Annotated in this window: 127 protein-coding genes, 2 tRNA genes and 1 pseudogene (1 of these 130 running past the window's edge); 83 read left to right on the forward strand and 47 right to left on the reverse strand. The window is 62.0% G+C overall.

Going from position 1 to position 166,475, the window contains the following annotated elements; genetic code table 11:
• Together scpB and rluB are read left to right on the forward strand one after the other, a co-directional pair.
• Positions 1–363: the final stretch of an SMC-Scp complex subunit ScpB gene (scpB, locus tag PQQ52_RS12825; protein ID WP_408211291.1), read on the forward strand. Its footprint begins 633 nt before the window's first position; only the last 363 of its 996 coding nucleotides appear in the window; the start codon falls outside the window, past its left edge; the stop codon is at positions 361–363.
• Positions 364–427: 64 nt separating this feature from the next.
• Complete coding sequence (gene rluB, locus PQQ52_RS12830) at positions 428–2,344, forward strand: 23S rRNA pseudouridine(2605) synthase RluB (RefSeq protein WP_408211294.1); 1,917 nt, start codon at positions 428–430, stop codon at positions 2,342–2,344.
• A 76-nt stretch (positions 2,345–2,420) separates the two neighbouring features.
• Here rluB and PQQ52_RS12835 read toward each other — a convergent pair whose 3' ends face one another.
• Positions 2,421–2,681: a hypothetical protein gene (locus PQQ52_RS12835; protein WP_408211297.1), complete on the reverse strand. Its 261-nt coding sequence runs from the start codon at positions 2,679–2,681 to the stop codon at positions 2,421–2,423.
• A gap of 186 nt (positions 2,682–2,867) precedes the next feature.
• On the opposite strand from PQQ52_RS12835, the gene rimP reads away from it, so the two are divergent.
• The 5 genes from rimP to truB all read left to right on the forward strand — a co-directional run bounded on the left by rimP (position 2,868) and on the right by truB (position 9,448).
• On the forward strand, positions 2,868–3,326 hold the full coding sequence (gene rimP / locus PQQ52_RS12840; RefSeq protein WP_408211626.1) for a ribosome maturation factor RimP: 459 nt from the start codon (positions 2,868–2,870) through the stop codon (positions 3,324–3,326).
• Positions 3,323–4,798, forward strand: a complete 1,476-nt coding sequence (nusA, locus tag PQQ52_RS12845) for a transcription termination factor NusA (protein ID WP_168793450.1) — start codon at positions 3,323–3,325, stop codon at positions 4,796–4,798. Before rimP ends, nusA begins: the two co-directional genes overlap by 4 nt.
• A gap of 94 nt (positions 4,799–4,892) precedes the next feature.
• Positions 4,893–7,856, forward strand: coding sequence for a translation initiation factor IF-2 (gene infB, locus PQQ52_RS12850; protein WP_408211300.1), 2,964 nt, complete (start codon positions 4,893–4,895; stop codon positions 7,854–7,856).
• Positions 7,857–8,056: 200 nt separating this feature from the next.
• On the forward strand, positions 8,057–8,422 hold the full coding sequence (rbfA, locus tag PQQ52_RS12855) for a 30S ribosome-binding factor RbfA (RefSeq protein ID WP_054034654.1): 366 nt from the start codon (positions 8,057–8,059) through the stop codon (positions 8,420–8,422).
• Positions 8,423–8,512: 90 nt separating this feature from the next.
• Complete coding sequence (gene truB / locus PQQ52_RS12860) at positions 8,513–9,448, forward strand: tRNA pseudouridine(55) synthase TruB (RefSeq protein ID WP_408211303.1); 936 nt, start codon at positions 8,513–8,515, stop codon at positions 9,446–9,448.
• 112 nt (positions 9,449–9,560) lie between these two features.
• On the opposite strand, the gene PQQ52_RS12865 is transcribed toward truB, so the two are convergent.
• The 4 genes from PQQ52_RS12865 to PQQ52_RS12880 form a co-directional block, all read right to left on the reverse strand.
• Positions 9,561–11,123, reverse strand: coding sequence for a DHA2 family efflux MFS transporter permease subunit (locus PQQ52_RS12865; protein WP_408211306.1), 1,563 nt, complete (start codon positions 11,121–11,123; stop codon positions 9,561–9,563).
• A gap of 34 nt (positions 11,124–11,157) precedes the next feature.
• Positions 11,158–12,384: an EmrA/EmrK family multidrug efflux transporter periplasmic adaptor subunit gene (locus tag PQQ52_RS12870; RefSeq protein WP_408211309.1), complete on the reverse strand. Its 1,227-nt coding sequence runs from the start codon at positions 12,382–12,384 to the stop codon at positions 11,158–11,160.
• A gap of 76 nt (positions 12,385–12,460) precedes the next feature.
• Positions 12,461–13,969, reverse strand: coding sequence for an efflux transporter outer membrane subunit (locus PQQ52_RS12875; RefSeq protein ID WP_408211312.1), 1,509 nt, complete (start codon positions 13,967–13,969; stop codon positions 12,461–12,463).
• Positions 13,970–14,018: 49 nt separating this feature from the next.
• Positions 14,019–14,534 (reverse strand): MarR family winged helix-turn-helix transcriptional regulator, encoded by a 516-nt coding sequence (locus PQQ52_RS12880; protein ID WP_408211315.1) that lies wholly within the window; start codon positions 14,532–14,534, stop codon positions 14,019–14,021.
• A gap of 318 nt (positions 14,535–14,852) precedes the next feature.
• Between PQQ52_RS12880 and typA the strand changes: the two genes are divergently transcribed.
• From typA to PQQ52_RS12910, 6 genes are all read left to right on the forward strand, one after another.
• Positions 14,853–16,679: a translational GTPase TypA gene (typA, locus tag PQQ52_RS12885; protein ID WP_408211317.1), complete on the forward strand. Its 1,827-nt coding sequence runs from the start codon at positions 14,853–14,855 to the stop codon at positions 16,677–16,679.
• 446 nt (positions 16,680–17,125) lie between these two features.
• Complete coding sequence (locus PQQ52_RS12890; RefSeq protein ID WP_408211320.1) at positions 17,126–19,987, forward strand: 2-oxoglutarate dehydrogenase E1 component; 2,862 nt, start codon at positions 17,126–17,128, stop codon at positions 19,985–19,987.
• Between the two features lie 133 nt (positions 19,988–20,120).
• Positions 20,121–21,416, forward strand: a complete 1,296-nt coding sequence (gene odhB, locus PQQ52_RS12895) for a 2-oxoglutarate dehydrogenase complex dihydrolipoyllysine-residue succinyltransferase (RefSeq protein WP_408211323.1) — start codon at positions 20,121–20,123, stop codon at positions 21,414–21,416.
• A gap of 146 nt (positions 21,417–21,562) precedes the next feature.
• Positions 21,563–22,993 carry a dihydrolipoyl dehydrogenase gene (gene lpdA, locus PQQ52_RS12900; protein WP_408211326.1) on the forward strand — a complete coding sequence of 477 codons (1,431 nt, stop codon included), beginning with the start codon at positions 21,563–21,565 and terminating at the stop codon, positions 22,991–22,993.
• Between the two features lie 90 nt (positions 22,994–23,083).
• Positions 23,084–24,181, forward strand: a complete 1,098-nt coding sequence (gene zapE / locus PQQ52_RS12905; RefSeq protein WP_408211329.1) for a cell division protein ZapE — start codon at positions 23,084–23,086, stop codon at positions 24,179–24,181.
• Between the two features lie 162 nt (positions 24,182–24,343).
• The gene (locus tag PQQ52_RS12910; RefSeq protein ID WP_408211332.1) at positions 24,344–24,793 is read left to right on the forward strand and encodes a transposase; all 450 of its coding nucleotides are present in this window, start codon (positions 24,344–24,346) and stop codon (positions 24,791–24,793) included.
• A 154-nt stretch (positions 24,794–24,947) separates the two neighbouring features.
• Here the strand turns inward: PQQ52_RS12910 and PQQ52_RS12915 are convergent, their stop codons facing one another.
• The 4 genes from PQQ52_RS12915 to PQQ52_RS12930 all read right to left on the reverse strand — a co-directional run bounded on the left by PQQ52_RS12915 (position 24,948) and on the right by PQQ52_RS12930 (position 30,946).
• Positions 24,948–25,433 carry a DUF2147 domain-containing protein gene (locus PQQ52_RS12915; protein ID WP_408211334.1) on the reverse strand — a complete coding sequence of 162 codons (486 nt, stop codon included), beginning with the start codon at positions 25,431–25,433 and terminating at the stop codon, positions 24,948–24,950.
• A gap of 252 nt (positions 25,434–25,685) precedes the next feature.
• Complete coding sequence (locus PQQ52_RS12920) at positions 25,686–27,386, reverse strand: ShlB/FhaC/HecB family hemolysin secretion/activation protein (protein WP_408211337.1); 1,701 nt, start codon at positions 27,384–27,386, stop codon at positions 25,686–25,688.
• A 248-nt stretch (positions 27,387–27,634) separates the two neighbouring features.
• Positions 27,635–29,104 (reverse strand): collagen-like triple helix repeat-containing protein, encoded by a 1,470-nt coding sequence (locus PQQ52_RS12925; protein WP_408211340.1) that lies wholly within the window; start codon positions 29,102–29,104, stop codon positions 27,635–27,637.
• A gap of 207 nt (positions 29,105–29,311) precedes the next feature.
• On the reverse strand, positions 29,312–30,946 hold the full coding sequence (locus PQQ52_RS12930) for a collagen-like triple helix repeat-containing protein (protein WP_408211342.1): 1,635 nt from the start codon (positions 30,944–30,946) through the stop codon (positions 29,312–29,314).
• Positions 30,947–31,603: 657 nt separating this feature from the next.
• Here PQQ52_RS12930 and PQQ52_RS12935 point away from each other — a divergent pair.
• The 18 genes and pseudogenes from PQQ52_RS12935 (at position 31,604) to PQQ52_RS13020 (ending at position 48,335) form a co-directional block, all read left to right on the forward strand.
• Positions 31,604–31,771, forward strand: a complete 168-nt coding sequence (locus tag PQQ52_RS12935; protein ID WP_408211345.1) for a Flp family type IVb pilin — start codon at positions 31,604–31,606, stop codon at positions 31,769–31,771.
• A gap of 158 nt (positions 31,772–31,929) precedes the next feature.
• Positions 31,930–32,430, forward strand: a complete 501-nt coding sequence (locus tag PQQ52_RS12940) for an A24 family peptidase (RefSeq protein ID WP_408211348.1) — start codon at positions 31,930–31,932, stop codon at positions 32,428–32,430.
• A gap of 20 nt (positions 32,431–32,450) precedes the next feature.
• On the forward strand, positions 32,451–32,915 hold the full coding sequence (locus PQQ52_RS12945) for a TadE/TadG family type IV pilus assembly protein (RefSeq protein ID WP_408211350.1): 465 nt from the start codon (positions 32,451–32,453) through the stop codon (positions 32,913–32,915).
• Between the two features lie 88 nt (positions 32,916–33,003).
• On the forward strand, positions 33,004–33,954 hold the full coding sequence (cpaB, locus tag PQQ52_RS12950; RefSeq protein WP_408211629.1) for a Flp pilus assembly protein CpaB: 951 nt from the start codon (positions 33,004–33,006) through the stop codon (positions 33,952–33,954).
• 40 nt (positions 33,955–33,994) lie between these two features.
• The gene (locus PQQ52_RS12955) at positions 33,995–35,446 is read left to right on the forward strand and encodes a type II and III secretion system protein family protein (RefSeq protein WP_408211353.1); all 1,452 of its coding nucleotides are present in this window, start codon (positions 33,995–33,997) and stop codon (positions 35,444–35,446) included.
• Between the two features lie 138 nt (positions 35,447–35,584).
• On the forward strand, positions 35,585–36,826 hold the full coding sequence (locus PQQ52_RS12960) for a fimbrial protein (RefSeq protein WP_408211355.1): 1,242 nt from the start codon (positions 35,585–35,587) through the stop codon (positions 36,824–36,826).
• A gap of 3 nt (positions 36,827–36,829) precedes the next feature.
• Positions 36,830–38,215, forward strand: coding sequence for a TadA family conjugal transfer-associated ATPase (locus PQQ52_RS12965; RefSeq protein WP_408211358.1), 1,386 nt, complete (start codon positions 36,830–36,832; stop codon positions 38,213–38,215).
• Positions 38,208–39,218, forward strand: coding sequence for a type II secretion system F family protein (locus tag PQQ52_RS12970; RefSeq protein WP_408211360.1), 1,011 nt, complete (start codon positions 38,208–38,210; stop codon positions 39,216–39,218). The genes PQQ52_RS12965 and PQQ52_RS12970 overlap by 8 nt, the downstream gene beginning before the upstream one ends.
• Positions 39,219–39,220: 2 nt before the next feature.
• Positions 39,221–40,222: a type II secretion system F family protein gene (locus PQQ52_RS12975; RefSeq protein WP_408211362.1), complete on the forward strand. Its 1,002-nt coding sequence runs from the start codon at positions 39,221–39,223 to the stop codon at positions 40,220–40,222.
• Between the two features lie 103 nt (positions 40,223–40,325).
• Complete coding sequence (locus PQQ52_RS12980; RefSeq protein ID WP_408211631.1) at positions 40,326–41,105, forward strand: tetratricopeptide repeat protein; 780 nt, start codon at positions 40,326–40,328, stop codon at positions 41,103–41,105.
• A 26-nt stretch (positions 41,106–41,131) separates the two neighbouring features.
• Positions 41,132–41,506, forward strand: coding sequence for a DUF3613 domain-containing protein (locus PQQ52_RS12985; RefSeq protein ID WP_408211365.1), 375 nt, complete (start codon positions 41,132–41,134; stop codon positions 41,504–41,506).
• Between the two features lie 8 nt (positions 41,507–41,514).
• A complete protein-coding gene (locus PQQ52_RS12990) occupies positions 41,515–43,380 on the forward strand; it encodes a TadG family pilus assembly protein (RefSeq protein WP_408211367.1) in 1,866 nt (621 codons plus the stop codon).
• Between the two features lie 15 nt (positions 43,381–43,395).
• Positions 43,396–44,787 carry a sigma 54-interacting transcriptional regulator gene (locus tag PQQ52_RS12995; RefSeq protein WP_408211370.1) on the forward strand — a complete coding sequence of 464 codons (1,392 nt, stop codon included), beginning with the start codon at positions 43,396–43,398 and terminating at the stop codon, positions 44,785–44,787.
• A gap of 47 nt (positions 44,788–44,834) precedes the next feature.
• The gene (locus tag PQQ52_RS13000; protein ID WP_408211373.1) at positions 44,835–45,560 is read left to right on the forward strand and encodes a DUF2968 domain-containing protein; all 726 of its coding nucleotides are present in this window, start codon (positions 44,835–44,837) and stop codon (positions 45,558–45,560) included.
• A gap of 348 nt (positions 45,561–45,908) precedes the next feature.
• Positions 45,909–46,088, forward strand: a pseudogene (locus PQQ52_RS13005) (IS5/IS1182 family transposase); the annotation flags it as partial.
• Positions 46,089–46,252: 164 nt separating this feature from the next.
• Positions 46,253–47,185, forward strand: a complete 933-nt coding sequence (locus tag PQQ52_RS13010; RefSeq protein ID WP_408211375.1) for a phosphatase PAP2 family protein — start codon at positions 46,253–46,255, stop codon at positions 47,183–47,185.
• A 23-nt stretch (positions 47,186–47,208) separates the two neighbouring features.
• A complete protein-coding gene (locus tag PQQ52_RS13015) occupies positions 47,209–47,388 on the forward strand; it encodes a hypothetical protein (RefSeq protein WP_408211377.1) in 180 nt (59 codons plus the stop codon).
• Positions 47,389–48,107: 719 nt separating this feature from the next.
• On the forward strand, positions 48,108–48,335 hold the full coding sequence (locus PQQ52_RS13020; RefSeq protein WP_408211380.1) for a hypothetical protein: 228 nt from the start codon (positions 48,108–48,110) through the stop codon (positions 48,333–48,335).
• A gap of 17 nt (positions 48,336–48,352) precedes the next feature.
• On the opposite strand, the gene hfq is transcribed toward PQQ52_RS13020, so the two are convergent.
• Positions 48,353–48,847, reverse strand: coding sequence for an RNA chaperone Hfq (gene hfq, locus PQQ52_RS13025; protein ID WP_408211382.1), 495 nt, complete (start codon positions 48,845–48,847; stop codon positions 48,353–48,355).
• Positions 48,848–49,199: 352 nt separating this feature from the next.
• On the opposite strand from hfq, the gene PQQ52_RS13030 reads away from it, so the two are divergent.
• From PQQ52_RS13030 to PQQ52_RS13055, 6 genes are all read left to right on the forward strand, one after another.
• The gene (locus PQQ52_RS13030) at positions 49,200–49,343 is read left to right on the forward strand and encodes a hypothetical protein (RefSeq protein WP_408211384.1); all 144 of its coding nucleotides are present in this window, start codon (positions 49,200–49,202) and stop codon (positions 49,341–49,343) included.
• A 15-nt stretch (positions 49,344–49,358) separates the two neighbouring features.
• The gene (locus PQQ52_RS13035) at positions 49,359–49,901 is read left to right on the forward strand and encodes an RNA polymerase sigma factor (RefSeq protein WP_408211387.1); all 543 of its coding nucleotides are present in this window, start codon (positions 49,359–49,361) and stop codon (positions 49,899–49,901) included.
• Entirely contained in the window at positions 49,901–50,758 is an 858-nt protein-coding gene (locus tag PQQ52_RS13040) for an anti-sigma factor (protein WP_408211389.1), read from the forward strand. The genes PQQ52_RS13035 and PQQ52_RS13040 overlap by 1 nt, the downstream gene beginning before the upstream one ends.
• A gap of 316 nt (positions 50,759–51,074) precedes the next feature.
• The gene (locus PQQ52_RS13045; RefSeq protein WP_408211391.1) at positions 51,075–51,506 is read left to right on the forward strand and encodes a hypothetical protein; all 432 of its coding nucleotides are present in this window, start codon (positions 51,075–51,077) and stop codon (positions 51,504–51,506) included.
• Positions 51,507–51,545: 39 nt separating this feature from the next.
• Positions 51,546–53,123 (forward strand): FAD-binding oxidoreductase, encoded by a 1,578-nt coding sequence (locus PQQ52_RS13050; RefSeq protein ID WP_408211394.1) that lies wholly within the window; start codon positions 51,546–51,548, stop codon positions 53,121–53,123.
• Positions 53,124–53,203: 80 nt separating this feature from the next.
• Positions 53,204–53,611: a hypothetical protein gene (locus PQQ52_RS13055; RefSeq protein WP_408211396.1), complete on the forward strand. Its 408-nt coding sequence runs from the start codon at positions 53,204–53,206 to the stop codon at positions 53,609–53,611.
• Here PQQ52_RS13055 and PQQ52_RS13060 read toward each other — a convergent pair.
• The 8 genes from PQQ52_RS13060 to PQQ52_RS13095 form a co-directional block, all read right to left on the reverse strand.
• The gene (locus tag PQQ52_RS13060) at positions 53,608–54,669 is read right to left on the reverse strand and encodes a DUF1571 domain-containing protein (protein ID WP_408211398.1); all 1,062 of its coding nucleotides are present in this window, start codon (positions 54,667–54,669) and stop codon (positions 53,608–53,610) included. The two genes, PQQ52_RS13055 and PQQ52_RS13060, sit on opposite strands and share 4 nt — an antisense overlap.
• 52 nt (positions 54,670–54,721) lie before the next feature.
• The gene (locus PQQ52_RS13065; protein ID WP_408211401.1) at positions 54,722–56,527 is read right to left on the reverse strand and encodes an AMP-binding protein; all 1,806 of its coding nucleotides are present in this window, start codon (positions 56,525–56,527) and stop codon (positions 54,722–54,724) included.
• Between the two features lie 137 nt (positions 56,528–56,664).
• The gene (locus PQQ52_RS13070; protein WP_408211404.1) at positions 56,665–57,966 is read right to left on the reverse strand and encodes an acetyl-CoA C-acetyltransferase; all 1,302 of its coding nucleotides are present in this window, start codon (positions 57,964–57,966) and stop codon (positions 56,665–56,667) included.
• Positions 57,967–58,116: 150 nt separating this feature from the next.
• Positions 58,117–59,037, reverse strand: a complete 921-nt coding sequence (locus PQQ52_RS13075; protein WP_408211407.1) for a MaoC/PaaZ C-terminal domain-containing protein — start codon at positions 59,035–59,037, stop codon at positions 58,117–58,119.
• A 2-nt stretch (positions 59,038–59,039) separates the two neighbouring features.
• Positions 59,040–60,452, reverse strand: coding sequence for a 3-oxoacyl-ACP reductase (locus PQQ52_RS13080; RefSeq protein WP_408211410.1), 1,413 nt, complete (start codon positions 60,450–60,452; stop codon positions 59,040–59,042).
• A gap of 124 nt (positions 60,453–60,576) precedes the next feature.
• Positions 60,577–63,075, reverse strand: coding sequence for an acyl-CoA dehydrogenase (locus PQQ52_RS13085; RefSeq protein ID WP_408211413.1), 2,499 nt, complete (start codon positions 63,073–63,075; stop codon positions 60,577–60,579).
• 198 nt (positions 63,076–63,273) lie between these two features.
• Complete coding sequence (locus tag PQQ52_RS13090; protein WP_408211416.1) at positions 63,274–64,140, reverse strand: TetR/AcrR family transcriptional regulator; 867 nt, start codon at positions 64,138–64,140, stop codon at positions 63,274–63,276.
• Between the two features lie 392 nt (positions 64,141–64,532).
• On the reverse strand, positions 64,533–65,753 hold the full coding sequence (locus tag PQQ52_RS13095) for an MFS transporter (protein ID WP_408211419.1): 1,221 nt from the start codon (positions 65,751–65,753) through the stop codon (positions 64,533–64,535).
• A 406-nt stretch (positions 65,754–66,159) separates the two neighbouring features.
• Here PQQ52_RS13095 and PQQ52_RS13100 point away from each other — a divergent pair, with 406 nt between their 5' ends.
• Complete coding sequence (locus tag PQQ52_RS13100) at positions 66,160–66,534, forward strand: MAPEG family protein (RefSeq protein ID WP_408211422.1); 375 nt, start codon at positions 66,160–66,162, stop codon at positions 66,532–66,534.
• Between the two features lie 218 nt (positions 66,535–66,752).
• The gene (locus PQQ52_RS13105; RefSeq protein ID WP_408211425.1) at positions 66,753–68,084 is read left to right on the forward strand and encodes a chloride channel protein; all 1,332 of its coding nucleotides are present in this window, start codon (positions 66,753–66,755) and stop codon (positions 68,082–68,084) included.
• 172 nt (positions 68,085–68,256) lie between these two features.
• Here PQQ52_RS13105 and PQQ52_RS13110 read toward each other — a convergent pair whose 3' ends face one another.
• Entirely contained in the window at positions 68,257–68,784 is a 528-nt protein-coding gene (locus PQQ52_RS13110; protein ID WP_408211428.1) for a cupin domain-containing protein, read from the reverse strand.
• Positions 68,785–69,000: 216 nt separating this feature from the next.
• Here PQQ52_RS13110 and PQQ52_RS13115 point away from each other — a divergent pair, with 216 nt between their 5' ends.
• The 5 genes from PQQ52_RS13115 to PQQ52_RS13135 all read left to right on the forward strand — a co-directional run bounded on the left by PQQ52_RS13115 (position 69,001) and on the right by PQQ52_RS13135 (position 74,344).
• A complete protein-coding gene (locus PQQ52_RS13115) occupies positions 69,001–69,981 on the forward strand; it encodes an ABC transporter substrate-binding protein (protein ID WP_408211430.1) in 981 nt (326 codons plus the stop codon).
• Between the two features lie 83 nt (positions 69,982–70,064).
• Positions 70,065–71,039 carry an ABC transporter permease subunit gene (locus PQQ52_RS13120; RefSeq protein ID WP_408211433.1) on the forward strand — a complete coding sequence of 325 codons (975 nt, stop codon included), beginning with the start codon at positions 70,065–70,067 and terminating at the stop codon, positions 71,037–71,039.
• Positions 71,036–71,809 (forward strand): ATP-binding cassette domain-containing protein, encoded by a 774-nt coding sequence (locus tag PQQ52_RS13125; protein WP_408211436.1) that lies wholly within the window; start codon positions 71,036–71,038, stop codon positions 71,807–71,809. The genes PQQ52_RS13120 and PQQ52_RS13125 overlap by 4 nt, the downstream gene beginning before the upstream one ends.
• A gap of 372 nt (positions 71,810–72,181) precedes the next feature.
• The gene (locus tag PQQ52_RS13130) at positions 72,182–72,784 is read left to right on the forward strand and encodes a helix-turn-helix transcriptional regulator (protein ID WP_408211439.1); all 603 of its coding nucleotides are present in this window, start codon (positions 72,182–72,184) and stop codon (positions 72,782–72,784) included.
• A 543-nt stretch (positions 72,785–73,327) separates the two neighbouring features.
• Positions 73,328–74,344, forward strand: a complete 1,017-nt coding sequence (locus PQQ52_RS13135) for a 1-aminocyclopropane-1-carboxylate deaminase (protein WP_408211441.1) — start codon at positions 73,328–73,330, stop codon at positions 74,342–74,344.
• Between the two features lie 164 nt (positions 74,345–74,508).
• Here PQQ52_RS13135 and PQQ52_RS13140 read toward each other — a convergent pair whose 3' ends face one another.
• The gene (locus tag PQQ52_RS13140) at positions 74,509–74,892 is read right to left on the reverse strand and encodes a nuclear transport factor 2 family protein (RefSeq protein ID WP_408211444.1); all 384 of its coding nucleotides are present in this window, start codon (positions 74,890–74,892) and stop codon (positions 74,509–74,511) included.
• A gap of 33 nt (positions 74,893–74,925) precedes the next feature.
• Complete coding sequence (locus PQQ52_RS13145; protein WP_408211447.1) at positions 74,926–75,864, reverse strand: aldo/keto reductase; 939 nt, start codon at positions 75,862–75,864, stop codon at positions 74,926–74,928.
• 328 nt (positions 75,865–76,192) lie between these two features.
• Between PQQ52_RS13145 and PQQ52_RS13150 the strand changes: the two genes are divergently transcribed.
• Positions 76,193–77,761: a tetratricopeptide repeat-containing glycosyltransferase family protein gene (locus PQQ52_RS13150; protein WP_408211450.1), complete on the forward strand. Its 1,569-nt coding sequence runs from the start codon at positions 76,193–76,195 to the stop codon at positions 77,759–77,761.
• Positions 77,762–77,814: 53 nt separating this feature from the next.
• On the opposite strand, the gene PQQ52_RS13155 is transcribed toward PQQ52_RS13150, so the two are convergent.
• From PQQ52_RS13155 to PQQ52_RS13175, 5 genes are all read right to left on the reverse strand, one after another.
• Positions 77,815–79,398 (reverse strand): efflux transporter outer membrane subunit, encoded by a 1,584-nt coding sequence (locus tag PQQ52_RS13155; protein WP_408211453.1) that lies wholly within the window; start codon positions 79,396–79,398, stop codon positions 77,815–77,817.
• The gene (locus PQQ52_RS13160; protein ID WP_408211456.1) at positions 79,395–82,718 is read right to left on the reverse strand and encodes an efflux RND transporter permease subunit; all 3,324 of its coding nucleotides are present in this window, start codon (positions 82,716–82,718) and stop codon (positions 79,395–79,397) included. The genes PQQ52_RS13155 and PQQ52_RS13160 overlap by 4 nt, the downstream gene beginning before the upstream one ends.
• A complete protein-coding gene (locus PQQ52_RS13165) occupies positions 82,715–85,846 on the reverse strand; it encodes an efflux RND transporter permease subunit (RefSeq protein ID WP_408211458.1) in 3,132 nt (1,043 codons plus the stop codon). The genes PQQ52_RS13160 and PQQ52_RS13165 overlap by 4 nt, the downstream gene beginning before the upstream one ends.
• A 15-nt stretch (positions 85,847–85,861) precedes the next feature.
• Positions 85,862–87,130, reverse strand: a complete 1,269-nt coding sequence (locus PQQ52_RS13170; RefSeq protein WP_408211461.1) for an efflux RND transporter periplasmic adaptor subunit — start codon at positions 87,128–87,130, stop codon at positions 85,862–85,864.
• Positions 87,131–87,754: 624 nt separating this feature from the next.
• Positions 87,755–88,084 carry a hypothetical protein gene (locus PQQ52_RS13175; protein ID WP_408211463.1) on the reverse strand — a complete coding sequence of 110 codons (330 nt, stop codon included), beginning with the start codon at positions 88,082–88,084 and terminating at the stop codon, positions 87,755–87,757.
• Between the two features lie 694 nt (positions 88,085–88,778).
• Between PQQ52_RS13175 and PQQ52_RS13180 the strand changes: the two genes are divergently transcribed.
• The 3 genes from PQQ52_RS13180 (at position 88,779) to PQQ52_RS13190 (ending at position 99,884) form a co-directional block, all read left to right on the forward strand.
• Positions 88,779–88,907 (forward strand): hypothetical protein, encoded by a 129-nt coding sequence (locus PQQ52_RS13180; protein ID WP_408211466.1) that lies wholly within the window; start codon positions 88,779–88,781, stop codon positions 88,905–88,907.
• Positions 88,904–97,510: a GH36-type glycosyl hydrolase domain-containing protein gene (locus PQQ52_RS13185; RefSeq protein WP_408211469.1), complete on the forward strand. Its 8,607-nt coding sequence runs from the start codon at positions 88,904–88,906 to the stop codon at positions 97,508–97,510. Before PQQ52_RS13180 ends, PQQ52_RS13185 begins: the two co-directional genes overlap by 4 nt.
• A 169-nt stretch (positions 97,511–97,679) precedes the next feature.
• Positions 97,680–99,884: an OsmC domain/YcaO domain-containing protein gene (locus PQQ52_RS13190; protein WP_408211472.1), complete on the forward strand. Its 2,205-nt coding sequence runs from the start codon at positions 97,680–97,682 to the stop codon at positions 99,882–99,884.
• A 38-nt stretch (positions 99,885–99,922) separates the two neighbouring features.
• Here PQQ52_RS13190 and PQQ52_RS13195 read toward each other — a convergent pair whose 3' ends face one another.
• Entirely contained in the window at positions 99,923–100,489 is a 567-nt protein-coding gene (locus PQQ52_RS13195) for a helix-turn-helix domain-containing protein (RefSeq protein WP_408211475.1), read from the reverse strand.
• Positions 100,490–100,565: 76 nt separating this feature from the next.
• A complete protein-coding gene (locus PQQ52_RS13200; protein ID WP_408211478.1) occupies positions 100,566–101,081 on the reverse strand; it encodes a lipocalin-like domain-containing protein in 516 nt (171 codons plus the stop codon).
• 185 nt (positions 101,082–101,266) lie between these two features.
• On the opposite strand from PQQ52_RS13200, the gene PQQ52_RS13205 reads away from it, so the two are divergent.
• Complete coding sequence (locus tag PQQ52_RS13205) at positions 101,267–102,160, forward strand: LysR substrate-binding domain-containing protein (RefSeq protein WP_408211481.1); 894 nt, start codon at positions 101,267–101,269, stop codon at positions 102,158–102,160.
• A 188-nt stretch (positions 102,161–102,348) separates the two neighbouring features.
• On the opposite strand, the gene PQQ52_RS13210 is transcribed toward PQQ52_RS13205, so the two are convergent.
• Positions 102,349–103,368, reverse strand: a complete 1,020-nt coding sequence (locus PQQ52_RS13210) for a helix-turn-helix domain-containing protein (RefSeq protein WP_408211483.1) — start codon at positions 103,366–103,368, stop codon at positions 102,349–102,351.
• Between the two features lie 797 nt (positions 103,369–104,165).
• Between PQQ52_RS13210 and PQQ52_RS13215 the strand changes: the two genes are divergently transcribed.
• The 5 genes from PQQ52_RS13215 (at position 104,166) to PQQ52_RS13235 (ending at position 107,776) form a co-directional block, all read left to right on the forward strand.
• Positions 104,166–105,677 carry a hypothetical protein gene (locus PQQ52_RS13215; protein WP_408211486.1) on the forward strand — a complete coding sequence of 504 codons (1,512 nt, stop codon included), beginning with the start codon at positions 104,166–104,168 and terminating at the stop codon, positions 105,675–105,677.
• A 100-nt stretch (positions 105,678–105,777) separates the two neighbouring features.
• On the forward strand, positions 105,778–106,095 hold the full coding sequence (locus PQQ52_RS13220) for a hypothetical protein (RefSeq protein ID WP_408211489.1): 318 nt from the start codon (positions 105,778–105,780) through the stop codon (positions 106,093–106,095).
• A gap of 417 nt (positions 106,096–106,512) precedes the next feature.
• A complete protein-coding gene (locus tag PQQ52_RS13225; RefSeq protein ID WP_408211492.1) occupies positions 106,513–106,716 on the forward strand; it encodes a hypothetical protein in 204 nt (67 codons plus the stop codon).
• A complete protein-coding gene (locus PQQ52_RS13230) occupies positions 106,697–107,245 on the forward strand; it encodes a hypothetical protein (RefSeq protein WP_408211495.1) in 549 nt (182 codons plus the stop codon). The genes PQQ52_RS13225 and PQQ52_RS13230 overlap by 20 nt, the downstream gene beginning before the upstream one ends.
• Positions 107,246–107,461: 216 nt before the next feature.
• Complete coding sequence (locus tag PQQ52_RS13235; protein ID WP_408211497.1) at positions 107,462–107,776, forward strand: CocE/NonD family hydrolase C-terminal non-catalytic domain-containing protein; 315 nt, start codon at positions 107,462–107,464, stop codon at positions 107,774–107,776.
• Between the two features lie 169 nt (positions 107,777–107,945).
• Here the strand turns inward: PQQ52_RS13235 and PQQ52_RS13240 are convergent, their stop codons facing one another.
• Positions 107,946–109,505, reverse strand: coding sequence for a glycoside hydrolase family 28 protein (locus PQQ52_RS13240; RefSeq protein ID WP_408211500.1), 1,560 nt, complete (start codon positions 109,503–109,505; stop codon positions 107,946–107,948).
• A 1,378-nt stretch (positions 109,506–110,883) separates the two neighbouring features.
• Between PQQ52_RS13240 and PQQ52_RS13245 the strand changes: the two genes are divergently transcribed.
• Positions 110,884–111,600 carry a hypothetical protein gene (locus PQQ52_RS13245; protein WP_408211502.1) on the forward strand — a complete coding sequence of 239 codons (717 nt, stop codon included), beginning with the start codon at positions 110,884–110,886 and terminating at the stop codon, positions 111,598–111,600.
• Here the strand turns inward: PQQ52_RS13245 and PQQ52_RS13250 are convergent.
• The gene (locus tag PQQ52_RS13250) at positions 111,566–112,486 is read right to left on the reverse strand and encodes a LysR family transcriptional regulator (protein WP_408211504.1); all 921 of its coding nucleotides are present in this window, start codon (positions 112,484–112,486) and stop codon (positions 111,566–111,568) included. The genes PQQ52_RS13245 and PQQ52_RS13250 overlap by 35 nt on opposite strands.
• A 99-nt stretch (positions 112,487–112,585) precedes the next feature.
• On the opposite strand from PQQ52_RS13250, the gene PQQ52_RS13255 reads away from it, so the two are divergent.
• From PQQ52_RS13255 to PQQ52_RS13275, 5 genes are read left to right on the forward strand one after another with little or no spacing between them, the layout of a single operon-like run.
• A complete protein-coding gene (locus PQQ52_RS13255) occupies positions 112,586–113,572 on the forward strand; it encodes a PDR/VanB family oxidoreductase (RefSeq protein WP_408211506.1) in 987 nt (328 codons plus the stop codon).
• Positions 113,573–113,601: 29 nt separating this feature from the next.
• Entirely contained in the window at positions 113,602–114,357 is a 756-nt protein-coding gene (locus PQQ52_RS13260) for an SDR family NAD(P)-dependent oxidoreductase (RefSeq protein WP_408211509.1), read from the forward strand.
• A gap of 19 nt (positions 114,358–114,376) precedes the next feature.
• Positions 114,377–115,444: a Rieske 2Fe-2S domain-containing protein gene (locus PQQ52_RS13265; protein ID WP_408211512.1), complete on the forward strand. Its 1,068-nt coding sequence runs from the start codon at positions 114,377–114,379 to the stop codon at positions 115,442–115,444.
• Between the two features lie 8 nt (positions 115,445–115,452).
• Entirely contained in the window at positions 115,453–116,298 is an 846-nt protein-coding gene (locus PQQ52_RS13270; RefSeq protein WP_408211515.1) for an alpha/beta fold hydrolase, read from the forward strand.
• A 55-nt stretch (positions 116,299–116,353) separates the two neighbouring features.
• The gene (locus PQQ52_RS13275; RefSeq protein WP_408211518.1) at positions 116,354–117,712 is read left to right on the forward strand and encodes a nucleobase:cation symporter-2 family protein; all 1,359 of its coding nucleotides are present in this window, start codon (positions 116,354–116,356) and stop codon (positions 117,710–117,712) included.
• 262 nt (positions 117,713–117,974) lie between these two features.
• Here the strand turns inward: PQQ52_RS13275 and PQQ52_RS13280 are convergent, their stop codons facing one another.
• A complete protein-coding gene (locus PQQ52_RS13280; protein WP_408211520.1) occupies positions 117,975–118,862 on the reverse strand; it encodes a LysR family transcriptional regulator in 888 nt (295 codons plus the stop codon).
• Positions 118,863–119,012: 150 nt separating this feature from the next.
• On the opposite strand from PQQ52_RS13280, the gene PQQ52_RS13285 reads away from it, so the two are divergent.
• The 3 genes from PQQ52_RS13285 to PQQ52_RS13295 are packed head-to-tail and all read left to right on the forward strand — an operon-like array spanning position 119,013 to position 122,818.
• Positions 119,013–120,386, forward strand: coding sequence for a nucleobase:cation symporter-2 family protein (locus tag PQQ52_RS13285; protein WP_408211634.1), 1,374 nt, complete (start codon positions 119,013–119,015; stop codon positions 120,384–120,386).
• 38 nt (positions 120,387–120,424) lie between these two features.
• The gene (locus PQQ52_RS13290) at positions 120,425–121,813 is read left to right on the forward strand and encodes an amidohydrolase family protein (RefSeq protein ID WP_408211523.1); all 1,389 of its coding nucleotides are present in this window, start codon (positions 120,425–120,427) and stop codon (positions 121,811–121,813) included.
• A gap of 39 nt (positions 121,814–121,852) precedes the next feature.
• On the forward strand, positions 121,853–122,818 hold the full coding sequence (locus PQQ52_RS13295) for a LysR family transcriptional regulator (RefSeq protein ID WP_408211526.1): 966 nt from the start codon (positions 121,853–121,855) through the stop codon (positions 122,816–122,818).
• Between the two features lie 574 nt (positions 122,819–123,392).
• On the opposite strand, the gene PQQ52_RS13300 is transcribed toward PQQ52_RS13295, so the two are convergent.
• A tRNA-Leu gene (locus PQQ52_RS13300) sits at positions 123,393–123,479 on the reverse strand.
• 251 nt (positions 123,480–123,730) lie between these two features.
• Positions 123,731–123,817, reverse strand: a tRNA-Leu gene (locus PQQ52_RS13305).
• 304 nt (positions 123,818–124,121) lie between these two features.
• On the opposite strand from PQQ52_RS13305, the gene rnr reads away from it, so the two are divergent.
• The 3 genes from rnr (at position 124,122) to rpiA (ending at position 128,347) form a co-directional block, all read left to right on the forward strand.
• Positions 124,122–126,638 carry a ribonuclease R gene (rnr, locus tag PQQ52_RS13310; RefSeq protein WP_408211529.1) on the forward strand — a complete coding sequence of 839 codons (2,517 nt, stop codon included), beginning with the start codon at positions 124,122–124,124 and terminating at the stop codon, positions 126,636–126,638.
• A 203-nt stretch (positions 126,639–126,841) separates the two neighbouring features.
• Positions 126,842–127,588, forward strand: coding sequence for a 23S rRNA (guanosine(2251)-2'-O)-methyltransferase RlmB (gene rlmB, locus PQQ52_RS13315; RefSeq protein WP_408211532.1), 747 nt, complete (start codon positions 126,842–126,844; stop codon positions 127,586–127,588).
• A 63-nt stretch (positions 127,589–127,651) separates the two neighbouring features.
• Positions 127,652–128,347 (forward strand): ribose-5-phosphate isomerase RpiA, encoded by a 696-nt coding sequence (gene rpiA, locus PQQ52_RS13320; protein WP_408211535.1) that lies wholly within the window; start codon positions 127,652–127,654, stop codon positions 128,345–128,347.
• A gap of 84 nt (positions 128,348–128,431) precedes the next feature.
• Here rpiA and PQQ52_RS13325 read toward each other — a convergent pair whose 3' ends face one another.
• Positions 128,432–129,586: a glycosyltransferase family 4 protein gene (locus PQQ52_RS13325; RefSeq protein WP_408211537.1), complete on the reverse strand. Its 1,155-nt coding sequence runs from the start codon at positions 129,584–129,586 to the stop codon at positions 128,432–128,434.
• 305 nt (positions 129,587–129,891) lie between these two features.
• On the opposite strand from PQQ52_RS13325, the gene PQQ52_RS13330 reads away from it, so the two are divergent.
• The 3 genes from PQQ52_RS13330 to PQQ52_RS13340 all read left to right on the forward strand — a co-directional run bounded on the left by PQQ52_RS13330 (position 129,892) and on the right by PQQ52_RS13340 (position 132,086).
• Positions 129,892–131,109: a glycosyltransferase family 4 protein gene (locus PQQ52_RS13330; protein ID WP_408211540.1), complete on the forward strand. Its 1,218-nt coding sequence runs from the start codon at positions 129,892–129,894 to the stop codon at positions 131,107–131,109.
• Positions 131,110–131,367: 258 nt separating this feature from the next.
• Positions 131,368–131,667: a type II toxin-antitoxin system HigB family toxin gene (locus PQQ52_RS13335; RefSeq protein WP_408211542.1), complete on the forward strand. Its 300-nt coding sequence runs from the start codon at positions 131,368–131,370 to the stop codon at positions 131,665–131,667.
• A complete protein-coding gene (locus PQQ52_RS13340) occupies positions 131,664–132,086 on the forward strand; it encodes a helix-turn-helix domain-containing protein (RefSeq protein ID WP_408211543.1) in 423 nt (140 codons plus the stop codon). The genes PQQ52_RS13335 and PQQ52_RS13340 overlap by 4 nt, the downstream gene beginning before the upstream one ends.
• 109 nt (positions 132,087–132,195) lie before the next feature.
• On the opposite strand, the gene PQQ52_RS13345 is transcribed toward PQQ52_RS13340, so the two are convergent.
• The 10 genes from PQQ52_RS13345 to PQQ52_RS13390 all read right to left on the reverse strand — a co-directional run bounded on the left by PQQ52_RS13345 (position 132,196) and on the right by PQQ52_RS13390 (position 145,957).
• Positions 132,196–134,586, reverse strand: coding sequence for a polysaccharide biosynthesis tyrosine autokinase (locus PQQ52_RS13345; protein WP_408211545.1), 2,391 nt, complete (start codon positions 134,584–134,586; stop codon positions 132,196–132,198).
• 26 nt (positions 134,587–134,612) lie between these two features.
• Positions 134,613–135,809, reverse strand: a complete 1,197-nt coding sequence (locus PQQ52_RS13350; RefSeq protein WP_408211548.1) for a polysaccharide biosynthesis/export family protein — start codon at positions 135,807–135,809, stop codon at positions 134,613–134,615.
• A 37-nt stretch (positions 135,810–135,846) separates the two neighbouring features.
• Complete coding sequence (locus tag PQQ52_RS13355; protein ID WP_408211551.1) at positions 135,847–136,800, reverse strand: glycosyltransferase family 2 protein; 954 nt, start codon at positions 136,798–136,800, stop codon at positions 135,847–135,849.
• A gap of 2 nt (positions 136,801–136,802) precedes the next feature.
• On the reverse strand, positions 136,803–138,188 hold the full coding sequence (locus tag PQQ52_RS13360; protein ID WP_408211553.1) for an undecaprenyl-phosphate glucose phosphotransferase: 1,386 nt from the start codon (positions 138,186–138,188) through the stop codon (positions 136,803–136,805).
• 45 nt (positions 138,189–138,233) lie between these two features.
• A complete protein-coding gene (locus PQQ52_RS13365) occupies positions 138,234–138,968 on the reverse strand; it encodes a Crp/Fnr family transcriptional regulator (RefSeq protein ID WP_325044668.1) in 735 nt (244 codons plus the stop codon).
• A gap of 630 nt (positions 138,969–139,598) precedes the next feature.
• Positions 139,599–142,238 carry a glycosyl hydrolase 2 galactose-binding domain-containing protein gene (locus PQQ52_RS13370; RefSeq protein WP_408211557.1) on the reverse strand — a complete coding sequence of 880 codons (2,640 nt, stop codon included), beginning with the start codon at positions 142,236–142,238 and terminating at the stop codon, positions 139,599–139,601.
• 30 nt (positions 142,239–142,268) lie between these two features.
• The gene (locus PQQ52_RS13375) at positions 142,269–143,330 is read right to left on the reverse strand and encodes a DUF1839 family protein (RefSeq protein WP_408211560.1); all 1,062 of its coding nucleotides are present in this window, start codon (positions 143,328–143,330) and stop codon (positions 142,269–142,271) included.
• Complete coding sequence (locus tag PQQ52_RS13380; protein ID WP_408211563.1) at positions 143,327–144,409, reverse strand: amino acid--[acyl-carrier-protein] ligase; 1,083 nt, start codon at positions 144,407–144,409, stop codon at positions 143,327–143,329. Before PQQ52_RS13380 ends, PQQ52_RS13375 begins: the two co-directional genes overlap by 4 nt.
• A gap of 1 nt (position 144,410) precedes the next feature.
• The gene (locus tag PQQ52_RS13385) at positions 144,411–145,709 is read right to left on the reverse strand and encodes an acyl-CoA dehydrogenase family protein (RefSeq protein WP_408211566.1); all 1,299 of its coding nucleotides are present in this window, start codon (positions 145,707–145,709) and stop codon (positions 144,411–144,413) included.
• Positions 145,706–145,957, reverse strand: coding sequence for an acyl carrier protein (locus tag PQQ52_RS13390; protein WP_408211569.1), 252 nt, complete (start codon positions 145,955–145,957; stop codon positions 145,706–145,708). Before PQQ52_RS13390 ends, PQQ52_RS13385 begins: the two co-directional genes overlap by 4 nt.
• Before the next feature lie 370 nt (positions 145,958–146,327).
• Between PQQ52_RS13390 and PQQ52_RS13395 the strand changes: the two genes are divergently transcribed.
• The 6 genes from PQQ52_RS13395 to PQQ52_RS13420 are packed head-to-tail and all read left to right on the forward strand — an operon-like array spanning position 146,328 to position 154,355.
• Positions 146,328–146,861: a GNAT family N-acetyltransferase gene (locus PQQ52_RS13395; protein ID WP_408211572.1), complete on the forward strand. Its 534-nt coding sequence runs from the start codon at positions 146,328–146,330 to the stop codon at positions 146,859–146,861.
• Complete coding sequence (locus tag PQQ52_RS13400; protein ID WP_408211575.1) at positions 146,861–148,417, forward strand: O-antigen ligase family protein; 1,557 nt, start codon at positions 146,861–146,863, stop codon at positions 148,415–148,417. Before PQQ52_RS13395 ends, PQQ52_RS13400 begins: the two co-directional genes overlap by 1 nt.
• Before the next feature lie 26 nt (positions 148,418–148,443).
• Positions 148,444–149,622, forward strand: coding sequence for a glycosyltransferase family 4 protein (locus tag PQQ52_RS13405; RefSeq protein ID WP_408211578.1), 1,179 nt, complete (start codon positions 148,444–148,446; stop codon positions 149,620–149,622).
• On the forward strand, positions 149,619–150,773 hold the full coding sequence (locus PQQ52_RS13410; protein WP_408211580.1) for a glycosyltransferase family 4 protein: 1,155 nt from the start codon (positions 149,619–149,621) through the stop codon (positions 150,771–150,773). The genes PQQ52_RS13405 and PQQ52_RS13410 overlap by 4 nt, the downstream gene beginning before the upstream one ends.
• Positions 150,774–150,786: 13 nt before the next feature.
• Positions 150,787–153,201 carry an NHL repeat-containing protein gene (locus tag PQQ52_RS13415; protein WP_408211583.1) on the forward strand — a complete coding sequence of 805 codons (2,415 nt, stop codon included), beginning with the start codon at positions 150,787–150,789 and terminating at the stop codon, positions 153,199–153,201.
• A complete protein-coding gene (locus PQQ52_RS13420) occupies positions 153,198–154,355 on the forward strand; it encodes a glycosyltransferase family 4 protein (protein WP_408211586.1) in 1,158 nt (385 codons plus the stop codon). The genes PQQ52_RS13415 and PQQ52_RS13420 overlap by 4 nt, the downstream gene beginning before the upstream one ends.
• A 121-nt stretch (positions 154,356–154,476) precedes the next feature.
• Here PQQ52_RS13420 and PQQ52_RS13425 read toward each other — a convergent pair whose 3' ends face one another.
• The gene (locus tag PQQ52_RS13425) at positions 154,477–155,934 is read right to left on the reverse strand and encodes an oligosaccharide flippase family protein (RefSeq protein WP_408211589.1); all 1,458 of its coding nucleotides are present in this window, start codon (positions 155,932–155,934) and stop codon (positions 154,477–154,479) included.
• A gap of 217 nt (positions 155,935–156,151) precedes the next feature.
• On the opposite strand from PQQ52_RS13425, the gene PQQ52_RS13430 reads away from it, so the two are divergent.
• The 8 genes from PQQ52_RS13430 to lepB all read left to right on the forward strand — a co-directional run bounded on the left by PQQ52_RS13430 (position 156,152) and on the right by lepB (position 165,559).
• Entirely contained in the window at positions 156,152–157,150 is a 999-nt protein-coding gene (locus PQQ52_RS13430; RefSeq protein ID WP_408211592.1) for a glycosyltransferase family 2 protein, read from the forward strand.
• 158 nt (positions 157,151–157,308) lie between these two features.
• Positions 157,309–159,231, forward strand: coding sequence for a serine aminopeptidase domain-containing protein (locus PQQ52_RS13435; RefSeq protein WP_408211595.1), 1,923 nt, complete (start codon positions 157,309–157,311; stop codon positions 159,229–159,231).
• A 53-nt stretch (positions 159,232–159,284) separates the two neighbouring features.
• The gene (locus tag PQQ52_RS13440) at positions 159,285–160,118 is read left to right on the forward strand and encodes a class I SAM-dependent methyltransferase (RefSeq protein WP_408211597.1); all 834 of its coding nucleotides are present in this window, start codon (positions 159,285–159,287) and stop codon (positions 160,116–160,118) included.
• A gap of 91 nt (positions 160,119–160,209) precedes the next feature.
• On the forward strand, positions 160,210–161,808 hold the full coding sequence (locus PQQ52_RS13445; RefSeq protein ID WP_408211600.1) for a mannose-1-phosphate guanylyltransferase/mannose-6-phosphate isomerase: 1,599 nt from the start codon (positions 160,210–160,212) through the stop codon (positions 161,806–161,808).
• Complete coding sequence (locus tag PQQ52_RS13450) at positions 161,783–162,400, forward strand: flavin reductase family protein (RefSeq protein WP_408211602.1); 618 nt, start codon at positions 161,783–161,785, stop codon at positions 162,398–162,400. Before PQQ52_RS13445 ends, PQQ52_RS13450 begins: the two co-directional genes overlap by 26 nt.
• 480 nt (positions 162,401–162,880) lie before the next feature.
• Entirely contained in the window at positions 162,881–163,600 is a 720-nt protein-coding gene (locus PQQ52_RS13455) for a FadR/GntR family transcriptional regulator (protein WP_408211604.1), read from the forward strand.
• A gap of 153 nt (positions 163,601–163,753) precedes the next feature.
• Positions 163,754–164,740: a Gfo/Idh/MocA family protein gene (locus tag PQQ52_RS13460; RefSeq protein ID WP_408211606.1), complete on the forward strand. Its 987-nt coding sequence runs from the start codon at positions 163,754–163,756 to the stop codon at positions 164,738–164,740.
• A gap of 120 nt (positions 164,741–164,860) precedes the next feature.
• Positions 164,861–165,559: a signal peptidase I gene (gene lepB, locus PQQ52_RS13465; RefSeq protein ID WP_408211609.1), complete on the forward strand. Its 699-nt coding sequence runs from the start codon at positions 164,861–164,863 to the stop codon at positions 165,557–165,559.
• Between the two features lie 100 nt (positions 165,560–165,659).
• Here the strand turns inward: lepB and PQQ52_RS13470 are convergent, their stop codons facing one another.
• Positions 165,660–166,319 carry an amino acid ABC transporter permease gene (locus PQQ52_RS13470; RefSeq protein WP_408211612.1) on the reverse strand — a complete coding sequence of 220 codons (660 nt, stop codon included), beginning with the start codon at positions 166,317–166,319 and terminating at the stop codon, positions 165,660–165,662.
• Between the last annotated feature and the right edge of the window lie 156 nt (positions 166,320–166,475).

Raw genomic sequence — 166,475 nt, forward strand, 5'->3', positions numbered from 1 at the left:
GCAGCCGCTGAAGCGGGCGAGCCTGCCGGTGAGACTGCCGGTAGCGATCACATCGAAGAAGCGGGCGTGTCGGCAGGAACGGAAATCGCTGACGAACATGCTGAAGCGGCAAAAGTTGAAACACAGGTTGAAACACAGGTTAAACCGCAGGCCGGCGCCCCCGAGCCCGCACTGAATCACGATCCGGCCTCCCAGGCCGATCCTGCAACATCCGCGCACGACTCGGGCGTGCTCCGCGATACGGAGCACGCCGCCGAGCCGAACCCGACCACCGCGGCGCACGGCGATCCTGAGGATCGTCGTGATGCCGCGCAGGACGATGGCATTCTGACCGACGACGAACCCGAGTCGCGCAGCGCCTGACGTAACCGAACTTTTTTTGCCGCGCCCGCAATGGGCGCGCGCGACCTGACATTTTGAGGTTGTTTTGACACATACCCACGACACCGATTCGTCCGAATCCGAGCGCGCCGTGCCGTCGGCGCGCGCCGACGAAGCGCGCACCACGCAAGCGTCGGCAGGCGAAAGCGAGCGCCCGGCACAGACCACGGAAGCAGACGGCGAAGACCGTCCGCGCCGCGGCCTGCGTCGCGGGCCGCGCAGCCTGATCGCGCGGCGCCGCGCCGGAGCGAAGACGAAGGGCGCCGAAGGCGCGCCCGCGCAAGGCGCGCCGGTTGTCACGGAAGCCCCGCCGGACGGCGAGGTGGTCGCGCAGGTGCGTATGCCGCGCAAGGATGCGGGCGCCAAGGCCCAAGGCCCGCGCCGCAATGCGGGCGGCGCGAAGCGCGAGGGTGGTCAACGTGAAGGCGCGCCCCGCGAAGGGCAGCGCGATGGCGGACCGCGTGAGCGTCAGCCGCGCGAAGGCGGTCCGCGTCAGAATCGCCGTGGCGGTGAAGCACCGGCTCCGGTCGCTGCCGCAACTGAAGCGAGCCCGGACGACCTGTTCTCGTACGTCACTTCGCCCGCGTTCGATGCGGACAACAGCGCCACTGGCGGCGTGCGCGCCCCGATGCTGCGCCGTGGCAAGCCAGTCGCGCCCAAGCGCGTCCTGGCCGCGGACGACGATGCGCCGAAGCTGCATAAAGTGCTGGCCGAAGCCGGCATGGGTTCGCGCCGCGACATGGAAGAGCTGATTGTTGCCGGCCGGGTGTCGGTGAATGGTGAGCCGGCTCACATCGGCCAGCGCATCATGCCGACCGATCAGGTCCGTATCAACGGCAAGCCGGTCAAGCGCAAGGTGGCCAACAAACCGCCGCGCGTGCTGCTGTATCACAAACCGACTGGCGAAATCGTCAGCCACGCCGATCCGGAAGGCCGCCCGTCGGTGTTCGACAAACTGCCGCCCATGAAGACCGCCAAGTGGCTTGCGGTCGGCCGCCTCGACTTCAACACGGAAGGTCTGTTGATGCTGACCACTTCGGGCGATCTGGCCAACCGTTTCATGCATCCGCGTTACAGCGTCGAGCGTGAATATGCGGTGCGCGTGGTCGGCGAGCTGGCTGAAGGCATGCGTCAGAAGCTGCTGCACGGCGTCGAGCTGGAAGACGGCCCGGCGAATTTCCTGCGCATCCGCGATGGCGGCGGCGAGGGCACCAATCATTGGTATCACGTCGCGCTCGCCGAAGGGCGTAATCGTGAAGTGCGCCGCATGTTCGAGGCAGCCGGGCTGATGGTCAGCCGTCTGATCCGCACGCGTCATGGCTCGATCTCGCTGCCGAAGGGTCTGAAGCGCGGTCGCTGGGAAGAACTCGAAGACAATCAGGTGCGCGCGCTGATGGCGTCGGTCGGCCTGAAGGCGCCGTCGGAAGAAAAGGGCGGCCGCAGAGAGGCGCCGGAACGCAAGCAGCCGGATCCGATGCAAACGTCGATGGGCTTCATTAACCGTGAACCGGTATTGATGTCGCATGGTCGCTTCGACCAGCAGCAGCCGCGCGGCCAAGGCCGCCGCGGCGCAGCGGGTGGCGGCTTCGGCGGTGGTGCCGGTGGCACGGGTGGTGGGTTTGGCGGTGGTGGTGGCTACGGTAGCCGCGGCGCTGGACGCAGCGCGGGTGGCTTTAGCGGGCCGATGAGCGGCGGTGGCGGTAGCACGGGCAGCACGGGCGGCCCGCGTGGCGGCCGTGGTGACGTCGACGGCAATCGGGCGCCCTCGGGCAATGGCAATCGTGCGGCTGGCGGCGGTAAGCGCGCTGGCGCCCCGAGCGGCAATCCGGGCGGTGGCGGCGGTAGCCGCGGGCCGGGCAGCAATCGTGGCGGTAACGCCAACCGCACCGGCGGCGGTAACGCCAACGCGGGCGGCGCCAATCGCGGTACGGGCGCGCCGCGCGGTCGCTCGCGCGGCCGCTGAGCAGTAATCGACGCAATAAGCATGACGGTTGACCGCTGATCGTTCTTCAACGATTTACGGCTCATTACCGTCAGAATCAATCGACGAGTGCCGCGGTTTCATCTAACGCATAAAACCGCGGCGTGCGCATAAGTAGGGGCAGAGTTTCCGGGCCCTGCTTGTCCGGCGCCTGGTTGGGGCGGCGCGAGCCGCCTTGCAAAAGGCCCGGAGCGCCGTCATATCGTCGAAAGATTCCCATGAAATCAAGCTGAAATGCGCTTCGCGCCGCGTTCCACGGTTTGCGTTTGTCCCGAAAAATGGCTACAATCGCGAAGTCGCTGGGCGTGCGGCTTTTCATGTGCGGCTCAGGTGCGACCACCGGTAATAAGATGATGGGCGTTTAGCCCATTTTTTTTTGCCGCTCAGTTCCAGGTGGTTCGGCATCTCGGGTAGCACGAACGTGCGCCAGCTTGGCGCGCGGCCCGCATTGGTGTTTGCAGACAAACCCGGCAGGTCTCGCCGCGCGAACATCTTAGAGGGCACTGTGCAACTGACGGAACTGATTGAAACCACGGTCGTGGGACTCGGCTACGAGCTCGTCGATCTCGAGCGCACCGGGCGCGGCATGTTGTGCATTTATATCGACCAGCCGGCCGGCATTGCGATCGAAGATTGCGAGAAAGTCACGCGTCAGCTCCAGCACGTTCTGACAGTCGAAAATATCGATTACGAGCGGCTTGAAGTGTCGTCGCCGGGGCTCGACCGCCCGCTGAAAAAACTGCCGGATTTCGAACGCTTCGCAGGCAGCGAAGTGGTAATCACATTGAAAAAGCCATTAGACGGACGGAAATCGTACCGGGGCATCCTGCATGCTCCGCAAGGCGAGACGATCGGTTTGGAATTTGAAGGGAAGGAAGGCGCCGCGATGCTCGATTTCACCGTCGCGGATATCGATAAGGCACGCCTCGTTCCGAAAGTTGACTTTAGGAGCCGCAAACAATGAGTCGCGAAGTGTTGATGCTGGTGGATGCGCTGGCACGCGAGAAGAACGTCGATAAAGACGTGGTATTTGCCGCGCTCGAGGCGGCCCTCGCTTCGGCCTCCAAGAAACTCTTCGAAGAAGACGCGGATATTCGCGTCCAGATCGACCGTGAAAGCGGCGAGCACGAAACGTTTCGCCGCTGGAAAGTCGTGCCGGACGAAGCTGGCCTGCAAGAGCCGGATCAGGAAATCCTGCTATTCGAAGCGCGCGAACAGAAGCCGGAAATCCAGCTCGACGAGTTCATCGAAGAACCGGTGCCGTCGATCGAATTCGGCCGTATCGGCGCTCAGGCTGCCAAGCAGGTGATCCTGCAGAAGGTGCGCGACGCTGAACGCGAGCAGATCCTGAACGACTTCCTCGAGCGCGGCGAGCACATCATGACCGGCTCGGTGAAGCGCCTGGATAAGGGCAACTTCATCGTCGAAACCGGCCGCGTCGAAGCGCTGCTGCGCCGTGACCAGCTGATTCCGAAGGAAAACCTGCGCGTGGGTGACCGCGTGCGCGCCTACATCGCCAAGGTTGATCGCACCGCTCGCGGTCCGCAGATCGAGTTGTCGCGTACGGCGCCCGAATTCCTGATGAAGCTGTTCGAAATGGAAGTGCCGGAAATCGAACAGGGCTTGCTGGAAATCAAGGCGGCTGCCCGCGATCCGGGCGTGCGCGCCAAGATCGGCGTGGTCGCTTACGACAAGCGCATCGATCCGATCGGCACGTGCGTCGGTATCCGTGGTTCGCGCGTACAGGCCGTGCGCAATGAGCTGGGTGGCGAAAACGTCGACATCGTGCTATGGTCGGAAGATCCCGCTCAGTTTGTGATCGGCGCGCTCGCGCCGGCAGCCGTCCAGTCGATCGTCGTCGATGAAGAAAAGCATTCGATGGACGTCGTCGTAGACGAAAACGAACTGGCGGTCGCGATCGGCCGCAGCGGCCAGAACGTGCGTCTTGCCAGCGAACTCACCGGCTGGCAGATCAACATCATGACGCCGGACGAATCTGCGCAAAAGCAGAATCAGGAACGCGGCGTACTGCGCGACCTGTTCATGGCGCGTCTCGATGTCGACGAAGAAGTGGCCGACATCCTGATCGACGAAGGCTTTACGAGCCTCGAAGAGATCGCTTATGTGCCGCTCAACGAGATGCTCGAGATCGAAGCATTCGACGAAGACACCGTTCACGAACTGCGTAATCGCTCGCGCGATGCGTTGTTGACGTTGGCGATCGCGAATGAAGAAAAGGTCGAGAATGTTGCACTCGACCTGAAGAGCCTGGACGGCATGGATGCCGACCTGCTCGCCAAGCTTGCCGAACATCAGATCCAGACGCGCGACGAACTCGCCGAGCTGGCTGTGGATGAACTGGTCGAGATGACCGGAATGGAAGAGGATGCCGCTAAGGCGTTGATCATGAAAGCACGTGAACATTGGTTCCAGTGAGAAATGACCATGGCGCACTAAATTGACCGCGGCCGTTAGGCCGCATGACAAGATGCTAACCGCAAGGAATCGGTCCTTGCATTAAGAGGAATGAATGGCGAGTAACAACGTAGCCCAATTTGCCGCGGAACTGAAAATGCCTGCAGGCGTGCTCCTTGAGCAGCTTCAGGCAGCAGGCGTCACTAAAGCGAGCGAAGACGACAGCTTGTCCGAAACGGACAAGGCGCGTCTGCTCGACCACTTGCGCAAGTCTCACGGCTCGACTGATGCGGACAAGCGCAAGATCACGCTGACGAAACGGCATACGTCGGAGATCAAGCAATCCGACGCGACGGGCAAAGCTCGCACCATTCAGGTCGAGGTGCGTAAGAAGCGCACCTTCGTCCGCCGCGACGAAGCCGCCGGTGAAGGCGGTGATGCATCGAATCATGTGGCCGAGGCCGACGTCGACGATCTGGAACTCCAGCGCCGTGAAGAGGAAGCTCGTCACGAAGCCGAGCTGCTCGAAAAGCAGGCTCAGGAGTTGAAGGCGCGTCAGGAGCAGCTCGAGCGCGAAGAAGCGGAACGTCAGGCGCGCGAGCAGGCTGCTGAAGCCGAGCGCCGCCGTGCGGAAGAAGAAGCCGCGAAGAAGCGCGCGGCGGCTGCCGAAGCGGCTGCTCGCGAGCAGGCGCAAGTTGCAGAGCCGGCGCGGGCTGCCAAGGCGGCAACTGCGAAGGCTGAGCCGGTAGCGGCCAAGGCTGCGGAGCCGGCGGTTGCCAAGGAAAGCGAGCAGGAAGACGAGCGCGCCGCGGCAGAACGTGCTGCGCAACGCGAAGCGGCGAAGAAAGCGGAAGACGCAGCGCGTCAGGCCGCCGAGAAAACGCGCGCCGAGCAGGAAGAAATCAGCAAGCGCCGTGCGGCGGCAGAAGCCGAAGCGCGTGCGATTCGCGAAATGATGAACACGCCGCGCAAGGCGCAGGTCAAGGCGCCGGAACCGGCACCGAAGCCTGCTGAGCCAGCCAAGCCCGTGGAAGCCAAGGGCACGCTGCACAAGCCGGCGCGTCCGGCGGGTGAAGCGCCGGCACGTCCGGCAGCCAAGAAACCGGCTGCTGCGGCTCCGGCTGCAACGACCACACCATCGGCTGGTGACAAGAAGAAGCCGGGCGGTGGCAAGGGCGGCTGGCAGGACGACGCAGCGAAGCGCCGCGGTATCAAGACGCGTGGCGATTCGAGCGGCGGTGTGGATCGTGGCTGGCGCGGTGGCCCGAAGGGTCGCGGCAAGCATCAGGATCAGAACACCACGTTCCAGGCACCGACCGAACCGATCGTGCGTGAAGTGCACGTGCCGGAAACCATCACGGTCGCCGATCTGGCGCACAAGATGGCAGTGAAGGCCTCGGAAGTCATCAAGTCGATGATGAAGCTCGGCCAGATGGTCACGATCAACCAGATGCTGGACCAGGAAACGGCGATGATCATCGTCGAGGAATTGGGCCACCACGCGGTTGCGGCCAAGCTGGACGATCCGGAAGCGATGCTGGTCGAAGGCGAAATCACGGACGCAGAAGCACTGCCGCGTCCGCCGGTCGTCACGGTCATGGGTCACGTCGACCACGGCAAGACCTCGCTGCTCGACTACATCCGCCGCGCCAAGGTTGCAGCGGGTGAAGCGGGCGGGATTACGCAGCATATCGGCGCCTATCACGTCGAAACGCCGCGCGGTGTCATCACGTTCCTCGATACGCCGGGCCACGAAGCATTTACGGCCATGCGTGCTCGCGGTGCGAAGGCAACCGACATCGTGATTCTGGTGGTTGCGGCCGACGACGGCGTGATGCCGCAAACGAAGGAAGCAATTGCCCACGCGAAGGCAGGCGGCGTGCCGCTCGTCGTCGCGATCAACAAGATCGACAAGCCGGATGCGAATCCGGACCGCGTGAAGCAGGAACTCGTCGCGGAAGGCGTCGTGCCTGAAGAATACGGTGGCGATTCGCCGTTCGTGTCGGTGTCGGCTAAAACCGGCGCGGGTATCGACGAGCTGCTGGAAAACGTGCTGCTGCAAGCCGAAGTGCTGGAACTGAAGGCACCGGTCGAAGCACCGGCCAAGGGCCTCGTCATTGAAGCGAAGCTCGATAAGGGTAAGGGTCCGGTTGCAACGATCCTGGTCCAGTCGGGTACGCTGAACCGCGGCGACGTCGTGCTGGCAGGTAGCGCTTACGGTCGTGTGCGAGCCATGCTCGACGAAACCGGCAAGCCGACCAAGTCGGCCGGCCCGTCGATCCCGGTTGAAATTCAAGGTCTGTCTGAAGTGCCGCAAGCAGGCGAAGAAGTCATCGTCATGCCGGACGACCGCAAGGCGCGCGAAGTTGCGCTGTTCCGTCAAGGCAAGTTCCGCGACGTCAAGCTGGCCAAGCAACAGGCCGCGAAGCTCGAGAACATGCTGGAGCAGATGGGCGAAGGCGAAGTGGCGTACATGCCGCTCATCGTCAAGGCCGACGTGCAGGGTTCGCAGGAAGCTTTGGTCCAGTCGTTGCTCAAGCTGTCGACCGACGAAGTCCGCGTGCAGATCGTGCACGGCGCAGTCGGTGGCATCAGCGAGTCGGACGTCAACCTGGCTACGGCTTCGAAAGCGGTCATCATCGGCTTCAACACCCGTGCGGATGCACAGGCGCGCAAGCTGGCGGAAACCAACGGCGTCGATATTCGCTACTACAACATCATCTATGACGCAGTAGATGAAGTGAAGGCTGCGATGTCGGGCATGCTGGCACCGGAGAAGCGCGAAATCGTGACGGGTACGGTCGAAGTGCGTCAGGTCTTCAAGGTACCGAAGATTGGCGCGGTGGCTGGTTGTATGGTCACGGATGGTTTCGTCAAGCGCTCGTCGTCGGTGCGCGTGCTGCGCAACAACGTCGTCATCTTCACGGGCGAACTCGATTCGCTCAAGCGCTTCAAGGACGACGTCAAGGAAGTCCGTCAGGGCTTCGAGTGCGGTATGTCGATCAAGAACTTCAACGATATCGTCGAAGGCGATCAGTTCGAAGTCTTCGAAGTTACCGAAGTCGCGCGTACGCTGTAATTCACGCGGCATTGGCTCAACGGGCGGAGCGGGCTTAAGCGCCCGCTCCGCCCGTTGGTTTTTGGGCCTGAGCATTTGCGTATTGCGCCCCGCGGCGGTTAGCAGTCGCTATCAAGTAGCTCATTGCTGTAGAGCCATGAATCGCCACGGTTCGCGTGAACAACTTTATTGCATCCGTCAGAACGGAGCACACAAACACCATGCCTAAAAAACGTTCTTCCCCCAATCGCAATGTGCAGATCGCCGATCAGATCCAGCGCGACCTGTCCGAGCTGCTGCGCGAGGTCAAGGATCCGCGCATCGGCCTCGTCACGATTCAAAGCGTCGAGCTGACGCCCGACTACGCGCACGCGAAGGTCTACTTCACGACGCTGACCGGCGACCCGCAACAGACGCTCGAAGCGCTCAACCACGCGGCCGGCCATCTGCACAATCAGCTGTTCAAGCGCCTGCACATCCATACCGTGCCGACGCTGCATTTTCACTATGACCAGACGATCGAACGGGCCGTCGAAATGTCCCGTCTGATCGACGAGGCGAACGCCAATCGCGCGAAAGAAGACTGAGCGCGCCGCTCCGCGTTCGTGGCCGCAATGTCTCCGTTGCGGCTCTTTTAGCGCTGTTTCCGACCATTTCGAAGACCCTGTCTTTCTGACATGACCGTACCTCAACGCCCCCGCGTGCCGCGTCGCGCGCTCGACGGCGTGCTGCTGCTCGACAAGCCGCTCGGCCTGTCGAGCAACGACGCGCTGATTCGCGCGAAGCGTCTCTATTTGGCCAAAAAGGCCGGTCACACCGGCACGCTCGATCCACTCGCCACGGGTCTCTTGCCGCTGTGTTTCGGTGAAGCGACCAAGTTTTCGCAAGATCTGCTCGAGGCGGACAAGACCTATGAGGCGACCATGCGCCTCGGTATCCGCACGACCACCGGCGACGCTGAAGGCGAAGCAATCGATACGCGCAACGTGACATGCGATCAGGCCGCAGTCCAGGCGGCGATGCAGAATTTTCTCGGCGATATCGTCCAGGTTCCGCCGATGTATTCGGCGCTCAAGCGCGACGGCAAGCCGTTGTACGAATATGCGCGCGCCGGTCAGACGGTCGAGCGGGAAGGGCGTCAGGTGACGATTCACGCGCTTGAAATGCTTGCCTGTGCGTTGCCCGACGTGACGTTTCGCGTGACGTGCAGCAAAGGTACGTATGTGCGCACGCTAGCCGAGGATATCGGCGAAGCGCTTGGTTGTGGCGCACATCTGGTGGCATTGCGGCGTACCGGCGTTGGCGCACTGACGCTCGAGAATTCGGTGACACTCGACGCGTTGTCCGATGCGACCGATAGCGAGCGTGATAATTGGTTGCAGCCGGTCGATGCATTGCTGTCCACATTCCCGCTTGTCGAACTGGATGAAGACGCGACCCGTCGCTTCCTGCATGGTCAACGTCTGAAGCTCTCCGAGTTGACCATCGTCGGTGATGCGGTGAATGCGCCGCGCGTGAGAGTGTATGCCGCGGAAGGCCGCCTGCTAGGCGTCGCAAAGCAAGGCGAGGGCGTATTGGCGCCCGAGCGGCTGGTGGTCACGGCAGCGAGCTAGGCCGAGCGCATCGGCATTTGCGCAGCACCAGCAACGAAAAAGGCGGGACCGCTATCGAGCGGTCCCGCCTTTTTCCTATCTACAGCCCGCTTTGCGAACTGAAGCGAAAGCCTCAATGCGCCGCAGCAGCCGCCGCACCCGCATCACCACCGGCGCGTTCCGGCTTTGCCATCCAGATCAGCGCGATCAGCGCGACAAAGATCCCCGCCGATACAAAAAACAGATCGTTCACGCCTAACTGCGCGGCCTGCTGCGTAGCCATCGTATTGAACAGACCGTACGCCTGCGGCTGACTGAAGCCCGCCGCGCCCATCTGTCGGATCGACTGATCGAACACTGGGTTGTACGCGCTCGCCTGTTCGGCCAGTTGCGCGTGATGCATGATGGTGCGGTGATCCCATGCGGTCTGGAAAATCGACGTGCCAATACCGCCGCACATGATCCGCACGAAATTCGACAAGCCCGACGCAGCCGGAATCCGGTTGCCTGGCAAACCCGATAGCGTGATCGACACCAGCGGGATGAAGAACCCGGCCATGCCGATCCCCTGAATCAACGTGGGTAGCAGCAGCGAATAAGTATCGACGCCGGTCGTGTAACGTGAGCGCATCCAGAAACACAGCGCGAACACGAGGAACGACAAGGTCGCGATATAGCGCGGATCGGTACGCGGCAACACCTTGCCGGTAATTGGCGACAGCAGCACCGCGAACAGGCCGACCGGCGCCATCACGAGACCCGCTTCGGTGGCGGTGTAGCCAATATCGGTTTGCAGCCACAGCGGCAACAACACGAGGTTGCCGAAGTAGAGCCCGTAGCCGATCGAAAGCGCGATCGTGCCGCTCGTAAAATTGCGCCGGCTAAAGAGCGATAGATCGACCACCGGATGCTCGGCCGTCAATTCCCACACAATGAAGAACGCGAGCGAAATTACCGCGACCAGCGCCAGCACCACGATGGTGGTCGACGAGAACCAGTCGAGGTCCTTGCCCTTATCGAGCATCACCTGCAACGAGCCAACCCAGAGAATCAGCAGACCGAGACCGACGCCGTCGATAGGCGCCTTTCTGATGACCGAATCGCGGTTGCGGAAGATCGTCCACGTCGCAATGGCGGCAATCGCGCCGACCGGGATGTTGACGTAGAAGATCCATGGCCACGAGATGTTGTCGGAGATCCAGCCCCCGAGAATCGGCCCCGCCACCGGGGCGATCAGCGTAGTCATCGCCCACATCGATAAAGCCATCGGCGCCTTGGCGCGTGGATAGCTCGCGAGCAGCAGCGTTTGCGACAGCGGAATCATCGGGCCGGCCACGGCGCCTTGCAGCACGCGCGAGGCGAGCAGGAATGGCAGGGTGGGTGCGAGGCCGCACAGCCACGACGAGATCACGAAAAGAATGATCGACGCCATGAACAGGCGAACCTGGCCGATACGGTCGGTAAGCCAGCCGGTCAGCGGCACGGAGATCGCGTTCGCCACAGCGAACGACGTGATGACCCACGTGCCCTGGTCGGACGACACACCGAGGTCGCCCGAAATGGACGGGATCGACACATTCGCAATCGACGTGTCGAGCACGTTCATAAAAACGGCGAGCGACACCGCGATGGTGCCGATCACCAGTTGCGCGCCCTCGAGCGGCGGATGAGGGACTTGCGCCTGAGCCTGAGCCATTAATCAAAAAACCTTATATGAATCGTCGCGCCGCTTACATCAACTTCGCAGCGGGCTTCACGGCGCCGGCTTGAGCCGACTTCTGCGAGCCACCGTTTGGACCGGCGTTTTCCGAGATGATACGAGCGATTTCCGCGTCGGCCTGGTCGCCGTATTTCTCGAACACGTTGGTCTGATAGACCGTGTTCGGCGCGTTGCCGAGTTGGCCGCCGTTGTCATCCTTGATGGTCACGTCGGCTTGCATCGACAGGCCGATGCGCAGCGGATGCTTTTCAAGTTCTTGCGGGTCGAGGGCGATCCGCACGGGCAGGCGCTGCACCACCTTGATCCAGTTGCCGGTTGCGTTCTGCGCGGGCAGCAGTGAGAACGCCGAACCCGTGCCCGCCGAGAAGCCGACCACCTTGCCGTGGAACACCACCGACGAGCCGTACACGTCGGCCGTCAGTTCGACCGGCTGGCCAATGCGCATGTGCTTCAGCTGCACTTCCTTGAAGTTCGCATCGACCCATACGCCGCCCAGCGGCACGATGGCCATCAGCGGGGTGCCCGGTGAGACGCGCTGGCCGACCTGCACCGAGCGCTTCGCGACGTAACCCGTGACCGGCGCCGGCAGGTTGTTACGCGCGTTGTTCAGGTACGCGTCGCGGACCTTCGCGGCGGCAGCCTGCACGTTGGGGTGATCCGCGATCGTGGTGTTCGCGGTCAGCGCGCGGTTCGACGCCAGTTGTTGCTGGGCGGCATCGACAGAGGCTTGCGCGCTCTTCACGGCGTCGCGGGCATGCGAGATTTCTTCCAGCGACACGGCGCCTGTTTGCGCGACCGCCAGGCGACGCTTCAGGTCGTCCTGCGCGCGCGACAGATCGGACTGACGCTGGGCAACTTGCGCCTGATACTGGTTGTCGTCGGCGAACAGGCCGCGCACCTGGCGCACCGTCTGCGCGAGGTTCGCTTCGGCTTGTTCGAGCGCGACGCGCGCGTCGGCCGGATCGAGTACGACGAGCGGGTCGCCGGCCTTCACCGTTTGCGTGTCGTCCGCGTTCACGGCGACAACCGTGCCGGTGACTTGCGGCGTGATCTGTACGACGTTGCCGTTCACATACGCGTCGTCGGTGTCTTCATGGAAGCGTGCGTCGAGGAAGTAGTAAAGGCCATAGGCGACCGCGGCGATCAGGATCACGATGACGAGCAGCGTCATCATGCGCTTGCGTTTGCCGTTGTTCGCCGGTTGTGCGGGGGCCGCGGGCTGCTGGGGGGTGCTCATTGATGTGCTCCGGTTTCTCTCAAGCGTCGTCGTTTATTCGGATGTTCGTGCGGGTGCGGCTCGCGTCGATATGGCTTCAGTTTGCAGCGGCGGTCGCGGCAGCGGCCGATGCCGGAGCATCGGTCGGCACCACGAGGCCGGTCTGCGTTCCATCGAAACCGCCGCCGAGCGCCTTGATGAGGCCGATCTGCATATCGCGGCGGCGCATCTTGAGGCCCGTTACCGTCTGTTCCGCGCTAAGGCGGTTCTGGTCGGCGGTCAATACTTGCAACTGCGGCGACAAACCGGCCTTGTAGCGGATCACCGCCAGCTGATAGGCCTTGGTCGACGCGTCGAGCGCGCGCTGGGCGTCGCCCGATTGCTGGTCGATCGAACGGATCGACGACACTTGCGTCGCGACGTCCGAGAGGGCACTGATCAACGTCTGGTTGTAGTTCGCCACATCGAGGTCGAAGTCCGCGTAGCGGCCCTTCAACTGCGAGCGCAGTGCGCCGGCGTCGAAGATCGGCAGGTGAATTGCCGGGCCGAGTTGCATCTGGCGACTGCCCGACTTAAGGAAACGGCCCCAGCCGAACGCATCGAAACCAATGCCGGCGGCGAGGTTGATGTCCGGGAAGAATTCCGCTTTCGCTTCCTTCACGTCATGCATCGCGGCTTCCACTTGCCAGCGCGCGGCGACGATATCCGCGCGGCGTGCCACGAGGTCGGCCGGCAGGTTGTCCGGCAGCACTACCGCGTCGCCGGTGGTCAGGACCGGCTTGGCGATCTGCAGGCCACGATCCGGACCCTTGCCGAGCAGCGCGCCCAACTGATAGCGCACCACGGTGATCTGGCCGTCGAGATCCGTCAAATTCGACTGGCTGGTCGCGATGTTGCCGTTCGCGGTTTGCCGTTCCACGTTGGTATCGAGCCCGGCGGTCACGCGGCCGTTGGTGATGCGGCCGATATCCTGGCGGTTGGCGATTTCGCGCGCGGCGATGTCGCGGTACGCGTACAACTGCGCAAGCTGGTTGTACGTGCTCGCCACGGACGCAGCGAGCGTCACGCGTGCCTGCTGCATGTCGGCTTCAGCCGCCTTTTCCTGCGACACGGCCTGGCCCAGACGCTGGCGGTTCTTGCCCCACAGGTCCAGATCCCACGACGCGCTCGCCAGCACGTTGTTCTCGCTATACCAGGTGCCGCCGTACGGAGGCGGGTAGAGCGCGTTGCCCGAGAACAGTTCGCGGGTCCAGGAATAGCTGCCGTTGACCTTCGGGTACAGCGCCGAGCGCGAGCTTTCAATGTATGACGAAGCCTTGGCGAGGCGGGCCTGAGCCTGTGCGATCGAGGGGCTGCCTTCCAGCGCTTCCGCGATCAGCTTGGGCAACTGCGGGTCGCCGAACTGGTTGGCCCAGTCGAGCGACGGCCATTGGCCGCCCTGGCCGGACAGACTCTGCGTGGACTCGTACTGAGCCGGCGACGAGATCTGCTTGTCGCTCTTCATGCCGAAGTAGTTCGCGCACCCCGTGAGGGCGAGCGCCGTCACCGCGGCGGCGACAGCGGCCCGGCTCGAAAGCGCGGGCGCGGACAGGGAAAGGGATTTCATCGCTCGACTCTTTGAGTGGAATGTAATGATGGACACTGCAAGCAATTTATTACGATTTGCTGTCAAAATTGCTTGTTGCATCACGGGTTAGTCCCGTTTGTTCACCGGAATTGACGAGTACACGGCGCAGCATGCTCTTCAGGAAACCGACTTCCTCAGGGGTGAAACCTCCCAGCAGGTTGTCCAGCACGCCGTTGAAAATAGCGGGCATTTTTGCCGCGATCGCATGACCTTCCGGTGTCAGCGCGAGTCGCACAACCCGCCGGTCTTCGTTACTGCGCACCCTCGTCAGCAGGCCACGCTTCTCCAGCCGGTCGACCAGACGGGTGACGGCGCTTGCGTCAATGCCGTATTCACGCGCCAGCTCGGCCGCCAGCAGACACTTGCCGCTCGCCACCATGAACAGGATGCTGCCTTGCTGGCTGGTGATGCCCAGTTCAGCCATGCTGCGCTGCGTGACCAGGTTGGACATGGTCGATTTCACCCGCGAGATCAGATAGCCGACGCTTTCGCCTAGCTGGTACTCACTGAGATCAGGCGTGGGGGTAGAGGACGGCTCCGTCATGATTCTCGTGCGAATGCAATGGTTGACTAGGCAGGATTATAGGGGGCGGTTGATTGACGCGGCAAGCGTTATTACAGCTTAGGCAAGGAACTTTTCCAGCTCAAGGCAGAATGCGCGCGGCTTTGCGTAGGGTGTTGCCGGTGCGGACGAGGCCTATTTCTGATGCCCCACTGCAGGAAAAACAGTGGGCCTATCAGGGAATACCAGAAAGCTTCATTTCGCCGTGCTATAATGTTGGGTTCCCAAAGGTGCGCTTTGGGCTTTGTTGGCTTCATACACAATGCTGCTGCTGGCGCACTCAACTGTCTCCAGGTTCCTATGACTCGCGCCCTACGCAATATCGCCATCATCGCCCACGTCGACCACGGCAAGACCACGCTCGTCGACCAGCTCCTCCGCCAGACGGCCACGTTCCGCGACAACCAGCAGGTTATCGAGCGCGTGATGGACTCGAACGACATCGAAAAGGAACGTGGCATCACGATTCTTTCGAAGAACTGCGCGGTCGAGTACGAAGGCACGCACATCAACATCGTCGACACGCCGGGCCACGCCGACTTCGGCGGTGAAGTGGAGCGTGTGCTGTCGATGGTCGACTCGGTGCTGCTGCTGGTCGATGCAGTCGAAGGCCCGATGCCGCAAACGCGCTTCGTGACCAAGAAGGCGCTGGCGCTCGGCCTCAAGCCGATCGTCGTGATCAATAAGGTTGACCGGCCGGGCGCGCGGATCGACTGGGTGATCAACCAGACGTTTGACCTGTTCGACAAGCTGGGCGCAACTGATGAACAACTCGACTTCCCGATCGTCTATGCATCGGGTCTGAATGGCTACGCCGGTCTGACGCCGGACGTGCGCGAAGGCGACATGCGTCCGCTGTTCGACGCCGTGCTGGAACACGTTCCGGTCCGCCCGGCCGATCCGGAAGGTCCGCTGCAACTGCAGATCACGTCCCTCGACTACTCGTCGTACGTCGGCCGTATCGGCGTGGGCCGTATCACGCGCGGCCGTATCAAGCCGGGCATGGCGGTGGCCGTGCGTTCGGGTCCGGACGGTGCGATTCTGAACCGCAAGATCAACCAGGTGCTGTCGTTCAAGGGTCTTGAGCGCGTGCAGGTTGAGTCGGCTGAAGCCGGCGACATCGTGCTGATCAACGGTATCGAAGAAATCGGTATCGGCGTGACCATTTGCGCTCCGGAACAACCGGAAGCGCTGCCCATGATCACGGTTGACGAGCCGACCCTCACGATGAACTTCCTCGTGAATTCGTCGCCGCTGGCCGGCCGCGAAGGCAAGTTCGTCACGAGCCGTCAGATCCGCGACCGCCTGATGAAGGAACTGAACCACAACGTCGCGCTGCGCGTGAAAGAAACGGGCGACGAAACCACGTTCGAAGTGGCAGGCCGCGGCGAGCTGCACCTGACCATTCTGGTCGAAAACATGCGCCGTGAAGGCTACGAGTTGGCCGTGTCGCGTCCGCGCGTGGTGATGACGGAAGTCGACGGCGTGAAGCACGAGCCGTATGAAAACCTGACGGTCGACATGGAAGACGGCCACCAGGGCGGCGTGATGGAAGAGCTGGGTCGCCGCAAGGGCGAAATGCTCGACATGGCGTCGGACGGCCGCGGCCGGACGCGTCTCGAGTACCGTATTTCGGCGCGTGGCCTGATCGGCTTCCAGGGCGAATTCTTGACGCTGACGCGCGGCACGGGCCTGATGAGCCACACGTTCGACTCGTATCAGCCGGTCAGGGAAGGTGGTGTCGGCGAGCGTCGCAACGGCGTGCTGATTTCGCAGGACGACGGCGCGGCAGTCGCGTACGCACTGTGGAAGCTGCAGGACCGTGGCCGTATGTTCGTGTCGCCGGGCGAGCCGCTGTACGAAGGCATGATCATCGGCATTCACAGCCGTGACAACGATCTGGTCGTGAACCCGATCAAGGGTAAGCAACTGACCAACGTGCGTTCGTCGGGTACGGACGAAGCGGTGCGCCTCGTGCCGCCGATCCAGATGTCGCTGGAATACGCGGTCGAATTCATCGACGACGACGAACTGGTCGAAGTCACGCCGCAATCCATTCGTCTGCGCAAGCGTTACCTGAAGGAACATGAGCGTCGCAGCGCCAGCCGTAAGGGCGCAGTGGACTAAATCGGCACCGGCCCACGGGGCGCGATGTCAGGCAAAAGCCACCTCCGGGTGGCTTTTGCCATTTCTGGCTCCTGTGGCGTCCGGGGCGCGGCGGCCGATAGTTTGCGCCCGCTCCTGCGGACCGCCTGCAGCCGTTGGGTGCAGTTGTTCGCGGTTGGTGTTCCGCTTGTTCCCGTCTGTTCCCGTCTGTTCCCGTTTGTCCCCGTTTCTCGCAGAAGACTGTTGCGAATGCTGGTAATGCCGCTGAAAGCCCGTCGCGACGGGCTCGAGCGGCAATCTGTCTGCTATCTGCACTATCCGTTCTGTGATATGCTCCCCGGGTGCAAAGTTTTAGGTCCTTCCAAGCAAGACTTGATTCGCGCAATCCGCCAAACGGTCAGGCCGTGTCGCGGAAGGTTCTGTAACCCGCTATTTCTCGAGAAACTCGAAGAAAGGTGAGCGTAAAAATGATGAAGCAATTCCAGTCGAACTCCTATCTGTTCGGCGGCAATGCTCCGTACGTAGAAGAAATGTACGAAGCGTATCTCGACAATCCGGCGTCAGTGCCCGAGAACTGGCGCAGCTATTTCGACGCGTTGCAGAACGTCCCTGCATCGGATGGCAGCAATGCCAACGACGTGGCCCACGGCCCGATCGTCGAATCGTTTGCGCAACGGGCCAAGGCTAATGCCTTTATCCCGCGCACGGCGGCTGGCGGCGAAGATCTCGCTACCTCCCGCAAGCAGGTCTATGTGCAGTCCCTCATCGGCGCATATCGCTTCCTCGGCTCGCAATGGGCCAATCTCGATCCCCTGAAGCGCCGCGAACGTCCCGCTATCCCCGAACTTGAACCCGCGTTCTACGACTTCACCGAAGCCGACATGGACCAGGAGTTCAGCGCAACGAATCTGTATTTCGGGTTCGAGCGCGCTTCGCTGCGCGAGATCGTCAAGGCCCTGCGTGACACGTACTGCGGCACGATCGGCGCCGAGTACATGTACATCAGCGATCCGGAACAGAAGCGCTGGTGGAAAGAGAAGCTCGAGTCGATCCGTTCGACGCCGAACTTCTCCAATGACAAGAAGAAACACATTCTGAATCGCCTGACGGCCGCTGAAGGCCTCGAGCGCTTCCTGCACACCAAGTACGTCGGCCAGAAACGCTTCTCGCTCGAAGGCGGCGAAAGCTTCATCGCGTCGATGGACGAAGTCGTGCGTCATGGTGGCGCCAACGGCGTCCAGGAAATCATCATCGGCATGGCTCACCGTGGCCGTCTGAACGTCCTCGTGAACACGCTCGGCAAGATGCCGGCGGACCTGTTCGCCGAGTTCGAGGGCAAGCACGTCGACGACCTGCCGGCCGGTGACGTGAAGTACCACAAGGGTTTCTCGTCGGACGTCTCGACCGACGGCGGCCCGGTTCACCTGTCGCTCGCATTCAACCCGTCGCACCTTGAAATCGTCAACCCGGTGGTGGAAGGGTCGTCGAAGGCGCGGATGGACCGTCGCGGTGACGAAAGCGGCCTGCAAGTGTTGCCCGTGCAGATCCACGGCGACGCGGCCTTCGCAGGCCAGGGCGTCGTGATGGAAACGCTGAACCTCGCGCAAACGCGCGGTTACGGCACGCACGGCACGCTGCACATCGTCATCAACAACCAGATCGGCTTCACCACGTCGGACCCGCGCGACTCGCGCTCCACGTTGTACTGCTCGGACGTCGTCAAGATGATCGAAGCGCCGGTGCTGCACGTGAACGGTGACGATCCTGAAGCGGTCGTGCTGGCTACGCAGCTGGCCATCGACTTCCGCATGCAGTTCCATAAGGACGTCGTCGTCGACATCGTCTGCTTCCGCAAGCTGGGTCACAACGAGCAGGACACGCCGGCTGTTACGCAGCCGCTGATGTACAAGACGATTGCGAAGCACCCAGGCACGCGCGCACTGTACGCCGAAAAGCTGGTGCAACAGGGCGTCATCACCGCGGAAGAAGGCGACGAGTTCGTCAAGGCCTACCGCAAGGCGATGGACGAAGGTCATCACACGGTCGACCCGGTGCTCTCGAACTACAAGAGCAAGTACGCGGTGGATTGGGTTCCGTTCCTGAACCGCAAGTGGACCGACGCAGCCGACACGGCAGTGCCGCTCGCCGAGTTGAAGCGCCTTGCTGAGCGCGTCACCACGATTCCGGAAAACTTCAAGGTTCACCCGCTGGTCGAGCGCGTCATCAACGACCGTCGCGCGATGGGCCGTGGCGAAACGAAGCTCGACTGGGGCATGGGCGAACACCTGGCATTCGCGTCGCTGGTCGCGTCGGGCTACGCAGTGCGCCTGACCGGTCAGGACTCGGGCCGCGGCACGTTCACGCACCGTCACGCGGTGCTGCACGATCAGAACCGCGAACGCTGGAACGACGGCACCTATGTGCCGCTGCAGAACATCGCCGAAGGTCAGGCGAAGTTCACGGTGATCGACTCGGTGCTGTCGGAAGAAGCGGTGCTGGGCTTCGAATACGGTTACTCGACCGCTGAACCGAATACGTTCGTTGCGTGGGAAGCGCAGTTCGGCGACTTCGTGAACGGCGCGCAGGTCGTGATCGACCAGTTCATCTCGTCGGGCGAAGTGAAGTGGGGCCGCGTCTCGGGTCTCACGATGCTGCTGCCGCACGGCTATGAGGGTCAAGGTCCGGAGCACTCGTCGGCACGTATCGAGCGTTTCCTGCAACTGTGCGCAGACCACAACATGCAGGTCGTTCAGCCGACCACGCCGGCGCAGATTTTCCACCTGTTGCGCCGTCAGATGATCCGCCTGTTCAGGAAGCCGCTGATCGTCGCTACGCCGAAGTCGCTGCTGCGCCACAAGGAAGCCGTGTCGGATCTGTCCGAACTGGCGAAGGGCGCGTTCCAGCCGATCATCGGCGAAATCGACGAAGCGATCGAAGCGAAGAAGGTCAAGCGCGTCGTGGCCTGCTCGGGCCGCGTGTACTACGACCTGTTGGCGCATCGCCGTGAATCGAAGTCGAACGACGTCGCGATCATCCGTATCGAACAGCTCTATCCGTTCGCGCACAAGCAGTTCGAAGCGGAAATGAAGAAGTACGACAACGCGACTGAAGTGGTCTGGGTGCAGGACGAGCCGCAGAATCAAGGCCCGTGGTTCTATATCGAGCACCACCTGAAGGAAGGCATGAAGGAAGGGCAGAAGCTGGCATACAGCGGCCGTCCGGCTTCGGCCTCGCCGGCAGTCGGCTACTACGCGAAGCACTACGAGCAGCAGAAGGCGCTGATCGAAGGCGCTTTCGGCCGCCTCAAGAGCGCGTCGATCGCTAAATAAACACTAGAGCCGAACCGGGAAAGCGCAGGGCGCTTTCCCGTGCCGCGTCTGAAAGATCATTCGCGGCATTCGAGGTTCGCAGGCGGTCGTCGTTCACTGCGCCGTCACCCGATACGTATTCAGGATATTCATAATGGCTATTGTTGAAGTCAAGGTTCCCCAGCTTTCCGAGTCGGTCTCGGAAGCCACGATGCTGCAGTGGAAGAAGAAGCCCGGCGAGGCTGTTGCACAAGACGAAATTCTCATCGAAATCGAGACCGACAAGGTCGTGCTCGAAGTGCCGGCGCCCTCCGCTGGCGTGCTCGCACAAGTGATCTCGAACGACGGCGACATTGTCGTCGCGGATCAGGTGATCGCCAAGATCGACACCGAAGGCACGGCAAGCGCCGCTGCTGTCGAAGCCGAAGTGAAGCCGGCACCTGCCGCCACACCGGCACCCGCCGCCACACCGGCACCGGCTGCTGCACCGGCCGCTCAGGCTGCATCCGCGACGGGTGCGAACACCGCAGCTTCGCCGGCTGCCGGCAAGCTGATGGCCGAGAAGGGCCTGGCCTCGGGCGACGTCGCCGGCACGGGCCGCGACGGCCGCATCACCAAGGGTGACGTGCTGACCGCGGGCGCACCGGCTGCCAAGGCTGCTGCGCCGGCACCGGCTGCCGCACCGAAGGCTGCCAAGCCGTCGCTGCCAGACGTCAAGGCGCCGGCATCGGCCGACCAGTGGCTGAAGGACCGTCCGGAACAACGCGTGCCGATGTCGCGTCTGCGTGCGCGTATCGCCGAGCGTCTGCTCGAGTCGCAGCAAACCAACGCCATCCTCACCACGTTCAACGAAGTGAACATGGCGCCGGTGATGGACCTGCGCAACAAGTACAAAGACAAGTTCGAAAAGGAACATGGCGTGAAGCTGGGCTTCATGTCGTTCTTCGTGAAGGCGGCTGTTCACGCGCTGAAGAAATACCCGCTCGTCAACGCGTCGATCGACGGTAACGACATCGTCTATCACGGTTACTTCGACATCGGTATCGCGGTCGGTTCGCCGCGTGGCCTGGTGGTGCCGATCCTGCGTAACGCAGATCAGCTGAGCCTCGCCGAAATCGAGAAGAAGATTGCAGAATTCGGCCAGAAGGCTAAAGACGGCAAGCTGTCGATCGAAGAAATGACCGGCGGTACGTTCTCGATTTCGAACGGTGGTGTGTTCGGTTCGATGCTGTCGACCCCGATTATCAATCCGCCGCAATCCGCCATTCTGGGTGTGCACGCCACGAAGGAACGCGCTGTGGTCGAAAACGGCCAGATCGTGATCCGCCCGATGAACTACCTGGCGCTGTCGTACGACCATCGGATCATCGACGGTCGCGAAGCGGTGCTGTCGCTGGTCGCGATGAAGGATGCGCTGGAAGACCCGGCGCGCCTGTTGCTCGACCTGTAAGCGTCGGTACGGCAAAGACGCCGGCTTGTGATCGCACGAGCCGGCGCCATATAAAGCAAGCCGCAAGCATCTAGCACTCCGTAGTACTGGAGCGACGCGCGCCGCGAAGCGTGGCCGTGCGTTGCTCCGTCATCAAAAGGATTGTCATGTCCAAAGAATTTGACGTCGTCGTGATCGGCGCAGGCCCCGGCGGTTATATCGCCGCTATCCGCGCAGCGCAGCTCGGCAAGACCGTCGCATGTATCGAGAAGTGGAAGAACCCGGCTGGCGCGCTGAAGCTCGGCGGCACCTGCCTGAACGTGGGTTGCATTCCGTCGAAGGCGCTGCTTGCGTCGTCGGAAGAATTTGAAAACGCGTCGCATCACCTCGCTGACCACGGCATCAGTGTGGAAAACGTGAAGGTCGATATCGCGAAGATGCTGGCCCGCAAGGAAGGCATCGTCGAAAAGATGACCAAGGGCATTGAATTCCTGTTCCGCAAGAACAAGATCACGTGGCTCAAGGGCCATGGCAAGTTCACCGGCAAGACGGACGCCGGCGTGCAGATCGAAGTCAGCGGCGAAGGCGAAACCGAAGTGGTCACGGCAAAGAACGTGATCATCGCGACGGGTTCGAAGGCGCGCCACCTGCCGAACATTCCGGTTGACAACAAGATTGTTGCCGACAACGAAGGCGCACTGACGTTTGACTCCGTGCCGAAGAAACTGGCCGTGATCGGCGCAGGCGTGATTGGTCTGGAACTCGGCTCGGTGTGGCGCCGTCTGGGCTCGGACGTGACCGTGCTCGAAGCGCTGCCGGAATTCCTCGGTGCTGCCGATCAGGCGCTGGCTAAAGAAGCCGCCAAGCAATTCAAGAAGCAAGGTCTGGACATCCACGTCGGCGTGAAGGTCGGCGAAGTGAAGACGACCGACAAGAGCGTGACGATCGCCTACACGGACAAGGACGGCAACGCGCAAACGCTCGAAGCCGACCGCCTGATCGTGTCGATCGGCCGTGTGCCGAACACCGACAACCTCGGTCTCGAAGCCATCGGCCTGAAGGCGAACGAGCGTGGTTTCATCGACGTCGACGACCACTGCGCGACGGCTGTGCCGAGCGTGTACGCAATCGGCGACGTGGTGCGTGGTCCGATGCTCGCGCACAAGGCTGAAGACGAAGGCGTGATGGTGGCCGAAATCATCGACGGTCAGAAGCCGCATATCGACTACAACTGCATTCCGTGGGTGATCTACACCGAACCGGAAATCGCGTGGGTCGGCAAGACTGAGCAGCAACTGAAGGCCGAAGGCCGCGAAGTCAAGACGGGCCAGTTCCCGTTCATGGCGAACGGCCGCGCGCTGGGCATCAACAAGGCGGATGGTTTCGTCAAGATGATCGCCGACGCGAAGACCGACGAACTGCTGGGTGTGCACATCATCTCTGCCAACGCATCGGACCTGATCGCGGAAGCCGTGGTGGCGATGGAATTCAAGGCGGCGTCGGAAGACATCGGCCGCATTTGCCATCCGCACCCGTCGCTGTCGGAAGTCATGCGCGAAGCGGCTCTGGCCGTGGACAAGCGCGCGCTGAACATGTAATCACGCGCACGCCTGACTGAACGCAACTCTGGCATTACCACAAAGGCGGGCGGGTTCACTCCCTCCCGCCTTTCTTTTTGCAGCAACACAATGAACGTCACCGAATACTACGAAAAAGAACTGCAGACGCGGGGTTATCAATCGGATCCGGCGCAACGCGCGGCGGTCGACCGTCTGCAGCGGTGTTATGACGAGTGGGTCGAGTACAAATCGCGCCGCTCGAACGCGTTCAAAAAACTGATCATCCACCCGGACCTTCCGCGCGGCGTGTACATGTGGGGCGGCGTAGGGCGGGGCAAGAGCTTCCTGATGGACAGCTTCTACATGATCGTGCCGGTGCAGCGCAAAACGCGGCTGCATTTCCACGAATTCATGCGCGAGGTGCACCGCGAGCTGGAAGACCTGAAAGGCACGGCCGATCCACTCGACGAACTCGCGCGCCGTATCGCCAGGCGCTACCGGCTGATCTGTTTCGACGAATTCCACGTGTCGGATATCGCCGACGCGATGATCCTGTACCGCCTGCTCGACAAACTGTTCGAGAACGGCGTGCAATTCGTGATGACGTCCAATTACGATCCGGACACATTGTATCCAGACGGTCTGCATCGCGACCGCATGCTGCCGGCAATCGAACTGATCAAGTCGAAGCTCGACGTGATCAATGTCGACGCGGGTATCGACTACCGGCAGCGCACGCTGGCCCAGGTCGAGGTGTATCACACGCCGCTCGGCGCGGCTTCGGACAAAGCGTTGCGCGATGCATTCTCGCGCCTGGCGGCGGTCCCCGATGAGAGCCCTATCCTCCACATCGAAAAGCGTGAGCTGAAGGCGCTGCGGCGCGCTGACGGCGTCGTGTGGTTCGATTTCGCGACGTTGTGCGGCGGCCCGCGTTCGCAGAACGACTACCTGGAACTGGCGAGCCGTTTTCACGCGGTGATTCTGTCCGGTGTGCCGCAGATGTCGGCGCGCATGGCTTCGGAGGCACGCCGCTTCACCTGGTTGATCGACGTGTTCTACGACCACAAGGTCAAGCTGCTGATGTCGGCAGCGGTGCCGCCCGATCAACTGTACGTCGACGGACCGATGGCCAACGAATTCACGCGCACGGTCTCGCGTATCGTTGAAATGCAATCGAAAGAATATCTCGACGCGCCGCGCCGGCTCGTCGATACGTCGTTGACGTAAGCGCCCGTGTGACGTGGGTGCGGATGCTTTTGCGATAGATCACGGTCCGCTCGCCTAAGAGGCGGGGTCCGAAGGCGTATTTTCAAGATTCGGACTGGTCTTATATTCCGGCCGCGGACGACTGGATATCTTCTTTGTCATGGTTCTAACAAAGGAGAAACCATGAATCCGTACCGTGATATCAATGATGAAGAATGGCAACGTGTTGCACCGTTGCTTCCTGAGCTGCGTCCGCGCTCCGAACTGCGTGGCCGGCCGCTTGCCAACACGCGCTCGGTGCTAAATGGTGTGTTGTGGGTGATGTACAGCGGCGCGACCTGGTCCGCCATGCCGCGCAGGTACCCGTCGTATCAAACCTGCCATCGCCGTTTCAAGGCGTGGTATGAATCCGGTGTGCTCAAGCGCGTGATGGATCAGCTATTCGGTGCGGCGAGCGAAGAACTCTGCAACCTCATGGAAGCGCGCATGCGCACGCATGTGAGTGCGGAACAGAAGAGTGTTGACGTAGAGAAGGCTCCGGCCACTGCGCCCACGGCGTATAGCCCGGCATCGGTCAAGCCGTTACCGTCTTCGCCGTTTTCCTATGGGTCGCCCTTCAAGCACGCTGCATGACAACCCCAACCAGCCAGACTCAAACAAAAAAACGGCCGGACGATTGCGATCGCCGGCCGTTTCTTCTGGTTCCATCCTGGCAGCGGTAGCCGCCTTGATGGAACACTTCATTCGCGCGTCAGGCATCGGCGCCTGAACTGCCCGCCTACTATGACTATTGCTGACGAATCCAGGTCTGCGAGCGGCCCAGCAGCGAAACGCCGATATAGCCACGCACGATCAGCTTGTTCCCACCGTCTTCCAGGTGCATCTTGCACTTGTAGATCTTGCCGTTTTCCGGGTCGAGAATCTGACCATGATCCCAGCCGTCGCCGTCCTTTTTCATGTCGTTGATAATCGTCATGCCGAGAATCAGCTGGTCTTTGCGCGCGTCCGTACATTCGGTGCAGCGGCGATCCGGTTGATCATTCGCATTGAGGCCCTTGATCACCTTGCCGCTCAGCGCGCCGCCGCTGTCCTGCGTAATTTGCACGAGTGCTTTGGGCTGGCCGGTGTGATCGTCGATGGTTTGCCACGTGCCGAGTGGGGAATCGGTCTGCGCCATTGCCGTGACGGCGCTGGCGAGCAGTACGCCGGCGAGGGCGGCATGTTTGGCGGTGCGAAGCGCGATTGCGCGTGCACGTTGAGCGAATTGCATCATTGTCTTCCTCCTTGATTAAAGACGGCGCGATCATGGTCGCGCGGCGTTATTGGCATCTCGGGCGGCCACCAATAGCCGACCGCCGTGACGCCTCGTATGCCTGGTATTGCCCCTCAGGTTCAACTTCGGCTACATCGGTCTGCGATTCGTGGCCTGCGTGCCGCGAATCGCACATCCTCTGCGGAGAATACGTGAAAGTGCGCGCGCCGTTTGATAGTGGAACCTCTAATCAGGACGCGGCACTTCTGAATATCAGTTCAGTTGATACGAGAACGTTGCGTTGATGCGTGGGCTGCGCGACGCGCTTTCCACCGGCGCGTCGCCGATTGCTTTGGCGACCGACAAATCCAGGCTGTAATACTTCGCGTCCGAGATCCGGAAGCCGAAGGCAATCGACGACAGCCTCGACGGCGACGGCGTCCCCGCATGCAGGTACACACGCGCCATGTCGAACGAGACATACGGCGTGAGGGTGCGCAGGTAGGTGAAGCCCGGCGTAAATGCCCGGTTGACTTCGAACATCGCCCCCCAGCCTGAATCGCCCGACGCCTCGCCCGGTTGATAACCCTGCGCAAAACGTTGCGCGCCGAACGAGATCTGTTCCGAGGTCGGCAGCGAGACGGCGCTGTACTGGCCGGTCAACGAAACCGCGGTGCCGATCTTCAGCGGCCACTCGTTGGTCTGCGAAAAGCTTGCGCCGGTCCGCACGAAGTTGATCGACGCTGGATTCGTGACCGTTGTGCCGGGGACGTTCGAGTCGCCGGCTTTCGACGCACCCAGGATATCGAATGCCTTCGCCACATTGATACTCGCGCGGCGTACCTGACCGGGTTCCGCGCTGGCGTAATCGGCTTGCAGTTGCATCACCCGTACTTGCGAGCGCAAGCCGATCTGCGCACCGGTGTCCTGGTTGTTGTAGCGGTCTTCGTCGTGCGAGGCATAGACCGTGGCGGTGCCGATCAAGCTTTGCGTGTTGCTCAACAGGACCGGATAGGTCAGTGAGCCGCTGACCTTGTCGTTGATGACCGTGCGCGAGATGTAAGAGGGCAGGCCGGGATTGTCGGTCGGATTGCCGCGATAGTGCGACGCGTCGATCTTCCCGGTCAGTCCATCGCTGCCGATCGGTACCGTAGCGTGCGCGGCGAGATAGGTGACGTTGTCGCGTCCCTTCGGCAGCAAGGCCGACACGCTCAGTTGTTCGCCGAGCGCGGTCAGGCCGTTCTCGGTTGCGGTCAGCAGGCCTTGCACGCCAGGGTGATTGAAGTCGATACCCGTGCTGACGTCGAACTTTTTGCGCGTTACGTTCAGCTCGAGCGTGGTGGCGCCGTCGGTGTTCTGTGGCGGCGCGGCGTTCGCTGCGACCTTCACGCCGGGTAACAGACCCAGCAAGTTGATGTAGCGCTCGAAGGTGGCGCGCCGCAACGGCCGGTCGGCGACGATGTGGTCGGCGATCGCGCGGATCTTGTCTTCGAGCACGCCCGGCTCGCCGGTCACCTTGACCGCGGACACATAACCTTCCACCACCGTCACGCGTACTACGCCGCCCTCGAATGTCTGCGCGGGAATGAACGCGAAGGAGAGCGCAAAGCCGCGGTCCTGATACAGCTTCGTCACGCCGTTGGCAACCTGAATCAGATCGCCGATGGTGGTGTCTTTGCCGACGAGCGGCGTGAAGCGTTGTGCGACTTCGTCGAATGGAATGGACTTCACGCCCTCGACCTGAATCTTTGACGGCGTCAGGTGGCGGGCAAGCAGTTCCTGAAGTTGGGGAGCTTGAGGCGTGACCTGCAGGGTCACGTTCGGGCCCTTATCGGGCGCCTTGATCTGCGGCAGCGAATCCATCGGGTTGCCGCCGACTACTGGCCGCGACTGCGCTTGTGCTTCTACCTGCATCGCGCTGGCTGCGATTGCAGCGAGCAGTAGGGTCCATTTACTACCGTACCCGAGTTTCATCGGATTTTCCTCGTATGCCGTTCTGTCTTGCGGACGCGCCGCCTGGCCGGGCTGGTCGCGATCGCTTATGTGTGGCTCGACGCATACTGCCATGCTTGTATGTATTACGTCACGTGCTCCGTTGGGCTTGAGCATCGATTGCAAAAGCGCGGAGCACGTGATGAGGCGGACTGCTTATGCATACTGCGTGACTGGACGTTTGATGCGGCGTTTTATGCGCGTCGCATCAAACGTCCAGGTTATGCGGACTACTTATGGCTCACCGGCACGAGGCCGCCGAGGAGCGTCGTCAAGCCGCCGGTCGCACTGCTCGAGCCGCTTGAGCTGCTCGTCGAGCCGGCCACCGAGGTGAGCGTGCCGGTCAACTGGCCAACGAGGGCGGTTACGGGGGCGAGCGGGCTGCTGCTACTGCTGCCCGATGTGCTGGTGGTGACGACAGCGAGCACGCTGGTCAGCGACGACAGCGGATTCGACGTACTACCCGTGCCGCCTAAACTTGAAGTCAGCGAACTCAAGGGCGTGCCACCGAGTACCGAGGTCAGCGAGCTCAAAGGTGAGCCGCCCAGCACTGAGGTCAGCGAACTCAGCGGCGAGCCGCCCGAAGTCAGCGAGCTCAAGGGTGTGCCGCTCAGCGCCGAGGTCAGGCCGGACAGTGGCGTGCCGCCGAGCAGCGTCGACAGCGAGCCGAGCGGGTTGCTGCCGAGCCCGAGACTCGCGAGCGTGCTTTGCAGCGGGCCGAACGGGCTGCCGTTGGCAGGCGGCCCATTGACGACCGCCACGTTCGTGCTGCCGACAAGGCTCGTAATCAGACCGGGAATCGGATTCGCGCCATTCGGGCCGTTCGGATTGACGAGGCCGCCGGCGTTCGTGACCGTGTTGCCGAGCGAGCCGACCAGCGTGCCGAGATCGGCGCCGATCGGGTTCTTCGTTGCGGCGCCGACTTGCGAGCTGGTCGAGCTCAACGTGCCGCCGATTTGCGCGAGCAGGCCGCCCACCGGCGCGCCGAGACCGGTCTGTGTGCCGACCGTTTGCGTCACAAGTCCGACCGTCTGCACGATCGGCGTGATCGCGGTGCTGATCGGTTGGGTGATCTGTTGCACCGGCACGGAGGCCAGCGAATTGCCGAGCGTCACGCCGCCGGCGTTAAGTGCGCCTGCAGTCGTCGAGAGGACGGTTGCAAGCGGTGTGGTGAGCGGCGACAGCGGCGCGAGATTGCCGGTGCCGAGACCACCGACCGCGGTGCTCAGACCTTGCACGACACCGCTCGTCGAGCTGACCACCGAGCCGAGGCCGGCGACCGTGGTGCCGACCGGATTGGACGTCGTGCCGATCTGCCCGACGCCGCCGCTCACTGCGTCCGCCAGCGAGTTGAGCGTGCTGCTCGTGCTCGATACCGCGTTGCCGAGACCTTGCGTGACTTGCGGACTGAGACCTGGGATCGTTTGCGAGGCGATCGTATTGCCGAGGTCGCTCGTGGTCTTCGCAGCGGTGGTGACGACGCCGGATGTGCCCGACGTCGTGGTGGTGGTCGGGCCGCCGCTGGTCGAACCGCCGCCGCCGGCGCTACCGCTGCCGGATGACGCGCTCGGTGGGGCAGTGACGCCGTTGCCGCCACACGCCGCGAGCAAGCCGGCGATCGCTACGGCGATCAACGGTGCGCGCAACGACGACACGGTCGCGCACGCCGCATGGAGAGTAAAAAAACGTTGTGTGGACATGTGTGCTCCTCAGTGTCTTCTAGGTGTCGTGTGCGTTGTTTCCGTGCGCCGGTGTTACGGATGTCTGAGCGGCGCGGTTCAGTTCAGTCAGGGTCCGGCAGAGCCGGAGGACGGCTCGCGGGCCGCCCTTCGGGTTTCCTGACGCCGGGTTACCGGACGCCGGGTTGCCGGTTACTGCACTTCTTTCGATGACTTCAACTGCATTCCTTACTTCTTCGTCAAACCGCCGAGCAGGCCGCCGACGAGCGATGTCACGGGGGCGAGCAGGTTGCTGCCCGTTCCCTTGCCGCTGGTGGCCGACAGCGACGGGCCCGTGCTCGTGCTGGCCGAAGCGGTGGTCGTCGTGGTCGTCGTTGTCGTGACGCCGCCGAGCGCGCCGGTGACGCTCGACAACAAGCCGGTGACCGGGGCGAGCGGGCCGCTGCTACCGCCGCTCGCGCTGCTCAGGCCGCTCGTCACGCTCGAAAGCAGCCCGGTGACAGGCGCCAACGGGCTGCCACTCGAGCTGCCGCCAAGGCCACCCGTTACGCTGCCGAGTAAGCCGGTGACCGGAGCGAGCGGGTTGGTGCCGCTGCTGCTCGTGCCGCCGGCCAGGCCGCCAAGTAAGCCGGTGATCGGAGCAAGCGGGTTGGTGCCGCTGCTGCTCGTGCCGCCGGTCAAGCCGCCGAGTAAGCCGGTGAGCGGAGCGAGCGGGTTGGTGCCGCTGCTGCTCGTGCCGCCGGTCAAGCCACCGAGTACGCTGGTGAGCGGAGCAAGCGGGTTGGTGCTGGTGCCGGTGCCGCCGGCCAGGCCGCCGAGCAGGCTGGTGAGCGGCGCCAGCGGATTGCCAGTCGTGCTGCCGGTGAGCAGGCCACCCACTGATGCGACGGTGGTGCCCGTATCTGTGACCGTATTGCCAAGCGCGGCCGTGATCGGATTGCCGCCGGTTGCGCTGATCAGCGTGCCGGCCTTACCGAGGCCGCCGCCGAGGGTCGTGAGCAGGTTGTTGAGCGGTGCGCCGAGGCCGGTGGTGTTGCCGACTGTCTGCGTGGTCGCGACGACCATCGACGTAATCGGCGTGATCGCCGTGCTGAGCGTTTGCGTGACTTGCTGAACCGGACCCGTCGAGAGCACGGAAGTGAGCGTGGTGCCGCCATTGGTCACTGCGCCGCCTAGCGTATCGACGACACCGCCGAGCGGCGTGGTGATGGCTGCCAAAGGCGCGAGCGGGCCGGTGCCGAGACTCGTCACCAGGTTGCCTGCATCCGTCACTGCGCCACCGACATGACCGACCACGCCGCCGAGGCTCGCGACCGTTGTGCCGACTGCGTTGCTGCCGGTGCCGAGTTGGCCGAGCCCTTGCGTCACACCGGTGCCGAGCGTCGTGACCGCCGCGCCGACTTGCTGCACGATGCCGCCGGCAGCCTGGGTGGTTTGCGAGCTGACGCCTGGCAGCGATTGCGAACCGATCACGCTACCGATACCCGAGACCGTCGAGCCGAGATCGCCGACCACGCCACCGGTGTTGCCGACGACTGTGCCGAGCGCATTCGAGACGGGGGTAGTGCCGGTGCCGGAGGTTCCCGTACCCGAGGTTCCAGTACCGGAAGTGCCCGTACCCGACGTTCCCGTGCCGGAAGTGCCCGTGCCGGAACCGCCTGAACCCATCGAACCGCTGCCGCTGCCGCTGCCGCTGCTGCTGCCGCCGGTCGAAAGTGTGCCGCCGGCGGAGCCGCTACCGTTGCTGCCGGTGCCGGAACTCAGGCTTCCGGAGCCTCCGCAAGCGCCAAGAGAAAGCATCGCTGCCACGCCGGCAGCAATCAGGGTTGTTCGTACTGTAGTGTTGGCCGTTTGAATGTTCATGTCGCCCTCGGATCGCATGTGTTTTTGGGTGTTGCTGCGTGCCTATCTCTGCACGAGCCGTGCCATTTCGACTGAGCAATGCGGATTATTTTTATGCTGAAGAGCGCAAAGCCATATGTGATATGGCTTTGAGAGGAATTGATGGAGTGTCTGCTAACTCAGATATACCGCGAGCAAATGACATTGCTAAACGTTTGCGGGGGTTTCGTAACGTAACGAGCCGCCCGCGCCGTTACGAAACACGACGTAACGCAAGCGCAACGAGAGCGCTCCGGACGCTTGAAACGTTCTGTTCAAACAAATAATTAGTGCAGCGAATCTAACTCATGGTTATTCCTATGTGCTGCAACGCACGAACTGCCGTTAACCTGAGTACACCGCCAAAACGCATATGGTGTGGGCTCAGGGAAGCGGACAATTGCTTAAATATGATTGTTCAGCTATAAAACCCGAAAGCATCATGGATTGACGAGGGAGGTGGGTTATCGAACAGAAAACTCATAGACATCTGTTTTATTGAAGCCGGCTGCAAGGCGGTGCTTCTGCAGTGCAACACGCAGGGCCAGGAATGAGAGACCAATGGTCCGCAGCGCTGAAGACTCCGTCATCCGAGGCAGCACGTAAACAAACGAAATAAATGAAAGTCCGAGGGTAAAAATGAAAAAGTTCACACAACGCTTCCTGAGAGATAACAAGGGCGTTACGGCCATCGAGTATGGGCTCATCGCGGGGTTGATGGCGGTGGCACTTGTGACCGCGGTCGGCTCTATCACCGGCGCGCTTACGACCGCATTCTCAACCATTGCCGGCTTGATTAAAGGCTAAAGGCTAAGGGTCTGGCGGCGGCAGTTCCTGTAGGCGGAATCGAGGTGTGACCGGTTCGAGCCGGTTAGTCTCGCCCTTTCTGGAACAAGGCCACTTGAGTTTTCAGTGCGGACTGCTTACGCAGTCCGCACTGATATATCTCGCCCGTTGAGTCCATTATGAATTTACCAGTCGCCGACATTTTATTTGTCGCGTGGGCAGCGGCCATTGCTATATGTGATTGCCGCACCCGGCGCATTTCCAATTCGCTTGTCTTTGTTGGATTAGCGGCGGCATTTGCGTGCGCGCTATTTCAGAGCAGCCCTTTTAATATTTCGGCCGGACAGGCAGCGCTGGGCGCTGTCGTCGGCCTGGCCGCGTTACTGCCGTTTTTTGCGCTAGGTGCAATGGGCGCAGCCGACGTCAAGGTTTTCGCCGCGTTAGGTGCCTGGTGCGGTATGCACACGCTGCTCGGACTCTGGGTCGCCGCGAGCCTCGCAGCCGGCATGCATGCGCTCTGGTTGCTCGTCACGACCCGCACGCGACTCGCTACGATCGGGCGGCACGCCGGTCCGACCTTCGAAGTGGGCGGTAAAGCGTCGACCCCCTATGCGGCGTGTCTGACAGTGGCGGCCTGTGCATGGCTGGCGCTGCAAATGTCGACGGGTGTGCTGCGATGAGACTTTCCATGCCCCGGTCCATGAAATCACGGAAAGGGCCCGCGCTTGCGCGCCGCCAACGTGGCGCCACGGCTATCGAATTCGCGCTGGTGTTCCCGCTGTTCTTCACGATCGTCTACATGATCATCACCTTCAGCCTGATGATGGTGGCCCAGCAGAACCTGACATTGGCGGCCGAAGAGGGCGCGCGCGCCGCGCTGAATTACCAGCCCAACACGTCGTTGCAAAGTGCGCTCGCCAATCGCGCCGCGGCAGCCTGCGTCGCGGCCCAGGCGGTGGTGGCTTCGATCGTCAGCGCCGCGACCTGCACGTCGACCGCGAGCGCCTGTAGTCCCAGTAACGGGATGCAATGTGTGCAAGTCTCAATGGCCTACAACTACCAGAGCCACCCGATCGTGCCATCGATAGCGCTCGTGAGTATCGCGCTGCCGACGACGCTGACGAGCAGCGCGACCGTCCAACTCAATCCGGAGAATATTCAGTGACGTACGCGCTGGTTCTCAGCCTTCCTGTCCGTCGACGCGCGCGTGAACGCTCGCACTGTAGGGCATTGTTCAATCGAAGCAGCGAGTCATCATGCCGAATCTGACCAAAATTATCGCCGGCGTGCTGATCGCGGTTGCGTTGCTGCTCGGCCTGTTCGCCTGGACGCTGTCGCGTCGCCCGGCGCCGGTGGCCGTCACGCCCGCGACGCAAGCGACTTTTCCGGTCGTGGTGGCGACCCGCCTGCTGCCGGCGGGCAAGGCAATTACCGTCGATGCTTTGCGCGTACAGGCGCTGCCGATCAATCCGAATGGCGCCTTCACGGATCCGGCCCAGTTGACGGGCCGTGTGCCGAACGCGGATATCAGCGCGGACTCCCCGGTGCTGGAAACGCTATTGTCGTCCGGCCTGGCGGAGCGTATCGAACCGGGTGAGCGTGCCCTCGCGGTACGCGTCGACGAAAGCAATGCGGTGGCGAACCGGCTGCGGCCCGGCAATTTCGTCGACGTGTTTTTTACGCTCAAACGCGATAACGCCGGCGTCGGCAGCTCCGAAATCGACCGTACCCAGGCGCGCCTGCTGATGTCGAAAGTCCGTGTGCTCGCGTTCGGTAATGCGACCGCGAGTGGCGATACCGCGGGCGACCCGAACGGCATGGTGCGCACGGCGGTACTGGCGGTGCCGGTTGCCGATGTCGATCGGCTGACGCTGGCGGAGAGTGCCGGCCGGCTGGTTTTCGCGCTGCGCAATCCAAAAGATGCTGAAGTGGCTGACGAAAGCGTTTTTCCCGCGCAGCCAGGTGTGTTGAAGACTTCCGCGCACCCCGGTTCCAGCGATGCGCTGCAGGACTCGACGAAGGCCGCGGCCGGCGTCGCACTCGACACCTTGTCTGGCGCTGGCAACTTGCCAGGCGTCGCGCCGCGGTTCGCACCGGCGCAGCACCTGCCGGTTGCGCCGACTCGTGTTGCAGGCAATACAAACAGTACAAAGAGCGGTATCGAAGTGATACGGGGTGGGCGCGCCGAAACGGTCGCCTGGTAGCAGTTTTAGGGAGCGGGCGGCCGGACGCGTCCATGACTACATGACAAAACGGATTTTTGCATTCGGGACGGTGGCCTACGTCGGATTTGTGTTGTTGACTGCGTCAGGCGCGGCGCATGCGGCCGATCCTACCCAGCACGCGCGGAAGGCGCGCCCGGCACAACCTGCCTCATCCGCCGAACCTGCGCAGTTGGTGGGCGGCCAAACCATCGCACTGACGGTCGGCAGCCAGCAACAGGTGGCGACAGGCCATGTGCTGCAGCGCATAGCACTCGGCGACCCGTCGGTGGCCGACGTATTGATCATGAAGGGGAGCGGCCGCGGCGGCGTGCTGCTGGTCGGCAAGGCCGCGGGAACCACGAGTTTGATGCTGTGGGAGCGCGGCCGCGATACGCCGTTGACGTACACGGTGAACGTCATTACACAAGCGGCGGCCTCGCTGCTCGGACCCGATACACCGAGTGTCAAGGTGCTCGGGGGGACTGCGCTGATGTCCGGTTCGGCGGCGACGATGGAAGCGCATCAGCGCGCCGTCGTCGCGGCGGAAGGATCGCTTGCAAGGGATGCCGCAGCAGGCAAGGACGGTGCAACGGCGAAAAATGGCGCGGTGTTCGATACGTCGACGGTTGCCAGCCGTGCCGTGGTGCAGGTCGATGTGCGCGTCGTCGAGTTCAGCCGTTCTGTGCTCAAGCAGATCGGCTTCAACTTCTTCAAGCAGAACAACGGTTTCACGTTCGGCTCGTTCGCACCATCGGCACTGACCTCAGTGTCGGCGACGGCGGGGCAGGCGCCCCAGATGACCAGCACGACGCCGCTGTCGTCGGCGTTCAATCTGGTGTTCAATTCGGCGACCCACGGTCTGTTCGCCGACCTGAGCCTGATGGAAAGCAACAATATGGCGCGTGTGCTGGCCGAACCGACGCTCGTCGCGTTGTCCGGACAGAGTGCAAGCTTTCTCGCCGGTGGCGAAATTCCTGTGCCGGTGCCGCAAGGGTTAGGGACGACCTCGATCGAATATAAGCCTTACGGCATTGGTCTCACGTTGACGCCGACTGTACTTGGCCCGCAACGCATCGCGCTGAAAGTGGCGCCGGAGGCGAGCCAGCTCGACTTCGCGAACGCGGTGACGATTAGCGGCGTGTCGGTGCCGGCGTTCACGACACGGCGCACGGACACCACGGTCGAACTCGGAGACGGCGAGAGCTTTGTCATCGGCGGCCTGGTTGACCGCGAGACCACGTCGAATATATCCAAGGTGCCTTTGCTGGGCGATCTGCCGATCATCGGCACGTTCTTCAAACAGCTGAGCTACCAGCAGAACGAGAAAGAGCTGGTGATCATCGTGACACCGCATCTGGTGTCGCCGCTGGCGAAGGGGGCACCTGTGCCGACGACGCCGGGCGAACAGTCCGAGCAGCGCAACGGTCCGGTGTGGCGCTCACTGGTCGGTGGTTTTATCGCGGGCGATGCAGCGCCGGGGTTTTCGAAATGAGGGCGCCGAAGCTTCGCTCGGCGCACGCGGTAACCGGATTACGCGAAGCAAACAGAGGCACGCGCACAGGGCCTGTGCGCGGCAGTATGCAGGACGACGCGGCGGCCTGGCTGCCGATGCCGCAAAAGGATGTCCAACATGAACGCGAGAACGCATTCATTGACTGAACGGGCGGTCACCGATTATTTCGTGCTCGCTTCGCTAGCCGACGAACACGTGCATTGGCTCTCCGACACGCTGGTAGGCGCCGGCACGGTCGAAGCGGTTACGCTCGATCCGGCAATGCTCATGCAGCGCATCGGGGTGCTCCACCCGTCGCTGGTATTCGTCGACTTTTCCGGCGGCCGCGCCGCAGCGGCGAGTGCTGCCGCGAGCGCGGTGCGCAGCGCCTATCCAGGTATGCAGATTGTCGCGCTCGGTTCGCTCACGGAGCCGGAAAGCGCACTGGCCGCGTTGCGTGTCGGCGTGCGTGATTTCATCGATCTGTCGGCACCGGCTGAAGATGCTTTGCGCATCACGCGCCAGGTGCTCGACAACCTGGTCGAGCCGGTCAGCCGCCATGGTCAGGTGACCGCACTGCTGGGGGCGCGCGTCGGCATGGGTGTGAGCACGCTGGCCGCGAACCTCGCGGTCATGTTGCAGCGGCGTGATGTCGCGAAAGGGCGGCAAGCCGCATTGCTCGATCTCGGCTTGCCGGCGGGCGACGGTTCGCTGCTCCTGAATACCCGCAGCGAGTTCAATTTCGTTGAAGCCGTGCGCAATTTGCGCCGCTTCGATCAGACCTTCGTGCATACCGCGCTATCGCACCACACGAGCGGCCTCGCGCTCACGACGTTGCCGCCGAATCTTGCCGACATGCGCGAAGTATCGTATTCGTCGTCGATCGGTTTGCTGAACCGGCTGCGGGCGTTCTTTGACCAGCAGATCGTGGATCTGGGCGGATTCAGCAATGCCGAATTCATCGCCCATGTCGTGCAGGCCGCGGACGAAACGTGGCTGATGTGCGATCAGGGTGTCGCCTCGATCGTATCGGCAGTGGGTGTGCTCGACGGATTGCGCGAAGAGGGCATCGATACCGCCAACGTGCGCTTGATCGTCAACAAGTTCGACAGCGATCTCGGGCTAGCCGCCGCGCAGATCGCACAGCGTCTCGAGATTCCGTTGCTGACCACATTGCCGGAGCGGCGCGTAGCGCTCGGCCAGGCTGTCAACCAGGGACATCTGCTGGCGGACACCGTGGCACGCGACCCCTATGTGCGTGCGTTGGAGCCGTTGATTGAACGGCTCGGCGGTGCCGCGAGAACGGCCGCGCAGCCAGGCGGAAAATCCGCGCTTAGTGCGCTCAAGCGCTTCATTCCAACCACTCAAAAGCGGTCATAAACGATGGCAAAAGAGATTGAATTTGCCGACGACGCACCTTCGTTCGCGCATAGCCAGCAGTTCCAGGACATCAAGAACGCTGCGCACGAACATCTGTTGACGCGTATCGAGGAACTTGGCTCGGAGTTCGGCCGCTGGTCGCGTAACGCGATCAACCAATTTGTCGATCTGGAGATGGACAGCTTTGTACGGCTGCGCCGGATTCCGATCAACGAAGGCGAAGTGCGGCTGATCGCCGAGGCGCTGACCAAAGAACTGGCGGGGTTCGGCCCGATCGAGGATCTGCTCGCCGATCCGGCCGTCGAAGATATTCTGATCAACGGCTACAACGACGTGTACGTGTCGCGGCTCGGGATCCTGACGAAGATCCAGGTGCGTTTCGCCGACAACGCCCACTTGCTGCGCATCGTGCGGCGGATTCTCGCGCCGATCGGGCGTCGTCTCGACGAATCGAATCCGATGGTCGATGCACGTTTGCCGGACGGCGGTCGCGTGAATGTGGTGATCGAACCGTTGTCGATCGACGGGCCGATCGTCTCGATCCGCAAATTCCGCAAGGACCCACTGCGCCCTGACGATCTGCTCGCCAATGGCACGTATAGCCCCGAAGTCGGCGCGCTGCTCGAAGCAGCGGTGGCGGCACGCTGCAACGTGCTGGTGTCGGGCGGTACGAGTTCGGGCAAGACCTCGCTTCTGAACGCGCTCGCGTTCCACATCCCCGAACCGGAGCGGGTCGTAACGATCGAGGACACCGCCGAACTGTCGCTGAACCATCCACACGTGGTGCGGCTCGAAAGCCGGCCAGGCGGTTTCGACGGCGCGGGCCTCGTGACGATTCGCGATCTGCTGCGCAACACCTTGCGGATGCGTCCCGACCGCATCATCGTCGGCGAAGTGCGCGGCGGCGAGGTGCTCGAAATGCTGCAGGCGATGAATACGGGCCATGACGGTTCGATGGGCACGGTCCACGCGAGCTCGCCGCGCGAGTGTCTGTACCGGCTGGAAATGCTGGCGGGCTTTGCTGGCTTCCAGGGCACGGAATCGAGCCTGCGCCGTCAGATCGCCAATGCGATTGACTTCATCGTGCAGATCGGGCGCCTATCGAATGGGCGTCGGCGGATTCTGTCGATCACCGAAGTGACGGGTCTGTCGGACAACATTATCGCGACCCAGGAGCTGTATCGCTACGAGCCGATCGCAACCGCAGAGGGCGATGAACTCGATAACTGGGTGTCGCTCGGTATCCATCCGCACTCGTCGAAACTGGCGCGTTTCCGTCAAGCCTTGGGCGGCGGGGCACAAGCCAATGCATTCGGCAACGCGGGCTTCAGCGGCGGCGGTTTCGGAGGCGGCGGCACGGGCGGCTTCGGCGGAGGCTTCAATGTCTAGCTCGGTGCTGGTCTTCGCGGCGCTCGCGCTGCTGTGCGCAGCAGGCGCGTTACTGCTATGGCAACGCGGCGCACACCGTAAAGACCAGATGAGCGCCGAACGTTTCATCGATAGCCGCATGGCGCCGGGCGCCGTTGGCGCAGGCGGCCCCGTGGCCGGCCCCCGCGTGGCGCCGCCGCGCGCTGGTGTGCCCCACGTGGCTACGCCACAAGCACCGCTGGCCGATGCTGGCTGGTTTGCCCGCGCACGCTATCTGAAAGCGCGTGGCAGCTTCATGTTGCAACACGCGATGACCAGCGCGGGCATCGCCCATGCCCGCGTGCCGGCCATCCTGATAGGGATGGTCGTGCTCGTATTGTGTATCTGGGCTGCGAGCGTCGGTGGCATGTTGGCCGCCGGTGCCGTTTTGGTGACGTGCGGGGCGTTCATTTACTTTCTGGTGACGATGCGCGCCAACAAACGCCGTCAACAGATTGTGCGGCAGCTCCCGCTGTTTCTCGACGGTATTGTTCGCCTGATCACGCTCGGTAACAGCGTGCCGGCTGCTTTTCAGGCATCTCTGCAGACCACGGAAGCGCCATTGCGCGAATGTCTCGATCACGTCTCGCGGATGTTGCGCAGCGGCGTTGAAATCGATCGTGCGCTCTCTCAGGTCGCCGTGATCTATAACGCGCGCGAGCTGGAGCTGGTCGGCGCGGTACTGCGTCTGTCGGTCAAATACGGCGGCCGTGCCGACGTGATGCTCGACCGGATGTCATCGTTCATGCGTGATCTCGAACAGGCCGAACGTGAGCTTTCTGCGATGTCGGCGGAAACTCGCATGTCGTCGTGGGTACTGGGCTTACTGCCGGTCGGTATTGGCGGCTTCCTGATTCTGTCGAATCCGAAATATTTCGCATCGATGTGGTTCGACCCGACCGGCCGCAATATCGTCTACCTGGCGTTTGCGTTGCAGGCGTTGGGCTCCTATTTGCTGCATCGAATGGCAAGGCTGAGGAACTGAAGATGCAAGCTCAACACGTTGCCGCCATCGCGCTTGCTCTCGCAGCACTCGGCCTCCTGCTGATTGCTGGGGTGCTGGTCTTGCGGCTCGCGGCGGCGCGGCGTAGCGAACGCACGCTGACACATGCCCTCGACGAGCGTGCGCTGCAGAGCGCGGCGCTCACCGCCGCGGCGCGCGGTGGTGAGCGGGCGGACACCGGCGCCTCTGCCCGAAGTGGCCGGCCCATAGGCTGGAAGCGCCAGTTCGAGCGTTTTGCACACGCCGGGGTGCGTTGGCTCGATACACCGCTCGGTCGGCTGATCGTCGCCGAGGAAGACCGCCGTCTGCTCGAACAATGTGGATTCGTCGACACGCGCATGCGTGGCCTGTTTCTGATGGCGCGGCTGCTGGGCATGGCCATCCTGCCGTTGCTGGCGGGCACGCTTGCACGCGAGCATGTTTCGGCGTCGACCTGGGCGGTGATCGTTATTGCGTCCGCCCTGGCCGGTTTCATGGTGCCGAAGATTTACGTGGCGCGCCGCGCCAGCCGGCGTCGCAACGGCGTGATTGACGAATTGCCGCTGATGGTCGATCTGCTGCGTTTGCTGCAAGGCGTGGGTCTCTCGCTCGATCAAAGCCTGCAGGTGATGGTGAGCGATTTTCGTACGGTGCTGCCGGTGCTGTCTCACGAGCTGGAAATTGCGCAGCGGCAGTTCGCGGCCGGCCGCTCGCGCGACCAGTCGCTTAATCGCCTCGCGGCGAGTTATGACAACGAGGATTTGCGTGCGATCGTGCGACTGCTGATACAGGTCGACAGGCACGGTGGCGCGGTGCAGGAGCCGCTCAAACAGTTCGGTGATCGCTTGCGTGAAGCGCGCCGCGCGATGCTGCGCGAACGCATTGGCCGTCTCACTGTGAAGATGACCGGTGTGATGATCGTCACGCTGTTGCCGGCTCTGATGATCGTCACCGCCGGACCGGGCGTGCTTGCCGTCACGAAGTCGCTGCACTCGACGCCACACTGAGGATTTTGCAATGGCTCACAGTTTTCCGATCGGGTATCAGACGCGCATCAAGCCACGGGACGTGCGCGTGGCGGCCTTGTTATCAGTGTCGCTGGCGGTGTCGATGTGGCTGGGCGGGTGCGCGTCGAAGGATCTCGGGTACGGCGTGGGCCCGCAAGCCGAGCGCGCGGCGCTCGCCCAGCAGGCCAATCGCGATCCCGCGCCGGATACGCCGGGCATGTATCTCGGGCTGATCGATCAGATGCAGTCGCAGGGACTTTACTACGCGTCGCTCGCGCATATCGACGCCTATGAAAAGCAATACAGTGTGACGCCGGACACGATTCTGTTGCGCGCTGACGCGCTGCGGATGACCGCTCAACCGGCGGCCGCCGCGACCGCATACACGCAATTGCTGAAGACGCCGCTGGCCGCACGAGGTTATCGCGGCCTCGGTTTGCTCGCCGGCGGGGCGGGCGAATTCGCGCGCGCCGCGCAGGAGTTGGAGCAGTCGGCGCAACTCGCGCCGACCGATGCGGTGACCTTGTCGGATCTTGGCTATGCACGCATGCGTAACGGCGATGTAAGCGGCGCGCGCGTGCCGCTGATGCAGGCGGCTCAACTCGATCAGAACAATCCGAAGATCGTCAGCAATCTCGTGCTGTTTCTGCTTGTCAACGGGGAGCAGGCGCAGGCGCTGGCGGTGATGAATCAACAGAAGTTGACGCCCGAAGTGCGCACGGCGATTCGCGGCGACGCGGCCAAGGTGGCCGTGGCGGAACGCGCGCAATCGCAGTCGCAATCTTCAGCGCCGGCGCAGCAGTCAGGTGGACCGGCTGGCGCCATGGCGAGCGCGCAGGGGATCGAGCCGGCGCCGCGCTTATTGCAGCGCTTCGCGCAATGAGCAACGGCGCAATCAGGGGAAGGGATATGAAAACCAAACAGATGGAACGGGGTTGCATGGGATCGGTGGTACGCATTGTCATGGGGGCGGGGCTCGCGTTCGGCTTGACCGCGGGCCTGGTCGACGTGGCGCTTGCACAGACCAGCACATCGACGGAGACGGCACCGGCTGCGAGCGAAATCGGTCATTCGGCACGTGCCTGGACCAATCTGCAGAGCAGCAACGCGGAAGCAGCGCCCGCGCTGCCGATGCTGGGTGCGGAAGCAGGCCTTGCATACCGTCGTTATCTGGAATCGTTCAAGAGCAGGATTCCCGATCTTTACGAGTCGGCATTGGGTTCTGGCGGGAGCGGCGGCAGCGGTTCGCAACTCGGCTCTGGCTCGAGTGGCAGCAGCCGGTGAGCGATGACATGCCCGGACGTCAATTCCCAGTGGTCCTAGCCAGACGCCGGACGCGTGGGGGCTACGCACGTCGTGCCGGCGGTGCGGCTGCGCTTGCGCCGCGGCGGCAGCATGGCGCGGTTGCGGTGATGGCCGCGATCTTCCTGAGTCTGGCGCTCGCGGCGCTCGGGGCACTCGATGTCGGCAACACGTACTATGCGCGCCGGCAGTTGCAGCGCACGGCGGATATGGCGGCGATGGCCGGTGTACAGGTGATCAGCACTCCCGCGGGTTGCTCGTCGGTAACGACCGTCGCGCAGCAGAATGCAACGGCCAATGGATTCACGGCTAACGGATCTACCCAAACGCTCACGACGACCTGCGGGCGTTGGGATACCAGTACCAGCACTTATTTCGGCACGAGCGGTAATCCGCTCAACGCGGTGCAAGTCCAGGTTTCGCAGCAAGTGCCCTATTTATTCCTCGGACCGTCGCGTAACGTGACTGCAACTGCCACCGCGCTGGCCTCCAACATCGACGCGTTCTCGCTCGGTACCGGCATCGCCACGATCAACACGCAACAATCGGCACTGCTGAACGCGATTCTGGGAGGCTTACTGAAGACCAACGTATCGCTGAGTGTCGGCGATACGCAAAGTCTCGCAACGGCGCATATCAAGCTTTCGGATCTGATGGTGGCGCTAGGTGCATCGTCGATGCAAGGCCTGCTCGCGACCACTGTGACCTATCAGAACCTGATGCTCGCGATGGTCAGTGCGTTGCAAGCCGGGGGCGATACCGTCAATGCGGCGATTCTGCGAACGCTGGCCGTTACGATTCCTGGCGGTCAGAACATTACTGTCGGCGATGGTGGTCAGTCCGCCCCAGGACTGCTCGCGCTTGGGCTCGCCAATGCGGATTCCGCAGCGACGGCAACGATTAATGCGTTCGATGCGTTGATGGTTGCCGCGCAAATCGCGCAGCGCAGTCCGGACGGCTCGCAGGGCAATGCGCCGGTGATCAACGTGACGGCTGCCTTGCCCGGCGTGCTGGGACTCTCGCTGCAGGTCATCAATCCGCCGGTGCTGGCGGTGGGCGAGGGCGGGACGACGGTCGTCAACGGATCGTCCACGTCACGCACCATTGCGCGTACCGCCGTGGTCAACGCGACCGTCACGTTGGCGCCGGTTCCGCTGCCGACGTTGACCGTGGGCTTGCCGCCGCTGGTATCCGCGTCGATCTCCGCGCTCAGCACGCCGCTCGTGGTCACGCTGGCCGTCGCGCCCGGCACCGCGAGCCTCACGGCGGTCGATTGCGAAAGTACCAAGGCGACCACCAACGCAACGCTGCAGGTGACGCCGGGCATCGCGGCGGCCTGTCTGTCGGGCGGCAGTGTGCAGTGTACGGTGCCGGTCACCGCGCCCGTCACTGCGGCAGTCTATTCGTCCCCGATCAAACTGGCTTCCATCACGGCGACATTGTTCGGCTTGACGGTGCAGGTGGCCAACGTCATCGTGCACGGCATCGGTCCCTTGGCGTTGACGCCGGGTCACACGCCGATTGTCATCAACGGCTCGTCGGGCAGCTTCGACGTGGTGGCGAGCGCCAATTCCAACCAGGTTGGCAGCGCGCTCTCCATCTTCAGTTCGCAATTGCTGAACGCGTTGCCCGGCGCGCTGGACATTTCGCTTCTCAACAACCTGATCGATATTTCGTCGCTGTTGAATTCGATTCTGACTGCGGTCGCCGGCGTCCTGACATCGTTGCTGCAGCCAGTGTTCAACCTGCTCGACACCGTGCTCGTCCCGACGCTTTCGCTGCTGGGCGTTCAGGTCGGCACCGCCACGGTCCACAATATGTCGCTGAAGTGCGGCGTCGCGCACCTGGTCAACTAGCATAACCAAGACAAGATGAGAACCAACCCCAAAATCGATGAACTCGATATCTACGTCTGGGAGGGCAAGGCCGATATCGTCGACCGGGTCGCGCGCTGCATGGCGAGCTTCGACGTCGAAGTGATCCGCGCGGACGATATCGCGATCTCGCCTGAACGGACGGCGCAACGGCCGTCGCTCGCGATCATCAGTGTCTCGGTGATCGACAGCGGCGCGCTGCTCATGCGCGACTGGCAGGCCGCGCACGGCATTCCCGTCGTGTGGGTCGGCGCCGCGCCGCGCGACCATGACCCGGCGACTTACCCGTCCGACTATTCGCACATCCTGCCGCTCGACTTCACCTGCGCCGAATTGCGCGGCATGGTCATGAAGCTCGTGCTGCAACTGCGCGCGCACAGCGCCAAGACGCACGAGTCGGACGCGATGATCGCCAACTCGGAGTGCATGCAGGCGTTGTTGCACGAAGTCGACACGTTTGCCGACTGCGACACGAGCGTGCTGGTGCAAGGCGAAACCGGCGTCGGCAAGGAGCGCATCGCGCAACTGCTGCACGAAAAACATACCCGCTACGGCCAGGGGCCTTTCGTCGCGGTGAACTGCGGCGCGATTCCGGACGGTCTGTTCGAGTCGCTGTTCTTCGGCCACTCGAAAGGCTCGTTCACGGGCGCCGTGGTCGCGCACAAGGGCTATTTCGAACAGTCGGACGGCGGCACACTGTTCCTCGACGAAATCGGCGACCTACCGCTCTACCAGCAGGTCAAGCTGCTGCGCGTGCTCGAAGACAGCGCGGTCACCCGAATCGGTTCGGCCGCGCCGGTGAAACTCGACTTCCGGCTGGTGGCGGCGACCAACAAGCATTTGCCGCAACTGGTAAAGGATGGCACCTTCCGCGCCGACCTTTACTATCGGCTTGCCGTGATCGAGTTGAAAATCCCGTCGCTCGAAGAACGGGGCGCCGTCGACAAGATTGCAATCTTCAAGGCGTTCATCGCGCAGATCGTCGGCAGCGAGCGTCTTTCCGCGTTGCCGGACTTGCCGTACTGGCTGGCCGACGCGGTGGCCGACACCTACTTCCCCGGCAATGTGCGCGAACTGCGCAACCTGGCCGAGCGGATCGGCGTGACGGTGCGTCAGATCGGCGCGTGGGACGCGGCGCGCCTGCAGCGGCTGCTCGCGCTTGCACGCAGCAGCCAGCCGGTGCCGGCCGAGAGCGCGGCCGAGGTGCTGGTGGATCGCAGCAAATGGGATATGGCGGAGCGAAACCGTGTGTTGGCCGCGCTCGACGCAAATGGGTGGCGTCGGCAGGATACGGCTCTTTATCTAGGTATTAGCCGCAAGGTTTTGTGGGAGAAGATGCGTAAGTACCAAATTTTTGACGAAGAGCCCGAAACACGCGAAAGTGAGTAATAATGAGACGGTTGTACTAAAACAAAAACTGTTCAAGCAGGATTTACATGGACCGAAAGTCGAAACTACGGCAGATTGCCCTGGCCGCATTCATCGCGATGGGGGCCGTGCAGGGCGTGAATGCGCAGGCTCTGCCGGATAGCGGATCGAGCGCTGGCGTCATTTCCCAGCCGGGCACGACGACGGCCTTGCCGGCCAATGCAGTGGCTGGGCAGAATGGACAGGCGCAGACGAACGCGTTGACGCCGGACGAAGCCAAGCAATCTGCTGCGGGCAACGTTGCGGAATTGCAGCAGATGATCCGCGGCTCGGATCTGAGCGAATTGCGCACGACGTACAACGGCAGTTACGGTGCGAGCTTGCTGTTTTACGGCAAGGAGATGACGTACTACGTGGCGTTGTTCCAGCAGAAGAATTTCTGGCGCGTCATCAAGACGCAGGACGCCACGCGCGCGGACATGATCTATAAGGATTTTGTGCGTCAGACGCTGCAACTGTCGGACGTTGAGATTCGCCGTACGCAACTGGAAGCGCAGAAGGCGTTCACGGAGCGCATGATCGCGTTGTCGCAGGACCGTGCAAACCGCTTGCAGGCTGACCTCGACGTTGCGCATCAGCAGCAGACCATTGTCGCGAATCAGCAGCAGCAGACCCGTGCCGAAGCAACGGCGCTGGCGCAGCAGAAGTCTGCCGCACAAGACCAGCTGCGCGCCGCGCAACGCCAGGTTCGCGAACTGCAGCGTCAACTGGAAACCGGCCTGCCGACGCACTAAACGCGACGGCCGGGAAACCGGAAGGTGGGGAGGGCGAGGCGGCTTTGAACGCACCGCGCGCCCCACCCGACGTTCAAGCCGTTGTCGCAATACAGGTCACCTATCCCCGCAGTACGACGGTACGAAGCCCCGCAGTAACCCCTCAGTAGCAATCCCCGCGGTAACCCCATCTGCAAAGCAACTCCGCCTGCCGTACAAGCGGCGCGTCCAAGCCCATTGGTTTCCCTGACTCGAGGTTCAACTCAACGCGGCACCCGACAGACAGATATCATTCACGAATCCGGATGCCCGTTCGATGAAGAATAACTGTGTTCGTTTCAAAGACGGTGACGTCAAGTGCAACGACGTAAGTATTGGAGTTTGAATTACCAGCAATATCCGCTAAAAGGAAACTGCACGCGAGGTTCTCAACGTCGCGTGATACGCTGGGAACACGAAGCTGTTCTTGATGAGATGCAGGTGCGATTTGATCATGTACCTGAGATGATGCGCATCCGGCGACAGACTGTCGAGCATCCATTCGGCACGTTCGGCGGACAGGATATTTCGTCGCCACGCAACGTTGAATAAGATATTAGGTAGATATTCCTGAGACCTTACCCATGCGACAACCTGAAGATGCTGGCGTGTCCTTCGAGCAGAGGTCACCGTCGCTCTTGAGACGATATCTGTGCGGATGGGCCGTGGTAGGCATGATCCTGCTGATCGATGTCACGTGGCTCCATTTGACGAACCGTTCTGTGCGATGGACAGGCATCGAGCATGTTTGCAAGGCTGTGGGCGCTTTAATCTGCTCAGTCGTCGTACTACGGGCAGTACGGCGCATCCCACGCTACGAGCGAATAACTGCAAAGTTGCGCTATGCGGAAGTCTCAGATACTGCAGCGTGGTTTTCTCTATTTCTATGTTTTATGTCGTCGGCCAGCATCCTCTCTTACCTGTGCGTGTCAATCAATGCGCCGCTTGTAGACAATAGTCTGGTTCGCTTCGATCGCGCACTCGGCTTCGATTGGCCCGAAGTATACCTATGGGTCAAGTCTCACTCACAGGTTCAGCAAATCCTTGCACTTGCATACGAGAGCGGATTTTGGCAATTACTCGCGATTCCAGCCATTCTAGGGATATCGGGTTGCCATGAAGATTTATCAGAATTCTTTGTTCTGTTGATGTTGTCGGTGATTCTGCTCTTAATTATTTCGACGCCGTTCCCTGCGACAAGTGCGTTCATATACTTTAAGGTTGCCGATCCGAATACCGCGTCAACTGTGTCAGACTTTGCGATATTGCGCGATGGGACAATGCGGATATTCGACTTACGGAACATGCAGGGGCTTGTGTCCATACCCTCCTTTCACACCATGTTGGCCGTTCTGTTCACCTACTCGCTTCGACGAATCCGATTGCTTTTTGGGCTGGCGATAGTCATTAATACGACGATGATCGTCTCAACGCTGACGCAGGGGGGACACTATCTAGTCGACGTAATCGCAGGATTGCTCCTCTCTGTTCTAATCATCCAAGCCCTAAGAGTCGCGAACCGTCAGCGAACGGTCGTCCCGCCCGCGAAAATCGGAGAAACAATCGCGTGTGCCACTCGCGAACTGTTTACGCCGACCGAGAAATGAGCCCCTTGTAGGGATCGCGCCGATTGAAAATTGAGCCGGGTAATCAACCTATCCGGCTGGTTTTTCCGGCGGGGTGTTTGGGGGTGATCCCGACGACGATGATTGGCAAGGTGTGGCGGATGTTCCACCGCCAGACCAAGTCGGTACGCGAGACTGGGCGTCTCACAAGCCTGTCGCGCAACACCATTGGTAAAAATATCTGAACATGGAGGTTCTGGAGGAGCCGAAGTATCAGCGGAGCTCCCAGCCGACCCGAGTGACGCCGTTGTCTGGAGCAAGTGTGAGCTACATCACAGGAATTTTTGCGACCGTGCGACGTGTTACCACCATTTAAGCCCGCGCCAAATTATACTAAAGCCAACCCTAAGTGTTTGAATAAAAAGTAATTTTCCGCGCCGTGCGGGGTAAAAACCGGCACCTTCAATGCCGCTTCTTCCCAGCCGAAGGCTCCTCTTCCACTGGCAAGTGCCTTGGCTCACTCATATCGACGGCGATCGGATCACTGGCGGGAAAGCTCTCCTCGAGCGCCTCATCGAGGCGACTCTCGGCAGACCCAGCGGGCTGCGCCGAATCCTTAGGGTGAGAGGTAGGTTGCTTCTGCTTGGCCATGACGTGCTCCAGTTAGAAAGAGAATCAACAATCCAGCATAGCGCAAAGCGGCCCCAGGCGAGCACCAGCCGAGCGACCAACACTCCCAGATTGTAAGCATCCCCTTCAAATCCTAAAAACCAACTCCAGAAACCACCAGACAAAAAAGCAAAACTTAAAACCAATCCGCATCAAGTCGTTTTCAGTGTGTCGCTTAAAAACAAAAGCAGCACCGATCGGCAGGCCACACGACATGCCGTGCCGTGCACCGGCAATTTCCAGCTCGGGAGGGGAGCAAACAACAAGAGCAGCGAACAATAGGGCAGCGAACGACATGGACCGAAAAAACCCTGCGCGCGCGCAGCGCTTCAACGCGTCACACGTGGTGGAAGCCGAACTGGAACATCTGGATTGGGCGACACGGCAACCGGCGCTGCGCATGCTGGACGCCCTGTACTGGCGGCGCCGCGTGCTGGCGGTCAAATGCGGATTCGAGCTGACGGACTTGCAGAGGTTGCGACTGGAGAAGATTTTGCAGCGGCTCGGCTATCCGTCGGAATAGCCGGCCGCCGCGGCTGTTTATTCGGTGCCGCCGCTCGTGCCACCGTTGCCACCATGATTGCCACCGCCATGGTTGCCACCGTCGCCGCCGCCCGTGCCGAACAGACGCCTGCGGCGTGTTACCACCACCGGACCGTCGGAGGTACTGCTGCTGCGATCGGACGCAGGGCGGTCCGATGACGGCGCGCCATACGACTCGCGCGGTTCGCGCGGCTCACGATGGTCGCGCGGTTCACGCGAACCGTGCGGGCCACGCGTGGTGTGCTCGCCGTGCGAAGGCCGCCCGGCGCGCGGCGCCGGACGCGTGCCGGTGTCGAGCTGGATCGTCGAGATCGCGCGCTTGTAGATGCCTTGCAGGCCAACAGGCGTGCGCAGCATCACCAGATACTGATCGAACGACTCGATACACCCCGTCAGGCGAATGCCGTTGACAAGGTAGATCTCGACGCGCTTTCGTTCTTTGCGCGCAGCGTTCATGAAGTCGTTTTGCGGATGCGATTCTGCGGAAGCCATGGACAATTCAGGTTAGTAAGACGGGTGTTCGCCGCGATTCTACCCTGTGTGAGGGCGGAACGCGTTGGCGGCCGAACTGCGTCCACTATAACGGCTTGCGCGCACATAAGCATCTGATAACTATTGACTGTAACGTTGAGTTACGAATCTGGGGACGAATTGCGCGTTCTTCGGCCACGTTCGAGCGCTGCCGGCGCGGATCGCGGAAAAAAATCGCTCGTGCCGGTGCCGTGCGCGGAATAAATCGCAGCCCGCTCACGTTAAATCAGGTATGGCAGCGCTGCATGCCGCACGTGGCTGGTCGGGTCCCCGGCTCGCACGCGCCGGCCAGACACTCATCAGGAGACTCACTATGAAAGTATCCCGTATTCTTTCTGCCGCCTTCATGCTGCTGGCGCTCGCGCTGGGCTCGCTCGCAACGAGCGCCTGCACCTCCGCGACCGACAGCAGCGCCTCAGGCACCAGCGGTGGCTCGGGCAGCAGCGGCGGCTACTGAGCGTCGCCGCGCCGGGTGAATTTCGAAGCGGAAGTGATTTCGTGGCTCCCGCAGTTGCGCCGCTATGCGCGCGCACTGACGGGCGACCGCGCCTGGGCCGACGACCTCGTGCAGGATACGGCGGAGCGCGCGTTCGCGCGCTGGGCGGCGTTTCGTCCGAACAGCAACCTGCGTGCGTGGCTTCTGACGATCCTGCGGCACCTTTATATCGATCAGTTGCGTGGCCGCCGCGAAATCGCCGTCGACGATGAAAGCGCGCCGTGGCGCAATCTCGAAGCGCCGCATGGCGAGGTCGACGGTCTGGTGTTGCGCGATCTGCAGCGCGCGCTGTATTGCCTGCCGGTCGAGCAACGCGAAGTGCTGCTGCTCGTTTGCGTGGAGGAACTGTCTTATCAGGAAGCGTCGAAGGCGCTCGGTGTGCCGATCGGCACGGTGATGTCGCGGCTCTCGCGCGCGCGGGAACATATGCGCGTGCTGATGACGGAGGGGCCGGTTGAAGGGGGCGCTGTGGGGTTGGCGCGTAAAGTCCCGCCGCTGAAAGTAGTGAGAAATCCGTGATGAATAACGACCACGATTCCAGTTTGCCTGAGGGGCTCGATCTGCGAGCACTGTCGGCGTTTGTCGACGGCGAGTTGCCGCCGGTGGAGCGCGCCGCGATCGAGGCGCAACTGGCGCAGCAGCCGCAGGCTGCCGCAAGAGTGGCCGCATGGCGCGCGCAGAAAGCGGCGCTGCAGGCGCTGTGCGGTGCGCCACAGCGCAACGAGCGTCAGGAGCATAACGAGCACGGTGGAAGCGTCGGGAAGCGCGAGGCCGACGAGCCGGCCTTCATCGTGGTGCGGCGGCCGACGCCGTGGTGGCAACGCGTCGGTCTCGCGGCGTGCTGGCTTGCAGCCGGCGCGGGTCTCGCGCTCGCCCTGGGGCCACTCGCACCGCGTCTGACGGGCGGCGCGTGGAACGGTCTGGGCGGGCAGCCGCCGAGCTTCGCCGAGCGCGCCGATATCGCCTATGCGGTGTACACGCCCGAACGGCGTCATCCGGTCGAAGTCGCCGCGAGTGAAGAAGAACATCTGATCAACTGGTTGTCCAAACGGCTGAACCGGCCGCTGTCGGTGCCGTCATTGCAGGAATACGGTTACTCGCTGGTGGGCGGGCGTTTGTTGCCCGGCGAAGCGGGACCGGCCGCGCAGTTCATGTACGAAAATACCAGCGGTGCACGGCTCACGCTGTACATCACGGGTATTTCTCGCGACGAAACCGCGTTCCGCCTGTTCCGCGACGGAAACCGCCGGACCTTCTACTGGGTCAACGACCGTATGGGCTACGCGTTGTCCGGGCCGATTGCGGAAGGCAAGCTGCGCAGCATCGCTATCGACGTATGCAGTGCGCTCGGCGGCAAGCCGGAAAGCTGGCAGTAGCGCTCAAAGCCCGCCGGGCATCTGGACATGCCCGGCGCCGGCCCGCTCCGCGAGCTGCCTGCAACACGCGGTAACAGAAAAGCGTTGCGGCCCACGCGCGCCGTCGGAATAGCATCGCGCGACGCTTCGTTTACTTGCTGCAGGATCATGCCGTGCCGCTTTGCATGCGCGGTGGACGGCAGGGTCTCGTGCGAGGCAAACCGACGGGGTCTTTACGGTGTCGACACGTTTTTTGCGAGTCGCAACGCCGGCGCGTCGAGGCAGCGAAATCATGCTTACTTTTCATTAGTTCGGCACCGGGCTATGTTCCGGCGTAGTGTGTCTGTGTGTGTGCGCCGTTTGCGCGGCGCCGGCCGAGGCGCAATCGGACGCGAACGCGTCGACGAACGACGCTTCGACGTGCCGTTTTGTCGTGGGTCAGGCGGAGATCGACGGCGTCATGCAGCAGATCAGCGGCCGCGCGTGCCTGCAGCCGGACGGCAGCTGGCAGATCGTCGAAGACGATGCCGCCGCGCAGGCCCTAGGCCCGGCCCCCGTGTATTACTACGATCCATGGTATTGGGGACCGCCGGTGGTATTCGGTGCTGGCGTGTCGTTTGTATTCATCGACCGCTTCCATCATTTTCATCACATGGACCACGTGCGTTATGGACACGGATCGTATGGCAACTGGCACGGCGGCGGCTCGATGCACATGTGGAGCGGCGGCATGTCGCACGGCGGAGGTGGCGGTGGAATGCGCCGCTAGCGTGGCGCCGCCCGCACGTGTGGCCGCAAAGGAGACATCTTGACGCGCAGCTTGCCGCCGAAAGTTTCCGCCGCCGAGTTCGATCGCGCGCTCGCTGCCTGGCGCGCGATTGTCGGTGAGCCGCAGGTGGTGACCTCGGCCGCCGGGCTCGCTGCTTACCTCGATCCGTTCGCGCCGGGTGAGCGCGAAGCGTTTTCTGCGTCCGCTGCGCTGCGGCCTGCCTCCGTCGACGAAATTCGCGCAGTGTTGCGGATTGCCAATCAATTCCGCATTCCGTTGTGGACGGTCTCGACCGGACGCAACTTCGCGTACGGTGGTGCTGCGCCGCGGCTGACGGGTTCGGTCGTGCTCGATCTGCAGCGGATGAACCGCATCATCGAAGTGAACGAAACGCTCGCCTACGCGCTGGTCGAACCGGGCGTCAGCTACTTCGATCTCTATACGCATTTGCGCGAGAAAGGCTACAAGCTCTGGGTCGATCCACCCGCGGCGGGTTGGGGCAGTGTGGTCGGCAATACGCTCGAGCGCGGCTTCGGCTATACCGCGTACGGCGATCACGCGGCTGCGCAGTGCGGCATGGAAGTGGTGCTTGCCAACGGCGACGTGCTGCGCACCGGGATGGGCGGCATCGAAATCGGCACTGCGTGGCAACTGTATCAACCAGGCTACGGACCTTCCTTCGACGCGATGTTCATGCAGTCGAACTACGGCATCGTCACCAAGCTCGGTGTCTGGCTAATGCCCGCGCCGCCTGCGTATCTGCTCGGTGAAATCCAGTTTCGGCACGAAGAGGATCTCGAAGCGATCGTCGATATCTTGCGGCCGTTGCGGCTCGATGAAACGATCCGCAATAACGCGGTGATCGAGGGCGGTTTGCGCCGGGCCGCGGGACTGTCGGCACGTCAACAATGGTACGAAGGCAAAGGCGCGATGCCCGAAAATGCGGTGACGGCGATGCTCGACAAGCTGAACGTGGGCCGCTGGAATCTGCATTTCGCGCTGTACGGTACGCCTGAATTGATCGACGTCCGCTATGCGATCGTAAAGCGCGCTTTCGCCCGCGTACCGCAGGCAAAATTCTCGGCGGCTCGTTATACGGGCGACGCGCAACCCACCGCGGGCGGCGATCGCAACCTGGCCGGCATCCCGGCGATGAGCGCGTTCCGTATGCTCGACTGGCGTGGCGGCGCGGGCGCACATGTGGACTTCGCACCGGTGTGCCCGGCGACCGGGCGCGATGCGCTGCGCCAATACATGATGGTCAAGACGCGCGCCGCGGAGTACGGCTTCGATTACTACGGCGGCTTTACGGCGGGCGTGCGTCATTTGCATCACATTTTCGCGGCAATCTTCGACCGCGACGACGCGAATCAGGTCGAGCAGGCGGGTGCTTTACTCCGTTCGCTGATGAGCGACGCGCGCGCGGCGGGTTACGGCGAATATCGCGCGCATCTCGCGTATATGGATTTCGCCGCGGCGCAGTACAGTTTCAACGACGGCGCGTTGCTGCGGCTCTCGGAAACGATCAAGGATGCACTCGACCCGAACGGTATTCTCGCGCCGGGCAAGCAGGGGATCTGGCCGACGGCATGGCGCGACCGGCGGGGTTATACGTGAGGCGCGTGGGCATGACGTGCGTGACGTGCATGATGAGAGTGATGCGAATGACGCGCGCCACATAATGGTGTGATCAAGCAATGGACAGACGCGCTTTCATGATGACCGGTGCCTGGTTTTCCACCGCGGCAGGTGGTGCCTGGCCGTGGCTCGCCCAAGCCGCCGCTCGTGGCGACACGCTCGCCGTGATCGATTCCACCCTCGCGTACGGCCCCGCATTCGCCGACTACGTCGCACACATGAAACTGCCCGCCTTCGAAACCGGCGACGACATCGGCGCGCTCTGGTACACCACACTTGCGCCGCGCCTCAGGCAAATGCCTGCGCAATCGCCTGCGTCGCTGATCGGCCTGACACGCGTATCCGATTACTTCGTGCTCAAGGAACTTGCCACCCGCGTGGGCCACATGGCCGAACACAGCTACGAGCAGAGCGCGGGACCCATTGCGCATGTCGCCTTCGCGCTGACGCCGCGCCTTGTCCGCTAGAACTTATAAGCCTTGTTCTTCGGATCGAAGGTCGAGTCGTCGAAGGTTTTCGGTGTGATGCTTTCGAAAACGATCTTCTCGAAAATCTTGCCGTCATTGTTATATGACTCGACCGTGCGGAAATACGGATGCCGCAGATCCAGCCCGAGCGTTTCTTTCTTCGCATAGAACTTGGGCTGGCCGTCCGGCGTTTCGAAGGTGAAGGCGACCACCCGCACGCCGTCGATGGTTTTCACTTCCACCTGGGTCGAGCGCGGCAAGCCTGCCTCGATGTATTTCTTGCCTTCGGCGAGATACTGATTGGCAATGTACTCGGTGCCGAGATCGCGCACCTGGTGGTTCGACTGCGCACGGGCGAGGGCGCCGTTTAGCGAGGTCCACAGCGGCATGACGTTCATGATGCCGCCGAGGTGGCCATACATTTCGTCGGTACGTTTGGACTCGTCGTAAATGATTTCCTGACCGGCGTGAGCGCCGTCGGGCAGCCACTTCGCGTAGATCCGCAATGGATCGTGGGCGATGCGCACCAGCATGTGATCGGGCTTGTCGGGCCACTGGCCGTGAATGCGCTCCGAGCGCGACATGGTGAACTCGTATGACGGGTAACCGTTCGGCCCTTCCTTGATGTAACGCGGCAACGCAAGCGGATCGAGCGACTGAAACAAGGCGACCAGCTGGGCGTCGTCGAGCTTTTCCATTGCGCCGCTTTGCTGCTCGGCGCGCAGCCATTTGACCTGCTGATCCAGCGTGAGCTTGCCGACCTGCGAGACCGGCGCGGTGGGCGCCTTGACGTCACTGGCAGTGTCGAGCGCGGGTGGCGTGTCGTCGTTCTGCGCGAACGCCGGTGGCGTTGCCACCGCAACAGCGCCGGCCACGAGCGCGCCAATGAGCAGTCCCCGTGACGAAACCGCACGCAATGAAGCTGCCAGGGAGGCGCTCAAGGTTGCGGCCTCCGACGAAAAACGGACGAGGCGCATGAAGGCCGACGCGCGGGTCGAGCTATTCAACTGGCTAGACCGGCACAAGCGGCGTGAGCGTGCGGACAGGCTGTGCTTCATGAATCTCTCCGAAAGGATGGCGCAAGGCATGGCGTCAAGCGCCGTACTCCTGTCAGGCAGGTTTTTGCTTCGCGAGTTCCTCGTCGCGCAGCGCGCGGCGCAGAATCTTGCCGACGTTGGTTTGCGGCAGTTCGTCGCGGAATTCGACAAGCTTCGGCACCTTATAGCCCGTAAGGTTCTTGCGGCAGTGGGCGATCACCTGTTCCGCGGTTAGCGAAGCGTTGCGTTTGACGATGAACACCTTCACACGTTCGCCTTGCGCTGCGTCGGGCACACCGATTGCGGCGACTTCGCGCACGTCCGGGAGCGCCGCGATCACGTCTTCGATTTCATTCGGATAGACGTTGAAGCCCGACACCAGGATCATGTCTTTCTTCCGGTCGATCAGACGGATGAAGCCGCGCGAATCCATCACGCCAATGTCGCCGGTAGCGAGCCAGCCGTCGTCGTCGATCACTTTGGCGGTTTCTTCCGGGCGATTCCAGTAGCCTTTCATGACCTGCGGGCCCTTCACGCACAGTTCACCGGCTTCGCCGATGTTCGCCCACGTACCGTCGTCCTTCTTGAAACGCACTTGCGTTGACGGCGCGGGCAAACCGATCGAGCCTTCGAAGTCGCGCAGATTGGTCAGGTCCACCGGATTCATCGACACGATCGGCGAGCACTCTGTGAGCCCGTAGCCTTCGATGATCGGCTTGCCGGTGACCGCCTTGAAGCGATCGGCGACCGACTTCTGCGTAGCCATGCCGCCCGCCATCGCGAGCTTCAGGTTCGAGAAGTCGCGCTTGCAGAACTCCTCGTTGTCCAGGAACGCGTTGTAGAGCGTGTTCACTGCCGTCATACCGGTGAATTTCTCGTGACGGATGATCATCATCACGCGCTTCATGTCGCGCGGATTGGCGATCAGGATGTTGCGGCCGCCAAGCCCCATGAAGATCAGCGCGTTCACGGTCAGCGAATAGATGTGATAGAGCGGCAGCGGCGTGAGCACCGTTTCGATCTCGCCGCTCAACTGCCCCTCGGACCACGCCTTCGCCTGCAACAGATTGGCGATGATGTTCTTGTGCGTGAGCATCGCACCTTTGGCCACGCCGGTCGTGCCGCCGGTGTATTGCAGGAAAGCGATGTCGGCGTGAGTGGGGCGCGCGGGCGTCAACGGCCGCGTGTAACCGATCGAAAGCGCTTCGAGCAGCGGTACCGCTTTGGGCAGGTTGTAGGCCGGCACCATCTTCTTCACATGGCGCAGCATGAAATTGAGCAGACGTCCCTTCAGATTCAGTCCGTCGGCGAGCAGATCGCCGAGACCCGTCACGATCACGTTCTGTACCTTGGTGCCGGGCAGCGCGTCCTCGACGGTCTTCGCGAAGTTCTCGAACACGATGATGGTTTGCGCGCCGCTGTCCTTCAGTTGATGCGCGAGTTCTCGCACCGTGTAGAGCGGATTCACGTTGACGACCACGCCGCCCGCCTTGAGCACGCCGAACAGCGACACCGGATACTGGAACGTATTCGGCAGCATGATCGCGACGCGCTCGCCAGGCTTTACGCCGATGCTTTGCAGATACGCCGCGAACGCGGTCGCCTTGCGGCCGAGTTCGCCGTACGTCATGTTCGCGCCGACGCTCACATACGCGACACGCTCGCGAAACTGCGCGATGCATTCGTCGAAGAACTGCACGACCGATTCATACTGGTTGACGTCGATTTCACGCGGTACGTCTGCCGGATATGACGCGTACCAGATGCCGTCGGTGTTGGGCGCGTGACTCGCCGCCTGACTGGGCACCTGATCTACTGTATTCGTCAGGGGTGCGGATCCGGCGGCGGGCGAGAGCGGGGCTTGCGAGGGCTGGGTCATCGGTCGTCTCCTGAAGCGGTGGCTTCATCTGTTTGTGTGCTGGTCTTGCAGCCAGTCATGAACTAATCAAAGCGGTCATTACAGCAGCTTTCGAAACAAGGCATTCATTGAAGCACGCGCTGAGCCAGCCGCGGCGCTCAGCGTTCCAGAATCGCCACCACGCCCTGGCCGCCCGCCGCGCAGATCGAAATCAGCCCACGTGCGGTGCCGGCCGGCTTGTCGAGTTGCGCGAGCATTTTCGCGAGGCCGGCGACGATGCGGCCACCGGTGGCCGCAAACGGATGACCAGTGGCGAGTGAGCTGCCGTTCACATTCAATTTTGCCCGATCGATCGCGCCGAGCGGCCCGGGCAAACCGAGTTGCGTGCGGCAATACTCGTCATCCTGCCACGCCGTGAGCGTGCACAATACCTGCGCGGCGAAGGCTTCGTGAATCTCGTACAGATCGAAGTCCTGCAACGTGAGCCCGGCGCGCGCCAGCATGCGCGGCACGGCATAAGCGGGCGCCATCAGCAGGCCTTCTTTCTTGTCGAAAAAGTCGACCGCGGCGGTTTCGGACCAGCTTAGATACGCCAGCACCGGCAGGCCATGTTTAGCCGCCCATTCTTCGCTTGCGAGCAGTACGGCGGACGCGCCGTCCGTCAGTGGCGTCGAATTGCCGGCCGTCAGCGTGCCCGCGTCGCGGTCGAATACCGGCTTCAGACCGGCGAGTTTTTCGAGCGTGAGGTCGGAGCGCAGATTGTTGTCGCGTGCAAGGCCACGATACGGGGTCATCAGATCGTTGACGAAGCCGCGTGCATACGCTTCGGTGAGCTTGCGGTGACTGTCGTAAGCGAGCACGTCCTGCGCTTCGCGTGAGATGTTCCAGCGCTTGGCCATCAGCTCGCAATGTTCGCCCATTGACAGCCCGGTACGCGGCTCGCCATTGCGCGGCAAAAGCGGTTTGAAAAACATGCCCGGCCGCAGTTTGGTCAGTGCACCGACACGTTGGCCGGTACTCTTGCCGCGATTCGCTTCGAGCAGGATCTTGCGCATGCGCTCGTTGACACCGATCGGTGCGTCGGATGTCGTATCCACGCCGCCCGCGATGCCCACCTCGATCTGCCCGAGGGCGATCTTGTTGGCGACGAGAATGGCCGCTTCCAGCCCGGTGCCGCAGGCCTGCTGCACATCATAGGCGGGCGTTTCCCTGGCGAGCGTGGTGGACAGCACGGATTCGCGCGTCAGGTTGAAATCGCGCGAATGCTTGATGACGGCGCCGGCCGCCACTTCGCCCAGGCGTTCGCCGTGCAGGTTGTAGCGGTCGATCAGGCCTTGCAGCGTGAACGTCAGCATGTCCTGATTCGACGCGGTGGCGTAGGCGGTGTTCGAACGGGCAAACGGAATCCGGTTGCCGCCGATGATGGCGACGCGGCGCACGGCGGGCAGCGGGTTGGACATGCTCGGCTCCTTTGGGTCGTTCCCTGGTTATTGAACGGTGCGAATGGTGAGTACGGCTTCTTTGCCAGAGTGTTTCTGCTGGCTCAACAACGATTCTCAGGCAGCTTCAATTCCATGCAATGAAGAAAACATAGGCGTGTCTGCGGGGCGTCATAACAGCTTCCACTGCATTCGGCCGCGCAAATGCGGTTTTTCCCCAGCAATATCACGTACTTCGATGTCGCGTTCGATCAGCGAGGGTGACGCGCTCCACAGCGTTGCTTCGCCCGGCAGCAGCATTGGCAATTTGAATTCGGCACTCAACGTGGCCTCGGCCAGCGGTTTCGGCGGTTGCAGCGCGGCGGCGGCGCGTGCCAGCGTCCACATGCCATGCGCAATGGCACGCGGAAAGCCGAATGCCTTCGCGGATAGCGCGGTCAGGTGAATCGGGTTGTAGTCGCCGGATACTTTCGCGTAGTCGCGGCCCAGTTGCGGCGCCAGTTGCCAGCGCGAGATGCGCTGCAGCGCGTCGTGCCCAAGTTCCAGCGGTTCGAGCGGACCGCCGCTTGCCGGCACGCCGCGCTTCAGATAGACACTGTCGCCGTCCCACACCGCTTCGCCGCGGCGGTACATGCGTGTATGCAGCACGAACGCCTGGCCTTTGTCATGACGCAGCAGCGCGCCGAATTCGACCTCGACGCGCAACATGTCCTTGTAAGCGAGCGGCTGGCGCAGCCGCACGTGGTTCGCCAGATGCACGAGGCCGAGTGCCGGCCACGGAAACGCCGGGTCGGTCAGCATCAACAGATGCAGCGGGAACGCAAGCAGATGCGGATAGGTGAGCGGCACGCCGTGCTCGGGAATAAAGCCGCAAACCCGCGCATAACGCCAGATCGGCCCGGGGTCGAGGACCACGGCCGGGCGTACGAGGCGCAATGCCGGCAAGTGCGTGTCGCGCCCGCGTTTGACGATACCGGACAACGCGCGGGCATACAGCTTTGCCGGCGCGGGCAACTGCTCGATGACGATGGTCTTCGGACGGCCCGCGCTCGCGGCGTGACCACTCCTGAACGGATCACCCGGCTCACCCATGCTCACGCTCCAATCAGGCTTTGTCCGCACACGCGTACGACCTGGCCGCTTACGCCGGCCGATCCCGGATGCGCGAGCCACGCGATGGTCTGCGCGACATCCACCGGCTGGCCCCCCTGGCTCATCGAATTCATCCGGCGGCCCGCCTCACGAATGGTCAGCGGAATCTTCGCGGTCATCTGCGTTTCGATAAAGCCAGGCGCGACCGCGTTGATCGTGATGCCGCGTGCGCGCAGATGCGGCGCCATGCTTTGCACCCGGCCGATCACACCGGCTTTTGACGTGGCGTAATTGGTCTGCCCGAGATTGCCCGCGATACCGCTGATCGACGACACGGCGACGATGCGGCCGCCGTCGCGCAAAATGCCGGCTGCGAGCAAGGCGTCGTCGATCCGTTCCTGCGCGGACAGATTGATATCGATCACGCTTTGCCACGCGGCATCGGTCATCTTCGCGATGGTTTTGTCCTTGGTGATGCCCGCGTTGTGTACAAAGATATCCACGCCCTGTTCGTCGAGCGCCGCGGCAATCTGCGCGGGTGCTTCGGGCGCGGCAATGTCGAAGGCGAGCGCCGTGCCGTTCAACTGGCGCATCGTCGAATCGAGCGCGTCGCGCGCTGACGGGATGTCGATGCCGATGACGTGCGCGCCTTCCGCGGCAAGCACACTCGCAATCGACGCGCCGATACCACGCGCGGCGCCGGTAACCACGGCGCGCCGGCCCGCGAGCGGCTGATGCCAGTCGAACGCCGGCAAGGCATCGGTGCCGGCGCGCACACCGATGCGCACCACCTGGCCCGACACATAGGCGGAACGTGGCGATAGAAAGAATCGCAGCGTCGCTTGCACGCCGTTCTCGGCGCCTTGCTCCACGTAGACAAGATTGGCGGTAATGCCGCGCCGTGCTTCCTTGCCGAGCGAACGCGTGAGGCCTTCGAGCGCGCGCTGCGCGGTCCATTGACGCGGACTCGCACAGGTTTCCGGCGGACGCCCCAACACGATGATGCGGCCGCACTTGCCGAGCGAGCGCAACGTGTCGTGGAAGAATCCGTGCAGCGGTTCGAGCTGGCTGCTGTCTTCAATACCGCTCGCATCGAACAGCAGGGCGCTGAGCTTGCCGTGCGAACCGGACTCTGCCGGCTCAAAACGGCCGGTCATCAGACCATGGCGATTCGCGAGCGGCACCCATAGCCCCGCGCTTTCATGCGCCACACTGGTCACGCCAATGCTGATGACGAGATTCGCGAGTGCTTCGAGCAGATGCGGTTCGCGGCCCGCACCGATCGCCACCAGCCCATCGAACTCGGGCCGGTCCGCGCGATAGCGGTGCAGCACCTCGGGCTTCGGCAAGCCCAGCGAGCGCGCGAGGCGCGCGCCGAACGGCGAGTTGACGAAGTTCAGATAAGAGTCGTTCATATCGTTCGTTGCTCCGCTGGCCACGCCCCGAAGGAAGTCCCCATAGGGGACCTCGGACGTGTGTCAGTGTGCACCCAGTTTGGGACATCTGGGAGAGCCCCGCCTGGATGTTTTTTTAAGGCGCTCAAGCCGCGAGTTCCAGGGCTTTTTCGAGCGCGTCCTTACGCTTCTGCAAATTGGCGAGCATGTCGAAGTCGGGCGGGAAGTCGTCGACCTGCACGACTAGCGCGCCATACCGCGCATAATCTTCGAGCACGCGACGATCGTCGGCATCGATCAGGCCTTTCTGCAGTGCCGCTTCGGTCCACGCGGCCAGTTGCGGCAGGTTCTGAGGCATCGGGTCGAGCAGGCCTTGCTTGACCGCGTCGCGCAGTTTCTGGTCGATCTGCGTGAAACGCGGGTTCAACTCGAATACGAGCTCGCCATAACCGAGCGCATCGACGTCCGGATGCGGCACGTACGAGTCGGATACCAGGCGATTGCGCGCCGCGCCAGGCGTTTGCATCAACTCAGCGATCTCGGTGCCAAGTCGATCGGACGGCTCGCGATACGGCAGGCCGAACGGAAACGCGAGCACGCGCACCAGACCGGCGGCGAGGCGGTTCGGATAGTTCGCAAGCACACCGTCGAGCGCGTATTGCGCTTTGTGCAGCGAATCTTCGACGCCCCAGCGCACCAGCGGCAGATCCTCCTCCTGACGGCCTTCGTCTTCGAAGCGCTTGAGCGTTGCCGAGATCAGGTAGAGCTGCGAGAGCACATCGCCGAGACGCCCGGAAATGCGTTCACGCCGTTTCAGATCGCCGCCGAGCACGAACATGGAGACGTCGGCGAGCAACGCGAATGCGGTCGAAATACGGGTCGCCGCGCGGTAGTACGACAGCAGCGGTGCGTACGCCGTGCGCGGTTTGGCGATGAAGGCGCCGCCCGTGATGCCATAAACGAAACTGCGCACCACGTTGGAGAGCGTGAAACTGACGTGGCCGAAAAAGGCCGCATCGAAATCGCGCAACGCCTTGGTGTGATCTGTTTCGCGCGTGGCCGCCATTTCCTTCAACACATACGGATGACAGCGAATCGCACCCTGGCCAAAGATGATCAGGCAGCGCGTCAGAATGTTCGCGCCTTCCACGGTGATCGCAATCGGCACCTGTTGATAGGCGCGCGCAAGAAAGTTCGACGGCCCCATGCAGATGCCCTTGCCGGCGGCGACGTCCATGCCGTCGTTGATGACCATGCGGGCGCGTTCGGTGATGTGATACTTCGCGATCGCCGAAATTACCGACGGCTTTTCGCCGAGGTCCACGGCATGCGCGGACAGGCGGCGCGCCGCGTCCATCACGTAGAGATTGCCGCCCATGCGGCCGAGCGCTTCCTGCACGCCTTCGAACTTGCCGATGGCGGTGCGGAATTGACGGCGAATCGCAGCGTAGGCACCGGTGCCGCGCACGGCGATCTTCGCCATCCCCACATTCGAGGACGGCAGCGAAATCGCGCGGCCCGCCGCGAGACATTCCATCAGCATGCGCCAGCCGTTGCCGACCTGTGCGCGGCCGCCGATCACCCAGTCGAGCGGAATGAAGACGTCTTTACCCGAGTTCGGACCGTTCTGGAACACCGCGTTCAGCGGCCAATGACGCCGGCCGATGTTGACGCCCGGATGGTCGGTCGGAATCAGCGCGCAGGTGATGCCGGGCTCGTCATTGGAGCCGAGCAGGTGATCGGGATCGAGCGCACGGAACGCGAGGCCGAGCACGGTCGCGATCGGTCCGAGCGTGATGTAACGCTTGTCCCAGGTGACGCGAAAACCCAGCGTCTCGCGGCCTTCAAACGTACCTTTGCAGACGATGCCGACGTCGGGAATCGCTGCCGCATCGGAACCGGCGTAGGGGCTCGTCAAAGCGAAACAGGGGATTTCGTCGCCGCGAGCGAGGCGCGGCAGGTAGTGGTTTTTCTGCTCTTCGGTGCCGTAGTGCATCAGCAACTCAGCCGGGCCGAGCGAATTCGGCACCATCACCGAGACGGCGGCGGCCGAGCAACGCGTGGAGAGCTTCATGATGACCTGCGAATGCGCGTAAGCGGAGAACTGCTTGCCGCCGTACTGCTTCGGAATGATCATGCCGAGAAAGCCGCGTTCCTTGATGTACTGCCAGGTTTTCGGCGACAGGTCCTGCCACACCATGGTGGTTTCCCAATCGTTCGCGAGATCGCACAGATGCTCGCATTCGACATCGAGAAACGACTGTTCTTCGGCGGAGAGCGTAGCCGGGCCGTAGCCGAGCAGCGTGTCCCAATGCGGGCGCCCGGAGAACAGTTGAGCGTCCCACCAGACGGTGCCGGCTTCGATCGCGTCGCGCTCGGTCGGCGACATCTCCGGCAGGATCTTGCGGAAGATATCGAGCACCGGTTTCGTGAGCCACGTACGGCGCAACGGTTTGATCGTAAGTACGAGGGCAGGGAGGACGAAGACAATCGCGAGTACCGTTGTCGCCACCGGACCCGCTCTTCCGCTGACATGCGCGGCCGCCACCCAGACGATCATGAAGGCAAGCCACCATGAGGCGCGCGCCTGAACATAGACGAGTGCGAGAGCGGCAATGACGAGTACTAGGATGAACCACGGCATGACGTTTCCTCCTGTTTCGATAGTGCGTGCGAACGCATCCACGGGTCGCGGACGGCTCGCGTTCTGTTGATCTTCTAGCTGGCAGTTCGACAGCGTGATGCCGCTTAGGTGCGGGACTTAGACGTGCTGCTCGGGTATGCGGTATTCATGCTGTTTGCGCACGGACGGCCTATGGCAGCGCCGCCCGCGCCGTTCGGTTCAAGCCGTGCCGTGCAACGCGGGCTGAAACGAACTCGCCTCCATGTTGTCACCGCGTCGTTCACCGTCCGACACTGCCGGCCCTGACGATTCAAATCCGCCTGACGCTGACTGCGCACCCGCAGCCGGGTTGTCGCCTTCCGCCTGGCCTTCCGGACCGCCTTCAGTGGCGTCGCCCAGTACGGCGGCGAAGGTGGCCAGTTGCGAGCCGTCGGGCAGCGGCGCTTTAAGCGCGGCCACCATCAGCGAAGCGAGACGCGCGATCAGTTGCAGGTCGTTCATCGACTTGCCCTGTGAGAACTCCGAAATCAGGCTGTCAGTATCGGTGCCGGCCAGCACCCCGGACAGCGCGCCGATCGCAAAGTGCAGACGCCAGCCGAGTTCTTCACGGGGCAGATGCGGCAACGCACGCTGGAAGGCATCGAAAAAGCGTATCGCCACCGACTCGTAGTGCGCATTCAGAAAGTCCCGGATAAACGCCGACGGATCGGTATAAGCGCGGCCCAGCAAGCGCAAAAACGCCTTGCCGCCGACCCGCGGATCGCGCGACAGCCGCAGCGCGGGAATGAACATGGCGCCGAGCACGTGCTCGCAGGTCAGACGCGCGCCGAGCATTTCGTCGAAGCGGTCGAGCAGCTTGAGCCGCTCCTGGTTAAGCCGGTCGAGCCGGCGCGCCAGCATCGAATGAATCAGCGATTCCTTGCTGCCGAAGTGATAGTTGACCGCCGCGAGATTCACCTCGGCACGCGAAGTAATCTGGCGCAGGGACATAGCCTCATAGCCGCATTCGATGAAGAGTGTTTCGGCGGCGTCGAGGATGCGGGACTTCGTGTCGCCGGCGTGCCGGCCTGTTGTGCGAACTGCCATTTTGCGTCTCCCAGTTGCCGGGCATCCGGCCCGCAAACAAGCGATTCAAATGATCATTTGAAACAGCCGTTTTTTTCAGGATAAAGAAGGACAGGGACTGCGATCAAGGGTTCTGTGTGGACTAACTCCTCTAGAAGACCTGACGAAGGTCCGTCTTTCCAATGGGCGCGGGCGCGTCAAACCGCGCGGAAATAAAAAAGGCCGTTCCGATCGAAATCGGAACGGCCTCGTATTGCTTGCTACCTGTTTGGCCTTGCGTTTGCTTTCTGCCGCCAGCTTTGTGCGCATTGCTGCTTGTGCTTTGCGCCTGCTTTGCTTGAGGCGGTTCGAGCCGCCTTTGTGCCTATTGTGCCCGATAACGCCGCGGCGAAATAGCTGTTTAGTTCGAACGCTTAAAGCTGTGCTGCGACCTGCCTCGCCGACTGCGTCATATCGATGCCGCGGCGTTCGCGGCTGAACGGAATCAGCGCTGCGATCACCACCGCCACGATACCGATCACGACCGCCATGATCAGCGCGTAGTTGTTGCCATGCGCTTCGGCGGCGCTCGCCTGCAGCGGGCCGTTCACCGACGCGATCAGATTGCCGAGCTGGTAGACGAGGCCTGGGAACGTCGCGCGAATTTCATCGGGCGAGATTTCATTCAGATGCACCGGAATCACACCCCATGCGCCTTGTACGGAGATCTGCATCAGGAACGCGCCGACCGCGAGCAGCACGGGCGTGGACGAGAAAGCCCACAGCGGCAACACCGGCAATGCGATCAATGCGGCGATGAAGATCGCGCGCTTGCGGCCGATCTTCTCCGAGATGAAGCCGAAGAACAGACCGCCGCAGATCGCGCCGATGTTCAACGTGATCGTGATCAACGACACCGTATGCGCATCGAACTGATGCTGCACGCGCAGGAAGGTCGGATACAGATCCTGCGAACCATGCGAGAAGAAGTTGAACGCGGTCATCAGCACGATCGAGTAGAGCGACAGCCCGACGTTCTGTTTCAACGTGGTGATCAGACCCGGACGGGTTTTCTTCTCGAGTGTCTTGAAGGCCGGCGACTCCGGCACGTGCGCACGCACATACAGCACCAGCAGCGCCGGCAGCACGCCGACGAAGAACATGCCGCGCCAGCCGATGTATTGATAGAAGACGCCGAACACGACCGAGGCGAGCAGGTAACCACTCGGATAGCCGGCCTGCAGGAGGCCCGAGACGATGCCGCGCGATTTCGGCGGCACGGTTTCCATGGTCAGTGCGCCGCCCACGCCCCATTCGCCGCCCATCGCGATACCGAACAGGGCGCGCAACACGAGCAGGGTGGTCAGGTTAGGCGAAAAGCCGGACAGCAATTCCAGCAGCGAGAAGCACGCGATGTTGACCATCAGCGTCGGGCGGCGGCCGTATTTGTCGGCGAGCCAGCCGAAAATCAATGCACCGACTGGACGCATTATCAGGGTCAGCATGATGCCGAAGGCAACCGTCGGGATTTTTGTATTGAATTCCGCCGCGATATCTTTCAATACGAACACCATTAGAAAGAAATCGAATGCGTCCAGGGTCCAGCCCAGATAGGCGGCGATCGTGACGTTTCTCTGTTCCCGTGTCCAGCTCATTGATTGTTCTCCTGAGTCTCCGATAACCCGTGTTTGACGACGGGTGGCTCTGCAGCCCCGTGCGCCCCGTGGTGTGGGCTTCGAGCGAGTGTACGCCGAGCGTTAAACGCTTGCATGATTGAACCGGCGTTTATCCGTATTAATCCCTGGAGCGGATTTCATACTGAATCTCGATGCATGGAAAATGTTTGGCAAATGTAATTATCGTATTAATCATGTTTGCCAGTTTGTTTGTTATTTGTAATGTTAATTCCGTGTGTGCGAACGCTAATCAGGTCAATCCGGCTCCTGGTTTCGAGTGTCGGGTAGAGGGGGCACTCGCGGGATTCCGGTTGGCGGTGGCGGATGCCTGCAGGTATAACAGCGGCTCGCGGCATTCGCGCCGTGCATACAAAGGGACTAACGAATGACAATTCCGCATCTATGCCTGCTCGTCGTGGTAGTGCTGCCGTTTCCGTGGATCATGCTGGCGAAGGTCAGCAAGCGCTATGACAACGGCGCGCCGCGCACCTATCTCTCAGGCCTCGAAGGCTGGCGCGCGCGTGCTTACGCCGCGCATCAGAACGCGTGGGAAGCACTGGCGATGTTCACCGCCGCGGTTGTCGTCGCGGGGCAGGCGGGCGGATCGAGCCCGTGGATCAACTGGATGGCGATTACCTTTGTCGTCACGCGGGTGCTGCACGGCATTTTGTATGTGGCGAACCTGGCGTCGTTGCGTTCAGTGGTGTGGTTTGTCGGTGTCGCGTGCGTGGTGTCGATGTTTTTCGTATCAGTGAACTGAGGTAAGGCGAAGCGTGGGGCGATGCTGGCGGATGCGCGCGTCGTCCGTCGCTCCCGCGATCCGGATGGACCTCGGCACTTGCCCTGCCGTTGAGGGGGACGGGTACGCGCTACATATGCGTATAGCGCATCAGTCGAGCAGAAAAATCAATTAGACTCATGTTGCGACGCGGAATAATATGGTTGCCATCCCATTAATGTCGCTGGTCTCGACGCGCCATGTCACTCAAATCACTCACTTCAGCGCCTGCGCGGCGCGCACAAAAGCCGCTAGCGGTGCTGGCCACGGTCACGTTGCTGACCGGCATTGGCGCCGGTCTCGGCGGCATGTTGCTTGCCTTGCTGCTGCACACCATTCAGCACCTCGCATACGGCTACAGTGTGACCCACGTGATCAGCAGCGAGAGTTTTCTGCAAGGTGTCACTGGCGCCGAGCCTGAGCGGCGTCTGCTGGTCCTGACGACGTGCGGATTGGTGGCGGGACTCGGCTGGTGGTTGCTGTATCGCTTCGGTCGGCCGCTCGTCAGCATTCGTCAGGCCGTCAAGTCCGATGATCCGCGTATGCCTGTGCTGAGCACCATCGCGCATGCGTTGCTGCAGATTGTGACGGTGGCACTGGGCTCGCCGCTTGGGCGCGAAGTCGCGCCGCGCGAGATCGGTTCGGTGCTGGCCGGCTGGCTCTCACATCGCGCGGGGTTATCGGTCGAGCAGAGCCGGATCATGGTTGCGTGCGGAGCCGGAGCGGGCCTGGCGGCTGTCTACAACGTGCCACTCGGCGGCGCGGTGTTCGTGCTTGAGGTTCTGTTGGGTACGTTTGGCTGGAAGGCATTGGTACCTGCCGTGGTGACGTCGGCGGTCGCGGCGCTGGTCGCGCAACTCGGTCTGGGCAATGAACATCAGTATCTGGTGCCGTCGTTGACCTTGAGCACATCGCTGGTGGTGTGGTCCGTGGTGTGCGGGCCGATTTTCGGTGTTGCGGCGTGGGGCTTTTCAGAGCTGACCAAACGCGCGCGTGCGGAAGCGCCCAAGGATTGGCGCCTGCCTGTGTTGTCGCTGTTGAACTTCGCGATTATCGGCGTGCTGGCGATGCACTTTCCCCAGTTGCCCGGCAATGGCAAAGGGCCCGCGGGAATGGCGTTCGATGGTGGCTTGACGATGAGTCTCGCGGCCATGTTGCTGGTGCTGAAGGTGGTGATTACCACGAGTAGTTTGCGAGCGGGCGCTGAAGGCGGTCTGTTGACGCCCGGGCTCGCGAATGGCGCCTTGCTGGCAATCGTGCTCGGCGGGGCCTGGAGCCTGTTTTGGCCAGGCGCTTCTTTAGGCGCTTTTGCCGTTGTCGGCGCGACGGCGTTTCTGGCTGCGTCGATGCAGATGCCTATTACGGCTGTTGTTCTGGTCTTCGAATTCACCCGGGTGAGCCACGACTTTCTGATTCCGGTTTTGTTCGCCGTCGGCGGCGCTGCATTGGGTTTTCAGGGATGCGTGAAGTGGGTGCCGGCGATGCAGGTTGGTCTGGGCCTTAACTGGAGTGGGGCGGGCAAAGCGCGATAGACTTTTTGCCTTTGGCGGTGTGGCAGGCAGCGTTCAAAGATCGAATTGCGGATGCGCGTTGAATTCAGTCACGCTTCGTACGAGCGCGCGCGGCATAACCGCGGCATAACTTCAAGGGCAGGGACAGGAGCACGACGACGGGTGTGTTCATATAGTCCGTGCCGTGCGACCTTTATTGACCTGATCCCGACCTCGCCGAATCGAAAATCTGATCGAGGTCGTACGCGAGCAGGAACACGCACCCGGTCATGCTGTGGAATCCCCGCTCGACCGTTCCCGCTTCCGCCACCCCGACGCTTCCGCTCCCTAGCAATCGACCGTTCCAGGTCACTTCGCCCTCCAGGACATAGATGAACTCAGCGCCAGTGTGAAGGTGATCAGGAAACGCCGCGCCAGGTTCGAACCTCACGAGCTGCATTGCGCGGCCGTTCGCCTTGACCAGGTTTTTCACGTCGACGCCCGTTGCGAGCGTTGACGGTATCCATGGGACGTCGCTCGAATCACACCAGCGAAATTGTGGCGCTGTCGATGGATCATGAGTCATATCGTGTCGCCTTTCCGTCTGCGTATGTTCACTCGGGCAGATTGCGGAGCCGATTCCAGATATGCAAAAGCATACGACTTCCCGGGCGCGCTGCAATAAGTAAAGCAATTGGCAAAGAGAATTCCAGTGCAACGCATCGGTGCGCAACACGCGCATGTCCGATTACCGTGCCTGGCATGCGAGACCGCGTCTGCGAGACCGCGGCAATCCGGGTCGATCAGCGCAATTATGCGGAAGCGATGCAGGAAAACACCAGGCTCGCTGCTGACACCCGCCAGTATACTGGCCAACTGCCGGACGCCGTCACCTCGGGAAGGTCAGAACGAATCAGGTCGGGCGCCGTTCGTCGGACTCAACAGGAGGAAGACAAAAATGAAGCGCTTCGTTTCCCACTATCTGGTTGCATTCGCAACGACCATGGCCTGTTCGTTCGCGGGGCCGGCGCATGCGGATGCCGCGCATCCCGTCGTCGCGTTGCTGCCAGGCGTCACCGATCCTTTCTACTTCACGATGCACCGCGGCGCCGAGCGGGCCGCGAATGAAGAACACGTCCAGTTGTTATTCCAGGTGCCCAAGGCGTGGAACACCACCGAGCAGGTGCCGATCCTCAAGGCGTTCATTGCCAAACACCCTGATGTGCTGCTGGTTTCTCCCGTCGACAAGCAGCAATTGATCGGACCACTGAAGGAAGCGGCTGACGCCGGCATCAAGGTCATCACGGTCGATACATATATCGGCGATGGCCACTATCAGACCGGCAAGGGTGATGCGGATTTCCCGCTGTCCTACATTGCTTCGGACAACCTGGAAGGCGGACGCGTTGCGGCGCGCTCGCTCGCAAAAGCCATCGGCGACAAGGGTACGGTCTATTGCGAAAACAACAAGCCGGGCATCTCAAGTACCGATGCGCGCGCCGAGGGTTTCCAGGAAGAGATGAAAAAGCACCCAAACATCAAGGTGCTGCAAACGCAATATAACGAGGACGATGCGAACCGCGCTGCATCGCATGTCGCCGCAGTGCTCGCGCGCAACCCCGACCTTGCTGGCGTGTTCGGCGCCAACACCTTCTCCGGCAGCGGCGCAGCCCAAGGTGTCAAGGCGGCCGGCAAGCAGGGTGTCGTCAAGGTCGTGGTGTTCGACGCTGTGCCTGGCATCGACCAGCAGATCAAAAGCGGCCTCGTGGACATCGCGATCGCGCAGCGCCCGGATGAGATCGGCTATTACGGCGTGAAGTTCGCGGCAGACCTGATTCGCGGCAAGAAGATTCCGCCATTCAAGAGCACGGGCTTCGTAGTGCTCGACAAGACGAACATCGACCAGCCGGACATGAAGCAGTACATCTATTCGAACTAGGCAAGCGCTATCGAACGAGGACCTATCCCCGCGTGCGCCGATGCGCGCACGTGGATACCGCTGCCGATTTCCCGGACGACTTTATGGACAGCTCACGGCTCGACCGGATCGCACTGGTCAGCAAGGTTTGGCCCTGGCTTTTTCTTTGTGCGCTACTGGTGTTTTTCGAAGTCTGGGCGCGGATATCGGATCATCGCTCGTTTATCTTCAACGTCTACAACCTGCAGTCGATCGGGCTGGCGGCCAGTGCGCCATTGCTGCTCGCAATCGGCCAGACGTTCGTGATCATCACCGCGGGCATTGACCTGTCGGTGGGGTTTGTCATGGGGCTGGCCGCCGTGTGTGTCGCGCAATTCACGATATTGGGCAGCGGCTCGCCGTGGATCCTGCTGTTTTCCATTCCACTGACCGTCGCGGTATGCGCGATTCCGGGCCTCGTCAATGGCGTACTGATCGCGCGGCTCGGCGTACCGGCCTTCATCGGCACACTCGGCATGTATGGCGTCGCCCGAGGGGCGGGTTTTCTGGCGGCGGGAAGCGGCATGACCGTGGCGGTGGACAATGTCGGGCTCGCGTGGCTCGGCCGCGGCTGGATCCCCGTGGCGCTGACCGCCGTTTTGCTGGTCATCATGCACTTCGTGCTGTCAAAGACACGGTTCGGCCAGTACACCTACGCAATCGGCGGCAATCCCCAATCGGCGATCCGCGCCGGCATCAATGTCAGGCGCCATCTGCTGGTGATCTATCTGATCGCCGCGGCGTTTGCCGCGATCGGCGGCATCGTCTATACGGCGCGCTTTGCTGCGGGCGCGGCCAACGCCGGGGAGCCGATGCTTCTCGATTCGATTGCCGCGGTTGTGATTGGCGGCGCGAGTCTGTTCGGCGGTACCGGGAATGTGATCGGCACGCTGATTGGCGCGCTGATCATTGCAGTGATCGAATTCGGGCTGGTATTCATCGATGTCAACGCGTTCTGGCAATTCATCGTGGTCGGCATTGTCATCATCATGTCGGTGCTGATCGACCAGTACAAGGAACGCCTCGGAGGTGCCCAATGAGCACGCCGATCCTCGAGGCACGCGACATCTCGATCCGCTTCGGCGGCGTGGAGGCGCTCAGGCGCGTCTCGCTGCGACTGATGCCAGGCGAAGTGCTGGCGCTCGCAGGCGACAACGGCGCGGGCAAGTCGACCCTCATCAAGATCATCTCCGGTGTCTACCGTGCCGACGCGGGCCACTTGCTATTCAACGGCGTGCCCTTGCAGATGCGCGACCCGCAGGACGCTCGCGCCCAAGGGATCGAGACGATCTATCAGGATCTCGCGCTCGCCGACAACCTCGATGTCGGGAGCAACATATTCCTCGGGCGCGAGCCGACACGCCGCCAATTCGGGCTTCAGGTGATCGACCGGCCGCGCATGGCTGAGGTCGCACGGGAAGTGCTTGAGCGGCTCGATATCGTGATTCCCGAGCGTAAGCTCAGCGGTCCGGTGAAGATGCTCTCGGGTGGCCAGCGGCAGGCGATTGCGATCGGCCGTGCGATTTACTGGAATGCGCGTGTGCTGATCATGGACGAGCCGACCGCCGCGCTCGGCGTACCCGAACAACGCAAGGTGATGGAATTAATCGCCGCGCTGAAAGCGCAGAGCGTGTCCGTGATTCTGATTTCGCATAACCTCCACGACATTTTTGCCATTGCCGATCGTGTCGTTGTGCTGCGACGCGGCGAGGTGGCCGGCGAGCGGCTCATAGCCGGGACTAATGGCGACGAGATCGTGCATCTGATGGTGGGGGACACGTACGCGAACGCACGCGACTCGGGCCATTGAGCACCGCATCCGACCGGGTCGGGCCATCATCATCCCGCGCCATTTCCAGGCGCCGGGGGCTAATGCGCGGTTTTGGGGCCATCGGCTCAACGTCTACGATTTCATTGTCCAGCCAGGGGCCTCCCGCCCTTTACTTATCGCTAATGCAATACCGTGGCCGGGGAGCCTTAGTCAAACTGCCACAATTTGTGAGTCGGAAATCGGAAATTTCTTCGATTTCCAGGCGGGCCGCCTACTCGCCAAGTAAAATTGACCATATATTGGTATCGCGTTACCCTGACGCTCCAACGCAGCCTGCTTTCCATTTCTTACGCATCACGCGAAGTGGCGCCGCAGGCATGATCCGGAATGCGCAGGAGTCAGTACACGGCCATGAAAAGAGAACTCATCGAAGATCTTGTCACCGCTGCCGCGGATTTTTCGCCCGACGCAATCTTCCTCGTCAATGAGCAGGGACGTATACGCCATGCCAGTCCTGCGTGCGAGGATATATTTGGCTACGTACCGGGCGATTTTGTCGATCAGTTCATCATCGATTTCGTGGTTCCAGCCGATCAGGACGCCACGCGCAAGGAAGCCGAGGAAGTACTGGCCGGCCGCAAGCGGGTAGGTTTTGAGAACCGTTATCGTCATAAGAATGGAAACGACGTCTACGTCACGTGGTCCGCACGCTGGCTGGAGCACGAGCGCCTGCGCGTCGGAGTAGCCCGCGACGTGACAGAGCTCCGTCGCCGGGAGGCCGGGCCTTCAGCGCTGTTGTCTGTCCTCGCGCCGTATGAACGCAAGGTTGTTGAACTGTTGCTCACCGAGGCGACTGAGAAACAGATCGCGGAGCGACTTGGCCTCGCTGCATCGACCACTCATTCCTATATCACCGGGATTTTTCGCAAATACGGCGTGCGAGGACGGGCGGGCCTGATGAGCCTGTGGCTCAAGCATCTTTCCAACGGCATCGCCCAACCGGGCGTCAGGTAGGCGCGACGGCTCCCACGCGGGACGACCGCCCGCGCGCGGCGCTACTTGCTAGCCACGCGAGTCAGTTTTGTCGAGTGGCTTTTCCCATACAGAGCGCGCCGCTTTTACACGCGGTTTCGGGCTCTCACGTTGTTCTCTCAGGTTTCCGGCTTTTTCGAATTATTGTGGCTTAACGGTCGCGTTTCCAAAATCACCGACGACACAGTCAAGCCGGTATGCAGGGACTGATGCTACGCGAAACAGCGTGCCCAACATATCCTGCTAATCAGAGGGGTGACGACCGTGTCAGGGCATACGGGTGACGAACGTGTCAGCATGGGGCACGTCTGACGAACGAATTTGCGTGCACAATTTTATTTCGTATCAAAGATTTTATAAGAAATTTCAGTTCGCTGAATCGCGAAAAAGCACCATCACTAGATGGTCGTAGCCACAATCTTCGCAACCACGTTTCGCGGGATTTTCTCTAAGATTTGAAGGTGTGCCGTCGACGCGAGATGTCCGGCGACGAAGTCCATCGTCCTTTCCATTCGGAGAACTTGCGTGAACCTTGATCGTTTCCCTCGTCACAAGCTGACTTTCGGTCCTACCGCGATCCATGCTCTGCCTCGCCTGAGCGAATCCCTCGGCGGCAAAGTTCACCTCTACGCCAAGCGGGAAGACTGCAATAGCGGTCTGGCATTCGGCGGCAACAAGACACGGAAGCTGGAATACATCATTCCCGATGCGTTGGCGCAGGGCGCCGACACACTGGTTTCGATCGGCGGCATCCAGTCGAACCAGACCCGGCAGGTAGCCGCCGTCGCTGCTCATCTTGGTCTGAAGTGCGTGCTAGTCCAGGAGAATTGGGTCAACTATTCGGACGCCGTCTACGACCGGGTGGGCAACATCCAGATGTCGCGCATGATGGGCGCGAATGTGCGACTGGTCAGCGACGGCTTCGACATCGGCATCCGTCCCAGCTGGGAGCAGGCGATGCAAAGCGTTCGCGATGCGGGCGGGAAGCCTTATCCGATTCCCGCAGGATGTTCCGAACATCCGCTCGGCGGACTGGGGTTCGTCGGATTCGCGGAGGAAGTGCGGGCGCAGGAGGCCGAACTTGGCTTCAGGTTCGACTACATCGTCGTCTGTTCGGTGACGGGCAGCACGCAGGCCGGCATGGTAGTCGGCTTTGCGAAGGATGGCCGTGCGGACCGGGTGATCGGCATCGATGCGTCGGCAAAGCCTGAACAGACGCGTAATCAGATTCTGCGCATTGCGCGCCACACTGCCGAACTCGTGGAGCTTGGCCGTCCGATTCGCGACGAGGACGTGGTGTTGGACACGCGCTATGGCGGTCCCGAATATGGACTTCCGTCCGAAGGCACGCTCGAGGCAATTCGACTCAGCGCGAAGCTGGAGGGCATGTTGACCGACCCGGTGTACGAGGGCAAATCGATGCAAGGCATGATCGATAAGGTTCGGCGAGGAGAGTTTCCCGATGGCTCCCGCGTGCTGTACGCACATCTCGGCGGGGTGCCCGCGTTGAACGCTTATAGCTTTTTGTTCAAGAACGGTTGAAGCCCTGCTCGTGCCCGATTGTCTTGCGCAGTCGGGCGCGAGCGATACGTGTCAGCACCGCCACGGATTCCTGCTCAACCGCGCCTGTCCCGACGTCGATATCGCCATCAACACCGAGACAGGATCGGGCTGATGGATTGGGCTTGTCTCACCGCAACGCGACGTCACGTGATCTGCTGGACCCATTGACTCCGCCAAGCCGGTGCCTCAAAGGAATCCGAAAAATACTGGGTTTCGTGAACGACCTTGCCGTTGCGGAATTCCATAATGCTGACCGTGTAAGCCGTTCGCCCCTCATAAGCGATGGTGTATTCCGTGATCCAGAGATGACCCGCTCCTTGAATTCGCCTGACCTCGAAACCGGATGGCTTGCCTGGATGATGACTGCGCAGCGCCTGCAAATTAATTCGACCGAGGATTCGTTCGCCTGATTGGGGATAGTCACAGATGGCATCGTCATCGTAAATATCGTGTTCCGCGTCGAGATCGCCGGCCGCCGACGCGAGCCAGTGCGCATTCAGGACTTCACGTATTGTTTCTTCCTGCATGGCGTACCTCCGGATACCGTTCACGTTGATCTATTACGTCCGTCGCGGGATAAACCCGGGACTGCCCGTCTTGACGACTTCGTTGAACCGCTGCCTCGTCTCAATCCGGTTGATCTCGTCGAACGCGTCTGCCGGAAGTGCGGAGATATCGAAATTCTCGCGCGCGCGTGCCGCGGTTTTGGGGGTTGTGAGCAAAGCACCGCCACGCTGGATCGCCCAGGCAAGCAGCACCTGTGCTGGCGTCTTTCCGATTCGCGCGGCAATCTTCGAGACAACTGGATCCTCAACCGGCCCAGGCCTGATTCCGTGCCCCAATGGCGCAAAGGCCAAAAACACGATCTCTCTCTCTTTGCAGAATTCCAGAAGTTCCGTTTCTGGAAGATACGGGTGGGCTTCGACCTGCACCACCGCCGGCTTGATTCGCGCCGATTCATAGAGAGGCTGCAATTCGTTCAGGCCGATGTCGGACAGTCCGATGGCCCGGCATCTTCCTCGGTCGACGAGGTCTTCCATCGCCCTCCACGTGTCCAGCAAAGCTACGCCTTTATCGTAGATGACATCGCCGTTTGCATCACGCGGGTCCTGCTCGTCGCCTGGCTGAAACGCAAACGGCGTGTGTATCAGATAGAGATCAAGATAGTCGATCCCGAGCCTTTCAAGACTTGCCTCGAAAGCCGGTTCAACACGTTCCGGTCGATGATTGGAGTTCCACAATTTTGTGGTCACGAAGATGTCTTCGCGCGCGATTCCTCCGGCAGCAACCCCTATGCGCAGCGCCTCGCCCACCTCGCGCTCGTTCCGATATCGCTCGGCACAATCGAAGTGTCGATAGCCGGCTTCCAGTGCGTCTCGGGTAGCACGGGTAGTCGTAGCGGAATCGGGAATCAGCGTGCCAAATCCGAGCGCGGGCATACGGCCGCCTCCGTGATCAAGCGCTATCGTTTTGCTGCGGAAATCGGAAGACTCAATCACGGTGACACCTCGTACAATTTCATGCCCTGCGACGAAGGACCGACGCTTGAGTCTGCCATTGCGGCGCCAGGTCCGTGAAGAGAAAAAACGTCAACTTGCTCAAACCGGCTAGCCGCTTCATAGCGATTTCCCGGCTAATGAATTCTTGAACAGCTTACACTGAGTCTCGTTACTTAACGGAATGTGAAGTGCCGCTCCTGCGTGCGTCGCTTCACCGCAAATAATTCGGTGAACGCTTTGCCGCACGGCAGCGTCCTAATCGCTCTTATCCACTATGCGTTCATTATCTGATGGTGAGCCGTCCGACTCGGGTAATAACGGGCCGACAGTGCAGCCAGATCAATCGGCAAGATTCACCGATGCCCTGGAGAAGGTGAAGCCGCTGCTCGAGATGCAGCCGCCATTAGCTGACAATCTGCTGGCTGAGGCGTTGCAGATGGCAGCGGTCAGTTCGCTCGGGCTGGGCCTGCTTGGTGATGCCGAGTCGTATTGGCGCCGTTCGATCGAAGCGGCCCCAGGATTCGTGGACGCGTACATGAATCTCGGCACCCTGCTGAAAGGACTCAACCGCCTGCACGACATGGAGGTGCTTTTTCGGCAATTGCTGGAAGTCCGCCCAGATCTTGCCGATGTCCACAACCAGCTCGGGTCGATGCTGCAGGAGCAGGGGCGCCTGTCCGAAGCAGAGGCGGCCTATCGGCAAGCGGCGTTCATTCAGCCTGATCGCGCGGAGTTTCATTACAACCTCGGCGTCGTGCTAAGGCCGCTCGGCCGTTGGTGTGAAGCCGCGCAAGCGTATCAGCGGGCAGTTGAAATAAGCCCTGGCTTCGTCATGGGCTACAGCAACCTCGGCAACGTACTGAAAGAGCTCGGACGCTTGCCGGAGGCCGAGGCTGCTTACCGGCAAGCACTCGCGATTCGCGGAAATTACCCCATGGCGAAGTTCGCTCTGGCCATCCTGCTAATCAGCATGGGGCGCTTCCAGGAAGGATGGCGTTTATATGACGAGCGTCACGCGGATCCCGCGTCGATGCAGCATAAGACGCAGAAAGTCGTTAACCGTCCCCGTTGGCGTGGCGAAGCACTGACAGGAAAAAGGCTGCTGGTCTGGCAGGAGGGCGGCCTCGGCGATGCGATTCATTTTGGCCGCTACTTTTCGTGGCTCAAAGCGCAAGGGGCGGCCGAAATCGCATTCGCCTGCGCGCCCGCATTGCACCGGCTCTTCGCTACGGTTGAGGGCGTCGACGTGGTGCTGACCCACGAGGCTGCCTGGGCGGCCTCGGCGAATTACGACTACTGGACGAGCCCATTGAGCGCGCCGCTGTATGCGGGCGCCACGCTGGAAACGATCCCGCCGCCCGTCCGGTTTGAGCTGGACCGGTCGCTCGTCGAATCCTGGCGCGTGCGCCTCGCGGCACTTCCTCCGGGTCGCAGGATTGGTCTCGTCTGGAAAGGGAGCGCCCAGCATCAGAACGATGCAAACCGGTCGCTGCGATCCCTTGCGATGCTGGCGCCACTCTGGCGCATCCCCGGCGTCAGCTTCGTGAGTCTGCAAAAGGGGGAGGGCGAGGACGAAGCCCAATTGCCGCCTGGTGGCCAGCTGCTGCTGCATCTCGGGTCTGACGTAGCGGATATGGCCGACAGCGCCGCGATCGTCGCGCAACTCGATCTTGTCATCTGTGTGGACACATCGATTGCGCATCTCGCCGCGTCGGTGGGTACGCGGTGCTGGGTCATGCTGCCGGCAGAGGAGGTCGACTGGCGCTGGATGCACGAACGCACCGACTCTCCCTGGTATCCCGATACGATTCGCCTGTTCCGGCAACCGTTGGGCGGAACATGGCCTACGGTTATCGAAGAGGTGCGGCACGCGTGTGCCAGGGCATTCGCGGCGTAAACGGGCAGCGGAGATGATGACTTCGGAGAAGCCAACCCCGCGACCCCCCAAAATTACGGCACTTTCGCGTCAGTTGTCCCCGCCGCCGCATCCCCCGTCTGTGCAGGCGCTGCCTGCCTGTCCGGGTGCCGCGGATCATGTAGCTGGTCTGCCGACCAACCGCCGCCCAGATCGCCGAATAGCGACGCCGCGTCTAGCAGGCGCGTCTCCTGAACATTCAGCGCGGTCTGTTGAGTACTCAACTGTGTGGCCTGCGCGGTCGCTACCGTTGTGTAGTCCACTGTGCCCGCCTGATATTCGTTGAACGCGATCTCGGCGCCACGGGTTGCGTCTTTCACGGCTGCATCCAGGACGCCCGATTGCTCGGTCAGGATTCGCAACCCGCTCAAGTCGTCTTCAACGTTCTGGAACGCCGTCAACACCGTGCCCCGGTAGTTGGCGACGGCTGCGTCGTAGGCGGCTTTCGCCGCGTCGACGTCGGCGCTGCGCAAGCCGCCGTCGAACAGCGTTTCGGTGGCGCTGCCGCCGAGCGACCAGACGTAGTTGGCCACGTTGAACAAACCGGACAACGGCGACTGCGTGAGGCCCGCCAGCCCGGAAAGGGAAATCGCCGGGTAGTACGCCGATACCGCCACGCCGATCGCCGCGTTTTGCGCAGCCATCTTGCGCTCGGCGGCGGCGATGTCGGGCCGGCGTTCGAGCAGCGTCGACGGCACGCCGACGGGCACGCCCGGCAGCGTCGGCATGGTGGTGCTGTGCGTAATCGAGAGCTCTTCCGGATTCTTGCCCACCAGCACGGCGATCGCGTGCGCGTCTTGAGCGCGCGCCACGCCGAGCGCGATCAGATTGGACTGCGCCGTCTCGAGCTGGGTGCGGGCAGAGATCAAGTCGGACGGCGGGATGGTGCCCGCCTGATCCTGATCGGACACGACGCCCAGAAAGTGCTGATAGGCCACGACCGTCTTCTGCAGAAGGTCGATATTGGCGTCGCTGGTGCGCAGTTGGATGATCGCCGTGGCCAGCGCCACCTGCTCGGAGAGCGTCGCATTGGCGAGCGTCGCTTCGCTCGATTGCGCCGTCGCGGCGTTTTCTTCGATCGTGCGCCGCACCTGGCCCCACAGGTCAGGCGCCCAACTGACGTTGCCTTCCAGCGAGGCCGAGTTGACCACCCGGGCGGCATTGCCAACCGAGCTGCGCGCCTTGGTCCCCGAACCGGTTGCGCCGATGGTCGGGAACAGGCCGGCACGCGCCGCCCGCACTTCCGCCAGCGCTTCCTGATAGTTCGCGTAGTCCGCGCGTACGGTCTGGTTCGACACCGACACCAGCGGTTCGAGCTGATCCATCAACGGATCGTTGAATGCCGTCCACCAGTCGCCTTTCGGTTTCTCCGCCGCGGGCTCGGCTTGCGTCCAACCCGGCAACTCCGAGTAGGTGGCGGCCACGTTGACCTGCGGCCGGTGGTAGTCCGGGCCGACCATGCAGCCGCTGGCCAGCAGGGCAAGCGTCGCGACGGTCAGCGGCCGAAGCGGGCCAAGGCGGCCAAGGCGGTTCAGTGGGGCACCGGGCGGTCCATCAAGCGGTCCACCAGGCGGCTCACCCGGCGACCCAAAGCGGTTACGGGAAATTTTCATCGTCATGCCCTCGTATCCGGTTGTCCGGGTTGCTGCGCGTCGCGATTCCATGGCAGGTTTGCGGACCATCTGACCAGCTTGAAACGCAAGCGGTCGAGGTAGAGGTAGATCACCGGCGTCGTGTACAGGGTAAAGACCTGACTCAGGATCAGGCCACCCATTACCGTGATACCGAGCGGTTGGCGCAGCGACGCGCCCTGGCCAATGCCGATCGCCAGCGGCACCGCGCCGAGCACGGCCGCGAAGGTGGTCATCATGATCGGCCGCAGACGGACCACGGCGGCCGAGTGAATCGCCTCCTTCGCCGGCATGCCTTCGCTGCGCTGCAAGTGGATCGCGACGTCGACCATCATGATGCCGTTCTTCTTGACGATACCGATCAGCAGGATGATGCCGATCATCGCGATCACCGAGAACGGTGTGCCGAAAATCAGCAATGCCAGCGTCGCGCCGATGCCCGCGGACGGCAGCGTCGACAGAATGGTCAGCGGGTGGATCGAGCTTTCGTACAACACGCCGAGCACGATATACACCACGCCGAGCGCGGCCAGGATCAGGAGCGGCACCGTCCCCATGGACTGCGAGTAGGCCGCCGCCGCGCCGGCAAACGATCCGTGGATGCTGGCAGGCATGCCGATGTCGCGAATCGTGTTGTTGATCGATTCAGCCGCCTTGCTCAACGAACCGCCCGCCGGCAGGTTGAACGAAATCGTCGCGGCCACGAGGCCGCTCTGGTGGTTCACCTGCGTCGACGTATGGCTGTTCGAGTACGAGGCCAGCGCCGCCAGCGGCACCATGGTTTCAGCCGAGGTACTGTCCGCACTGCCGGTCGAACTGCCGCCCTTGCTGTTGGCGATGCTGTTGGTGGTCGCGTTGGCTTGCGCATTCGAGTTGAGCGTGTTTGTGCCCGACGACGTGGTGGTACCGGCTTCGGTCGCCACCGTCACGCCCGACACCGTGGCACCCGGCATCTGCGTACCCGCCGTGCCGGTGGCGTTGCCCGACGCCGTGCTCAGGTAAATCTGGTTGAGCGCTTGCGGGTACTGCCAGTAATCCGGCGCCACTTCCATCACCACGAAATACTGGTTGAGCGCGTTGTAGATGGTCGATACCGTCCGCTGGCCGAACGCGTCATACAGCACGTTGTCGACCTGGTTCGGCGCAAAGCCGTAGCGCGCCGCCGTCGAGCGATTGACGGTGACGTAGGTCTGCAGACCGTTTTGCTGCAAGTCCGAGTTCACGTCGAGCAATTGCGCGCGTTCCTTGCCGAGCGCGGCGACGAGTAGGGGCGTCCACTTGAACAGCGCGGCGGAATCGTCGCTGGTGAGTGTGTACTGGTACTCGGCGGCGGATTGCCGTCCGCCGATGCGCAGATCCTGCTGGGCCTGGATAAAGAGCCGGGCGCCCGAGACCGCATTGAGCTTGGGCCGCAGGCGGTTCACGACCTCCGTGGCCGTGGCATGGCGTTGCGCCAGCGGCTTGAGTTCGATGAACACGTTCGCACTATTGAGCGCGCGGCCGCCGGTAAAGCCAGCCACCGAGGCCACGGCCGGATCCTTCTGCACGATCTCCTGCAATTGCGTGAGCTTCTTTTGCATCGCCGGGAAGGAGATGCTCTGGTCCGCGATGATCTGGCCAATCAGGATGCCCGTGTCCTGCTCGGGAAAAAAGGTGGCCGGCACCAGTTTGAACAGGAACACGTTGGCTACGAGGAGACCCATCAACAGCAGGATGACCAGCAGTGCATGGTCCAGTACGGCCGTGAGCGAGCGCGAGTAGGCATTCCTGAAGCGATCGAACTGTTTTTCGATCCACGTCGCCCAACGGGCTTTCGAATGCCCGGCGTTGTCGCGGCTCAGCACATAGGCGCACATGGCCGGTGTGACTGTCAGCGAAATCACCAGCGAGATCAGAATGGCGACGGACAGCGTGACTGCGAACTCATGGAACAGCAGGCCGACGACGCCCGGCATCAGCATGATGGGGAGAAACACCGCGATCAGCGAGAGGCTCATCGAGATCACCGTGAAGCCCACCTCGCCACTGCCTTTCAGGGCGGCCTCTTTCGGACTGAGCCCCAACTCCATGTGACGCACGATGTTTTCCAGCACCACCACCGCATCGTCGACCACGAAGCCGGTGCCGATGGTGAGCGCCATCAGCGACAGGTTGTCGATGCTGTAGCCGAGCAGGTACATCGGCCCGAAGGTGCCCACAATCGACAGCGGCAGCGCGACGGCCGGCACCAGCGTGGCGCGCGGCGATTGCAGGAAAATGAACACCACACCCACCACCAGCAGCACGGCGATGAACAGCGTGCGCTCCGTGTCGCCCACCGACGCTCTGACCGACTCCGAGCGGTCGACCGCAATGTCCACGTGCACACTGCTCGGCAGTGTCGCTTCGATTGAAGGCAGAACCTTGCGGATCTGCGCGACGGTGCTCACGACATTGCTGCCGGGCATTGGATAGACGATGACGAGGATGGCGGACTTGCCGTTGAAGAGCCCGGCATTGCGGATATTTTCGTTCGAATCCCTGACCTGAGCCACGTCGCGCAACTGAACCGGTGCGCCGTTGCGGTAGGCGACCACCAGATCTTTGTACGGAGCGGCATGACTGATCTGGTCGTTGGACGTGACCACGTAGCGCTGGCCACCCACGTCGAGATGGCCCTTCGCGCTGTTAGCGTTGGCTGCGCTGATCGCCGCGCGCACGTCTTCCAGTCCGATGCCGTAGCTGTTCAGCTTGCCCGGTTGCAGCTCGACGCGTACCGAGGGCAACGCGCCGCCGCCGAGCGTGATCTGGCCCACACCGTTGACCTGCGAGAGCTGCTGCTGGATGACGGAATCCGCGGAATCGTAGAGCTGTGCCTTGGTGAGCGTGTCCGACGTCAGCGAGAGCACCATGATCGGGGCATCCGCGGGGTTGTACTGGCGATAGCTCGGATTGCTGCGCAGCGTGGTCGGCAAGTCGGCGCGCGCCGCCTGAATGGCCGCTTCGACGTCGCGTGCGGCGCCGTTGATGTCGCGCTTCAGCCCGAACTCGATAATGATCATCGACGAGCCGACGTAGCTGATCGAAGTCAGTTCTTCGACATCGGCAATCGTGGCGAGGCGCCGCTCGAGCGGCTCGGCCACGGTGGACGCCATGATGTTCGGGCTCGCCCCCGCCATGTTCGCCTGCACCACGATCACCGGAAAGGCGATGTTCGGCAACGGCGCAACCGGCAGCCGGAAGTAGGCGAGCGCCCCGGAGATCAGGATCGCGATGGCCAGGAGCGTGGTCGCGACGGGCCGCCGGATGAATAACGCCGAGATATTCAAGGCGTCTCCTCCGCATCGCCGGGAGGCGAACTCTTCGGATTATTGCGGTTTCGCCAACGGTTCACGCGCTCGGCCATTCTGTCGAAGAACAGATAGATCACGGGCGTGGTGAAGAGCGTCAGCATCTGGCTCAGCGTCAGACCGCCGATGATCGCGATCCCCAGCGGCCGGCGCAATTCGGAACCGGTGCCGGAGCCGAGCAGCATCGGCAGCGCGCCGAGCATGGCGGCGAGCGTGGTCATCAGGATCGGCCGGAAACGCAGCAGTGACGCCTCGAAGATCGCCTCGCGCGGCGGCTTGCCGTGATTACGTTCGGCATCCAGCGCGAAGTCGACCATCATGATGGCGTTCTTCTTGACGATACCAATCAGCAGCACGATACCGATGATGCCGATCACATCCAGGTCACTGCCGGCGATCATCAGCGCGAGCAGGGCGCCGATACCCGCCGAGGGCAGCGTGGAGAGAATCGTCACCGGATGGATGAAGCTCTCATACAGCACGCCGAGCACGATATACACGGCCACCAGCGCCGCGATCAGCAGATAGACCTCGCTCGATAGCGAATCCTCGAATGCCTGGGCCGCGCCCTGCAGCGACGAGGTGATCGACGGCGGCAGGTTCACCGACTGCTCGGCTTGATGGATGGCTTTGACCGCCGTACTCAGCGAGGCATCCTTCGCGAGATTGAACGAGATGGTGACCGATGGGAACTGCGCCAGATGGCTGATCACGAGCGGCGACTTTGTGATCTGGATCTTCGCGATGCCCGACAGCGGCACCTGGCCCGTGCTGCTGGTCTGGCTCGGCAGATACAGGTTGCCGATCGATTCCACGTTCGGCAACGCTTCCGGTTTGGCGACGAGAATCACGCGGTACTGGTTCGACTGTTCGAAAATGGTCGAGACGATCCGCTGGCCGAGCGCGTCGTACAGCGCGTTGTCAATGGTCGCGGGCGTAATGCCGAAGCGCGCCGCCAGTTGCCGGTTGACTTCGACGTTCACGCTGAGGCCGTCGGTATTCATGTCGCTTTGCACGTCGGCGAGCGACGGGATCTTCTTCAGGCGCGCGACAAGTTCCGGCACGTACTTCTGGAACGCCTGCTGGCTCGGTCCGCGTAACACGAAGCTGTACTGGTTCGGCGAGACCGTCGTATCGAGCGTCAGATCCTGCTCAGGCTGCATGTAGAGCTTGACGCCCGGCACATTGCCGACTTCCTGTTGCAGACGGCGCGCCACTTCTTGCGCTGTGTCGGAACGCTTGTCGCGGTCGCGAAGATTGATCAGGAAGCGGCCATTATTCAGCGTCGAGTTGGTGCCGTCGATCCCCACATAGGAGGTCAGCGAGGTGACATCCGGATCCTTCAGGATCGCATCGGCGAGCGCGCCCTGGCGGTTCACCATCGCGGCATACGAGACCGAGTTGTCGGCCACACTGATCCCCTCGATCACGCCGACGTCCTGCACCGGAAACAGGCCCTTCGGAATTACCACGTACAGAATGCCAGTCAGCACCACCGTGCCGATCGCCACCATCAGTGTCAGCACCTGATGATCCAGCACCCAGCGCAGGCCGCGTTCGTAGGCGTTGAGCGTCTTGTCGAACAGGCCCTCGCTGATCCGCTCGAAACGGCTCGGATGCCGCTCGGCCTGCGCGCGCAACATGCGCGCACAGAGCATCGGTACCACGGTCAGCGACACGATCGCGGAGATCACGATGGTGACGGCAAGCGTCACCGCGAATTCGCTGAACAGACGCCCGATCACGCCGCCCATGAAGAGCAGCGGAATCAGCACGGCAATCAGCGAGATAGTCAGCGACAGAATCGTGAAGCCGATCTGCCCCGCGCCTTCCAACGCGGCCTCGAGCGGTGTCTTACCCTCCTCCAGATAACGCACGATGTTCTCGATCATCACGATCGAGTCGTCGACCACGAAGCCGGTGGCGATGATGAGCGCCATCAGCGAGAGGTTGTCGATCGAGTAGTTCATCTGGTACATCACGGCCAGCGTGCCGATCAGCGAGACCGGCACCGAGACGCTCGGGATCAGCGTGGCCGGCACGTTGCGCAGGAACACGAAGATCACCGCGATCACCAGCACGATGGCGAGGATCAGTTCGAACGCCGCGTCGTGGACCGATGAGCGGATCACGCCCGTGCTGTCCGACACCACGGTCACTTTCATGCCGGCCGGCAGCGTGGATTCGAGCTGCGGCAGTTGCTTCATGATCTGGTCGACGGTCGCGATCACGTTCGCGCCCGGTTGCCGCTGCACGTTGAGCACGATGGCCGGTGTGCCGTTGTACCAGGCGCCGCGCTCGACGTCCTGAGCGGCCTGACTGACCCGCGCGACATCGCGCATGAACACCGGGGCGCCGTTCTGGTAGGCGATCACCGTGTCCAGATAGTCCTTGGGATCGGTGATCTGATCGTTGCCGTTGATCGTGTAGTCGAGGTCCGGGCCGTCGAAATTTCCCTTTGGCTGGCTGACGTTGACATAGCTGAGCAGCGTGCGCAGATCGTCGATATTCAGGCCGTAGGCGGCCAGCTTGTGGGGGTCCGCTTCAACGCGGATGGCCGGCACATTGCCGCCGCTCGTCGTGACCACGCCCACGCCCGACACTTCGGAAATCTTGGTGCCGAGACGGTTGTTGGCAACGTCCTCAAGCTGGGTCAGCGACATCGATTTCGACGTGACCGCGAGTGTCAGGATCGGCTGGTCGGCCGGATTGACCTTGGCATACGTGGGCGGCGCCGGCAGGCCCGAGGGCAGGTAGCTGTTGGAGGCGTTGATGGCCTGCTGGACGTTCTGCTCGGCGATGTCGAGGTTCAGCGACAGATCGAACTGCAGCGTGATGACCGACGCGCCGTCCGAACTATACGACGTCATCTGTTGCAAGCCGGGGATCTCACCCAACTGCACTTCGAGCGGCGCCGTGACCGTGGTGGCCATCACGTCCGGACTCGCGCCCGGATAGAACGTCTGTACCTGGATGGTCGGATAGTCGACGTTGGGCAGCGATGAAACCGGCAGCACGCGCATGGCGACGAGGCCCACCAGCACGAGAGCGATCATCAGCAGCAGCGTGGCTACCGGTCGAAGAATAAACAGGCGGGAAATATTCATCGGCGCGTGAGCCTGCTACGACGAAGCAGCATTGGCCGACGCCGCCGCGGAGGCGGCAGCGGGTTCGGAGGTCGCAGGCTCGGCGGCGGCGCTGCTGGCCGGCGCGCTGGCGGCGGCCGTGCCGGAGGCGCCCGCGGCAGGCTTCGGTTTGGCCGCCTGGATTTTGGCGCCGTCGTTCAGCCGGTCCGTGCCGTCCGTGACCACCTGATTGCCTGCGGAAAGGCCCGACACAATGACCGTGTTCTTGCCGTCGCTTGGGCCGAGCTTGACCTTGTGCACGGAGACCGTATTGTTCGCGTTGACCAGATAGACGAAGTCGCCCGGCGCGCCGGTTAGCACGGAGGCGGTCGGCACCAGCACGGCATTCCGCATCGTATCGACCAGCAACTTGACGTTGACGAACTCGTTGGGGAATAGCGCTTCGTCATCGTTGGCGAAAGTGGCGCGCAAGGTGACGGTGCCGGTCGCCGTGGCCATCTGGTTGCTGACTGCGTAGAGCGCGCCTGTGGCCACTTCGCGCGCGTTGTCGCTGGAATAGGCGGTGACCGGTAAGGTCGCGCCGCCATTCAGGCGCTGCACGATGGAGGCCAGTGCGTCCTGCGGCACCGTGAACTGCACGGTAGTCGGCTTGATCGTGGTGATGACGACAATCCCCGTCGACGACGACGCCGTCACATAATTGCCCGGGTCGACCAGACGCAGGCCGACCTTGCCGGCGACCGGCGCGGTGATGCGGCAATAGGTCAGGTCGAGATCGAACTGGGCGATGTTGGCGAGATCGGACTGGACCGCTGCCTCGTCCTGCTGCACGAGGAACTGCTGATCCGCGAAGGTTTGCTGGGCGATCGACTTGCGCTCGTTCAACTGCGTGTAGCGGGCAAGATCGGCACGCGCCTGGGCAAGCGTCGCGCGGTCTTTGGCGAGTGTCGCCTGAGCCTGCTGTTTGCTGATCTGATACTGACGCGGATCGATCTGGGCGAGGAACTGGCCTTTCTGTACTTCCTGGCCTTCGTGATATCCGACGGCAGTGAGGTAGCCGCTTAGCTGCGGCAGCACGGTAACGGTGGCCGTCGGCGTGACCGTGCCGAGTTCGCTCAACGTAACCGGCATCGACCCGAGTGTGGCGCTCGCCACGGTGACGACGATGGGCGCGACGCTGGTCGTGGGTTTCTTCTGGGTCAACAGGTGGACAAGGACAAGCGCGATCAGCGCCAGCACAACAATCGCAAACAGAATGAGCCCGCGTCGGGAGCGCTTGGGTTGCTTGGACACGGCTTCGCTCATAGGTATCTCCGAAAACAGATGCTGCCGTTGATGATCGGGCGGGGAGTCATTCTCTGCCGGGATTTTGGGAACATGCCACGGTTCTCGTGCGTTGTCACAACTCAATGAGTTTCTGGCATGGTGTTAGCTAATCGCAAGCAAAGCGATTGCGCAAAATGCATCACGTCGTGACCGGTAAGGCGACGTTATGGCCTCGCAATGGCGTCCATGACGATGAGCACGCTTTGCAATCGGCGGTAATGTTTTGTCAAAATGACCCGTCTGGGCAGACTGTGCGGCGAGTCGCCGACTGCCGGGAGAGCCTTGCTGATAGACCGTGCGTTGCTCATGTTCGCCTTGGTGGAAGCGGGTGGACAGCGATTGGGACGAGGCATGGCATCAATGTACCAGGTGTGCGCAAGGCTTGAGTTACCAGCGTGAAACATGTCGGGATCGGAACGGCTCCGTCGGGCGTGTTTTGGCCCGCCGCCTGCGCCGACGGATGGGTGGCCGTGGAGCGTATCTTTGAGCCGCGGTGACAGCGAACGGGAATACGCGCCGAAAGCTTGTTGAAATTATTCGAGAGGCGTTATTACCCGTTCGACCGCGCGTCCCGCCCGTCGAGGACCGTCGGTAACTCGTCAATCAGGCATGTGACGGGCCTGCCACGGTCGGCAAGGTGTTCAGATAGACCACGCCGTGCGTCGACGGCAGGAACCGCGTGACGTGCGAGCGTACCCATTCGCGCGCCGGCTCGTCGGCCGAAGCAGGCAAGCGGAACGCGTAGTCGGCGAAGCCGTCGTATCGGCCGGTATGGATGGTCGCCTTGACCCACTTGCCGTCGCCTGGCGCGCCGAGCTGGCGCGCCTGTGAACGCAGGTTGTTGGCCGCCACGCCGGACGCCGTCACGACGGTCTCGACCTGTGCCGAGCCGTCGGACCGCACGGTGATCTGGGTGGACCGGATTTCTTTCATGTCCGACGTCGTCGCAAGCGGTGTGCGGGTCAAACCAACGCGTTCGCCGGCCAGCAGCGCGGGCTTGCCTGTGTCGACGTAGGGGGAGCACGCCGAACGGAACCTCCGGTGCGGTCGTGTCCGCGTAGAGATCGAGCGAGGGCAGATAGGTGATCACGTGATTGAATGCGTCCGTGATGGGCACGGAGGGCAGGGCGCATTCCGCTGTCGCGCGTCAACGACTGTGATATCGGGGTAGGGGCCGAGGCTGGGAACGTTTTCTTTGTCCGCGCCCGGTCGTTGGCAGCGGAGCAGCCAGGCACCGTGAATAAAAAATATAAATCGCGACAGAGTGACCAGATGCGCCCAGACTGCGTGATACGGCTGTCGCTTTCGCGACCGGCAAATCTGGGGAAACATGTTGGCAAAGAGCACGATGCGCGGTAATCGCGAGGCCAAAAAGCCTAAGCAACCCAAAAAGGCGATCTCTCCTGTGGCGGCTGTGTCCTCGGCGATTGCGCCGAAGACCGCCGCGGCCAACGCACCGGCCAAGAAGAAATAGTAGGCACCCGGGGCACGGATCCGTGCCCTCTCTGCTGCACCCTTCCTGACGGTTCCCTCGCGCGTCGACACGCACCCGTGAATCAAGCCATACCCCGGAGGCTTGCATGCACGCGACACGTGCGGCGCGGCCTCCCCGAAGGAAGATCCGATCATGTCTCAACTCAATGAATTGTCCGCCGATACAACGATGGCGAACGATATGCGCGCCGCTAACGTGACACGCCACGGCGACCAGTCCACCTCACTGAACTCATCGACATCGCAGGAAGTGCTTCTGTGAACGCGATCCTTCGATATGTCGCGAAACATCGCTCGCTATCGCCGCTATGGACCGACAGCGCGCCGGTGCGCGAAGAGCTGTTCGGAGTTGAACGGCTCGAGCAACACGCGGAGAGCCTCGCTGCCGCGCAACCGGTAACGAAGACACCACCTACCGTTTTATCGCTGCACACGAGACTGAACGACAATGCCGCCGTCCTGCTCGCGGCCTATCGCGCAAGCGCCGAAGAACTGGAGAGCGGCCGGGGCGTGGTGCCCGCCGCGGAATGGCTGCTCGACAACTATCACCTCGTCGAAGAGCAGATCCGCGAGATTCGAGACGACTTGCCGCCCGGCTACTACCGTCAGTTGCCCAAGCTCGCCGCTGGCCCCTTCGCCGGCTATCCACGCGTATTTGGTCTCGCGTGGGCGTTCGTTGCGCACACCGACAGTCACTTCGACCCGCAGATCCTGAGGCGTTTCATCAGCGCGTATCAGCGGGTTCAGCCACTGACGATCGGCGAATTGTGGGCCGTGGCGATTACGTTGCGCATCGTGCTGATCGAAAACCTGCGACGCCTGACTGACCAGATCACCGTTGGCCGCAGTGCCCGCGCCGACGCCGATGCACTCACTGAGCGTCTGCTCGAATCAGGCAGCGCCCGCTCGGCGCTCGAAGCGGACATCTCCACGCGTTCATCGGGCCTGTTGTCGGAGCTGTTCGCCGCACAACTCGTAAAACGGCTGCGTGACCAGGATCCGCGCACCACGCCGGCACTTGGCTGGCTGGAAGAGCGGCTCAAGCTTCAGGGTGCCTCCGTCGATGACGTCGTGCAACACGCGCAGCAGCGGCAGGGCGCGTCGAACGTCACCGTGCGCAATGTGATCACCAGCATGCGGCTGATTTCCGACATCGACTGGACGGAACTGTTCGAGAGCGTGAGTCTGGTCGACGCCCGGTTGCGCGCGGACAGCAGCTTTGCCACGATGGATTTTCCGACGCGCAATCTGTATCGCAGCGCGATCGAGCAACTGGCGCGCGGCTCGTCCTTCACCGAACTCGAGGTGGCCGGGCTGGCGCTGGAATCGGCGCAGGCGGCCATGCTGGAGACAGGCGACGTCGCGCATGCGGAACGTGCCGGTGACCCCGGCTATCACCTGATCGCCGAAGGGCGCCGCGCACTGGAGCAGGCGATCGAATTCCGTCCGCCGCCGCGCCTGCGGATCATGCGGTTCAACGTCGGCCTTGGCATTGGTGGCTACGTCGGCATGATTCTGACGCTCGCCGCGACGTTGCTGGCGCTCGCGTTGTGGGCACTGTGGACCCTGGCGCCGCGCGGTCTTGAAGTCGAGGTACTCACGCTCTTTGCCGTATGCGCATTTCTGCCTGTCACCGAGATCGCGACCGCGCTCATCAATCGCACCGTGACATGGAGTTTCGGCGCAATCACGTTGCCGGGTCTCGAACTGACTGCGGGCGTGCCGTCGTCGCTGCGTACACTGGTTGCCGTGCCGACGCTCCTGACGAGCGAAGCCGATCTGCGCGAGCAGGTCGAACGTCTGGAGGTGCATCACCTCGCGGGAGCCGGGGGCGACCTGTCGTTCGCGTTGCTGGTGGACGGACTCGATGCGGATCAGGAAGTGCTGGCGGGCGACGCGCATCTGCTCGCCGTGGCCGCCGATGCCATCGAGGCGCTGAACCGCCGTTACGAGCCAGGCCCGAGCGGCAGCCGCTTTCTGCTGCTGCACCGCCGCCGCGTGTTCAACGCGAGCGAGAACAAATGGATGGGCTGGGAACGCAAGCGCGGCAAGCTGCACGAACTCAACCGCCTGCTGCGCGGTGCGACGGATACGACCTTCATGCCGATTGCCGGCCGTGCACCGCAGGTGCCGTCCGACGTGCGCTACGTCATCACACTCGACGCCGATACGCGTCTGCCACGAGACGCCGCGCTGCGGCTGATCGGCAAGATGGCGCATCCGCTGAACCGACCGACATTCAGCGATGCCGAACAACGCGTCGTCAACGGCTACGCGATTCTGCAGCCGCGTGTCACACCGTCGCTGCCCGTCGGCCAGGAAGGGTCGCTGCATCAGCGGGTCTTCTCCGGCCCCGGCGGGATGGACCCATACGCGGCGGCCGTGTCCGATGTCTATCAGGACCTGTTCGGCGAAGGGTCGTATACCGGCAAGGGCATCTACGACGTCGACGCATTTGAAGCGGCGTTGCATGGACGCGTGCCTGAAAACGCGCTGCTCAGTCACGATCTGTTCGAAGGAATTTTTGCGCGTGCCGGGCTGGCGTCGGATGTGGAGGTGGTCGAGGAAGTGCCGTCGCGTTACGACGTGATTGGCAAGCGGCAGCATCGCTGGACGCGTGGCGACTGGCAATTGCTGCCGTGGATCGTCGGCCATCGTGGCCGCGACCGGCACGCGATGCCGTCGATCGGCCGCTTCAAGATGCTCGACAATTTGCGCCGTTCGCTGCTCGCCCCCTTCATGGTCGCCGCGCTCGGCTTATGCTGGCTGATGCCGATTCGCGCCGGGATAGCAGGCGCGCTGCTGGTGCTAGGCGCGTTCGCGATTCCCGCTTTTCTGCCGACGTTGTTCGCGATCCTGCCGCGCCGCAGCGGCGTCCATTTGCGCAATCATCTGGACGTGCTGGCCGCCGACGTGCGGCTCGCCGCCCTGCAGACATTTCTGTCGGCCGCGTTCCTCACTGACCAGGCGTGGCGCATGGGCGATGCAATCGTCCGGACGCTGATACGGTTGTTCGTGACGCATCGCCGGCTGCTCGAATGGACGACCGCTGCGCAGTCGAAGGGCAGCCCGCGTCTCGATCTGCGCGGCTCTTATCGGCAGATGACAGGCGGCGTCGCGCTCGGCCTCGTGCTGCCGGCTGGTGCGATCGCGTATGCACCGGCTCACTGGCCGATCGTGCTGCCGTGCGCGCTGTTATGGCTCGCGGCGCCAGCGCTCGCGCTATGGTCGAGCCGTTCGCCAACCGTCGCAGGGCGTTTCGCGATGGCGGACCCGGACGCGCGCAGCCTTCGCCTGATTGCGCGGCGCACGTGGCGTTTCTTCGAGACCTTCGTTACACCGGCAGAAAACATGCTGCCGCCCGACAACTTCCAGGAAGATCCGAAGCCGGTCGTCGCGCATCGCACCTCGCCGACCAACCTTGGGCTCTATCTGCTGTCGGCGATTGCCGCACGCGATTTTGGCTGGGCGGGGACGACGGAAACGGTCGAACGGCTCGAAGCGACTTTCGCTTCGATGCGCAAGCTCACGCGTTTCAAGGGCCATTTCTATAACTGGTACGGGACGCTCGATCTCCAGGTGCTGGCGCCGGCGTATGTGTCCTCGGTCGATAGCGGCAATCTGGCCGGTCATCTGATTGCACTCGCCAACGCGTGCGAAGAGTGGCCGCATGAATTGCTCGCACCGGCTGCGCGGCCCGGAATGGTGGACAATCTGCAACTCGCGCGCGAAGCCATCGACACGCTGCCCGCAGCGGGCGGTGAGCGCGGCAAGCAGCTCATTGCGATCCTCGAAGAGATCAGCACGCAGTTGCACGGCCCGCAGACGCTCGACGCGCTGTCGCCGTCGCTTACGCGGCTGACGGAAAAGGCTGCGAAGGCAACGCGTGAACTCGCGCCCGCCGCCGGCGACGACAGTTCCGCCGACCTGATGTTCTGGATCGACGCGTTGAGCAAAAGTGTGGCCGAACATGCGCGCGACCGGCAACAACTCGCCGAAGCGCCGGATCTTCTGCAGGCACGCTTGCAGTCGCTCGCCGATACGTCGCGAGCGATGGCGCTCGAGATGGACTTCGCGTTCCTGCTCGATCCGGAACGCAAACTGTTATCGATCGGCTATTCGCAATCCGACAACAGCCTCGACCTGAACTGCTACGACCTGCTGGCGTCCGAAGCGCGCCTCGCGAGTCTGTTCGCCATCGCGAAAGGTGACGTGACGACGCGCCACTGGTTCCGTCTGGGCCGCGCCGCGACGCCGGTTGGCAATGGCTCGGCGCTGATCTCGTGGTCGGGGTCGATGTTCGAATACCTGATGCCCTCGCTGGTCATGCGCGCGCCGGTCGGCAGCCTGCTCGAGCAGACGAGCCGGCTGGTGGTGGAACGGCAAGCCGCGTATGGGCATTCGCTTGGCATTCCCTGGGGCATTTCGGAATCGGCGTACAACGCGCGTGATATCGAATTCACGTACCAGTATTCGAATTTCGGCGTGCCCGGTCTCGGCCTCAAGCGCGGGCTGTCAGAGAATCGCGTGATCGCGCCGTATGCAACGGGACTTGCCGCGATGGTCGACCCGCAAGCCGCCCGGGAGAACTACGCACAACTCGCCGCGTTGGGGGCGCTGGGTCGTTACGGTTTCTACGAAGCACTCGATTTCACCCGCTCGCGGCTGCCAGACAACGAGGATGTGGCGATCGTGCGCAATTTCATGGCGCATCACCAGGGCATGACGATCGTGTCGATCGCGAACACGTTACTCGACGCGCAGATGCGTGCACGTTTTCATCGCGAACCCATGATCCAGGCGAGCGAACTGTTGCTGCAGGAGCGCATGCCGCGCAATGTCGCCGTTGCGCATCCGCGTGCCGAAGAGGTGAATACGTCAGCAGCCGTCGCCGGCGTCGTGCCGCCGACCGTGCGGCGCCTCGCAGCGTCGGCTGTGGCCGGCGCCGCGCCGGTGACACACCTGCTGTCGAATGGACGCTACGCGGTCATGCTGACTGCGACCGGCGGCGGTTACAGCCGTTGGCGCGACCTGGCCGTGACGCGCTGGCGTGAAGATGCAACCCGCGACGACTGGGGCTCCTTCATCTTTCTGCGCGATACGCAGAGCGGTCACGTGTGGTCGGCAGCCGAACAGCCGTCTGGCAGCGAAGCCGAGTACGAAGAGGTGGTGTTCGGCGAGGACCATGCGGAATTCATCCGCCGCGACGGCTCGTTGACCACGACGATGGACGTGCTGGTTTCCGGTGAAGCAGACGGCGAAGTGCGTCGCGTATCGTTGGCGAACAGCGGACGCCGCGCGCGCGAGATTGAACTGACTTCTTACGCCGAAATCGTGCTCGCGACGCCCGCCGCCGACAACGCGCATCCGGCTTTCTCGCGGATGTTTGTCCAGACCGAACACCTCGCGGAATTCGGCGCACTGGTGGCCACGCGCCGTCCGCGTTCGCACGACGAAAAACAGGTGTGGGCTGCGCATTTCGCGGTTGTCGACGGCGAGATCGTCGCCGATCCGCAATACGAATCCGATCGCGCGCGCTTTCTGGAGCGTGGGCGCAACGCCGGCACGGCGGCGGCGATCTTCGGCGATCTGCCGTTGACCAACACCACCGGGACCGTCCTCGATCCGGTCTTTGCGCTCAGGTATCGCGTGCTGGTGCCGCCGGGCAAGGTTGCACGCGTGACGTTCTGGACCGTGGTGGCCGAATCGCGAGCACTGCTGCTCGATCTGGTCGACAAACACCATGACCGCAATGCGTTCGACCGCGCCAAAACACTCGCCTGGACGCAGGCCCAGGTGCAACTGCGCCATCTCGATGTCGAAGCCGAAGAGGCGGCGGATTTTCAGCGCCTTGCCGCGCCCGTCATCTACGCCGATGCGCGTTTCAGGGCGCCGTCGGACACGATCGTTCGCGGGGCCGGCGCGCAGTCTGGACTCTGGCCGCACGCGATTTCCGGTGACCTGCCGATCGTGCTGCTGCGCATCGACGACGTCGAAGATATTGCGCAAGTCCGGCAGTTATTGAGGGCGCACGAGTACTGGCGGATGAAGCGGCTGGGCGTCGATCTCGTCATCATCAACGAGCGGGCTTCGTCGTATATCCAGGAATTGCAGGGTGCGATCGAAACAGCCGTGCGCAGCAGCCAGGCGCGACCGCGGTTCGGCGAAGAACTCGCGCAAGGAGCGGTCTTTACACTGCGCGCCGATTTGATGAGTCAGGAGGCGCGGGCGCTGTTGCAATCGGTCGCGCGTGTCGCGTTGATTGCGCGCCGTGGTTCAATCGCCGACCAGCTCGCCCGGTTGCCGCAGTCGCAGGGCCAGCCGTCGGCGCTGCGCCGGCAGAAACCGCCGGCGTCGTCGCCGTGGTCCGCGGCGCCTCGTCTGCCGCGCGCGCTTTCTTCGGTTCCGTCGAGACTCGAGTTTTTCAACGGTCTGGGCGGTTTTGATAAAAACGGCCAGGAATACGTGACCGTTCTCGCGGCGGATGCGATGACGCCTGCGCCGTGGATCAACGTGATCGCGAACCCCGGCTTCGGCTTTCAGGTCGCGGCAGAAGGCAGCGGCTACACGTGGGCCGAAAACAGCCGCGAGAATCAACTCACGCCGTGGTCGAACGATCCGGTGGAAGATCCAGCCGGCGAAGCGATCTATGTGCGCGACGAAGTCAGCGGTGATGTGTGGGGCGCCACCGCGCTGCCGATCCGCGATGGCGGGACGTATATCGCGCGTCACGGGTATGGCTACAGCCGCTTCGAACACGAGGCGAATGGCATCGCGCTCGATTTGCTGCAATACGTGCCGCTCGCCGACCCGCTGAAGATCTCCCGGCTGACGTTGCGCAATCTGTCCGGTGTGCCGCGCCGCCTGTCCGTGACGACGTGGATGGAATGGGTGCTCGGCACATCGCGTGGCGCATCGGGACCCTTCATCGTGACGGAAATCGATGCAGTGACCGGCGCAATGCTGGCGCGCAATCCGTGGAGCATGGGGTTCGCGGGACGCGTGGCGTTCGCCGACCTCGGCGGGCGGCAGACCGCGTGGACGGCGGATCGCACCGAATTTCTCGGCCGCAACGGGCGAACCGCGGCTCCCGCCGCGCTGACCGGCAACGCGCCGCTGTCTGGCGCAACCGGCGCGGGCCTCGATCCATGCGCGGCATTGCAGCGCGTGATTGAGCTGGGCGTGGACGAGATCGTCGAAGTGGTGTGGTTCGCCGGGCAGTGCGTTGGCGTCGAAGAGGCACGGGCCTTGATCGGGCGCTATCGCCAGGCCAATCTCGACAGTATCCTCGCCGAAGTGACGGGGCACTGGCAGAACGTGCTCGGCGCCGTCCAGGTGAAGACCCCCGACCGCGCGATGGACCTGATGCTAAACGGCTGGCTGTTGTATCAGACGCTCGCATGCCGTACCTGGGCGCGTTCGGCCTTTTATCAGGCGAGTGGTGCATACGGGTTTCGTGACCAGTTGCAGGACGGCATGGCACTGACCCATACGCAGCCGGGCGAGACACGGCGGCATGTGCTGCGCGCCGCGGCGCGGCAGTTCGTCGAAGGCGATTTCCAGCATTGGTGGTTGCCCCAGTCGGGGCAGGGCGTGCGTACGCTGATTTCCGATGACCGCGTGTGGCTCGCGTTCGCGACGGCGACGTACATCAACTGCACGGGCGACGTCGCGATTCTCGACGAGATCGTGCCGTTCCTCGATGGGCCGCCACTGCGGCCCGACGAGCACGATGCGTTTTTCCAGCCGATGATCGCGGATGAATCGGCGTCGCTGTTCGAACATTGCGCGCGCGGCCTGGATCAATGCATAGAACTGACCGGCGAGCATGGCTTGCCTCTGATCGGCACGGGCGACTGGAACGATGGGATGAATCGCGTCGGCGCGGGCGGCAAGGGAGAAAGCGTGTGGCTCGGCTGGCTGCTATTGCGGACTATCGCGTTGTTCGCCCCCCTGGCTGAATCGCGCGACGTGGCTTCGGTTGGGCGCGCTGTGCGCTGGCACGCTCATGCGGCGTCGGTGCGCGAGGCGTTGGAGCGCGACGCGTGGGACGGCGAATGGTATCGCCGCGCGACGTTTGACGACGGCACGTGGCTTGGTTCGAAAGACAGTGACGAGTGTCAGATCGACTCGATTGCGCAGTCGTGGGCCGTGCTGTCAGGCGCAGCAGATCCGGCACGCGCGGCGCTGGCGATGACATCGCTGGAAAAGCACCTTATCCGACGCGACGACGGGCTTGCTTTGCTGTTCACACCGCCGTTCGATAAAACGTCGCACGATCCCGGCTATATCAAGGGCTATCCGCCGGGGCTGCGCGAAAACGGCGGGCAGTATAGCCACGCGGCAATGTGGGCGATTCTCGCGTTCGCAAAAATGGGCGACGGCAACAAGGCCGCCGCGCTGTTCTCACTGCTCAATCCGATCAATCACGCGCGCACACCGATGGAAGTCGACCGCTACAAGGTCGAGCCCTACGTCGTTGCCGCTGATGTCTATTCCGTGGTGCCGCATGTCGGACGCGGTGGCTGGACCTGGTATACGGGATCCGCTGGATGGATGTACCGGGCGGGCGTCGAAGGAATTCTCGGGATTTGTCGGGAAGGCGATTTTCTGGTGATCGATCCGTGTATTCCAGACACGTGGCCCGGGTTCGAAGCAACCGTGACGATGCATTCGACGCGGTATGAGATCCGCGTTGAATCCGCTGGCGAGCGCGGTGCGATGCGTGCGGTGCTCGACGGCACGCGTGTCGAATGTGGCGATGGACGACTATGCGTGCCGCTTGATGGGGGGGCGCACACGCTCGTGATTTCGCTTTACTCCGGCGTGCGTGAAGACGTGGACTCGGGCGCGCAGGTCGTATAGCGCATCCTTCAAATGGTGGCGCTTCGAGGCGTGCTAGCGGAAGGACGGCAGGCGGCGATGGAGTAGAATTCCTGCCAGGAAACATCATGCGCTAGTTGATTGACCATTAAAGCCCTGTTTTTTACAGGGCTTTATATTTTGTTTTGAGCACCATTTTTGGAATTTCCCCATGGAAATTAAAGTCAACTTTCTCGATAAGTTACGCCTTGAAGCCAAGTTCGATGACTTCACGGTAGTGGCCGACCAGCCTATCCGTTATAAGGGCGATGGCTCGGCGCCTGGCCCCTTCGATTATTTCCTGGCCTCATCGGCTTTGTGTGCAGCTTACTTTGTGAAGTTGTACTGCGTAACTCGCAATATTCCTACCGAAAATATTCGCCTGTCGCAGAATAATATTGTTGATCCGGAAAACCGGTACCAGCAGATCTTCAAGATTCAGGTTGAGTTGCCGGCGGACATCTCCGACAAAGACCGCCAGGGCATTTTGCGTTCCATCGACCGTTGTACGGTCAAAAAAGTGGTGCAAGCCGGACCGGAGTTTGTAATTGAAGAGGTAGAGAACCTGGATGCCGATGCTCAGTCCTTGCTGGCGTTGAAGCCGGCTTCTGACGCCAGCACCTATATCGCGGGCAAGGATCTGCCGTTGGAGCAAACCATCGCCAATATGTCGGGCATTTTGGCGGGTTTGGGCATGAAGATTGAAATCGCTTCGTGGCGCAATATCGTTCCCAATGTCTGGTCGCTGCATGTCCGCGACGCTCACTCGCCGATGTGTTTTACCAATGGCAAGGGAGCGACCAAAGAAAGCGCGTTGGCATCAGCGTTGGGAGAGTTTATCGAACGCCTGAATTGCAACCATTTCTATGGCGGTGCGTTTTGGGGCGAAGACATCGCCAATGCGGAATTTGTCCATTACCCGAACGAGCGCTGGTTCAAGCCCGGCCGTAAGGATGCGCTGCCGGCTGAGATTCTGGATGGGTACTGCCTGGAGATTTACAACCCCGATGGCGAGTTGCGCGGCTCGCATCTGATCGACACCAACTCCGGCAATGTGCAGCGCGGTATCTGTTCGCTGCCGTTCGTGCGGCAGTCGGACGGCGAAGTGGTGTATTTCCCGTCCAACCTGATCGAAAACCTGTTCGTCAGCAATGGCATGAGTGCTGGTAATACGCTGGCCGAAGCGCAGGTGCAATGTCTGTCCGAAATTTTCGAACGGGCGGTAAAGCGCGAAATTCTGGAAGGTGAAATCGCTTTACCTGATGTGCCGCACGACGTGCTGGCGAAATATCCTGGCATTCTGGCCGGGATAAAGGGATTGGAAGAGCAGGGCTTTCCGGTGCTGGTGAAGGATGCGTCGCTGGGTGGAACCTACCCGGTGATGTGCGTCACACTGATGAACCCGCGGACAGGCGGTGTCTTCGCTTCGTTCGGCGCGCATCCAAGCTTCGAGGTGGCGCTGGAACGGAGTCTGACGGAATTGCTGCAGGGGCGTAGTTTTGAAGGCTTGAACGATTTACCTCAGCCCACCTTTGTCAGTAACGCCGTGACTGAACCCAATAACTTCGTTGAGCACTTCATTGATTCCAGCGGTGTCGTGTCGTGGCGCTTTTTCAGCGCCAAAGCGAATTTCGAGTTTGTTGAGTGGGATTTTTCCGGCCAGGGTGAAAACTCCAATGCCGAGGAAGCCGCAACCTTGTTCGGCATTCTCAAAGACATGGGCAAAGAAGCTTACATGGCGGTGTATGACCAGCTGGGTGCCGTAGCTTGCCGGATTCTGGTGCCCGATTATTCGGAAGTTTACCCGGTAGAGGATTTGATCTGGGATAACACCAACAAGGCACTGTTGTTCCGTGCCGATATTTTGAACTTGCATCGTCTGGACGATGCCGGCCTGGCAGCACTGCTTGAACGGTTGGAGAACAGTGAGCTGGACGAGCACTCCGATATTGCCACTTTGATCGGCATCGAATTTGACGAGAATACGGACTGGGGGCAGCTCACAGTTCTCGAGTTGAAGCTGCTGATTCATCTCGCCTTGCAGCAATTTGAGGAGGCGCAAGAGTTGACGGGAGCTTTCCTGCAGTACAACGACAACACGGTTGAGCGCGGATTGTTTTACCAGGCTTTGAATGTGGTGCTGGAGGTGCTGCTCGATGACGACCTGGAACTGGACGACTACGCGGTCAACTTCCGTCGGATGTTTGGCAACGCCCGGATGGACGCGGTCATGGGGGCAGTGGACGGCAGCGTGCGCTTCTTTGGGCTCACTCCAACGAGTATGAAACTGGAGGGTCTCGATAGGCACCACCGCCTGATCGACAGCTACACAAAACTGCATAAGGCGCGGGCCAATGCGGCGGCGATAGCCAGTTAGGGTGACGAGTCATGGCTGGATGCGATGATGCCGTCGCGCTACAGGAGCCGCGGGGTGCCCGTCCAGACCACGGTGGTTTCCACGGTCCCGCGGTTCGCCCAGTGATGTACCTGATTCGACCGGTAGTAGGCTGCGTCGCCCGCGTGCAGGACGAGGGTTTCGTTCTCCAGCGAAAGCGTGAACTCGCCAGCGGTCACGAACAGGGATTCTTCGAGCGCATCGGTTGTGACGGCCGGTTGTTGCGATCCCGCCGGCATCCGCACGAGGATGCTCTGTAGCTGACCGTGCGGCAGGGCCGCCGTCAGGTGCGCAAACGAACAGCCCGAGCCGGCAAGTCCGAAGAACTGCCGCAGTTGCGAACGGGATACGGAGGCGTCGGCGGTGTCGACGAAGTATTGCATCGGCAGGTTCAGCGCATGGGCGATTTTCGCGAGCGACCTGACCGACGGCGTCGCCAGATCCCGTTCGACCTGTGACAGGAACGAGGTCGAAACACCCGCGGCTGTCGCGATCTGCTCCAGCGTATGGTTGATGACACGTCGGCGTGTGCGAATCCGGGTGCCGAGGCCGGGCGTCAGCGACGCGGGGGAGAGCAGTGCATTCATACGGGCGGCGATGTGTGGATGGCTTAGGGGTACCGCCCGGGCCATGCCGGGTGGCGCGATGCGCGATAGCGCCGCATCAGTTCACGTGACGCCAGACCGACAAGGGGACATCACCGTTGGGTCGTGCGGGAACGGTATAGCTCAGCGTGCCGTCTTTCAGTTCGTACCTGCGTACCTGGTCGGTGCCTTCCCAGTTCGGGTACGACGCCTTGTGGATATGGAAGGTCAACGCCTTGCGAAGCGGATCGGCACTGAGCATGCCGAAATGCGTGCTGAGGCCGAGCACAGTCGCCCGGTATTCGTCCGGCGTCGCAGTTTCCCTGTCACCGGACGCGAACGGCCTCCGTTCGCTGTTGAAGATCTGCAGGGAATAATGTCCCTGACCGTCGATGAAGAGCATGCCTTTCGGCGCCGGACCGTAGTCGTGGGTGCGCGTCCCGTCTTTATGCTGTACGTCGGCGCTCACCAGGGTCCAGGTGCCGACGAGGGGCGATTCGATGGCATCCATCTCTGCGCGGGCCGGTCCCGTTGCGATCGCCAGCAACGCGAAGGCGGCAGCGCAACCGATCCTGGAAAATGCCTGGCTGTTCATGATCAGGAATCCTTCTAAATAATATGGGGATTACGTCACTGCATGACGAATCCATAGAGATCGCGATTATTAGGGGCCGAAGTGGATCCGGATGGAATCACGCCATCCGCGCTCAGAAAATTACGCCAGTCCGATAAACAATAAAATACAATTATTCCGTTCACACATATCGGAATAACTGAACGATGGGTCATACCAATCTGGACATGGACGTTCTGCGGACCGTCGTCATCGCCCATCGGCTCGGTAGCTTCAACAAGGCCGCGGAACACATCGGGCGATCGCAATCGGCGGTCAGCCAGCAGATTCACAAGCTGGAGGAGCAGGTGGGGGTGCCGCTGTTCGTCAAGCAGGGACGCGGGCTGGTGTTGACTGAAGCCGGCGATGTCATGCTGGCGTACGCGCAGCGCATGCTCGATCTGAATGACGAGGTGGTGGCGGCGATCCGCGGGCGGGCCGTGGCCGGCCGCGTACGCTTCGGCCTGCCGCCGGATTTTGCGGAAACCTGGCTGCCGGCGGCGCTGGGACGTTTCAAGCGGGCACATCCATCGGTCCTGATCGACGTCGTGGTAGACGCCAACCGACGGCTCCTTGAGCGTCTCGACAACGAGGACCTGGACCTGGTTCTTGCGTTCGGAAGCGATAACCGCAAGGACGCGGAAGTCGTTGCCGCGTTGCCGTTTGTCTGGATCGGTCCTGCCGCGCCGACACCGATCTGGGGGCCGGGCGAGCCGGTTCCGCTCGTCGCGTTTGAGGCGCCCTGTTTTTTCCGCAAACGTGCACTCGACACGCTGGACCAGGCCGGAATTGCATGGCGCATCGCATTCACCAGCCCGAGTCTCCATGGTTTATGGGCGGCCATCGAAGCGGGTCTCGGCGTTACGGTGCGCACGCCGTTGGGATTGCCGGATCGGCTACGCGTATGGCGTGATGTCGGTGGTTTGCCAACAATTTTGAGTGGACCCCTCCGGGCCTGTCTGCATACACGACACCGGACGATGGAGCCGGCGTTGGCCCAGTTCAAAGCGGTCGTGCTGGAGACAATGCGTGATCAACTTGGCGACGCGCTGGCGGCCTGACGCACCGAGCCTGCCACGGGCCCGGGCGCAGGGCCCATCGCAGCCCGCCGCGCCAGCCTTTCGGTGCGGCCTCCGCGCTCTTTTTGGCCGGGTCGAGGGCGAGCATGGCGCGGGACAACAGTTCGCCGTTGCGGTGCCTCGTGCATACCGCGGCCTGGAATCAGCGTTTGTCTGCGACGTGGTGACGCTTAAGCGCCCCTTGTCGTTTTCTTCGGCATGACCAGGGGATCGCCCGTCTCGCCCTGGCGCTGCCCGCGCTCGAAGGTCTCCCGAGGGGTATAGCCGAAGTGCGCTTTGAAAATCCGGATGAAGTATTTCTCGTCGACGAAACCGTGCCGCGATGCCACGTCGCGGAGTCGTTCCCAGGAACGGCCGGGTGTCGACAGAACCTGATGGACCCGATAAAGGCGCCGGTGGCGGATCTCCCGCATGATGCCGCCGGTGTGGTCGAACAATCGATAGAGCGTTGCGCGCGATATCCCGACGTCCCTGCATATCCGGTCGGCGCTCAGATCGGGCTGCAGCAGATGAGTATCGATATAGCGCTGTACGCGATCCATCAGCGCGTTCTGGATCGGCTCGTCCGCAGCGATCAGCGTATCGCGGCCCGGCTGAAGGGTCGCGGTCAGCAGTTGCATCGTCGCCTGAGCCACGTAGGGCAGGTCGCGCGCGGTGAGCCGGGGCAGTGCGTGATACAGCTGCGAAAGGTAGTGAGTAAAGAGCGAGGCCATCCCCCGGGTCAGCGAGCGGCCATGCTCTGAATCAGCGCCGGCCGGGAGCATATCGCGCGGAACTGAGAGCGAGATTTCGCTACCCGGCGTGATCGCACGCTCGAACACGCTCGCGAAATCCAGCACATACAGCTCTCCCGGCGGCTTGATGCTGGCGAACGCGTCGGAGCGTAGCGCGACCGAACCACTCAGTTGCAGACTGAAGCTCAGGACGTCGCGCTGATCGGCGCGGATGCGCGCCGCCGTGCGTTTCGCATCGTACGAGACTGACGGGTCCGGGTGTCGCCAGGTGCGACGTGCGAGAACAATGGGGCCGATCAGGACATGTTCGCGGTGGGCGTCGAACGGAAGGTCCGACTGATACGCAACGACGAAATCGCACAAGGTGCTGCTGGCGACCCATGCGTCGAATCGTTCGTCGGCCGGGGCATCGCGGGTCGAAAAACGGTGAACGTTTGGGGCGGAAAGTTCGCGCACGCGGCGGCTCCTTGCTGACGGGGTACGCGTTATCAAAAGGGGGCGCGCGTGGCACGGGAGAGAAAACGCGCTTGTATTGTCATGGGATGGGCGTCATTAAATAACCGGGGTTTATACGAATGGATGGTGTGATATCGAGTGGTGCGGCTTAAAAAATTGAAGGCGACATTAAAAATATTCAGCGATTTATAGAATTAACAAGACCTGTCTGTTCATTGTGATTACCTCAATATTGCGCCGATGGCTCGTCGAGCGCATTAATGTGGGTTGAAACAAAAGTCCACCCAATTTGAGACATCTCTATACCCACGATGCCTGTGGATCAACTTAGAATCCGTCAACGATTCATTTGATAACGATCATGGGTTTTAAGGTCATCGCTTCCCAACATGTCCGTGTCGGGCGTATGGGGCCGCAAACAGACGGCCGCTGGCATCCTTGCCGTCGTATCGACGGAACTGGCGGTGTGAATTCCATGGGTTGCGACGACGTATATCGCGAGGCGTCCACTAAAAATATGACATGACGGTGAACGCTTTGTTCGCGTATTCCGGGTCGGTGTGAATCTGGTCTCAGGATGCTGTGCCGGTATTACCGGATCGCCGTTTTATTCATCTCATGCCAACAACGGCGCCATCGCGCACCGGCATGGGCGCGTGCGGGCTTCTTTCACGCCGAAATGAATTCGCGGTGCCCAGATGTAAATCGGATACGAATGAATTCGATCGTGGGGAGGGGATGCGCTGTCATTCCCATTTTTATTAGCGCAAGGACGTGACTTTATTCTGGGGATATGCATGAAATCTATCGCAGCGGTTGCGGCAGTTGCCCTCGCAACCAGTCTCGTGTTGTCGGCCTGTGGCGGCGACGACGTGTCGAAATCTTCCGGCAATGCATCGACGGGCTCGGGAGGCACGACTTCCAATCCCGGCAACCCGTCGAATCCGGGTGGCGGCACGAGCGTCAAGGCGGGCTGGTCGGCCGCGGCCGCGGTGGACGGGAAAGGTCCTGAATTTTCTCCATCGGTGGCTATCGACGCACAGGGAAACGCGCTTTCGTTATGGATGACGAACGGCCCTAACGGAAGCCTCGGTAACGAGATGTGGTCGAGCCGCTATGTTCCCGGTACCGGTTGGGCCACGCCGACGCGCGTCGATACGTCCGACGGCACAGTCGACATGAGCGGCCCCGGCGCGAGCGCGCCGCTGCTGGTCGGCAACGCCGATGGTCACGCGCTGGCACTGTGGCAACAGTTCCTTGGGGGCACAGGGTACGGGCTGTGGGTGCGGCCCTACGATCCGGCGAGCGGATGGGGTACGGCCGTGGAGCTGTCCCCGAACGAGACCAGCTACGCGTGGACAGCGGGGATCGACGGGAAGGGCAACGCGATCGTGGCCTGGCAGCAGAAGGCCGATGTGGCCGATACGGTCGTCTTCACGAGCCGCTATACCGTCGGCGGCTCGTGGTCGGCTCCCGAGCAGATCGTGCAACCTGTGCAGACGGGCCCGGGCGCGGTCACCGGGGTCAGCGGAGAGGGCATCGACAATGTCGAGTTGAATCTCTCGGTGACGCCGTCGGGCAATGCGGTACTCGCATGGCGGCAAACGGACAAAACGCATTCGGCGTTGTGGGCGTCAACCTACGACCCGAGCAACGGCTGGGCCAATGCGAATCCGGTGGTACTCGAAGTGGGTAGTCCAGCAAGTCAGGCGGTCTTCGCGCCGGCCGCCGGCATGGATGCGAAAGGCAACATCATGCTGGTCTGGGGTGAGGTCGATATCGACAGTAAAGGGGCGCACACCACGACGATGTCGCAGCGTTACGTCGCGGGCACGGGCTGGCAGGCCGTGCTCCCGGTGACGCCGTTCGTCGACACGGCGGACATCGGCTATTACCCGCAACTGGCCACGAACGACCAGGGCGTCGCCGCAGTGACGTGGATCCGGCCGGACGGCACGTTACAGGCCAGCGTGACCGATGCGAACGGTACCTGGGGACCGACGCAGCAGATGACCGCGCATGTGTACCAGTTGAACAGTCGCCAGCCGCGTATAGCCGTCGACGCGACAGGCAATGCGACGGTGGTTTGGCAGGATACGAGTACCGCGACTTCGACTGACATCGTCGCTAACCGCTACGCGAACGGTGTGTGGGGTACGCCTACGCTGTTCGGTCAGCAGCCGCAGGACGCGACCTGGCCGGCGCTGGCTGTCAACGCATCGGGCGTTACAGCGCTCATCTGGCAACTGTACAAGGACAACACCGTGGGCGACATCGTGCAGACGAGCTTCTATACGCCGGGTTCGTAACCGGCTGTATCGCGCGCGGCGTGAGGTCGATCGTCGACGTGTCGGGTCTGCGTCGCGGGAGTGCGACGCAGACCCAATTAAAAAGAAACGGGAGCGGGAAATGGAAATTCACAAGGCAATCAGAATCGCGGTGGGGATCGCCACCAGCGGTCTGATCCTGTCGGCCTGCGGGACGACACAGATGAACATGATCAATGTCCAGAACTCCACCGCGAAGACGCTGGGACTCGGGTCATCGGACGAGATCACGATCGCCAATATCCGGTACGGACAAAAGAATGCGCTCGGCGGGCAGCAGGTCAGCTACGACGCGACGACCGGCAAGGGGCGTCGCTTTACGTGCAAAGTTTTCATGATCCCGGGACTTACGCCGATCAATCCCCCGACCTACAACGACTGGGAATGTCATCCGAAGTGATGACAGGGCAGGGATCACGGTCAGCATTCGATCAAGGCTGGCCGGGCGATTGTCCTAACACGACGGCGCATCACACCATACCTGGAGACATCCCGTCAGGAAGCCGAAGCAAGACGGGTTATTTGTATTTCGCGAATAGCACATCGGCATTGTCAATCACCGGGAAGACGCATCATGTTTTATCTCAACGGGAAGCTATCGCGGGTTTGCGCGGTTTGTGCCGCCCAGGAGGCAATGGCGTGGCTGGAATGCCGATTCTCCAGAATCAGTATGCTCCGACGGGCTACTACCAGACGAACGCCTATCGATGTTCGCTGACGCTGAAGACCGACAGAGCCAATACGGTCGTGAGCGCATCCACCGAGGGTCCAGGTTGCGTTGACCATTTATGGTGGGCGGAAGCGCGGAACTGGTGAGATGAAGTTGCAGGAAACCATTTGGCCTGGTCGGCAACCCGCTCACGTCGATGGTAATTGCGGATGGGTGTACAGCGCCAGCAAGCCTGGCACGACGCCGTTCGAATTCAACAACGGCAACAGAACTGTCAAGGATGGTTCGGTGACGGTCGGTACCGACGGCGGCGCCTCTTTGGAAGGAACCCATGAAAGTGAATCCATGTAAATGCCTCTTGGCCGTTCTCATCGCCACCACCTTCGCGGGGTGTATGGTTCCCCCACAGAACCGCGGCTCGAGCGCGACACGATCGGATGCGTCGCCGTCGAGTGCCGACTGGACCAAGGTCACGGAAAACGATCGCGCGTCGGTACGTGCAGGCCAATTGCCGAAAGAAGTGATCCAGTACGATCTTCAAATCGAAAAGATGATTCCCGAAGGTCAGGACATTCTGGCCTCTCACGATCAGGCCAGGGCCCGTGTCTGGACGAAAAAAATGAATGCCCTTGTCGAAGCGCGAAACAAGGTCACCGAACAGTTCACCGCCAAAGCCATGGCCAGGAACAATGCCATTGCCAACGCATTCGGGAATGGAAAACCGGACCCTTGCCTGTCGCCCATGGGCAAGAACACATGTGCCGCGCCGTCGGGCCAACAAGGGGACAGCGTCCACTACTCGGTCGGGCCCGGTGGCATCGGAGCGACCGTCGGTCATTACACCGTGGGTCCCGGTGGCATCGGGGCGACCGGCTTCTGATCTGAGTCGGGCGCTGTGATCGATCGGTTTTGCAGGAGCAGAAATGCAGACAGGAAGCGCTGATCTGGCGTCAGCACTTTCCCCTCGAGATGGAGAAGGCATTCCCTGCTTTCGTCATCCAGCCGCACCGCGAGGGGCAGCGGGCCGGGTATCTGTTGACTGGAGCGGATGGACGCTGCTAACAACGCAGCGTGATGCTCGTTAGTGCGCTACGCCATGTTCGATGACGGTACCGAACGCGGCGCCTCGATTCTCCGCTACAAAGGTTCCGACGGACGCCTGCGCGCCTCACTGCGACATCTGGACGAGGCGCTGGCGACGGATGCTGTGCCCGCCCACAGCTTTGACCGGATCGAGAAGCTCTCAGCGGGAGAAATCGTCGATCTCGAGATCGACTTGCTCCCGATCGGACTTGCGTTTTACCCCGGCGAACAGTTGCGCCTCGTCATCAGCGGCCGAAGCCTCCTGGGCACGATGATGCCTGGGATACGCGAGTACGCCCCAGCTAACAGCGGAAGCCACGTCAGCTAGTGAGGTAGCGTGCTTACGGCGATCGGCGTGCGTGGGCGCTCCTGCGGCGAAACGGGGACGCACGGAGGCAGCTGCTATCGAGATCTGCAACAAGGGCGACGCAACTGCCACTGCCAACGCGCCATTCCGGTCTTTGCCTAGCTCAAAAAAAATGGGTTCATCATCATGTTCATGTTGCTTCGATTTGAATCATGGGACGAGTGTCCGTGCCTGTGACTCTCCAACTGCAATTCGAAATCGTGAGGTTCGTGATATGGCGGCCCCACAATCCGTAGGCGGGAAGCGGACTAGCGCCTGGGTCAGGATATCCAGCACCGATTTCGCCTGGGTCCTTGGGCACGCTCCCCGTGTACGCGTTAACGCCCAGATTGATATTGCTCAACACAACGTCGGTAATAGGCTTGTCTTTAAAGCCCGAAAACCACGAACCATTGGGGCCGTTGTTTTCCCCGGAGATCTGGTCAAACACAATCCGCTGAATGCTACCGACCGGAGGTATTGCCTGACCAGGCATTAGCCGGAATCGGTCGCCCAGTGCGAGAAAGAGTGGGCTTGTCGCATTGTTAATCGTACATTTGGAGACCAGAATGTTCGAGAGGGAGCCGCCATCGGTGCTCTCCCAGGAAACCCCACCTTTGACGTGGAGCGGATCGGTGTTAATTCCTAGCTCTTTGTACAGCGTAGTGCGGTCAGTTTTTGGGCCGCCCAGGATGCAATTGTAAACAAGGACACTGTCAAAGGAACCTTGGGTGTCAGTTCCAATCTTGAGGGCGTTCGTACTGCTGTAGGATTGACAGTTCTTGACAAGCACATTCTGCAGCAATCCTCCGCCGGAACCTTTAAAGCAGATTCCGTCATCTTCAGTGTTGAAAACACTATTTCTCACGATGACCGACTTACATCCGTCAATATCGATCCCATCGTTATTGATGTTTGAGATATTGGAGACCGTAATGTTTTCGACCAGGAGGTTGTCGCAGAGCAGATAGAGCTGCATCCAGGCAGGCGAGTTGATTAGCGTTATATTGCTCACGTGTATTTTATTGCACTGGATGATCCGCATCATAAACGGGCGAAACACCGTTCCGAACTCGTTGTTGACTCTTGGGTATTCCTCTCCTTGGCCATCAATGATCCCGCCACCCGTGATCGCTATGTTGGTGGCCCGTTCAGCATAAATCAAGGAATAGAATTGCTGGTAATACGTGTCCATCTCAGTCTGGGTAATCGGCACCAGCTTGGGATAATCGCTCTGATTGGTGCTTGCCAGGAGGCGAGCGCCATCGTTAATCGAGAGCCGAACGTTGTCTTTTAAAATGATAGTTCCAGACAGGTAGTCGCCGTTCGACAGATTGACCGTTCCACCCCCTTTGCCGCTGGCGTAATCAACTGCGGCCTGTATGGACGTCGCGGTCTGGCTTGGCGTACTGGAGACCGTATAACCGAACTGCTCTGGGGTAGCGCTGAGAGTGGGCCCTGTCCACGCCAATACTGTGCATTCGAGCGTCGCTGCCATCGCCAGCAGGTCACTTTTCAGCGTCGGCACCCAATCTGGAATCGTTGTGGTGTAGTTGGTCGGCGTTGCCGGTGCCGTTTGTCCAAAGACATGTCCGGGACGGAGGGCTGGCAGTAACGCGAGCGCAATACTGCTCTTGAGAAACGACCTTCTTGTACTCGAAACGGGTTGGGCATGTGCCGCGAACTTATCAATTGATGATTTACTATCCATCTGCTCCTCCAATGAAATGTGTTTGTTAATATTTTTCTGAAACACTCGCTGTTCGGATCGCTACGTCAAATCAATATCAGTTGGGGTGGCCGGACATGTGCCACTACTTGTCGTCGTGCCGGCAGGCGGCGTCGTGCCAGCAGGTGGTGTCGTGCCACTAGTTGTCGTCGTAGCAGCTGGCGAGCCGACGTTGTCGCCTCCGCATGCCGATAGTGATATCGTCAATGCCAGGAGTGCGAGGCAGCAAAAGCGCTTTCCCATGATGAAGTCTCCGATTTAGTTGAAATTCCAAAACAAACACTGTTCCTCAGGAACTTTTTGTTTCAACGATCAATAGGCTGTCTACCAGTCAAGCCGCTCGTTTTGTGTGAGCGATGCGCGCAGCCTCCTCATTGCGCTACAGAGGTTCGATCGAGCCAAGTTCCGTGCAAGTAAAAGGGATGCTGATTAGGTATCCTTAGTGAGTGTTAGATGAAGATATTTTCGAGCAAATCCCATCTCGTCTTTACTGACTGCTCCCTCTGACGCATTGCAGAAGGTTCGAGCCATCGGCGTCGACAGAAGCTCTGCGCAGCTCGAGATTGTGCCGTTCGGCGATTCGCCTGCTGAAGGTCGGCCGCCTCGGCCAATATGTTCTGCGCATGGGCGAATGGTAGGGTGGATCACGGCTCGCTTCTCGAGATGGAAGGCTGCCGCACGCATGAATGGCATCGTTGCCCGCGGTGCGATGCTCGGGCTTCGATGGCGAGGCCTGGAGCCATGGGTCGACATCTCCGTAACAGGACGACCTTCCGAAGTCCGAACTCTGGGCCTCGTCTCGCACAACGGTCTCAATTGACTTCGGCGAGCTGGGACAGCATGCGGCCCGGATGCCCACGGAGCGCATCGAACGGCCAGAGGCTGAGCCGCAGCAGGCAGTTCCCGGCGTCAAATTCGCAGTAAGACGGTCGACGTTGTGCCGCAGAGCAGCCCAGTAGGCGGCAGCTAACTCCACATCATCCGTCCTGATCGCAACGAAGGGCATTCCTGACTCCGCGTCATTAACTCTTTTTTGCTGCTTTTTAGCTCTTCGTTCGTTGCTTTCCGGCAGTTGTGCTGTCGCGGCTTTTTAAAGCACCAATCAATGTCCGTCATCCTATGACTTGAGTAGCTAGCCATCAAGTGCACGTATACCCTCAACTATTTTGAATATCGACAATGTTGTCGGACAACGGACATTTAGATGGATGCCATCTTTTTGCCGAACAGGTAAGCTGAAGCAAGGACGAACGATGACCGGCGAGACAAAGCGAGCGCAATACACACTCATGTTCAAGTTGGAAGCTTTACTGCCTCTTCACGGAATTCCTTCGTATAGACGGCTTTGGGGATTCGATTCATGTATGCCGCCATTCCTCAATTTTACGGAATGTTGGCGTCCACTTTTTCCCGGGGAGCCTCACCTTCGCGTGGTATGCCCGGCGTGGCCATCAACTCGCTGGTCAGCGGCAAGCGGCAAGCGACAATTGACGATATTCGTCCCTATCCACTGCGGGCAGCAGGATATTACGAGCCCTCACTTGCGCGCCGTTTCGGTGAACTCTACGGATTAGCAGTACCAGTGATTGACTATTTCGCCTTTACGACAGATGACGTCGGCACCGTCCAGTCGATCCTGGAAGGCAGTGATGTGGTGGCGCTCAACGTGAACCCACCATTGGTGATGGACATGACGCAGGGTATCGTGCATCACGCCGACCGGGCAGGCATTCGAGATCGTTCGCGACTGCTTCGCCGCAGTGGAGGCAAGAGTCGCGGCGTGCGCTTCGCAAGCCCGTCGGATCTGAGTTGTGTGCACGGAGCAAACGAAGGATTCACTGGCCGTTGCTCTTGCGGGTATCGGCAGACATTGGACTTTGAGATGCCATCGGCCGCTCCGGGGCGAGCTGAGCCACCCATCATTCCACTCCGTGCCGACCGCATGCAACGTTCGCACGCTTGGTCTGTTTGGACCAGGAAAAAACCTTGGGCGTCCGAAGCGCTTCGCCTGGACTGCGCGGGGCGTTACGTAGGCTCGCCGATCAGGCCCGTTCGACCGCTAGCCGCGTCCGGTTAGCCTCGACGTAATCAATCAGCAATGTGTGAAACAACTCGGCCGCCGGCGACAGCGCGCGGTGTTTAAGCCGGAACGTGCAGACGCGCCGCATGATCGCTGGTTTGGCGAGTGGCCGGAATTCGATGCCGGACACATTCATCAGATGCCGCGAATTGGCCGGCAGCAGCGAGATCCCCATGCCGTTCGACACAAGCGCAAAGACCGTTGACGGGAAAGACACCTCATAGGCCACGTTGAGCCGGATGTCTTGCGTGGCAAGGTGCGTGTCGAGGTCGCGACGGATCGGACTGCCTGGCGACAGGGCAATGAAAGGCCACTCGGCCAGTGCGGACCACGTCACCACACGCTTGCGTGCGAGCACATGATGTTCGGGAAGGAGCGCCACGAACGTGTCCCTGAACAGATCGGTTTCTGTGATTTCCGACTGTGCTTCTTGAAACGTACCAATGCCAATGTCCGCATCCTCGGCGATCAACGCATCCCGGATGCTTTCTTCTGCCGTATCCCGCAGCACGACGTGCACGCCGGGATAACTCGCCTGAAATTCGCGCATGAACGGCACCAGCAGTGTGACGCTCAGGACCGACGCGCTTGCGACGGTCACGCGGCCGCGCTTGTAGGTGACCTGCTCGCGTGAATTCTGCACGGCCATGTCGATGTCCTGCAACACGCGCCGCGCACTGGCCAGAAACTCCTTGCCGATCTCGGTCACGCGAACCATGCGCGTGTGCCGGTCGAGCAGCTTCACGCCGAGTTCACCTTCCAGATCCTTGATCAGCATGCTCAACGCCGACGGAGAGAGGTGAAGCTGCTCGGCGGCGAGTGCAAATCGGCTGCACTCGGCGACCGCGACAAAGGCACGTAACTGACGGAAAGTGAGATTCATCAGATTTTCTCAATAATTGTTCAATTTATAACGATTGTATTGCATAAATTGAGGCCCTTAAATACGTATCAACGAAGTTCAGTTGATGCGGAGAGGGTGATGAAAGTAGGGAACACGTTCGATGTTGAAGTGCGCGGCATCCGCAGGGAAGCTGACACCGTGCGCTCGTTCGAGCTTTGGCCTTTAGTCGGTGAATCCGGTAAGGCATATGAACTGCCGCCGTTCGAACCGGGCGCGCATCTCGACGTACATGTGTCAGGCGATCTCGTGCGGCAATATTCGCTGACGAATCCGCATGAGCGCCATCGTTATGTGATCGGCGTGAACCGCGATCCCGCAAGCCGGGGCGGATCGATCCGGATGCACGACGCTGTGACGGTCGGCAGTCGTCTGACCGTCAGCGAGCCCCGCAATCACTTTCCGCTGAACGAAACGGCCGCTCATTCGGTGCTGGTGGCCGGCGGTATCGGCATCACGCCGTTGCTGGCGATGGTCAGGCGCCTATGCGAGCTCGGACGTAGCTGGGATCTCTACTACTGCGCCCGTACGGAAAGCCGTGCCGCCTTCCTGCGCGAATTGCGCGAGCTAGCCGATACCTGTCCGGACGGCGCACTCCACTGCGTGTTCGACGGTGTGCCCGGCACGGAGCCGCTCGACATTCGAGCTGTGCTCGCGAAGCACGGCGCGCAGTCGGATTTTTATTGCTGCGGCCCAACGCCATTGATGGATGCATTCACAGCCGCGCTCGCCGACGTACCACCGGAAAAAGTCCACCTCGAATACTTCAAGGCGCCGGAAATCAGTGCGCCCGCAAACGGTAAGGCTTTCACGGTCACGCTCGCACGCCAGCAAAAAAGTTTCGTGATCGAACCTGACCGTTCGATTCTCCACGTATTGCAGGAACACGGCGTGGCCGTGATGTGCTCGTGCCGCGAAGGCGTGTGCGGCACCTGCGAGACCACCGTGCTTGCCGGCGAACCCGATCATCGGGACAGGGTGCTCAGCCCCGAAGAAAGGGCGGCAAACCGCACGATGATGATTTGCGTATCGCGCTGCAAGAGCGATGCGCTGACCCTCGATATCTGACACCGACACACCAGGAGGAAAGTATCCCCATGTCCGACTCACTCAAAAACAAAACCATCATCGTCACCGGCGCAGGCGGCAACATCGGCCGTGCTTATTGTGACGAACTGAACCGCATCGGCGCCAATGTCGTGCTGGCCGATCTGGCGGATCTGTCCGGGCTCGCCAGGGAATATTGCGCCGCAGGGGGCTCCGCTATCGCGGTCAAGGTCGATGTTGCCGATCCCGATTCGATCGAAGCGATGGCGGCAACCACGTTCGAGCGTTTCGGCGCGATCCACGGCATCGTCAACAACGCCGGATTTTTCAAGGGCTGCACGTTCGGTTCGTTCATGGACATTCCGGTGGACGAGTGGGACCGTTGCTACCAGATCAACGTGCGCGGCGTATGGCTGTGCTGTCGCGCGGCGGTGCCTTACATGAAACAGGGCGGTGGCGGAAAGATCGTGAATGTGTCGTCAAATACGCCCTATAAGGGCGTACCCAATTTCCTGCATTACGTGTCGTCAAAGGCGGCCGTCATCGGCCTGACCCGCGCGCTTGCGCGTGAGGTGGGCGAATTCAACATTCAGGTCAATACGCTGTGTCCGGATCTGATTCCCGATCCGGACATCATTGCCAAACAAGGCACCGCAGCCGACGAAAAAACGGTCGCGCAGCGCTGCCTGAAGCGCACGCAGACCCCGGAAGACATGGTGGGTTCGGCGCTCTATCTGCTGGGCAGCGGATCCGATTTCGTCACGGGACAAAGCTTGCTGGTCAACGGCGGCGCGTACTTCCAGTAACCATCGACAGGAGCCCATCATGACAAGTCTTGCTGACATCCCCGTCTCCGTCGAATCTGCTTCAGGCGTGAACGCCGGACCGCCGCTTTATCAGGCATTGCGCAAATACTGGCACCCGGTCGCCTATGCGGGTGACGTACTGGACAAGCCCGTCGGCGTGACACTGCTCGGTGAATCCTTGGTCGTCGCCCGTCTGAACGGCGAGGTGAAGGCGATGCATGGCCGGTGCCCGCACAAGGGAACATCGCTCGCATTGGGCGAGATCGTTGACGATACGATTGAATGCCCCTATCACGGCTGGCGCTTCAACGACGGCGGCAAGTGCGTGCGAATTCCCGCTCGGGAGGAAATGACGGGCGTGATCAATGCATCGATCGCGTGCTATCACGCAGCCGAGCACGCCGGATTGATCTGGGTTGCGCTCGAAACGCCCGTCATGCCATTGCCCGACTTTCCCGAACTCAACGATTCAGAGTATCGGGTGTTGCGCGGCTCCGCGTATGACTGGGCAACGAGTACGCCGCGTCGCCTCGAAAATTTCGTCGATTTCGGTCACTTCGCCTATGTGCATGACGGCACCATCGGCAGCCGCGACAACCCGCGCGTCGAGCCGGTCAAAGTATGGCGCGAAGGGCACGTGCTGCGCTTTGACCGCAGTGGCGTGAAGGAACCCGGTGTCGGCCTCAAGAAACAGCTGCTCGGCATCACCGACGAGTGGATCGAACCGGTCAATGAATATCACGTGACGATGCCGCATACGGTCCATCTGAAACGGACCTTTCCGAATGGCAAGCGCTACGTGCTGTTCATGGCGGCGTCCCCGATCGATGAGACGCATACCCGCAGTTTCTGGTGGCAGGCGCGCGATTTCGGCACCGATCCGACCTACGACCGGTTCTTCATGGATTTCGAAGCCGAGGTGCTGGATCAGGATAAACCGATCATCGAGTCGCAGCGACCCATCTGGTTCAGCTTTTCAAGCGGGAACCCCAACGAACGCGAGACGCCGGTGCGCGGCGCAGATGTGGTTACTGTCGAATATCGGCGCTGGTTGTTCGACATCCTGAACGAAGCGGGGATGTCATGAGGGCGGCCGTGAGCGGGGCGATTCGCGAACTGTTCGTGCCGGCCAGCACGGGCGCATTGCACGCGCTTGAATTCGGCAGGGACACCGGCGAGTATCCGCCGCTGATCTGCCTTCACGGGGTGACCGGCAGCGCGTGGCTGTGGCACGACGTGGCGCAGGAACTAGGCAAAACGCGGCGTGTGATCGCGCTCGATTTGCGTGGTCACGGCGAAAGCTACTGGCCAGAATCGCACGCGTACCTGACCGATGACCACATCGACGATCTCGAAACGTTGGTGCAGTCGCTCGATTTGCCGCTGTTCGATCTGGCCGGTCTGTCGTGGGGCGCGCTGATTGCGATCGGATACACCGCGCGAGCGCCGGCGCGCGTGCGCCAGCTTGCTGTGGTTGACGTCGAGCCGAATTTCGAACGCGGAGAGAAAGAGGTCGATGCGCGTCCGACGTTTTTTCAGCACCGCATCGCGGCGCTGAACTATGAGCGCAAGGCCAATCCCATGGCATCCGATGCGCTGCTCGACATGGTCGCCTTCCATTCGATTCGGCCTATCGTCGGTGGCTGGGAGCGCAAGCACGATCCGTTCTTCTTCAGTTGCTGGCCGTTCCGGCGCGACAACTACTGGAACGCGTTGCGCGAGATCGATCGCCACATGCTCTTCGTCCATGGCGAGCGCAGCTTTGTACGTGGGGCCGTGATGCGGCAGATGGCCGAGTCGGCCAGACGCGGCGAGTTTGTCGAAATCGCCGGCAGTGGGCATCTGGTTCCGCTCGAAAGACCCATGGAACTGACCGACGCGCTGAAGCAGTTCTTCACCACAGCGGGCTGCATCCCCGCAAACACCGACTGCGCAGACTAGGTATCCGCACGGCGGTCATCGCAATCAGGAGGCGTTATGTCGACAAGGAGGAGTTATGTCCGGTCAAATTGAACCCGTAGACGAGATCATGCCGTGGCACCGGCTCATTTTTCTGGCGTTGCAGCATGTGCTTGTGCTGTACGCCGGGGCGGTTGTGCCGCCGTTAATTGTCGGGGGCGCGATGAAACTCTCGCCCGATCAGATGGCGCTGCTGATCAACGCCGACCTGTTTGCAGGAGGTGTCATCACGCTGGTGCAAACGCTGGGGCTGTGGAAGCTCGGTGCGCGCCTGCCGGTGATGATGGGGGTGTCGTTTGTCTCGGTGGGGCCGATGATCGCAATGGCGGCCAACCCCAACATCGGTATTACTGGAATCTACGGCTCGGTGATTGCCGGTGGGTTGTTCGCGATGGCTCTCGCTCCGGTAATGACCCGGTTGCTGCGCTACTTTCCCGCGGTCGTCAGCGGTTCGATCATCCTGCTGCTCGGCATTTCCATCGTGCCGATCGGGATCAACTGGGCCGGCGGCGGTGTCGGCTCAACGAACTTTGGCGATCCCGTCAATCTGCTGATCTGCTTCGGTGTACTCGCATTGATCGTGTCGTTGCAGCGTTTCGGCAGAGGGGTTGTGCGTAACATTTCCGTACTGATCGGCATCGGCGTTGGGTACGTCGTATGTCTTGCGCTAGGCAAAGTATCGTTCGATTCGGTGGCGCACGCGCCGTGGATCGGTCTTGTGATGCCGTTCCAGTTCGGGTTGCCCACATTCCAGCTCGGCGCGGTTCTGAGCATGTGCATCGTCATGACGGTCGTGCTGGTCGAATCGACCGGCATGTTCCTGGCAGTGGGGGATATCGTCGGCCGTCCAATGACGCCCCGCCTGATGACCCGGGCGCTGATGGCCGACGGTGCGGGCGCGGTATTCGGCGGCATCTTCAATACGTTTCCCTACACGTCGTTCACGCAGAACATTGGCCTGCTGACGATCACTGGCGTGAAGAGCCGCTACGTGTGCGCAGTCGGCGGTGCGCTCATGGTGGGACTCGGGCTGCTGCCGAAGCTGGCGCACGTCATCGCGTCGATTCCGATGTACGTGCTCGGCGGCGCTGGCATCGTGATGTTCGGGCTGGTGATTGCGGCGGGTGTGCGGATGCTGTCTACCGTCGATTTTACTGGCAACCGCAACAACCAGCTCGTCGTCGCAATTAGCGGCGCAATGGCGATGGTGCCACTGGTCGCGCCGACGATGTTCAACCGCTTCCCGCAATGGCTGGCGCCGATTACACACAGCGGCATCCTGCTCGGTGCTGTGTCGGCCTTCGTTCTGAATCTCTATCTGAACGGCGCAGATTCGCGCGAAAACGCGGCAGTGTCTGCCCGCCACACGGCTGTTGCGAATGGCATGGAGGGCTGATTGTCAACGCGACTCATCGATAACAGGGCGGCCGGTCAGACAGAGTCAGGTCGCGCTACCCACAGGCAGAACAGAACAACACAGGTGCATGGAGACAGCGTCATGGGATATCTGGCAAGACGTATTGCTGTATTGGCGGCCATTTGCACCAGAACCGGTCGGACAGAGTCGCTACCATCCGTGTTCGTCTCGCGCTCTCGATTCGCACGGAGCAGCCGATTGCGGCGCCGATGCGTTCGAGGAGAAGTTCGATCGGTAAGGGTCAAACGTTGATCTCGTTACGGCTCAATTCCGCACGCAGCCAGACGGCAGCCTTGCCGGATTCGACCGCGGTATTCCAGATGAGGTCAGTGCCTACGGTCCATTCCGTAAACGGATAGGCCTCGAGCCGCAGTTCGACGAGTTCGCCCGACGCGAGCTCGTTGGCGATTAGTCGCTTGGGCAGCGTTACCCATCCCATGCCGTCCCTGGCTGCTTCCAGCAGCATCAGATAGCTCTCCACAAACCAGCAGCGCGGCACCTTCAGATATTCACCCGTAGGCAGTTTTCGGCCATGTGTCACGACGATCTGTCGGTAGTCGCTGAGTCGCGCAAAACTGATGCGGTCCGATTTTGCGAGAGGATGGTCGCGATGCACGGCGTGCGTCAGATTGATATTGCCCAGTCGCCGAAAGGCGATTTCCTTGGGGTAGTGCGTCTGCGCGAACGTGAGCCCAAGCATCACTTCACCGCGCTGCACGGCGCGCAGAATATCGTCTTGCGGCGGATGCCGGATTTCCAGCTCGAGATCGGGAAACGCGACCTCGAAACGCCGCAGCGTGCCGGCGATTGCGGCATACGGAATGGCATCATCGACCGCTATTACGAGGCGCGGCTCCAGATTCATGTTGAGATTGTTGGCGCGGTCCTGTAGCGACACGCAGTGCAACAGCACCGCCTCCGCCTCGCACATCAGCGCCTGGCCTTCGACGGTCAGTACCGGATATCGGCCTGACCGATCGAACAGCGTCACCCCCAGATCGACTTCCAGATTGATCACCGCCGTGCTGACGGCCGACTGCGCCTTGCCCAGGCGGCGCGCCGCCGCGGAAAACGAGCGTTCCTGCGCGGTCGTGACGAAAGCCTCGAGTTGTTCAAAAGAAAAGCGCATTCCGCCTCTATCTAGAAACCAGATACATCCCGATTTTACGGATATTTTTTCAACCGCCAAGCTGCGATTGGCATGACGGCGAAAGCCGGTCGTGTCACGCACAGGAGCAAATCAGCCCGGCATCTGTCCATTTCTGGTGGAGACAACCCCATGAACCTTCAGCCGCACCCCGTAGACCAGCGCTTGCCATTCGGCCTGCTTGCCATCCTCGGATTCCAGCACGTGCTGGTGATGTACTCGGCGTGCATCGTAGTCCCGCTCATTCTTGGGGCAGTACTGCATCTGCCCAAAGAACAACTTGCCATCATCATCAATGCCGACCTGATGGCGGCGGGGCTGGCATCGCTGGTGCAGTCGCTCGGTCTGGGCATTTTCGGCATGCGCATGCCGGTAATGATGGGCGTTACGTTCACGGCCGTGACGCCAATGATTGCCATCGCCACCGCTCCGGGTTTAGGGTTGCCTGGCGTGTATGGAGCCATCATCGTCTCGGGAATTTTCGGCATCCTGTTCGCACCGGTAATGGGCAAGCTGTTACGATTCTTTCCGCCGGTTGTCACTGGCACGGTATTGCTTGTGATCGGAATCAGCCTGATGCGCGTCGGTATCGACTGGTCGGCGGGAGGCCAGCCGGTCATGGCCGATGGCTCTCCCAATCCTCACTACGGAAGCCCGCTGTATCTGGCGGTTTCCCTGGGTGAACTGGTGTTGATTCTCGCCGTCAACCGCTTCGCAAAGGGTTTTCTCGCCAACATCGCCGTGCTGCTTGGCGTGCTGGCTGCGTTTTGTGCCGCGCTGGCACTGGGCGAAGTGCACCTGCGAGGACTCGCACAAGCGCCATGGTTCGCCGTGATCCGGCCATTCCAGTTCGGACTGCCAAAATTCGATCCGGTTGCGATCGTATCGATGTGTCTCGTCATGCTGGTCACGCTGGTCGAGTCTACTGGCATGTTCCTCGCACTAGGGAAAATCGTCGGGCGTCCGACCACGCGGCAACGCCTGGTCCGCGGCCTGATGGCCGATGGCCTGGGCGCCGTCATTGGCGGTGTAATGAACGCCTTTCCCTACACCTCCTTCTCGCAAAACATTGGTCTTGTCACCATGACCGGCGTCAAGAGCCGCTTCGTCTGCGCCGCCGGTGCGGTGATTCTGATTGCGATGGGGTTGTTCCCCAAGCTGGCGTTCATCGTTGCGTCTACGCCGGAATTCGTGCTGGGCGCCGCTGCAATGGTGATGTTCGGCATGGTGGCGATGATGGGGGTACGGATTCTGGCCACCATCGACTTCGAGCGGCAACATCACAACCTCGTGATTGTCGCCATCAGCGTGGGAGTCGGCATGATTCCGATGGTATCCGCCAGCTACTTTGATCACTTGCCGGCATGGAGCCGCGTATTCACCGATAGCGGCATCGTGCTGTCTGTTTTGTCCGCCATGTTGCTCAACCTGTTTTTCAATGGCTTTGGAAAATCAGAGGAAGTCGAAGCCCAGATCGAGCGCGCCGCCAGAACGGCGGACGCCTGATCGCACATCCCCGTATCCATTCAAAGAAGGACAAAGCAATGAAACATACTCTTTTGCGTGCCGACTACGTCGTGCCGATGACACCCGACAATGCAGTCATCGTCGATGGCGCGGTAGTGATCGATACCGCCGGCAAGATCGTTGCCGTCGGCGCAGGCGACATCATGCAGCGCGATTATCCCGATGCCTCCGTCAGGCTCCTGCGCGATCGTCTGTTGATGCCGGGACTGATCAATGCGCATTGCCATTCCGGTTTGCTGCGCGGCACGGCCGAAGGCTTGCCGGTGTGGGACTGGCTGCAGCAGTTCATTGATCCGATGCACCGCGTACTGAATGCCGAGGAGGCCGAAGCCGCCTCCTGGTTGTGTTATGCGGAAGCGCTGCTGTCGGGCACCACCACAATCGTCGATATGTGGCGTTTCATGGACGGCAGCGCTCACGCCGCGGAGGAATTGGGAATCCGGGCCGTACTGGTGCCGTACGTCGGCGAGCACCCGGACCACGACTACTTCGAAACATTGGATACCAATGAGGCGTTGATCCGCCAATGGCACGGCAAGGCCAATGGCCGCATCCAGACATGGGTTGGGCTGGAGCACATGTTCTACGCCGTACCGGCGGCGTGGGAACGTGCGGTCGCCATCACCCGCGAATACGGTGTCGGGTTGCACACACATAGCAACGAAAGCCGTTTCGACGTGGAAGAAACGCAGCGTCGCTACGGAATACGCCCCGTCGAAGCACTGGAAAAATTCGGCCTGCTCGACGCGCACCGCGTGCTGCTCGCGCATTGCGTATGGCTGGACGACCGCGAAATTGCGTTGCTCGCCGGGCACGGAGTCGGTGTGACGCATAACCCGGTCAGCAATATGAAGCTTGCCAGCGGTGCGGCGCCGGTCGAGAAACTCCTCGCCGCTGGCGTGGCGGTAGGGCTTGGGTCGGATGGCGAAAAGGAAAACAACAATCTCGACGTCTTCGAAGAGATGAAAGTTGCATCGCTGCTCGCCAAGCTCTCGAAACTCGACGCGTCCGCACTGGATAGCTGGACTATCTGCCGGATGGCCACCGCCATGGGTGCCCGCGCACTGGGGCTGGACAACGTCACCGGCACGCTCGAGGCGGGTAAGTCCGCTGACCTGATTGCCGTGCGCACCGACACGCCCCGGATGACACCCCTGGTAACGGGATCGTTGCTCAACCTTCACCATAATCTGGTGCACGCAGTGCAAGGCGGCGACGTCGATCTGACCATGGTGGATGGCCGTATCCTCGTCGACGCCGGACAGTTGCAAAGTGCCAACCTGCGTAGCTTGATCGACCGCGTTAACCGGCTCACACCGGGGCTGTTCGAGCGGCGCAGACAATGGCTTGCCAGTCACGGCGCCATCAATGCGCTGGGCCGCGCGACAGAGGCACTTCAGGTCTGAAGACCGATTGTCCGTCACTTTCCAACGACAAGGTTCTGAATGCATCAGCAAGGTCAAGTGATCGACACCTATCTATTGCGGGTGTTGAAGACGTTGCTCGATGAGCGCAGCGTCACCCGGGCGGCAATCCAGCTGAATCAATCGCAACCCGCAGTCAGCGCGGCATTACGGCGACTGCGAGACGCGATTGGTGACCCGTTGTTCGTGCGTGGAAAATCGGGCGTGGTTCCAACTGAGTACGCTTTGGAGCTATTGGAGCCTGCCCGCCGGGCGTTAGGCGAGATAGAGAAAATTACAATTCAGCGGGCGACTTTCTCGCCGTCTGATTGCGTTCGGTGCTTTCGTATCGGCTGCCCCGATTACCTTAGCGCATCGTTCATGCCCGATATGGTCAGGATTCTCAGGCGCGAAGCGCCTGCGGCTTCGCTGGAACTCGTTTCTCCGGGACTGTCGTTCGACGTTGAATCTGCGATCGAAAAAGGAGCAATGGATCTTGTCGTAGGAACCTGGCCCGCACCGCCAAAACAGCTTCGTCGGGCCATCTTGTTGAGTGACGAAGTCGTGTGCCTGGTTGGCGACTGCCATCCTTTGGCAAAGCGGGGGGGAATCACTGTTGAGGACTATGAGCAGGCGGCTCATATCGCCCAATCACCTTATTCGGCAGGGCCGCAAAGCGTGATCGATGTACATCTTGCCAAGGAAAAGTTAAGGCGGAAGCTTGTGATCAAGCTTCCCCATTTCAATCTGGCACCCTATGCACTGGTGAACTCGGATCTCATCTTTACTACGACCCGCCTGTTCGCAGAGCACTTCGCACGACTGCTTCCGTTGAAGGTGCTTCATTCGCCAATCGTCTTCCCTTCAGTTGACTATCATCATTTTTGGCATGAGCGCAGTCACTATCCGGATGAAGTGCGATGGTTGCGTGGGATATTGAAAAAGGCGATGAAACGTCAGACCGTTGTCAGGTTATTAGGTCGGCAGCCGGGTAACAAGGGACGATGAAGAAACCGAAATCACTCAAACACGGCCACGGTTTCCCGGCCGGGTCATAAGCTGCGCAGAGCGCGGGTACTGCGCTTCTAGTTGAGCCTGCGCGACATACGAGACGATCAGCGCCGATGCGAGAAATTCGGCAACGGCTTTGTCCACCAAGTAGAAGCCCCGCGCCGAAAGCGGTGCAGTACGTGGCATGTTGATGAGACGTGCATCGCTTGACGCGGAGAACCGTACTTTGTGATGCACGTTTCGGTAGCTCGCGGAGGTCCAAGTCCCGATAGCGGAACAGCCAGGTCTTGGTACGTTCGGCTGGACCCGCAAGGTGAGCCCGTTTCCGTCCGCGAGAAGATAGGGACGGCCGCGTGCTTTGGCGGCACGGAACACCAACTCTGACTTCGGTTCGACGCGTCTGGGCATGGGTTTGCCCTCGAATCTGGTATACGCAACGGTATGCGCAAAAATCGCCGATGCCAGTGGAACGCACAGGAACTGCAGGCAACAAAAAACCCCGTAAGACTTTGATCTTACGGGGTTTCTCGGACTTCTTCGGCTTGAGTTGGAACTAAGCCGGAACAACTGTTGGTGCCCAGGAGAGGACTCGAACCTCCACGGTGTTGCCACCGCTAGGACCTGAACCTAGTGCGTCTACCAATTCCGCCACCTGGGCACGTCTTCAAGCTAGATCAATATTTTAGCGTGATGATGCAGCGTGTCAATCCCTGCATGCAAACAAACTACCGCTTCACCCACCGCCCGGTTGTGCCATGCAGCGAAGCAAAACTTCACTGCTTATTCACGCCAACTCAGGCTGACACAACCGTCCTGCCAGCCACATGATCCGATCGAAAAAATCAGAACCGCATCACATAGCTTCACACAAAAAGTAAAGCCGCCCGGAGGCGGCTTTACTTTTGAATCTGGTGCCCAAGAGAGGACTCGAACCTCCACAGTGTTGCCACCGCTAGGACCTGAACCTAGTGCGTCTACCAATTTCGCCACCTGGGCAGGTGATGAACAGCGAAGAACGCCATTATAGCGACAGATTCAGGGCTGTCAAGCGTTTCTCAAAAGTCGCTTCAACATCGCCGCAGCGAGCCTGCGGGCGGCTCACAGCGATTATTGCCGGGCCGCTTGGCGCGCAAGACGGGTGTTAGAATGCCTCGCAGTAGTTCGTTGGCACGGTGCACACGCCCGTCGGACTCAGACTTGAACGAGCCGGACCCGAGCAGTCATTCCAGTGCAATCGCAAGTGCAACTTAAGCGCAACCTGAACGCTTCTTAAGCCGAGCCACATCGCCGACCGACGTCCATGCAACGAGAAAAAATCATCGACAAGCCCTTGAGCAAATTTCCTTATCCGATCCCAAGCCGCGAAGAAATCCTGGGCGTCCTGCGCACGAGTGAAGCGCCGCTTGCCGCGAACGACATCGCCGAAGCCCTGTCGATCAAACGCCAGGAGCGCGAAGGATTTTTCAAGCGCCTGGGCGCCATGGAGCGCGACGGCCAGATCCGGCTCGATCAGCGCAATCTCTATCAACTGACCCATCCGTCGAACTTTGTCGCGGGCCGCGTGCAGGGCCATCGCGACGGCTACGGTTTTCTCATTCGCGACGACGGTCAGGACGATCTGTTCCTGCCCACCGGCGAAATGCAGAAGGTCATGCACAACGATCGGGTGCTCGCGCGCATCGTCGGCTATGACCGGCGCGGTCGTCCGGAAGGGCATGTCGTCGAAGTCACGGATCGCGCCAACAAGCGCGTGATCGGCCGCCTGCTCAACGAGAACGGCGCGCTGATCGTCGCGCCTGAAGACAAGCGCATTGGCCACGACATTCTGATCCAGCAGAACACCAAGAAGGCCAAGGTCGGCCAGGTGGTGGTGGTCGAGCTGACCGATTTCCCGAGCCGTCATTCGCAGCCGCTTGGCCGCGTGGTAGAAGTGCTGGGCGATATCGACGACCCTGGCATGGAAATCGAAATCGCGGTGCGCAAATACGGCGTGCCGCACGAATTCAGCCAGGCTGCGCTCGACGAAGCCGCCAAGCTGCCCGACGAAGTCCGTCCGGTCGACGCGCGTCATCGCATCGACCTGCGCGACGTGCCGCTCGTCACGATCGACGGCGAAGATGCCCGCGACTTCGACGACGCAGTCTATTGCGAGCCGGTTCAGGTCGGCCGCGGCGAAGGTTTCCGCCTGATCGTCGCGATCGCGGACGTCTCGCACTATGTGCATCCGAAGAGCGGGCTCGACGCGGACGCGCTCGAACGCAGCACCTCGGTGTACTTTCCGCGCCGCGTGATTCCGATGCTGCCGGAGAAACTGTCGAACGGACTGTGCTCGCTGAATCCGCATGTCGATCGTTGCGTGCTGGTGTGCGACATGATCGTCACCGCACGCGGCGAAGTGAAGGCGTATCAGTTCTATCCCGGCGTGATCAATTCCGCCGCGCGCCTGACCTATACCGAAGTCGCCGCGGTGCTGAAGAACACCAAGGGTCCGGAAGCGGCACGCCGCGCCGCCTTGCTGCCGCAACTGCAGAATCTTTACGGCGTCTACAAGTCGTTGTTCGCCGCGCGCCAGAAGCGCGGCGCGATCGACTTCGATACGACTGAGACATACATCGTCTGCAATGCGCAGGGCAAGATCGAGCAGATCGTGCCGCGCACCCGTAACGACGCACACAAGCTGATCGAGGAATGCATGCTGGCCGCGAACGTCTGCGCGGCCGACTTCCTCAAGCGCAACAAGCATCCGGGCCTGTACCGCGTGCACGCCGGACCGACCGTCGAGAAGCTCGAGAATCTGCGCACGTTCCTGCGCGGCATGGGGCTTTCGCTCGGCGGCGGCGATAAGCCGCATGCGAGCGACTACGCGGCGCTGATGGCGCAAATCCGCGAACGGCCCGACGCGCAGATGATGCAAACCATGCTTTTGCGTTCGATGCAGCAGGCTGTCTACAGCCCGGACAACATCGGCCACTTCGGTCTCGCGTACGAAGCCTATGCTCACTTCACGAGTCCGATTCGCCGCTATCCCGATCTGCTGACGCACCGCGCGATCTACGCGATCCTGCAAGGCCGCAAATATCAGCCGGAAGCGCCGCACGGCGTCGAGTTGAATACGGCGCTTTCGCCGCGCGCCCGCGCGATGCAGCAAGCCGACGACGAAAAGCGTGGCCGCCAGCGTTCGAACAACGTGGCGATCTGGGAAGAGCTCGGCCTGCATTGCTCGGCTAACGAACGCCGCGCGGACGAAGCATCGCGCGACGTCGAAGCGTGGCTCAAGTGCTACTTCATGCGTGACAAGCTCGGTGAAGAGTACGGCGGCATGGTGAGCGGTGTGACGTCGTTCGGCATTTTCGTGCAGCTCGACTCGCTCTTCATCGAAGGTCTCGTGCACGTCACTGAACTGGGCTCGGACTACTTCCAGTACGACGAAATCAAGAACGAGTTGCGCGGCGAACGCACCGGCATTCGCTACCGCCTGTCGGATCGCGTGCGGGTGCAGGTGAGCCGCGTCGATCTCGATGCGCGCAAGATCGACTTCCGCCTCGTGCGCGATACGCCGATCAAGCCGCCGGTGAATCGGCCGGCTCTCGCCGACAAGGCATCAGCCGAAAGCGGCGGCGCACGCGTGCGTTCGTTGCCGCCGGTGGAAGGCGGGCCAGGCGGCGCGGCGGCAGGTGCGGGGGGACGGCGCAAGAAGGCCGCGCCGGCGCAAACCGCGGCCGTCAAGGAAGCGCGCGCGGCACGCGGCGCGGCGAAGAAGCATGGCGGGGCTCCGGCCAAGCCGGCATCGAAACCGCAGGCCCGCAAGAAGCGCTGAAGTCGCATAACGGCTTGAACCGCGCGCATCGGGTACGTTGATACGTACCGGGTGCGCGCGGTCTTCGTTTCATCGTGATCAAGTCAGGTGCCGAAGCGGGTGCCTAAGCAACACGGCAACACAGCAGGCAGCAAAGCAAGCAAGCTCGTATTCATCACAGCAGCGCGCGTTTCAAGGCGCGCTCAATCAAAGGTTTTTCAGTCATGTCACGTCTCAAGGTTCTATACGGTTTCCACGCAGTGACCGCACGCATGCGGCACGACGCGTCGACGGTCGAAGAGGTTTACTACGACGCCACGCGCAAAGACCGTCGCATGACCGAGTTCCTGCACGTAGCGAAAGAAGCCGGCGTGCGTCTGATTGCCGCCGACGAAACGCGTCTGTGGGGTCTCGCGCATACCGAGCGTCACCAGGGCGTGGTCGCGCGTGCGACCGACATGCCGCTCGCGCAGAATCTGGCCGAACTGCTCGACGGCATTAACGGTTCGCCGTTGATTCTGGTGCTGGACGGCGTGACCGATCCGCACAATCTCGGCGCTTGCCTGCGCGTGGCCGATGCGGCCGGCGCGCACGCGGTGATCGTGCCGCGCGACCGCGCGGTGGGTTTGAACGCGACGGCCGCGAAGGTGGCGAGCGGCGCAGCCGATACCGTGCCGTACATCACCGTCACGAATCTGGCGCGCGCGCTGCGTGAGTTGAAGGATGCGGGTGTGTGGGTGGTCGGTACCGCCGAAGAGGCGACCAAGAGCCTCTACGAGACCGAACTCGACGGTCCGGTCGCGCTGGTGATGGGCGCCGAAGGCGAGGGCATGCGGCGCCTCACGCGCGAAACCTGCGACATGATCATGCAGATTCCGATGGCGGGTACGGTCGAAAGCCTGAACGTTTCCGTGGCGAGCGGTGTGTGCCTGTTCGAAGCGGTGCGTCAGCGGTCGGTGAAGAAGAAGTAAGCTGGCACCGTGTCAGCGCCACTCCGGTAAACTCATCGTTTTTACTGCTCGCCTGCATTTTCCATGACCCAAGACGAACTCAAACAACTGGTCGGCCAGGCCGCCGCCGACTATGTGAACGCCAACGTGCCGCAAGGCTCCGTGATCGGCGTCGGCACCGGCTCAACCGCGAACTGTTTCATCGACGCGCTGGCCGCCAGCAAGACCCGCTATCGCGGCGCGGTGTCGAGCTCCCTCGCCACTACCGCGCGTCTGCAGTCGCATGGTTTCAAGGTGCTCGATCTGAACGAAATCGACTCGCTGCCGGTGTATGTGGACGGTGCCGACGAGATCGACCATAGCGGCGCGATGATCAAGGGCGGCGGTGGCGCGCTGACGCGCGAGAAAATCGTCGCTTCGGTGTCGGACGTGTTCGTCTGCATTGCCGATGCGAGCAAGCTGGTCGACACGCTCGGCAACTTCCCGCTGCCGATCGAAGTCGTGCCGATGGCACGTACCGCGATCGGCCGTCGTGTGACGGCGCTCGGCGGCGTGCCGGTGGTGCGCGTGACCAAGGAAGGCATGCCGTTCATTACCGACAACGGCAACGAGATCATCGACGTCAAGGGTCTGCGCATCAGCGACCCGCGCACGCTGGAAATGCACATCAATGCATGGCCGGGTGTGGTGACGGCGGGCCTCTTCGCAGGCCGTGGCGCGAATCTGTGCATGCTCGGCACGGATACGGGCGTCGAGACGATCGAATACAGCAAGAGCTGACCGCAGCGCTTTTGCCGTGACGCGCGAGCCTGCTTTGGCGGGCTCGCGCTTCTGCATTGAACCCGCACCAAACCTCAACTAGCCCTAGCGCGCGGCTTGCCCGATCGCCTGCGTCATCTTCTGCAAATACTGATCCACTGAGAACTCGTTTTGCGCATCGGCAAGCGCCTGATCCGCGAGACGCTGCGCCATTGCCGGATCGGCGCGCAATGCGCCTATTGCATCAGCCAGCGCGGCCACGTCCCCCGGTTTCACCAGCCAGCCATTGCGCTGATGCCGCACGATCTCGGTCACGCCGCCCGCGGCCGCGGCGATGACCGGGCGCGCTGCCGCCATGCCTTCGACGATCACTCGCCCGAACGGCTCCGGCTCGGTCGATGTGTGCAGGATCACATCCATCGCTTTCATCCACGCGGGCACGTCGTCCTGAAAGCCGACGAAATGTACGCGATCCGCTACGCCCATCGTCCCGGCCTGCTCATGCAGACGCTGCGCGTACGCGTCCTCACCGAATAGCGGCGCGCCGACCAGCACCAGGTGCACGTCGGGCAGCCGCGCCATTGCCTCGAGCGCAATGTGCTGACCTTTCCACGGCGCGAGACGCCCGAACAAACCCGCGAGCCATGCATGCTCGGGCAGGCCCAGACTGCGGCGCAACGCGGCCATGTCGCTGCCGTCGATACGCTTGAACGCGCCGGCGTCGATACCGTTGTAGATGACCGGTACCAAGTCGGCCGCGATACCGGTCAGCGCCGTCAGCGATCGCTTCGATGCCTGCGAATTCGCTATCACCTGATCAACAGCGAAGCGCACCAGCCACTTGATGACGCTCAACTGCACGCGACCGAAATGCTCGCGCGTGAGGATGTCGTGCTGATACCAGATCACCGGTTTGCGATGGAGCGGTTTGCCGAGCGCACCGAGCACGAGTGCTTTTTGTGTGTTGAGAAACAGCACGTCGAATGTTTTGGCGCGCGCCGCGATCGCGCGAACCTGGCGCAGGATGCCTGGCACGACGCGCAGACAGTTCAATCCTGATGCTTGCCGAACGATGCCCGACACGCGCGCGTCGTTCAGCACCTGCACGCGAGCGCCGAGCGCTTCGAGGCGCCTGCGGAATGGGCCATCGGAAAGCAGCACGACTTCGCTGCGTGCGATGCAGCTTCCGGCCAGTTGCAGGAGCGCGAATTCGGCGCCACCGAGCTGTCCGCTCTGGTCGACGAATAGCACGCTCGGCATCGTCGGCGAGAGCGTTGCCGATGGCGCCGTTTGTACTGATGATACCGGCGCAGCAGATGCATCGATCCGAGCTGGCTGAACCAGGGGCAAAGAATGGGCGAGTGGAGAAGCGTCGATCGTCGGGCGCATAAAGTGCGAAGTCGGGCGAAGTGATTGAACACACCATTCGCAAGAGGCGAATAGCGAGTCCTCATTATTCGCGGACTGTCGCGCGTCGAATGTGGGCATACGCACGCAACGTAAATGATGTGGCACATACACTCGTTGCTATGGCCATGGGTCGTTTACTAATAGGTGGGGAGATCATGAAAGTGGCGATCGTGCACGACTGGCTCGTCGCACCCGGCGGCGCGGAGAAAGTGCTCGAACAGATCATCGAGTGCTTTCCCGATGCCGATCTCTTCAGCCTCGTCGATTTCCTCGAGGATCGCGGACCTATTGGCGGCAAACCCGTCACGACGTCGTTCATCCAGCACCTGCCGTTTGCGCGGCGTCGCTATCGCGCGTATCTGCCGTTGATGCCGCTGGCGATCGAGCAGTTCGATCTCTCGGGTTACGACCTCGTCATCACGAGTTCCTATGCGGTCGCCAAGGGTGTGCTGGTCGGCCCCGATCAGACGCACGTGAGCTACGTGCATTCGCCGATGCGCTACGCGTGGGATCTGCAACACCAGTATTTGCGCGAAGCGAAGCTGACGCGCGGGCCGAAGTCATGGGCCGTGCGTGCGTTGCTTCACTATCTGCGTGGCTGGGATTCGCACTCGGCGAACAGCGTCGACCGTCTGATCGCGAATTCGCAATTCGTTGCGCGACGCGTGATGAAGACTTACCGGCGCGATGCCGCGGTCATTCCGCCCCCCGTCGACGTGCACAAATTCGAACTGTGCACGCACAAGGACGACTTCTATCTGACCGCCTCGCGGATGGTGCCGTACAAGCGCATTGATCTGATCGTTGAAACCTTCAACGCGACGCCGCACCGCAAGCTGATCGTGATTGGCGATGGCCCCGAGATGGCGGCGATTCGCGCCAAGGCGGGTCCGAATGTGACGATCCTCGGCTATCAGCCGTTCAAGGTTCTCAAGGATCATCTGCAACGCGCGCGCGCCTTCGTGTTCGCCGCCGAAGAAGACTTCGGCATTGTCGCGCTCGAAGCGCAGGCGTGCGGCACGCCGGTCATTGCGTTCGGCAAGGGTGGGGCGCTCGAAACGGTGATACCGGTCGGCGAGGCGCATCCTACCGGCGTGTATTTCGGACGCCAAACAGTCGTGTCGATGCTCGACGCGATCGACCGCTTCGAACGGCAGCGTGACCAGATCACGCCGGCGGCATGCCGCGCGAATGCCGAGCGTTTTTCCGCGGCGGTTTTCCGGCGCGCCTTCATGGCCGAGGTGACGCGCACGATCGCGGCGTCGGGTTGGCGTCTGCGGGTCGCGGCGGTCGAGCGGATCGAACACGATCTGGTCGCTGAAGACCTCGCGTGGCCCGCCGAACGCGTGCAGGGCGGCAGTTGGGGACGCTGACGCCGGCGAGTTCGAGTGCAGCCGTGACACGGGTGGCGTGAGTTCGCGAAAGAGTCTCAAAGCACAATCGAATATCTCTTTATTCGCATATTGGGAACTTCTCGCTATGCGAATAAAATGGTTTTTGTCTTACTGCAGCAAGACGTCGCTAGCTGTTCGGACTATGCCATCCGGCTGGCTATCGGTGTCGATCCCATCCCTTTCGCCTTACAGGTAGAGCGTGCATGTTCAGTGCGCGTGTACGTGTGAGGAAATTCGATGCGGGTCATTTCGAAGAAAGTATTGCTGGACTTTATAAAGCGACATCCGGAGGCGCGCAGTGCGTTGTTGACGTGGTACTCACTGGCGCAGGCTTGCCTCGCGTATGGCTATAACGACCTGAAGCAGACGTTCGCGGGCGTGGACTACGTGCCACCGCAATACACCGTTTTCGATGTAGGCGGCAACCGGTTCCGGATCGTCGCGGCGATTCACTACAACAGGCAGTCGTTGTTCGTTCGTCATGTATTGACGCATGCGGAATACGACCTTTGGACGAGGAAGAATTTAAACTCATGAATGCCGATCGCCTTCCGGGAGCCTTTCCCGACATCGCTCAAACCTGGGCTGCACTGCAAAGCCAGTTGCCGATCACGCCTATTCGCAACGAGCAGGATTATCAGAAGATGGTGCGGCTCGCCAACGCGCTCGCCGATCACCTGAACGGTAACGAAGAGGATCCGCTGGCCGATCTGTTCGCGATCGTCACCGACCTGATCGAAAGCTGGGAAGCGCACAACGTGACGATCCCGAAAGCGGAGCCGCGGGAGGTGTTGCGGCATCTGCTGGAGACGCACGGGCTCAAGCAGAAGGATTTGATCGGTATCGCATCGCCCACCGTGGTGAGCGATATCCTCGCAGGCCGGCGCGCCATCAGCAAAAAGGTGGCGAAGGCGCTGGCCGTGCGTTTTCGTACCGACGTCAGCGCGTTTCTGTAAGAGCGGCACCGCAGAGCCGCGTTCTATACGCCTGAACCTCACACCAATGCAAAAGGGCTGTGCCTCGATCCGGCACAGCCCTTTTTCTTTGACCAGCCTTTAATCCGATCTATCGTGGTCCGTGAGTATCGAGCGGATCGCTGGCGGAGTAGGTGTACGCATACGCATAGTCGTACGTGCCGTTCTTGTTGTGGCTCTTGAGCGGCACCGCGTTCATCACGCCGCCCACTACCCGGGCTCGTGCGCGCCGCAGCTTCTTCAGCGCCTCGGCCACCTGGCCTTCTGTATGAGCGCCGGCCCGCATCACCAGCACCGTCGAACCGGCAATATGGGCAATCACCGCCGCATCGGCCACCGCCAGCAGTGGCGGGGTATCGACGATCACCAGATCGAACTCCTGCTCGAAGCGCGCGAGGATTTCACCGAAGCGCGCCGACGTCAGAATTTCCGAGGGATTCGGCGGATAAGCGCCCGTTGCGATGAAGTGCAAGCCATCTACGCCCGTAGCGCGAGCGGCGACTTCAAGATCAACCTGCCCCGTCAGCAGTTCGGTCAGGCCACCATTGGGTGAGCGGCCGAGATACTGCGCGAGGCGGCCGCGCCGCAGATCGGCATCGATCAGCAGCACGCGTTTGCCCGATTCCGCAATCAGTGCAGCCAGATTGGCGCACAGAAAGCTTTTGCCGTCCGAGGGTGCCGGGCTTGTGATCGCCACGATGCGGTTGGGCGCATCGATCAGGCCGAATTGCAGCGTGGCGCGCAATCCGCGCAGGCTCTCCACCGTTGAGTCGTACGGATGAGTCTTCACCAGCAGCGGCCGCATGGGTGTCTTGTGCGACGCAACGACAGTTTGCGTACCGACCTGCACCCTGTCGTGGCGATCCGCCGCCGAACCAGGCCGAAGCATTCGCGTCATGCCCGACGACTGCGCTGACACTTCGGTCGGCGTTGACCTTGGGTTGGGCAGCGCAGCGGCGCGCGCTGCGCTCAGCTGCCGGTCGCTACGTGCCTGTTCTGGGCTGAAGGCGATCGAGCCAAAGATCGGCAACTGGAAACGTCGCTCGACGAACTCGGGATCGGCCACGCCGGTAAAGAACGTGCGACGGCAGAACGCGAACAGAATGCCCGCGATGATGCCGAGCAGCGTGCCAGCCGAAATGATCAGAACAGACTTGGGCCGCACCGGCTGGGACGGCAGCAAGGCTTCGTCGATGATATGCACGTTGCCGATCGTACCGGCACGCGAAATCGACAGCTCCTGGGTTTTGTTCAGCAGCGCCACATAGATTTCCTCGGCAACTTTCGCGTCGCGTTGCAAGGAGAGGGCATTGCGTTCGGAGCTCGGCAGCGTGCTGAAGTGATCTTCGAAACGAGCCTTTTCGCGCGACATCGCGGCCAGTTGCGCGTCCACCTGCTGCACCTCCGGGCTCTCTTCAGTGAAGCGCTGCAGTAGTTGCGCGCGCTGGATGCGTAACGTTGCAATCTGCTTTTCGTAGTCGAGGCCACCGGCGAGATAGACGCCTGCTTCCTGAGTCGGCTGGAACGAACCGGCCTTCGACTGATACTCCGACAACGCGGTCTCGGTTTTTTTCACCTCGGCGCGCAGACGTGGCAATTCGCTATTCAGGAAGCTCAGCATGTGGCTCGCTTCTTCCTGCGCGCGTTCGGTGCGTTGCGCCAGATACGACGCCGCCACCGCATTGGTGATCGCGGTGATCGCATGCGGATCGGGGCCCATGTATGACAATTGAACGACGCCGGTGTCCCGTCCTTTTTCGCCTACCTGCAATCCGGACGAAAGCCCGGCGACCGCGTCCAGCTGGTTGAAGCGCGTCACGTAGAACTCGGTGCCGGGACGGGCCACCAGTGTTTTGACGAACAGCGTGACATCGCTGCCGCTTGCCTGCTGACCCGCCACGCCGGTGAGAATCTGCGTTCCGAACGAGTCAGTCACTTCATACCGGCCGTAATCGAGCACCCGTAGTGTCAGGCGCGCGCCTTCCAGCGATTTCGGCACCGTAATCGATCCGACCTCGAATTCCTCACCGCCCCACGCATACGAATTCATGCCGAACGCGGCGCCGAGCGGCCGGCCCGGATGCGCGAACCACGACGAAATCTTGCCGAGCACCGGCATGGTCTTCGCAGACGTGCTGAAGTTCAGCTTGAACTGCTCGACCACCGGCTCGACCACCGCGCGGCTCTTGATGATTTCGATTTCCGCGTCGGTGCGCATCGGGCCAATCGACGGCATAAGCGACAGCGCGCTCTGACTTTGCGAACCGATGCCGTTGGTCTGTGCGTCGACCTGAAGCAGCGCGTCGGCGGAATAGATCGGCGTGGCAATCTTCGTATAGATCACCGCAGCGAGAATCACGCAGCCGGCAATGCCGATCACCCACCAGATCTGATCCATGATCATGCGCAGCAAGTCGCGCATCACCGCATCCTCGTCGCTGCTGGGCGCTGGTCCATGGTCCAGCATGTCGTACGTACTCATAGAGATACTCCGTCGCGAGTGTTTTTTTACCGGCCCAACTGCACCGTGTAGAAGATGGACTGCAGGGTCGGCGTGATCTGTTCGAGTGCACGGTTAAAGCGTGCCGCGCTCGAGACCTGCACATACACCACATCCTTCGGCTGTAGTTCGAACTTGGTCATCAGCATCAACGCGTCGACCTGCGTCATGTCGAGCTGATAGACGTCGGGCGTGAGCGTCTTGTCAGCGCCGCGCACCACGTACACAAAGCGTGGATCGCCGGTTTTGACATCGAGGCTGCCGGCGCCCGTGAGTGCATCGGCGAGCGTCAGGCGGCCGCGGTTCATCGGCAGCGAGGTCGGCTTGTTCACTTCGCCCAGTACGAAGACGCGGCTATTCGAGCGATCCGGCACGTCGATGATGTCGCCGTCTTTCAGCAAAACGTTCTGTTGCGGATCGCCAGTTTCGAGCAGGGATGCGACATCGACCGTGTAGCGCTTGCCGTCGCGGGTTACGCCGACGTTCTGCAGATCGGCGTCGGGCAGCGCGCCGCCCGCGCGATTGATCGCATCGAGCACGGTCAGCGGCGTATCGGTAATCGCTTCGGAGGCGGGCGTGCGCAGATTGCCGGTCACCTGCACCGACTGGCTGTTGAAGCCCGACACGCGCACGTCGAGCTGAGGATTACGAATCGTCCTCGAGAGCCCCTTCGTCAGCGATTCCTGGACATGTTGCGCGGTCATGCCGAGCACCTTGATGCGGCCAACGCGCGGAAAGAAGATCGTGCCGTTATTGGCGACCCGCACGGTTAGTCCACCTTCTCCGCCGCCCGTTAGCGCCGGCGCGATCGGTGTCGCGCCTTGCGTCTGCGTGGGGCCAGGCGAAGGTGTTGAGCCGCTGCTGGTAGAGGGAAGCGGGGGCATATTTACGCCCGCGCCGCCACCGGTCAGTTCCGGGTGATCCCAGACGATGATGCTCAACTGGTCGCCGATGCCGAGCCGGTAGTCGTAAGCGCCGCGCGTCGTTGCTGTCAGGCACGACAGCGGGCAGATGGCCGGTACGGCGGCGGCGCGTTGCTGGCGAAAATACCCGACGTCGATCGTGTGCACTGGAAACTTCTCAGCGGTTTGCTCCGGCGGAGCAGGCGGCTCCAGCCGCTTGGTGTCGAGATAGGGTCCGGGCGCCAGTGAACAGGCACATAGAGATGCGGCCGCGAGCCCTGCGGCAATCGTTTTCATAGTCATTTTGGTGGTCCCTCGCGTGAAGTAGCGCGCTGATCGATCAGCGCGCCGCCTCCTGCCATGCCCCGCGCATTGCGCGTAAACCCACTCTCCATTTGCGAAGCGCGAGTGCCACGCCGCCGCGCTCGAATGCCAACGACAATGCGCGCAGGAACCCCGGGTCCGCGCGATCGCCGATCAGCGTCGAGTAAACGACGAACGCCCATCGGCCGAATGGCGTCAGGTATTCGCACATGATGAGTCGGAGATTAAATGACGCGTTATAGAAAGCGGCGTCGTTAAATGTGAAGCGCTGGTCTTCGTCGCTGCGTTGGGCCGGGAAGTGCTCCACCAGCAGCGACGGGTCATAAATCAGGGTCCAGCCGCGCCGTTGCACGTCCAGACTGAAGGCCATCTCGCAGTGAACCTGCGCGCCGGTGCCGCGCAAACGGGCGTCGAAGCGCAGCGTGCCGATCGCCTTGCGGCGAAACGCCATGTTGACGCCCTTGAGCACCTGCACTTCGCGAGCCGCGCCGTGACCGATATGATGATTGCCAATGGTCCGGCCGTACCAGCGCACGAGGCCTACGCGCGGCTTCTGCCCCTCAAGAATGCCATTGCGTTCATGCACGATGTCGCGTCCACCCAGGCCGCCGAGTGCCGGATCGTTTTCGAACGCGCGGGCGATCCGCGCGATCCAGTCGGAATGCGGTGCGGCGTCGTCGTCGGTGAAGCAGAGCACGTCGCCGCTCGCGCTGTCGACGCCGAGGTTGTAGGCCGCGACCACGCCCGGCTTGTGCACCAGCACGATCCAGCGGCGCGGGTCGGGCCGGTTCGTTTCGCGCGTGCGCAGCCAGTCGAGTGTCGCGTAATCGTCGTGGCGTGCGACCACGATGACTTCGTCGGCGCGGCGCTCCTGCGCGTCGAGTGCCGCGAGGCAGCGTGCGAGATCTGCGGTGCGCCGGTACGTCGGCACGATCACGGAGATTTTCACAAACGGTTCCCGGAGTGGCATGGTCAGAATGCGTTGCGGCCGACGAAACCCTTGAAGATCGTGACGAACACGATTTTCATGTCGAACCAGAACGACCAGTTATGGATGTAGAAGAGATCGAACTTGACACGCGTCTCCATCTTTTCGACCTTGGTGGTGGCACCGCGATAGCCGTTCACCTGCGCCCAGCCGGTAATACCCGGCTTGATCCGGTAGCGGTTCATATAGCCGTACACCTGATCCTTGTAGAGATCGTCGTGTTCGACTGCATGGGGACGCGGACCGACCACCGACATCTGGCCGAGCAGCACGTTCAGGAATTGCGGCAGTTCGTCGAGACTGGTGCGGCGCATGAAGCCGCCGAGTTTCGTGATGCGCACGTCATTGCGCGCGGCCTGCGTGAGCTGGCCGTGCGCTTCGTGGTGCACGGTCATCGAACGGAACTTGTAGATCGCGAACGGCTGGCCGTCCACGCCTTTGCGGGTCTGGCGGAAGAACACCGGCCCTGGCGAGCTCAGCTTGATGGCGATCGCGAGCACGATGAACACGGGCGCGAGCGCCAGCAGCGCGGCCGCCGCGAACAGGCGGTCGAAAATCAGCTTCGGCCACATCTGCGGCGGCGAGACGGGCGTGGCGCTCAGATTGAGCGTCGGTAAACCGACGACATCCACCAGCGCGTGGTTGAACAGCGAGAGGCTGCGTACATCGGGGATGAAGCGCAAGTTCACGAAGTCATGTCTGAACATACGCGTGAAGCGATAGATCATATGTTCTTCCGAAAGCGGCAACGCGAGCCACACTTCGTTCACGTGTTCTTCGCGCACCTTGGCGGCGAACGCATTCAGATCGGTCAGCACCGGCAGGCGATTGAGGCGCGCACCGTACGTGCCGGCCGCTTCGATACTGGTGTCGAAGACGCAGACAGGCCTGAAGCCGGCTTGCGGCGCACGGTCCAGATGGGCAAGCAGCGTGCGCGAGAAACCAGGCGCGCCCACGATCGCGACCGTGCGGAAGTTCATGCCGCGCCGGCGCACGCTGCGCAAGGCCACATGCACGAAGCACTTGGTGAGGATGATCAGGGCGCCGGAGATCAGCGTCGAGTAACCGAACCACAGCCGCGAAACAGCGTCCATGCGGTGCAAGGTGAACGCCAGCACGAGGGCGGTGGCGACCACCACCAGCCACGCGGCGGCAACTCTCAACAGCATGGCAGGCAGCGCCTTGCCGCGCCACGTTTCATAGACGCCGAAGCCGGGAAACATCAGCAGCACGAGCACGCAGTTGAAGGCAATCAGAAGCCGCTCGGTGTCCGACAATGCAATCGGCGTCGAAAAGCGCATCCCGTGAGCGAGCAGCCCCCCCGCAATCACAAAGAGTGCGTCGAGACATCGCGCAGTATTCCTGAACATGATGATCTACCTTGTAATCGAACGATGCAGCCTTTGGTTGACTGCTTACTCGACCGTTTCAGCCTGACGCAGGCGGGGCAGCAGGCGGTCGAATTCGCGCTTGACGAGGCCGTAGCATTCGCAGGCGCGGGCTTCGAGACCTTTGCGATCGAGGATCCTGATGTGGCCGCGGCTGTGATGAATCAGGCCTTCGTCGTGCAACTTGCCGGCTGCTTCAGTGATGCCTTCGCGGCGTACGCCGAGCATGTCGGCGATCAGTTGCTGGGTGACCGTCAGTTCGTTCGATGCCACGCGGTCCACTTCGATCAGCAACCACCGGCACAACTGCTTGTTCAGCGCGTGGTGGCGATTGCAGGCGGCGGTTTGCGCGACCTGCGTGAGCAGAGCGTGCATGTACAGCAGCATCAGGCGGCGCAGGAAGTCCGAGCGTGCGAATTGCTGCTTGAGCGCCTGTGCGCTCATCCGGTAGGCGAAGCCGGCGCATTGCACCTGTACGCGATTCGGCATGGTCTCGCCGCCGGTCAGCACCGGCACGCCGGTCATGCCTTCGCGACCGACCGCGGCGATTTCGACGGAGCTGCCGTCTTCCATCGTCGAGAGCATCGAGATGATCGCCGTGGTCGGGAAGTAGACGTGATGGATGCGTTGACCTGAATCGCACAGCAACTGCTCGGTGCGCAGATGAACCAGTTCGAGATGAGGGGCAAGAGCTTGCCATTCGTGTGACGGCAATGCGCCGAGCAAATGGTTGCCGTGCAGATCTGATTGAAGTGTCAACATGATCGGTCCTCGCTGAAGCCGCGCGCTGCGTGACTTCGTGTTTTTGATCCGATGCCCGCATCCTTGAATAAACGACGTGCTGCTTGGCGAGCAGCGAGGGATGAACAGGAACGGCCCCGTATTGGCCTGATGCGTCGCAGCGGTCTTTGTAGATTTCGTTGCGGCGACGCGATGTTGCACTTTCTCTTTAGCGAGGAGCGTGCCAACCATAGGGGAAACGAGTGCTGGTGCGGCGCAGCGAAGAAAGCCCTGGCGGTGCGCGAAGCCAAACGTGGCTTTTTGTTTCAATTCTGTACAACGCCTGCTTAACGCGCACCTCGTTTGACGGGTATTTTTATTCGAGCCAAGTCATTGATCGGATTGGATTAGCGGCTGATCAGCATATCTTTGCAGGCGATGTCTCAGAGATGAAATAGCGCCTATGCGCGCCTTGTTGGCGGCCGTCCAAGGTGTGCCGGAATTGATTCAGATGTGTTCTATACGTTGCGTACGGTGCCGTACGAAGTGCCCGTTTTGACGCTCGGGAAGTCGTAAAAGAACCAACAGTGATTCTGTAGACCAGACAGGCGGATTCCCGCAGAGCGAGGTTTTATGCGGCTTGCGAGGGGGCGGCTAGTTCAGGGGCGACAATCAGCCGTAGAAGGTGGCGGATATCGCATTGATCGCGCGCACTTCGCCGGCGGGTGCCTCCCATGTTGCGTCAGCTTTAAACGTCGCGTTAGATGCGTGCACAACGAGTTTCGCGATGGCGATGAGCGGCACGACACAGGGGCGATCCGGCGGCAGATGAAACCAGTCGTGTGCGGCACGGTAATGCGTGTCAATGATATGAACGAAGCGCGCAAAGCGTTTCGCTTCGATGATCAGTTGCCAGCCGTCGGCGGTGCGCTCGGCGCGCACTATCAGGCCGAGGTCATGACGCTCGCCGGCACGCCGCTCCGGCAGATGAACCGCTTCTGAAACGATCCGGCCGCTCGCCGGATCGCGCAGCGTCGCAATCGTGACATCGTGGGCGCGCGGGCCGAAGCGGTAGGCGTGCGTGAAGTCGAAGAACTGGCCGAGGCACTCGGCCGCGCCGATACGCTGTGTGCTGCGCGGCGGCAGCTCGACCGCGCGGCTGGCCGACGCTACCTTGACGCTGCCGTCGCGCAGGCAGACCAGATCCAGTTGGGCGTGGAACGGCTCCGCACGGTCGTTCAGTAGATGAATATCGAGGCCGTTGAGGCCTTCGTCGGTCATGAGCAGCTGGATGGGTTGCAGCGTGCGCGCGAGCCCGTGCAGGGCGCTTTTAGGCCGTCCTGTGGCGTCGATCAAGCCCCAGCCTGCGCCGGGGCGCAGATCCTGGAGCTGCCAGACCAGCGCGCCGCCGCACGTCGAGCCCGCGCGCCGCCATTCGGCGAATACGTCGGCCATCAGATCGGCGACCACCGCGCGCGACAGATCCAGATAACGCTCAGGGTCTTCGTAACGCAGCCGCGCCGGCTCGACACCGTAGAGCGTCTGAAGATAATGATCGCGTACGTCGTCGAAATCCCAGCCGGCGCCGGGGTCGCGCGGTACCGCCGCTTTCCAGCGCGGGTCGTGCAGGTGGATCGTGCCGAGTGCGTCGCGCAAGGTGGCGTCGTCGGGCACGTTGGCGAACGCGAGGCATTCAGCGGCAAACCGTACCTGCGAGCGGCGCACGTCGTCGAGCGGGCGTTGATAGGCGCCCACGCCGTAATAGTGAGTAACACCCTCGTTAGTTGAAAACGGCCACGCGCCGCCTGAGGGCGAATTACTCACATACGGTACATCTGACCGCTCGCGCACGGCAATAGCCGGGAGCTGCTCGGTGAATATTGATTGTGCACGCATCGAAACGGGGAGGCCGAACATGGCCGCCTGCTGGTCGACTTCGCTGCCGCCACACAGCACCGCGAGCGACGCAAAGCGCTGCGTGCGGGTTAGAAATTGCGTCGCTTCGCGCTCGATGGAAGCGCTGAAGGCGGCATCGTTCGGGTAGTCGAAATTCGCCAATGCGAAGTCTTGCCAGATGAGCAGACCGTATTCGTCAGCGAGTGCGTAGAAGGTGTCGGACTCGTACACCATCGTGCCGCCTACGCGCAGCATGTTCATGCCCGCATCGCGGGCGAGCGCGAAAGTGTGGCGCAGTTGCGTCGCGGTGCCGGTCAGCGTGACGAGATCCGCGCTGGTCCAGCACGCGCCGCGGCAGAACACCGGCGTGCCATTTACGCGCAAGGAGAAGCCCGTGCCGTCCGCACCGCGATCCACTTCGATGCTGCGAAAGCCGATCGATCCCAAAGGATGGGAAGTCGTGCGCTCGTCATCAAGCTGCAACGTCAGAGGATATAAAGTGGGATTGCCGTGCGTGTGCGGCCACCAGCGTTCGGCATGCGGGACGCAGACGCTGCCGCTGAGTGTATATGCATCGCGCCATTGCAAAGACGAAACAAAGCCACCGCAATTCAACGAGGCTGCACACGTGTCGACATTGTGCGGATGAACGAAATGTAGCGTGAGCGAAACAACGCCGCCCTCGTCTTCGAGGCGGCTGGTCAGATCAATCGTGTCGAATGCGTGCGGCGCGTCACTCAACAATTCAATGGGCCGCCATGGGCCGACTGCTTGCACCGATGGACACCATCCGGGCATATGGCCGAGCAAGGTGGTGCGCACGTTGCGCAAGGTGGAGGGTGTAACGAGGCGCGGCCGCCAGCGGGCGCGTGAGCGTTTTGCCGCCAGTGCCGGAGTCAGCGAGCGAAAGCACAGTGCGAGCGTCGCGCCGCCGTGTAGTTCGATGTCCAGATCGTGCGCGACGAACATTGAATCGGAGTCGAGGCGCTTGATGCCGTCGAGCCAGACTTCGGCGAGCGTGGCGAGGCCGTGCAGGCGCAAGCGGCGTTTGCCTGTGCCTGTCAGCGTGAGCCGGTACCAGTGATCGTCGAAGGCGAGCGGCGGCGGATTGGCGATGTCCAGCAGGCCCGCTGCACGGCGCGCGCTCGCTACCGTACCCGGTACGGGCGCGGCGAGCCAGCCTTGTGCGGGCAGGTCGGCGGGCGACGCGCATGCGCCCGGCGGCGTGCTGACGCACTGCCAGCCCGCGTCGAGCTGCTGCGGGCCGAGGTCCTCGGGTATAGCGTTGGCCGCTGCAACGGCGGCGATAATGCCGGCAGCTTCGGCAGCTTCGGCAGCTTCACTGGCCCTCTCAGCGAACGCAGCCGGAAGCACCCCACCTTCATCCGGTACCCGGTCAGTCGTCAGCGCATCCACGGCGATTTCCTGAAGCTCGAAACGAGCTCGTCACAGCACAAGCGCGGCGAGTGGCGGCAGCGTCTTTTCATAGGCACTTTCGAGCACGTCGAAGCAGTCTTCACACGAATCGCGGCGCCGGCGCGCGATGGCCCGCACAAGCCGGAACTGCATCACCATCGATTCCGACGCGATACTCTGCGCCGCCGCCGGGATCGACGCCGGGACCTCGAAACCTTGTGCCGAAAGCCACAGCAGATACTTCGAGAGAAATTCGAAATTCGCGCCGAGCTGCCGCATCAGGTTGAACGAGTACGGGTGGAAGAACGCCTCGCCGCGTTCGAGCAGTGTCTCGAGATGCGCGGGAAACGCCACACGCCACTGCGAGATCGGATTGGTCAGCGGCCGCCGGCCCAGATGCGCGCACAACAATTCCGCCGACGCTTCGGCGAGCGCGGTGCCTTCCAGCGCGGGCCGCGTCTGCTTGGCGAATTCAACATACGGAAACAGCAGATCCGGTTGCTGCGCGAATTGCGGCAGCTTGCGAAACACGCCGTCGTAGTCAACGCCCTCGAGCAGGTGATAGCCGGTGTTGTGAAAATAGCCGAGGCGGCGTGCCGGCGGATCGATGAAGTCGATGCCCACCGTGGTTTTCGGATGCTCGCGCCGATACGACGTGGCACGCGTATTCGGCAGGTAATAGCCGTCCACTTCCACCAGCACGGTATGGCCGCGCAAGGTCTGCGCGAGCACGCGGGCTTCGAGCGAGTCGTAGATCGCCAGTTCCTGCACCTGGGTGCCATAGAGCCGCTCGAGGTCTTCGAGGGGAAACTTGAAGAACGTGAACTGATCGCCTTCGAAGTCCTGCGTGACGGTAAAGCCGAACGCCGCGCGCGGATCGAGCCCGAAACCGTGCAGCAGTTCGATCCACAGGTCGACGTAGCAGTTGGTCTCCTGCCAGACGCGCTCGCCTTGATGCAACGCGTGCGGCGCATGCTGACGCAACGGCGCTGCGGGCACGGCCACGCCGCCCTGAGCCGGCAGGTCGAGCCGGCGCGGTAACGGTAAGGCGGATTGCACGCCCTTCGGCGCGGGGATCACGGATGGATTCATGCGCTGTCTCCGGCACCCTCTGCGGTCACCATGGAAGCCGGTTGCATGGACTGCATGCCTTGTGCCACGCGCGCCTCGGTATCGCCCCACAGCAGCGCGCGCACGTCGTCCGGCCATGCATTGACGTCGAGCCCGTGGTGGCGGAACAGCGCGAGCGTAATGCGCTCCATACCGAAGCCCACGCAACCCGTATGCGCCACCGCGCCGTCTTCGCACGCGATCTTCCAGATCGCGCCGAAGTGCTCCATGTGATAGTTGAACGACAGGCACGCCGTCTTGCCGCGCGGGTCGGCCACCGGAATCAGCAGTTCGAACTTGAGCGCCTGAGCACGCTGGCTATCGGCGACGATCTTGCCGCCGCGGCCGAAGAACGGATCGTTGGCGAGGTCGACTTCCACCGGGAGGTGCAGGAGCGTAATCAGCAGCGAGCCGCGTTCGACCCACATCTGCCGGAACGCCATCACCTGGTCGGCGCTGCCGAGGCGCACGTATTCGCGCTGCCGGAACATCTGCATGCGGCCCGGATCGAGCGAAGGTTCGTGGCGGAAGCAATACGAGAGCACGTCGATGGTGCGGCCGTCGGCGGGAAGCGGGCCGCGCCGCGCCATCACCGGATAGATCGGATAGCACGCGGCCGGCGTCAGCACCACGCGGGTCGGTTTCTGCTGCGCCATCCATTCTTCGCTGCGATCCTCGTCGCTTTCGGTCATCGCGTCGTCGAGTGCGCGCAACAGGCGCTGATGGCCCATGTCGTTGCCGCAGAACGAGTGGATCGTGCCCGCCAGGTTCGGAAAACTCTTCAGATACTCGCTGTCTTCGAAATCGGTGCGGCGCATGGCGGGCGGAAAGCGCAGCACTTCGGGCTGCTGGTCCGCGCCGAGATGGGTGATCGCCACGTTCAGGCGCTCCACCACGTCTTCAAAAATCTGGCTGCGGCCATACAGGCCGTTTTCGCCGGTATCGATCAGCAGGCCGGCGGCCAGCAGTTCGTCGCGGAACGTCGGCGCCGCGGGTTCCTGTTCCTCGGCCGTAGTGGCCGTTGCGGCAGCCAGCGCGGCGGTATCGGTCATCGTGTTCATGTCAGGCTCTCCCCGGGGCGGCAGGACGCTGTGCGAGCAACAAGCTCGCCGTGTTCTGCGCGATACGGTCGTTGTTGATCATCAGCGGCGCGGAGTAGAGGTCGCGCAGGTGCCGTCCCACGCTGTATTCCGTGCCGTTCTTGTAGCCCGCCATGCCGCAGATCATCAGCACTTCCTGCACGACTTGCAGCGCGGTGGTCGAGATGCTGGTTTTCAGGGTGTTCATGTCGGAGGCGAAGCCGAGCATGGCCGAGAGTGGCGCATCGGCCTGGCAGCCGCCGTGTTTCGCGTGATGCGCGGTACGGGCCGCTTCGAGCGCGACCGACAGGCGCGCCTGCATCATCTGCAGCAGGCCGACCGCTTCGGCGAGGCGCAGGCCGGCCGGCGGAATCGAGCCGGGCTTCGAGCGAGCCTGCGCACGAAAGAAGGCTTTCGCGCGATTGACCGCGTCGCTGGCGACGCCCGTCCATACCGAGGCCCACAGGGTGTGCGAGACCGGCAGCATGGTTTGGTCGGCGATATCGGCGAAGGGCGTCGGCAGGATCTGCTCGGCGAGACCCGTGGCGACGAGCCGGAAGCCCTCGCTACAGGTGCCGCGCATGCCCATCGAATCCCAGCCGCCGCGCTTTTCCAGCTGCGTTTCTTCGCGTAACGCGACGATCAGCACCTGATCAGCCGCGGCCGACTCGGCGGTGCGGCGCGCGGTGACCAGAATCCCGTCGGCGTGTGCGCCGTACGAGATCGTCGGCGCGAGCTTTTCGATGCGAAAGCGCTGCTTGCCCGGCTCGCCGTCGAGTTCGACCGAGCAGGCGCTGGTGCGCATATTGCCGCCGATGGTTTCTTCAGACGTAGCCGACGCCAGCAGCCATTGATGTTCAACCAGTTGCGCGAGCAACTTCCGATGCCACGCCGACTCGCTGCCGTGCGCCTCGATGCAGGCCACCTGGATCTGATGCATCGCGTACACCATTGCGGTGGAGGCGCAGCCCTGCGCGAGCGTGTCGCAGATTGCGGCGACATCCGCGAGCGAGAGCCCCGCGCCGCCGAACGCGGCCGGCACCATCGCCGACAGCAGATGTTCGTGCTTGAGCGCGTCGAAAGCCTCAACGGGAAAGCGCGCTTCGTGGTCCACCGAATCGGCGAACTGCGCAGCCACGGCCGCGCAGCGCTGCGCCGCGGCGCGCCAGCCGGGTTCGGTTTCCACCGCGCTCAGCATGACGGCCGCGCCGGCGGGTTGCGCGGCGTCGGGTGCGGCGAGCGGCGGCGCTGCCGCGGCCGTGTCCAGCAATGGGGCGTTCATGCTGCCGCCTTCGCCTGTTGCAACTCGGCGACCGCGGCGGCCATCGAATCGATGCTGGAGAACAACCGGCGCGTCAGCATGCGGTCCGGAATTTCAATGTCGAATTCATCTTCGATGGCCAGCATCAGATGCACTGTTGCGAGCGAGGATAGGCCCGCGGCGTATAGATCGGCGTCGTCAGCCAGGGCGTCCGGCGGGACGTCGAGGCGGGCCGATTCGGAAAGGATGCGTCGCAGTGCGGTTTTCATGTTGAGGTGCCCCCTTGTTGGTCAACGGTCTCTCGTATGTTGCTGTCGTAAAACGAACGGACATCGTCGTTTTTGGCGTTTATCGCAGCGCATGGCGTCATCGCGGCGCGTCTGGTGGCGGACTGACGCGCCTCGTTGCCACACTTGCACGGTGCCCCGAGACCGATTTCTACGGTTTCCTGCGGCGCCGTGTTCCGACGCCTCGTATTTAAGGATTGTGAAAGCCCAGCGTCAGTGCGATGGCGCACGGAAACGCGCGTTTCGCAGAAGTACCGTGTAGTCATGACAACAGGCCGGCATGTTGAGCCAGGCCGTCGAGGGCGGCGTGCGATGCCGTGCTCGCTGAACTTATTTACCGCTGGGGAACGTGATGAACTGGAAAACGCTGGAATTCGAGCAGCTTTCGGCACGCGAGTTGTATCTGATCTTGCGGGCGCGTAGTGCGGTCTTCGTGGTCGAGCAATCGCATGTCTGTCTTGACGCCGACGGCCACGACGAACATGCGCTGCACGTCTTCGCCGTCGAGGACATGGCGCGGCCCATGCCGGTCCTGGCTTACGCACGCGTGCAACCCGGCGACGCCGAAGATCCGGAAATCACCATCGACAAGGTGCTGACGAGCCCATTGCGGCGCGGCGACGGCACCGCCGAACTATTGCTCGAACGGGTACTGCAGGCAATTGCCGAGCGTTGGCCGGGACACGCGGCCCGCGTCAGCGCGCCGCTCGGGTTGCGCGACTTCTACGAGCAATTCGGTTTTCGTAAGACGGAAGGGCCGTACCTCGAGCATGGCGTGCCGTTCATCGGACTGACGCGTCAGGTGCGCGGCGGCCAGCTGCTCTTCGGTACGCGCCGCCGCGAGCGCGATGGCGTGGCGCTCGTCAATACGTTCGAGCTCCTGTAATGGCGCGAATGTTGATCACGCCTTCCATGCAGGTTGAACAGCCGGCATCGCCGCGCCAGCCGCGAGTCCTGCCCGGTGCGGCGTTTGCGCCGGACCTGCCGGGCCGACCCCAGGCACGTCCCGCCCCGGCTGCGCGCACGCGGCGCAAAGGCTTGCGTTATCCGCTGAGCTTGCCGTTGCTCCTGTTTGCCGTGACCCTGGGCTTGATCGTTCTGCATCAAGGCAGGCTGGTTGAATATTTCTTTCCGCTCGGCGCGTTCGGCGTGGCGTTGGTGCTGTATTGGCGCTCGCCCGCGCATTACGTCGGTTTCGTCTGCTGGTTGTTTTTTCTGACGCCGGAAGTACGGCGCCTCGCGGACTTCGTCAACGGCTCGTTCAATCAGCAGAGTCCCATCATGGTGGCGACGTTGCTCGCCGTCGCGCTGACCGGCCTGACCTTGCTCAAGCATGTGTCGTTGCTGGGGCAGCGCCGCGCGGCGCCGCTGGTGTTGATCGTGATCGCGCTTCTCTATGCCTTTGTGGTCGGTATGGCGCAGGTCGGTCCGGCGGCGGCGACATTTACGCTCATCAACTGGCTGTATCCCGTGATGGTGGCGTTTTATCTCACCGTGACGTGGCGCCACTATCCGGACTATCACCGGGTTCTGCTGAAGACCTTCGTCTATGGTGGACTCCTGATGAGTGTGTACGGTCTGCTCGAGTTCGTTTCGCCCATGCCGTGGGACGCGTTCTGGCTGATCTCCTCGAAAATGCTGTCCGAAGGGCAGCCCGTGCCGTTCGGCATGCGTGTGAGCAGCACGATGAATTCGTGCGGGCCCTTCGCGGTCACGCTCATGACGGTTTTGCTGATGTCACTGGCCGCGCGCGGTAAAGCACGCATCGTACTCGGATGCGTAGGAGTTCCCGTGCTGCTGCTCACCAGCGCGCGCAGCACGTGGGGCGGTTTTGCGATCGCGCTGGTGTATTCCTTCGCCATGCTCGACGGTAAAAGCCGTAGGCGGCTGATGGCGGCCGTACTCGGCCTGGCCGTGGTGGCCGCGCCGCTGATGATGATCGATCAGGTCGCGGAGCCGGTGATGCAGCGGTTGAGCTCGATTCAGGATCTCACCCAGGACGACAGCTACCAGGCGCGCGCGGAGTTTTACAAGTCATTCATGTCGTCGGCGCTCACCGATATTGCCGGGCAGGGGCTCGGCACCACCGGTCTTGGCAGCAAGCTGTCCGATGACAAAGGCGCGCAGGCGATGCTCAATTTCGACAGCGGCCTGATGGAAGTGCCCTATGTGATGGGGTGGCCAGGCACGCTGCTCTACACCACCGGCATCGTCATGCTGCTGTGGCGCGCGTATCGCGCGAGCCGTCAGCACCCGACCGATCTGCTGGCGATCTCCGGCGTCGGCGTGGCCGTGGCGATTTTCTCAATGATGGTTTTCATTAACACGCTGACCGCGGTGTCGGGCATGTTTTTCTTTATTGGCGTGACCTTGCCGGTGATTTCTCTGCGCTACGCGCGTGAACGCCACAGCGTGGTCACCGCGGCCCCGGCACGACCCTAGAAGATATCCAGATGAAGGACACCCGGATGCGGATTTTGATCGTCACTCATGTCGTGCGCAAGAACGATGGGCAAGGGCGCGTCAACTACGAGATCGTACTGGCGGCGCTCGCGGCCGGTCATTCGGTGACGCTGCTCGCCGCGGGTGCCGCGCCTGAACTGGTGCAGCACCCGCGCGTGCGCTTTGTGCAGATTGGCGAGAGCAGGTTGCCGGGCAAACTCGCCCAGTACCAGATGTTCGCGTGGCGTTGCGGTGCGTGGATCCGTGCACATCGTCAGGAATTCGATGTGATTCACGTGAACGGATTCATTGCATGGGCACGCGCCGATATCAATGCGGCGCATTTCGTTCATGACGGCTGGTATCGCTGCGGTTTCTATCCGTTTCGGCTGTTACGCAGCTTCTACGACGCGTATCAGGTCATCTACACGCTATTGAATATCGGCTGCGAAAAATGGGCGTTCCGGCATGCGGAAGTCATCGTGCCGGTGTCGCATACGGTCGCCGCCGAGGTGCGCGCGCTCGGCATCGGGTCGGCGCAGGTGCAAGTGATCCATAACGGCGTGGATGTCGACGAATTCACGCCCGGTGCGCCTGAGCGGGCCCGCTTCAATCTGCCGTCGGCGCCGTTCATGCTGCTGTTCGCAGGCGACCTGCGCATGTCGCGCAAAAATCTCGACACGGTGCTGCACGCGCTCGCGCATACCTCGGCCAATGTGCATCTGGCGGTGGCGGGGATTCTGCACAACAGTCCCTATCCGGCGCTGGCGGCTTCGCTCGGGCTGACGGAGCGGGTCCACTTCACGGACATGGTGATGGACATGCCCGCGTTGATGCGTTCGGTCGATGCGTTCGTGTTTCCCTCGCGCTACGAACCGATGGGACTAGTGCTGCTCGAAGCACTGGCCGCGGGATTGCCGGTCATTACCGTACGGACCGCGGGCGGCGCTGAAGTGATTTCATCCAGAAGCGGCATTGTGCTCGACGATCCCAACGATGCGGTTGCGCTTGCCGCGGCGATCGAACGCCTCGCGAGCGATCCCGAATACGCCCACCGCCTGGGGCAGGCGGCGCGCGAAGTCGCAGGAACCTTGAGCTGGCAGGCCATGGCGGAGCGCTATCTGTCGCTCTACGAGCAGGTGCATGCGCGGCGCACGGCGCAATCGTTGCCCGCCGGTTGTGCTACCGCGTCGGTGGAACTATGAGCGCGCCGATCGATTCGCTGCAGATCGGCATGCACTGGTTCAATGAACGGCCAGGCGGCCTCGATCGCATGTTCAAGGCGCTGATCGATACGCTGCCGGCGCAGGGGGTCAATGTCCGCGGGATGGTGGCGGGCACCCCAGGGGTGTTCGACGCGTCGGGCGGCATCGTGCTGGCCTTCGCCGGCGCGCAGGCGCCGCTCGGCACGCGCCTGTGGGGTTCGCGCAGGCAGTCGCGGGCGCTGCGGGCGGCGAAGATGCCCGACGTCGTCGCCACGCATTTTGCGCTGTATGCCGCGCCGACCGCGGGCCTCTTCAGAAGCGTGCCGAAGGTCGTGCATTTTCACGGACCGTGGGCCGCCGAGTCGTATCCGGGCGGTGAGGGCGGCTGGTCACGCGCGATGCGTGTCGCGCTCGAGCGCTTCGTGTACCGGGGCGGCACGCGTCACATCGTGCTGTCGCAGGCGTTCGGGAAGATCCTGCGCGAGACCTATGGCGTGCGTGACGAGCGCATCCGGATCGTGCCCGGCTGCGTCGACGTCGCGCAATTCGACACGCGCGTGACGCAGCGGCAGGCACGTGAGCGCCTCGGTTTGCCGCTGGATCGGCCGCTGCTGTTCTGCATGCGGCGCCTGGTGTCGCGCATGGGGCTCGAGGATCTGATCGATGCGATCGCCATCGTCAAGCCCGTGCTGCCCGACGTACTCCTGACGATCGCCGGTAAAGGGCCGCTGGAGGCGCAATTACAGGCGCGCATCGTGGCGCGTGGGCTCGAGCGCCACGTTCGGCTCGCCGGTTACGTGCCCGACGACAAGGTGCCGCTCTGGTATCGCGCCGCCGATATGACGGTGGTACCGACCGTGTCGCTCGAAGGCTTCGGGCTCACGACGATCGAATCGCTCGCGGCCGGCACACCGGTGCTGGTGACGCCGGTGGGCGGTCTGCCGGAAGCGGTCGCGCCGTTATCGGCCGAGCTGGTGTTGCCCTCGTGTGGCTTCAAGGCGATCGGCGACGGCATCACGGATGTCCTGCTCGGCCGGCGTGTGGTGCCGGATTCGCAGGCGTGCCGCGCGTATGCGCGCCAGCATTTCGATCGGCCGGTAGTCGCCGCGCAGGTTGCGCACATCTACCGCGAAGCGATCGACGCGTTCTGACGCGTTAGAGATCATGCAACGTCTTGCACGCAAATCCTTCGAACGCCTCGTATGCGTAGCCGCTCTGGCGTTGCCGGTGCTCGTGCTGATCGCGGCGAGCGACCCGGGGGGCGGCGCGACACTTGCGCCGGCGCAGACAACCCGCGTCGCGCCGGGTGCGAACTTCGTGGCGTCTGCCGGTAAGCCAGCTGCCGAAGCGCGCGCGGCTGTCGCGCATCCGTCTCTGTCGTACCGCACCTCGTGGATCGGCAATACCTGGGGCTACGCGGATCATCGCTGGGTGCAGATCGACGTGCAGGCGCTCGCTGTCACGCCTGAGGGCGATGTCTTCACGAACGCACCCTGGGACGAAGGCGGTGGCGAAATTGGTCAGTACCGAAACGGCCAACTGGTTCGCTACGGTGGCGAGTCGCACGGCTGGGGCATGATGGGCGGCGACGCCATCGCTGTGAACGACGAATACGTGTTCGTCGCGCAAACGGTTGTCAGTCTCGGCAACGAGATGACTCAGCACCGGCGCATGCCGCGCGAGGGCGAGCAGTGGACGGGCGTCGCTCGCCGCAGCCGCGCCGATATCCGCGACGGCGTGCCGTTCGCTGGTCAGGTGAGCTGGCCGGGCGGCAGCCGATTGGCGTTTCTGCTGGTCTCGACTTTTTCGAGCAAGGAGGATTACGCGATCCGCGGACTCGCCGCGGACGAGACGCGCCTCTTCGTGTCGAATCAGCGTGACAACCGCGTGCAGATTTTCGACGCCCAGACGATGCAGGCCGTCGGCAGTTTTCCGGTCCACGAACCGGGGCGCCTCGCGCTCGCGCCCGATGGCTCACTGTGGATCGTCGAGAACAGCCGCACTGAGGGCGCCGGGCGCGTGGTCCACCGGGCACGCGATGGCGCACGTCTTGGCGAACTCGCATTGCCGCGCGGCGTGGTGCCCGCGGATCTGACGGTCGACACACGCGGACGGTTGTTGATCGCCGACAACGGCGCGCATCAGCAGATCCTGATTTTCACGGCGAATTCAGCAAATCCAGCGAATCCTGGGGCAACGGCATCCGGCGCCGGACAGCCCGGGGCGGGCATGCAACGGTCGGCGAGCTTCGGAGAAGAGGGCGGTATTTACGCGGGCCGCGCCGGCGCGCCAGGGCCGCGGCGCTTCAATGGATTGACCGGCGTAGGCGTGGACCGGGCCGGCAACATTTATGTGTCGATGAACGGCGCGGGGCCACGTCCCATCGGCATGGTTCCGAGCACCTACGACGGTGCGCTGATCGAAAGCTATGCGCCCGACGGCAAGCAGCGCTTCAGTTTGCAAGGGCTGTTGTTCGTCGACGGGGCGCAGTTCGTCGATGGCGAGCCGCCCTCGGTCTATAGCGGCAGCAAACGCTTCACGCTCGATCTGACACGCCCGGTCGGCGAGGAGTGGTCTTACGCCGGCTATACCGCTGACCGGTTCCGCTATCCCTACGATCCGTATTTTCATCTGTACCTCGGCGGCCAGCGCGGCATGCCGCTCGTGCGTGATGTCCACGGACACCGGCTGCTCTATACGACGGACATGTACTCGTCGTTTCTGCGCATCTACCGCTTCACCGCCGATCGCGAGACGGCGATTCCTTCAGGTCTCTTCGCGCAGTCGCACATCGACGGCGCGTGGCCGCCCAACCAGCCAGCACAAGGCGAATGGATCTGGCGCGACGCGACCGGCAAGGGTGATTTTTCCGCCAGCGCGTTCGACCAGAACACCGGCAGCACCGATGCGCCGCAGATGCGCGCGTGGTGGGTCGACAGCCAGGGCGATATCTGGCAAGGCACCGAGTCGCAGGGAATCCGCTCGTTTGCGCTGCAGGGTTTCGACCGGGTCGGCAATCCGGTCTACGGCTATACCGCGATGCGGCAGTATCCGCCGCCCGCGCCGTTCTACCGTATCGCGCGCCTGAATTACTTTCCCGCCGACGACACGATGTTCGTCTCCGGGTCGACGCCGGCGCATCCCTTCGTTCAGGACAACTGGAATGGCGCGGGTTCGCAACTGGCGCGTTACGACCACTGGAAGAGCGGCAAGCCGGTGCTGCGCTACGTCATCGGCTTGCCCGACCGCGGTGCGCCCGACTGGTCGTCGATCAGCGGCTTCGCGGTGGCGGGCGATTACGTGTTTGCCATCGAAACCCGAAGCGCGATCGTGCGTGTCTACGACCGGGCCACCGGCCGCGATGTGGGCCGGCTCGAACCGGGCAAGGAAGTTGGCTCGACGAGCGGCTGGATCGATGTGCCGATGCCGCTTACCGCGCATCGCCTCGCGTCGGGCGAATACCTCGTGCTGGTCGAGGAAGACGCACACGGCAAAGCGTTGATGTATCGCTTCACGCCACAGACGGCGCCGTCAGCGGTTGCCGCTCCTCACTTAACGGATACTGCACAGATCCCATGAAGATTATTCATCTAGCCAACCATGCGCAGAACGTCGGCAACGGCATCGTCAATATGATGGTCGACCTCGCCTGTATGCAGGCGCGTGCCGGCCACGACGTGACGGTGGCGTCGGCGGGTGGCGGCCACGAGGATTTGCTGGCGCAGCAGGGCGTGCGTCACGTGCTGCTCGCGCAATCGCCACGGCCGTCGCGCGTACCGGCGATGGTGGCCGGTTTCCGCCGGCTGGTCGCGAAGTACGACCCCGACGTCGTGCACGCACACATGATCACCGGCGCGCTGATTGCACGCTTCAGCTTCCTGCCGCGGCGTTTCGCGCTGGTCACCACCGTACACAACGAGTTTCAGAAAAGTGCAACGCTCATGGGCGTGGGCGACCGTGTCGTAGCGGTCAGCGACGCCGTGGCGGTGGCGATGGCACGACGCGGCATATCACGCGCACGTCTCGCTGTCGTCGGCAACGGGACGATCGGCACGCCTCGCCTCGCCAACACACCGGTTCCTGACGAACCGCAGCTGGCCCATCCGTGCATCGTCACAGTGGCGGGCATGTACGAACGCAAGGGTATCCGCGATTTGCTACAGGCTTTCGCGCTCCTGCGCGAGCGTGTGCCTGACGCGGTGCTGTATCTGGTCGGCGATGGGCCCGATCGCGCCGTGATGGAAACACTGGCCCAGCAACTCGGGGTGGCGGAGCATGCGCACTTTAAGGGCTTCGTTGCGGATCCGCGTGCCTATCTTGCTCAAGCCGACGTTTTCGCTCTGGCTTCGCACGCTGAACCGGGTGCTTTGGTGTTGTGCGAAGCCCGTGAGGCGGGGCGCGCGATTGTCGGGACTCAGGTGGGTGGCATTCCAGAGATGCTCGATGACGGCGAAGCCGGTCTGCTGGTGCCGCCCGCGAATCCGGTTGAGCTTGCGCAGGCGCTTGGCCTGCTCCTGACCGATCGTGTCGCGCATGCCGCGCTGATGGCGCGCTCGCGGCAAAACTGCGAGAGATTCAGCGTGCAACGCGTGAGAGAGGATTACCAGCTGGTTTATGAGCGTGCGCTCGCCAGCCGCCAGCCGCGCCGCTTTGCCACAATCGCCACGACGGCCAACCTGGCCGCGCCTGAAATCGCCGTGCGGGACGCTGTGTCCCGGAAGACGACGTTGTGACGCGCAAGGGGAGGCGTGGCGCCGGGAAACATCGGCGAACAGACGGTGAGGCGGTCGTGCAGGGGCATGCAAAGAGGCGGTGAAGCGGACCTGAATCCCGGCCCGCTTCAACCTGGCCGGCTTAACTCACCGAGAGCGTCACACGCGTCCAGAGTTTGTAGACGACGCGCCTGAGCTCACTGGATCCATGCAGCGACAATCCCAGATTCGCCGCCGCCATGACAAGCGCCGCGGCGATCAGCGTCGGCAATGCGGTGATCTCTTCGGAGAGCACCAGCGCGACGACCAGGAACGCGAGATGGACCAGCATATTGCGCACGATGGACCAGACATGCAGTCGCGCGAATGCTAGCAGCACGGCGTAGTCGAACAGCGTCTTCATCACGACGACGACACCCGCGCCCATGATCCCGAACCAGTGAATACCACACCACAGCGCACCGGCAAACACCGGCAGTTCGAGCCAGCTCACGCCGGCCACATAGGCGGGGCTTGTCTGCGCCTGAATCAGAATTCCCAGAATGCCGCACTGACCGCTCAGCCACACGCCCAGTACGAGCACGCCGGCGACCGGCGCCGCGGCCGCGAACGTCGGTCCGAGCCACAGCGTCAGAAAGGGTTTGAGTGCGAACAGCGCGACGATCACGCAGGGCGTGAAAGCGCCGTTCAGAAATGCGAGGGCGCTATGCGCAAGTGCGTCGGCGTCGGCGCGCGAGACGGCTGACAGGCGCGGGAAGAGCGTGCGCACCATCGCGATCGGCAGCAGGTTCAGGCGCGTGATGAGGTTTTGCGGGGTCGCATAGTAAGTGACGAAGCGCGCGCCTAGCAGCGCGCCGACCAGTACCCGGTCGAGGGTCGACCCAATCATGTTGGCGCCTGAAAACATCAGCATCCAGCGGCCATAGCGAAAGAGTTCGACCATCACGCGCCATTGCGGCATCCGTACGCGGCGAATTCCGATTGCGCGGAACGCCGCCGCGCCGAGCAACACGCCGGCGATCAGACGGGCTACGACCGCGGCCGGAATCACCACCGCAAGCGAGGGCGAGAAGCAGAAGATCGACGCCAGCGGCAGCAACTGGAACAGCGCCGTGCCCAACGTCTGGTTGATATTGAAACTGGCGAAGCGCTCCACGCCGTTGATGGCGCCGGCAAAGACCCACGAGACGTTCGCGATGGGCACGGCCACCGCGATCCACGGCAGGCTCGCCATCACTTCGCGTTGGAAGGCGGGCTCAATCTTCACGCCGTGCGTGATGTAGAGAAACGCGCCGAGGTATACCAGCAGGCCACCCACGATGCCGGTCCCCAGATTCATGAACCAGGCGCTCCAGAAGATGCACTCGATGGAGTCGTCTTTGGCGGCGCGCGCTTTCGATATCTGATTTTCGGTGGCGAGGCTCGTGCCGAGATCGAGCACGCTGAAGTAGCCGATAAGCGTCCACACCAGATTGATGACCCCATATCGCTCGACGCCCATCAGATGAATATAGGCGGGCACGGTGACGAGAGAGATGAAGGTCGGAGCGATCGCTCCTGCAAAATTGATGAAGATGTTCTTGACGATACTTCTTTCCATGGTGCGCTTTTCCGGCAGGTGAAGTCATTGAATGGTGTGATCGATCGTGGACGCTGTCGGTGCGCGGCCGCACCCAGCAGCGCGTTTGAAACGATGACGCCGGCCTGTCGCAGGTGTCGATATTGCACCTCCGCCCTTTATTGATGTGTGTGTGGCCGTACAGATAGTCATGGTCCGGCAGGGTTAAATGAAATCCGTTACGGTTTTCGGAGCACCCATGATCGACACCACGAACGAGGCCGTCCGGGGCAGTGGCGGCGCGTTATCCGCACGTCTGATTTCCATCTGCATTCCGACCTGCAATCGGCCCGCCTTGCTCGCACAGGCCCTCGACAGCTGCCATGCCCAGACGTATGACGAGTTTGAAATCGTAATCGGCGACGATTCGAACGACGACAGCGCGCGGCAGGTGGTGGAGCATTGCCGCTTGCGCAGCCCGCGGCCGATTCCGATCCGTTATGAACGTAATCTGCCCCGGCTGGGACAGGCGGCCAACGTGAACCGGCTGTTTGCGCGCGCACAAGGCGCTCGGCTCGTATTGCTGCACGACGACGATCTGCTCGAGCCGAACGCGTTGAGCTGTCTCGACGAATGCTGGCACCAGCATCCCGAGTTGACCGCCGCGTTCGGCAAGCAGCGTGTCATCGCCGACGACGGCACGCCGCGGCAGCAAGCCACCGACCGCCTGAACCACGACTATCTGCGTGTGCCCGAACGCGCCGGCCGTCTGCCCGTGCCGGCGCTGGCGGGTATCGATCAGATGTTCCCGAACAATGGCTATCTGGTGGATACCCTGGCGGCGCGCCGGATCGCGTATCGCGCGGCCGCCGAGGTCGGTGAAGCGTGCGACTTCGATTTTGGCTTGCGGCTCAGTGTCGACGCTGTCGCGATCTGTTTCGTGGATGCGTTCGTGTCGGTTTCGCGTGAAACGGCGCTGTCGATATCGACCCACGCGCTGCCGGCCATGCACGCGTTTGCGCAATTGCGCGCGAGCAGCGTGCCCGCGGCGGCGCAGGCGGCGCGCGAGGACGCGCTTCGGCGCGTGGCGCCGCGCGCCGCGTCCGCTTACGCACGCGCCGGTGAGTCAGCCGCCGCATGGCGTGTGCTGCTGTCGCGGCACTATCCGATGCGTGACCGCTTGCGTGCGCGCTTTTTCTATCACCTGCTGCTTGCCACCCGGTCGACCTTTGCCTCGCGCGCGCCGCACGGCAATTGAACGGTGCGTCGATCTGAGTTGAATCGGTCGTCGCGACATGTAGTGCATCAAGCCGCATAAGCATCGGAGTCCGACCCAGTGTGGGAGGGCGTACAGATTAATCAGACGGCGTTTGTTGTAGTGATCGAAAGCGGCGTTGAACCGCTGAGGAGTGTAGCGTGAGGCCAGTAGTGTTCGATGGCCGGTTCGGATGGTTGCATCCGGCGGAGGGGCCAAGTGGCGTGGTGCTGTGCTACCCGTTCGGGTACGACGCACTGTGCACCTATCGCGGCATGCGCAGGCTGGCCGAGCGGCTCGCCGCGCGCGGCGTGCCAGTGCTGCGGTTCGATTACCCAGGCACCGGCGATGCGGCGGGAGACGCGAGCGAACCAGGCCGCTGGCGCGCGTGGATCGACAGCATCAAGCAGGCCGTGGCGCTGCTGCGTGAAACCACGGGTGTCGAGCGCGTGACGCTGTGCGGGCTGCGGCTTGGCGGTACGCTTGCGGCGCTGGCCGCTCAGGAACTCGGCGGCGTGGATGGCCTGGTGCTGCTCGCGCCCGTTCTGTCGGGCAAGAATTATCAGCGCGAATTGCGTGCGCATTACCGCAAGTGGCTGTTGATGCCCGCCGCGATGGATTGCGAAGCCGAGCCCGATACCGATGCGTTCGTCGAAGCATACGGTTTTCGTCTCTATGGTGATGCGCTGGAGAGCTTGCGTGCGGTCGATTTGCGGCGCGACGCCGTTCGCCCGGCCGACCGCGTGCTGATACTCGATTCGCTGGACCCGGTGCGGGTTGACGCGCTGGCCGCGCATTATCGTGAACAAGGCGTGCAAGTGGAAAGACAGTCGTTCGACGAATACGCCAGGTTCATGATGGAGGCGCTCGATAGCGAGATTCCGCAGGCGGCGTTTCAGTCGATCGAAAACTGGCTGGCAGGCGGCGCTGAAAATCCGGCTACGCTTCCACGCATGGCGGCGGATAGCGAAGCGGGTTCACTCGCCGATCAAATGGCCGATCAAATGGCTGAGCGCACGGCGGATCGCGTGAGCCACCTCATCGAGCCGGGTGTGATCGAAACGCCGGTGTGGCTCGACGGCGGCAGGATGTTTGGCATCTACTGCACGCCTGAATCGCACGCTACCGCCTCGCCCGCGGTACTGATGCTGAATACCGGTGCCGTGTCGCGGATCGGCAATGCGCGACTCGGCGTGCGCTTCGCGCGACGTCTTGCGCGCCAGGGGGTCGCGTCGCTGCGTGTCGATCTCGGCGGCTTGGGCGACAGCCAGCCATCGCAAGATGCGGTGAGTCTCGATGCACTGTATTCACAGGCAGGCGCCGACGATGCCGCGTGCGCGGCGCGTTGGCTGACAGCGCAAGGGCATCGCGGCGCGGTGCTGCTCGGCATTTGCGCGGGCGCCTTCGTCGGTCTGCATGCCGCGTCACGTGAACCGGCGGTGATTGGCGCCGTGCTGGTCAATTTGCAGAAGTTCACATGGCAGAACATCTGCGATGAACACGGTAAGCCGGCCGTCCCGGTGGCGGCCTTCGGTTCGACGCGCAGTTACCTGCGCTCGATGTGCCAGCCACGAAAATGGATTCGCGTCGTTCGAGGGCAGACCGGCGGCCTGCCGGTTGCCCGCGAGCTTGCGGCGCGCTTCGTGGCCAGATTCGGCGCGGCGCTCGCCGACCGTGTCGAACGTATCTGCGGGGTCCAGCTGGGATCGAGAGACGAGCAACGTCTCTTCACCGCGCTGCATGCGCAAGGCGTCGATACGCGTCTTTTATACGGCGTGCTGGACGAAGGCGTCGAGGAACTCGAACGCTATTTCGGTGCGCGTGGTGGGCGGCTGCGGCGCTTCGGCCGGATCGGTGTGGCCTTCTGCGAGCGCACCGATCACGCCATTCTGTCAGCCCGTGCACAAGAAAACGTGATGTCGTACTTCGAAGATTTTTTTCGAAGCACCTTCGACGAATCCCGTCAGCCTGAGTCATCTGTTGGCGGCGGGTCGCGCCGCGCGTGGCTCGACTGGCGCCATGCGCGCACCATACAGTGGCTTCTAAAACGTGCGCGCGCACTTCGTCTATCAGGCGAAGCGTAATGAACGCATCGGGTTGCCGATCCAGTGCGCTTCCACTTTGATGGAGCAAGGCAATGAACAGTCAATCCGAGTTGGACCGCGTCAACCGTATCGCATGGAATTCACCTGATGCGACCCGCGTATTCACGCTCGAGAAAACCTTCTCGGACCTGGGCGAACAGGCTGCGTTCGAGTGGCTCACGCCGCGCTGCGCCGGTACGCCGGTGCTGGATATCGGTGTCGGCACGGGCCGCACGATCCCGCTGATGACGGCGATCTCGAACGACTATATCGGCGTCGACTACACGCCGAAACTGCTGGAGATTGCGAAGTCGAACTATCCCGGACGCGACTTGCGGCATATGGATGCGCGCGACATGTCAGCGCTGCCGTCCGGGCATTACGGGCTTGCGGAGTTCAGCTGGAACGGCATCGACTGTGTGGACTACGACGATCGCGTAGCGATTCTCAAGGAGATGTATCGCGTGGTGCAGCCCGGCGGTTATGTACTGTTCTCATCGCATAACCGCGGCGGACCGGGCTACCGCGAAAACATCTGGCAATTGCTGCCGCAATTCACCTTCAATCCGCTCAAGCTCGGCTGGCGCACGCTGCGCTCGATGCGACGCTTTCAGCTCGGCACATTGAATTACGTGCGCCACGTCAAGCTGAACCACGACTACGGTAGCTACGCGGTGAAGACCGCGGCGGCACACAACTTCGGCATTGTGATCGTCTATACGACGCTGAGTGAGCAGCGCCGGCAACTCGCGCAGATCGGCTTTCAGAGCGATGCGGTGTTCGGTAGCTGCGAAGGCAACCGCATTGCTGACGACGTGGAAATCAGCGATACGTGGTGGTTTCACTTCATCGCGCGCAAACCGGTTGCCGCGGGTCCGTTTGACTGACCGCCGCTGCTTGGGCGAAGGCGGCGCACTACGTGCGTCGCACACATAAAAAACATCGATAGACCGGATTGAACACTAACGGGAAGCGGACATGAATCGCATCGTTGAACCAGGCAATCCGCTCGTGTCGGCTGCGGGCATCACCGGCAAGGCCACGCGTTTGTCGGTCCAGCCGGTAATTCTCGCGGGCGGGTCGGGCACGCGTCTATGGCCGTTGTCACGCGAGCGCAATCCGAAACAACTGATCGGCCTGATGGGCGACGAATCGCTGCTCGAGGCCACGCTGCGCCGGCTCGACCTTGGGTTCGCCGCGACTGCGGGCAACAGGACGGCGACCGGGATGTCGACAGACACGCCGCTGAGCATGGCCACGCCGCTCGTGGTCTGCTGCGAGGACCTGCGTCTGCAAACGCTCGAACGTCTCGAACAGTGCGGCCGGCCGGTACGGATGGTGTTCGAACGGGTGCCGCGCAATACCGCGCCGGCGCTAACGATTGCCGCGTTGGCCGCGCGCGCGGGCGCAGAGGCCGGTGACGATCCCATCATCGTCGCATTGCCGGCGGACCATCTGATTGCCGATCATGCGGCGTTCGGCGCGGCGCTCAGGCAAGCGATCTCTCACGCTGCGCGCGGTGCGATCGTCACCCTCGGCGTGCCGCCGCAGCGCGCGGAAACCGGCTATGGCTATATCCGCACAGGTAGGACGCTCGGCGTGCACGGGGCGCGCTCGATCGAACGCTTCGTCGAGAAGCCGGATGCGGAACTCGCCAAACGCTATGTGGCTTCTGGCGAGTACTGGTGGAACAGCGGCATGTTTCTGGTGCGCGCCTCGGTGTGGCTGGCGGCCATCGAGCTCTGCCGGCCCGCGATCGCGGCGGTTTGCGCGGAGGCTTTCGAGCATGCCGCCGTGGATGGCGACGGTGCGCTGCATCTTGCGCGTCAGCCGTTCGCCGCGTGTCCTTCTGATTCGATCGACTACGCGGTGATGGAGCGTGTCGCTACCGACGCGCGCCTCGTCGGCGTCGCGGTGCCGCTTGTGGCGGGCTGGTCGGATGTGGGCGCGTGGGACTCGGTATGGGAGGCGTCCGATAAGGACGCTTGCGGCAACGTCGCGCGTGGCCGCGTGATGTTCGAGGATTCGAACGACAGCTTCGCGCACTCCGAGGGCCGGCTCGTCGCATGCGTCGGCGTGAGCGGCGTGGTGGTGGTCGAGACCGCCGACGCCGTGCTGGTCGCCTCGAAAGATCGCGTGCAGGACGTCAAGGCGATCGTGAGCCGGCTGAAGGCGGAGCAGGGTACGGAGGCGCGGGAGCATCGCAAGGTCGGCCGGCCGTGGGGCTTTTACGAGTCGCTCGAACGCGGGGAGCGCTTCCAGGTGAAGCGCATCGTCGTGAAACCGGGCGGGCGTCTGTCGTTGCAAATGCATCACCATCGCGCGGAACATTGGATTGTGGTGCGCGGCACCGCACGTGTCACGCGCGGCGAAGAATGCTTCCTGCTTTCGGAGAACCAGTCGACGTATATTCCGCTCGGCGTCACGCACCGGCTCGAAAATCCGGGCAAGACGCCGCTTGAAATGATCGAGGTGCAATCAGGCGGCTATCTCGGCGAAGACGACATCGTGCGCTTCGACGATCAATATGGCCGAGACCAGGAGAGCGGCCATGCAGGCGCGGGTACGTCACGCTGACGAGCGGGAGGAGGCTGGGGCCACGACGTTGCAAGCGCCGGTGGCTTGCGCTGTGGGCGGCCGTAGCGATGCCGGATTCTGCGCGGCTGGCCTTGAAGCGTCCGGTGCGGGGACTTTCGACGAGCGCCGCTTCCGCCACGCGCTGGGGCGTTTTGCCACCGGCGTCGTGGTGATTTCAACCGGCAGTGGCGACGGGATGCACGCAATGACCGCCAATGCCTTCATGTCCGGTTCGCTCAAACCGCCGCTGATCGTCGTGTCGGTCGGACACCGCGCGCGCATGCACGAACGTCTGATGAGCAGTGCGACGTTCGGCGTGAGCGTGTTGTCCGATGCCCAGGAGCCCCATAGCCGCCATTTCGCCGGCGAGCCGCAGAGCCGGCTCGCGCCACGCTTCGCGCCGGTGGACGGTTTGCCTGACGTGGTGCTGCTCGAACACGCCGCGGCCCGTTTCGCGGCGCGCATGGTGGACCGGCATCCATGCGGCGACCACACGCTCTTTGTCGGCGAGGTGCTAGTGTTCTCGCTCGACGAACACGCGCCACTGATTTTTTTCGGCGGGCGCTATGCGTCGGTAGCCGAGTCGCTTTGAGGCGCCGCTTGCAATTCAGCTCAACGTTGGCCACAACGTCCGTCACGATTTGCACCTGCTCAAGCGGTGAGTTCGGTGGGTTTTCTTTCAATTCGCCCGCGTTCTTTACATTCGAAGGCCGACGATGCTCGACGCCAGAAGCGCCGTATCGTCGCGCCGGTCTCTTCGCGCCTGCCCGGCGCGCCCCCAGCGGGTGAAAATCAGACAATTCGATTCACTACGTGCGTCTTCGCACTATGCAAATTTTGCCGCGCAGGCACGCTTGAGACGCAAGCTTATGGCCCATCAAAACATGCGGCGTTACACGAACGAAACAATTCTTCAGAGGGATAACCCTCTCAGGACGTTTCCCAACTGGCGCAACCGTTTCGAAGCTAGCAACGTATCGTAAAAGAACCGATGCATATCGATAAAACGACACGTTAGGGCTGCTTGATCAACAGGCTACGCGGGGGCAAACACCGCTTCGGGGAGAGTGTCATGGAACAGGCAAACAAGGATCGATCACTGGTAAGCAAGGTCATGGATGGACTCGTGACCGGCATCGTCGAAGAGAAGTACGGCGCCATACTGCCACCGCAGGATGTGCTGTCGAAGGAGTTCGACGTCAGTCGCACCGTCATGCGCGAGGCGCTGTCGATGCTGCTCGCGCGCGACATGCTGGACGTGCGGCCCAAGATCGGCACGCGCATCCGGCCGATGAGCGATTGGCGCATGATCGACGAGGACGTCGTGAACTGGCGTTTTCGCGCGAAGCCCGATCCGCTGTTTCTGCGCGACGTGATCGAGTTTCGCATCCTGATCGAACCGCGTGCCTCGGCGCAGGCGGCGGCGCGAGGCAGTGCGGCTGACATCGCGGCGATTCGCGAGGCGTTCGAGGCGTTCCGCGTAATCCAGCCGGGCGAGCCGGGCTATCAGGCTGCCGACGAACTGTTCCATACACGCATCGTGGTGGCGAGTGGCAATCAGTTCTTCAAGCAGATGGCGGCCATCATTCGCGGCGCGCTGTCGACGGTCAACCCGATCGTCAATCGGAACGATGGAGCGGGGGATAAGGCGGTGAGCACGCATCAACGCGTGGTCGAGGCGATCGAGCGGCGCGATCCGAAGGAAGCGGAAATCGCCTCGCTGGCGATGATCGACTACACCGCGGAAGAGATCGGCAGCAGCTTTACGTCGGAACCGCCGGTGCGCGGCTGAGCGCGGCCGCTACGGCGGCAGCCCAGCTTGCCTTCCCGCAGAGACGTGGCATAACGAACGGTGCGGCAGCGTGCTCGCGCACGCGCGCGCGGCTTGCGTCACAATGGCGCCTGTTCTGAACTGCACGGACTCGAAGGAACGATGACAATCGCAATGCAAGAAGCCTCCACGGACGGCATGATTCGCTGGGGGATCGTCGGGACGGGCCGCATTGCCCGTCGCTTTGCTCAGGGACTCACCCATGTGCCGCAAGCGCAACTGACCGCGCTGTGGTCGCGTCGCGCCGAACCGGCCATGGCTTTCGCCGAAGAATTCGGCGGCGAGGTGTGCGCGAGTTTCGACGCGCTGCTCGCGAGCGGTATCGACGCGCTTTATATCGCCACCGTCCAGGACAGTCACGCCGATTACGCGATCGCCGCGCTGCGAGCCGGTCTGCACGTGCTGTGCGAAAAACCCGCCACCATCAACAAGCCTCAACTCGAGCGTGTGCTCGATGTCGCGCGCGCCGAGCAACGGCTTTTCATGGAAGCCATGAAACCGCCGTTCTATCCGCTCTACAGAAAGTTGCGTGCACACCTGGACGCCGAGCCGATCGGCGAAGTGGGTCTCGTGCGCGCGGGCTGTTCGGTGCCGGGTGTGCCGGACGATCATCCGTCGCTGTCGTTCGAGCATGCGGGTGGTGCGCTGCTCGATATCGGCGTCTACGAGATGTTTCTCGCGGTCGACTGGCTCGGCGCGCCGCGTGAGGTGCAGACGCTCGGGCGGCTCGGTTCGACCGGCGTTGATACGTTCGCGAGCCTGAACAGCCAGCATGAGCGTGGCATCGCCCAGCTGTTTTGCGGGCTCGATCTGCACGGCAAGGGCGACGCGTTGCTAATGGCCAAGGGCGGCCATGTCACGATTCATGAACCGTGGTGGAATCCGGCGCGCGCGACGATCCGGTACACCGACGGTCGTGTGGTCGAACTCGACGAGCCGTTCGAAGGCGGTGGTCTGAACTATGAGACCGCGCATTTCTGCGAGCTGATTCGAGCGGGGCACATTGAGAGCCCCGTGATGCCGCACAGCAAGTCGCTGCAGATGATCGAGATGTCCGATGCCGCGCGCGCCGCGTTGGGGCTTAAGTTCGCGGGAGAGTGAAGGCCCGTTGCCGCGTTGCTTCCAGCCGCGGTGGTACGATTTGCGCGGGCGTGTGGACGCGAATGAAAAAGGGCCCGCGCACCCATAGCTTTCGATCACCTTCCATTGGAGCCGCCTGCGATGCGCATGCTTGGAAAACTGTGGCGCGACAACAAGAGCCTCGTCGCCTTTCTGTTCCTGATGGTGCTGTTCCGCAGCGCCGTGGCCGACTGGAACGTCGTGCCAAGCGGCTCGATGTTGCCGACCATCCGCGAAGGCGACCGGATTTTCGTCGACAAGATGGCCTACGATCTGCGCGTGCCGCTCACCCACATCACGATCGCGCACCTGCACGATCCGCAGCGCGGCGATATCGTCACGATCGATTCCTCGGTGGCGCACGAGTTGATTGTCAAGCGTCTGATCGGCTTGCCTGGCGACAGCGTCGCCATGCGCGACAACGTGCTGTACGTGAACGGTGTGCGCGCGGATTATCAGTCGCTGCACCTGAAGCCGCTTCCGGGTGATGCTACGTCTCCGGGCGACTATCTGACCGAGCGCTTCGACGGCGTGACGCACACGGTACGGCTTGCGCCCGACGCACCGAGTCCGCGCAATTCGTTCGGGCCGGTGGTCGTGCCGCAAGGCGAGTATCTGATGCTCGGCGACAATCGCGACGACAGCGCCGACTCGCGTTACTTTGGTTTCTTTCCGCGCAAGGAACTGATGGGCCGTACGCGTCACGTCGCGTATTCGCTCGACCCTGACCACTACTACAAACCTCGCTTCGATCGCTTCGGCGCGCCGCTGGATAAGGCGTCGCTCGCCGCCAGCCGGTAGGCTGCTAGCGCCGGGCGAAGTGGGGTGTCAGGCGGGGGCCTTGCGGCGCACCCGGTGACGGTGCTCAGTGGCCTGTTCAGTGACGTCCTCAGTGATGCCCTCAGTGACGCGCCGGCAGCGCGAGGCGCTTTTCATACCAGTGCTGCACCCACTCGAGCACCTGGCACAGCACCCAGTAGGCCGCGGCTGCCGCGAGGTACAGCGGCAGCGGCTGATAGGTCGACGCGATGATCTCCTGCGCACTGCGCAGCAATTCGGTCACGGTAATCACCGACACCAGCGACGTGTCCTTGATCAGGCTGATCAGGCTGTTGGACAGACTCGGCACGGCAATGCGCAAGGCCTGCGGCGCAATCACATAGCGCAGCGTCTGACGCCGCGAGAGTCCCAGGCTATAGGCGGCTAGCCATTGACCGCTGGGAATGCCGAGAATCGCGCCGCGCATGCTCTCCGACAGATATGCCGCCACGTTGGCCGACAACGCGATCACGCCGGCGGGCGTGGGGTCGAGCGAAATGCCGAGACTCGGCAAGCCGTAATAGATCACGAAGATCTGCACCAGCAGCGGCGTGCCGCGAAACAGGCTGACGTACACGCGCGCGATCCAGTTCAGCACGCGGTTGTGGCTGATACCCATCACCGCGAGCACGGCGCCGGCAAAGAGGCCGAAGATCATCGACAGAACCGCGAACTTGACCGTCAGGAGGGCGCCCTGTGCGAGCACAGGAAGCGATTGGACGAGCAGGGAAGTGGTGGACATGAGCGGTTGGTAGAGTTGGCGCGCAAAGCGCACATCATAAACTTTGGCGGGCGACCAGGCTTCACCTGTGCGGCGATTCGATAGCGACCAGGCACAAACGGAAAGCGCCGCTGCAAAAGCGAAGGGCGGCATCGTCGCCGATGCCGCCCTTCGTTT

It is taken from the genome of Paraburkholderia sediminicola, assembly GCF_046030555.1.
GTDB classification, from domain to species: Bacteria; Pseudomonadota; Gammaproteobacteria; order Burkholderiales; family Burkholderiaceae; genus Paraburkholderia; species Paraburkholderia sediminicola_E.

Bases quoted from the DNA above. Each gene is read 5' to 3' on its own strand.
- PQQ52_RS12835 (WP_408211297.1), bottom strand. From the start codon at position 2,681: ATGAAAAGCCGCACGCCCAGCGACTTCGCGATTGTAGCCATTTTTCGG.
- nusA (WP_168793450.1), top strand. From the start codon at position 3,323: ATGAGTCGCGAAGTGTTGATGCTGGTGGATGCGCTGGCACGCGAGAAG.
- infB (WP_408211300.1), top strand. From the start codon at position 4,893: ATGGCGAGTAACAACGTAGCCCAATTTGCCGCGGAACTGAAAATGCCT.
- rbfA (WP_054034654.1), top strand. From the start codon at position 8,057: ATGCCTAAAAAACGTTCTTCCCCCAATCGCAATGTGCAGATCGCCGAT.
- truB (WP_408211303.1), top strand. From the start codon at position 8,513: ATGACCGTACCTCAACGCCCCCGCGTGCCGCGTCGCGCGCTCGACGGC.
- PQQ52_RS12865 (WP_408211306.1), bottom strand. From the start codon at position 11,123: ATGGCTCAGGCTCAGGCGCAAGTCCCTCATCCGCCGCTCGAGGGCGCG.
- PQQ52_RS12870 (WP_408211309.1), bottom strand. From the start codon at position 12,384: ATGAGCACCCCCCAGCAGCCCGCGGCCCCCGCACAACCGGCGAACAAC.
- PQQ52_RS12875 (WP_408211312.1), bottom strand. From the start codon at position 13,969: ATGAAATCCCTTTCCCTGTCCGCGCCCGCGCTTTCGAGCCGGGCCGCT.
- PQQ52_RS12880 (WP_408211315.1), bottom strand. From the start codon at position 14,534: ATGACGGAGCCGTCCTCTACCCCCACGCCTGATCTCAGTGAGTACCAG.
- typA (WP_408211317.1), top strand. From the start codon at position 14,853: ATGACTCGCGCCCTACGCAATATCGCCATCATCGCCCACGTCGACCAC.
- PQQ52_RS12890 (WP_408211320.1), top strand. From the start codon at position 17,126: ATGATGAAGCAATTCCAGTCGAACTCCTATCTGTTCGGCGGCAATGCT.
- odhB (WP_408211323.1), top strand. From the start codon at position 20,121: ATGGCTATTGTTGAAGTCAAGGTTCCCCAGCTTTCCGAGTCGGTCTCG.
- lpdA (WP_408211326.1), top strand. From the start codon at position 21,563: ATGTCCAAAGAATTTGACGTCGTCGTGATCGGCGCAGGCCCCGGCGGT.
- zapE (WP_408211329.1), top strand. From the start codon at position 23,084: ATGAACGTCACCGAATACTACGAAAAAGAACTGCAGACGCGGGGTTAT.
- PQQ52_RS12910 (WP_408211332.1), top strand. From the start codon at position 24,344: ATGAATCCGTACCGTGATATCAATGATGAAGAATGGCAACGTGTTGCA.
- PQQ52_RS12915 (WP_408211334.1), bottom strand. From the start codon at position 25,433: ATGATGCAATTCGCTCAACGTGCACGCGCAATCGCGCTTCGCACCGCC.
- PQQ52_RS12920 (WP_408211337.1), bottom strand. From the start codon at position 27,386: ATGAAACTCGGGTACGGTAGTAAATGGACCCTACTGCTCGCTGCAATC.
- PQQ52_RS12925 (WP_408211340.1), bottom strand. From the start codon at position 29,104: ATGTCCACACAACGTTTTTTTACTCTCCATGCGGCGTGCGCGACCGTG.
- PQQ52_RS12930 (WP_408211342.1), bottom strand. From the start codon at position 30,946: ATGAACATTCAAACGGCCAACACTACAGTACGAACAACCCTGATTGCT.
- PQQ52_RS12935 (WP_408211345.1), top strand. From the start codon at position 31,604: ATGAAAAAGTTCACACAACGCTTCCTGAGAGATAACAAGGGCGTTACG.
- PQQ52_RS12940 (WP_408211348.1), top strand. From the start codon at position 31,930: ATGAATTTACCAGTCGCCGACATTTTATTTGTCGCGTGGGCAGCGGCC.
- PQQ52_RS12945 (WP_408211350.1), top strand. From the start codon at position 32,451: ATGAAATCACGGAAAGGGCCCGCGCTTGCGCGCCGCCAACGTGGCGCC.
- PQQ52_RS12955 (WP_408211353.1), top strand. From the start codon at position 33,995: ATGACAAAACGGATTTTTGCATTCGGGACGGTGGCCTACGTCGGATTT.
- PQQ52_RS12960 (WP_408211355.1), top strand. From the start codon at position 35,585: ATGAACGCGAGAACGCATTCATTGACTGAACGGGCGGTCACCGATTAT.
- PQQ52_RS12965 (WP_408211358.1), top strand. From the start codon at position 36,830: ATGGCAAAAGAGATTGAATTTGCCGACGACGCACCTTCGTTCGCGCAT.
- PQQ52_RS12970 (WP_408211360.1), top strand. From the start codon at position 38,208: ATGTCTAGCTCGGTGCTGGTCTTCGCGGCGCTCGCGCTGCTGTGCGCA.
- PQQ52_RS12975 (WP_408211362.1), top strand. From the start codon at position 39,221: ATGCAAGCTCAACACGTTGCCGCCATCGCGCTTGCTCTCGCAGCACTC.
- PQQ52_RS12980 (WP_408211631.1), top strand. From the start codon at position 40,326: ATGTGGCTGGGCGGGTGCGCGTCGAAGGATCTCGGGTACGGCGTGGGC.
- PQQ52_RS12985 (WP_408211365.1), top strand. From the start codon at position 41,132: ATGAAAACCAAACAGATGGAACGGGGTTGCATGGGATCGGTGGTACGC.
- PQQ52_RS12990 (WP_408211367.1), top strand. From the start codon at position 41,515: ATGCCCGGACGTCAATTCCCAGTGGTCCTAGCCAGACGCCGGACGCGT.
- PQQ52_RS12995 (WP_408211370.1), top strand. From the start codon at position 43,396: ATGAGAACCAACCCCAAAATCGATGAACTCGATATCTACGTCTGGGAG.
- PQQ52_RS13000 (WP_408211373.1), top strand. From the start codon at position 44,835: ATGGACCGAAAGTCGAAACTACGGCAGATTGCCCTGGCCGCATTCATC.
- PQQ52_RS13010 (WP_408211375.1), top strand. From the start codon at position 46,253: ATGATCCTGCTGATCGATGTCACGTGGCTCCATTTGACGAACCGTTCT.
- PQQ52_RS13020 (WP_408211380.1), top strand. From the start codon at position 48,108: ATGGACCGAAAAAACCCTGCGCGCGCGCAGCGCTTCAACGCGTCACAC.
- hfq (WP_408211382.1), bottom strand. From the start codon at position 48,847: ATGGCTTCCGCAGAATCGCATCCGCAAAACGACTTCATGAACGCTGCG.
- PQQ52_RS13030 (WP_408211384.1), top strand. From the start codon at position 49,200: ATGAAAGTATCCCGTATTCTTTCTGCCGCCTTCATGCTGCTGGCGCTC.
- PQQ52_RS13040 (WP_408211389.1), top strand. From the start codon at position 49,901: ATGAATAACGACCACGATTCCAGTTTGCCTGAGGGGCTCGATCTGCGA.
- PQQ52_RS13055 (WP_408211396.1), top strand. From the start codon at position 53,204: ATGGACAGACGCGCTTTCATGATGACCGGTGCCTGGTTTTCCACCGCG.
- PQQ52_RS13060 (WP_408211398.1), bottom strand. From the start codon at position 54,669: ATGAAGCACAGCCTGTCCGCACGCTCACGCCGCTTGTGCCGGTCTAGC.
- PQQ52_RS13065 (WP_408211401.1), bottom strand. From the start codon at position 56,527: ATGACCCAGCCCTCGCAAGCCCCGCTCTCGCCCGCCGCCGGATCCGCA.
- PQQ52_RS13070 (WP_408211404.1), bottom strand. From the start codon at position 57,966: ATGTCCAACCCGCTGCCCGCCGTGCGCCGCGTCGCCATCATCGGCGGC.
- PQQ52_RS13075 (WP_408211407.1), bottom strand. From the start codon at position 59,037: ATGGGTGAGCCGGGTGATCCGTTCAGGAGTGGTCACGCCGCGAGCGCG.
- PQQ52_RS13080 (WP_408211410.1), bottom strand. From the start codon at position 60,452: ATGAACGACTCTTATCTGAACTTCGTCAACTCGCCGTTCGGCGCGCGC.
- PQQ52_RS13085 (WP_408211413.1), bottom strand. From the start codon at position 63,075: ATGCCGTGGTTCATCCTAGTACTCGTCATTGCCGCTCTCGCACTCGTC.
- PQQ52_RS13090 (WP_408211416.1), bottom strand. From the start codon at position 64,140: ATGGCAGTTCGCACAACAGGCCGGCACGCCGGCGACACGAAGTCCCGC.
- PQQ52_RS13095 (WP_408211419.1), bottom strand. From the start codon at position 65,753: ATGAGCTGGACACGGGAACAGAGAAACGTCACGATCGCCGCCTATCTG.
- PQQ52_RS13100 (WP_408211422.1), top strand. From the start codon at position 66,160: ATGACAATTCCGCATCTATGCCTGCTCGTCGTGGTAGTGCTGCCGTTT.
- PQQ52_RS13105 (WP_408211425.1), top strand. From the start codon at position 66,753: ATGTCACTCAAATCACTCACTTCAGCGCCTGCGCGGCGCGCACAAAAG.
- PQQ52_RS13110 (WP_408211428.1), bottom strand. From the start codon at position 68,784: ATGCGCGTGTTGCGCACCGATGCGTTGCACTGGAATTCTCTTTGCCAA.
- PQQ52_RS13115 (WP_408211430.1), top strand. From the start codon at position 69,001: ATGAAGCGCTTCGTTTCCCACTATCTGGTTGCATTCGCAACGACCATG.
- PQQ52_RS13120 (WP_408211433.1), top strand. From the start codon at position 70,065: ATGGACAGCTCACGGCTCGACCGGATCGCACTGGTCAGCAAGGTTTGG.
- PQQ52_RS13125 (WP_408211436.1), top strand. From the start codon at position 71,036: ATGAGCACGCCGATCCTCGAGGCACGCGACATCTCGATCCGCTTCGGC.
- PQQ52_RS13130 (WP_408211439.1), top strand. From the start codon at position 72,182: ATGAAAAGAGAACTCATCGAAGATCTTGTCACCGCTGCCGCGGATTTT.
- PQQ52_RS13140 (WP_408211444.1), bottom strand. From the start codon at position 74,892: ATGCAGGAAGAAACAATACGTGAAGTCCTGAATGCGCACTGGCTCGCG.
- PQQ52_RS13155 (WP_408211453.1), bottom strand. From the start codon at position 79,398: ATGACGATGAAAATTTCCCGTAACCGCTTTGGGTCGCCGGGTGAGCCG.
- PQQ52_RS13165 (WP_408211458.1), bottom strand. From the start codon at position 85,846: ATGAATATTTCCCGCCTGTTTATTCTTCGACCGGTAGCCACGCTGCTG.
- PQQ52_RS13170 (WP_408211461.1), bottom strand. From the start codon at position 87,130: ATGAGCGAAGCCGTGTCCAAGCAACCCAAGCGCTCCCGACGCGGGCTC.
- PQQ52_RS13175 (WP_408211463.1), bottom strand. From the start codon at position 88,084: ATGAAAGAAATCCGGTCCACCCAGATCACCGTGCGGTCCGACGGCTCG.
- PQQ52_RS13180 (WP_408211466.1), top strand. From the start codon at position 88,779: ATGTCTCAACTCAATGAATTGTCCGCCGATACAACGATGGCGAACGAT.
- PQQ52_RS13190 (WP_408211472.1), top strand. From the start codon at position 97,680: ATGGAAATTAAAGTCAACTTTCTCGATAAGTTACGCCTTGAAGCCAAG.
- PQQ52_RS13195 (WP_408211475.1), bottom strand. From the start codon at position 100,489: ATGAATGCACTGCTCTCCCCCGCGTCGCTGACGCCCGGCCTCGGCACC.
- PQQ52_RS13200 (WP_408211478.1), bottom strand. From the start codon at position 101,081: ATGAACAGCCAGGCATTTTCCAGGATCGGTTGCGCTGCCGCCTTCGCG.
- PQQ52_RS13205 (WP_408211481.1), top strand. From the start codon at position 101,267: ATGGGTCATACCAATCTGGACATGGACGTTCTGCGGACCGTCGTCATC.
- PQQ52_RS13215 (WP_408211486.1), top strand. From the start codon at position 104,166: ATGAAATCTATCGCAGCGGTTGCGGCAGTTGCCCTCGCAACCAGTCTC.
- PQQ52_RS13220 (WP_408211489.1), top strand. From the start codon at position 105,778: ATGGAAATTCACAAGGCAATCAGAATCGCGGTGGGGATCGCCACCAGC.
- PQQ52_RS13225 (WP_408211492.1), top strand. From the start codon at position 106,513: ATGAAGTTGCAGGAAACCATTTGGCCTGGTCGGCAACCCGCTCACGTC.
- PQQ52_RS13230 (WP_408211495.1), top strand. From the start codon at position 106,697: ATGAAAGTGAATCCATGTAAATGCCTCTTGGCCGTTCTCATCGCCACC.
- PQQ52_RS13235 (WP_408211497.1), top strand. From the start codon at position 107,462: ATGTTCGATGACGGTACCGAACGCGGCGCCTCGATTCTCCGCTACAAA.
- PQQ52_RS13240 (WP_408211500.1), bottom strand. From the start codon at position 109,505: ATGGATAGTAAATCATCAATTGATAAGTTCGCGGCACATGCCCAACCC.
- PQQ52_RS13245 (WP_408211502.1), top strand. From the start codon at position 110,884: ATGTATGCCGCCATTCCTCAATTTTACGGAATGTTGGCGTCCACTTTT.
- PQQ52_RS13250 (WP_408211504.1), bottom strand. From the start codon at position 112,486: ATGAATCTCACTTTCCGTCAGTTACGTGCCTTTGTCGCGGTCGCCGAG.
- PQQ52_RS13255 (WP_408211506.1), top strand. From the start codon at position 112,586: ATGAAAGTAGGGAACACGTTCGATGTTGAAGTGCGCGGCATCCGCAGG.
- PQQ52_RS13260 (WP_408211509.1), top strand. From the start codon at position 113,602: ATGTCCGACTCACTCAAAAACAAAACCATCATCGTCACCGGCGCAGGC.
- PQQ52_RS13265 (WP_408211512.1), top strand. From the start codon at position 114,377: ATGACAAGTCTTGCTGACATCCCCGTCTCCGTCGAATCTGCTTCAGGC.
- PQQ52_RS13275 (WP_408211518.1), top strand. From the start codon at position 116,354: ATGTCCGGTCAAATTGAACCCGTAGACGAGATCATGCCGTGGCACCGG.
- PQQ52_RS13280 (WP_408211520.1), bottom strand. From the start codon at position 118,862: ATGCGCTTTTCTTTTGAACAACTCGAGGCTTTCGTCACGACCGCGCAG.
- PQQ52_RS13285 (WP_408211634.1), top strand. From the start codon at position 119,013: ATGAACCTTCAGCCGCACCCCGTAGACCAGCGCTTGCCATTCGGCCTG.
- PQQ52_RS13290 (WP_408211523.1), top strand. From the start codon at position 120,425: ATGAAACATACTCTTTTGCGTGCCGACTACGTCGTGCCGATGACACCC.
- PQQ52_RS13295 (WP_408211526.1), top strand. From the start codon at position 121,853: ATGCATCAGCAAGGTCAAGTGATCGACACCTATCTATTGCGGGTGTTG.
- rnr (WP_408211529.1), top strand. From the start codon at position 124,122: ATGCAACGAGAAAAAATCATCGACAAGCCCTTGAGCAAATTTCCTTAT.
- rlmB (WP_408211532.1), top strand. From the start codon at position 126,842: ATGTCACGTCTCAAGGTTCTATACGGTTTCCACGCAGTGACCGCACGC.
- rpiA (WP_408211535.1), top strand. From the start codon at position 127,652: ATGACCCAAGACGAACTCAAACAACTGGTCGGCCAGGCCGCCGCCGAC.
- PQQ52_RS13325 (WP_408211537.1), bottom strand. From the start codon at position 129,586: ATGCCGAGCGTGCTATTCGTCGACCAGAGCGGACAGCTCGGTGGCGCC.
- PQQ52_RS13330 (WP_408211540.1), top strand. From the start codon at position 129,892: ATGAAAGTGGCGATCGTGCACGACTGGCTCGTCGCACCCGGCGGCGCG.
- PQQ52_RS13335 (WP_408211542.1), top strand. From the start codon at position 131,368: ATGCGGGTCATTTCGAAGAAAGTATTGCTGGACTTTATAAAGCGACAT.
- PQQ52_RS13340 (WP_408211543.1), top strand. From the start codon at position 131,664: ATGAATGCCGATCGCCTTCCGGGAGCCTTTCCCGACATCGCTCAAACC.
- PQQ52_RS13345 (WP_408211545.1), bottom strand. From the start codon at position 134,586: ATGAGTACGTACGACATGCTGGACCATGGACCAGCGCCCAGCAGCGAC.
- PQQ52_RS13350 (WP_408211548.1), bottom strand. From the start codon at position 135,809: ATGACTATGAAAACGATTGCCGCAGGGCTCGCGGCCGCATCTCTATGT.
- PQQ52_RS13355 (WP_408211551.1), bottom strand. From the start codon at position 136,800: ATGCCACTCCGGGAACCGTTTGTGAAAATCTCCGTGATCGTGCCGACG.
- PQQ52_RS13360 (WP_408211553.1), bottom strand. From the start codon at position 138,188: ATGTTCAGGAATACTGCGCGATGTCTCGACGCACTCTTTGTGATTGCG.
- PQQ52_RS13365 (WP_325044668.1), bottom strand. From the start codon at position 138,968: ATGTTGACACTTCAATCAGATCTGCACGGCAACCATTTGCTCGGCGCA.
- PQQ52_RS13375 (WP_408211560.1), bottom strand. From the start codon at position 143,330: ATGAATCCATCCGTGATCCCCGCGCCGAAGGGCGTGCAATCCGCCTTA.
- PQQ52_RS13380 (WP_408211563.1), bottom strand. From the start codon at position 144,409: ATGAACACGATGACCGATACCGCCGCGCTGGCTGCCGCAACGGCCACT.
- PQQ52_RS13385 (WP_408211566.1), bottom strand. From the start codon at position 145,709: ATGAACGCCCCATTGCTGGACACGGCCGCGGCAGCGCCGCCGCTCGCC.
- PQQ52_RS13390 (WP_408211569.1), bottom strand. From the start codon at position 145,957: ATGAAAACCGCACTGCGACGCATCCTTTCCGAATCGGCCCGCCTCGAC.
- PQQ52_RS13395 (WP_408211572.1), top strand. From the start codon at position 146,328: ATGAACTGGAAAACGCTGGAATTCGAGCAGCTTTCGGCACGCGAGTTG.
- PQQ52_RS13400 (WP_408211575.1), top strand. From the start codon at position 146,861: ATGGCGCGAATGTTGATCACGCCTTCCATGCAGGTTGAACAGCCGGCA.
- PQQ52_RS13405 (WP_408211578.1), top strand. From the start codon at position 148,444: ATGCGGATTTTGATCGTCACTCATGTCGTGCGCAAGAACGATGGGCAA.
- PQQ52_RS13410 (WP_408211580.1), top strand. From the start codon at position 149,619: ATGAGCGCGCCGATCGATTCGCTGCAGATCGGCATGCACTGGTTCAAT.
- PQQ52_RS13415 (WP_408211583.1), top strand. From the start codon at position 150,787: ATGCAACGTCTTGCACGCAAATCCTTCGAACGCCTCGTATGCGTAGCC.
- PQQ52_RS13420 (WP_408211586.1), top strand. From the start codon at position 153,198: ATGAAGATTATTCATCTAGCCAACCATGCGCAGAACGTCGGCAACGGC.
- PQQ52_RS13425 (WP_408211589.1), bottom strand. From the start codon at position 155,934: ATGGAAAGAAGTATCGTCAAGAACATCTTCATCAATTTTGCAGGAGCG.
- PQQ52_RS13430 (WP_408211592.1), top strand. From the start codon at position 156,152: ATGATCGACACCACGAACGAGGCCGTCCGGGGCAGTGGCGGCGCGTTA.
- PQQ52_RS13440 (WP_408211597.1), top strand. From the start codon at position 159,285: ATGAACAGTCAATCCGAGTTGGACCGCGTCAACCGTATCGCATGGAAT.
- PQQ52_RS13445 (WP_408211600.1), top strand. From the start codon at position 160,210: ATGAATCGCATCGTTGAACCAGGCAATCCGCTCGTGTCGGCTGCGGGC.
- PQQ52_RS13450 (WP_408211602.1), top strand. From the start codon at position 161,783: ATGCAGGCGCGGGTACGTCACGCTGACGAGCGGGAGGAGGCTGGGGCC.
- PQQ52_RS13455 (WP_408211604.1), top strand. From the start codon at position 162,881: ATGGAACAGGCAAACAAGGATCGATCACTGGTAAGCAAGGTCATGGAT.
- PQQ52_RS13460 (WP_408211606.1), top strand. From the start codon at position 163,754: ATGCAAGAAGCCTCCACGGACGGCATGATTCGCTGGGGGATCGTCGGG.
- lepB (WP_408211609.1), top strand. From the start codon at position 164,861: ATGCGCATGCTTGGAAAACTGTGGCGCGACAACAAGAGCCTCGTCGCC.
- PQQ52_RS13470 (WP_408211612.1), bottom strand. From the start codon at position 166,319: ATGTCCACCACTTCCCTGCTCGTCCAATCGCTTCCTGTGCTCGCACAG.